Raw genomic sequence first — 227,265 nt, 5'->3', positions numbered from 1 at the left:
CGAGGGCAAGCACCTGCGGCTGCGGGACGCCCGGGTGTTCGATCTGCCCGCTGAACTGCCGCTGATCGCGGTGGCGGCCAGCGGCCCGGCGTCGACGCGGATCGCCGCGGAGCTCGGCGACGGCCTGTTCGCCACCGAGGACAAGGCGGAGATCGTCCGGCAGTACCGCGACGCGGGCGGCGGCGGCCCGCGCTACGCGGAGGTGCCGATGGCGTGGGCCCCGGACGAGCACACGGCCGCGAAGGCCGCGCTGGAGACCTCGCGCTGGGCGGTGACCGGGTGGAAGGTCATGAGCGAGCTGCCGAACCCGGTCAACTTCGACGCGGCGACCACGACCGTGCGCGAGGAGGACATCCTGGAGAAGTTCGCCTGCGGCCCGGATGCCGCCCGGTACGTCGAGGTGGCACAGCGGTTCGTCGACGCGGGCTTCGACCGCCTGGTCATGCAGAACGCGGGCCCGGACCCCGACGGCTTCATCGACTTCTACCAGCGGGAACTCGCCTCCCGTATCCCGGCGCTCACGCCCGGCGGCGGACGCGGCTGAGACCTGGCCGGAACGGGACCGCCCCGGCCCGCATGCACGCGGGCCGGGGCGGAACGTACCACCCGGACGTCAGGCGGAACGCGACAGGTGCCGCTGGGTCAGCCGAGCGTCGCGACGGCCTGGTTGAAGGTGTTCGACGGGCGCATCACGGCCTGCGCCTTGGCGGCGTCGGGCCGGTAGTAACCGCCGATGTCGGCCGGGGAGCCCTGCACCGCGATCAGCTCGTCGACGATGGTCTGCTCCTGCTCGGCCAGCGTCTTGGCGAGAGCCGCGAACGCCTCGGCGAGCTTGGCGTCCTCGGTCTGCTTCGCCAGCTCCTGGGCCCAGTACAGGGCCAGGTAGAAGTGGCTGCCGCGGTTGTCGATGCCACCGAGGCGACGGCTCGGCGACTTGTCCTCCTCCAGGAAGGTCGCGGTCGCGCGGTCGAGGGTGTCGGCGAGCACCTGGGCGCGCGCGTTGTCCGTCGTCTGCGCGAGGTGCTCGAAGCTGACCGCGAGCGCGAGGAACTCGCCCAGGCTGTCCCAGCGCAGGTAGTTCTCCTTGACGAGCTGCTGCACGTGCTTGGGCGCGGAGCCGCCTGCGCCGGTCTCGAACAGGCCGCCGCCGTTCATGAGGGGGGCGACCGACAGCATCTTCGCGCTCGTGCCGAGCTCGAGGATCGGGAACAGGTCGGTGAGGTAGTCGCGCAGGACGTTGCCGGTGACCGAGATGGTGTCCTCGCCGCGGCGGATGCGCTCCAGGGAGAACGCGGTCGCCTCGACCGGGGACATGATCTCGATCCGCAGGCCCTCGGTGTCGATCTCAGCGAGGTACGTACGGACCTTGGCGATCAGCTGCGCGTCGTGCGCGCGGGTCTCGTCGAGCCAGAAGACGGCCGGGACGCCGGTCGCGCGGGCGCGGGTGACGGCGAGCTTGACCCAGTCCTGGACCGGCAGGTCCTTGGTCTGGCACATGCGGAAGATGTCGCCCGCTCCGACGGCCTGCTCCAGGACGGCGTCGCCGGCCGCGTCGACGACCCGGACCGTGCCGGTGACCGGGATCTCGAAGGTCTTGTCGTGGCTGCCGTACTCCTCGGCCTTCTGCGCCATGAGGCCGACGTTCGGCACCGAGCCCATCGTCGACGGGTCGAACGCGCCGTTCGCGCGGCAGTCGTCGATGACGACCTGGTAGATGCCGGCGTAGCTGCTGTCCGGGAGGACCGCGAGGGTGTCGGCCTCCTGGCCGTCCGGGCCCCACATGTGGCCGGAGGTGCGGATCATGGCCGGCATGGAGGCGTCGACGATGACGTCGCTCGGTACGTGCAGGTTGGTGATGCCCTTGTCGGAGTCGACCATCGCGAGGGCCGGGCCCTCGGCCAGCTCGGCCTCGAAGGACGCCTGGATCTCGGCGCCGATGTGCGGCACGGAGTCCAGACCCTTGAGGATGCCGCCGAGGCCGTCATTGGGGGTCAGGCCGGCGGCGGCGAGGACCTCGCCGTACTTCGCGAACGTTTTCGGGAAGAAGGCGCGGACCACGTGGCCGAAGATGATCGGGTCGGAGACCTTCATCATCGTGGCCTTCAGGTGTACGGAGAACAGCACGCCCTCGGCCTTGGCGCGGGCGACCTGGGCGGTGAAGAACTCGCGCAGCGCCGCGACGCGCATGACGGCCGCGTCGACGACCTCGCCCGCCAGGACGGGCACCGACTCGCGCAGGACGGTGGTGGTGCCGTCGTCACCGACGAGCTCGATGCGCAGGGAGCCCGCCTCGGAGATGACGGCGGACTTCTCGGTGGAGCGGAAGTCGTCGTTGTCCATGTGCGCGACGTTGGTCTTCGAGTCGGCCGTCCAGGCACCCATGCGGTGCGGGTGCTTCCTGGCGTAGTTCTTGACCGAAGCGGGGGCGCGGCGGTCGGAATTGCCCTCGCGCAGCACGGGGTTGACGGCGCTGCCCTTGACCTTGTCGTACCGCGCGCGGACGTCCTTGTCCTCGTCGGTCTTCGGGTCGTCCGGGTAGTCCGGCAGCGCGTAGCCCTGCTCCTGGAGCTCGGCGATCGCGGCCTTCAGCTGCGGGATCGAGGCCGAGATGTTCGGAAGCTTGATGATGTTCGCGCCCGGCGTCTTGGCCAGCTCACCGAGCTCGGCGAGCGCGTCGTCGATGCGCTGGCTCTCTTCGAGGTACTCGGGGAAGAGGGCGATGATGCGGCCGGCCAGCGAGATGTCGCGGCTCTCCACCGTGACCCCGGCCGTCGAGGCGTAGGCCTCGACCACAGGCAAGAACGAATACGTCGCCAGGGCCGGGGCCTCGTCGGTGTGTGTGTAGATGATGGTCGAGTCAGTCACCGGGTGCTCCGCTCCACGTCTGCAACATTGCTTGACATCAAGATATCTCTAGACCGTATCTCTCTCGACAGGGGTCGGTCAGCCCGCCAGCGCCGTCGCCACGACGGCCTTGGCCTCCTCCTGGACGCGGGCGAGGTGGTCCGGGCCGAGGAAGGACTCGGCGTACACCTTGTAGACGTCCTCGGTGCCCGACGGGCGGGCGGCGAACCAGGCACTCTCGGTGGTGACCTTGATGCCGCCGATGGCGGCGCCGTTCCCGGGGGCCTCGGTCAGTACGGCGGTGATCGGCTCTCCGGCCAGGGTGTCCGCCGTGACCTGCCGGGGCGACAGGCGGGCCAGTACCGCCTTCTCCTCCCGGGTTGCGGGGGCGTCGACGCGGGCGTAGGCGGGCGCGCCGAAGCGGGCGGTGAGCGCCGCGTAGTGCTCGGAGGGCGACTTTCCGGTGACGGCGAGGATCTCGGAGGCGAGCAGGGCCAGGATGATGCCGTCCTTGTCGGTGGTCCACACCGAGCCGTCGCGGCGCAGGAAGGAGGCCCCGGCCGATTCCTCGCCGCCGAAGCCGATCGAGCCGTCGGACAGGCCGTCCACGAACCACTTGAAGCCCACGGGTACTTCGACGAGCGGGCGTCCGAGGTCGGCCGCGACCCGGTCGATCATCCCGGACGACACCAGGGTCTTGCCGACCCCGGCGCCCGCCGGCCACTGCTCGCGGTGGGAGTAGAGGTAGCCGATGGCGGTGGCGAGGTAGTGGTTGGGGTTCATCAGACCGCCGTCGGGGGTGACGATGCCGTGCCGGTCGGCGTCGGCGTCGTTGCCGGTGGTGATCTGGAAGCGGTCGCGGCCCTCGATCAGCGAGGCCATGGAGTACGGCGACGAGCAGTCCATACGGATCTTGCCGTCCCAGTCCAGCGTCATGAAACGCCAGGCCGGGTCGGTGTGCGGGTTGACGACGGTCAGGTCGAGGCGGTGCTGCTCGGCGATGCGGCCCCAGTACGCGACCGACGCGCCGCCCAGCGGATCGGCGCCGATGCGCACGCCGGCGGCGCGTACCGCGTCCAGGTCGAGGACGGACGGCAGGTCGGTGACGTAGCGGTCCAGGAAGTCGTAGCGCCCGGTGGTGGGCGCGGCGAGCGCGCGGGTGTACGGCAGCCGGCGTACGTCCTTCATGCCGTCCGCGATGATCGCGTTGGCCCGGTCCTGGATCCAGCCGGTCGCGTCGGAGCCCGCGGGGCCGCCGCTGGGCGGGTTGTACTTGAAGCCGCCGTCGCCGGGCGGATTGTGCGACGGGGTGACGACCACACCGTCGGCGAGGCCCGACGTACGGCGGAGGTTGTGGCCGAGGATGGCGTGCGACACGGCGGGCGTGGGGGTGTAGCCGTCGGCCGTGTCGATGAGCACGGTCACGTCGTTGGCGGCGAAGACCTCGACGGCGGTCACGCGGGCGGGCTCGGACAGGGCGTGGGTGTCGGCTCCGAGGAACAGCGGCCCGTCGATGCCCTGTTGGGCGCGGTACTCGCAGATCGCCTGGCTGGTCGCGGCGATGTGGTCCTCGTTGAAGGCGGTGGCCAGGGACGTCCCCCGGTGCCCGGAGGTCCCGAAGGCGACCCGCTGGCCGGGCTCCCGTACGTCGGGGTGCAGCGCGTAGTACGCCGTCACCAGCCGGGCCACGTCCGTGAGATCGTCCGGCCCGGCCTGCTGTCCCGCTCGTTCGTGCGCCATGTGGCCACTCCTCCAGTTCGTCGGTGCCGGTGTCGGCGTCGGTCACCCGTGAGTACCACAGGCACATTTCATTGTGGGGCCGTGTGGTGATTGACCAGGCTCTCCAAGTCGCCCACGGCTGTTTCCACGGTGGGCAGGGCCAGGCAGGCCAGCCGGGCCTGCTTCACCCGCCGCAGCACGGATCCGTCGTCGAGGAGGCGGCGGCACGTCGACGCGATGCCGGCCGGGGTGGGATCGGTGACCTCGCCGCCGATGCCCAGCTCGGTGACGCGCCGGGCGTTCATGGGCTGGTCGGCCGTCCTGGGCAGCACCGCCATCGGAGTCGCGGTGCTGATCGCCTCCCGCACGCTGGTGTAACCGCCGTGGGTGAGGAAGAGGTCGACCGCCTCCAGCAGCAGCGGTTGCGGTACGTGGTCGACGACATGCACGTGGGGGGCGGGGTCGAGGCCGGCGACGGACACACCGCTGGTGGAGACCACCGCTGTGCAGTCCAGCCGCGACAGTCCCTCGGTCATCGACCGCAGGACGGTCGCCGGATCCGGCTGTCCGGCCAGCGGCCGGTGTCCGTCCGGGGCGGGCAGGAAGAGCGGCAGGGCGCACCCGATTCCGGCGTACACCAGGGGGCGGTCGGTGGGCAGGCCGAGGATCCAGCTGGGGAGTTTCGCCCGGGGGTCGTGGAAGGCGGGCTGACGGTAGGCGTGCGCGGGCGGGAGGTGGGGGGCGAAGGTCCAGGAGGGCGGGAGGTAGTCGAGGTGTCCGTGAGCCGTCAGGGACAGCGGGTCGTCCTGGAGCGGCAGGCCGGTGGTGGAGCGCCACTGGTTGAGGTACGGCAGCAGAGCCGCCGGGTCGGTGAATCCCTTGGCCCCGGACGCCATCGCCACCTGCGGGATCGCGAGTTTCTCGGCCACCAGGCAGGCACTGACGTCCATCGCGTCGCGCAGCAGCAGATCCGGCTTGAACTCGTGGGCCAGCGCGTCCAGCGCCGTGAACTGGCTCAGCAGGTGCGGTCCCGCCAGTGCGAGCGCCGCCGTGTCCGGGGACGCGGCCCCGCTCCGCAGGTGCCCGACGGCGTCCCGGGTCTCCTCGCCGGCCGTCATCGCGTCGCCGAACAGGCTCGGCAGACAGGGGGTCGCGGGAACGCCTTGGTCCAGGAAGAAGCCGAGCAGGTGCTCCTCGGTGGCGATGTGCACTTCATGACCCGCGCCGGACAGCAGGCGCGCGAAGCGGATCGCCTCGCGCGTTTGGGAAGGGGAGAGAATCGAAGTGCACAAAACGCGCATACCAGAGATCACCGTATCCCCGCTCGACAGCATTTCCGGCTCGAATCATCCTCTTGGGCCGTCGCGCCGGTGCGGTGACTCACCGGTCGGTGTGATCAACGGGTTGGGCCGCGGCGGTTCCGGTGCTTCGATGTGACAGTCCTCGTGCCGACAGGTGCTCCGGGGACCGGACATCCCTGGAGGTCGCGGGTGACGAACGGACGTACGAACCCTCCCACGCTCGAGGAAGTCGCCGCCTTCGCGGGTGTCGGGCGGGGCACGGTGTCGCGGGTCATCAACAAGGCGCCGGGGGTGAAGGCCGCGACCCGGCTGGCGGTCGAGCGGGCGATAACCCAGCTCGGCTACGTCCCCAACCACGCGGCCCGCGCCCTGGCGGGCAGCCGCACCGACGCGGTGGCGCTGGTGATCACGGAGACCGAACGGCGATTCTTCGCGGAGCCGTTCTTCTCCGAGATCGTGCACGCGGTCGGCGCCGGGCTGGCGGAGACCGAGATACAGCTGCTGCTCACGCTGGTCCGTACGCAGAAGGAGCGGCAGCGGTTCGTGCAGTACGCGCGCGCCGGGCGGGTGGACGGGGTGCTGATGGTGTCCGTCCACGGCGACGACCCGCTCCCCGACATGCTCGCCGAACTGGAACTGCCGACGGTCCTCAGCGGCCGGCGCTCGGGCGACGAGTCGGTGTCGTACGTCGACTCCGACAACGTCGGCGGCGCCAGATCGGCGGTCCGCCACCTGGTGGACACGGGGCGGCGGGCCATCGCCACGGTGACCGGCCCGCCGGACATGTATGTCGCGCAGTGCCGGCTGCGCGGCTACCAGGAGGAGATACGTAAGGCGTTCGGCGAGGTGGAGCCGTCGTGGATCGCACGGGGCGACTTCACCGAGGAGAGCGGGCGCCGGGCGACGGCCCGGCTCCTGGAGCTGCATCCGGAGCTGGACGCGGTGTTCGCCGCCTCGGACATCATGGCGGCGGGAGCCCTGCACACGTTGCGCGCGGCGGGCCGCCGGGTTCCCGAGGACGTGGCCGTCGTGGGGTTCGACGACTCCCCGCTCGCCCAGCACACCGATCCCCAACTCACCACCGTCCGCCAGCCGGTGGAGGAGATGGGCCGCGCCATGGCACGGGTGCTGCTGGAGGACATCGAGAACCCGAGCGCCGCCTGGCGTCACGTCATACTGCGGACGAAGCTGGTGCGGCGCGCGTCGGCCTGACACTGCGGCGCGGCGCGAACCGGCCGAGGCCGGGCCGGGCCGCAGGCACAAGCCCTGCGGATCAACCACCGCACAATCCGCGGCACTTGACCCTGTCGCCCTCCCCCCGAGAACAAGGCTCCCCGCACGCCTTGCCAGTACCCCGGTGCGTCCCTACAGTCCCACCGAAAGCAGCAATGGGAGCGCTCCCACCCCGCACTCCGGGAGCGCTGCCCTCTCCCCCGCACGCTTTCTCACCGAAGGAGCCTCATGACACCGCTCCCCCGCTGCGCCGGTTCCGTCCGCGCCGTCCTCATGTCCCTGCTGGTGGCCCTGGTGTCGACGGCCGCGCTCGTGACGTCAGCAGGGCCCGCCCGGGCCGACACCCTGATATGCGAGCAGTACGGTTCGACCACCATCCAGGGCCGCTATGTCGTGCAGAACAACCGATGGGGCACCGGCGCCGCCCAGTGCGTCAACGCGACCGCGACCGGCTTCGAACTCACCCGCGCCGACGGGTCCGTACCGACCAACGGGGCGCCCAAGTCGTACCCGTCGGTCTTCAACGGCTGCCACTACACGAACTGCTCACCCGGTACCCGTCTGCCGATGCGGGTGAACGAGATCAGCACCGCGCCGAGCAGCATCTCCTACGGGTACGTCGACAACGCGGTCTACAACGCGTCGTACGACATCTGGCTCGACCCGACGCCCAGGACGGACGGCGTGAGCCGCACCGAGATCATGATCTGGTTCAACCGGGTGGGACCGGTCAACCCGATCGGATCGAAGAGCGCAACGGCGACGGTGGCAGGCCGCACCTGGGAGGTCTGGTCCGGCAACAACGGTGCCAATGACGTGATCTCGTTCGTGGCACCGTCGGCGATCGCGAGCTGGAGTTTCGACGTCATGGACTTCGTCGACCAGGCGGTGGCGCGCGGGCTGGCGCAGGAATCGTGGTACGTCACCAGCGTGCAGGCCGGGCTCGAGCCCTGGGAGAACGGGGCGGGCCTGAAGGTCGGGTCGTTCTCGTCCACCGTCAACGGCGGCGGCAGCGGACCGGGGGACCCCGGAACCCCGGCGGCCTGCCGCGTGACGTACGCCGCCCACGCGTGGCCCGGCGGCTTCACCGCCGATGTGACGGTCACCAACGCGAGCACCACACCCGTCGACGGCTGGAAGGTGGCTTTCGGACTCCCGGCCGGACAGAGCGTCACCCACGCCTGGAACGCCGTCATCGCCCCGTCCGCCGGGACGGTGACCGCGACGAACACTTCGTCCAACGCCCGGATCGCGGCCAACGGCAGCCAGTCGTTCGGCTTCCAGGGCACGTACTCGGGCACGTTCGCCGAGCCGGCGCAGTTCAGCCTCAACGGAACCGCGTGCGCCGTGGCGTAGAAGTCCTTGCCCGACCGTACGCGCGTGCCCCTGGCTGCTTACGCCGCCGCGAGCCGGTCGACGGCGGCCCGTACGGGCCGTACGCCGTCCTCCGCGCCGATGCGGGCCGCCAGAGCGCGTGCGCGGTGCCGGTACGACGGCTCGGCCGTCGCGCGCTCCAGCGCGGCGGCCAGGCGCGCGGTGGTGATCCGGCGCAGGGGCACGGCCTCGGGAGCGACCCCCAGGGCGACGAGGCGGGAGGACCAGAAGGCCGCGTCGAACTGGACGGGTACGGGCACGGCGGGCACCCCCGCCCGCAGACCGGCGGCCGTCGTGCCCGCGCCGGCATGGTGGACCACGGCCGCCATGTGCGGGAAGAGCACGGCATGCGGGACCTCACCGATGGTGATCATGTCCTCGGCGTCCGCGCCGGCGTCGAGTCCGCCCCAGCCTCGCTGGATGACGCCGCGCTGCCCCGCTGCCCGCAGGGCGCGCACCACGACCCGGCTCAGGCGGCCGGCGTCGGGCACGGTGGCGCTGCCCAGGCCGACGAAGACCGGCGGGCGTCCTCGGGCCAGGAAGTCCCTCAGCCCGGGCGGCAGGACCGCCCCGGGCGGGTCCTCGGGCCACCAGTAACCAGTGATGCTCAGGCCGGGACGCCAGTCGGCGGGCCTGGGCACCACCGACGGGCTGAAGCCGTGGAGGACCGGCCAGTCCTGCCGCTCCCGGGCCCGCCGGGCGGCGCGTGCGCTCGTACGCGCGAGTCCGGTCCGCGCCCGCAGAGCGCGTGCGGTGTCGGCGAAGACGGCGTCGAGAGCGGCGTTCACCGTGCGGCCGGCCAGCCGGTTCCCGGCCGCGCCCCACGAGCGGGTGCCGGTCACCGGTGGCGGGAAGGCGCTCGTCGCCGCCAGAGGTTGCAGGTATACGCCCATGCTGGGCAGCGCCAGCCCCTCGGCGACGGCGTGGCCGAGCGGCCCCAGCGAGCTCGACACCAGCACTACGTCGCTCCGCCGTGCCGCCAGGAGCAGATCGTCGGCCATGCCGCCGACCAGGGACCGGGCCATGGCGGTCATCCGCGCCAGCTTCCCCACGGCGGTGACACTGCGCCCCAGGGCGCGGCCGCGTGCGGAGGCGAGTTCCGCGCGCGGGTCCACCGGCAGGGGGTGGAAGCCCACGCCGGCCGGTTCCGCCAGCGGCGCGAAGCACGCGTGCGTCACCAGGGTGACCTCGTGGCCCGCCTCGGCCAGGCCGTGCGCGAGCCCGGTGTAGGGCGCCACGTCACCGCGCGAACCCGCTGTCATCAACGCCACCCGCATGGCCACCAGTATGGCGCGGAAGGCCGGCCCGGCTGGGTATTCCGGGGCAGCGGGAAGAAGTCCTCCGAAGTCGCGGAAAGAAGTCCTTGTGAGCCGGTGTCCCGGATTTGAGTGCTCCGCTCCGGGGAACCCAAGTGTGGTCAAACCGACCGACCAGGAGGCCGCCTGTGAATCCCCCCATGAATCCGCCCGCGAATCCGTCTTCCGACCCGTCCCCGGACAACGGCCGACGCGAGACGGAGAACCCCGTCACGAAGCATCCGCGGCCGAAGCTCCCGGACCAGGAACAGGCGCACCCCGGCTGGACGGGCCCGATGGACCCGCCGCCCGACCACGGCGAGGACTCCTACCGGGGAAGCGGGCTTCTGGAGGGGCTCTCCGCCGTGGTGACGGGCGGGGACTCGGGGATCGGCCGGGCGGTGTGTCTGGCCTTCGCGCGCGAGGGGGCCGACGTGCTCCTCACGCACCTGCCGGAGGAGGAGAAGGAGGCCGCGGAGACCTCACGGCTCGTCGAGGAGGCCGGGCGCAGGGCTGTCGCGGTGAGCTGTGACATCCGGGAGGAGGAGCAGTGCCGGGCACTCGTCGAGCGGGCTGTCTCGGAATTCGGCCGCATCAACATTCTGGTGAACAACGCGGCGTATCAGATGTCGCAGCCCGACGGCATCGGATCCATTACGACGGAGCAATTCGACCGGGTCATGAAGACCAATCTCTACGGCATGTTCTGGCTGTCGAAGATGGCACTCCCGCACATTCCCGAGGGAGGCTCCATCATCAACTCGTCCTCCGTTCAGGCGTACAAGCCCAGCCCGCATCTCCTCGATTACGCCATGACGAAGTCGGCCATTGTCGCCTTTACCCAGGGGCTGGCCCAGATGGTCGCCTCCCGCGGGGTCCGGGTCAACGCGGTCGCTCCCGGCCCGGTATGGACGCCGCTGATTCCGGCGACCATGCCCGACACCACCGAGTTCGGAAAGCAGGCGCCGCTGGGGCGGCCCGCACAGCCTGCCGAAATGGCTCCGGCCTATGTGTTCCTGGCTTCACCGCAGGCGAGTTACATCACGGCTGAGATCGTCAACGCCACGGGCGGTACGCCACTGCCGTAAAGGGCGCCCCGGCGCCGCTCACTTCGATTCGCCGGAGCCGGGTTCCGCCATCTTCCGGTGCGCGGCCGCCTTGACGCTGTCGGGGAGGATCCTGTTCGCGAGCCCTTGCGCCTTGGTCTTGACGGAACCCGCGACGATTTTCTTCCGGCCGGTCATCAGCGCCTCGAACCCCTGCCGCGCCACCTCCTCGGGGTCGTCCTTCTTCTGCCGCCCGACCCGTGTGTCGTCCATGCCGGCGCGGCGGAAGAAGGGCGTCTCCGTAGCGCCCGGCATCACCGCCGTGACCGTCACTCCGGTGCCCTTGAGTTCGTTCCGCAATGCCTGCGCGAACGACTGGACGAACGACTTGGAGGCGTTGTAGACGGCCTGGAAGGAGCCCGGGACCGCCGCGGCGATGGACGACGTGAACAGGAGCCGGCCCTCGCCGCGCGCGACCATGCCGGGCAGCAGGCCCTTCGCCAGCCGCACGGTGGACGTGACGTTCAGGTCGATGACGCGCACCTCGTCCGCGACATCGGTGTCAAGGAAGGCGCCGCCCCGGCCGACGCCGGCGTTGAGCGCGGCGGCGGCCAGGGGGCGTCCGGTCGCCGTAATGGCGCCGAGCAGCATTTCGGTTCCTTCCTCAGTGGCCAGGTCGGTTTTCACGGTCAGTACGTAGGCTCCATGAGCCCGCATTTCGTCCGCCGCGACGGCGAGTCCGGAATTTTCGGCGGTCAGTACAAGGTCAAAGCCGTGTTCCGCGAATTGCTTGGCCAGCTCGAATCCGATTCCGCTGGAGGCACCGGCGACGAGGGCCAGAGGCTTGGGCTCGTTCATGAGTCGGCAGGTACCCCCATGGGGCGATTCGTACCAATATTCACCTTTTCGCCGCACGCCTCGGACGGCCGAACCGACGCCCCGGCGCCCGGCGGACCACCAGCCGCCCTCCCCCGGCGATGCATCCCAATCCCCCTCGCCGCTCTGACGATTAGCGACCAATGAGCCCAAGTCGGCCTGAATAAAACGCACTTGCCGCACCCGGAGGACGGACGCCCGAACGGGGCGCACCGCCAAGATGGGCACTTCCGACCACGAACGACCCATGTGGGCGGTTTGCCGGAAAGGCCGTCGCGGACCTTAACCCGTGATACGGGTCACTTCCGCGACAGAAAGTAAAAGTTCTTTCGGGCGTCAGATCCCGCCCTCCGAAAGAAAGTTGCCTTCGCCGCCCACGGACAGTGACAGAAGTTCCCCCTTCCTGATGCGCCGCGCGATTGATCCGGAGATTCCCGGGCTTGTTCTTCCCGGCCTGTCTCGCTTACGGTCACCGTCAATCCGGGTGGACCGCCGAATCCTGCCGCCGTCCGGAATCCACAACCACTCACACTCACGTACGGCAGGAGCGGGGGAACCAGGTAAGCCGCCGGTCCGGAACGTTTCCGGACCGGCTTGGGGTGAAGTCGCACCGAACGTGCGACCGGGCATCTCCAGCCCGAACCCGACAGCTCACCTCGCAGGCGACGGAGAGGAATTCGTCATGCCCTCAAAGGGTAAGCACCGTCGCACCAAGGCCAGATCGCTGACCCGTGGCCTCATCGCCGCGGGTACCGGTGGCGCCGCACTCGTTCTGCCCCTGATCGGTGCGAACACCGCAGGCGCGGCGCAGCCCGCCGCCGCGGAGAAGACCGTGGCCGCCGCCCCGGCCGCCGCCAAGAAGGCCGCTCCCAAGACCTACACCGTGGTCTCGGGCGACTCGCTTTCCAAGATCGCGGACGCGCACTCGCTGAGCGGCTGGAAGAAGCTGTACCAGGACAACCGCCAGGTCATCGGTGACGAGCCGTCGCTGATTCACCCCGGTCTGAAGCTGACGATCGGCGCCAAGGCGAAGGCCGCCACGCCGGCGAAGGCGCCCGCGAAGGCCGCCCCGGCGGCCGAGCGGGCCGACCGTTCTGAGGCCCGCGCCGCCGTCGCGAAGACGACGACGTACACGAACGACCTCGACGGCTGGATCAAGGAGTCGCTGGCCGTCATGGCCAAGCACGGCATCCCGGGCACGTACGAGGGCATCCACCGCAACGTCATGCGGGAGTCCTCGGGCAACCCGCGGGCCATCAACAACTGGGACTCCAACGCCGTGGCCGGTACGCCGTCCAAGGGCCTGCTCCAGGTCATCGCGCCCACGTTCGCGGCCTACCACGTGCCCGGTACGTCGATGGACAGCTACGACCCCGTCGCCAACATCACCGCCGCGTGCAACTACGCCGCGGACCGGTACGGCTCGATCGACAACGTGAACGGCCCGTACTAGAGGGACCGCTTGCGGCAGTCATGGCCCGCCCGCTCCGGCGCGGCAGCCTCCGGGGTGCCGTCGGAGCGGGCGGGCCTGTCGCATGCCGGCCCCGGGGGGGAGCTCCGACTCCCCGGCCGACATCGCGCACGGCACCCACAGACAGGCACGCAATGCTAGAAATAGGGCATGAGCGGACGTCTCGGACGATCCAAGGCGGACGGGGCACCGCGCTCGTCCCGGCGGGGAGTGCGGGCCCGGCTGGAGGTGCGCAGCGCCGCAGGTCAGGTGCTCTTCCTCCAGATCGTGGTCGCGGTGCTGCTAATCACCGCCGCCGTGGTCGCGCTCGCGTTCCAGACGCGCAGCGACAGCGAGCGGGACGCCCGTAACCGGTCGCTCGCCACCGCGGAGGCCTTCGCTGACGCCCCCGGCACCGCCGAGGCCCTGCGGTCCCCCGATCCGACCGCCGCGCTGCAATCCCACACGGATTCAGCCCAGCGGGCGGCGGGCGTGGACTTCATGGCCGTGATGGCACCGGACGGCACCCGGTACGCCGACACCGATCCCTCGCTGATCGGCGAGCGCGCCGAGGACGTCGAGCGCGCCTCGGCCGGAGCGTCCTTCACGGAGATCTTCAAGGGCGCCCCGAACGACGCGGCCCGCGCCGTCGTCCCCGTGACCACCGCCGACGGCTCCGTCGTCGGTCTGGTCGCGGCCGGAGTCACGGTCGAGAACGTCGGGGACGCGGTGGACCGCCATCTGCCGATGCTGCTCGCCTCCGCCACCGGCGCGCTCATCCTGGCCGTCGGCAGCTCCGTACTCGTGAGCAGGAGGCTGCGGCGGCAGACACACGGGCTCGGGCCCACCGAGATGACCCGTATGTACGAGCACCACGACGCCGTTCTGCACGCCGTCCGCGAAGGGGTGCTCATTGTCGCGGACGACGGCCGCCTCACCCTGCTCAACGACGAGGCACGCCGGCTGCTGGAGCTGCCTCCGGGCGCCGAGGGGCGGCACGTCACCGACCTGGGCCTCGACGCCCCCATCGCCGAGCTGCTGGCCTCGGGCCGCACCGTGACCGACGAGGTTCACCTGGCCGGGGACCGGCTGCTGGCCGTCAACACCCGGCCCACCGCCCCCTACGGCGGCCCCCCCGGCACCGCCGCGACCCTGCGCGACACCACCGAGCTGCGGGCGCTGTCCGGCGCGGCCGAAGTGGCCCGGGAGCGCCTGAAGCTGCTGTACGAGGCCGGGGTGCGGATCGGCACCACGCTGGACGTGAGCCGGACCGCCGAGGAGCTGTCGGAGGTGGCGGTCCCCGCCTTCGCGGACTTCGCCACGGTGGAGCTGCTGGACCCCGTACTGCGCGGCGAGGAGGCGACAGGCGCGCACACCGAGATGCGCCGGGCCGCCGTCAGCGGCGGCCACGAGGACCGCCCCTTCCAGCCGGTGGGCGATCTGATCAGGTTCGTCGTCCCCACCACACCGATGGCGGCGGCCCTGGCCGGCGGCCACGCGGTACTGGAGGCCGATCTGACGGTCGCCCACGGCTGGCGGTCCCAGGACCGGGTGGGGGCCGACCGGGCGCTCGCGTACGGCATCCGCTCGCTGGTCTCGGTGCCGTTGCAGGCGCGCGGCGTCGTCCTCGGGATGGCCAACTTCTGGCGTTCGGAGACCAGCGAGCCGTTCGGGCAGGAGGACCTGGCCTTCGCCGAGGAACTCGCCGCGCGCGCCGCGGTCGCCATCGACAACGCGCGGCGTTTCACGCGTGAGCACACCATGGCCGTGACGCTCCAGCGCAGTCTGCTGCCCCGGGTGCTGCCCGAGCAGGAGGCCCTGGATGTCGCGTACCGCTATCTGCCGGCGCAGGCCGGGGTGGGCGGCGACTGGTTCGACGTCATCCCGCTGCCGGGCGCCCGGGTCGCGCTGGTCGTCGGCGATGTCGTGGGGCACGGCCTGCACGCGGCGGCCACGATGGGCCGGCTGCGCACCGCGGTGCACAATTTCTCCGCTCTCGATCTGGCGCCCGACGAGCTCCTGGGGCACCTGGACGAGCAGGTCTCCCGTATCGACGAGGAGGAGGGGGACGACGGCGGGGACGGCATCACGGGTGCCACGTGCCTGTACGCCATCTACGATCCGGTCTCCGGGGTCTGCACCATGGCCACGGCGGGGCACTTCGCCCCCACGCTGGTGCACCCCGACGGCACGGTGGAGTTTCCGGAGATTCCCGTCTTTCCTCCCCTGGGTCTCCATGGCCTGCCCTTCGAGACCGCCGAAGTGAGGCTGGCCGAAGGCAGCCGTCTGGTCCTCTACACCGACGGCCTCATCGAGCACCGCGACCGTGACATCGAGACCGGTCTGCGCCTCCTGAGCAGCACTCTCGCGGGCGCGTCGGACCCGAGCCCCGAGGAGACCTGCCAGGCCGTCTTCAGTGCGATGCTCCCCCCGCACCGCAGGGACGACATCGCGCTGCTGGTGGCCCGCACGCATCTGCTGGACCGCGAGCGGGTCGCCGAATGGGACGTCCCCTCCGACCCGGCGGCCGTCGCTCCGGTCCGTGCGGCGTGCGTCCGCCAGCTGGAGTCGTGGGGTCTCGAAGAGATCGGGTTCACCACGGAGCTGATGCTCAGCGAGCTGATCACCAACGCGATCCGCTACGGCTCGGAGCCCATCCACGTGCGACTGATGTACGAGCGCGGCCTGATCTGCGAGGTGTCCGACGGCAGCAGCACCGCCCCGCACCTGCGGCGGGCGGCCACGACGGACGAGGGCGGACGGGGGCTGTTCCTGGTCTCCCAGTTCGCCGGACGGTGGGGAACGAGATACACGCCCACCGGCAAGGTCATGTGGGTGGAGCAGCCCCTGACCGACGGTCAGCAGCCCGTTCCGGAGCTGGATCCGGACGATCTGTCCTGGTTGCCCGGCGACCCGTTGTGACGGCCGGCCGGCCGGACCGTGCCCCCTGCGGCGGGCTTGAGCACGAAGGGCATACTTGCCGCCGGGCGCGATCACTTCCGTAACGCTAGGAGCAGCAATGGCCGACCAGATCGCCACCGAGAAGACGACGTTCAAGACGGTCTTCGAAGTGGGGTCGTCTTTCACGGGCCGGGCGCGGAACATCGAGGCCGGGTTCCAGCACGCGATCGCCCCGGCGACCGTCGGCTTCGACTTCGGTGAGATCAGCCGGGCGGCGAGCGGCATCCCCGACTGCTCGACCGTGAAGATCATCCGTGGCTGGGGTCTTCAGGAGACCGCTCCCGTCAGTGTCATGGTCCTCTCGCTCAAGGAGGCCGTACGCCAGGCACTTCCGCTCCCGTCGGCCAACCCGGCCTTCTGGGACAAGGTCGAGGGGGCGCTCACCGGAGCGTTCGTGGGACTGGGCGGACAGGAGGGCACCCACCTCTCCTTCTACCGCGAGGAGGCCGACCGTACGAGCTACTACTACAACCTGCTGTTCGCCCTCCAGGACGAGGAGACCGGGGACAGCCTCTACGCCGTCGCCTTCTGCGCCAACGTGACGGTCGAGCTGGGCGCGCGGGAGGTCCGGTCCCTGACCACCGGGGACACCGCGCGGTACACGATCCGCCTCAACGCGATCACCGTGCGGCAGGTGCCGCCGTCCGCGGGCTGATCCCCGGGGCGCCGAAGCCGACGGAGTTCACCAATGGCGCTGTGCCTCACCCCGCATAGGGGTGAGGTCAGCGGCCTCACCCGCGCGGGGTGAGGCCAGTGCCGTTCCGCCGGGCCCCGCTCCGCCAGTACGCGCAGCGGCGCCCGGAAGGAGAGCAGCGCCGGCATCGCGGGGGCCGAGGCGGCGTCCACGAGCCGCAGGTCCGGCAGCCGGGCCGCGGTCATCCGCAGCATCACACCGGCCTCGGCCCTGGCCAGTTCGGCGCCGGAGCACCGGTGGCGCCCCACGCCGAAGGACAGATGTCCGCGGCGGTTCGACCGCTCGGGCAGAGCCGCTCGGGTTCTCGAACACGTCGGGGTCCGAACCGGTGGAGGCCAGCATCAGCAGCAGCGGCGCGCCCGCCGGGATGTCCACTCCGCGGACGGTGACCGGCCGGGCGGTGACACGCCGCCAGGTGGTGATCGGGGGTTCGCGCCGCAGCATCTCCTCGGCCCAGGGCTCCACACCGGCGGGTTCGGCGGCGAAGCGCCGCCACAGCCCCGGCTCGCCGAGGGCGCGCCGGTACATGAGGGACATCATCTGCCGGGTGGTCGCCTGACCTGCGATGATCATGAAGTAGAGCACCGCCGCGGACTGGGCGGCGCTCAGCGGCCCGCCTCCCGGCAGGCGGTGCGCCGCCAGTGCGCCGAGGAGCGTGTCCTCCCCGGCGGCGGGCCCGGCGACCAGGCCCCTGATCCACCGGTAGAAGTCGGCCGCCTCACCGGCCAGCTCCAGCTGCCGGCCGGCGTCCGGCCGCCCCCAGAAGAGCTCCAGTGAGGCGTCGCTCCACCGCGCCAGGGTGTCGAGGCCCGCGTCAAGGGCCTGATCGAGGCCGAGCAGCCGCAGCAGTACCAGCAGCGGGACGTCCCGCGCCGGCGTCGTGGCCAGGTCGCACACACCGTCGGCGGCGAGCCGTTCCTCGGCCAGGTCGAGGCACTCCCCCGTGACCCGCTCGATCATCGGCACGGACGCGGCGACGGCCCGCGCGTTGAGCAGCCGCGTCATGACGCGCCGGTACCCGGCGTGGCTCTCGCCGCCGTTGCTGGCCAGAGTCGGCGGCAGAGCGAACCGGGCTTTGGCGAGGACGCGCAGGGTGGGTATGGAGAAGCGGCCGATCGCGTCCATCGCGTTGTCCGGCAGGAAGGTGTCCGTGTCGAGCAGGATCGCGCGTACGTCGTCGTACCGGCTCACCAGCCACAGGCCCGTGTCCGGTTCGTAGTGCACCGGCGCGTCCTCGCGCAGGGCGTCCCAGACCGGGAAGGGGTCGCTCACGTACCCCTGGTCGAAAAGATCCACCGTTCCCATGGGTGTCGCCATGACGGAACCCACCCCCCTTCCTCGCGCCGCCCCAGGTCAGGCGTCTCCCGGGCCGCACCATATCGCCTGCCCGAAGCAGCCGGTTCGCCGCCCGTCCCGTCGGCTCGGGGCGACCGCTCAGCTCTGCGGTTTGTCCGGCCCGCGGGGTGCGACGTGCTCGCCCGGGGTGGCGAGGTCCGCGACCGCGTCGGCGCCGACCACCGCGCCCGTGGACCTCCTGCCACGCCGCAGCCGGCCCTCCAGCCAGCTCGCGAAGGTGGTGAGGGCGAAGTTCAGCAGGACGAAGATCACGGCGACGACGGTGAAGCTGGCGATGGTGTTGGCGCCGTAGTTGGCGCTCATGGGACGCACCGATGCCAGGAGCTCGGCGAAGCCCAGCAGCGCGCCGCCGAGCGCGGTGTCCTTCACGATGACGACCAGCTGGCTGACGAGCGCGGGGAGCATCGCGGTGACCGACTGCGGCAGCAGTACGTACCGCATCATCTGTCCCTTGCGCATGCCGACAGCCTTGGCCGCGTCGGTCTGCCCGGCCGGCAGGGACAGGATGCCGGCCCGCACCACTTCGGCGAGTACCGAGGCGTTGTAGAGGACGAGGCCGGTGACCACCGCGTACAGCGGCCGGTTCTCGGGGCTGATGTCGGTGAACTCGGCGTACGCCGCGTTCGCGAAGAACATCAGGATCAGGACCGGAATGGCGCGGAAGAACTCCACGACCGTGCCGGCCGCGCCGCGCACCCACCAGTGGTCCGACAGCCGGGCGATGCCGAACAGTGCTCCGAGGGGCAGCGCGATCACCATGGCGAGGGACGCGGCGATGAGCGTGTTCTCCAGGCCGGGCAGGATGTACGTGGTCCAGGCCCGGGAGTCGGTGAAGAACGGCTCCCACTTGGCCCATTCGAGCTGGCCCTTGTCGGCGAGATTGCGGCCCACCCACCAGATCAGCGCCGCGAGGGCGACCAGGAAGACGATCGTGAACAGGACGTTGCGCCGTCTGGCACGCGGCCCGGGGACGTCGTACAGAACGGAGGTCATCGCCGCACCGCCACCTTCTTGCTCACCCAGCCGAGGATCAGACCGGTCGGGAGGGTGAGGCAGATGAATCCGAGCGCGAAGATGGCGGAGATGAGGAGCAGTTGCGCCTCGTTCTCGATCATCTCCTGCATCAGCGCCGCTGCCTCGGCGACACCGATCGCGGCGGCCACCGTGGTGTTCTTGGCCAGTGCGATCAGTACGTTCGCTAGCGGACCCACCACCGAGCGGAAGGCCTGCGGGAGCACGACCAGCGTCAGCACCTGCGTGAAGCTCAGGCCGATGGCGCGCGCGGCCTCCGACTGTCCGACGGGCACCGTGTTGATGCCGGACCGCAGGGCCTCGCAGACGAACGCGGAGGTGTAGGCGATCAGGCCGAGCACGGCGAGCCGGAAGTTGATGGTCTTGAAGTCGTCCGCGCCGAGGCTGACGCCGAGGGTCTGGAACAGGCCCAGCGAGGTGAAGACGATGATGACCGTCAGCGGGATGTTCCGGACGACGTTGACGTAACCCGTGCCGAAGCCGCGCATCAGAGGTACCGGGCTGACCCGCATGGCGGCCAGGAGCGTTCCCCAGATCAGGGAGCCGATGGCCGAGTAGACGGCGAGCTGCACCGTCACCCAGAAGGCTCCCAGCAGATCGTAACCTTCGAGAAAGTCGAACACGGTCTCCCGCATTTCCGCGTGGGTGGGGGCCTGGCGCGCCGCGCCGGTGCGCGGCGCGCCGTTCGGTCGCGGGCCTCAGCTCACGACGTTGCCGATCTTCGGGGCGGGCTCGTTCTTGTAGTCGGCCGGGCCGAAGTTCTTCTCGACGTACTCCTGCCAGGAGCCGTCGGACACCATCTTCTCCAGGGCGGTGTTGATCCTGGCCTTGAGTTCGCTGCCCTTCTGGACGCCGATGCCGTAGTTCTCATTGCTCAGCTTGAAGCCGCCGAGCCTGAACTTGCCCTGGTGCTCCTTCTGGGAGGCGTAACCGGCGAGGATCGAGTCGTCGGTGGTCAGGGCGTCGATGACCTTGTTCTCCAGGCCGGTCAGGCACTCGGAGTATCCGCCGTACTCCTGGAGCTGTGCCTGCGGCGCGAGCTTGGTCTTCACGTTCTGCGCGGAGGTGGACCCGGTGACCGAGCAGAGCTTCTTGTTGTTCAGGTCCGCGGGCTTCTTGATCGAGTCGTCGTCCGCGCGGACGAGGATGTCCTGGTGGGCGAGGAGGTAGGGGCCGGCGAAGTCGACCTTCTTCTCCCGTTCCTCGTTGATCGAGTAGGTGGCCGCGATGAAGTCGACATCGCCGCGCTCCAGGAGCGTCTCGCGGTCGGCGCTCTTGGCTTCCTTCCACTCGATGTCGCCGGGCTCGTGGCCCAGCTCCTTCGCGACGTACGTCGCCACGTCGACGTCGAAACCCGTGTACTTGCCGTCCGGGGTCTTCAGGCCCAGGCCCGGCTGGTCGAACTTGATGCCGACAGTGATCTTGTTGCCGTTACCGCCCGAACCGCTCTCGTCGCCGTCGTCGGAGCCGCATGCCGTGGCGGTCAGGGACAGAGCGAGCGCGGTGGCGGCCGCGGCGGTGACCTTGAGCATCTTCATGGTGATCATCCCTGGGGATTGATTGGGGGGAAGGGATTGATGTGGGGAAGGAGTCCGCGGGGCGCGGCCGGGGCCGGGGAGGCCCGGTGGGGCCTCGGCGGGGGGGCTCAGTGGTGCAGGATTTTCGACAGGAAGTCCTTGGCCCGGTCGCTGCGCGGGTTGGTGAAAAACTCGTCGGGTGTCGTCTCCTCCACGATCCGGCCGTCCGACATGAAGACCACGCGGTTCGCGGCCGACCGGGCGAAGCCCATCTCGTGGGTGACGACGACCATCGTCATGCCGTCGCGGGCGAGCTGCTGCATCACCTCCAGCACCTCGTTGATCATCTCTGGGTCGAGCGCCGAGGTCGGCTCGTCGAAGAGCATGACCTTGGGCTCCATGGCCAGCGCCCGGGCGATCGCCACGCGCTGCTGCTGGCCGCCGGAGAGCTGCGCCGGGTACTTGTCCGCCTGGGTGGTCACACCCACCCGTTCGAGGAGCGAGCGCGCCCGCTCCTCCGCGTCCTTCTTGTCCTTCTTACGGACCTTGATCTGGCCCAGCGTCACGTTCTGGAGCACGGTCTTGTGGGCGAAGAGGTTGAACGACTGGAACACCATGCCCACGTCGGCCCGCAGCGCGGCGAGCTCCCGGCCCTCGGCCGGCATCGGTTTGCCGTCGATGGAGATCTCGCCCGAGTCGATGGCCTCCAGCCGGTTGATGGCGCGGCACAGTGTGGACTTGCCCGACCCGGACGGCCCGATGACGACGACGACCTCGCCGCGGGAGATGGTCAGGTCGATGTCCTGAAGCACATGCAGTGCGCCGAAGTGTTTGTTGACGTTCTTCAGCACGACGAGCGCGTCGTCGGTGCCCGCCGTCGCGTTTCCCTTGGTCACAGCTACTCCGCTCATCGGCTTCATACTCCGTCCGACTCCGGCCGGGCGCACGCCGAGGGGGCCAAGCGGGCAGGAACGTTGGCGCGGCCGGTGCGAAGAGCGGTGATCTAGACCGTCGCGGTCTCCCGGGCCTTGGCAATGAGCAGGTCGAGAAGGGCCAGCAGGGTGTCGCGGACCTCCTCGCGGGAGCGGGCGTCGAGCATGAGGACGGGGGTGTCCGGGTCACGCAGATGCAGCGCCGCCCGGATCTCTTCGGCGGTGTACGGCTGCTCGCCGTGGAAGCAGTTCGCGCCGACCACGAAGGGGAGCCCGCGGCTCTCGAAGAAGTCGACGGCCGGGAAGCTGCGGTCCAGACGGCGTGTGTCGACCAGTACGACGGCTCCGAACGCCCCGTTCAGCAGGTCGTCCCACATGAACCAGAAGCGCTCCTGGCCCGGGGTGCCGAACAGGTAGAGGACGACTCCGGCGTCGGTGAGGGTGATCCGCCCGAAGTCCATCGCCACGGTGGTCACCGTCTTGGACTCGATGCCGTCGAGGTCGTCGACGCCGACCCCCGCCGCCGTCAGCCGCTCCTCCGTACGCAGCGGTTCGATCTCGGAGACGGTCTCGACGAGCGTCGTCTTGCCGACGCCGAAGCCGCCGGCGATGAGGATCTTGACGGGGGCGGCTTCGCCGGCAGGGGTGTCATAGGTGGGCAAGGCTGTCCCTGATTCTCATGAGCAGGTGGACATTGCTGGTCTCGGCGCCTTCCAGGGGCGGTCGGTGGTGGATCAGCCCCCGGTCCGCCAGTTCGCCGAGCAGGACCGTCATGGGGGTGAGGCGCATGTGCATCCGGGCGGCGATCTCGGCGACCGCCCGCCCGTCCGGGGGCGGGCACATGCCGAGGATGGCCTGCCATTCGGTGGGCAGGCCGCCCAGCGCGTCCGCGTCGACCGCCGCCGTGATGGTGGTGTCCATGGTCAGGACGGTGTGCGGTGCGGCTGTACGGCCGTCGGTCAGGGCGTACAGCCGCGTCCGGCGGCGGTCGCGGGGCTGCGGATCTTCCGCCATCAGGACGGGAGCACCGGGTTGCGCTCAGGTGTGCCCAGCCATTCACCGAGCGCCTGGGCGGTCCGTACCGCCTCACCGCCCAGCTCGCCCAGCCGCGCCTTGCGGGAGGTGACGACGATGAGCGTGCTGCCCTCGCCGCAGCCCACGATGCACAGATAGCGGTCGTCCATCTCGACCAGCTGGCGGATCACCCCGCCGCCGTCGATCTCCCGGGAGATCGCCTTCATGGTGGCCGCGATTCCGGAGGACGCGGCGGCTATGCGCTCGGCCTGGTCGCGTTCCAGCAGGTAGGCGCTGAGCTTGATGCCGTCGTTGGAGAGGAGCACGGCCCCCTGAATGCCGGCGATCCTGGTCAGGTTGTTGTCCAGGATGCTGTAGATCATGTCGTTCGATGTATTCGTCATGGCTGGTCCTGTCGGAGCTCTGCTTCCACTTTCCGGGTCCCTTGTTCGTAGTCGGTCCAGGCGTCGGCCACCTCTTCGGGCGTCGCCGCTTCCTGACCGGCCGTTGCTTCCGGTGCGCGCGGCTCGCGGAGCTGTTCGGCGATATGGGTGTGCGGTACGCGCTCGGGGAGGGCGGGCCGGGATCCCCCGGCCCGCGGGGCCGGAGGTGTGCGCTCCGGCGACCGCTCCAGCGCCGTTTCCCGCGGACGTTCGTGTGTCCGGCGGCTCGGCAGTCCGGTCTTCGCCTGGGCCGGTCCGGGCTTGCGTACTTCGAGGCGGCGCGGGGCGGCAGCGTCCTGCGGGGGGACGGCCCGCACGGGCGCCGGCGGCGCCTCGGGTGCCGGTTCCGGCTCCGTGGGCACGAGCAGTTCCCCGGGAACGACGACCACGGCCGATGTCCCTCCGTACACCGAACGGCGCAGCGTGACCGTGGCGGGGAGCTGGTCGGCGAGGTGGCCGACGACGAAGAGGCCGAGGCGGTGCGCGTTGCGGGCCAGGACGGCGTACGGCGGAGCGGAGTGCAGGCGCCGGTTCATCTCCTCGTAGCTCGCGGCGGTGACACGCGGGCCGCGGTCCTCGATCTCGACGGACAGCCCGTCGGCCACCAGCTCGGCCCGGATGACGACCTTCGACCTCGGCGGGGAGAACCGGGTGGCGTTGTCCAGCAGTTCCGCGAGCAGGTGGCTGATCTGGCTGATCACGCGTGGCTCGACGCTGATCTCGTCCAGGGCCTGCCGTTCGATCCGCCGGAAGTCCTCGACCTCCGCGGCGGCCTCGCGGAGCAGGTCGGCGACGCGCATGGGCTCGGTGTGCGGGTCGGGGATCTCGCCGCCCGAGAGGATGAGCAGGTTCTCGATCTGCCTCCGCATGCCCACCGTCAGCTGGTCGGAGCGCATCAGCTGGGCGAGGAGTGCCTCGTTGTGGCCGAAGGTGTCCTGGAGGTCCTCGGTGAGGCTCAGCTGACGGCTGACCAGGTTGCCGGTACGGGAGGCGATGCCCGCGGCGAACATGCCGAACCCCTGGCGCTCGTCCGCGAGCTGCCGGTGTCCGTCGACGGACACGGCGACGACCCTGGCGAACGCGTCGCTGATCCGTCCGACCTCGTCCTGGGCCCCGGTCGGGGCGGGCAGCGTGTCGGCGTCGACGGGCTGCCCGCGCTGCAACCGGGCCACGACGTCGGGCAGCGTCTCCTCGGCGACGGCCACCGTGCGCTCGTGCAGCGCGCGCAGGCGGCGCAGGACCGTGCGCGTGGTGAACACGACGACGCCGGCGACGAGCAGCAGCGTCCCGCCGCTTCCCGCGACCAGCCGGGCGACCTCCGTCTCCAGTTCGTCCGCCTTGGCGTCGGCGCGTTCGAGCACGCCCCGCGACCGGTCGGCGTTGAACGTGGCCAGCTCCCCCGCCAGCTTGTCGTGCGCCGTCCGCCAGCCGGCTGCCTCCAGCGGCAGTCGCACACCGGTCGCGATGTCCTCGTGGCCGGACATCACGACGTTCTCGATGCGGGTCTTGGCCTGCCACGCGCCCGAGCCGGTGATCCGCCGGAACGACGCCCTGTCCTCGGCGGCCAGGTACGGCACGATCGACGTGTCGTACAAGTACCTGTGGGCTCCGACGGCGTTGACGTACTCGGCGAACCGCGATGCCGTCAGCTCCCTCGACGGCCCGGCCGACGCGAGGATGGTCTCCTCGCGCGCCAGCAGCTCCGAGGCCGAGAACATGGTGGCGACGAGCCGGCTCTCCTGAGTGAGCTCGGCGTCCTGGGTGTGGCTGAACTCCTGCTGGTAGACGTGGATCGCCTCGTCGATCACGCCGTTGAAGTAGCCGATCGTACGGTCGGCTCCGGCGCTGCGGGCATCGGCGCGCTCGCGCTGGGCGTCGAGGTCGTCGAGACTCTCCCGCACCCGGACGAGGTGGTGGTCCCGCTGCCCGGACTCCGCCCGGTCGCCGCCCGCCGTGCGGAACTCGGCCGCGGCGCGGTCCGTCGCCGCGCGTACGTCCCTGACGTCGCCCGCGGAGACCGCGGAGCCCGCCCGCCGCGCGGCCGTCGTACTGCGCTCGGCCTGCAACGCGACCATGAGTCTGTACACGGGTACGCCGATCCGCTCACCGGCCGCCACGTCGGCGCGCAGGTGTTCCGACTGTCCCCGCAGCCGTTCCGCGGTCACTACGGCCTGGGCGCTCATCGCGACGGTGGGGACGACCGCCAAGCAGATGAGCAGGGTGCGCAGGCGAACGGTTCGCCGGCGACGGTTTTTCGACGTATCTCGTGAGCCTTCGGGTTCTATGGGAGACATCAGTCCTCGGGGACGCGGGAGAGCGGAAGAACAGCGAGCGGCCGGGCCGGCGCGAGACGGGGAGCGGGACTTGGGACGGCGCCGGACCGGGGTGCAGACGTGGGGATGCAGATCATAACCAGCCACGCCAGGAAAGGGAGTGGTTGCCTCCGCGATCACTACGTGGTAACTGCGGCAGGGGGCGTCGCGGGCCGGGGGCCGTGCCGGAGTTCGACCGGTACGCCGTGCGGCGCCCGCCGGGTGCGCGCGTCACGGGGCGCCGGCACGGTCGACCAGCCGGCACAGCTCCACCCGGGAGCGCACACCGAGCTGCGCGAAGACGTTGCGCAGGTGGTGGTCGACGGTCCTGGGGCTGACGGAAAGGCGCCGCGCCACCTCGCGGTTGGTCGCCCCCTCCGCCACGCAGTGGGCGATCCGCAGCTGCTGGGGCGTCAGACAGGACAGCGCCCCCACCGGTTCGCCGCCCGCCACGTCGCCGGTGGCGCGCAGCTCCGCTCGCGCCTGGTCCACCCAGGTACGTGCACCGGAACGCTCGAAGGCCACCAGTGCGTCTCTCAGGCGGACCCGCGCCTCGCCCGGACGGCGCCGGCGGCGCAGCCACTTCCCGTAGAGCAGCTGGGTACGGGCCCACTCGAAGTCGCCGTCCGCCAGTTCGTGACCGGCCAGCGCCCGGGCGTACAGCGCGTCGGCCTCACCGGGGTCCGCGAGCAGTGCCCGGCAGCGGGCGAGCAGCGCGGGGGCCTGCGGGTCTCCGCCGTGGGCGGCCCAGGCCGCGAACTCCTCGACGGCGCCGCGCGCGTCGTCGGGGTGCCCGGCCAGCGCGGCGGCTTCGACGAAACAGGGCACGGCCAGCATCCGGACGGCGAAGTGGCCCCGGCGCGGGCCCGCCCGTACCAGCGGGCCGAGCCGCGCGGCGGCTTCGACCGGCCGTCCCCGCCCCAGGTCGGCCCGCCCCGAGGCCCATTCGGCCAAGGTGGCGGCCTGGGCGAGGCCGTGCGGACCGGCGATCGCCAGGGCCGCCGCGACATGGCCTGCCACGGCCCCGGCGTCGCTCTCGACCGAGGCGACCAGGGCGAGGATCGCGTGCTGGTGGGCGGCGGCGTTGCGCTGGCCGGCGCGGTGGGCGGCGCGCAGGCCCTCCCTCGCGTGCGCACCGGCCCGGGCGTGGCGTCCGGCCCGTAACTCGGCGTACGCCAGGTGCTCCAGGAGCCGGGGCACCAGGGCGACCAGGCCCCTGGCCCGGCCGACGGCGAGACCCCGCGTGTGGAGGCGGCACGCGGCCGTGATGTCACCGAGGACGAGCGCGGCGGCCCCGGCGCGCAGCAGCCGCTGCGGGTCGTCGTCGTGCACGGCCCGCTCCAGTACCCGCCGCAGCGGCCCCCTGGCCTGCTCGGGCCGTGCCTGGAGGGCGGCCAGCATTCCGGCCCGGTAGTCGTCGTACGTCCCGCTCCCCCCGGGGGCGGCCGACGGCGGGCGCGCCGTCGGGGCGTGCGGGCACGCGCCCTGTCCTGCGGCGTACGGAGCGGTCCCGGCCGGCGCGGTACGCGGCGCGGGCCCGGCCGGCACGGGATCGGCGCCGCCGAGCGCTGGATCGGCGCCGCCGAGCGCGGCCACGCAGGCCGCCGCGTCGCCCGCCACCCAGGCCGCTTCCATGGCGCCGAGGCGCGCCGCGAGAGCGTGGTGCGGGTCGTACGGGCTGAGCAGCCCGGCGGCGACCAGCAACGCCCCGTACGCGTCACCGGCGGGGCCGTCGCCCATCGCCAGGGCGCCCCGGACGAGTTCGGCCCGGCCGCGTACAGCGTCGTGGGCCGCCCCCTCGGGGGCGGCGGCCAGCAACTCCCGCGCCCGGTGCGGGCACCCGGCGAGCCTCGCGTGCTCGGCGGCCGCCGTGGTGCGGGCCGTACGGGCGCTGTCGTCGGCGGTGGTGAGCTCGGCCGCCCGGGCGAGGGCCAGTGAGCGCTGGAGGGCCGGGACCCACGGGTCCGGCGCGGCGGCGGCCGCGGCCAGGTCCCCGGCGAGGCGCGGGTCGGGGCCGTCTGCGGCCAGCGCGTGGTGCAGCAGGCGCGGGAGGCGGTGCCCGTCACCGCCGAGCGCCCCGGCGAGCAGCCGGTGGGCGGCGCGGCGACGGGCGGCGGAGGCCCCGGCGTGCACGGCGCGTCGCAGCAGCGGGTTCACGAAGCGGATCAGGTCGCCGTCGCAGCGCGCCACCCCTGCCGCCTCCGGGGCGTCCAGCGCCGCCGGGCCGATGCCGGCGGAGCGGGCGGCGCGCAGCACGAGGTTCGCGTCGGCTCCGGCGGCGCCCGGCGCCTGCTCCTCGGCGGCGGCCGCCAGCAGCAGTACGAACGCGGTGTCCGGCGGCAGCGCGGCCAGCCTGCCGCCCACGGTGCGCGACAGCGCGTCCGCGTCGGCGAGCGGCCGGGGCAGCGGGGCGTGCCCGGAGAGCTGGGCCGGTGACAGGCGGCCGGCCAGTACCTTCAGCAGGGCCGGGTTGCCCTCGGCCTCGTGCAGCAGTGCCTCCCGTACGGCGGGGTCCGTCCCCTCCCCCGCCAGCTCGTCCAGCAGGTCCCCCGCGGCGCGTTCGGTCAGCGGACCGAGGCGGACGGCGGGCAGTCCGGCGAAGTCCGGGTCCTGTGCGCGGTGTGCGGCCGCCGAGAGCAGCAGCCCGACGGAGCGCAGGGCGTCCGGGCGCCGGGCGGCGAAGCCGAGAGCGGCGCGCGACGGTGCGTCCCACAGGTGCGCGTCGTCGACGCAGACCAGCAGGGGCCGCCCGGCGGCGAGGCCGGACAGCAGCTCCAGCAGTCCGCCGGGTTCGAGACCGGCGGGCAGGATGCCGGCGGACGGGGCGCCGGGCACATCGCCGGCGGCGCACAGCAGCGCGTGCACACCGCTGTACGGGAGTGCGCTCTCGGCCGGTACGGCTCCGGTGTGCAGGACGGGACCCGCTGTGAAGCCGAGCGCGGCCCGGCGCAGGAGGGCGGTGCGGCCGAGGCCGGGCTCCGCCGCGAACAGCAGCGCGCCGCCGTGGCCGGAGCGCAGCCGGTCCGACAGGGCTGCCACGGCTTCGAGTTCGGAACGCCGGCCGTACAGCCGGTGCGGAACGCTCACGGTCGTATCCCGGTCACGGCCGTCACGTTACGTCCGCGTAAGCAGAGACGGAAGCCTTCTGTCCGTTACCGCGCGGGAGGCCCTGTCCCCCCTCTCACCTGGGGAGACGGCGGTCCGAGCAGGTCTTGGCTGGGCGCGCGCCCAGCGGCGGCGGGCCAAGTCTGTGCCGGCGCACACGGCCCGGGGAAGCGGTGTGCCGGTGCCGGCCGCGGGGCACGCGGCCGGCACCGGCACCGGATGGCCGGCGAACGTCAGGAGGTGTGCGGGCAGTTGCCGCGGTACTCCTCGATGGTCAGGCTCGGGCGCGGCAGCGGGCAGAGGAACTGCTCGTAGCGGGTGTCGTTGTCGATGAACCGCTTGAGCCACGAAATGCTGTACTTCGCGATGGTGGTGTTGGACGTGTTCGGCGTGAAGTGCGTCGCGTTGTTGAGTTCCAGGTACGCCTTGTCGAGCGAGGACGGCAGGCTCTCGTAGAAGGGCTCGGAGTGCGAGCCGACCGACGCGACCGTGTCACCGTCGGCCCCCACGACCAGGGTCGGGGTCTTTATCTCCGGCCAGGTCTTGTCGGTGTTCCACCCGGTGAGCGGAATGGCCGCCTGGAGGGAGGGCCGGCTCTTCGCAGCCTCCAGTGAGCCGCCGCCGCCCATGGAGTGACCCATCACGCCCAGCCTGCCGCTGTCGATCCGGGCGCGTACGGTGCTGCGCTGGGTCAGGTAATCGAGTGCGGCCAGGAGTTGGCTGCCTCTGCTGTCCGGCTGGTCGTACCGGGTGAGGGTGCCGATGGTGAAGACGACGAAGCCCTGGGAGGCGAGTCGCGGACCGAGCCAGGCGATGGACGACTCACCGGCGGTGAAGCCGGGCGAGATGGCCACAGCGCCGAAAGTGCCGTCGCCGGTGGTGGTCGGGTAGTAGACCGTCCCGCCGCCGAAGCCGGTGACGCTCAGGGAGGAGACGGAGGTCTGCGAGACCGCGTACGGGCCGTTCGGCGCCTCGATGCTCGCTGTGGTAGGGGCGGGGCCGCGCTCGTACGGGTTGTCGGCCGCCTGGGCGGCGGGGGTGGCGACGGAGCTGAGCCCGCCGACGGCGAGGAGCGCCGCCAGGCCGGCCACGAGCGACCGCAGGCGGCCGCTCCCGCGTCGGCGGTGGGCGGGAGCGTTCCGGATGGTCTCACTGCTGAACTGCTGCACGACTGAGTCGTCCTCTCGGTCGTGGCGGTGCCGATGGCCGTGACCGGCGCGACGCACTCGTCGCCGAGGGCTGTGGCCGGTCGTACGTGGGGGCGGGCACCGCCGTGTTCGCTGGCGGGTGCCACTGTCTCCGTACGTACGGCGCGCGGGCATCGGTGGAATCACCTGTCTCCGCCGGACTCCCCGCCCCTCCCCCCTCCCCTTGCCCCGGCCCGGCACGGTGCCGGACAAGCGAGAGGGAGGAGAGCCGCACGAAGCGGTTCTCCTCCCTCTGCTGACGGGGCAGGCGCGTCAGCCGGCCGGCCGCGCCTCGCCCTTCAGGAGCACGGGCAGGCTGCGGTGGCCGTTGGAGATGAACGACGCGACCTGCGCCAGCCCCTCCGCCGGGGTGGCCGCGGCCAGGCCGGGGAAGCGCTCGAAGAGCGCGGGCAGGGCGATCTGCGCCTCCAGCCGGGCCAGCGGCGCTCCCAGGCAGAAGTGCACGCCGTGCCCGAAGGCGAGGTGCTCCTTGTTCAGCCGCGTGACGTCGAACCGGTCCGCGTCCTCGCCGTGGAGCGCCGGGTTGCGCCCGGCGGCGGCGTACGCGGCGAGGATCGCGTCACCCTTCTTGATGGTCACGCCCGCCGTCTCGATGTCCTCCACCGCGTAACGCAGGGGCAGGGTGGCCACCGGCGCCTGGACGCGCAGCGTCTCCTCGATCACGTCGTTCCAGGTGGCCCCGCCGGAGCGGACCAGTTCGAGCTGGTCCGGGTGGGTCAGCAGGGCGTGGATCGCGTTGTCGAGCAGGTTGACCGTGGTCTCGTGGCCGGCGCTGATCACCAGGAGCAGGGTGTCGACGAGTTCGGCTTCGGTGAGCCGCTCGCCGTCCTCCTCCCGCGCGGCGATCAGGACACTGGTCATGTCGTCGCCCGGCGTCCGCCGCTTGAGCGCGACCAGGTCGGACAGGACGGTGTGGATCCCCTGGAAGGTGGCTGCGGCCTCCTCGGCGGAGGCGGCGGTGTTGAAGATGCCGTCCACCAGGCGGCGCAGTTCCTTGCGCGTGCCTTCGTCGCTGACGCCGAACAGCTCGCAGATCACCTGGATGGGGATCGGGTAGCAGTACTCCTCGCGCAGATCCACCACCTGCCCCGCCGGGGCCGCGGCGAGGCCGTCGAGCAGATCGGCGGTCATGCGCTCGATACGCGGGCGCAGGGCCTCGGTGGCGCGCGCGGTGAACGCCGTGGAGACGAGCTTGCGCAGCCGCCTGTGGTCGTTTCCGTACGCGGTGAACATGTTGGTCACGGCGACCCAGGTGAACAGCGGCCAGTCCGGGGTTATCTCCCCGTTGATCCACGCGGGCCAGTGCTGCCTGGGGTCCTTCGACACCCGGGGGTCGGTGAGCAGTTCCTTGAGCAGCGCGTGGTCACTTACCGCCCATGCCACCACCTGGCCAGGGAGCTCCACCAGCGCCGCCGGCCCGCGTTCGCGGATGCGGGCTCCCTCCCCGTGGATGTCGGTACCGGAGGGGTCGATGACGAGGGGGCGGGATTCGTGTTCCATGTACTGGCTCCAGAGGGCTCGTCCGTGGTGACCGGCTGGGTGATCGGGAGGAAGCGCACAGGCAGGGCGGCAAGGGCCCGGTGGAAGGGCCCTTGCCGCCACTCCAACCGCTCTACCCCTACGGCGAGTTCGGTATCCGGGAGGCGGTCGAGGAGTTTCTCCACGGCGACCGCGGCGATCAGCCGTGCGGGGCTCTTGGCCGGGCAGGTGTGCGCGCCCGCGCTCCAGGCCAGGTGAGCGCGGTTGCCGCCGCGCCGGTCACCGGCGAGGGCGGGGTCGGTGTTCGCAGCGGCCAGGCTGATCAGGACGGGTTCGCCCGCGCGCAGCTCGATACCGTCCAGCTCCAGGTCGTGCAGCGGGTAGTGGACGGCGTAGTTGGCCATCGGCGGGTCCGTCCACAGCACCTCGTCGAGCGCGTCCTCGACGGGCATGCTGCCGCCGGCCAGGTCGCCGGCGAACCGGTCGTCGGACAGCAGCAGCCGCAGCCCGTTGCAGATGAGGTTCTGCTGGGGTTCGGTGCCCGCGCCCATGAGGACGACGAGCTGATGCATCATCTCCTCGTCCGTGAGCCGCGCCGGGTGCGCCATCAGCCAGGACGTCACGTCCGCCCCGGGCCGCTCGCGCTTGAGGGCGACCAGCTCGGCGACGCCCTCGGTGAGGACCGCGTTGGCCTTCTCCGAGTCGGCGTCGGCGTCGAAGATCCCGGACATGCCCTCGACGAGCTTGTCGCCCGTCTCCGGCGGGCAGCCGAACATCTGGTTGAAGACGAGCAGGGGCAGGATCGCCCCGTACTCGCCGAGCAGGTCGGCCCGGCCCGTGGGACCGAACCGGTCGATGAGGGTGTCGGCGCTCTGCTCGACGTACCCGCGCAGCGCGTTCGGGTCCACGCGGCTCAGGCTGTCGGTGATCGCGCCGCGCAGCCGGGCGTGCTCGTCGCCGTCGGTGAACAGCGCGTTCGGCCGGTACATCATCATCGGGACGACCGGGCTGTCCGCCGGCACCGTCCCGTCGGCGAGGTCGCGCCAGCGGCGCGGGTCCTTGGAGAACCGCTCCGGGCTGCGCAGCACTTCGAGGGCGCTCTCGTAGCCGGTGACGAGCCAGGCGCGGACGCCCGGCGCGATGTCCACCGGCGCGACGGAGCCGTAGGTGCGCAGGTGTGCGTACGTCGCCGCCGGGTCGGCGGCGAAGTCCGGCCCGTACAGGGGTGTACGGGCCCCCGCGCCTTCGGGGCCGGCGTGCGCGGGGCAGCCGGGGGGCGGGGCCGTGCCCGGGCCGTGCTGGGGGGTGGTCATCGGCGCTCCTGTGAGGTGCGGGTCATGAGGTACTCGACGAGGGAGATCAGCGCCTCGGTGGAGGACGCGGGGTGCCGCGCGTCGCAGGTGACGAGGGGGGTTTCGGGGAGCAGGTCGAGGGCTTCGCGTATTTCCGCCGCCGGGAAGACCGGCGCGCCGTCGAACTGGTTGACGGCGACCGCGTACGGCATGCCGTGCTCCTCCAGCAGGCCCATGATGTCGAAGGACTGATCGAGCCGCCGGGTGTCCGCGAGGACCAGTGCGCCCAGGGCTCCGTTCAGCATGTCCTTCCACAGGGGAGTGAAGCGTTTCTGCCCGGGAGCGCCGAAGAGGTACAGCACCAGCTGTTCGCTGAGCGTCAGCCGGCCGAAGTCCATGGCGACGGTGGTGGTGGTCTTGTCCGGGCTGCCGGCCAGGTCGTCGACCGTTTCGCTGGCCTGCGTCATGGTCTCCTCGGTACGCAGCGGCCGGATCTCCGAGAGCGTGCCGACGAAGGTGGTCTTGCCGACCGCGAAGTGACCCACGATCAGGATCTTGACCGCCGTCCTGACCGTGTCGGAGACGTAAACCTGGCCTGCCTGACCGACCGGGTCAGAGCCTGGCGCGGAGTCCATCAAGCACCTCCTGGAGGAGCTGGTCGTCGGGAAGCTGGGCCCTGGGTACGGGCGGCCGGGTACTGATGTGGCCGCTGTCGATCAGGTCGCTCAGCAGGACCTTGGTGACGCTGATCGCCAGCGACAGGTGTCCGGCCACTTCGGCCACCGACAGGGCTCCGCCCCGGCACAGCTCCATGACGCGGCGCTTCTCCGGGCTCAGCCCGGTCAGGGGCCGGTCGTACGCCGCCGTCACGAGCGTGACCAGGTCGAGCGTGTTGCGCGTCGGATGGGCCCGGCCGTCCGTCACGACGTACGGGCGGACCAGGCCCCTCCCCCGCCTGTGCGGCGGGCTCATGCCGGGCGGCTGGTGCCTGGCCGGGCCGCCGGTACCGCGTCCTGCCGGGGCGGACTGGTCAGCTCCTTGCCCAGACGGTCGACGAGCTTGTGCATGCCGTAGGTGACCGCCTCCATGTCGACGTTCTGGGTGGCGGAGACCGCGAGGTAGGCACCCGCGCCCGCGGCGACCAGGAAGACGTACCCGTCGACGAACTCGACCAGCGTCTGCTGCCAGGGAGAGGACTCCTGGGCGCAGAACTCGGCCGTGCTGCGGCTGATCGACTGGAGGCCGGACAGCGCGGCGGCCTGACGTTCGGCCTCGTCGCGCGCGATGCCCTGGGAGTGCGCCCGGAGCATGCCGTCCGCGGACAGCAGGATCGCGTGGCGGGCTTCCGGGACCTTGAGGACCTCGTCGAGCATCCAGCCCAGTTCGTTGGCCATGTGGTCGTTCATTGCTGCGGGTTCCCTTCGTCGTCTTGGGAGGCGGCGCGCCCGTAGCGGGTGCCGCGGGCGAACGCGCCCATGCGGGACGCCGTCTCGGCGGCCGGGCGGACCGGGGTGTGACCGGCGGCGGGTGGTGCGACGGCCGCCTGCTGTCCCGCGTCCGGGTCCTGGGCTGACCGGCGGCGGCGCTTGGGGAGACCGCCGGCCGTGGACGCCGGAGCGGCAGCGGGAGGGGCGGCGACGGCGCCACCGGCCGCGGCAGGGGCGGCGACGGGTGTACGGGCGGGTTCGGGGGCGGGGGCCGCTGCCGGGGCGGGCTCCGCTGGCGCGGGGACTGCCGCGGGGACTGCCACGGGGGTGGTTCCGGCCTCCTGTGCGCCCGCCGGTGCGGCGGGGGCGCGTACGCGGTTGAGGAGTGTGTGGGGGAGGAACAGCACGGCGCGCACTCCGCCGTAGGGGGACCGGGTGTCGACGGAGACGGTGAACCCGTACCGGGCGGCGAGTACGCCGATGACCGCGAAGCCGAACTGCGGCGGGTCGCCGAGCCGGTTGATGTCGATGTCCTCACGGCCGGACAGAAGCCGGCCGGCCTCCTCGGTCTCGCGGGCGTCCATGCCGACCCCGGCGTCGTCGATCACGACACAGACGCCGTTGTGCGCGGGCTGGACGCTGACCTGGACCGTGGTGTTGGGCTGCGAGTGTCGCGCCGCGTTGTCCAGCAGTTCGGCGACCGCGAGGACCACGGGCTCCACCGCCCGGCTCACCACGTCCATGTCGACCCGGGAATGGACTTCGACGCGCCGGTAGTCGCGGATCCGCGAGGTGGCGCCGCGTACGACGTCGACCAGCGCCGACGCGACGCGCTGGCGTCCCGGCCACGAACCGCACAGTACGGCGATGGCCTGCGCCCTGCGGCCGAACTGCGCGTTGGCGTGGTCGATCTCCAGCAGGTCCTGGAGCACATCGGGGCTGTCGTGCCGGTCCTGCATGTCCGAGATGGACAGCTGCTGTTCGTTCGCGAGTGCCTGGAGCGCGCGCATCGCCGCCTTGAGCGTCGCCCGGGCCGACTGGTCGGCCCGGCCCCGCGCGGCGTCGACGGCCTGCGCGAACAGGTCCTGGACCTTCTGGAGACTCTGCCCGTACGCCGTGCCGGCCAGCCCCGGATCGAGCGGACCTGGCAGGGGGACGGGCTGCTGGTGGGCCTGCGTCAGCGCGGGAAGGCGTACCTCGACCAGGTGGGCGGCCTCCGCGTCACGCGCCCGCAGGCTGCGCTCCGACGCGGTCAGGCGCCGGCGCAAAGCGGTGGTGAGCCTGCGCTGGCGGACCAGCAGGACCGAGGCCGCGAGCACACAGACGGCAAGGCACCAGACCACCGCCTCCGGTATGTGTTGTGTCATCAGATCCTCATGAGCGGGGGGAGAGGTGAAGCCGCTGATCATCCTAGGCATGACACGTGGGTTCAAGTCGTCCGGGGCAGCAGCTATCTGATTGCCCATCAGTTGTTGCTGGGTGGGCGGGGGTTCGTTGTCAGAACGAGGCGCCCGGCGCGAAAAACGTCGCCAGCATCGTGTCCATGACCTGCCGCTGGCGCGGCCAGTCGGTGCCCGGCCCGGCGACCTGGACCCCGTACATGGTGTCGTCGGGGGCCGTGAAGACGCGGTAGATGCCGCGCCTGCGCCCGCCGCCCGTGGCGTCGTACGCGAAGTCCACCTCGACGGCCGCGTCCGGCCCTTCGCCGACCGGCCCGATCGCGCGCTCCGTGTAGCCGGGCACGACCGAGGACACCCCGCGGGAGAACGCACGCGCCGCTTCCATGTGTTCGGCCAGCCCGACAACCGTGCCGACCTCCAGGTAGGAGGCGTAATCCGGTGCCACGTAGGCATGGGTGCCGCCGTTGAGCTGGTACGACCAGTCCTGTGGCACCGCGAGACTCACGCCACCGGGGCCGGTGGCGATGCGGTAGCCGGCCGGAGAGGTCGGGGAGGCGGTGGGAAAGGCGGTCGCAGAGGTGGCGCCTCCGGTACCGGAAGGGGCGTCGCCGGCCGGCGCCCGCCACCATACGACGGCGGCCACCAGCGCCGCGACGACGAGCCCGGCGACGAGGAGCGGCAGCCGGTGCGCCCGCGCCCGCGAAGTCCTGGTGGCGTCCGGTAGGGAGTCCTCACCGGGCAGCCGCCAGGGAATCGGCGGCGGCGTCAGCGGGCGTCCGGGACGGGTGTCGGTGTCGGGGTAGTGCGCCGCACCGGCGGCCGGGTCCGGGTCCGGCTCCCCAGCAGCGTGCGCGGGCGGCGGGGCGTCACCGACCGCATCCGCCGCGACGGGGCCTTCGTCCTCCACGTACTCCCAGCGCTGGGCACCGGCGTTCCACCGTCCGAGCGGGGAAGGGGAAGGGGACACCATCAGCCCCCTGGCCGGGACGTGACGGCGGTGACGGCGATGACGGTGGCGCTCGTCGCGCCGCCCCAGGCGTGGCGAGTCGTCGGGAGCGCCGCGACGTCCCGGGCGCCGCGTGTCTCAGGACTTGTCACGCCTCGCCTCCCCCTTGTCCTCGTCCCCGGGCGGGCCGGCCGGCGCACCGGCCGACGCGCTGACGGTGTTGCTGTCGCCGATCCCCACGGCGCTGTTGTGCACCGACTGGATGTAGACCGCTCCCTGGCCGAGGTGCACGGCCTTGCGTTCGAACTCGGCCGTCTGCCAGCCCGCCTCGTCGAGGGCGAGCTGGACGCCGCGCGCCACGCGGTCCTGCACGGTCTTCAGGTACCGGTCGACGTCCATCGCCTGGAAGAGCGAGGCGTCGGGATCCGCGCCCAGTTCGCGTACGGACGTCTCGGGGCCCACCGGTGGCGCGCCGGAGTTCGCCGCGGTCAGCGTGCGCCAGCCGCTGCGCAGCCCGCGGCCGAGCGTGGCCAGCGCCGCGCCGAGTTCGCGCGGTGTGTCGGCGAGGGCCCGCAGCGCCAGTGCGGCGGCGTTGTCCCGGCGGAAGCACCGGGCGGTGCCGTCCGCGTCCCGGAACTGACGCCGCACCGGCCGCAGCACGTGCGGCGCGGCCTCCAGCATCAGCATCCCGCCCTGTGTGTGCACCCGTACGAAAACGGTGACCACGATGTCCTCGTCCCAGCCGCCCACCCGGATCCGCAGGAAGTGACGGCGTTTCTCGCCGCCCTCCTCGACGGCGGACGCGCGGTGTTCCTCGAAGTCCTCCGCGCCGAGCGACACCTCCTCCCGCCGCCGCAGTCCGGCGACCGGCAGGAAGACGCACTCGTCGACGACGAGTTCGCGCAGCCGGTCCAGTACCGCGGCGGCGACCCGCGGGGAACCGTGCGGGGAGGGTACGCGCAGCGCCTCGACCAGCGGGACGACCCGGCGCAGGATCTCCTCGTTGTCCACCGCCTGGGGCTCGCGGGCACCAAGGTCCGTGCGGGGCCGCAGCTCCACCGAGAGGTGCCAGGGCCGGAAGGGCATGCCCGCGCCGCAGAAAGGATTCGCCGTCCCGTACATCACCAGCGGCCAGTGCTGTTCGCCGCGGATCAGCTCCTGTACGAGGCGCAGGCGCGGCCCGCGGAACCGCTCGGCCGGATCGCGCCCGAGGTCCGGATACCGCTGCGGGGACAGCGGTCCGGACATGGTGCGGGCCAGCCGCTCACGCCTCAGGCCGACGAGGACCGCGAGCAGCAGGAGGAAGCCGAAGAGGACGGAGGACGACCGCGTCCAGGTGTCGTCCGGGCCGTAGTAGAGCTTGAACTGCCACTCGCCGGGCAGCAGCCGGTACTGGAGGTCGAGCGCGCGGAGGGACCAGTGGACGAACTCCACCAGCGGGTTCTCCAGTAGATCGCGGTCCGTCCGGACCAGCGGCGCCAGGGCCGCCGTCACCAGGATCAGTCCCAGCAGCACCCGGGCGTACAGCTGGAGCAGGCGGGACAGCAGACGCATGAGTGGGTTGTGGCGGGCGGCCTTCACCGCGCGGGCGGCGGCGCTCAGCAGCAGACACGGCAGCAGGAGCTGGACGGCGAACCAGCCGTCGGTGACGAGGGCGGCCGTCACCCAGACCCCGGCCGTCGCCGCGGCCCAGCTCAGTTCGTCCCGTCGGGCGCGCAGCGCGTGCGCGAGGACGCGGGCCGCGTCGATGCCGTAGCTCGGCGCCACGACGCGTTCGTCGTGGACGTACAGCTCGTCGATGACCCGGTCCCGGAAACGCGGGTCGAGGTACGTGCCGGAGCACAGCAGCCGGCCCGCCTCGCTTGCGGCCGGGTCGACCGGCGCCTTGCCGGACAGGCGCGGCTCCGGGGCACCCGGCGACTGGGGAGGAAGCGCCGTCTGGCTCACCCGGGTGACGATAGAGGCGGGTGGGGGAACACGGACAGGCGTAAACGCGCCATACACCCGCGGTGAGGTTTACCCGCGCCCCGGCTCGTACCGCCCCGGGGACGCCGGAGGCCAGGTCGCAACAGGTGAGGCCCCGTCACGCCTGTCGCCGCCTCCGCTAACCTGGCTCTTTACCCAGGAGGAGTTGCACCTGTGGAGTTCCGGCTGCTCGGAGCGGTTTCCGTCGCCACGGAGACCGGCGAACTGCCACTCGGTCCCGCCAAGCGGCGCAGCCTCCTCGCCGCTCTGCTGCTGAGACCCAACTGCCCGGTGCCCGTCGACCGGCTGACGGACACGCTGTGGGAGCACGAACCGCCGCCGCGTGCCCGCAGTGTCATCCAGGGCCATGTGTCGCGGCTGAGGGTCCTGCTCGCGGGTGCGGACGCCGGGATGTACGGAGTCGAACTGGTCACTCAGGGCACCGCGTACGTCCTGCGGATGCCGGAGACCCTGCTGGACGCCCACCGCTTCGAGGAGCTGGTGGCGCTGGCCCGGGGCCAGCGTGCGCCGGCCGACGCCGTGGCGATGTACCAGGAGGCACTGTCGCTGTGGCAGGGTCCCGCGCTGTCCGGCGCGCACCCGAGTCCGCCGCTGCAAGCCGCCGCGCACGCCCTGGAGGAACTCCGGCTGGCCTCCGTGGAACTGCTGGCCGCTGCGTACGGGCGGCTGGGCGACCACGCCCGGGCAGCCGCCGTGCTGCGCGTGGAGGCCGGCGCCCATCCGCTGCGCGAGTCGCTGTCCGCCGCGCTCATGCGGGCACTTCAGCGTGCGGGGCGCCGCTCGGAGGCGCTCGACTGGTTCCACCGCACCCGGCGGCTGCTCGCCGACGAGCTCGGGGTCGACCCAGGCCGGGAGCTGGCCGACGCCTACGCGGTGGCGCTGCGCGGCGAGGGCGAGGAAGCGGCGGAAGACACGGCTCCGGTCCCGCCGCCCGTGCCCGTCGCACCCGGCGCGCCGTCGGCGCCGGCGCCCACCGACACGGTCGACCTCCTGCCGCGGGTCCCGCGCGGTTTCCACGGCCGCGCCGCCGAACTCACCGCCCTGTCGCGGGCCGCCGCCGGCGAAGCCCCCGTCTGCCTGGTCACCGGGCCGGCCGGGGTGGGCAAGACGGCGCTCGTGGTGCACTGGGCCCATCGCAACCGCTCCGGTTTTCCCGGCGGTCTGCTCTACGCCGACCTGCGCGGTTTCAGCGACACGGGCGAGCCGACCCACTTGGAGGTCCTGCGCGAGTTCCTGCTGGCGATGGGAGTCGCGCCGCGCCGGATTCCCGAGTCGGCGAGCGGTGCGTCCGCGTTGTTCCGGTCCCTTTCCGCCGGCCGGCAGCTCCTCGTCGTACTGGACAACGCGCGCGGCTCGGAGCAGGTCAGGGAGCTGCTGCCGGGTGGCGCCCGATGCGTCACCGTGGTCACCAGCCGCTACCGGCTGCGCGGCCTGATCGCCTCCGACGCGGCCCGTCCCGTCCCCGTCGACGTACTCGAACCGGAGGACAGCACGGCGCTGCTCGCGGCGGTGCTCGGCAAGGAACGGGTGCTCGCCGAGGCCGTGGCCGCCCGGCGGCTCGCCGAGCTGTGCGGCGGGCTTCCGCTGGCGCTGCGGGTGGCCGCCGCCCGACTGGCCGATCAGCCGGACTGGTCGCTGAGCGCGATGAGCACCGAACTGTCCGACGAATCGCGCCGGCTGAGCCTGCTGGACGTGGAGGACACCGGGGTACGGGCGGCGCTCAGGCTCACGGTGCGCCGGCTGCCCGACGATGTCGCGCGCCACTTCGCGCACCTGGGCCGCCACCCGGGCACCCACGTCGACCGGTACACGGCGGCAGCGCTGGCCGGCACGGACCCGGACACGGCCGAGGCGGCGATGGACAAGCTGACAGCGGCCCACCTCGTCACCCGGGCGGCGCCGGGGCGCTGGACGCTGCACGACCTCGTACGGCTGTACGCGCGCGGACTGGACGCCGGGCCGGACGCCCTCGTCCGGGTGCTCGACCACACGGTGGCCACCGCCCTCGCGGCGGCCGGCGCGGCCGAGCCCGGGGACGAGTCGTGTTTCGCACCGCCTCCCGACTTCCGCCGGCCACGGGCGATACGGGACTTCGCGGACCGGGACCAGGCCATGGCCTGGTACGCGGCCGAGCGGGACGACCTGACCCTGGCGGCCGCCGCCGCGCACGCCGCCGGACTGCACAGCAGGACGTGGCGGATCGTCCTCGCCATGTGGCCGCAGGTGGTGTGGCGGGTCCTGGATGGCTGGGCTCCCCTGCTCCGGACGGCGCTTGAGGCGGCACGGGCCGACACCGACGCCCGCGCCGAGTCGCGCGTCCTCGCCCTGCTCGGATGGGTACTGACCGAGGAGGGCCGCACCGACGAGGCGCTGGTGCACCTGGAGGCCGCCCCGGCGCTCGCCGCCCGGGCGGGCGATCCGCGCGGCGAGGCGACGGCGCTGATCAACCTGTCGCTGGCCCAGGCGGCGCTCGGCAGCCCGCAGGAGGCTGCCGAGGGATGTACGCAGGCGGCGCGGCTGGCTCGCGGAGCGGGCGACGCCCACACGGAACGGCTCGCCCTCTACCACCTCTCCCGCCACCAACTGGCCGCGAAACTGTGGCAGCCGGCGCTCGACACGTCCACCGCGGCACTGGCCATCGACAGCCCCGCCGACTCGTCGGCGGCGTCGCGGGTGCTGTTGCTCACGGCGGCCGGTGAGGCACTGCTGGGGATGGGCGACGAGGCCGAGGGCATCCGGCGCCTGGAACGCGCGGCGCGCGAGGCGGAGGATTCGGGATACGACGAGGGCGCGGTACGGGCGCTCGGCGCACTGCTGCGGGTGTCGGCGGATGTGGGTCTGCGGGCACGGTACGACACGGCGATGGTGCGGCTCCTGGCCGGTACATGACCTCGTGCGCCGGTCGTACGCCGAGCGTCAGCGCGGCATCAGCGGTGCGTGAGCGGAACACCAGCGGGCCCGGCCAAGCTGGTCACCGGAGCGGTAACCACTTCGTACGTGCCACTTCGTACGTGCCACTCCGCACATTCCGCATCACCGCACGGGGGACCTCAGCATGCGCACATCCCGGATCCACGCCACCACCCCGGCCGCCGCCGTCGCCGTCGCCGCGCTGGTCCTGGCCCTGACCGCCTGCGGCGGCTCGGACAGCGCCGGAGCCGGTGGGCGCGGGCGGAGCCGGCTCGGACGCGGGCCCCGTCCCGGCCGGCTCCACCGGCGCCCGTCAGTGCGACGGCGGTGAGATGTCGTACTCCGTACTGCACCGATTCCCCGGGCAGCAGGGCGAGCACCTGCTGATCACCGCCCGGAACGGCGGCGCCGAACCCTGCTGGGTCGTCGACCGTCCGTCCGTGATGCTCGGGGACACCTCGACCGTCCTGCCCCACGCGGCCAAGGACGCCCCGGGCGGCGGCGCCCGCCTCACGATCCGGCCCGGCGGCCGGGTCTACTCCGCCGTGAATCTCTTCACCGACGCGAAGACCCGCACGTCGGCGGCTCTCTCCCTCGGCCTGCGTGACGGGAGTGGCGGCACCGGTCCGGGCACGGAACTGGAGGCGTTCGACGGCAAGGGTGTACCGTCGGAGTTCACCTGGTCCGCCGCCGACGTCATGAACTGGAACACCGTCAAGCCGTACAACTTCTGAGCGGCTCGCCCGGCGTCGGACGCCGGTCAGACCTGGCCGCGCCAAGCGCCCGTCTCGCCGCCGCGGTTCTCCATGAACATCTTGAACCGCTTGAGGTCTCCGGTCACCTGTCGCTTGACGAAGCCGAGCTTGTCACCGACCGTCTCGGCCAGGCCGTCGGGGTCGAAGTCCATCTGGAGCATGACCTTCGTGGTGGCGTCGTCGATGCGGTGGAAAGTGACCACCCCCGCCTGCTTGGCTTCGCCGTTCACAGTGGTCCAGGCGACCCGCTCGTCGGGGATCTGTTCGGTGACCTCGGCGTCGAATTCGCGCGCCACGCCGTTCACGTTGGTCACCCAGTGGGTGAGCGTGTCGGTCCGCTGATCGATCCGCTCGACGCCTTCCATGAACTGCGGGAACGTCTCGAACTGGGTCCACTGGTTGTACGCGGTGTTGACCGGCACGCCGACCTCGATGGATTCCTCGACCTGCGACATTGCGGATGCCCTCTTCTCTCGTTCCGCCACGGCTTCCGGTCGTCCGCCGGCCGCCGTGATCATCGATTGCCAAGGGTGTTCGAGTACCCCGCGCGGCGAAGTCCATTACCGAGGTGCGGCAGGAGCGGAAGCCTCGGCCGTGCACACCGTGTACGCCGTGCACACCGTGCCGCCGGTTGTGTCGCTCACTCCAAGCGGCCGAGGAGACAATGCGGGGGCTAGCGTGTAGGGATACTTTCGGCAGAGCGGGCAGGTAACCCGTGTTGGTCGCAAGATGCGTGCCGCGAGAGCGTCAGCCTCCTGTGTGGGGTGTACGAGTGTCATGGGAGTGACGGCTGTATGGATCGCGCGGGACCATCGGACGCTCCCCTGCACGATGACGACCCCCTGCACGATTTCGCCGTCCAGGTGGCCGAGGCCGCCGGAGCGATGGTGACGACATGGCAGCAGGCCACGCGTACTCTCTCCCCGCGGCTTTCGTCACTCCAGCTCGAAGCCCTGCTGATCGTCCGGCGATGCCCGGGCATCAATCTCACCGGTCTGGCCGAGGGGGTCGGCGCGACGGCGCCGGCCGTGAGCAGGCTGTGCGACCGCCTGGAAGCGGCCGGGCTGTTGCGCCGCGAACGGGCTCCGACCAGCCGGCGGGAGATCGTACTGGTGCTTACGCCGCACGGCCGGGAACTGGTCGAGTCGCTGTTCGCTCGTCGTCATGCGCTGTTCGGCGACGTTCTGCGCCGTATGCCGGCAGCTGACCGCACGGCGCTGCTGACCGGTCTGCTGGCCTTCTCGAAGGCCAGCGACGACGACGGCGGGTGACCGGCGGAGCGACACCGGCCGGCTCGGGTCCGCGGCCCCGCGATCCGGACGTTCAGGGAGCGGCGGGGCGTCCACGCCAGTCCAGGCAGACGACAGCGGCATCGTGCGGCAGGTCATGGCTGCCGTGGTACTGGATCAATCCGTCGACGACGGCTCGCGCGGCTTCGTGCGCCGACGAGGAGCGGGTAGCGGCGATGGTCTCCCGCAGGGCGATCTCCCCGAAGAACTTGCCGTCCGCCGAAAGGGCCCCGTGCACTCCGCTGCTCGCGATGATCAGACGGTCGCCGGGTTCGACCTGGAGCGGCTGCTCGTGGTACTCCGACTCCTCGAACATGCCCAGCGGCATCTGCGCTTCGAGTTCCACCCGCTCGACGATGTCGTCCCGCAGGCGGTAGAGCTGGGGAGAGCCCGCGTCGACCGCCTGAATCCGGCCGGTGGACAGGTCGAAGCGCAGCAGAAGCGTCGCCGAGTAGCGCGACCCGCCATATTCGCCGTACACGGCCTGATCCGCGAGGCAGGCTTGATCGGCCGGCGAAATGCCGCTGCGGCGGGCGTTGCGCAGGGCGTTGACGGTGAGGTTGGTCAGCAGGGCGGCCTGGATCCCGTGGCCACTGCCGTCGGACACCGTGATGGTCAGGTGGTCCTCGGTGGTACTCCAGTCGAAGTTGTCGCCGCCGATCGCGTACGCGGGCTCCAGATGGGCACCGAGTGTGTACTCGTCGCACATGAAGCCACGGCCGGGCAGGAGCTGCCACTGCATTTCCGCGGCGAGCGTGAGGCGCTTGCGCCGGCGGGCCTGGAGGTACAGGTCGGTGTCCCGTTCGGCGGTGAGCATTTCGTGGCCGACCGCCGTGGCGAAGGCGGCCAGCTCCAGCACCCGCGGTGCGCCCGCCGACGGCTCGGGGAGGTGCACCGACAGCACGCCCAGGCGGTCTCCGCGCACGGTGACGGGCAGGTGGGCCGTGACCATGCCGGGCTCCGAGGTGACCTCTACGACCGCGGCCTGGGCGGAGAAGGCTCGGCCGGCCGGGTGATCGCCGCGGGCAGGAACCGTTTCGCCCGTGTGGGGCAGGCGGGTCACCGGCTGGAGCACGGTCAGGCCGTAGTCGGCCAGGAGCAGCGTCACGGAGCGGGCGTCCAGGTAGTCGGCGAGCAGGGAGCGGGCCGTGGACAGCAGGCTGGTCGGTGGCGCGGCTCGCAGTGCGCTTTCAGCGGCTCCGAGCCAGTGACTGGGCTGGTTGCTCATGGCCTCTTCCCTTGTCGTCCGCACAACGCTGTCTGCGAGCGGACCCCGCGATCCCCGACCGCCGTGCCACGCCGAGCACAGATCCATCCTGCCTCGCGGAAGACTGCTTCACGACTGTGCGCGTTCAGCTCACGGCTGCGGAACCTCGGCCGAACCAGTCGAGACACAGCACGAGCGCGTCGTCGTCGGCTTCGGTGCGGGCGTGGGTTTGGGCTTCCCCTTCGGCATCGGCATCGGCTTGGGCGTCGGCATCGGCGCGATACGCCGTCAAGTCCTGGAGTACGGCCCTCGGCACCGCAGCGGCGGGCAGGAGACCGGCCGCCTGTATGGCGCGTGCGAGCGCACGCTCGCCGTAGACCTCCCCCGCTCCGGAGACGGCGCCGTAGACGCCGTCACTGACGAAGATCAGACGGTCGCCCGGCAGGGCCTGGAAGGGTCTCATCGAACATCCCCAGGGGCAGCTGGGCCTCGAACCCGATGTGCTGCACGGTCTTGCCCCGTTGACGCCACAGCTGGGGCGAGCCGGCGTCCACCACGTGTCCGCGCCCGGTGGCCAGTTCGAAGGAGATACGGCGCCGTAGACGCCGTCACGTGGTGCCCGTACGGTTCCTGGCTCCCGAACGCGCACCCTTCAGGGGTGGAATCGACGGGCAGCGGCTTCGCGGTGTGCGGCAGGGTGGTCACCGGTTGCAGGACGGTGAGGCTGTAGTCGGCCATCAGCAGCTCGACCCGAATGGCTTCGTAGTGCTCGATGATCGCGGCGCGCACCGTGCCGAGGAGGTCGTGCGGTGCGGCAGCGCGCACCGCACGGCCCACAGCCGAGATATTCGTCATGGTTGGGGTCATTTCATCGGTGAAGGGGGCCTTACGGGCGGCGGACCGCGGCGTACAGGACACTTCCGAGGCGCGAGCAACTCACAAGGCTGCACCAGATTATTGCCGCAGGGATAAGATTGCCACATGACAAACATCTTGCCGGCCGGGGGTCGTCCGCCGGGAGAGGGTCAAGCGTTCACTCAGGCCGCCGACCGCCCTACGCGTCGTCGGTGCGAAGGCTCCGGGCGGAGCGACTGCGCAGCCAGAGGGGCAGCGCGTACCAGCAGACACCGAACCACAGCATGACCGCGCCGGCCAGAACCTCCGCGAGGACGTTCGGGATGACGACGCGCAGGATGAGCAGGAGGGTGCATCCGATGGTCAGGGCGAGAAGCACCATGCCGCACACCATCAGACGCCCGGCGACCTCCACGACGTCGTCCTTCATGCGCTGACCCGAAAGAAAGCGGTGGATGGAGACGGGCGCTATCAGGGTCCCGGTGGCCGCCGCGCCAAGCACCACGGTGATGACGTAGATGGTCCGGTCGAAGGTGCCCACATCCCGGAACAGCGGAGTGAAGGCCACGCTGAGCAGGAAGCCGAAGAGGATCTGCACGCCCGTCTGGGCGACCCGCGTCTCCTGGAGGATCTCGTTCCATCTGCGATTGACACGTTCGTGCGCGGCTTCCGGCGACTCATCGTGGGGACGGGAGTCGCCAGTCGCTCCACATGATGAACAGGCGGTGTCTCCTGCTGCCGTCTCGTTCGGCTGCGCGGTCATGGTCATGGCGTCCTCCCGGTTTCAAGAAACCGGTTGCCCCGCCGAGGCCCGTTCATGCGGATGGACGGCGCGAGACGCTACAGACCCCGACACCCGAGGGTGGCCACCAGCCGCGCGCACAAACGACAGCCAGGCGAGTTTCACAACCCTTTCACGCGGGCTACGACACGACAGGATGTCCCCCAACCACCCCTACGTGCAGGGGCGCTTGTTCGGCACTCTCGTCACGATGTGAGCCCTGTTGCTCCCGCTTCCCGAGCCGACACACTCCCCCTGACACGGCGGACGCGGCGGAACCTCACGCCGCCGCTCGTAGGGGCCGGCGCCGCAGCGCTTGATTACCAGCACCCACATATGTCAGGCTGCCTGACGTTCCTGGCGGAGGCCGACCCTGGGAGAACGCATGACCATCGAGTACGCCACCCGCTACCGGCGGGCCTCACGCATTCCCGCGGAGCCCGGCAAGCCCTACTTCATCGAGAAGGGCGAGGGTGACCGCGCCCACCTGTTCGGCGACCTCATCACCGTCTACGCGGGCGGCGAACAGACCGAGAACACCTTCAATTTCTTCACCGTCGAAGGCCCCAAGGGCGACATCATCCCGGCCCACCTGCACACCGACACCCACGAGGTCTTCTACATCACCCAGGGCGCGGTCCGGCTGTTCGTCGAGGACACCGAGGGAAATCAGCAGGAAAAGCTGCTCACACCCGGCGACTTCGGCTTCGTACCCCAGAACTGCCGGCACGCGTACCGCATGGAACGCCACCACAGCCAGGTCGTCGGAGTCGCCGCCTGCCTGCCGCGGCCCCGCACGAGTCGGGCGTACGCGAGTTGCGCGGCGTGCCGTACCGCGATGTTGAAGGCAGCCGTCCACTGGAACTCGACCTGTGGCTGCCGGAATCGAACCCGGCGAGCCCTGGTCCACTCGTCCTGTTCGTGCACGGCGGAGCCTGGCGCCGGGGGCGGCGCGACGACATGGGTCTGCGCACACGCCACTGGGCCCCCGGGCCGTTCGCGCGCTTCGCGGCCGCGGGCCTCGCCGTCGCCTGTGCCGACTACCGGCTCAGCGCCGAGGCCACTTTCCCCGCCCCGCTCGACGACCTGCGCGCCGCGTTGCGCTGGCTCACCCTGCGCTCGGCGGAACTCGGCATCGACACCGAACGGACGGTGGTGTGGGGAGAGTCCGCCGGCGGGCACCTCACCTCACTCCTTGCCCTGACCCACACGGACCCACCACTGGCCGGTGCGGTGATCTGGTACGCACCGAGCGACCTGACCGCCGCGCGGGGCTGCTTCACCCCCGAAGACTCCGGCACCCCCGAGGCGCTCATGCTCGGCGCGGCCCCCGCAACCGTCCCGGCACGCGCGGGCGCGGCCAGCCCCCTCGCCCAAGTCGGCTCCGGCGCGCCACCGTTCCTTCTCGTACACGGTGACGCGGACACCATGGTGGCCTGCTCGCACAGCGAGTCCCTCGCGGCGGCCCTGGAGGAGACCGGGTCGCCGGTCGAGCTGTGGACGGTGGCGGGCGCCGATCACGGCTGGTACGGGCTGCCCGATGCCCAGTGGAGGGGGTCTTCAGCCGCTCCCTCGCCTTCGCCCGTCGACTCGTGTCTTCTGGCGGGGACCCTGCTGGCGACGGATCGGCTCTGCCGCAGTAGTACGGGCTCCGCCGTGGCACTCACCCGAAGGGCGCGGCGTCCGCCCGGCGACGCTGGGCGCGTCAGGGGACTTCCACGAGGGGTGGCTCGCCCCAGGACTCGGCGAGTGCCTCGCGCAGCGCGGTGACGGCGGGGGTGCCGATGCGCTCGGCGAGTACGCCTTCGATGACGGCGATGGTGGCGAGAGCGCGTTGGTGGACACGCGTACCTTCGTCAGTGGTACGGATCAGGCTGCTGCGGCCCGAGGCGGGGTCGGGCACCTGCTCCAACAGCCCCATGCCGATCAGGCTGTGCACGGCCTGATGTGCGGTCTGCCGGGTGACACCGATCCTGCGTGCGAGTTCGGAGATCGAGGTGCCTTCGTCGTCGAGAGTGGCGAAGACGCCGGCCTGAGCGGCCGTCACCGGTCGCTCACCCGCCGCCTGCATGCCGGCGAGCAACGCGTCCTCGAACCAGCGCTTGGCCTGGACGAGCAGCTGGGGCAGGTTACGTGCGGGCTCGCTCATGGCTCCTCTGCGGGGGGGGGGCGGGGACGTCGAGCATAGCCACCGCCCGCGCTCGTCCACGATCGACGCCGAGACCCAGTGCCTGACCGTCTCCGGGGCAAGCGGCGGGAAGTCGCCGCCCACCGGTGGCGCACCGGGAGCTGAGGGATCACTTACGCGAAAGTGCTGCCGGCCGGGGCTCTGGTCGGCGTGCAACGCTGCGACTGCCGGCCGCCGCGCCCGCACGGCGGCGTTCGCGTGCACGGCCGCGGCCTCCGATCACCTCGGAGCTGGTGATGGACGCGCCGGACGCGCCTTCCGACGGAAATCCGGTCATGCGCGCAGCGGTGCGACGTCAGCGGCCCTTGCGTACCCGGGCCGCCGCGCGGGCTTCCGCCGTTTTGCGGGCTTCGGCAGCCTTGCGGGACTCCTTCGCAGGGCGGCCCGGACTGGTACCCAGGCCACGGAAGGGGGCGTTCCCGCTGTTGGTCTTCGCCGGGGTCGGCGGCCGCTTCGCCCCGGTTATGGCGGACAGCTTCTCCTCGCCGGAGCGCACCTGCGTGACAGTGGGGCGGATGCGGGCGTCAGTCATCATGCGGTTGACGTCGCGCCGCTGGTTGGGAGTGACCAGAGTGACCACGTTCCCGGACTCTCCAGCGCGCGCCGTGCGACCGCCACGGTGCAGATAGTCCTTGGCGTCGGCCGGCGGGTCGACGTTGACGACGAGGTCGAGTGCGTCGATGTGAATACCCCGTGCCGCGACATTGGTGGCCACCAGCACGGTGACCTCACCCTCCCTGAACTGGGAGAGGGTGTGCGTACGCTGCGGCTGTGACTTGCCGCTGTGCAGAGCGGCGGCCCGTACGCCACTGGCCCTCAGGTGGCGGGTGAACTGGTCCACGCCGGCCTTCGTGTCCAGGAACATCAGGACCCGGCCGTCCCGCGCGGCGATTTCCGTCGCGATCGCGTACTTGTCGGCGGCATGAACGTTCAGGACGTGGTGGTCCATCGTGGTGACCGAGCCCGCCACCCGGTCCAGGGAAGCGAGCACGGGGTCGTGCAGGTAGTCCCGCACCAGTTGGTCGACGTTGCGGTCGAGCGTGGCCGAGAACAGCAGCCGCTGCCCGTCGGGGCGGACCTGGTCAAGGATTTCGGAGACCTGCGGCAGGAACCCCAGGTCGCACATCTGGTCGGCCTCGTCCAGCACCGTGATCCGCACCTGGTTCAGGTGGCAGTCCCGGCGCGACACCAGGTCGGCCAGCCGCCCCGGCGTCGCGACGACCACCTCGGCGCCGGCGCGCAGCAGCGCCGTCTGCCGGTTGATCGACAGCCCGCCGACCACCGTCGCCAGTCGTACGTTCAACGCCTGCGCGTACGGCGCCAGCGCGTCGCTCACCTGCTGCGCGAGTTCCCGGGTCGGCACCAGGACCAGTGCGAGCGGGCGCCTCGACTCCGCCCGCAGACCTGCCGTCCGTACGAGCAGCGCAAGCCCGAAAGCGAGCGTCTTGCCGGAACCGGTCCGCGCGCGGCCGAGGACATCCCGGCCGGCCAGCGCGTTCGGGAGGGTGGCCGCCTGGATCGGGAAGGGCTCTTTCACCCCGAGGCCGGTCATCGTCCGCATCAGCTCAGGAGGCAGCCCGAGTACGTCGAAGGACTCGGCGGGCGGCAGGCCCGGGGCCACCGTCTGCGGGGTCGAGAGTTCACCCTGCGGCGCCGTCGCACGCCGGGGCTTCGCGGCACGGGAGAGTCCGGTGGCCGGCGGCTTCGCGTTCATGGGGAACCTTCCTCAGTCTGGCGCCCGGAACGCGCCGGGGCCCGTACCCCTCGGTACGGGCCCCGGCGGTGTCGAAGCGTGCCCCCATTTTACCAGTGGGCGCCCGCATACCCTGCCGGTCGCGCCGCCCCCGCCCGGACGCCGGACGTGGGCAGCGGTCCGGGCTGCCGGGGGGACGCACGGGACCCGGACGCGGCTGCCGGGGGGACGCACGGGACGCATAGCATCGGGCCGGCCAAAACGTGCCGAGACGCGCTACTCGGACAGGCGTCCGCCGCCCTGTACGAGAGGTCCCGACGCGGAGACCACGTGCCTGTCATGGTGGCCGGGGGCACAGCCGCCCCCGGAACTGTGGTGTCCCGCCACATGTGCCGGTGACCTGGGCGTTCCTACGGTGTGGCGACACGGAAACGTCCCCGCCAACTGTCCGGAAGTGGTACTCATGGCCGCCCCATCAACCGCTCCACCCGCGCCCAGCACCCTCAAGCGCATCGTCGCCGCGAGTCTCATCGGGACCACCATCGAGTGGTACGACTTCTTCTTGTACGGATCCGCCGCCGCGCTGGTCTTCAACAAGCTGTTCTTTCCCGGCTCCGACCCCCTCGTGGGCACCCTGCTCTCCTTCTTGACCTACGCCGTCGGCTTCGCCGCCAGGCCCCTGGGAGCGCTCGTCTTCGGGCACTACGGCGACCGGCTCGGCCGCAAGAAGCTGCTGGTGCTGAGCCTGCTGCTGATGGGTGGCGCCACCTTCGCCATCGGACTCCTGCCGACGCACTCCACCATCGGCTCCGCCGCGCCCGTCCTGCTCACCGTGCTGCGGCTCGTCCAGGGCTTCGCACTCGGCGGCGAGTGGGGCGGGGCGGTGCTGCTGGTGTCGGAGCACGGGGATGCCAAGCGGCGTGGCTTCTGGGCCTCGTGGCCGCAGACCGGGGCTCCCGCCGGGCAGTTGCTGGCCACCGGTGTGCTGTCCGCGTTGACCGCGCTGCTGTCGGACTCCGCCTTCCTGGCGTGGGGTTGGCGCATACCGTTCCTGCTGTCCGGTGTGCTCGTGATCGTCGGCCTGTGGATTCGTCTCTCTGTCGATGAATCACCCGTCTTCAAGGCCGCGTTGGCCCAGGCCGAGGCGCGTAAGAGCGCGTCGGCGGTCGCCGAGAAGATGCCGCTGGTCGCCGTCCTGCGTCACCACTGGCGCGATGTGCTGGTCGCGATGGGTGCCCGTATGGCGGAGAACATCAGCTACTACGTCATCACCGCTTTCATCCTCGTCTACGCCACCACAGAGGCGCAGCTGAGCAAGCAGACCGCGCTCAACGCGGTGCTGATCGCCTCCGCCGTCCACTTCGCAGTGATCCCGGCGTGGGGCGCCCTGTCGGACCGGGTCGGACGCAGGCCCGTCTATCTGCTCGGCGCGGTCGGGGTCGGCCTGTGGATGTTCCCGTTCTTCATGCTGATCGACACCAAGAGCTTCGGGAGCCTGCTCCTCGCCGTCACGGTCGGGCTGGTCTTCCACGGAGCGATGTACGCACCGCAGGCGGCCTTCTTCTCCGAGATGTTCGCGACCCGCATGCGCTACTCCGGTGCTTCGATCGGCGCGCAGTTCTCCTCGGTCGCGGCCGGCGCCCCCGCACCGCTGATCGCCACGGCGCTCCTCGCGGACTACGGCAGTTCCACGCCGATCGCCCTGTACGTCATCGCCGCCGCGCTCATCACGGTGGTCGCGGTCGGGTGCGCGAAAGAGACCCGGCACCGGGATCTGGGGGACATCGACGCGGAGCCGCGCGCGGAGGAGGACGCTGTCGTACGGGCCGCCGGCGCTCGCACCGTCTGACGGAACGCCCACTCTGTGAAAGGCCGTGTACGGGAACGCTCCCAGAGCGTTCCCGTACACGGCCTTTTCAGTGTGCCGCGCGAGTGGTCATCGCCGACGACAGAGCGTGCAGCCGCAGCGCCAACTGGACCTCCAGGGCACGCTCCGGCGACTGCCAGTCCGCACCCAGCAGTCTGTCGATCCGGTCGAGGCGCTGTGCCACCGTGTTGACGTGGACGTGCAGCGCGTCCTTGGTGCGTGCGGGGCTCATCCCGCACGCGAAGTACGCGTCCAGGGTGCGCACCAGATCGGTTCCCCGGCGCCGGTCGTACGCGACGACCTCGCCGATGGTGCGGTTCACGAACCCTTCGATGGCCCCCGAGGAACGGCCGTCCCGGCTGTCCGCGAGCAGCAGGCCCAGGAACCCGAAATCCTCCGCCGCCGCCCCTTCCCCGGCACGGCCGAGCAGCCGCAGCGCGTCGACGCAGCGGCGTGCCTCCTCGTACGCTCCCGCCACCGCACCGGGACGTGCGGAGGGCGCGTCCACAGAGCCCGAGGCGCCGACTGTGACGGGCTCGCGCAGGGCGCCGCTCAGGTGCTTCGCCGTCTGGCGGGCGAGAGCCGCGGCACTGCCTCCGCTGCCCAGCGGAAGCAGCAGGACGGTGCCACCGTCGCGGGCCGCCGCCAGGCCGTGCCCAGTGGCTGCCAGGTGCGAGCCCGCGGACCAGAGCCGTCTGCGGTCCGCGCTCTCCCGCTCGACGCTGGCCTCCCGGGGAGCCTCGATGCGGGCGGCGAGCACGACGTGGGGGGCGTCGAGGTCGGCGCGCAGCCGGGCGGCCCGTTCGCGGAGCAGCCGGGGGTCCCGGTCGGGGGCGTCGAGGAGGTCGTCGAGGAGTTCCCCCCGTACGCGCTGTTCGGCCTCGCCGGCCGAGCGCCTCGCGAGGAGCAGCAACGACGTCACCATGGCGGCGCGTTCGAGTGTGCGCTGGTCGACGGGGTCCAGTTCGGGATGGCCGTGCAGGACGAGTGCGCCGAGGTGTTCACCGCCCGCCGAAACGCTGACCACCCAGTCGTCGCCGCGCCGTACCGCATGTCCCTCGGCGCCGGCGGGCTCCCCGTCGGCGTCCCGGAAATCGACGTTCCCGTGCAGCACTTCGGACACCGCGCGCGCCACGTCGGGGACACCTCCTCCGCGCAGCACCAGTTCGGTGAGCCGGTCGTGCACGTCCGAGGCACGCTCGATGACGCCGCTGCGGTCGCGAATGATCTCGTTCGCCTTCTCCAGTTCGGCGAGCGCCGAACGCGTCTCCGCCAGCAGGTTTGCGGTGTCGATGGCGACTGCGGCGTGGGCGGCGAACGAGCCGAGCAGCGCGATCTGCTCGCGCTCGAACACGCGGGCACGGCGGTCGGCGGCAAAGAGCACACCGATCACCTGGCTGCCGAGCGTGAGCGGTACGCCGAGGATCGCGACGAGCCCTTCGTCGCGTACGCCCGAATCGATCGTCCAGGTGTGCTGAAACCGTGGATCGTCGAAGTAGCTCTCGGTCGCGTAGGGGCGGGCGGTCTGCGCGACGAGTCCGCCGAGTCCCTCGCCCATCCCGAGCCGCAGCTGCTGGAAGCGCGCCGACACCGACCCTTCGGTGACCCGCATGTACGTGTCGCCCGCCACCGGGTCGTTGAGGCTCAGGTACGCGACCTCCGTTCCCAGGAGCGACCGCGCCCGTTGCACGATCGCCGCCAGTACGGCGTCGAGGTCGCGCAGCCCGGCGAGGTCGTGGGCGGTCTCGTAGAGCGCGGACAGCTCGGCCTCGCGCCGACGCCGGCCCTCCAGTTCGGCGCGCACCCGCAGCGCGTGCATCTTCGCGGTCTCGAGCGCGGCGAGCGTCTCGGGCGGCGCACCGTCCGCGCGGGCCACGAGCACGGGCCGCTCGTAGGCGTCGGCGGCGGCCCCTCGCGCGAGAAGTTCCAGGTACGGGACTTCGCTGCCGCTCTGTGGCTGATCGTGGGACATGGGCACACTCAACCAGCTAGTGAGCGGTCCAGCCGCCGTCGAGGGGCAGTGACGTTCCCGTGATGAACGACGCCTGGGGGCCGCACAGGTACGCGACGGCCTCGGCGACCTCCTCGGGTTCGAGGAGGCGCTTGAGCGCGGAGTCCCTGAGGAGCACGTCGACGAGCACACGTTCCTCCGGCAGCCCGTGCGCGGCCGCCTGGTCGGCGATCTGCCGCTCCACGAGGGGGGTGCGCACGTAGCCGGGATTGACGCAGTTCGATGTGACGCCGTGCTCGGCGCCCTCCAGTGCGGCTGTCTTGGAGAGCCCTTCGAGCCCGTGCTTGGCGGCGACGTACGCCGACTTGTACGCGGAGGCGCGCAGCCCGTGCACCGAGGAGATGTTGACGATGCGTCCCCAGCCCTGCCCGTACATGTGCGGAAGCGCTCCACGGATCAGCCGGAACGGCGCTTCGAGCATGACGGTCAGCACGGTGTGGAACACGTCCGGGGGAAACTCCTCGATGGGGCGCACGAGCTGCAACCCGGCGTTGTTCACCAGGATGTCCGTGCCCGCCGCCACCTGCTCCGCCGCGTCGAGGTCGGTGAGGTCGAGGGTCCGCGTCTCCACCGCGCCGGCGAGGTCCTGTGCCTGCCCGGCGAGGGCGTCGAGCCCTTCCGCGTCCCGGTCGACGGCTCTGACCTTGGCTCCCGCCGCCGCGAGCCGCAGCACGCAGGCACGGCCGATGCCGCCCGCCGCTCCGGTGACGAGCGCGGTACGGCCGCCGAGGTCGAGTCCGGCAACGGGCGTGGGATGTGTGGTGGGCGCGGTCATGCCCACGACCCTAGACAGCGCCCCTTCGGGCACCGATGTGGCCGGCGCCCACACTTCACAGCAAGGTGGTGGGCTCGAACCATGTGGGTTCGTCGGTGAGGGCCTGCTTGATGCGCAGGAGAGCGAACTCGTTGAGGGCCGGGAGAGCGTCGACCGAGAACCAGGCGACATCCAGCGACTCGTCGTCGTTGACTCGTGCCTCACCACCGACGGCCCTGCACCGGAAGGTGATGTCCATGTACTGGCACCGGTCGCTGTTCGGGTACTCGACGGGCTTCAGGGCCTGTACGAGAACGACGCGTTCCGGCACGCATTCCACGGCGGTCTCCTCGTACACCTCACGCACGGCGGCCGCCGCCGGCTGCTCCCCGGGCTCCGGGATGCCGCCGATGACGGACCACTTCCCCGTGTCGGTGCGACGGCCGAGCAGCACTCTGCCCGCGTCGTCGAAGACGACGGCGCTGACGCCCGGCAGGAAGAGAAGCTGGTGGCCCGCGGTGGCCCGGAGCTCGCGGATGAAGTCGGGAGTTGCCATGGCCCGACCCTAACGGGCGTTCCGCGGCGCGAAACGCACGGGGAACACGCGGGGAGCGCACACGGAGTCGCCCGGTCTCACACGACCTCGCAGCGGCTCACGCGGACGTTCCCCGGCGCGCCCGTACGCCGCGGAACACAGCCCACCCGAGACCGGCCCCCGCGAGCACCACCAGTACGCCTTCGGGCATCGTGCCGAGGCGCGTTGCGGGAGTCAGCGAGGAGCGCAGCGGCACCTCGGCCACCAGTGCGTCCGGCGTGAACATCTTCGTCTGCTGCACGACCTCGCCGTCCGGCTGGATGACAGCGCTGACTCCACTGGTCACGGGGACGACAACAGCCCGGCTGTGCTCGACGGCCCGCACCCTGGACATCGCGAGCTGCTGGTACGTCATCTCGCTGCGCCCGAAGGTCGCGTTGTTGCTGGGTACGCTGATGAGCTGTGCCCCGCCCGTGACGGTGTCCCGCACCGCCCAGTCGAAGGCCGCCTCGTAGCAGGTGGCGAGCCCCACCTTGGTGCCCGCCAGGTCGAAGACGCCCACCTTGGTGCCCGGCCCGAAGTCCCTGCGTACCCGGTCGACGTCCGAGCTGAAGAGCCGTACGAAGGAACGCATCGGGATGTACTCGCCGAACGGCTGGACGTGACGCTTGTCGTACGTCGCGACCGGGCCGCGCTCCGGGTCCCATTCGATGAGCGTGTTGCGCAGCTTTCCCGTGTCGGGTGTGAGCACCGCTCCGACGACCGTCGGGGCGCCGATCGCGCGAACGGCCCGGTCGATCACCGCGCGGGCGTCGCTGTTGCGGTAGGGGTCGAGGTCGGAGGAGTTCTCCGGCCACAGGACGAAGTCGGGCCGGGGCACCTTGCCGGCCTCGACATCGTCCGCGAGCTCTTCCGTACGTCGTGCGTGGTTGTCCAGCACCGCGCGGCGCTGCTCGTTGAAGTCGAGTCCGAGCCGGGGGACGTTGCCCTGGATCGCGGCGGCCGTCGCGGTGCCGTCCTGGGCGGAGTCGTCGACGAGCGGCAGGGCGGCAAAAGCCGCCGTGACCGGCACGAGGACCGTCAGGGCGGCGATGGCGGCGCCCTTGCGCGGCACTTCGCGGGTGGTGCGGTACGTAAGGAACTGCCGCAGCGCTTCGTAGAGTCCGAAGCCGCACAGCACGACGGCGAACCCCAGGACGGGTGTGCCGCCGACGGCGGCCAGCGGCAGGAAGACGCTGTCGGCCTGACCGAACGCGATCTTGCCCCAGGGGAATCCGCCGAACGGTACGCGCGCCCGGACCGCCTCGCCCAGGATCCACACGGCCGCTCCCCATACCGGCCAGAGCGGCAGCCGGGTCACCAGGGCGATACCGGCGCAGCACACGGCGACGAACAGCGCTTCGGCGGTGGCGAGCGCCAGCCAGGGGACCGGGCCCACCTCCTCACCCGTCCAGCTGAGCAGCGGCAGCAGGAAGCCCAGACCGGCGAGAAGGCCGAGGCCGAACGCGGCCCGCGCGCGGCGCCCGTAGAGGCACCCGGCCAACAGCGCGAAACCGGGCAGCACCAGCCACCACAGCGGGCGGGGCGGGAAACTCGCGTACAGGAGGAGACCGGAGAGAACTCCGGCCGCGGGGGCCACGAGCCGGGTCAGCATTCGTCTCGCGCTTCTCCGTCGAGAGGTGGCATCGGAGTGCGGGGCCAGCTGCTGCGCGGGCTGGTCTATGGCGGTGGGGGTGGCGCTCACCAGGTGAAGTCTACGGTGGCCGGGCGGGCGCGCAGAGGGCGATCCGGCGAACGTCGGAAACAACGTTCCTGCGCAATCCGCACACGCGTCGTCGTCCCTGCCGTTAGCGTGTGCGCCAGTCCCCGGCACCCCGGCCTGTCCGGCCGTGGGTGGGCGGGGCCCGTCTAGTCGGGGGGTCGACGGGATGGCTGCACCGGCCGTGCGGTCCGGCGCGCGCGCACGCGGCGCGGTCACCGATGCCGCAGGGGTGGTGATCCTCGGCGGGTGCGCCGTCTGGTCGCTGGTCGCCGCGGCGGGGCGGGAGGCCAGGCCCGAAGGTGTGCTGCTGGCCGTGCTGGCTGTCGCGGGAGGCTACGCGTGCGGGCGGATCTGCGGCTCGCTGCTGCCGGTCGCCGCCGCCTCGGCAGCGGCGCTCGCCATGGCCGTGGCTCTGCGCCGCCCCGAGGACGGCTTGCCGGGTGACCTGCCGGGTGCGGCCGCCGCCGGACACAGTCTCGGAAGTACGGGCGCCGCCGCGGCGCTGCTGGCGCTGGCCTCGGGGGCGGCCTGCTGTGCGGCGTGGGCGGCCCGGCCCTATCCGCTGCGGATCGCGCTCCGGCTGCTGGCGCTCGGGGTCGCGGTGACGGGACTGGCGCTCGGTTCCGTCGCCGGGTTCGTCGCGGCACTCGGCGTACTGCTGTGTTCGCTCGCGGCGGCACGGATCAACCGCAGGATGGTGGGACTGGCGGGACTCGCGCTGGCGACAGGGCTCGTAGTGGGTGGTTCGTGGGCGATGGCAGAGGACGCGCTGCCGTCCGGCCTCGCGGTGTCGCTCGAAGGGCAGCTGACGGTGAACCGGGTGCTGCTCTGGCAGGACGCCCTCGACCTCGCCAAGGAGCACCCGGCGCGCGGCGCGGGGCCCGACCGGTTCGGCAGGCTCAGCCCCACCGCGCGGCAGACGCCGCACGGCGACGGCAAGCCCCACTCGGCGCCGTTGCAGCTGGCCGCCGAGCAGGGCGTGGTGGGGACGTCGCTGCTGGGCGCGGTCTTCGGCTGGATGCTGTACGGGCTGTGGCGCTCGCCCCGTGACACACCGGTGGTCCTGACCGCGGGGGCGTCGCTCACGGCCCTCGCGGCGCTGGCGGCCGTCGGCAACGCGCTCAGCTTCACGGCGGTGACCGCGGGGGCGGGGGTGCTGGCGGGCCTGGCAACGGCGCGGCGGCTCTCGGACGACGCGAGTGGCGGAACGTTCACTGCGGATGCGGCGGCGGAGGCGGAGGCACCGGCGCGTGGCCGTTGATCCGGGGCGGCCTGCGATCCACTCCGCCCCTCCCGGCCCGTTCCCGCAGCCGAGGTGCAATGAACGCACCACGCAACGGCTGCAGACCGTGCCGGGGCGCCGGCCGTTCGACGCTCCGGCCGTTCGTGGGTGTCGGTGTGGCCGGGCAGGTCAGCTGCCGGTGGTGTTGCCTGTCGCGGCGGCGTGCAGGCGGGCGCGGATGATCCGTACCGCCGTTTCGGCGTCGTCGACCGTGACCGTGAAGATCCGGCCGTCTCCCAGACGCAGGACAACCCCCTCTCCCCTGCGGACGATCACGGCCATCCCTTTCCCGGGCCGCCAGCGATAGCCCCAGCCACCCCACTGCCGTGGCGTGATTTTCGGCGCGAACTCCGCCCGCACCACGTGCGCGAGCAGGATGCGGCGCCGGGGCAGGCCCATGTGTCCGCAGCGGACTTCCATCGCGTCGCTGTCGACCCTGACCGCCACATGGACGAAGGCGAGCGTTCCGAAGAGGATGAGCAGGCCCGCGGCCAGACAGCCCACGACCGACATCACGAGTGGGGCGAGGCCGGAAGTCCAGGTCGAGTCGACGGCCAGTTTGACGCCGAGCGCGAGGCAGCCGGCGCCGACGGCCGCGAGCAGCCACTGTGCGCGGTTGGTCGCGCGTCCGGTCCAGATCACGGGAGGGGGCTCCGCGACACGCCCCTCGGTGTGGGGGTGGTCCTTCATGCGTAGCAGCGTACTCACGTTCCGCGTTCCCGGCAGTGCCGAGCCCGTCCGGCCGGACGCGGTCAGCGGGCGGCGTCGACCGTGTCCAGCAGGCGGCCCTCGGGGTAGGCGAGCGCCGCGGCGGGCAGCGCGGACTCCCGTCCGCTGAGCAGCACGGTGATGCCCGGCGTGGGCGCCGCCGCGGGGGCCGGCTGTGCACCGATACGGCGCAGAGCCTGGGCGGCCACGGCTTCGGCGGAGCCATGGAGCACGACGGGCGGGAGCCCGTGCGGCTGGACGGCGGCGCGGATCCGCTCAACGAGCAGTTCGTAATGGGTGCAGCCCAGGACGACGGCCCTTACATCGCGCGGAGTGAGTGCGGCGGCGGCCGCGATGGCGCGGTCGATGGCTTCCTCGTCGGCGTGCTGCGTCGCGTCGGCGAGGCCGGGGCAGGGGACCTCGGTGACGGCCGCGCCGTCGGCGAAGTCACGGATGAGGCCGCGCTGGTACGGGCTGCCCGTGGTGGCGGGCGTGGCCCAGATGGCGACGGACCCGCCGCCCGCGGCGGCCGGCTTGATCGCGGGCACGGTGCCGATGACCGGGATGCCGGGCTCCAGCTCCGCGCGGAGCGCGGGCAGGGCGTGTACGGACGCGGTGTTGCAGGCCACGATCAGCGCGTCGGGCCGGTGCGCGGCGGCGGCCCGTGCCACGGCCAGCGCACGCTCGGTGACATCGGCCGGCGTACGCGGCCCCCAGGGCATGCCGTCGGGGTCGGAGGAGAGGACCAGGTCGGCGTCGGGCCGCAGTCGGCGCACCGCGGCGGCCGTCGGCAGCAGGCCGATTCCCGAGTCCATGAGCGCGATCTTCACCCGGTCACCATAGTCGACCGCCCCCGCACGCCCTCCGGGGTGGGGCAGACTGCGGCGAATGAGCACTATTGCGTGGATCGCAGCCGTTTCGTTGGCCGCGTGGGTGTGGCTGCTGCTGGGTCAGGGGTTCTTCTGGCGTACGGACCAGCGGCTCCCGCGCCGCGAGGACCCGGGAGTGTGGCCCGATGTATCCGTGGTCGTTCCGGCGCGCGACGAGGCCGAGGTCGTTCCCCTCAGCCTGCCGACGCTCCTCGCCCAGGACTATCCGGGGCGCGCGGAGATCATCCTGGTCGACGACGGCAGTGGGGACGGTACGGGCGACCTGGCCCGAGAGCTGTCCGGGCGGTACGGCGGACTGCCTCTGACGGTGGTCTCACCGGGCGATCCGGAGCCGGGCTGGACCGGGAAGCTCTGGGCTTTGCGGCACGGGATCGCACTGGCCCGTGCCCGGGGACAGGAGCGCGCGCAGGGTGAACCGGAGTACCTGCTCCTCACCGACGCCGACATCGCGCACGCGCCCGGGAGCCTGCGGGAACTGGTCGCCGCCGCCCGTACGAACAGTCTCGACCTGGTCTCACAGATGGCGCGGCTGCGCGTCGTCAGCATGTGGGAGCGGTTGATCGTTCCCGCGTTCGTGTATTTCTTCGCTCAGCTCTATCCGTTCCGGTGGGTCAACAGGGCGAGCGCCCGCACCACGGCGGCCGCCGGCGGCTGTGTGCTGCTGCGGACGGAGGCAGCGGCACGCGCGCGCGTGCCCGACTCGATCCGGCAGGCGGTGATCGACGATGTGTCACTCGCCGGGGCGGTGCGGCGCAGTGGCGGCCGGATCTGGCTGGGGCTGGCGGAAGGGGTGGACAGTGTGCGCCCGTATCCGCGGCTCGGAAATCTGTGGCGGATGGTCTCGCGCAGCGCGTACGCCCAGCTGCGGCACAGTCCGCCACTGCTCGCGGGAACGGTCGCGGGGCTCGCGCTGGTGTATCTCGCGCCCCCGCTCACGCTCTGCGCCGGTGTGCTGTCGGTTGACGCGGTGGCGGCATGGGCGGGCGGCCTGGCATGGGCGGTAATGACCGGTACGTACCTTCCTGTGCTGCGCTACTACAGGCAGCCCCTGTGGCTCGCCCCGCTGCTGCCGCTCACGGCTGTCCTCTATCTGCTGATGACCGTCGATTCCGCTGTGCAGCACTACCGGGGGCGGGGTGCGGCCTGGAAGGGGCGTACGTACGCCCGTCCCGAAGCCGCACCCGAGAGCTGAGCGGGCCACCGTACGGTCGCTGCCGTCATTTCCTGCCTGGCGACCAGTTCATGCCCCACCCGTAGGTGCGGTCGATGGTGCGCTGCGGGCTGACACCGCGCTCCGGTACGAGATAGCGCGCTTCGCGGCGCACGGTCAGATCGCCACCCTCGTTGGTGATGAGGGCGAGCGCCGCGACGGTGGACGGCACGGTGCACTCGTCGAGGGAGAAGTCGATGGGCGCCCCGTTCTGCGGCGTGAGCGTGACCGTGGCGTGCAGGTCGGCGAAGGAGCGGGCTCCCTCGTAGACGGCGACGAAGATGACCACGCGGCGGAGTTCGTCCTTGTGGTCGAGGTTGATGGTCAGGTTCTCGCCGGTACTCACCGATCCGGTGCGGTCGTCTCCGTCGAGGTGGATGTACGGCGGCTGCTGCAACGAGCCGAAGGCGTTGCCGAGCGCCTGGACGACCCCCTTGCGGCCGTCGGCGAGTTCGTACAGGGCGCACAGGTCGAGGTCGAGGTCGCCGTGCATGGCGACCGCCCTGCCGAGCTTGGCGGCCCAGCCCTTGAACTGCTTGCGCACCTCCCAGTTGAGGTTCACGCGCATCATGCCCGTGGTGCCGCCCCGCTTGGTGAGGGAGACGGACGGCGCTTCCTTGGTGAGCGTGATCTTGCTGAGGCTCACGGGAGCGGAGGCCGCGACCGGCGCGGAGGCCGCGGCCGGTGCCGGTGTCGCGGAAGGGGCCGGTGTCGCGGCCGGTGCCGGTGTCGCGGCCGGGGCGGGCGCCTGCTGCGGAGGCTCGTCGACGCTGATGCCGAAGTCCCTGGCCAGCCCCTCGAGTCCGCTGTCGTATCCCTGTCCCACGGCACGGAACTTCCAGGCCCCCTGTCGCCGGTAGAGCTCACCGAGGACGAAGGCCGTTTCGACGCTCGCGTCCTCGCTGTCGAAGCGCGCGATCTCCGAACCGTCCGAGGCGTCGAGCACCCGGACGTAAAGGCCCGGGACCCGGCCGAAGTTACCGCCGTCGGCCGAGGCCGCCACCACCACGGTCTCGACGGCCGGCTCCACCCGTGCGAGGTCGACGAGGAGGGTGTCCGTCACGCCGTCCCCGGCGGGCGTCTTGCCGTCGTGCCGTACGGCGCCGGACGTGTCGGCGGGCTGGTTGTAGAAGACGAAGTCCGCGTCCGAGCGGACCTTTCCCGACACCAGCAGGAGGGCCGAGGCGTCGACGTCCGGCACACCGGCACCTGAACGCCATCCCAATTCGACGCGCACCGCCTGCGCCGGCACCGGCACATTGGTTCCTTTAAGCATGGACATGATCGCCCCCATCGCGTATGCGGATGTCCGAGGATTGCGTACGGCCAACCTATTCCCCCGCGTTCTCCGGACGCCCCGGCGAGGGTCTCAAGATCACCCGGCGACCCCGGGTAACCCATGGCCAGCGCGCTCTTTACACGATCACAACGCCGCGCGGCGACCGTTTTTCCCAAGTTCGCTCGGATTAGGGATCCGCCGTCACTCGCAACTCGTAAAACAACCCTCTTATCGGGCTCCCCAACCAGAACATCTTCCGCTTAACTTGGGTGCCATGACCTCCCCCCGCGCCACCTACGGCGGCGGTTACTACTCCGCCCCGTCCTTCCCGGACACTCCGATCTACGACTCCCTCGTCGCAGAGCGGGGCACGCCCCAGATCGCTCCCATCCGGGTGCCCGCCGCGTACGACACCGGAAACAGCTATCTGCCGGCCCTCCCGGCGGCGCTTCCCGCGCTTCCCGCGGCGCCTTCCTACTACGCCCCCTCCCCGTCATACGGCTACCCGCAGCAGGCCGCGCCGCAGCCCGCGCCGCTCCAGCACGCGCCCGCGCCGTACATCCCGCAACAGGCCGCGGGCCCGCGCGGATACCCGGGTCCTCAGCAGTACCAGCAGTACCAGCAGCAACAGCCCCGCCAGGCCGCCACGGGCTACGAGGCCATGCGTCCCGCGACTCCGCGCCCGGTGCCCGCGGCGACGCCGTACGACGACCCGTACAACCACCAGTACCAGGGCCGGGGGTACTGACCGGGCGTACGACTGTCCGACCCGGCTGGCAGGATTGACCGCATGCCGAACTCACTCCTCCACGCGGTCCATGTCTATCCGGTCAAGTCGGTGGCGGGGTGCGCGCCGGACGAGGTGAGGGTCGAGCCGTGGGGGCCGGCCGGGGACCGCAGATGGATGCTGGTCGACCCGGTCGGCAAGGTGGTCACGCAGCGCCCCCAGCCGAGTCTCGCGCTCGCGCGTGCCGAGCCCCTGCCCGACGGCGGGATACGGCTGTCCGCGCCCGGATGCGAGCCGCTGACCGTGGCCGTGCCGGAGCCGGTGGGCACCGCGGGTGTGCAGCTCTGGAGGGACAAGGTCGAAGCGGTCGAGGCGGATGCGGGGGCACACGCCTGGTTCAGCGCGTACCTGGGCACCGACGTGCGGCTCGTCCATCTCGACGACCCGGCGCGCCGGCGTCCGGTGCCGTCCTCGTACGCGAAGCCCGGTGAGACCGTGAGCTTCGCCGACGGCTACCCGCTCCTGGTGACCACGCTCTCCTCCCTCGACGCCCTCAACTCCCTCATCGCGCAGGGGGACCACGCCGACGAGGGCCCGCTCCCGATGAGCCGTTTCCGGCCGAACCTCGTTCTGGACGGAACCGCTCCCTGGGCGGAGGACGACTGGCGGCGGGTCGCGGTGGGCGACGTCATCTTCCGGGTCACCGAGCCCTGTGCCCGCTGTGTCGTCACCACCACCGACCAGCGGACGGCCGAGCGCGGCAAGGAGCCGCTGCGCACGCTCGCCAGGCACCGCCGCTCCGGCGACAAGCTGCTCTTCGGGCAGAATCTCGTGCCGGAGGGGACCGGGACCGTTCGTGTCGGCGATTCGGTGAGAATCCTCGAATAGGACTCCCGGCCGTGGGAACGCGCCGGGACGGCCTGCCCGTTGAAACAGGCGGGCACGGACGCCGGCGCGGACGTGGAAGGGGGTGCGGGACGGTGCGGACGGCGGTCGCGGTGTGGCGCCGGCGGCACAGCCCCCTGTGCCGCAAGACCGACCTGGCCGAGGTCTGGGTGACCTTCGCCGCCCTGCTGCTGATCGCCCTCGCCGCCCCGGCCGCCGGGTGGCTCTGCGGCACAGTCACCCACGACGCGCTGCGCGAGTCGGTGCGCGTCCGGCACGAGCAGCTCCACCGGGCGACGGCGACCGTCGTCCGGGCCGTGCCCGAGCCCGTCGTGATCACCGACCCGGAGATCGCCTCGGAGCGCGGGACGCGCACCCGGGTCGTGGCCGAATGGACGGCGTACGACGGCGGGCGGCACACCGGGACGGTAACGACCGGCCGGCAGGTCGCACGGCCCGGCGACCGCTTCCGGGTGTGGACGGACGAACAGGGCCGGGTCGTCGACCGCCCCCTGGACGACGCCACAGCCTCCACCCACGCCGCCATCGCGGGTGTCGGCGCGGCGGCGGGTGCGGCGGCGCTCATCGACGGCGGCAGGCGCCTGGTCGTATGGCGGCTCGTGCGGCGTCGGTACGCCCGGCTCGACCAGGCGTGGGCCAAAGCCGGCCCCGACTGGGGACGTACGGGCGCGGGCAGCTGAGCGGCTGCCGGGAGGGCGGCCCGCGGGCGGGCGCCCGGCACTGCTGACCGGTCAACTCCTCTCCCCCGCGCGCGCTACGGTGGAGCGGCCAGTTCGCAGTCACGTCGGCACAAGGTGGGGGCACAGCAACGCCATGGCACAGGGCACGGTCCAGGTGACGCACACCGGCACGTCGCGGTGGCGGCGCCGCACAGGCGAATACGCCTCCCTCGCCGCAGCCCTGGAGGCCGCGGGGGACGGTGACGTGCTCACCGTCGCCCCTGGTACGTACCGGGAGAATCTCGTCGTCGAACGCGCCGTGACGCTGCGCGGTCCCGAGGGAACCGTCGGCTCGGTACGGATTGCTCCCGTGGACGGTGTGGCGCTCACCGTGCGCGCCTCCGCCGTCGTCCAGGACCTCTACATCGAGGGGCAGGACACGGCTTCCCCGGCCCTGCTCGTCGAGGACGGTACCCCCGAGCTGACCGATCTGCGCATCGTGACGCGCTCCGCCGTCGGCATAGAGGTGCGCGGCGCGGCCCGGCCGACCGTGCGCCGATGCACCGTCGACAACCCGGCGGGCGTCGGCATCGGCGTATTGGAGGGGGCGGGCGGGGTGTTCGAGGAGTGCGAGGTGGTCGCGGCCGGCCAGTCGGGCGTCTCGGTGCGCGGCGGCGCGCACCCCCGGCTGGACCGCTGCCGTGTCCACCACACCTCTGGGGCGGGCCTGTCCGTGACCGGCGAGGGCAGCGGCCTGGAGGCCGTCGGCTGCGAGGTGTACGAGGTGAAGGGCTCCGGTGTGCAGGTCGCCGCCCGGGCCTCCGCCCACCTCACCGACTGCACGGTGCACCGCACTTCCGCCGACGGTGTCACCCTCGACACCGACGCCGTGCTCACACTCTCCGACTGCGACATCCACGACATCCCGGAGAACGCGATCGACCTGCGCTCGCGCGCGGTCCTCACGCTCACCCGTTCCACGGTGCGCCGCTTCGGCCGCAACGGTCTGTCCGTGTGGGACCCCGGCACGCGCGTGGACGCGAACCAGTGCGAGATCCACGACAGTACGGGCGACTATCCGGCCGTCTGGATCAGCGACGGCGCCACCGCCGTGCTGGAGGGCTGCCGGGTGCACGACGTGCCGGACGCGCTCTTCGTCCTCGACCGCGGATCGCGCGCCGACGTCGTCGACAGCGACCTGTCCCAGGTGCGCAACACGGCGGTGTCCGTGAGCGACGGCGCGACGGCGCAGCTCGACGACTGCCGGATCCGTGAGGCGTCGACCGGCGCGTGGTTCCGCGACCACGGCAGCGGCGGCACCCTCTCCGGCTGCACCATCGACGGGGCGCAGACCGGTGTCATCGTCACCAAGGGCGCGGACCCGCGGATAGAACGCTGCACCGTCACGTCGCCCGCCGAGGCGGGCTTCTACGTCTCCGCCGAGGGCCGCGGCACCTTCCACGGCTGCCGGGTGACGGGGAGCAGCGGGTACGGCTTCCACGTGATCGACGGCTGCCGTACGACGCTGACCCGCTGCCGCACCGAGCGGTGCGCGCGCGGCGGTTACGAGTTCGCCGAGGACGGGCCGCTCGTCGAGGACTGCACCAGCGACGAGAGCGGCGTACGCGCCCCCGCCCCCGAGGCACCCGCCGTGCTGACCGCGACCCAGACCACCGGACTCCTCGGGGCGGTGCCCGGGCAGCGCCCCGCAGAGCCCGCAGCGGCCCCTGCGGCGGCCCCGGAGCCGGTCCGTACGTCCAAGGCCGTGCTGGGCGAACTGGACGCCCTGGTGGGCCTGGAGAGCGTCAAGCGGGAGGTGCGCGCCCTCACCGACATGATCGAGATCGGCCGCCGCCGTCAGGAGGCCGGCCTCAAGGCCGCCTCGGTCCGCAGGCACCTCGTCTTCACGGGCTCCCCCGGCACCGGCAAGACGACGGTCGCGCGGCTGTACGGCGAGATCCTGGCCTCCCTCGGTGTGCTGGAGCGCGGCCATCTGGTCGAGGTGTCCCGGGTGGACCTGGTGGGCGAGCACATCGGCTCGACGGCCATCCGTACGCAGGAGGCGTTCGACCGGGCGCGCGGTGGTGTGCTGTTCATCGACGAGGCGTACGCGCTGTCCCCGGAGGACTCGGGGCGCGACTTCGGCAAGGAAGCCATCGACACGCTGGTGAAGCTGATGGAGGACCACCGGGAAGCCGTCGTCGTCATCGTCGCCGGGTACACGGCGGAGATGCAGCGCTTCCTGAACGTCAACCCCGGGGTCGCCTCGCGCTTCTCGCGCACGATCACGTTCTCCGACTACGCCCCGGAAGAGCTGTTGCGGATCGTGGAGCAGCAGGCCGAGGAGCACGAGTACCGGCTGGGTACGGGAACGGCGGAAGCCCTTCTGAAGTACTTCACGGCGCTGCCCAAGGGACCCGCGTTCGGCAACGGCCGCACCGCGCGCCAGACCTTCGAGTCCATGGTGGAGCGGCACGCGGGACGTGTCGCCCAGTTCACCGAGATGAACACGGACGACCTGACCCTCCTCTACCCCGAGGACCTGCCCGAACTCCCCTGACCGAGCGGGGTGTCGGGTCGCTGGCGGGGCACCGCGCACGGCGGCAGCCGGTCGAGCAGCGCGGTCCGTTCCCGGCCGAACGCGGGATCCGCCTGGTAGTCGGAATGACCGAGCACGGGAGCGGGCAACGGCTGTTCCCTGGTACGTCCGTAAGCGAGCGGGTCCTTGAGCGCGTCCCGGTCCACATCGGGCCCCTGTCCGCCGCCCTTCACGCGAACGGGTCCGCCTATGGGGTCGGTACGGCGCCACAGATTGCGCCAGCAGTGCACCTCGTGGCTCAGGGCTTCCAGACAGGCCGTTCCGAAGAACGCCGGGAACCAGCGCCCGTACAGCCGCTCGAGGGGCGATCCGTACGTGAGCAGAGCGACCCGCCGTCTGGTGCGCGGCGGCAGCTGCCAGACCGCGGCCGCCGCGAGCACACTGCCCTGGGAGTGGCCGGAGATGACGAGCCGCCCGCCGGTGTGGTCGGTCCAGCTGGCCATCCGCCACGTCAGGTCGGGAACGGCGCGCTCGGCGTAGCAGGGCGGCGCGAAGGGGTGGGCGGCGCGCGGCCAGAAGGTGCCGACGTCCCAGAGGATGCCGATGGTGCGGCGGGCCGCGGCGTCGCGGTAGGCCCGCCGGCCCCACGTGACGAACAGTATGAAGCCGAAGCCGATCAGCCAGGATCCGAGTGCCTGCGCCGCCTGCGCCGCCGACGCGACGAAGTCGGGGCCGCCCGCCGCGGCCCTGCCCGGCACCTTCCCGGTCACCCAGGCACCGAGGAGCGCGGCGGCGCCGAGCAGCAGGGTGGCGGCCGACGTGACGCCGAGGATCGCCGGGGCCCGGTCGGTGAGCGCGGCCATGGCGCGGATACGGGCGATGCGGCGGGTACGTACCAGGTCGGGCTCGGCGTCCGGGTACTCCGCCTCGATGTCACCGGCCATCGCCCGCCGGGCGCGCCAGGTGCGTACGGCGAGGAAGGCACCCAGCGCCAGCAGGACGACGAGCAGGGGCGGAATGGCCGAAGCCTGCCAGGTGAGCAGGACCGGGGGCCCCGCGATGGTGGCGCCGGGCTCCCCCGGTGTCCCCGCGCCGTCGAGCCAGTCGGCGACGCGCTGGGCGACGCCGCCGCTCATCACGCCGCCCAGCGCGCAGGCGAGCATGGCGGTGGCGGGGCCCCCGAGTCCGCGCATCGCCGTACGCGCGTCGGGCACCCGGCGGTACATCGTGAGCGCGACGGCGGCGAGCGCGACGACCAGCCCGCCCTGTGCGAGCACGATGATGCCGAAGGTACGGTCGCCGGGGAGCCGGCCGTCGGAGACCCAGCCGGGGCGGGACCAGGCCGCGTACAGCACCGTCAGGGCCAGCAGCGCGAGCGCGGAGCCCGGCAGCAGGGTGGTGACGGCCCGGTCGAGCTTCACGTCGAGGCGGCTTTCGCTGCGGCCCCTGCGGCAGACCACCCACACGACCAGGACGGCGCCGGCGAGCAGGGCCAGTTCGAGCAGCCGGCCGGCCGCTTCCAGGAACGGCCCGGAGGCTCGGCGGTCGTGGCGCGCGGCCGCAGTGGCGAGGGCGGCGGCGACGGTGAGGAACCCGGCGGCGGTGTGGGCGGCGCGCAGCCGGGCGACGAGGCGGCGACCGTACCAGAAGCCCGGCATCCCGAGGGCGGGGCGCGCGGTCGGCTCGTCGGGGTCGGGCTCGGCGCCGGCGGGCAGGGGGCGCTGGGACTCGTACGCGCTCCAGGTGCGGTTGGACAAGTACCAGAGCAGGCCGGTCAGGGCGGCGGGCACGACGGCGGCCACGGCGAGGCGCCGGCCCGGCTGCGCCCACCAGCCGTCCTGCGCGGTGGACAGGAAACCGAGCCACGACTTGTCGCCGGAGCAGCGGGAGGAGCCCGCGCACTGCCAGGCCGTGAGGTCGAGGGCGACCTCGCAGGCCGCGGCGATCAGCAGGACGGTGAGGCTGAGGGCGAGGAGCCGCACCAGTACGCCGTACGTGCGCACGGTCTTGGTGAGGCCGCGGGTGGTGGGCTGCATCCAGTGGGCGAGGTTGGCGACCATGAAGGGCAGCAGGAGCAGCCACAGGGCGCGGGAGCCATTGCCGGAGGTGAGGTTGCACCAGACGTACGCCTCGGGGACCGGCCGGCCGGGGGGACGGTCGGCGCCCGGCTCCCCGGAGCGGTCCGTGCCCGCGTCCTCGGCGTCCTCGCTGCGGCGGTAGACGGCGGCGGTCTCGTCACCGGTGATCCGGACCGTACGGGGGTCGTCGAGCATCTCCTGGGGGGTGGTGCCACCGACCCCGTGGACCAGCAGTTCGAGCGCTGCTCCGCCGTCGTCGTCGCGAGGCGGTGTGACAGGAGGCACTTCTGTGGCTCGCTCTCGTGGTGGGAGGATCAGCGGGACCGTCTCGCGCGCACGGCGCGGCCGCTCAAGGATCCCGGATCATGGGCGGCCGTGGCACGGCACTCGCCGAATCTCACGGAATCTCCCCGGGGGGACGTCCGCCGGGCACCCGTGCGAGGATGAGCCGCCCCCATGCCTGTACCACGGAACGAAGGGACCGGACCGCCCGTGACCGACAGTCAGAACCTGCTCGCGGAGCAGCGTCGTGCCTTGATCCTCGACGAGGTCAGGCGGCGCGGCGGTGTCCGGGTCCAAGAGCTGACCAGGAAGCTCAACGTCTCCGACATGACGGTCCGCCGGGACCTGGACGCCCTGGCACGGCAGGGTGTCGTGGAGAAGGTGCACGGCGGCGCCGTTCCGGTCGAGGCCAGCACCCACGAACCGGGCTTCGAGGCCAAGTCGGGGCTCGAACTGAGCGCCAAGGAGGACATCGCGCGGGCGGCCGCCGCGATGGCGGTGCCGGGCAGCGCGATCGCGCTGTCGGGCGGTACGACGACGTACGCGCTCGCCCAGCACCTGCTGGAGGTGCCGGACCTGACGGTGGTGACCAACTCGGTACGGGTCGCCGACGTGTTCCACACCGCGCAGCGCGCGGGCGGGGGGAAGGGTCCGCGTCCGGGAGCGGCCACGGTGGTGCTCACCGGTGGCGTGCGTACACCGTCGGACTCGCTGGTGGGACCGGTCGCCGACCAGGCGATCCGTACGCTCCACTTCGACGTGCTGTTCCTCGGCGTGCACGGGATCTCGGTCGAGGCCGGGCTCTCGACACCGAACCTGGCGGAGGCGGAGACCAACCGGCGGCTGGTGCGGTCGGCGCGGCGGGTCGTCGTGGTCGCGGACCACACCAAGTGGGGCACGGTGGGACTGAGTTCCTTCGCGACGCTGGAGGAGGTCGACACCCTCGTGACGGACGGCGGACTGTCCGCCGCGGCGCGCGAGGAGATGGCCGAGCATCTGCCGGGCCTGGTGGTCGCGGGCGAGTCCCGGGAGCACGCGCAGGCCGGTTCTCATGGTCATGCCCATGCCCAAGAATCGGACTCGGCAGACATCTGACGGCCCGCCGGTTACCGTGTGCGGGCTCGGCCGGGCCGAAGGGCCCCTTCCGCTCCGACCCGACCCGCTGGAGGCAAGGTCCCATGGCACGCCGACTCCGCCCCGTGGAACTCGACTTCGTCGAGACCGCTCCGACGCGCCTGGTATTCGCCGCCGAGGTGTCGGCGCCGCCCGAAGCCGTCTACCGGGCGCTGGCCGAGGACCTCACCGGCTGGCCCGCCTGGTTCGGCGCGGTGACGATGTGCCGGCCCACCGACGGTGGCGCCGGGCGCGAGGTGCGTCTCAAGGGCGGCACCCGCTTCCGCGAAACGGTCCTAACGGCGGAGCCCCACGCCCGGTACGCCTACCGCGTCGACGTGACCAACGCCCCCGGCGTACGCGCCCTGCTGGAGGAGTGGCTGCTCGCTCCGGCCGCCGCCGGCCCGGGGACACGCGTCCAGTGGACGTTCGCGGCGGCAGGACCGGCGCCGCTGAGGCTGGCGCTGCGTCTGGGCCGGCCGGGTCTGGGACGGGCGTTTCGCGACGCGGTACGTGGCCTCGACCGACGGCTGGCCTCATCGCCGGCGTGAGCGGGACCGGCGAGCGCCCGGGTCCCGCGCACGCCGACGGCGATCAGGCGACGGGGAGCAGGCGCTCAGCAGGGCCATTCGCCGGTCGCCAGGAACTGGTCGATCGCCGCGCTGTACGGAGCGATGTCCAGGCCCTGTCCGGCGAGCCAGGCGTCCGAGTAGTACTTGTCGAGGTAGCGGTCGCCCGAGTCGCAGAGCAGCGTGACGACGCTGCCCTTCTGCCCCTCCGCGACCATTTCCCCGATGATCCTCAGCGCGCTCCACAGCCCCGTGCCGGTGGAACCGCCCGCCTTGCGGCCGATGGCCCGGTCGAGCGCCCGTACGGCTGCCACACTGGCCGCGTCCGGCACCTTCATCATCCGGTCGACGGCGCCGGGTACGAAGCTCGGCTCCATACGCGGCCTGCCGATGCCCTCGATGCGCGACCCGCAGTCGCTCGTGGCGAACGGGTCGTTCCGGGTCCAGCCGTCGAAGAAACAGGAGTTCTCCGGGTCGGGTACGCAGATCCGCGTGTCGTGCTGCATGTAATGGACGTAGCGTGCGATGGTCGCCGACGTACCGCCCGTACCGGCGGTGGCGACGATCCAGGCCGGTTCCGGGTACCTCTCCAGGCGCAGCTGCTGGTAGACGGATTCGGCGATGTTGTTGTTGCCCCGCCAGTCGGTGGCGCGTTCCGCGTAGGTGAACTGGTCCATGTAGTGGCCGCCGGTCCTGGCGGCGAGGGCGGCCGACTCCTCGTACATCTTCCGGGAGTCGTCGACGAAGTGGCACTGTCCGCCGTGGAACTGGATCAGCCGGACCTTCTCGGGGCTGGTGGTGCGCGGCATGACCGCGATGAACGGCACGCCGATCAGCTTCGCGAAGTACGCCTCCGAAACGGCGGTCGAGCCGCTGGACGCCTCGATGACGGGCTTTCCGGGCCTGATCCAGCCGTTGCACAGGCCGTAGAGGAACAGCGAACGGGCGAGCCGGTGCTTGAGGCTTCCGGTCGGGTGGGTCGACTCGTCCTTCAGGTACAGGTCGATCTCCCACTCGTCGGGCAGCGGGAAGCGCAGCAGGTGCGTGTCCGCGGAGCGGTTGGCGTCCGCCTGGACCTTGCGGACGGCCTCTTTCAGCCAAGCCCGGTACTCCGGGTCGCTGCGGTCCACGTCGATCGTCGCCGCGGCGGTGCTGCCGGTACCTGCCTGGTCGGTGGTGCTCATGCGGGCCACTCCTCGTCTTAACACCCCCGGCGCGGCTGGCGCCGCCCCGGGAACTCCGGTCCCCAGCAGCCACTTTAAGCCTCTCACCTGCACAAACGTTGACTTTGGGCATCCATAGGGATCGCTTGTGGGACGGCAGCGGTACGGCGTCGTACCCAGGTACGGCGCTGCGCCGTCTCTCGCCGGCCGATCGCCGAGGGGCTCTGGTGCGTGGGCCCGCCCTTGTGCAGACTGCGCACGAGGACACCTGCGCGAAGAGGACTCCTGCGCGAAGGGGGCGAAGTGGAATGGCGGAGCCCGAATTCACCGCCACGGGCGTACGGATAGGGCGCTGGCCCCGCTCACTGACCAAGGCCGGCCAGGTCCTGGTCCAGGACGGCCGGCTGGTCCTGCTGACGAGCAACGGGCGGGAGATCGACAGCGCGCCGCTGGGCGCGGTGACCGCGGCCAGGCCCTGGTTCGCCGGGGACGACAGCACCGTGGCGACGGTCAACGGCACCCGGTACCGGCTCACCATGGGGCAGGGCGGGCAGGCCAAGGAGGGTGAACAACTCGCCGGGCGGTTCCTGGAAACGGTGCGCGCCGCGCATGACGCGTACGGCCTTCCGGGCGTACAGGACTCGCGGGACTGATGCCATGCGAGTTGCGCGGCCCCGGCGCCTGGGTGACCCTGGTCTCACATCACTCAGGGTGCAACGGCGGTGACGCTGCGAACCAGCCCCGCCGGACCAAACAGCAGGCAGCCACTGCTGGATCCGTTCTCCGTCTTCTTCCGGACCTATTCGGGGAGTCGCAGCCGTGATCAGCGAGCCAAGCAGGCACTGCACGGTGGAGCTCCAGGCCCTGCCGTCGCGGATCGGTCAGGTCCGCAGAATCATCTCGGCGCAATTGCGCTACTGGCACATGGATCCCTTGATAGACCCGGCGGCGCTCGGCGTCACCGAACTGCTGACCAACGTCCACCGGCACGCAGAGCCGGACAAGATGTGCACCGTGAAGATCGAGCTGCTGCTCGACCGACTGACGGTGTCCGTCCACGACCACGATCCGCGTCTGCCCACCGTCCGTGCGGCCGGCGCGTCCGAGACGAGCGGGCGCGGTCTCGCTCTCATCGAGGCGGTCAGCGAGAGCTGGGGTGTACGCCCACAGGGCGACGCCGGGAAGGTCGTGTGGTTCACGCTGCCCACGCCGGCTCCCGCCGTGACACTGCCGCCGTACCCCGTGTACGGAGCGACGACCGACGGACCGTTCTCGCACACGGAGGCCGGTCAGGAGGCCGTCCCGGCGACGCACGCGCCGGTCGCCGTCAGGTCGGCCGTAGTGGGCTGACCGGCGGTGGCCTCCGCCACCGGGGCCCGGTGCCCGCGGCGCCAGCCGCGGGCACCGGGCCCTGCCCATGTGGCGGACCCTGCCCATGTGGCGGTGGCATGCCCCTCTGGCGGTGGCGCGTGCAGCACGTCCCGGCGCTGCTCCGTGGCGGTGGCTCGCGCTGCACGTCCGGGCGCGTCGTACGGCGGGACGGGCCCCCGACCGCGGGCTTCACCGGAACGGGCGTACCGGACCTTCGCGGCTTCGACAACGCGGGCCGCTGCCCAGATGGCCGGCGTTGGTGCCCGCGGCGGTGACCGTCACGCCGGGCCGCCCTTCGACGCGGTACGGCCGAACTGCTCGTCCAGTACGGACAGGCGCCTCCAGTACTCCTCCTCGTCGATCTCACCGGAGGCGAAGCGGCGGCCGAGCATCACGATCGGCGAGCTCTCACTGTACGGCGCCCGCTGCTGCCAGGGGCCGGGGCGTGCGTCTCGCCACCCGCGCCGTACGCCGGTGCGGCGCAGCACGGTGATGACGCCTGCGGCGACCGCCGCCCAGATCAGCGGGAGGAAGACGACCCACGGGCCGGGTCCTTCGTGCGCCAGGGTGTTCATCTCGATCAGCTCCTCGGTGCGGTCTCGTTTGTCCTACGAGCCTCACTCCGGAGGGCGTCCCGGTCGTCGTACGGCAGGCGGCTGTGTGCGTACGACGCGGGGAGTACCCGGCCCTTCACGGCTGCGCGGGCCGTCTGCACCGCGCCCGCGAACCCGGTCGCCGTATCCCCTCCGCGGTCGCTCTTGTGGTCAGTGGTCGCTCTGCCGGGCGAACCGGTCGAGGGCGCCGATCACCAGCTCGCGCATCGTGTCACTGCCCTTGTGTCCCGCGTCGTCGACGACGGTGAGCCGCGCGTCCGGCCATGCCTGGGCGAGTTCCCAGGCGGTTCCGTGCGGGCTGCTCAGGTCGTGGCGGCCGTGCAGCAGCACGCCGGGGATGCCGGCCAGCCGTCCCGCGTCGCGCAGGAGTTGGCCCTCGTCCAGCCACGCGCCGTGGGCGAAGTAGTGGGAGGCGAGGCGTACCAGGGCGGCGCGGGCGGCGGCGGGGAGTCCGCCGTAGGGGTTGGCGCCGCCGCTCGGTTCCAGGGACAGCACCGCGTCCTCCCAGGCGCACCAGTCGGCGACGGCCTTCTCGCGCACGGCCGCGTCGGGATCCGAGACGAGACGTGCGTACGCCGCGATGAGACCGTCGTCGCGGGCGTTCCCGGGAACGCCCGCGCGGAACCGGTCCCACGCCTCGGGGAAAAAGCGTGCCACGCCCCGGTACAGCCAGTCGATCTCCGAACGGCGGGTCATGGTGACACCGGATATGACGATCTCCGAGACGCGCTCGGGGTGGCTCTCGGCGTAGGCGAGGATCAGGGTGGAACCCCAGGACCCGCCGAAGAGCAGCCAGCGGTCGATCCCCAGGTGCTCCCGCAACCGCTCCATGTCACGGATCAGTTCGTGGGTGGTGTTGTGGGTGAGGTCGGTCGCGGGGTCGCTCGCGTGCGGCGTGCTGCGGCCGCATCCGCGCTGGTCGAAAAGGACGGTCCGGTAGCGCTGCGGGTCGAAGTACCGGCGTGCGCCGGTCCCGCAACCGGACCCGGGGCCGCCGTGGACGAAGAGCGCCGGCTTGCCCGCCGGGTTGCCGCAGACCTCCCAGTGGACGAGGTTTCCGTGGCCGGCGTCGAGCATGCCCTCGTCGTACGGCTCGATCGGCGGGTACATGGCGCTCACGCGGGGCCCCCCTGCGAGGCCGCGAGCGCGGCGAGCGGGTCGTCGAGCACCGGCTGCCACGCCAACTCGGCCGCGCCGACCAGGCTGTTGTGGTCGAGGGTGCACGGCAGGATGGGCACGCCGCCGCTGCGCCCCCACAGGCTGCGGTCGGCCACCACGGCGCGCAGCCGTTCCGGGTCGGCGTCGAGGAGTTCGCGGTGCAGGCCGCCGAGGATGATGCGGTCGGGGTTGAGGATGTTCACGAGTCCGGCGAGGCCGAGGCCCAGGCGGTCGATCAGTTCCTCGCCCGCGGCCCGGACCGCCGGGTCGTCGTACTGGCCGCGCAGCAGCTCGCGGGACTGCTGGAGCAGGGAGACCTCGGGGCCGGGGGCGCGGCCGGCCGCGTCGAGGAACGCCAGCGGGTCGGTCTCGACGTCGAGGCAGCCTCGGCCGCCGCAGTAGCAGGGGCGGCCGTCGGGGTTGACCGTGAGGTGGCCGACCTCCAGGGCGAGGCCCGAACTCCCGGTGTGCAGCCGGCCGTCGACGACCAGCGCGCCGCCGACGCCGCGGTGCCCCGTGGCGACGCAGAGCAGGTGCTGGGCGCCGCGGCCGGCGCCGTGGCGGTGCTCGGCGAGCGCGGCGAGGTTGACGTCGTTGCCCGCGAAGGCGGGGCCGGCGATGCCCGTGCCCCGTACCTCCTCGGCGAAGATGTCGCGGACCGGGGAGCCGGCGGGCCAGGCGAGGTGCAAGGGGTTGAGGGCCGTGCCCTCCGGCTCCGCCACGGCCGACGGTACGGCGAGACCCGCACCGACGCAGCGGCGGCCGCTCTCGCGCAGCAGTCCGGCGCCGGCTTCGACCACCGCCCCGAGAACCTGCGCCGGGTCGGCGGACACCGTCTTGCGGCCGGGCGCCGTGGCGACGATCCGGCCGCCGAGGCCGACGAGCGCCGCGCGGTAGCCGTCGGCGTGGATCTGGGCGGCGAGGACGACGGGGCCCGAGTCGTTGACGGCCAGCCGGTGCGAGGGGCGGCCCTGCGAACCGGCCGCCGCACCGGGCCGGGAGTCGACCTGGATGAGCCCCAGGGCCTCCAGTTCGGCGGCGACCGCTCCGGCGGTGGCCCTGGTGACGCCGAGCTCCGCGGTGAGGACGGCGCGGGTGGGCGCCCGTCCTGTGTGCACCAGTTCCAGGGCGGGCCCGAGCGCGCTCCGGCCCCTCTCCAGCCTTGTTCTGATGGTGGTCGCCTTCCCGTTCATGGGGGCGAGTCTCCCATGCCGGGGAAGATCGTCCGGGCCCGGCTCCGGTTGCCCGCGGCGCTGACCACTCGCCTTGTACGGATCCGGGGGCGGCCCCTATGCTGACTTTGTGCCGCTACTAAACAAACTCGCCCCGGCTGTTCCGGGGAACCAGGCCGCGGACAACGCCGCAGCCTCCCTGTCCCGCCTCCGCACCGCGCTGACGGTGTTCTTCGCCCTCGACGGTTTCCTCTTCGCCGGCTGGGTGGTCCGTATCCCCGCCATCAAGGAACAGACCGGGGCCTCCGCGAGCGACCTCGGCCTCGCCCTGCTCGGGGTGTCCGGTGGCGCGGTGATCACGATGATGCTCACGGGGCGGCTGTGCCGGCGCTTCGGGAGCCGTCCGGTGACGGTGGCCTGCGGCGTGCTCCTGTCGCTGAGCATCGCGCTGCCCGCCCAGACGCACTCGACCCTCACACTCGGCCTCGTACTGCTGGTGTTCGGTGCTTCGTACGGCGGCATCAACGTCGCGATGAACAGCGCCGCGGTGGACCTCGTCAGGGCCGTGCGACGCCCGGTGATGCCGAGCTTCCACGCCGCCTTCAGCCTCGGCGCCATGACAGGGGCCGGCCTCGGCGGTCTGGTGGCCGCGCGACTCGGCGCTCCCGCCCATCTGCTGGCGCTGACCGTCATCGGACTCCTCGTCACCGCCGCGGCCGCTCCGGCGCTGCTCCGTCACCCGGCGCCCGTGCCCGTCCCGGAGCGTTCCCGGGAACGCCGCGTCGAGGCACCGGGGAACGGCCCGGGGCCGCTCCGGGGAACGACCCGTAAAGCCGTCGCCCTCTTCGGCGTCATCGCACTGTGCACGGCGTACGGCGAAGGGGCACTCGCCGAGTGGGGCACCCTCCACCTCCAGGAGGACCTCCACGCCCACCCGGGCGTCGCCGCGTCCGGGTACTCCCTCTTCGCGCTGACCATGGCGGTGGGCCGGCTCAGCGGGACCACGCTGCTCGAACGGCTCGGCCAGACCCGCACACTCGTCGCGGGCGGCATGCTGGCCGCCGCCGGAATGCTGCTCGGCGCGCTCGCACCGGCCACCTGGCTCGTACTTCTCGGCTTCGCCGTGACCGGGCTCGGCCTCGCGAACATCTTCCCCGTCGCGGTCGCCAGGGCAGGCGCGCTCGCGGGCCCGAGCGGTGTGGCGGCGGCGTCCACCCTCGGGTACGGCGGCATGCTTGTCGGGCCCCCGGCCATCGGATTCCTGGCCGACTGGCTCTCACTGCCCCTCGCGCTGACGACGGTGGCGGTACTGGCCGCCGCTGCCGCACTGCTCGGCCACGCGGCGCGCGGCGCGTCGGCGCACAGGCCGTCTGAGTAGGCGTACTCAGGCGCGCCCCGCTCCCCCGGCGCACCCTGGAGGCACCGGACCAGAGAACCGGACCACACGGGGAGAGACCGCCATGACAGCTCGACGACTGCACGCCGCCGCACGCCTGACCTTCTGCAATCCCGTCTCGCTGACCTACCTGGCACTGGTCGCGGCGAGCGCGGTGTTCGTCACGGTCGACACCCTCTTCGTCACCCACGAAGACGCCTCGTTCTCCGGGGTGTGGCTGCTGCTCCTGAGCGCTCCCACGATCATCGCCTTCTTCATGGGCGCCGACGCGCTGGGAGTGGCCGCGACCGGGGACTGGTTCCTGTACAGCGCACTGCCGTTGTCCGTACTCATCCAGTCCTTCGCGCTCGGCTGGTTCCTCCGGCTGGTCAGCGGCGTATCGGCGCGTCCCGCGCATCCGCAGGGCATGTGATCAGTTCCGGTGGGCCTGACAGAATCGCCCGCATGGACATAGCCGGATTCATTGAAACGCTCGACGAACAGGGTCGGTTGCTGAGCGCCGCCGCCGAGAAGGCGGGCACCGGCGCCGACGTGCCCACCTGCCCCGGCTGGCAGGTGCGCGACTTGTTGCGGCACACGGGCGTGGTCCACCAGTGGGCGGCGGCGTTCGTCACGACAGGCCGTACGACGTTCCAGCCGCTGCCGGACGAACCCGATCTGGACGGCGACGCGCTGCTCGGCTGGTACCGGGAGACACACGCTCTGCTCGTGTCCGCGCTGAAGGCCGCGCCCCAGGACCTGGAGTGCTGGGCCTTCCTGCCGGCGCCCTCGCCGCTCGCCTTCTGGGCGCGGCGGCAGGCGCACGAGACGGCGGTCCACCGCGCGGACGCGGAGTCGTCGCTCGGGTCCGGACTCTCCGCCCTGCCCCTGGAGTTCGCGGCCGACGGCGTCGACGAGCTGCTCCGCGGGTTCCAGGCCCGGGACCGCAGCCGGCTGCGCACCGAAGAGCCGCGCGTCCTGCGCGTACGGGCGACGGATACGGACGATGTCTGGACGGTGCGTCTCTCCGGAGAGCCCTCACGCACGGACCGGAGCACAGCCGGCTCCGCGGAGGCAGCGGCGGACTGCGAGTTCAGCGGTCCCGCCGAGCGGCTCTATCTGACCCTGTGGAACCGGCTGCCGCTCTCCGGGATCACCGTGTCCGGTGACGACGCGCTCGCGCGCCTGTGGCGGGAGAAGTCAGCCGTCGGCTGATCCCCGCGAGCGTCACGGCGGGTGCGGCGCCGGCGTGCGTGCGGGTGCGGCATGCGTACGGCCCGGCAGGTGCGGCGTGCGTACGGGCCGGCGGGTGTCCCTTGCCCGGCGGACGCACACCCTGTGAGACTGCCGGACATGGGGACAAGGACGCAGGCTCAGCGCGACGCGATGACGATCGAGATCGGTTACGCCGTGCTGAGCGCTGCGGTTCTCGCCGGTGTCACCTTTGCCGCCGTCACGGCTCCCTGGTATCTCCTCGGGGCCGCACCGGGCCCGAAGTGGGTCGTACTGGTGGCCGGTTGTGCGCTCGCGGCAGCCGTGTTCGTGCTGCGCGTGGTGCATGTGCTGGCGGGTTACCGCGGCGCTCCCGGGACTCAGCCCAGCCAGCCGGGACGGACCAGACCCGACTCGTAGGCCAGCACGACCAGTTGAGCCCGGTCACGGGCGCCGAGCTTCACCATCGTGCGGCTCACGTGCGTCTTCGCGGTCAGCGGGCTGACGACGAGCCGCCGGGCGATCTCCGCGTTGGACAGGCCGATGCCCACCAGGGCCATCACCTCCCGCTCTCGGTCGGTGAGTTCCTTCAGCGCGCCGCCTCGCGCCGGTTCCTTGGAACGGGCCGCGAACTCCGCGATCAGTCTGCGTGTCACGCCGGGCGACAGCAACGCGTCCCCGTCCACCACGGCACGTACCGCCCGCAGCAGTTCCTCGGGCTCGGTGTCCTTCACGAGGAAGCCCGACGCCCCGTTGCGGATCGCCTCGAAGACGTACTCGTCGAGCTCGAAGGTGGTCAGCATGATCACCTTTACGCCGTCGAGCCCCGGGTCGCCGGTGATCACACGCGTGGCGGCGAGACCGTCGAGCAGCGGCATGCGGATGTCCATCAGGACGACATCGGGACGCAACTCCCACACCAGGGTGACCGCTTGTCCGCCGTCGGCGGCCTCTCCGGCGACCTCGATGTCCGGCTGGGCGGCCAGCAGGGCGCGGAAGCCGGCCCGTACCAGCGACTGGTCGTCGGCGAGCAGTACGCGGATCACTGATTCTCCCTCTGCTGCGGCTTCGGCGACGCCTGAGATTCGTGCGGCTCGTGCGGGACGGGTGGCTGCTGCGAGCCCTGGGGTGCCGGCGGGTCCTGCGGCGTCGGCGGGGCGTGTGAGGTCCGTGAGTTCCGTGCGGCCGGGAGCGGCAGCGTCGCCTCCACCCGAAAGCCGCCGTCCGGACGTGGACCGGCCTCGATGGTGCCGCCGAGGGCGGCAGCGCGCTCACGCATTCCCGCCAGGCCGTTGCCGCTGCCGCCCGCGTCGCCACCGGTGGCCGGGCCGTCGTCGTCGACGCGCAGCGCGAGGCGCCCGGGTGCGTAACCGATCCGGACGCGGGCGGTGCGCGAGCCGGAGTGCCGGACCACGTTGGTCAGGGCCTCCTGGACGATACGGAAGGCGGCGAGGTCGGTGCCGGGCGGCAGGGCGGACCGTACTCCTTCCGACTCGGCCTCCACACGGAGGCCCGCTCCAGCGGCCTGCTCGACCAGCTCGGGGAGCCGGTCGAGCCCGGGCGCCGGGGAGCGCGGGGCGTCGCCCGGCGTGCGGAGCGTGTCCAGGACCTGCCGCACCTCGCCGAGCGCCTCCTTGCTGGCGGCCTTAATGGTGGTCAGGGCACTGCGGGCCTGTTCTGGATCGGAGTCGAGGAGAGCGAGTCCCACGCCCGCCTGGACGTTGATGACCGAGATGCTGTGCGCGAGTACGTCGTGGAGTTCGCGGGCGATGCGCAGCCGTTCCTCGTCGGCGCGCCGCTTTTCGGCGGCCTGACGCTCGACGCGCTCGCGCGCCCACTGTTCCCGTCGTACGCGTACGAGTTCCGAGGCGGCGACGATGGCGGCGGCCCACGCGGCCACGACCAGCTCCTGCCCCCAGGGGGCGGCCTCGTCCCCGCCGGGCGGCAGCCACCTGTAGAGCCAGTGGGAGATCAGGACGTGCCCCGCCCACAGCGTCCCGAGGGCCGACCAGGCGGCTCTGCGGTGACCGGCCACGACGGCGGCGAAGCAGCCCATGGCGGCGGGGACGAAGACCGGTCCGTACGGGTATCCCGCCCCGAGCCAGACCAGCGTGGCCGCCGACGTGCCGAACGCCACGGACACCGGATACCGGTGACGCACCAGAAGCAGCGCGGATCCCGCGAACAGCAGGAGCCGGGCGAAGAGATCGAGCGGTTCCCGGGAGGTCTGCTCCCCCGCCGCGAATCCCGAGGCCAGCTGTACGAACACGGTCACGGCCAGCGTCGAGACCCACGGCAGCCCGCCGCCTGCCCGCCGGGACGCCCAGGGCAGCCGCGGCGGCCCTCCCCGCTGCCGCCCCGGACCGCCGCACCACCGTTCGTGCCGCTGTCTCATACCCGCCACGCTAGACCGGGCGCGGCTGCCGGGACGTCAGCCGGGCGGCGTGATTCCACGTACTCCCCGGGGAGTACACGGCCGCCGGGATCGGCCGACGCCGGAGCCTCGGGCGGCCCAGACCGGCGTGCAAGCGGCGCAGCGGTCCGGGTGCACAACGGTCGGCGCTCCCCACGAGGCACATGGCGAACGGGCAGCAGCACCGCGCGGGGAGCGTCGTGTCGACGAGGGTCACCGGCTGCGTGCCGACGCCCAGGTTCCTGAGGATGAGGGAGACGACACCGCCGGTGCGTACGACGCGAAGGTGAGCGTAAGGATTCCGGCGGGCGCCGCAACGAGCGGGGCGGTGGCGGGTGCCTTCGGGGACGGCGCCCGCCGCACCGGCGGGTGCCGCGTCAGGATCCGTCGCCGCTGCCGGGGGCGGCGAAGGCGACGGCGCCGCCGGCCCGGCCTCCGCCGCCGATGAGGCCGACGGCGTGGGCCAGATTTTCGACGGACTCGTCGAAGAACGCGTCGCGGTCCTCGACAATCCGGTTGAACTGGCCGAAGAGCTCGAACGAGATCAGGCCGAAGAGCTGCGACCAGGCGGCGACCAGGGCGACGACGACCGGCGGCGGAAGGTCCGGGGCCACGTCGGCGGTGAGCCTCCCGGCTTCGGCGCGCAGGGCTTCGGCGAGGGGCGGGACGGCGAGGCCGTTGCTCCGGTGGGCGTCGCGCGCGATGGAGATGAGGGCCAGCCCGACGCGGGAAGCGGGGCCGACGGTCGCCATGGGGGCGGTGTAGCCGGGGACGGGCGAGCCGTAGATGAGCGCGTACTCGTGGGGGTGCGCGAGCGCCCAGGTACGTACGGCCCGGCAGACCGCGGTCCAGCGGGCGGGGTGAGGGGCGTGGTCGGACTGCCGGTCGAGGGCGGTCTCGGCCGCGGCGCCCACGGCGTCGTACGCGTCGACGATCAGGGCGGTCAGGAGATCGTCGCGGCTGGGGAAGTAGCGGTAGAGCGCGGAGGAGACCATGCCCAGCTCGCGGGCGACGGCGCGCAGCGAGAGCTTCGCCGCGCCCTCGGCGGCGAGCTGTCCGCGGGCTTCCTCCTTGATGGCGGCCGTCACTTCGATCCGGGCTCGTTCCCTGGCTCCGCGCGTGGTGCTCATGGGAGTGCATTTTGCCACGTCCGAGAGCACCGGCCAAAAACGAGAGCACTGCTCTTGCTTTGGATCGGCGATCCGGTACACACTGCTCTAAAGCGAGAGCAGTGCTCTCGCAACAGCGCTCACCGGAGGCCGTCGTGTCGCAGTCCCAGCCGTCCCACCCGTCCGAGCCGTCCCAGCCCTACTACCTGAAGGGCAGCCCCATGGCCGTCCGGCTGAACAACGTCGTGGGCTGGCTCGCCCGCCACGGCTTCAGCCTGCTCGGCTCGGCCGAGATGTCCGTACGCGGCCGTAAGAGCGGTCAGATGCAGCGCATCCCCGTCAACCCGCACGCCTACGACGGCGCCCAGTACCTGGTCTCCGCCCGCGGCCACTCCCAGTGGGTCCGCAACATGCGCGCCGCCGGCCAGGGCGAACTCAAGGTCGGCCGCAAGGTCCGCGGCTTCAGCGCCGTCGAGATCTCCGACGCCGAGAAACCGCTGATCCTCCGCACGTACCTGGAGCGCTGGGGCTGGGAGGTCAACCAGTACTTCAAGGGCGTGACCGCCAAGTCCTCCGACGAGGAGCTCCTGGCCGCGGCCCCCGACCACCCCGTATTCCGCATCACTGTCAAGAACTGACAGCAGCCGGCGTCCGAGACACCAGGCCGGCGTCCGAGCCGGGACACGCCGGACGCGAGGTCGGCGCCCCCGCCGTCAGGCCCGCACGCGCTCTCGCCGCCCGCGCCTACGGCCTGTCCAGCGCACTCAGCGCGCGCTGGACGACAGGGCGCGTACGCACGATCTCGCCCAGCGTCGTCGAGCCGCGCGTGATCCCCGCGAACATCTTCCAGGCCGGCCGGAATCCGGTTATGGCCGCGTGCAACAGCCCCGGCCGCCGCTCGAACAGCGCGAGCATCCGCCGGCCGACACCCATCTCCACGCCCAGTCCCGCCTTGATGGCGAAGGCGTAGTTCAGCGCCTGGCGGCGCGCGTCAACGGCGTCCTGCGCCTCCGCGATCCGTACCGCCCACTCCCCCGCGAGCCGCCCGGACCGCAGCGCGAAGGAGATCCCCTCGCGGGTCCACGGCTCCAGCAGCCCCGCCGCGTCCCCGCACACCAGCACCCTGCCGCGCGACAGCGGCGAGTCGTCGCTGCGGCAGCGCGTCAGATGCCCAGAGGAGATGTCCGGCTCGAAACCGGCCAGTCCCAGCCGGGCGATGAAGTCCTCCAGGTACCGCTTGGTGGCCGCGCCGTCGCCGCGCGCCGAGATCACCCCGACCGTCAGCGTCTCGCCCTTGGGGAAGACCCAGCCGTAACTGCCCGGGATAGGCCCCCAGTCGATGAGCACCCGTCCCGCCCAGTCCTCGGCAACCGTCTGCGGCACCGGAATCTCGGCCTCCAGGCCGAGATCCACCTGATCGAGCTTCACACCGACATGGGCCCCGATCCGGCTCGCGCTGCCGTCCGCGCCCACCACCGCGCGCGCAAGGACCGTCTCGCCGCCCGTGAGAACGACCGCCACCGTGCGCCGGTCGGGCACGGCCGCGCCGTGCTGCTCGACCCGCGCCACGGTCGCACCGGTACGGACCACGGCGCCGGCCTTCTCCGCCTCCTGGACCAGCGCGGCGTCGAACTCCGGCCGGTTGATGAGCCCGAAGAGCATCTGCTTCGAACGGCGTGTCCGCGCCAGCTTCCCGCCGAGCGAGAACGTCACGGCGTGCACACGCTCCTTGAACGGGAGTTCGAAACCGGGCGGGAGCGCGTCGCGCGAAGGCCCGATGATGCCGCCGCCACAGGTCTTGTAACGGGGCAGCTCCGCCTTCTCCAGAAGGAGTACGCGCCGTCCCGCGACCGCGGCCGCGTATGCCGCCGACGACCCGGCGGGACCGGCACCGACCACGACCACGTCCCACACCGGCTCTTCGTGCTCACTTCCGGCGTCTGCGTTCTCGCTGCTCACGATGTGCTTCTGCTCCTGATCGGCCCGGTGATCCGTACTGCTGTCGCATCCTACGGCGCGAGAGCCGCCGATCACGCTGTGGGAGGATCGGGCGGTGCTTGTCGGCCACCCCGTACGAACACATACACGTACAACACCGTCGCACTCACGAGGAGCGTGCCCATGACCGCCCACCCGATCGCCGAGGCCATCGCCTCGCTGATGCCCCGCGCGAAAACGGAGCTGGCCGAGCTGGTGGCTTTCCAGTCGGTGGCGGATCCCGCGCAGTTCCCCAGGAGCGAGTGCGAGGCGGCCGCGCTCTGGTGCGCCGACACGTTGCGCACCGAGGGCTTCCAGGACGTCGCGCTGCTCGACACTCCTGACGGCACCCAGTCGGTGTACGGCTTCCTGCCCGGCCCGGCGGGCGCCCCGACCGTTCTGCTGTACGCGCACTACGACGTGCAGCCGCCGCTGGACGAGTCCGCGTGGGTCTCGCCGCCGTTCGAGCTGACCGAGCGCGATGGCCGCTGGTACGGGCGCGGCGCCGCGGACTGCAAGGGCGGCTTCATCATGCACCTGCTCGCGCTGCGCGCCCTCCGGGAGAACGGCGGCGTACCCGTCTCGGTGAAGGTCGTTCTGGAGGGCTCGGAGGAGCAGGGCACGGGCGGTCTGGAGCAGTACGCCGAGGCGCACCCGGACCTGCTCGCCGCCGACACGATCGTCATCGGTGACACCGGCAACTTCCGCGTCGGCCTGCCGACGGTCACCGCGACGCTGCGCGGCATGACGATGCTGCGCGTGCGGGTCGACACCCTCGAAGGCAACCTACACTCGGGCCAGTTCGGCGGCGCGGCCCCCGACGCGCTGGCCGCGCTCATCCAGCTGCTGGCCTCGCTGCGCGCCGAGGACGGTTCGACGACCGTCGACGGACTGACCGCCGACTCCGCGTGGGACGGTCTGGAGTACCCCGAGCAGGAGTTCCGCAAGGACGCCCGGGTCCTCGACGGGGTCGGTCTGATCGGCGACGGCACGGTCGCCGACCGCATCTGGGCGCGTCCGGCCGTCACCGTCATCGGCATCGACTGCCCGCCGGTCATCGGCGCCACACCGTCCCTCCAGGCGAGCGCGCGGGCGCAGATCAGCCTGCGCGTGCCGCCGGGCCAGGACGCCACCGAGGCGACGGAGCTGCTCACCGCGCACCTGCTGGCGCACACCCCGTGGGGCGCGCGGGTCTCGGTGGAACAGGTCGGCCAGGGACAGCCGTTCAAGGCGGACGTGAACAGTCCGGCGTACACCTCGATGGCGGAGGCGATGCGTGTGGCCTACCCGGGCGAGGAGATGCAGACGTCCGGCATGGGCGGCTCGATCCCGCTGTGCAACACGCTCGCCGCGCTCTACCCGAAGGCCGAGATCCTGCTCATCGGGCTGAGCGAGCCCGAGGCGCAGATCCACGCGGTGAACGAGAGCGTCTCGCCCGAGGAGCTGGAGCGGCTGTCCGTCGCCGAGGCGCTGTTCCTCGTCAACTACGCGCGCTCGAAGCAGGGTTAAGCGCTCGGCGGACATCGCCGACAGCGTAGATCCGTGCGGCGGGCGTGCGGTCCGCCGTACGTTCGCCGCATGGATCTCGTCGACGTAATCCCCGGCCGCCTGCACATGTTCCGCTTCCCCGTCGGCCAGGCGTACCTCTGGCGTGACGGGGAAGCGCTGACCCTGATCGACGCGGGCGACAAGGACGCTGCCGCCGGCATCGAGGAGGCGGTACGGAGTCTGGGCCTGCGCCCGGAGAACATCCGCCGGATCGTCCTCACGCACTGCCACCGCGACCACGTCGGCGCCGCCGGAGAACTGGCCGGACGCTACGGCGCCGAGGTGGTGGCGCACCGGCTGGACGCGCCCGTGATCCGGGGCGAGCAGCCGGTGCCCGAGCCGGTACTGCTGGACTGGGAACGCCCGTTGTACGCCCACGGGCTGACCGTGCCGCCGGCCCCGCCCACCCGGGTGGACCGGGAGGCCGAGGACGGCGACCTGCTCGGCTTCGGCGACGGCGCGCGGGCCGTTCACGCCCCCGGCCACACGGACGGCAGCATGGCCGTCCATCTGCCGCACCACGGTGTGCTGTTCACGGGTGACTGTGTCGCCGGCGTCGGCCAGGTGATGCTGGGTGTCTTCAACACCGACCGGGAGCGGGCCCTGGAGTCGTTCCGCCGCCTGGCGGCGCTCGCTCCCTCCACCGCCTGCTTCGGCCACGGCGACCCGCTGACGGACGGTACGGCGGACCTCCTGCGGGCATCAGCCGACCGGGACTCCGGCCTCCAGATTGAGCACGGCTGACCTCTCGCGGGCGCGCAGTGCCCAGCGCAGCCGCTCGTACCGGTTCTCCGGCAGCAGCCCGGCGGCCTCCTCCTCGGTGACGAAACGCCAGCCGCGCAGTTCGGAGCCGGGGAGCACCAGTCGGCCGGCCGCCGCGCTGTCGAGCCTGCCGCCGTCGAAGATCAGGCGCAGACCGCCGAAGGCCGGCGGCCGCGGCGGCTCCCAGTCGACGACCAGCAGCCTCGGTACTTCGGCGAGTTCTATCCCTATTTCCTCCTTGACCTCACGCACCCCGGCGCGCGCGGGCGCCTCCCCCCGCTCCACGACTCCGCCGGGGAACTCCCAGCCCGGCTTGTAGGTGGGATCGACCAGGAGCACCCGGTCGGCCTCGTCGAAGAGCAGCACACCCGCCGCGACGGTCTCGGCGGTCGGCTCGGGCGTCTGCACGATCTCGCAGCCGCCCGCGGCCCCGGTCCGTACGGCGTCGGCTATCCGTACGGCCGTCCCGGCGGGTGTCAGCGCGCTGGTGTCGATGACATGGGCGTCGGCGGCGAGCCAGGAGGAGAGCGCGGCGCGATAGGGCTCGATGTGCTCGTACGCCCATTGGCGTGCGCGCTCGCTGCCCTCCGGGCCGTCCGCCGGATCCTCACGGGCGGCGATCCGCTCACGAAGGATCGTTTCCTCGCACGACAGCAGCACATGACACACCGGAATGCGACGTGCGGCGAGGCCGCCGAATATCTCGTCCCGGTACTCCTGACGCAGCAGCGTCATGGGCACCACCAGCACACCGCCCACCTCCGCGAGCAGCGCGGCGGCGGTGTCCACCACCAGACGGCGCCAGATGGGCAGATCCTGATAGTCGCCGACCTCGGCGAGCCGCTTCTGCGGCAACAGGTAACGCAGTCCCCCGCCGATCAGTTCGGGGTCGTAGAAGGTGCTGTTCGGGATCAGATCGATCAGTTCGCGCGCGGCGCTGGTCTTGCCCGCACTGAACGCACCGTTGATCCAGACGATCACGGTTCCCCCTCTTCCGTTGCCCCCTGTGGCCAGCCCGCGACACCGCGCCGCGGAAACCCGGGGTCACCGCATCGTGCCCGCGACCGTTTGGGCACACAACCGTGCCCTTGCTGTTGCATGCCAGAGGCAACGGTGCGGGGCACAGGTGGCGTCGAACCGTTCGAGAGGGTTCCCCGACGGGACGCCCGGAGCGTGACATACGCGCGCGGAGTCTCGTTGGGGCAACTGGAGCAGGAGTTCGGCAGACATGGGAGCGGGGTGCGGCATGAGTCGCATGGTGTTGGAACGGTTCCCGGCCGGCGGCCCCAGGGGCAGCTGGCCGGCCGAGGAGTTCGCCCTCGCGCGGCGCGCGGAGGGGTGCCCGGCGGAGGTCGTGATGGACCTGGAGGAGGACGCGTTCCTGGTGGTCGTGGTGCAGCGCGCGTCGGAAGCGGGCTCGCAGGGGCGGGGCTAGGCGGCCGCGCCGGAAGCGGCGGTTCCCGTCCCGACGGCAGTGGTTACGGCTGTTCCGTGGCGTCGAGGTCGTCGGCGTACTGCTCGATGGCGCGACGGTAGCTCCGTACCCGGGGGTCCTCGCTCGTGGCCGCGAGGGCCTTGAGCAGGGTCCGTACGGCTTCGCGGCCTTCACCGGTGTTGTACAGGGCCATGGCCAGGAAGGACTCCAGGGCCGGGTCCCGCGGGAATTCCGCCAGCCCGCGGCGCAGGGTGCGCAGAGCCGGTTCGTAGCGGCCGAGCACGCGGTAGGTGCTGCCGAGGCCGAGAAAGACGCCGTGGCGGTCTTCGGCGGGCAGGCCGGGGACAGCGAGGGTGCGCTCGTAGAACGGCACGGCCTCGCGCTCCAGGCCGAGTACGTCGTGCGCCCACGCCGTCTGGTAGGCGATCTCCGCGTCCTGCGGGTACCGCTCGGACAGGGCCACCAGCCGGACCCGCGCCTCGGCGGCCCGGCCCTCCTCGCGCAGCCGTACCGCCTGCGACAGGGCCGCGTCCCGCTCTTGATCACCGTTCACGCGCCCACGCTCGCACAGCGCGACGCGGCGGACAAGCCCTTGGCCCTCTGTCACGTCACGGTTGCCAGGGGCCGTCAGCCGACGTACGCCGACGCTCCGGGCCTGCCGCCGAGCAGGGCGGCGGCCGCCGCGCCCACCAGACCCGCGTCGGTTCCGGTCAGGGCCGGAGAGACCTTCAGGCGCCGGACGAAGGAGAGCGTGGCGTACTCGTCGAGCGCGTGGCGCAGCGGCGCGAAGAGTACGTCGCCCGCGCCCGCCACTCCCCCGCCGACGACGGCGATCTCGATCTCGACGAGCGTCGCGGTGGCGGCGATGCCGGCGGCCAGCGCCTGGGCGGCCCGCCGGTAGGAAGCCACGGCGACCGGGTCTCCGGCGCGGGCGGCCGCCGCCACGGCGGCCGCGGTGACGTCACCGTCCGGTCCCGGGCGCCAGCCCCGGTCGAGTGCCCGGCGGGCGATGTTGGGACCGCTGGCGATGCGCTCCACACAGCCGCGCGATCCGCACGGGCACACGTCGCCGTCGAGGTCGACGCTGATGTGACCGATGTGGCCCGCGTTGCCCGTGGGCCCCCGGTGGAGCCGCCCGTCCAGGACCAGGCCGCCGCCGACGCCGGTGGAGACGACCAGGCACAGCGCGTTGTCGTAACCGCGGGCCGCACCCTGCCAGTGCTCGGCGGCGGTCATCGCCACGCCGTCGCCGACGAGCGTGACCGGCCGGCCGCCCACGGCCATGCGCACCCGCTCGACCAGGGGGAAGTCGCGCCAGCCGGGGACGTTGACCGGACTGACCGTGCCGGCGGAGGCGTCCACGGGTCCCGCGCTGCCGATGCCGACGGCCGACGCGCGCTCCCACAGGGGCGAGGCCGTCAGCTGGGCCAGCACCGCTCCGACGGCGCGCATCACGCTCTCGCCGTCCTCGCGCGCGGGCGTCGGCCGCTGCGCGCGCAGGAGAATGCGGCCGTCACCGTCCACCAGCGCGCCGGCGATCTTGGTGCCGCCGATGTCGAGAGCGGCGACGAGGTCGGTGTGCATCGGTGTCGGATCTCCAGGCGAGGCGGGGACGGAGCGGGGGACAGGGCAGGGGTGTGGCAGGTCAGAGCCAGTCTCCATTCAGTTGACAACGTTGTCCAGGGCCTATGCTCGACGCCACACGTTCGAACGCCGACCGCACCCGACCAGGACAGGACATCGCACTGTGGCCGAGACCGACAGCCGCCCCGAGCTCCGTTACAGCAACAGGCCGACGATGAAGGACGTCGCCGCCCGTGCCGGAGTGGGTCTCAAGACGGTTTCGCGTGTCGTGAACGGCGAACCGGGCGTCACGCCCGACACCGAGCAGCGCGTGCAGGAGGCGATCGAGGCGCTGGGCTTTCGCCGCAACGACAGCGCGCGTGTCCTGCGCAAGGGCCGCACCGCGAGCATCGGCCTGGTCCTGGAGGACCTCGCGGACCCGTTCTACGGGCCGCTGAACCGCGCCGTCGAGGAAGTGGCCCGCGCCCACGGCGCCCTGCTCATCAACGGATCGAGCGCCGAGGACCCGGCCCGCGAGCAGGAGTTGGTGCTCGCCCTGTGCGCCCGGCGCGTCGACGGACTGATCGTGATCCCGGCCGGTGACGACCACCGCTACCTGGAGCCGGAGATCGCGGCGGGCGTCGCCACCGTCTTCGTGGACCGCCCCGCCGGGAAGATCGACGCGGACGTGGTGCTCTCCGACAGCTTCGGCGGCGCGCGGGAAGGCGTCGCGCACCTGATCGGGCACGGCCATCGCCGCATCGGCTTCATCGGCGACCAGCCGCGCATCCACACCGCCAACGAGCGGCTCCGGGGCTATTACGCCGCGATGGAGGAGGCAGGGCTGCCCGCCGACGACGCGTGGGTGTCACTCGGCAGCACGGCTCCGGAGCGGGTGACGGAGGCGGTCACCGCGATGCTGGACGGCCCGGAGCCCGTCACCGCCGTCTTCGCGGGCAACAACCGGGTGACGGTGACGGCGGTTCGCGTGCTCGCCGGCCGGGAGCGTCCGGTCGCCCTGGTCGGGTTCGACGACATCGAGCTCGCGGACCTGCTCAGGCCCGGCCTCACCGTCGTCGCGCAGGACGCCACGCTGCTGGGCCGCACGGCGGCCGACCGCCTGTTCCGCCGCCTCGACGGCGCGAACGACGCGCCCGCTCGCGTGGAGCTGCCGACGCGCCTCATCGCGCGCGGGTCGGGCGAGATCCCGCCGTGGACACCGTGAGCCCGTCCAGCGCGCACGCCGGAGACGCCGTGAGCCGGGCCGGAGACGCCGTGAGCCGGTCCAGGGCGCACGCCGGGGCCCGCGCACCGGGTCGCCCGTCCCATCCACGGCGTTCCCCGGCGCCCGTGCCGTCGGACGGCCCGCTCACGGCGCACCGCGAAGCCGTGCCGGCGGGTCTCAGCAGACCGGCAGGCCGGGCACCGGCTCGTCGTTCTTGCCGCCCTTGATGTAGACGTCGCTGACGAAGACGTTGGTGTTGCCGCTGTCGTCGTCGGTCTTGGCCCACCAGACGTTCGTCCACTCGCCGGAGGTCTCCCGGCGGCCGAGGTTCTGCTGGCAGTAGAAGTAGTTGGTGCCGGCGTTCAGCCGGCCCGCCTCGGCGCCGGACGCCGTGTAGGACTTCGCGCCCTGCCACACCGTGCAGTTGTACTTGCCGCCGCCGATGCTGTGGCAGACGGGCTCCGGCGCGGGATCGCCGGGGCCGCTTCCGCCGCCGGTCGGCGTGGGACCCGACCCGCCGCTTCCGGCCCCGCCGGTCGTGGCGCCGGCCGGGTCGCCCGCCCCGCCCGAGGTGTCGGAGCCGCCGGAGGAGCCGGACGTACCGTCGTCGTCGGCGCCGGAATCCTTGCCGGAGTCGCCCGGCTCACCGGCGTCGTCGGAGCCCCGGCCGTCCTCGTCGCCCGCCGGTGGTTTCGCGTCCGGGCGCGGGCTCTTGCCGGTGTCCTGCCCGGCGGCCCCGGTTCCGGCCGGTTTCTTCGCCGCGGACGGCTCGCCGCCCACCGGGATGCTGCCGAGGCCCCGGGGCGAACCGCTCTCGCCCGTTCCCTTCGCCGACTCGCTGGACGCCGTCTCCGAACGCTCCGTGAGGACGTACGTCACGCCGCCGCCGGCCAGCAGGACCGCCGCGACACCGGCCGCCACGAGGGCCGCCCTGCCGCGTCCGGGCCTGCGCCCCGGTGCCGCGCCGGCGACGGGCGAAGGCGTGGTGACATGAGCCGGCGGTACGGGCCGGACGGAGTGGACCGGCGGTGCGGTCTGCGGGGCGCCCGCCGGGCCGAACCCCTCCGGCCGGTGCGGCAGTACGTCGCGCACGGTCGCCTCTCGGGGCACCTCGTCGCCCCGGAGGCCGACGCCCGGCGCCGCCGTGTCCCGGCCGTCGGCGACGGCGGTGAGCATCCTCGCCGCCTCCTCGGCGTCGGGGCGCTGCGCCGGGTCCTTGGCCATCAGGCGCTGGAGTACGGGCCCGAGCGGCCCGGAACGGCGCGGCTCCGGCAGTGGTTCCACGACGATCGCGGTCAGCGTCGACCAGGTCGACGTACGGCGGAACGGAGAGCCGCCCTCCACCGCCGCGTACAGCGTCGCGCCGAGCGCCCAGACGTCGGACGCGGGGCCCGGCTCCTGACCCTGGGCGCGCTCGGGCGCCAAGTAGTCGAGGGAGCCGACCAGTTCCCCGCTGCGGGTCAGGTGCGTCGCGGAGCCGTCGCCGGGGTCGTCCATCGCGGCGATCCCGAAGTCGGTCAGGACGACGCGGCCACTGGTGCGTTCGAGCAGCACATTGCCCGGCTTCACGTCGCGGTGCAGCACTCCGGCGCGGTGCGCGGCGGCCAGCGCCTCCAGCACCCGGGCGCCGATGGACGCGGCTTCGCGCGGGTCCAGCAGACCCCGTTCGCTCAGTACGTCGTCCAGGGAGGGCCCGTCGACGAGTTCCATGACGATGACCGGGCGGCCCTCGTGCTCGGTGACGTCGTGGACGGCGACGACTCCGGGATGGCGCACGCGGGCGGCGGCCCGCGCCTCGCGCTGCATCCGGATGCGCAGGCCCTCCAGTTCGGGGCCCGACGAGTCGTTGTACGTCCGCAGTTCCTTGACCGCGACCTCGCGGCCGAGCACCTCGTCGACGGCGCGCCAGACGACGCCCATGCCGCCCCGGCCGAGCTGCTCGACCACTCTGTAGCGGCCGGCCAACCGCTCGTTCTCCCCCGTAGCCACCGCTGCCCCGTTCCCTGTGCTCCGCTGTCCGACTGAGACCGGGGTACAGAGTACGGGGCAGTGGTGACAGCGCCGGACCCTACTGGGCGGTGGCGGTGAGGTCTCCGCGGCGCGGTGAGGCGAAGCCGTCGAGGTCGGCGCGGGTCAGACCGGTGAGCCGGGCGACCTCGGCGGTGTCCAGCGCGCCGCAGTCGATGCCGCGCAGCAGGTAACCGCTGAGCGCCTTGGCGGTCGCGGGCTCGTCCATCACGTCGCCGCCGGCGTGGTTGACGTACGCGGCCAGGCGCGCGGCGGCCTGCTCGTAGCCCTCGCGGTAGAAGGCGAACACGGCGGCGTAACGCGTGGGGATGTGGGCCGGGTGCATGTCCCAGCCCTGGTAGTACGCGCGGGCCAGGGCGCGGCGGGTGAGGCCGTAGTGCAGGCGCCAGGCTTCGTGGACGTGCTCGGTGGAGCCCACGGGCAGGACGTTGGTGGAGCCGTCGGAGACGCGTACGCCGGTGCCCGCGGCGGCGACCTGCATGATCGCCTTGGCGTGGTCGGCGGCGGGGTGGTCGCTGGCCTGGTAGGCGGCGCTGACGCCGAGGCAGGCGCTGTAGTCGAACGTGCCGTAGTGGAGGCCAGTGGCGCGGCCCTCGGCGGCGCCGATCATCCGGGCCACGGCGGCGGTGCCGTCGGCGGCCAGGATGGACTGGCTGGTCTCGATCTGGATCTCGAAGCCGATGCGGCCCGCGTCCAGGCCGCGCGCCTTCTCGAACTCCTCGACCAGGCGCACCATCGCGGTGACCTGCTCCGGGTAGGTGACCTTGGGCAGCGTGAGGACGAGCCCGTCCGGCAGGCCGCCGGACTCCATCAGGCCGGTGAGGAAAATGTCGAGGGTGCGGATGCCCCGGTCGCGTACCGCCGCCTCCATGCACTTCATGCGGATGCCCATGTACGGGGCCGCCGTGCCGTTGGCGTACGCCTCGCTGATCAGCCGGGCGGCGCGGGCGGCGTCGGCGTCCTCGTCCCTGCCGCTGTAGCCGTCCTCGAAGTCGACGCGCAGGTCCTCGATGGGCTCGCGCTCCAGTTTGGCCCGTACGCGGTCGTACACCGGACCCGCGAGGTCGTCGGAGAGGCCGAGGACGGCGGCGAGTGAGGCCGCGTCCGGGGCGTGCTCGTCGAGCGCGGCGAGGGCCCGGTCGCCCCAGGAACGGACGGTGTCGGCGGCGAAGACGTCACCGGGTACGTAGACCGTGTGTACGGGCTGGCGGGTGCCGGGGTCTCCCGGGTAACGGCGGGCCAGCTCCTCGTCGACCGGTACGAGGGAGGCGCTGATGCCCTCGCTGACCGCGCCCGCGAGGCTTGTCGCCACCTTCTCCTGCTGACCCATGACCTACCCTCCAGTTTTCCGCTGCACGGAATCAATAATCCGCATGGCGAAGTTAACGGCCGGTCGCGACCTGCGTCAATGGTCTCCCGAAAGCAGCCGGGGCCGCGCGGTGAAGATCACCACGCGGCCCCGGTCCGTTACCGCTCAGCACTGCTTCGCAGGTCAGCCCTTGCGGGTCTTGACCTCTTCGGTCAGCTGCGGGACGACCGCGAAGAGGTCGCCGACGACGCCATAGTCGACGAGGTCGAAGATCGGGGCCTCGGCGTCCTTGTTGATGGCGACGATCGTCTTCGACGTCTGCATGCCGGCCCGGTGCTGGATCGCGCCGGAGATGCCCGAGGCGATGTACAGCTGCGGGGAGACCGACTTGCCGGTCTGGCCGACCTGGTTGGAGTGCGGGTACCAGCCTGCGTCCACGGCGGCGCGCGAGGCGCCGACAGCGGCGCCGAGCGAGTCGGCGAGCTCCTCGATGACGTGGAAGTTCTCGGCGCCGTTGACGCCGCGGCCACCGGAGACCACGATCGCGGCCTCGGTCAGCTCCGGGCGGCCGGTGGACTCGCGCGGCGTGCGCGCCACGACCTTGGTGCCGGTCGCGTTCTCACCGAAGGAGACGGAGAGCGCCTCGACGGTGCCGGCGGCCGGTGCGGCCTCGACCGGCGCCGAGTTCGGCTTGACGGTGATGACCGGCGTGCCCTTGGAGACACGGGACTTGGTGGTGTACGAGGCGGCGAACACGGCCTGCGTGGCCACCGGGCCCTCGTCGCCGGCTTCGAGGTCGACGGCGTCCGTGATGATGCCGGAGCCGATGCGGACCGCGAGGCGGGCCGCGATCTCCTTGGCCTCGGCCGAGGACGGGACGAGTACGGCGACCGGGGAGACGGCGTCGTACGCGGCCTGGAGCGCGTCCACCTTCGGTACGACGAGGTAGTCGGAGAACTCGGGGGCGTCGGCGGTGAGGACCTTGACGGCGCCGTGCTGGGCGAGCGTCTCGGCGGTGGCCTCCGCGCCGTTGCCGAGGGCGACGGCGACGGGCTCGCCGATACGGCGGGCGAGCGTCAGCAGTTCGAGGGTGGGCTTGCGGACGGCACCGTCCACGTGGTCGACGTAGACGAGAACTTCAGCCATGGGAATGCTCTCCTGCGAGTGCGAAGAAGAAAGGGGGCAGTTGGGGGCGCGCGAGACCTAGATGAACTTCTGGCCCGCGAGGAACTCGGCCAGCTGCTTGCCGCCCTCGCCCTCGTCCTTGACGATCGTGCCCGCGGTGCGTGCCGGGCGCTCGGTGGCGGAGTCGACCTTGGTCCAGGAACCCTCGAGGCCGACCTCGTCGGCGTCGATCTCCAGGTCGCCCAGGTCCAGGGACTCCACCGGCTTCTTCTTGGCGGCCATGATGCCCTTGAAGGACGGGTAGCGAGCCTCGCCCGACTGGTCCGTCACGGACACGACGGCCGGCAGGGAAGCCTCCAGCTGCTCGCTCGCGGCGTCGCCGTCACGGCGGCCCTTGACGGTGCCGTCCTCGACGGAGACCTCGGAGAGCAGCGTGACCTGCGGGACGCCCAGGCGCTCGGCGAGGATCGCCGGGAGGACACCCATGGTGCCGTCCGTCGACGCCATGCCGCAGATGACCAGGTCGTAACCGGTCTTCTCGATGGCCTTCGCGAGCACCAGCGAGGTGCCCATGACGTCGCTGCCGTGCAGGTCGTCGTCCTCGACGTGGACGGCCTTGTCGGCACCCATGGACAGCGCCTTGCGCAGGGCGTCCTTGGCGTCCTCGGGACCGACGGTCAGCACGGTGATCTCCGCGTCGTCGGCCTCGTCGGCGATCTGGAGCGCCTGCTCGACGGCGTACTCGTCGAGCTCCGACAGCAGGCCGTCGACGTCGTCGCGGTCGACGGTCAGGTCCTCGGCGAAGTGCCGGTCGCCGGTGGCGTCGGGCACGTACTTCACACAGACAACGATCCTCAAGCTCACGCCGGCTCTCCTACTGCATCGTCTATTTCTTGACTGCCTCGTTGCAGGCAGCATAGGCGCCTGAAGGGGCGGATCCCGGTCGGGGCCAACCCCGCTCCGACTGGAATATTACTCGTCAGTACATCCAGAGCGTTCCCAGTAAGCAAGCGCTTTGAACTGTGACCTTGCCAACTCTGCGTAATCGGCGGTAATCGGCGGCCCCGGGAACTCTCAGTCCCTCAGCGCGTTGAAGCGTCCCTGGTGGTACAGCAGCGGCCGGCCGTGTCCCGCGGGGTCTCCGGCGACGGCCTGACCGAGCACGATCCGATGATCCCCCGCCGGCACGCGCGCCACCACACGGCACACCAGCCACGCCAGTACGCCGTCGAGCAGGGGCACCCCCTCGGGACCCGTACGCCACACGGTGGGCGGCGCGAAACGGTCGGCGCCACTGCGGGCGAACGTGGCCGCCAGGTCCCGCTGGTCCTCGCGGAGTATGTGGACGCCGATGTGCCCGGCCTCGGCCAGCACCGGCCAGCAGGACGAGCCGGTGCCCACGCCGAAGGAGATCATCGGCGGATCGGCGGCGACGGAATTGAGCGAGGTGGCCGTGAAGCCGACGGGCCGTTCGCCCCGCGCGGTGATCACCGCCACCCCGGCGGCGTGCTGCCGGAACACCGAGCGCAGCAGGTCCGGAGAGGCCACCTGGGCCGGCCCGGTCATACGGCGCGGCCGAGGGCTGCGATGACGTCGGCCCGGCGCGGCTGCCCGGAGGCGCGCCGCACGACCCGGCCGCCCGCGTCGAGCACGAGCACGGTGGGCGTGGCGAGGATGCCGAGTTCGCGTACGAGATCGAGCCGCGCCTCCGCGTCGATCTCCACGTGCGCGACGCCTTCGACCATGTCCGCCACTTCCGCGAGCGTCCTGCGCGTGGCGCGGCAGGGCTGGCAGAACGCGCTCGAGAACTGCACGAGTGTCGCCCGCTCCCCCGGCTCCGCGCCCAGTTCGGCCGCGCTCAGTCGCGTACCGCCGTCGTGCCCTGACACCTTCGCCTCCTGCTGATCTCCGCCGCTTCCCGCGTCTGTGTTTCCAGCGTTCACCAAGGAGAGACGATTCCTCATGTTTCCGTACGTGACGAGAATCTCGCGCATGAACGCCGCCAGGACTGGCTACTCGGCCGCTCATGGGGCACGATCTGCCCAATGCGGCTGAACCTACGGCTGCGTAACCTCGCCGGGAGAGCCCTCCCCGGGCACAGAAGGGTCACCCCTGACATGGCAGAACTCGTCTATCGACCGGTCATCGGTGCCGCACTCACGCTGTTCAAGGCGCTGGACCTGAAGATCGACACGCAGGGTTCTGAGAACATCCCCCGCACCGGGGGCGCCGTACTGGTGAGCAATCACATCAGCTACCTGGACTTCATCTTCTCGGGACTCGGCGCGCTGCCGCAGAAGCGTCTGGTGCGTTTCATGGCGAAGGACTCGGTCTTCCGCCACAAGATCTCCGGACCGCTGATGCGCGGCATGAAGCACATCCCCGTGGACCGCAAGCGTGGCGAGGCGGCGTACGCACACGCCCTCGACTCGCTGCGCTCGGGCGAGATCATCGGCGTGTTCCCGGAGGCGACGATCTCCGAGTCCTTCACGCTCAAGAGCTTCAAGTCGGGTGCCGCGCGCATGGCCCAGGAGGCCGGCGTGCCGCTGATCCCGATGGCCCTGTGGGGCACTCAGCGCATCTGGACCAAGGGCAGGCCGCGCAACTTCGGCCGCAACCACATCCCGGTGACGATACGGGTCGGTGAGCCGATGGACGCGCCCACGGACGAGTTCGCGGGCGCCATCACGCGCCGGCTGCGCGGCCGCGTGCAGGAGCTGCTCGAAGCCGCCCAGCGCGCGTATCCCGTACGCCCGAAGAACGCCGAGGACACCTGGTGGATCCCGGCCCACCTCGGCGGTTCGGCGCCCACCCCGGCGCAGGTGCGCGAAGCCGGCTGACGCGGCTCACAGTGCGGCGGGGAGCGTCCGCCAGAGGTACGGCCGGTCCGGAGCCGCGCGCAGGGCGCCGAGGACGGCCGGATGCGGTGCGGCGTACAGCACCGGGTAGTCCACCTCGCCGCACTCCGGGCGTACCGCGAACGCCAGCCGCTCCCCGTCCACGGAGAACCGCGCGTCCACGCCGGGCTTGTTGCCCCGCGGGTCCTGGCGGTGCCAGCCGTCGCGCCCGGGAAGTCCAACCGCGACGAGCCCGTGGATCACGGGATTCGCGCCGTCGTCGTCCGCGAGCCGCTGGTAGCACAGGCCGGTCGGCACGCCCTCGGCGCGCAGCAGCGCGGCGAGCGCGTGGGACTTGGCGTAACAGATCCCGGTGCGCCGCGCGAGGACGTCGGAGGCCCGCCAGGTGACGCGTGTGTCGCCCGTGTCCTGGGAGTGCGGGATGGTGTCGCGTACGAATTCGAAGGCCGCTTCGGCGTATGCGTATGCGTCGGGCGCATGGGAGCGCAGCCGGGCCGCGGTCTCCCGCACCAGCGGATGCTCATGGTCGATTGCTTCGTCGGCGGCCAAATAAGCCGCCGAATCGAGCACTTCCTGGATCAGGTCCATGACAGCGGAGCGTACGTAAGCGACCGGCCGGAAGTCAATGACTTTCCGGCCGGTCGCATATTTATGCATCATGCTGGCTGGAGGCGCTACCTGGCCATCTCTTCCTTGAGCGCCTGCACGAAGCCGTCGACGTCGTCCTCCATGGTGTCGAACGAGCACATCCAGCGGACGTCCCCGGCCGCCTCGTTCCAGAAGTAGAAGCGGAAGTGCTTCTGGAGCCGCTCGCTGACGTCGTGGGGCAGCCGCGCGAAGACGGCATTGGCCTGCACCGGGTAGAGGATCTCGACGCCGTCCACCTGGCGCACGCCGTCGGCGAGCCGCTGGGCCATGGCGTTGGCGTGGCGCGCGTTGCGCAGCCACAGGTCGCGCGCGAGCATCGCCTCCAGCTGCACCGACACGAAGCGCATCTTGGACGCGAGCTGCATCGACAGCTTGCGCAGGTGCTTCATGGCGCGCACAGCGTCCGGGTTGAGGACGACGATCGCCTCGCCGAACATCATGCCGTTCTTCGTACCGCCGAAGGACATGATGTCCACGCCCACGGCGTTGGTGAAGGTCCGCATCGGTACGTCGAGCGAGGCCGCCGCGTTGGATATCCGGGCCCCGTCGAGGTGCACCTTCATGCCGTGCGCGTGCGCGTGCTCGCAGATCGCGCGGATCTCGCCGGGCGTGTAGACCGTGCCGAGTTCCGTGTTCTGGGTGATCGACACGACCTGCGGCATCGCGCGGTGCTCGTCCTCCCAGCCGTACGCCTGCCGGTCGATCAGCTCGGGTGTGAGCTTGCCGTCCGGCGTCGGTACGGTCAGCAGCTTGAGGCCGCCCATCCGCTCCGGGGCGCCGCCCTCGTCCACGTTGATGTGCGCGGTCTCGGCGGCGATGACCGCCCCCCAGCGGTCGGTGACCGCCTGGAGGGCGACCACGTTGGCGCCGGTGCCGTTGAACACGGGGAACGCCTCGGCCGCCCCGCCGAAGTGGCTGCGGATGATCCGCTGGAGGTTCTCGGTGTAGTCGTCCTCGCCGTAGGCGACCTGGTGGCCGCCGTTGGCCAGGGCGACGGCGGCGAGCACCTCCGGGTGGGCGCCCGCGTAGTTGTCGCTCGCGAAGCCGCGCACCCGCGGGTCGTGGTGCCGGCGCGCGTCGGTCTTCGCCGCGTGCGTCGGGTCGGGATTCACGGCTTGGGAGTCAGCCACAGACGCTGTCCATTCACTTCACTGGCGGGCTGGTCCCAGACCCCGGCAATGGCCTCGGCCAGTTCCTTGACGTCCGTGAAGCCCGCGAACTTCGCGTTCGGGCGCTCGGCGCGCATCGCGTCGTGCACCAGTGCCTTGACCACCAGGATGGCAGCCGCCGTACGGGGGCCTTCCTCGCCCCCCGCCTTGCGGAACGCGTCGGCGAGCGCCAGCGTCCACGCCTCGGCGGCGGCCTTGGAGGCGGAGTACGCGGCGTTCCCCGCGGTGGGCTTGGAGGCGCCCGCGGCGCTGATCAGCAGGTAGCGGCCGCGGTCGCTGCGCAGGAGCGGGGCCTGGAAGGCGAGGGAGGTGTGCTGGACCGTACGGATCAGCAGCTTCTCCAGCAGGTCCCAGTCCGCGAGGTCCGTCTCGGCGAAGGTCGCGCTGCCGCGCCAGCCGCCGACGAGGTGGACCATGCCGTCGATGCGGCCGAATTCCTTCTCGGTCTTGTCCGCCCACTCACGCGTGGCGTCGAGGTCGAGCAGATCGACGGTGTCACCGGTGACGGTGGCGCCTCCGTGGGCGTACCGCGCGGCGTCGACGGCCTCGGCGAGGCGCGCGGGGTTGGCGTCCGAGCCGACCACGATCGCGCCCGCCTCGGCGAGCCTGAGCAGGGTGGCGCGGCCCGCGGGCCCGCCCGCTCCGGCCACCGCGACCACAGCGCCTTCCAGCGATCCCCCGTTGCCGTTGCCGATGCTGCTGGTCATGGTCGTCGCCTCCTGGTCGCGAGGGCTCACGCGGCCACCCGCTCGGCACTCGTCGCGGTGATCCCCTTGGTGGAGGCGATCACGTTCTTGAGCTTCTTGGAAAGGGCCTCATAGAACATGCTCAGCGGAAACTCGTCCGGAAGCACATCGTCCACGAGCTTGCGCGGGGGCAGCGACAGGTCCAGGGCGTCGGGGCCCTTGGCCCAGCGGGATCCGGGGTGCGGAGCGAGGTACGTCGACACCAGGTCGTACGCGGCGAACCAGTGGACCAGCTTCGGGCGGTCGATGCCGGCCCGGTAGAGGTCCTCGATCTCGGCGCAGAGCTGGTTGGTGACCTGGGGGGCCCGCTCCCAGTCGATCTTCAGCGTGTTGTCGGTCCAGCGCACCACGTCGTGCTTGTGCAGGTACGCGAAGAGCAGCTGGCCGCCGAGACCGTCGTAGTTGCGGTTACGGTCACCGCTGACCGGGAAGCGGAACATGCGGTCGAACAGCACGGCGTACTGGACGTCACGGCCGTGCGCGTTGCCCTCGGCCTCCAGCTTCACGGCCTCCTTGAAGGCGGTGAGGTCGCAGCGCAGCTCCTCCAGGCCGTACATCCAGAACGGCTGGCGCTGCTTGATCATGAAGGGGTCGAACGGCAGGTCGCCGTGGCTGTGGGTGCGGTCGTGGACCATGTCCCACAGGACGAACGCGTCCTGGCAGCGCTTCTGGTCGGAGACCATCGCGCGGATGTCGTCCGGCAGTTCGAGACCCAGGATGTCGACGGACGCCTCGGTGACACGGCGGAAGCGGGCGGCCTCGCGGTCACAGAAGATGCCGCCCCAGGTGAAGCGCTCGGGGGCTTCGCGGACGGCGATCGTCTCCGGGAAGAGAACGGCGGAGTGGGTGTCGTACCCGGGCGTGAAGTCCTCGAAGGTGATGCCGAGGAACATCGGGTTGTCGTAGCGCGTGCGCTCCAGCTCCGAGAGCCACTCGGGCCACACCATGCGCAGCACGACCGCTTCAAAGTTGCGGTCCGGGTTGCCGTTCTGCGTGTACATCGGGAAGACCACGAGGTGCTGAAGGCCGTCCGCGCGCTGCTGGGCGGGCTGGAAGGCGAGCAGCGAGTCGAGGAAGTCCGGGACGCCGAAGCCGCCCTCGACCCACTTGCGGAGGTCGGCGACGAGCGCGCGGTGGTACGCCGCGTTGTGGGGCAGCAGCGGTGCGAGCTCCTCGACGGCGCCGATCACGCGGTCGACGGTCGCCTCCGCCGTGGCGCGCGCCGGGGCGCCCTCGGCTTCGAAGTCGATGGAGCCGTCGGCCGACTGCCAGGGCCGGATCGCCTCCACGGCATTCTTGAGCTCGAGCCAGGCAGAGTGCTCGACCACACGCCGGGCATCGGATATGCCGTCGGCGACTGTGTCCTGCACAAGAATTTCCGTCATGTCACTTCCTCCACGGGAGAACCTCGCGTCAAGGCACCGTATAGGTGTTCCACTCTCCCATTCAAGCCCACCCCCCGTAAATTATCCTGCCGAGCCCCGGTGATCGCCGCGATTCTTCCTGTCTCCTGCCGTACGAGCGACCGCTTCTGCCACGCCGGACAGCGCGTCGCGGGCGTCCGCGAGAAGCCCGGGGAAGGCGAAGAACCCGTGGAACATTCCGGGGTAATGGCGCTCGGAGACCGGCACGCCGGCGGCCCGCAGCCGCTCCGCGTACGCCCGCCCCTCGTCGCACAGCGAGTCGCAGCCCGCCGTGACGAGGTGCGCGGGCGGCAGCCCGGAGAGGTCCGCGGCCCGCAGCGGGGATGCGTAGGGGTGGGCTTCGTCACCGTCCGGGCCCAGGTACTGCTCCCAGAACCAGCGCAGCGCGGCGGCCTCCATGAAGTAGCCCGTGGCGTTCGCGCGGTACGAACCGGTGTCCTGACCGGCGTCCGTGGCCGGGTAGACGAGCACCTGGAGGGCGGGAGCGGGGCCGCCGCGCTCCTTCGCGGCGAGTGCCACGACGGCCGCGAGAGTGCCGCCCGCGCTGTCTCCCGCCACGACGAGGGACCGGGGATCGCCGCCGAGCTCCCCGGCCCGGTTCGCGGCCCACACCAGGGCGGCGTACGCGTCTTCGACAGCGGCCGGGAAGGGGGCTTCCGGCGCGAGCCGGTAGTCCACCGAGACCAGCACGGCGCCCGACGCCCGGCACAGCTCCCGCAGCGAGGTGTCGTGGCTGTCCAGGCCACCGACGACCCAGCCGCCCCCGTGGTAGTAGACGACCGTGGGGCGCGGGCCCTGCCCCGCCGGCGGCCCGGGCCGGTAGATCCGCACCGGTACATCCGGGGCGCCCGGGGGGCCGGGCACGGTGCGGTCCTCCACCGAGCCCACCGGCGGCGGCTCCACCGCCGGGCGCGGTATCGCGTCGATGAGGCGCCTGGCCAGAACGGCGTCGGTCACGGAACCGCCCAGGTCCGGGAAGGCGGCGGCCATGACGTCGGCCAGGGCCCTGGCGTCGGGGTCGAGGCGGTCGGGTGCGGCCGTCACCGGGAGCTCTCCCTGAAATACGGAATGACCTTCTCGCCCCACTGCCGGAGGGTCTCCAGGCACGCTTCCTGCGGGACGGTGCCCATCTGAATCAGGCACATGATCTCGTCGGCCCCCGCGTCGCGCAGCCGTTCCACGTAGGCGATGGCGTCGTCGGCCGTGCCGTAGGCGTGGTCGGCGTTGAAGGTGGCCGTGGCGGCGGGACGTACCGGAATGCGGTGCTCGTGCAGCCGCGCGACGACCTGCTCGGCGGCCCTGCGCATTTCGGCCGCCTCGTCGGCGCCCTCGACCACCGCCTCGTCGGGGATGCCCGCGCCGCCGTACCAGTGGCCGATGGACTGGGCGAAGAAGCGCTGGCCGCGGGTGCCGACGCGCCGGGCCTCGTCGCGGTCGTCGAGCACGATCGTCGGACAGAGCACAGAGAAGTGGTCGTTGACGGCGGTCGAGACGAAGCAGTCCGGGGTACGGGCGGCGAGCGCGGCGTCGTACGCCGTGCGCATGAGCGCGATCGACTCAGGCCCGGCGAAGCCCATCACCAGGGCTCCGACGCCCAGTTCGGCGGCCCGGGCGAGGGTCTCGGTGCGGCTGCACGCGAGGAAGAGCGGCGGGTGCGGCGTCTGCTGGGGCCGGGGGAGGATCGGGTGCGGCGGGATGTCGATCAGCTCACCGTGATATTCGAGTTCTTCCTCCTGCCACGCCTTGCCGATGATCCGCAGCGCCTCCTCAACCTCCCGCGTCGTACGGTCCCGGTCGACGCCGCACAGCGAGGTCTCCTGCTCCGTACCACCGCGCCCGGCTCCCAGGTCGAGCCGCCCGCCGGAGAGCAGGTCGAGCATCGCGGCACGCTCGGCGACGCGGGCGGGGTGGTTGAAGTTGAACGGCATGCAGACGACGCCGTGGCCGATGCGGATGGTCGTGGTCCGCGCCGCCACCCAGGTCAGGAAGATCTCCGGGGCGGACATGTGCGCGTACCACTTGAGGGAATGGTGCTCGACGGCCCAGATCCGGTCGAATCCCATCCGCTCGGCGAGCACCGCCTGTTCGACGCTGTCGCGGATGACCTGGTGCTCGCGTTCGACGGTGGGGTCGGCCAGCTGGGCCTCGAAGATGACGGAGAACTGCACGGTGCCTCCAGGGGGTGCGGCCAGGGGGTTGCGTCCATGGGGCTGCTGCTATTTCAATTAGTCATATGACTAGTCGTCAGATAGCCAAGAAGCAAGACCCCGAACTGCCGGCCACCGCATGGGCGGTGCTCGGCCTCCTCTCCTTTCCGGGCGAGCGGACCGGTTACGAGCTCAAGAAGTGGGCGGACGCCTCACTGCGCTTCTTCTACTGGTCGCCCGCTATCAGTCAGATCTACGCGGAGCTGCGCCGCCTCGAATCCCTCGGCTACGCCACCTCCCGGCGCTCCGACCCGCAGGAGCCGCGCGCGAAGCGCCGGTACACGATCACGGCGACCGGCCGCGCGGCGCTCAGCGAGTGGGCGGACGGTTCCGGGGACGCGGGCCCGCCCGTTCTCAAGCACGCTCTTGTGCTGCGCGTCTGGCTGGGACATCTGGCGGACCCGGCACGCCTGCACGCGCGCGTGGCGGACCACATCGCCCGTACGAGAGGCGAATTGAAGGAGGTACGGGACGCCCTGGCCCACACCGAAGGGGTCTCGGAGTGGGCACATCCTCAGGTGGCGCTGCGCTGGAGCGAGCGGCAGCATCTGGCGGAGCTGGACCTGGCCGAGGAGATGCTGGCCGATCTGGAGCGGCTGAGCGCCGCGGCGGGTCAACGCGGGCAGGGCGCACCCACGCACGAGTGATGGAGCGGTGGACCGCCGACCCGATCACCGGTCCGGTCCCCGGGGCCGGCGCCCGAGCGGAGCACTCCGCTTCCCCGCGCGAGACGGGTTCCCTCGGGGAAGCGGGCCGTTAGGCTGCCCGGGAGCCGCCGTCGACGGAAGCGAGATTGCCTTGACTTTCCTCACCATCGGTCACCGTGGGGTCATGGGTGTCGAGCCGGAGAACACCCTCCGTTCCTTCGTCCGTGCCGAGCAGGCCGGTATGGACGCCATCGAGCTGGACCTGCATCTGAGCAAGGACGGCGCGCTCGTGGTCATGCACGACGCCGAGGTGGACCGTACGACCGACGGCCGGGGCGCCATCGCCGACCTGACCCTCGCGGAGCTGCGGGGACTCGACGCCGGACAGGGCGAGCGCGTCCCCCTTTTCGAAGAGGTCCTCGACGCGGTGCGCTCGCCGCTCCAGGCGGAGATCAAGGACGCGGCGGCGGCGCGGGCGCTGGCCGACGTGATGCACCGGCGGGATCTCGCGGGCCGTGTGGAGGTGTCGTCGTTCCACGACGAGGCGGTCGCCGAGATCGCGTCGCTGGTCCCGGGCGTACGGACGGCGCTGATCGCCAGCCGTTACGGCATCGACGTGGTGGACCGTGCGAAGGCGGTGGGCGCGGCGACGCTCGCGCTGAACATCCGCCGGCTCACCCTGGAGACGGTGGAACGCGCGCACGCGCAGGGCCTGCGGGTCATCGGCTGGGTGGTGAACACGCAGGATCATCTGCGGCTGGTACGGGCGCTGGAACTGGACGGTGCCACGACGGACTACCCGGAGATCCGCCGCACGGGCCGTTTCACGGCCTAGCCGCCGCCCGGCCGGGGCAGGCCCCCGGCCCCCCGCTCCTCGAACGCCTGCGGCGTCCGGAGGCCCGGGCTCGCGCCCCCGTCCGGGGCGGGGCAGCCCGGGCGAGACCCGCCGTCCGCGGGCGTCAGGCCAGCGCCTTGATCAGCAGCTCGAACTCCAGGTCGTCGCGCTGCGGCACGCCGAAACGCTCGTCGCCGTACGGGAAGGGGCTCGTCCTGCCCGTACGGCGGTAACCGCGCCGCTCGTACCAGGCGATGAGATCGTCCCGCACGGATATCACCGTCATGTGCATCTCGCGCACGCCCCACACCTCCCGCACGGTCCGCTCCGCCTCGGCGATGATCACCTTTCCGAGCCCCGCCCCCTGCATCCGCGGGCGGACCGCGAACATGCCGAAGTACGCCGCCTCCCCCCGGTGTTCGAGCTGGCAGCAGGCGACCAGCTCACCGCCCCGCTCGACCGTGAGCAGCCGGCTGTCCGGCGACTTGATCACATCGAGTACCCCTTCGGGGTCGGTCCGCTGCCCTTCGAGGATGTCCGCCTCCGTGGTCCATCCCGCACGGCTCGCGTCCCCCCGGTAGGCCGACTCGATGAGGGCGACGAGCGCGTCCACGTCGGCCTCGGTCGCATCGCGGAAGGTGAGCGCTTCGGCGGCCGGGCGCGCCGGGCTCGGGGTGGTCTCCATCAGGGCGCTCTCCAGATCTGTACGTCGGGTCGGGCGCCCCGAGCGTAACGCGCGCTAAGGTCCCGGTGCATGGTGCATGTACTGAGCAGCAGGACGCTTCTGCGGCCCACCGACCCGGAGCGTTCCCGCGCGTTCTACGGCGAGGCGCTGGGGCTCGCCGTCTACCGCGAGTTCGGCACGGGTCCGGAGCGCGGAACGGTGTACTTCCTCGGCGGCGGCTTCCTGGAGGTCTCCGGCCGCTCCGAGACGCCCCACTCCCCCGCCCTCCAGCTGTGGCTCCAGGTCGCGGACGCGGCGGCGGCGTACGACGAACTGTCCGGGCGGGGCGTCGAGGTGCTGCGCCCGCCGATCAGGGAGCCATGGGGGCTGATCGAGATGTGGATCGCCGATCCGGACGGCGTGCGCATCGCCGTCGTGGAGGTCCCCGCGGAGCACCCCCTGCGCTACCGCCCGTGACCCCGCGTACCCCGCGCACCCCGCGCGCTCGCGTAGGACGCCGCGCGCGCGGGCATCGACCCGGACGACACCGTCGATCGGGGAGGTAAGCCGTGCACGGACAGACGATGTCCGGCTGGCTGCTCGTGGCGCTGTGCGCGGGGACCGGCGCGTACGGCCTGCTGCGTCTGCGCGGCGGCCGGGGGAGCACCGCGAGGGGCGGCCGGTGAGGCTCTGATGGGGTTCGGGATGGCGGCGATGGCGGTACCCGCGGCGGTGCTGGCGCCACCGGCGTGGGGCTGGATGCTGTACGCCGCCGTATTCGGCGCCGCCGCGCTGCGGGGGCTGTGGCTCGCCCGCACAGGCGCCGCCCACGCGCACCACCTCGTCGGATCGCTGGCGATGGTCTACATGGCGTGGGTCATGGCGCCCGGCGGCGCGGGTTCCGCGCACGCGGGCCACGCGGCCGGGTACGCGGCGGGCGGGATCCCACTGCTGACCGGTGCGCTGCTGCTGTACTACGCGGTCTACGTCGTGTGCTCGGGCGCGAGACTGATACCCGTGGCCGCCGGGCCGGGCGGCGGCGCCCTCGCGCCGGGCGCGCGGCAGGAGCTGGCGCCGGCCTGCCGGGTTTCGATGGGCATGGGCATGATCGCGATGCTGCTCACGCTCTGAGGCGGCGCTCGCGCTGCGGGGCGTCGGCCGAAGCTCACTGGCGCGGACCGAACCGTGTCCTGTGTCACTTGGCCGCCGAGACCATACCCGGGAGTAGGGTCGCGCTCATAGGCTGGCCGTCATGACGGTCTCCCTCGCGCTGCTGCTGCTCGGTGTCGTCGCCGCCGTCGCCGCCCCGCGGCTGATGTCGCGGGCCGACTGGCGGGAGCGCGAACCCGTGGTGGCGCTGTGGGTGTGGCAGTGCGTGGTGGCCGCCGTACTGCTGTGTTTCGGTCTGTCGATGACGTTCAGCGCGGCAGCCGCCTGGCAGGCCGTACGGGGGCATGTCTTCGCACCCGCCCCGCACGGCGTGGTCGAGGCGTACGCCCTTGCAGCGTACGGGCCCTGGTCGGCGGTCATCGCGGTGCTGCTGGCGTGCGGAGGCGCCTGGACGGCGGCGATGCTGACCCGCGAGATCGGCCGGGCGCACGTACGACGCGGGCGCCGGCGCGCGGAGCTGCTCGTGCGCGCCCCGCTGCTGCCCGGGGAGGAGCCCGGCGGGGACCGGCTCGTGGTCCTGGAGGGTGAGCGTCCCGACGCGTGGTGGCTTCCGGGCGCCACGCCCCGACTGGTCGTCACCACCGCCGCGTTGAGCCGGCTGAAGGGGCACCAGCTCGACGCGGTACTGGCCCATGAGCAGGGTCACGTGCGGGCCAGGCACGACTGGCTGCTGCACTGCGCGTCCGCTCTCGCGATCGGCTTCCCGCAGGTTCCGGTGTTCGCTGCGTTCCGCGACGAGATGCACCGGCTGGTGGAACTGGCAGCCGACGATGTCGCCTCCCGGCGCTTCGGCCGGCTGACGATCGCTCTCGCCCTGGTCGAACTCAACGAGGACCGCGGCGTGTTCGGCCCCTGCCCCACCCCGCACGCCGAGCTGCCCCGGCGCGTCGACCGGCTGCTGGCGGCGGCTCCCCGGCTCACCGCGGCCCGCCGGCTGCGGCTGACGGCCGCGGCCTCGCTCGTTCCGGCCGTACCGCTGCTGGTCGCGTTCGTACCGGGGCTCAGGGCGCTCGGTTAGCCGCCAGGTGTCAGCAGGGGGGGTTGGCCCCGGGCGACAGCGGTGGGCGAGGATCATTGCATGCGCTCCTCCCAGCTCGCCCCCTCGTCCCGCCCGGCACATCCCGCGCCCGTCCTCGCGGCGGTGGTCTTCACCGCTCTGGCCACCCTGCTCCTGCTGCTCGTCGTCACGGAGTGGCGCCCCCTGCTGTCGTTCGACCGCTCGGTGGGGGACGCGTTGCACGACCTGGCGGTCGGCAACCCGGCGCTCACCCGGACGAACCGGATCCTCTCCGACTGGGTGTGGGACCCGTGGACGATGCGTGCCCTGGTGGCCGTCGTCTTCCTGTGGCTGCTCCGGCAGGGGGAACGGCTCCTGGCCCTCTGGATCGCGGCCACGAGTGCGGTCGGGGCACTCATGCAGCAGGGCCTCAAGGCGGCGGTCGGGCGCGACCGGCCCGAGTGGCCGGATCCGGTCGACTCCGCGCACTTCTCGGCCTGGCCGTCCGGACACGCGATGACGGCCGTGGTGACGTGCGGGCTGCTGGTGTGGCTGCTGTGGCTGCGCGGCGCGGACCCGAGGCTGCGCACCGCCGTACTGGTGGTGGGAGCCGTGTCCTGGATCGGTGTCGGTGTCACGCGGCTCTACCTGGGTGTGCACTGGGCGTCCGACGTGCTGGGCGGGTGGTTGCTGGGAGCGGCCGTAGTGGCCCTGTCGGCAGTGGCGTACGGTCGACTGATCGCTTCCCGGGAAGGAACGTCCGCATGACGGTCAAGGGCACGCTCTTCGACTTCTCCGGCACGCTGCTCAGGATCGAGCCGACCGAGGCGTGGCTGCGCGCCGTTCTCGACGAGGAGGGACTGTCCGTACCGCCGGACGACTTCGTACGGTACGCGCGGCAGTTGGAGGCGGCGGGGGCCCTGCCCGGCGGCGCCGCTCCGCAGCGGGTGCCGGCGCACCTGGCCGAGCTGTGGGCCACGCGCGACGTGAGCGCGGAGCGGCACCGCGCCGCCTACACGGGTCTCGCCCGCCAGGTCGCCCTGCCCGACGCGCGGCTGTACGACGCCCTGTACGACCGCCACATGACGCCGGCCGCGTGGCTCCCGTACCCGGACGCCGCCGAGGTGCTCGGAGAACTGCGCCGGCGCGGCGTCGGCGTCGCCGTGGTCAGCAACATCGGATGGGATCTGCGGCCGGTCTTCCGCGCCCACGGCCTCGACGCGTGGGTGAACGCGTACGTCCTGTCGTACGAGCACGGCATCCAGAAGCCGGATCCGAGGCTCTTCGGGACCGCGTGCGAGGCGCTCGGACTCGATCCGCGCGACGTCCTGATGGTCGGCGACGACCGGCGCGCCGACGGCGGCGCGGCGGAACTCGGCTGCGCCGTGCACTTCGTGGACCACCTGCCCGCCGGCGAACGGCCCTCGGGGCTGCGTCCGGTGCTGCGGCTGGTGGGCTGATGGCGGAGCGCGCAAGGGGTCGCCGGCTGCTGGGGAAAGGCATGCCGAAGCGTCCGTATCCGGCGGTCCCCGCGCCGCCGGATACGGACGGCAAGCCCCTGGAGCAGGCCCTGCAAGGCGCCCGTCCCGGACCCGCTGAGTATATTGGCTCCGGGCCAGTCAACGCAGGAGTTACAGCATGTCCCCGCGCAGCGCATCGGTCAATGAAGAGTTGCGTCGCCGTTCCCGGGAACGGCTGCTGGAGGCCACGGTGGAGCTCGTCGGGGAGCGCGGCTACGAGGCGACGACGCTCGGCGACATCGCGGACCGGGCCGGATCGGCGCGCGGACTGATCTCGTACTACTTCCCCGGCAAACGGCAGTTGCTCCAGTCGGCCGTCCACCGGCTGATGCACCGCACGCTCGAAGCGGCCCTCGAACGCGAACCGCGCACCGACGACGGCCGGGAACTGCTGGCCCGGGCGATCGACGCCGTACTGGGTCTCGCCTGCGAACGCCCCGTCCTCATGCGCACCCACATGGCGGGCATTCTCCAGGCCGAGGGATTCGTGCGGTGCCCCGAACAGCAGCGCCTCGCGGAGTTGCTGCGCGGCACCGTGGCGCGCTACGGCTCGCCGGATGTGGACACCGATTATCCGCTGCTGCGGGCACTGTTGATGGGCGCGGTGTTCGCCGTACTGCTGCCGGGGGCGCCGATGCCGCTCCCCAGCCTGCGCGCCGAGCTGTTCCAGCGGTACGGGCTGGCGTGGGAACTCGGTGTGCCGCCGGGCGGTGAACCGCCCGGCGGCACCCGTGCGCGGACCGTGGGTCAGCGGCGGTAGTCGGGCTGGGTCTGCACGTTGAGCTCGTGCAGCCGGACCTTCCTGGCGCCGTCGGTGCGCTTGTCGTCGAGCTTCAGTACGTCGAAGCCCTTCACTATGTCGTTCGAGTAGATGTAGCCGTTGTAGTAGTACGCCGACCAGGAGCCGCCGGTGACCAGGGAGGTCGCGCTCACCGGACCGCGCTCGAAGAAGGCGATCTCGTGCGGGTTGGACGAGTCGGTGAAGTCCCAGACGGAGACGCCGCCCTGGTACCAGGCCTGGACCATGATGTCCTTGCCCTTGACCGGGATCAGCGAGCCGTTGTGGGCGACGCAGTTCTCGGTGGGCGCCTGGTGGCGGTCGATCTTGAAGTAGCTCCGGAAGACCAGCTTGCGCTGATCGCCCTTGCCGGTGATGTCGTAGATGCCGTCGGCGCCGCGCGCGGGCCCGGTGGCCTCGTTGCAGGTGGCGCCGCTGCCGCCGCCGAGCTCGTCGGTGAACACGACCTTGTCGGCCTTCTGGTTGAAGGTCGCCGAGTGCCAGAACGCGAAGTTGACGTTGTCCTGGACGCGGTCGATGACCCGCGGCCGCTCCGGGTCCTCGATGTCGAGGATGATGCCGTCACCCATGCAGGCGCCGGCGGCCAGGTCCTTCGAGGGCAGCACGGTGATGTCGTGGCAGCCGGTGGTCTTGGAGACGCCCGGGTTGGTGGGCGCGCCCGGGTTGCCGCCGTCCGGGAAGAGCACCGGGAAGTCCACGATCGCCGACTCCTCCGGGGCGCCGCGCGGCACCTTGATGATGGAGATGCCGTCGTGCGGCGGCTTGCAGTCCGGGAACGTGTCGTTCGGCGCGTACGACGAGACGTAGACGTAGACGTTGCGGCGCTCGGGCACCAGCGTGTGCGTGTGCGAGCCGCACGCGGTCTCGACGGCGGCGACGTACTGCGGGTTGCTCTTGTCGCTGATGTCGAAGATCTTCATGCCCTCCCAGGAGGACTTCTCCGTGGCGGGCTGTGAGGTGCTCGCGCACGAGTTGTCGTTGCGCGAGGAGTCCGTGGAGAGGAACAGCAGGTTTCCGGAGACCGACACGTCGTTCTGCGCACCCGGGCACAGCACCTGGGAGACCGTCTTCGGGGCCTTCGGGTTGCTGATGTCGAAGATACGAAAGCCGTCGTAGTTCCCCGCGAAGGCGTACTTCCCCTGGAACGCCAGGTCCGAATTGGTGCCCTTGATCGCGTCCTTGGGGACGTTCACGAGGTGCTCGATGTTCTTGCTGTGGACGATCTCGTCCACACCGGGTATCTCGCCGCTCTCGATGGCGGCCCCGGCTTCGGCCTGCTGCGAGGTGGTCAGGCTTTCCTTCTTCGCGGGCGCGTCTCCCGGGTCGGGGATCGCGGCCGCCGGCCCGGCCGTCAGCAGCGTGGCGATCAGCCCTGCCGCCGCTGTTGCCACGCCCAGGCTTCTGCGCCGCACGCGGGTGATGTGCAACGAGGTCACTGCGTCCTCCCTTGTGTCCGTTCTAAGTTGAACGGTTCATTCATCCCGGCAGTATCGTCCTTTGCATGCACATCTCAACAGGTGGCAACGAAGACGTAATGAAAGTTTTTGATCAACCCTGTGCGGAAGCATGCTAAGAACGGACACCAATCACCCCATGTGCCCCAGGAGGTCGCCGTGTTGATCCACCCTCACTCCACGCGCGCCCGCAGACCCGCCCGTGCGGCCCGCACGGCCGCCGCGGTCGCGGTGGCCGCGGCCTCGGTACTGACTCTCGGCGCGTGCGACGCGGGCGGTGGGGCCGCGCCGGAGTCGAAGGCGTCCGCCGGGCCTTCCGTGGTAGCGCCGGGGAAGCCGGGTGAGCCCGCGAAGACCCTGTCGGCGCAGGAGGCGGCGGACTCGCTTCCCGACGGCTCGCCCAACGGGGCGGACATCGGTTACGCGCGGATGATGATCAAGCACCACGCCCAGGCCCTGGTGATGACGGAACTCGCTCCGGAGCGGGCCGCGTCCACACAGGTCAAGCGCCTCGCCGCGCGGATCTCGGCGGCCCAGGGCCCGGAGATCGACGCCATGCGGGGGTGGCTGGACAACAACGCCGGCGCCGGGCACAAGGGCGGCCACGACCACGCGGCGATGCCGGGAATGGCTACGGACAAGCAGCTCGCACAACTGCGCGAGGCCGAGGGCAAGGACTTCGACCGGCTCTTCCTGAAGCTGATGACCGTCCACCACGAGGGCGCGGTCGCCATGGCGACCGAGGTCCTGGCACAGGGGAACAACGTCCAGGTCGAGGAGATGGCGACGGACGTGGTCGCGCAGCAGACCGCAGAGATCGGCAGGATGCGCGACATGCTGTAACCGCGGCGGGGCGCCTAACGGCGGTTGTGGCGGGGGGACAGATGACCCTCGTCACGCGCGCTCGCGATCAGCCGGAGCGACCCCCGCCTGCTGCGGCCCGTCGCGTCCATCACCGCCAGTACCGGGTCCTGTCCGGCCAGCTGGGCCGACCGGTACGCCTGCGCCGCGATCCGGCGGCCCGCCCGGCCGCCGGGCCAGGACGGGCGGGCCCGCCGGGCGGGCGGCGTCTTCGGCTCCGGCGCCGCCGGGGCGGGGCGGGGGCGCCTCGGCAACCACCCGGCGGCCACCGCCGAGCGGCCCCTCGACCCACTCGGCGGCCACCGTGAAGCCGTCGAGCGGCAGGTCCGCGCGTACCTCCTCGACGGTGATCCGCTCCGCGGACATCGCCGCCAGTACATCGACCCTGGCGCCGTCGGCGAAGGTGAGCCGCACGTTGAACCAGGCAGGCCGTACCGGCCCCGCCGCATTCGGTTCATAATGGTTGTTAACGTCAAAAAAGGTACTTTCCAGCACGGTGCGAACCTAGCCCGGCCTCGCACGGGGGCCGCCGCGGCGCGCACGCGGGTACGCCGTAAGGCACTCCCTCAGAGCATCTCCCCCGGCCCGCCGATCGGTGCCATGCTGGAGACCCTTGCGGGAAGGAGCCTCCGCCGTGCTTCGAGTCGCAGTGATCGGTTCAGGCCCCAGCGGGGTCTACGCCGCGCAGGCCCTGGTACAGCGGGAGGCGGTTCCGGACGTGCACGTGCACGTGCTGGACCGGCTGCCCTGCCCGTACGGACTGGTGCGCTACGGCGTCGCACCGGACCACGAGAAGATCAAGTCGCTCCAGGGAAGCCTCCGGACCGTTCTCGAGCACGAGCGGATCACCTTCGTCGGCCATGCCGAGGTGGGGGCCGCCGGGCTCACCTGCGCACGGCTGCTGGAGCTCTACCACGCAGTCGTGTACTGCGTCGGGGCCGCGACCGACCGCAGGCTCGGCATTCCCGGCGAGGATCTGCCCGGGAGCTGCTCGGCCACCGATTTCGTCTCCTGGTACAGCGCGCATCCGGACGCGTCCGCGAACGGCTTCGCACTGGGCGCGCGTTCGGCCGTCGTCATCGGTGTGGGCAATGTGGCGGTGGACGTGGCCCGCGTCCTGGCGCGCGGCGCGCACGAGCTGCTGCCCACCGATGTGCCGCAGCCGGCACTCGACGTGCTGGCGAACAGCCGGGTGCGGGATGTGCACATGGTGGGCCGGCGCGGGCCTTCGCAGGCGAAGTTCACCACCAAGGAGCTGCGTGAGCTGGGCACACTGCCGCACGCGGGAGTGGTCGTACGGCCCGAGGAGCTCGCCCTGGATCCGGCGTACGCCGATCCGGAGTCGGCCGCCGCAGTGGCGCTGCCCGCCGTGAACCGGCGCAATGTCGAGGTGCTGCGGGGCTGGGCAGCGGGCGCCGGAGGGGAGCGGGCGCGCCGCATTCATCTGCGGTTCTTCCTGCGGCCCGTGGAAGTACTGGAGGAGAACGGGCGGGCGGCGGGGGTGCGCTTCGAGCGCACGGTGCCCGACGGGAGCGGCGGAGTACGCGGCACGGGATCGTACAAGGACATCGAGGCCCAGCTGGTACTGCGGTCGGTCGGCTACCGGGGGGCGCCGCTGCGCGGCCTGCCGTTCGATCCGGGGAACGGGACCGTGCCGCACGCCGCCGGACGCGTGCTGCGGGACGGTGTGCCGTCGCCCGGCGAGTACGTGGCGGGCTGGATCAAGCGGGGCCCGACCGGCGTCATAGGTACGAACCGGCCGTGCGCCAAGGAGACGGTGGCCTCACTCCTCGCCGACGCGCCCGCGCTCGCCGCGCGCCCGCTCGCGGACGACCCGCTCACCGCACTGCGGGAGTCGGGCGTCCGGCCGGTGGTGTGGAACGACTGGCGGGCGATCGAGGCGGCAGAGGCGGCGCTGGGCCGCTCGCTCGGCCGCAGGTCGGTCAAGCTGCACGACTGGGCGGGACTGCTGGCCGCCGCGCACGGCGACCGCTGACGCCGCAGAGGGGACCGGGGCGCGCCCGGGGCAGGTGGGCCGACGATCGCCGTCGCGTCACGCCTCCCCGCCCTCCTCAGACGTCGGTGCCGAGCCGGTCCGCCTCCAGGGCCGCCGCTTCCAGCACGCGGTCGATGAGCCCGGGGAAGAGGGCGTCCAGGTCCTCGCGGCGCAGCCCGTTGAGCTTGGCCGTGCCCCGGTATGCCTGCCGGATGACCCCGCTCTCCCGCAGCACGCGGAAGTGGTGGGTGGTCGTCGACTTGGTGACGGGAAGCGTGAAGTACGAGCAGGCCAGGTCGGACTCGGCCACCGCCATCTCGCGGACGATGAGCAGGCGCATCGGGTCGGAGAGGGCGTGGAGCACGCCTTCGAGGCGGATCTCGTCACGCGTGGGGTGCGCGAGTTCACGCGTGCTCGTGGCGGTGCTCACGGCGTCTCCAGTTCGTCCGGGGTACCCAGTGTACGAGTGGTACGACACACATCGTAATTCGACCCGGGTGGGCACGGCGGCGCCTCCGTGCCCCTTCCACCGGGAGTTTCAGATGGCGTAACCGTACTGCTCCGGTGTACGCACCTCGCCCGCCAGGTCGCGGGCGGCATGGAGGGCGAACGAGGGGTTGCGCAGCAGTTCCCGGCCGAGCAGCACCGCGTCGGCCCGTCCGTCGGTGAGGATCTTGTCTGCCTGCACCGGGTCGGTGATCAGGCCGACCGCGGCGACCGGCAGGCCCGCCTCGGTCCGGACCCGCTCGGCGAACGGCACCTGGTAGCCCGGGCCGACGGGGATCCGGGCGCCCGGCGCCAGCCCGCCCGTCGAGACGTCGAGCAGGTCCACGCCGTGCGCGATCAGCTCGCCGGCGAAGCGGACGGTGTCGTCGGCGGTCCAGCCGCTGCGCTCGTCCTCGGTGTTCTCGGTGAGCCAGTCGGTGGCCGAGATCCGGAAGAACAGGGGAAGCTCCTCGGGCCACACCGCGCGCACCGCGTCCACCACTTCCAGGGCGAAGCGCGTCCGGTTCTCGAAGGAGCCGCCGTACGCGTCGGTGCGCCGGTTGCTGTGCGGAGAGAGGAACTCGCCGATCAGATAGCCGTGCGCGCCATGGATCTCGGCCACCTTGAACCCGGCCGAGAGGGCCCGGCGCGCGGAGTCGGCGAACTGTCCGACGATCTCCCGGATCTGAGCTGTGGTCAGCTCGCTCGGTACGCCATGGGTTTCGCCGTACGGCAGCGGGCTCGGCGCGAGGGGCCGCCAGCCCTCGGGGTGGTCCTCGGCGAGGGGTGCGCCGCCGCGCCACGGCCGGTCGGTGGATGCCTTGCGTCCGGCGTGGGCCAGCTGGATGCCCGGCACCGTGCCCTGGCTCTCGAGGAAGGCCGTGACGCGGCGGAACGCCTCGACCTGCCGGTCGTTCCAGAGGCCCAGGTCGGCAGGGCTGATCCGGCCCTCGGGGCTGACCGCCGTGGCCTCCACCAGGATCAGTCCGGTGCCGCCGGCCGCGCGGGCCGCGTAGTGGGCGAAGTGCCAGTCGTTCGCGACTCCGGCGTTCGGCCCGAACACCTCCGCGCTGTACTGGCACATGGGGGCCATCCAGATGCGGTTGGGAATGGTCAGCGATCGCAGGGTGTAGGGCTCGAAGAGGGCGCTCACGAGAAGGACTCCGTTTCAGCCGGTGCAGCTGGATGACTCCGCTTTGTACGAAGCTCACCGTACTACGACGAACGTGAAATTACGAAACCTCTCGTACAACGAGTCCGGTCATCCCCCGAACGGGGTGCCGGGCAGGCCCCGGCCCGCGTCCGGCACGACCAGGAGGGAGCCGGAGAGCGGGTGCGGGCGGGTGAGGCCGGTGCGTGCCGTGGTGACGTACAGATCGCGCAGACCGGCGCCGCCGAAGGCGCAGGCCGTGGGGCGGCGTACGGGAAGTGCGACGGTCCGGTCGAGCCGTCCGTCCGGCGTGTACCGGCGGATCGCCGCGCCGTCCCAGAGCGCCACCCACACGCAGCCGTCGGCGTCGACGGTCAGGCCGTCCGGGTAGCCCGCGGCCTCCTCGATCGTCACCCACGCGCGCCGGTTCACCACGCTCTCGCCGGCCACGTCGAAGACGTCGATACGGCGGGTGGGCGAGTCGGCGTAGTACATCAGGCGCCCGTCGGGGCTCCAGCCGGTGCCGTTGCTGACGGCGGCGGTAGCCGCGCGCGCGGCCGTGCCGTCCGGCGCTATCCGGGTCAGACCCCCGCCGCCCGGCGCCTCGTCGTACCGCATGGTGCCCGCCCACAGCGCCCCGTCGGGGGCGACGGCGGCGTCATTGCCGCGGCGGCCGGGCGCGGGGTCGCGCACCAGCCAGGAGAAGGCCAGATCGGGTCCGTACAGCCCGATTCCGTCCCGGAGGTTGACGACCAGGCCGCCACCCGCCCGCGGCTTGGCCGCGCCGACGTGCTGGGCGGTGGCCATCACCGTACGACGGCCGCTCACTGGCTCGTAGGTGTGTATGCGCGCGGAGAGGATGTCCACCCAGATCAGCCGGCCGGTCGCCGCGTCCCAGGTCGGGCCCTCGCCGAGCGACGCCTGCTCCCGTACGGCGACCCGCACGGTTTCCCGGGTCACGACCGGGCCCGGTGACCGAGGCGGACCGACAGGTCTGCCGCGCCCTTGGCCGCGAGTTCGGCCAGCTCCGCCTCCCGCGCCTCGCTCCACCGGATCATGGGCACGGAGATGGAGAGCGCGGCCACGACCCGGCCGGCACTGTCGCGCACCGGAGCGGCCACGCAGCTCACGTCCGGGTTCGACTCCCGGTGCTCGAAAGCGAGGCCGCGTGCGCGGATGCCGGCGAGGGCGGTGCGCAACTCCCCCGGATCGGTGATGCTGTTGGGCGTCATGGCAGCCAGGTCCCGCCCCTCGACGCGTGCGTCGAGCTCCGCCTCCGGCAGTGAGGCGAGCAGCATCTTGCCCACGGAGGTGCAGTGCGCGGGGAGCCTGCGGCCGGCGGCGGAGACCATGCGGACCGCGTGCGTGGAATCCACCTTGGCGATGTAGATGACGTCGGCGTCCTCCAGGATGGCGACATGGACGGTCTCGTCGCAGGTCTCGGCCACCTCACGGGCCACCTGCTGCCCCTCCGCGGCGAGATCGAGCTGTTCCGCGTACCGGCTGCCGAGCTGGTACGTACGCACACCGAGCCGGTAGCGGCCGGGCTGGTCCGGAACGGGCACCACATAGGAGCGCGCGGCGAGCGTGGTGAGCAGCTCGTGCACCGTGGTGCGCGGCAGTTGGAGCCTGCGGGTGACGTCGGGCGCGGAGAGCGTGCCGTCCCCTTCCAGGAACAGCTCCAGTATGTCCAGCGACCTCGTCACCGCCGGGACCAGTCGTCCCATGATCGGCCACCCACCCCTTCCGTTCGAAATTCCGACCATTGGCCGGTATGACGAACACAGGCTAACCACAGGTCCATTCACTGGGCAATGGGCAGCGCTTCGCACCGCGCAAGCCATTGACACCCCCAGGAGGTGCTGATTACGGTCACGCCAGCATTTCGAACGTGTGACGAAATCTCGAACACTTCCAAGGGGCAACAGCCTTGCGTATTACGGGAATCAGCACGCATGTCGTCGGGACACCCTGGCGCAATCTCACCTATGTCGTCGTCCATACGGACGAAGGGCTCACCGGTGTCGGTGAGACCCGCATGCTCGGCCACACCGACGCGCTGCTCGGCTACCTCCGCGAGGCCGAGGCCAACCACATCGCGGGATCGGACCCGTTCGCCGTCGAAGACCTCGTGAACAGGATGAAGTACGGCGATTACGGGCGGGCCGGCGAAATCGTCATGTCGGGCATCGCCGTCGTGGAGATGGCCTGCTGGGACATCAAGGGCAAGGCGCTCGGGGTGCCGGTGTGGCAGCTGCTCGGCGGGAAGGTCACCGACAGGATCAAGGCCTACGCCAATGGCTGGTACACCACGGAGCGCACTCCCGAGGCGTACCACAAAGCCGCGCAGGCGGTCGTCGAGCGGGGCTACCGGGCACTGAAGATCGACCCGTTCGGGACCGGTCACTACGAACTCGACCACGCGGGAACGCTCTACGCCGTCTCGCTGATCGAGGCCGTACGTGACGCCATCGGCCCGGAGACCGAGCTGATGCTGGAGATGCACGGGCGTTTCTCCCCCGCCACGGCGGTGCGGCTCGCCCGCGAACTGGCTCCCTTCCGGCCCGCCTGGCTGGAGGAGCCCGTACCGCCGGAGAACCTCAAGGCGTTGGAGAAGGTCGCCGCCAAGGTGGACATGCCGATCGCCACCGGGGAGCGCGTCCACGACCGGATCGAGTTCCGCGAGCTGTTCGAGTCGCAGGCGGCCGACATCATCCAGCCGGACCTCGGACACATCGGCGGCATCCTGGAGGCCAGGAAGCTCGCCGCGACCGCCGAGACGCACTACGTACAGATCGCGCCGCACAACGTGGGCGGACCGGTACTCACCGCCGCGAGCCTCCAGCTCGGCGCCTGCACCCCCAACTTCAAGATCCTTGAGCACTTCAACGACTTCGCCGACGCCGAGATCAAGAGGGTCGTGCGCGGGGCGCCGCAGGTGGTCGACGGGTACTTCGAGGTGTCCCACGCACCCGGTCTCGGCGTCGAGCTCGATGTCGAGGCAGCGGCCGAATTCCCGCAGCAGCAGGCGAGGTTCGACCTGTGGGCCGAGGGCTGGGAGCAGAGGAAGCCCAAGTGAGCAGCCGTTCGGTCCTGATCGAGCGGCCCGGCGAGCACCGGCTGGTGGCCGGGCCACGGCCCGAGCCGGGTCCCGGCGAGGTGCTGGTGCGGGTGGCCGCCGCCGGGATCTGTATGAGCGACCGCGAGGTGTACGACGGCCACCGCGACGCGGCGTACGTGCGCTATCCGGTCGTTCCCGGCCACGAGTGGGCGGGAACGGTCGAGGCGGTGGGTGAGGGGGTCGGCGCTTCGCTCCTCGGGCGCAGGACCGTGGCCGAGGGGTTCCGGGCGTGCGGCACGTGCGAGCGGTGCCGGAGCGGCGACACGTCGCTGTGCGCGGCCGGGTATGACGAGACGGGTTTCACGCGGCCGGGTGCCTTCGCCGACCACGTGGTCGTCCCGGCACGGCTGCTGCACCCGCTCGCCGACGACGCCGATCTGCCGGCCGCCGCACTGCTGGAGCCCGCCGCGGTAGTGGCCGCGGCCGTGCGGGCCGGCCGGCCGGAGGCGGGCGAGCGGGTGGCAGTCGTGGGCGCGGGGACGCTCGGACTGCTGGCGGTACAACTGCTCGCCGCCGCGAGCCCGGCGGAGCTGACGGTCTTCGACCCCCGCGAGGAACGCGGGGCGCAGGCGCTGGAGTTCGGGGCGAGTGATGCCCGTACACCGGAGGAGGGCGCGGAGCGGGCGGGCCGGTACGACCTCGTGATCGAGACCGCCGGAGCGCCTACCACTGCTGCGTCGTCCTGTCTGCTGGCCCGGCGGGGCGGCCGGGTGGTCCTCACCGGGATGTTCACGCCGGGGGCGGCCGGGATCGATCCGGTGCATCTGTCGCTGAACCAGCTCACGGTGAGGTCCGTTTTCGGGGCGCCGTCGTCGGCGTGGTCGTTCGCCGTACGGGCGTTCGGCGCCGGGCTGATCGACCCGAGGCCGCTGATCACCCACGAGTTTCCGCTGGAGAGGTTCTCCGACGCGGTGGCGCTCGTGGGGGGCGGCGATCCCGGCGTCGGAAAGGTGCTGCTGCGGCCGTAGGCGGTGGCCGCGCCGTTCTCCCGCCCTCCGAAGCCAACACACAGCCCGCGGAGGCACCCCGGAACCCGGGGACTCCCCCGGGTCCGGAAGGGGTCGGCTCCGGGCGGCACCGCCCTGTGCGGACCGCTTCGCGTACCCAAGCATCCGAACCTTGTCCGAAATACCGAACGCTACCTAGGAGCCCCGTGACAGCCCCGTCCCCGTCAGCCCCCCGCCGCCCCGGCGCCGACGCCCTGGCCCGCATCGGGCATACGGCCCCCGACGACAACCCCGCCGACGCCTCCCCGCACTCCTTCCCCGACGGCGGCACCTGGCGCACCGAGATCCCTTCCGTCGAAGGCCCCGAGGCGCTCGCTGTCGTACTCAAGGAGAGCGCGCGCCTCGACGTACCGGTCCACCGCATCAGCCAGGGCAGCGGCGTCTGGATGCTCAGCGACGCCGACATCACCGAAATGGTGGAGTCCTGCGCCGAACGGGACATCGAACTGTGCCTGTTCACCGGCCCGCGCGGCACCTGGGACATCGGCGCCTCCACCCGCAGCGACTCGGGCGGAGCCGGACTGCGGGCGCGCGGGCACGACGCGCTCGCCGGATGCGTCGAGGACGCCCTGCGGGCCACCGCGCTCGGGGTGAAGTGCCTGCTCGTCGCCGACGAGGGGGTGCTGTGGACGCTGCACCGGCTGCGCGCCGACGGGCTGCTGCCCGCCGACACCACGCTCAAGGTGTCCGCGCTCATCGGCCCGGTCAACCCGGCTTCGTACGCCGTCTACGAGCGGCTCGGCGCCGACTCCGTCAACATCCCCTCCGACCTCAACCTCGCCCACTTCACCGAGATCCGCCGGGCCAGCCGTGCCCCCATGGACCTCTACGTGGAGGCCCCCGACGACCTCGGCGGCTACATCCGCATGTACGAGACGGCGGAGCTGATCCGGCGCGGCGCGCCCCTCTACCTCAAGTTCGGACTGTCCCGGTCCCCCGGCATCTATCCCTACGGCGCCCAGTTGCGCGACACCGCCCTGGCCGGCGCCCGTGAACGCGTACGGCGCGGACGCCTCGTACTCGACCTGCTCGCCCGGCACGGCGCCGCCGGCGGAATGTCGCCGCTCGGCTCCCGCCTCCCCGGCCCGCTCCGCCGCTTCCCCGCCACCGACACCACTCCCACCACCACCCCGCGAAGGACTGATCCGTCATGACGCGACGCATATCCAGGGCCGCCACCGCCCTCACCACCACCGTGCTCGCCCTCTCCCTCGCCGCCTGCGGCCAGAACGCCGAGGGTGGCAGCAAGGAGAAGAAGTCGGCGGGGGGCGGCACCATCGGCATCGCGATGCCGACGAAGTCCTCGGAACGGTGGATCGCCGACGGCGACAACATGGTCGAGCAGTTCGAGAAGCTCGGCTACAAGACGGACCTCCAGTACGGCGAGGACGACGTCGACCAGCAGGTCTCGCAGATCGAGAACATGATCACCAAGGGCGTGGACGTGCTGGTGGTCGCGGCCATCGACGGCCGCGCGCTGGGCGACGTACTCCGCCAGGCGGCCGACCAGGGCGTCAAGGTGATCAGTTACGACCGCCTCATCCTCGGCACCCCGAACGTCGACTACTACGCCTCCTTCGACAACGAGAAGGTCGGCGTCCTCCAGGCCACGTACATCATCGACAAGCTCGGGCTCAAGGACGGCGGCAAGAAGGGGCCGTTCCACGTGGAGCTGTTCGCCGGCTCGCCCGACGACAACAACACGGGCTACTTCTTCCAGGGCGCCTGGAAGACCCTCAAGCCGTACATCGACAGCAAGCAGATCGTCGTACGGAGCGGCCAGACCAAGCTCGACCAGGTCACGACGCTGCGCTGGGACGGCGGCACGGCGCAGAAGCGCATGGACGACCTCCTGACCAAGGCGTACGGCTCCGAGGAGGTGGACGCCGTCCTCTCCCCGTACGACGGCATCTCCATCGGCATCCTGTCCGCGCTCAAGTCGGACGGCTACGGTACGGCGGCCAAGCCGTACCCCGTGGTCACCGGTCAGGACGCCGAGGTGGCCTCGGTGAAGTCGATCATCGCGGGGCAGCAGACGCAGACCGTCTACAAGGACACCCGGGCGCTCGCCAAGCAGGCCGTGCAGATGGCCGACGCCGTACTGAACGACAAGAAGCCCGAGGTCAACGACACCAAGACGTACGACAACGAGAAGAAGGTCGTGCCGGCCTTCCTGCTCGACCCCGTCAGCGTCGACAAGAGCAACTACCGCTCCGTCCTGGTCGATTCCGGATACATCAAGGCGAGCGACCTGTGACGGCGGGACCGACACCGGCGCCGCCCGTCCTGGAGATGCGCTCGATCGTCAAGACGTTCCCCGGCGTCAAGGCGCTCTCCGACGTGACGCTGACCGTGGCGCGCGGCGAGGTGCACGCCGTGTGCGGGGAGAACGGCGCGGGCAAGTCCACGCTGATGAAGGTCCTGAGCGGCGTCCATCCGCACGGGAGTTACGAGGGGGACATCCTCTTCGACGGCGAGCACTGCGCGTTCAAGGACATCCGGGCCAGCGAGGCGCACGGCATCGTGATCATCCATCAGGAGCTGGCCCTGGTCCCGTACCTCTCCCTCGCCGAGAACATCTTCCTCGGCAACGAGCACGCCCGGCGCGGGATCATCAGCTGGAACGAGACCCTCAAGCACGCGGCGGCGCTGCTCAAGCGGGTGGGGCTGCGCGAGCATCCGCAGACGCGGGTGGCGGACATCGGGGTGGGCAAGCAGCAGCTCGTTGAGATCGCGAAGGCTCTCTCCAAGGAGGTGAAGCTGCTGATCCTCGACGAGCCGACGGCCGCGCTCAACGACGAGGATTCGGCTCAGCTCCTCCAGCTCATCCTGGAGCTGAAGGAACAGGGCATCACCTCGATCATCATCTCGCACAAGCTCAACGAGATCGCCGAGGTCGCCGACTCCGTCACGATCATCCGCGACGGCCGCACGATCGAGACCCTGGACGTCGGGGCGGCGGAGACCACCGAGGAGCGGATTATCCGGGGCATGGTCGGCCGCGACCTCGACCACCGCTTCCCCGAAAGGACGCCGTACGAGGGGAACCCCAAGGCGCACCCCGCCCTCGAAGTCCGCGACTGGACCGTGCACCACCCCATCGACCAGCAGCGCAAGGTGGTCGACGGGGTGTCCGTCCACGTCGGGCGGGGCGAGATCGTCGGTATCGCGGGCCTGATGGGAGCGGGGCGCACGGAGCTCGCGATGAGCGTCTTCGGGCGGTCGTACGGCCGCAACATCAGCGGCACGGTCCTCAAGGACGGCAAGGAGATCCGCACGAAGACCGTCCCGGAGGCGGTCGCGCACGGCATCGCGTACGTCACCGAGGACCGCAAGCACTACGGCCTCAACCTCATCGACACCATCGGCCGCAACATCACCCTCAGCGCCCTGCCGAAGGTGGCCAGGCGCGGCATCGTCGACGAGCACGAGGAGACCCGGGTCGCGGAGTCGTTCCGGCGCAGCATGAACATCAAGGCGCCGACGGTCTTCGAGCAGGTCGGCCGGCTGTCCGGCGGCAACCAGCAGAAGGTCGTCCTCAGCAAGTGGATCTTCGCCGGTCCCGATGTGCTGATCCTCGACGAGCCGACGCGCGGGATCGACGTCGGCGCGAAGTTCGAGATCTACAGCGTGATCGACCGCCTCGCCGCCGAAGGCAAGGCCGTCGTCTTCATCTCCTCCGAACTGCCCGAACTGCTCGGCATGTGCGACCGCGTCTACACGATGTCCGCCGGCCGGCTGACCGCCGAGATCGCGCGCGCGGACGCGACCCAGGAAGTACTGATGCGCCACATGACCATGGACAAGAGGTAAGAGAGATGGGCAGCCCGGTCACCACCGAGAAGCCGGGGCGGCAAGCCGCTCCGCCCGGACCGCGCGGTTCCGCGGTCAGCACGCTGCTGCTGGAAACCATGCGCCGCAACATGCGCCAGTACGGCATGCTCATCGCGCTCACACTGATCGTCGTGCTCTTCGCGATCTGGACCGACGGCGTACTCCTCCAGCCGAACAACGTCACCAACCTGGTCCTCCAGAACAGCTACATCCTGGTCCTCGGCATCGGCATGATGATCGTCATCATCTCGGGCCACATCGACCTGTCGGTCGGTTCGCTGGCGGCGTTCGTCTCCGCCGCGTGCGCGGTGATGATGGTCGAGCACGACGTGCCGTGGGTGCTCGCCACCGTCATCGCGCTGGTCATCGGGGCGGCCGCCGGCGCCTGGCAGGGTTTCTGGATCGCGTACGTCGGCATCCCGTCGTTCATCGTCACGCTGGCGGGCATGCTGCTCTTCCGGGGCGGTACGCAGATCTTCCTCGGCTCGCGCTCCATCGGCCCGTTCCCCGAGGGCTTCCAGAAGATCTCCACGGGGTACCTCCCGTCCCTCGGCCCGGACACCAACTACCACAACCTCACTCTGCTGCTGGGGCTGGGCCTGCTGGTCTTCGCGCTGGCGCAGGAGGTGCGCGACCGGCGCAGGCAGCTGAGTTACGAGCTCGACGTGCTGCCGAGGTCGCTCTTCCTCACCAAGTGCGTGGCGATGGCGGCGGCCGTTCTCGCCTTCACACTGACGCTGGCCAGCTACCGGGGCGTACCCGTGGTGCTCCTGCTGCTCGCGGCGCTGCTCATCGGCTTCGGCTTCGTGATGCGCAACGCGGTCGTCGGGCGCCACGTGTACGCGCTCGGCGGGAACCAGGCGGCGGCGAAGCTGTCGGGGGTCAAGGACAAGCGCGTCACCTTCCTGGTGTTCGTGAACATGGGCGTGCTCGCCGCCCTGGCCGGGGTCGTGTACGCGGCCCGGCTGAACGCGGGTGTGCCGCAGGCCGGTGTGAACTTCGAACTGGAGGCGATCGCGGCGGCGTTCATCGGCGGCGCGTCGATGAGCGGCGGCGTCGGCACGGTCTTCGGCGCCATCATCGGCGGCCTGGTGCTGGGCGTACTCAACAACGGCATGTCGCTCGTCGGCATCGGCACGGACTACCAGCAGGTCATCAAGGGTCTGGTGCTGCTGGCGGCGGTCGGGTTCGACGTGTGGAACAAGCGCAAGGTCGGTTCGTAACTCTCCGAAAAGGACAGACACATGAACACGAGCAGACGCACGGTACTGGCGGGCGCGGCAGCGGCGGGCGTGGCGGCCACCGCGGGCCTCGCCGGGACGGGCACGGCGTACGCCGCCACGGGCAAGTCGCCTTCGCGGGAGCTGTTCGGCCGGCTGGCCGACGGCACGAAGGTGTACCGCTGGACCGTCGCCAACGGCGGCACCCGGATGAAGGTCCTCTCGTACGGCGGAATCGTCCAGTCCCTGGAGATCCCGGACCGCAGCGGCAGGGCGGCGAACGTCTCACTGGGCTTCGACAACCTCGACGACTACGTCGCGGGGTCGCCGTACTTCGGCGCGCTGATCGGGCGCTACGGAAACCGCATCGCCAAGGGCCGCTTCACGCTCGACGGGCGCACGTACGAGCTTCCCGTGAACGACGGCCCGAACAGCCTGCACGGCGGCGACAAGGGCTTCGACAAGCAGGTGTGGGACGTGGAGCCCTTCAGCCGGGGATCGGACCGGGGGCTGGTGCTCAGGCGGATCAGTCCGGACGGCGAGATGGGCTACCCGGGAACGCTCAAGGTGAAGGTCACGTACACGCTCACGGCGCGCGGCGACTGGCGGATCGACTACGAGGCCACCACGGACCGCGGCACGGTCGCCAACCTCACCAGTCACACCTACTTCAACCTCGCGGGCGAGGGCAGCGGCTCCGTCGACGGGCACACGCTGGAGATGGCCGCCGCCCGCTACACCCCGGTCGACGCCACGCTCATACCCACCGGCGAGCTGGCGCGCGTCACGGGAACGCCCTTCGACTTCCGGCGGGCGAAGACGATCGGCGGGCAGGCCCGGACGCCGCACCAGCAGGTGCTGTACGGGAAGGGGCTCGACCACAACTGGGTGCTGGACAAGGGTCTTACGACCGTTCCCGGGTACGCTCTGACGCTCGCCGATCCCGCGTCGGGACGGGTGATGAAGATGTACACGACCGAACCGGGCATGCAGTTCTACAGCGGCAACTTCCTCGACGGCACGCTCGCGGGAACGTCGGGACGGCTGTACCGCCAGGGCGACGGGCTGTGCCTGGAGTCGCAGCACTTCCCGGACTCGCCCAACCAGCCGTCGTTCCCCTCGACGGTGCTGCGCCCGGGAACGACGTACCGCTCCACCACGGTGCACACGTTCTCCGCTCGCTGACGCGACACGTGACCGAAGCCCCCTGCCGGCCGAGCGGCAGGGGGCTTCGTCCGTGCTGGGTCCCGTTGTCAGTGCGTCTTGACGCGCATGAAAGTGACGGAGTGGGCGGGGAAGGTGTACGTGAAGGTGTTGTCCACCCCCTCGAAGGTGGAAGCGCGGGGCCTGATCGGCTGCTCCGTGGGTGTGTTGACGGCGTCGGGCGCGCCCTGGAGCGTCGTCAGCCACGCCTTGGAGGACGCGATGCGGGTGTGCTGTCCGAGGTCGATCCGCGTCCGGGCCGGGGCGTCCTGGGCGTTGACGACCTTGACGACGAGTTCACCCTTCGCCTTGTCGCGGGTGACCACCTGGCGGAAGGGCTCGGCGGTCTTGTCGTCGGTGAAGCTGCCCCACTCCTGACCGTCGAGGAAGAGTGTGACCTGCCGGCCGCGTACCCGGACCTCGACGTCGTACGTACGGCCGGTCTCGATCGTCGTACCGCGCTCCATCAGGGTCTGCTTGGCGCCGCCTACGGCCTTCTCGACGACGGAACGGGTGTTGTTCCAGCCGCCGAGGTTCCACCAGTAGTAGTTGCCGGTGTCCTTGACGCCGAAGGCGATCAGGAAACCCTCCTTGCCGGACTGCTTGGTGGCCCTGAGCTTCAGGTCGTAGTCGTGCCAGGCCGCGTCACCGGCCGTGACGAGCGTGTTCTCGGCCGCCGCGTCGGACTGTGCGTACGCGCCGTCCCTGACGGACCAGGAGCCGGTGCCCGCCGCCCTGGTCCAGCGGCTGTCGTCACCGGAGAAGTCGTCGGCGAAGAGCTTCGCGCCGTCCGCCGAGGTGACGCTCACGTCGTCGTACGCCGCCGCGGTCGCCCAGGTGGAGAGGCCGACGGCGCCGGTGATCGGCCCGCTGACGGCGGGGGTCCCCGACGCCCGGCTCGGTACGACCTCGTCCCCCACGTTGGTCATGAAGAGCTTCTGCGTCTCGTAGCTGGCGCTGCCCCACGAGGTGGTGTTGTCGAACCAGATCATGTTGGGCCGCCACTGCGCGTCGTTGGTGTCGGCGAGGAGCGGGGCGTACGAGGCGAGCTTGACGACGTCCGCGTTGCGTTCGAGCCCGGTCATGTAGGCGGCTTCCGCGAGGGCGTTGGAGAAGCGGTTGTCGAGGGACGCGTACTCGCCGAGGAAGACCTTGGGGCCCTGGCGGTCGTAGGCGTCGTAACGCTCGTTGTTCTCCAGGAACCACTGGGGGCTGTTGTAGTAGTGCTCGTCGACCATGGCCACCTTGGCGTCGCGGTTCAGCTGCCAGGCGCGGTCGAAGGTCGTTCCGCTGTCGTCGGGGCCGGAGTTGCTGATGACGGTGATGTCCGGGTATCTGGCCTCGATGGCCTTGCGGAACTCGGTGAAGCGCTCGAAGAACTGGTCCGGGAGGTTCTCCTCGTTGCCGACTTCGAGGTGGGTGAGTCCGAAGGGCCTGGGGTGGCCCATCCGCGCCCGCGTCCTGCCCCAGGGGGACGTTACGGGGCCGTTGGCGAACTCGATGAGGTCGAGCGTGTCCTGGATGTGGCGGCGCAGCAGCTCCGGGTCGTCGGTCGCCTTGTTCTGGCCGCAGCCGGTGACGAGGGCGGGGACGACGGGCAGGGCCATGGCGCCGATGTCCTCGGCGTACTGGAAGTACTCGTAGTAGCCGAGTCCGTACGTCTGGTTGTAGCCCCAGAAGTTGGCGTTCACCGGGCGCTGCTCGACCGGGCCGACGGTGTCCTTCCACTGGTACGAGCGCTTGCGCTCGAAGTCCGGTGCCTCGTACGCCTCGTGGCTGCCGGTGTTGACCAGGCATCCGCCGGGGAAGCGCAGAAAGCCGGGCTCGAGGGCGGCGATCTTCTCGGCCAGGTCCTTGCGCAGGCCGTTCGGCCGGCCCTTGTAGGTGTCGCGGGGGGAGAGCGAGACCATGTCGAGCCGTACGGTGCCGCTGCCGCCGGCGGTGACGGCGAGGCGGCCGGCGCCGCTGGTGGTGCCGGCAGTGAGCGTTCCCGTGTACTTCGTCCAGCGGTCGCCGCGCGCGGTGACGCGCAGGGGTTTGGCCAGCGCGGTGGTTCCGTCGCGCAGTTCGATGCCGAGCGGTGTGCCTCCCGGCCGGTCGGTGCGCGCCCAGACCGAGAAGTCGTACTTCTCTCCCGCGCGGACCGCGATTCCGGCGTTGTAGCCGGAGTTCGCGACGCCGAAGCGGCCGCTGTCGCCGTCGGCGCCGCCGTCGAGGTCCACCCGCAGATAGCGGCGGTTGCGCTCGTTCAGCCGCCCGCTGTCATCCACGACGCGCGCCGTGCCGGTCGCTCCGCCGCTCGCCGTCTCCTTCCAGGCGGTCAGCGGGGTGTACGCCCGGTTGTCGGCGGGGTCGTACTCGAAGGAACGATTCTGCACGAGCTCGGCGTACAGCCCGCCGTCGGCCGCGTGATTGATGTCCTCGTAGAACACGCCGTACATCGAGTCGTCTATCGCGGGCCCCGCGCCGGCCGGGTCGACGCCGATCGAGTAGTCGACGGCCTGCGCCTGCGCCTGCGCCGGGCTCTCGGTGGGCGCCACGACGAGTGCCGCTGTCAGGGCGGCGAGGGCGGCCGAGGCGACGGCGAGGCGACCCGCGGACTTCCGTCCGGGCTTCGCCTTGGGCTTTCTCTGACTGCGCATATGGGCTCCTGGCATTCGTTCGAAATATCGGACATTGACCACAATCCCGAACGAGAACATAGGCAGGCGCCCATGGCAGGTCAACTCCCCTGCACCACAAGGATTTTCCGGCGGTGGATTACGCGCGTCGCCGCAGGGCGATCTCCGCGTCCGCCGCGTAGGTCTGGTTCCACTGGCGCCCGGCATCCGACGTCCAGGTGACGTGGACGGTGGCGCCGTCGGCCCGCACCCGCTCCACGGTGATCGTCCGCTCGCCGGTCCGCACGTCCCCGCGGCGCAGTTCAGCCGCCCTGACGGTCGGGTACGTGTCCTTGACCTGCGCCTCGACCGCGTCGGCCGCCCGTACCAGCGCCGCCGCCAGCTCCCGCGCCTGCGCGGGCGTGGCGACCAGGGCGACGTACCCGGTACCCCGCGCGCCGATGTGGACCTGCCCGGCCTTCGCGTTCCCCGCCGGTCCGGTGTCGACCTCGACCAGGGCCGCCGGGTCGTAGGGGGTGTGCATGCGGATGTCGGGCACGGTTCTTCTCCTCAGGCGTGCGCGCCCACCGTGATGGTGCCGGTGGACGCCTCGGGAACAGCCTCCATGATCTCCCCGGCCGTCATCCGTACCGTCCGTTTCCCGGCTCCCGGCGGGTGTCCGGCTCCCGGCAGGTGTTCTGCCGGGAGCCGGGAAGCCGTGCGTCCTACCAGTCGCCGTCCGCCACCGGCTTCCCCGGCGCGTCGCCGAGCGGCTTCACCTGGTGGGGCGACGGCTGCTGCCACGGCGTGTGGTCGTCGCCCAGCCATTCACCGACCGGCTTCACACCGCTCAGGGTTTCCTTGGGCGCCAGGTCCTCGGCGTCGGCGTCGTAGTAGTCGAACCAGGGCAGGCCCGCCCGGGTGTACGCGGCCCGGTCCACGGGGGACGGCGGAGGCTCCTCCCCGGTGATGCGCCGCCACTCGGGTGGGGTCACCAGGTGGACGAAGACCCGGCCCGACGGTTCGGAGGCCCAGTCGGATGCGGGACGGTCGTCCCTGTAGACCTCCTGGCGCATGGAGCCGCCGACACCCAGTCCCATCGCCGCCGCGGCCCGTGGTGCGGGCGCGCTCCCCCGGCCTGCTCCGGGGGCGGACATCATGGCCGGGGCAGCCGGCGCCCCCGGGGCGGGTGCGCCGTACGCCGCCGCGGGCGCCGCCGGTGGCGGCATCGCGGCCCTTCGCTCGGCCGCCCGCCGCTGCTCCTCGCGCCAGGCCGCCAGCGGGCCGTCGGCGAGCGTCCAGGACTGGAGTTGCAGTCCGCCCCACTTCTCCTCGCCGGTGACCTGGCCCTCCACGGTCGCACCCGCCCCCAGCGGCACGGCGACGAACTGGCGCACCGTACCCGTACCGGAGTTGATGCCGTCGAGCCACGGCTGGCGCGGCAGGACGAGGTAGTTCTGCGGGCCGCGGGACAGCCGGCTGTTCCACGGCTTCCCCGACACCGCGCACACCTTCCCCACGCCCACCTGGAGTGCGCCCGGTTCCACGGTCCCGGCGAAGCTCAGCCACATCGCTTCGCGCAGGTACACGGGCAGCATCACGCCGCCCTTGTCGAGCCACTCCTGGGGCACCGTGGCCGCGTAGTCCTCCACCCTGCGCAGCGGGAAGTTGCCCAGGCCCGGCGGAAGGGCGTGCGTCCCCTTCTCGGGCAGGCGCAGCGTACGTACGAAACGCACCCGCACACCGCCCGGCAGCAGCAGGCTGTCCCCGTCGATCCGTACCGCACCGTTGGTCACCGGCGCACTCCCCTCGTTTCGGTACCGCTGATCGCTCCCGTTGTTATAAACGATCGCCGCGTGCGGTCCGGTTCCACTCGAAGGGCTCGGTCGTTCCCGTGAACGGTCCGGTGGCCGTGTCACCGAAGTAGCGGATCCGGTAGAGACCTGACGGCGTGTCGTCGGGAACGTGCCAGGAGACCGTCACGGTGGACGCGCGGGCGGCCTCCGCTTCCGCCGCCCAGTGGAACGTCGTCGACCAGTGGGTGTCGTCGGCGATCCTCGTCCATTCGGCGCCTTCCCTCCGTTCCACGGCCAGGTAGGTACCGCCCCTGCGCAGGTCGTTGCCGGGATGCGCGCCGACGAAGCGGGCCGTGATCCGGTTGTCCGTACGGGCGAGCGACAGGACGTCACCGAAGTCGCGTCCGGGGTGCGGCGCGTCGCTCCCGCGCCGCCGGTACCTCCGGCGCGGCGGCCGTATGCGTTCCCGCGTGCCTGTGGCGACGGGCGTCCCGTCACGCATGGCTCGCGCGAGGCCGGCCGCCGTCTGGCAGAGGGCAGGCAGTTCCCAGCGGCCGAAGAGCGTGCTGCCGCCCTCGTACTCCTGGGCGTCGTACTCCTCGGGCGTCGTCACGTAGTGCGCGTACGCGTTGCTGTAGCCCGCGACGAGTACGTTCCTGGGATCGGCTCCGGTGATCGCGGCGACGGTACGCCGCAGCCGCAGCCCCGCCACGATCGTGATCTCGGCGGGAAGGCCGATCAGGTACAGCGGGCCGATGCGCAGCAGCTGGACGGGAAGCCGTTCCTGGACCATCGGGCGTACGCGGTTGACCGGCCCCGCGGGCAGACAGAGGCCCTTGGGTGCCTGGGCGTCACGCAGACGGGGTGCGAGCGGGTAGACGAGCCGGTTCGACAGGGTGTCCCAGAGCGGGTTGCGGCCCGGCCTGAAGCCCCGGAAGCCCGGCCCGTCGGCCCAGGCGCCCGCGAAGGCCGCCGCGCCCGCCACGGGGCCCGAGGTGCGGTGCGTACGTCCGTCGCCGGTGAATTCGGGCCGTACGGTCATGCGGGACAGGTTCACGTGCGTGAGGCGGGCGTCCAGGACGCCGGGGATCTCGTCGCCGTGCAGGGCGGCTGCCGCCTCGTACTGGCGGGTGCCGATGATGCGGGTGTTCTCGAACTCGTCCTCGGTGGGGCCGCTGCCGGGCGCGAGGTTGAGGTTCGGTGACATGTCGCCGGCGTTCGTCTGCGCGAAGGCCGCTGTGACGCCCGGGTTCGCGGCCTCCCAGTGGGAGGCGGCGTAACCCTTGTTGTCGGCGCTGATGAGCGTGTTCGTGTTGGTCATGCTGGTGTTGTGCGTGGCGAACCAATTGACCGTTCCCGTGAGCCGTCCGTTTCGCTCGATGCGCAGCAGTGTGGTCTGCGGATCTATCGCGTCCGGGAAGTGCGCCCGGTCCCCTGCCGGGTTGCGGTCGAAGGCGCGCTTCGACCGGTTGACGCTCGCCTTCAGGAGCTGCCCGTGGGCCAGCCGGAGCACAGCGGGAGCGAGGTCGGCGTGCGCCGCTTCGGCCGCTTCCACGACGCCGTCGACGATGGCTTCGTACGTACGCTCTCGGAAGCCACCCGTGTTGCTGTTGTAGAGCGCGTGGTGGAAGTAGCCGCCGGGCCCGCAGTGGGTGTGCGTAGCGGTGATCATGACCTGCGACTCGGTGTAGCCGTCGGGCAGCCGCGCGAGCACTTCCTGTACGACTCCCGCCGACATCAGCGGCAGTTCGCACACCACGAGCAGCAGCCGCCGGTCGCCGTCCGCGAAGGCGAACGCCCGCGCGTGCAGCCTGGTGTGGATCCCGGACGTCCGCTGGCCGGCCTTGCCGTAGCCGAGCATCCCGCATTCGGCGGCCTCCCCCGTAATGTCGGCGGTGCCGCATCCGGCGAGGAGGCCCATCAGCCGAAGAGGTCGGGGTCGGAGGCGGTGATCTGGTCCCACAGCGGCTGCGCCTGGAACCAGCCCGCGAAGTGACCGCCCACCTGGGAGCGCGTGTGCAGCGCGGTGTCCCGGTCGATGAGCCTGGGCGTACCGGCCGCCATCGCCAACAGCTGGGCCTGGCACGACCGTTCCATGGTGATGAACCACCAGACCGCCTCGGCGACGGACCGGCCGACCGTCAGGAGGCCGTGGTTCTGGAGGATGACGGCCTTGTACGGGCCGAGGGCGGCGCCGATGCGCCTGCCCTCCTCGGCGTCGCTGACAACGCCCTGGTAGTCGCTGTAGAGGCCGTGGTCCTCGAAGAAGGCGCAGGCGTCCTGGGTTATCGGGTCGAGGGGTATGCCGAGGCTGGAGAACGCCTTGCCGTGCAGCGAGTGGGAGTGTGCGGCGGCCAGTGCGTCGGGGCGTGCCTTGTGCACCTCCGAGTGGATGACGAACGCGGCCCGGTTCACGGGACGGTTGCCGTGCAGGAGTTTCCCCTCGTGGTCGACGAGGATCAGGTCGGACGCCCGGATCTGGCTGAAGCTCATGCCGAAGGGATTGACCCAGAACGCGCCGGGCTGCTCCGGGTCGCGGACGGTGATGTGGCCCGCTACGCCCTCGGAGAAGCCGAACTTGCCGAAGAGCCTGAATCCGGCGGCCAGTTGTTCCTTGCGGTAGCGCCGTTCCTCCTCGGCCGAACCGAAGGAGGGCGGCGTCGGGAGCGACACCCCTTCGGGCACGGGTCCGACGGCTGCCTCGATGACCTGGGACATGGTGGGGGGCGTCGCTCCGGGCATGGTGTGCCTCCTCGTCCATCGGATACATTCGCGTATCCGATACGGGTCGGGATGCTTTCCGAGGCCGTACGCGCTGTCAAGGGTCCGGGCCCCGAGGGTCCGGAATGTGCGGAAGTGAGGTGGCCGATGCCGAAGGGACCGACCAAGCGGCGGCCGCAGACGCTGGCACGGCTGCTGGACGCCGCGCGGGAGGTGTTCGCGGAGGCGGGCTTCCAGGGCGCCGGGATCGAGGACATCTGCCGGCGGGCCGGCTACACGCGGGGCGCCTTCTACTCCAACTTCCGTACTAAGGACGAGCTGTTCTTCGCGCTCTTCGACGCGCACGCCGACCGTGAGCTCGGGCGCATCGCCCGGACGGCGGCGGAGATCGGCGACGACGACCTGACCGTCGGCCGGATCGCCGAGGTCCTGGCGTACGTCGATCCGGACGAGCGCACCTGGTTCCTGGTGACCACAGAGTTCACCCTGTACGCCGTCCGCGACCCGCGGGCGGCGCGGATGCTCGCCGATCACGACGCCCGGCTGCGCGCGGAGGCGGTCCGCCTGCTGCGCGACCTGTTCGAGCGGGCCGGGCTGCGGCCCACCGTCGACCTCGACGAGCTGGTGCGGGTGGTGATCGCCATGCGGGAGGGGGCGCTCGGCCAGAGTTACGTCGAACCAGAGCGGCTCATGCCGGGCGCGCTCGCCCGCCGGTTCCTGCCGCTCCTGCTGGCGGCCGCGACGACCGCGGCGGACGCCGGCTAGCTGTTCTGCCCCGGGAGGTTGTGGACGGGTGAGCCAGGTCTCGGCTGAGGGATCTTGAATGGGTGAGGGCCTTCCGGTTCGGTGTGGATTGCGACGTCTACACCTACAGAAAGGCCCTCGTGCCCCACCGTAATGCACCCCTGACCGAGACCGGACGGCTGCGTCTTGCCCGTTGCGTGGTCGAGGACGGCTGGCCCCTGCGCCGGGCCGCCGAACGCTTCCAGGTCTCACCGACCACGGCCCAGCGCTGGGCCGACCGCTACCGCACACACGGCGAGGCCGGCATGAGGGATCTGTCCTCCCGCCCGCACACGAGCCCGCGCCGCACCCCGACCCGCACCGAACGGCGGATCATCAAGGTCCGCATCCTGCGCCGCTGGGGACCGGCCCGCATCGCAGGCCTGCTGCACCTGGTGCCCTCGACCGTGCACCGCGTCCTGACCCGCTACGGCCTGGCCCGCCTCACCCACCTGGACCGGGCCACCGGCCGCGTCATACGCCGCTACGAACGCGAGCGGCCCGGCGAACTCGTCCACGTCGACATCAAGAAACTCGGCAACATCCCCAACGGCGGCGGCCACAAGGTTCTCGGCAGACAAGAAGGCCGCAGCAAACGGCGCGGGGCCGGCTACAGCTATATCCACACGGCCGTCGACGACCACTCCCGCCTGGCCTACAGCGAGATCCTCACCGACGAGAGGAAGGAGACCGCCACAGCCTTCTGGACCCGTGCCCACGCGTTCTTCACCCAAGCCGGAATCACCGTGGAGCGGGTCCTGACCGACAACGGCTCCTGCTACCGCTCACGAGACTGGCGCAACGTCCTCGCCGAGGCCGGGATCACCCACAAGCGCACCCGCCCCTACCGGCCCCAGACGAACGGCAAGGTCGAACGCCTGAACCGGACCCTGCTCGACGAATGGGCCTACGCCCGCCCCTACCGCTCCGAGCAGGAACGACGCGACGTCTTCCCCGAGTGGCTGCACACCTACAATCACCACCGCGGACACACCGCGCTGAAGGGCCAACCCCCGCCAGCCGCGTCCCCAACCTCACAGGGCAATACAGCTAGCCCCCTCGGCGCCGGACGGCGAAGGCCCCCGGCCCGGACGCCCGCCGCGGTTCTCGGCCGTGCGGCAATGCGGGGGCGCGCCCCGCACACGACCCCGGCATGCCGTCCGACCTGCGGCAACACCCGGCCCGAGGGCCGCTGTCAGTGGTCGGGTGCACACTGGCCCGTATCTGAGACAACGGCGTCCTGGAGGTGTCGGCGATGACCGACGTACTGCTCACCGTAGGTACACGAAAAGGGCTTTTCATCGGCCGCAGGCGCGGCGGCGAGTGGCAGATCGACGGCCCCCACTTCACCGCGCAGGCGGTGTACTCGGTCGCCATCGACACGCGCGGCGCGGTGCCCAGGCTGCTCGTCGGCGGGGACAGCCTGCACTGGGGTCCGTCGGTCTTCCACTCCGACGACCTGGGAGCGACCTGGGTCGAGCCCAAGCAGCCCGCCGTGAAGTTCCCCGACTACTCGGACACGTCGCTGGAGCGGGTCTGGCAGCTGCGTCCCGCCGGGGCCGAGGCGCCCGGCGTGGTGTACGCGGGGACGGAGCCGGCGGCGCTGTTCCGGTCGGAGGACCGCGGCGAGTCCTTCGAGCTCGTACGGCCGCTGTGGGAGCATCCGACGCGCTCGCGGTGGGTGCCCGGCGGTGGCGGCGAGGGGCTGCACACGATCATCACCGATCCACGGGACGCCGGGGCGGTGACGGTCGCGGTGTCCACCGCCGGGGTGTTCCGCTCGCTGGACGGCGGGGCGAGCTGGTCGCCCTCCAACAAGGGCGTGTCGGCGGTCTTCCTGCCCGATCCGAACCCCGAGTTCGGCCAGTGCGTGCACAAGATCGCCCAGGACGCGGCGGACCCCGACCGGCTGTACCTCCAGAACCACTGGGGCGTGTTCCGCAGCGACGACGCCGGGGCCAACTGGGCCGACATCGGGGCGGGGCTGCCCTCGACGTTCGGTTTCGCCGCCGCCGCGCATCCGCACCGCGCGGACACGGCGTACGTCTTCCCCATCACCGCGGACTCCGACCGGGTGCCCGCCGGCAACAAGTGCCGGGTCTACCGCACCGCGGACGCGGGCGGGAGCTGGGAGCCACTGTCCGCCGGACTGCCCCCCGAGCCGCACTACGGAACGGTGCTGCGCGACGCGCTCTGCACGGACGACGCCGACCCGGCGGGGGTGTACTTCGGCAATCGCAACGGCGAGTTGTTCGCGAGCGCGGACGACGGCGACAGCTGGCGGATGCTCGCCTCTCACCTGCCCGACGTGCTGTGCGTACGGGCGGCGGTGATCGGTTGATCGGGGTGGCCGGGCCGCCAGTAGAGTGACGCCCGTGGCAGCAAGACCGTTGAAAGAGATCGTCGAGCCCGGCTGGGCGGACGCTCTGGAACCCGTGGCCGAACGGGTCGCCGCTATGGGCGACTTCCTGCGCGCGGAGATCGCCGCCGGGCGTACCTACCTGCCTGCGGGTGCGAACGTACTGCGCGCATTCCAGCAGCCGTTCGACGAGGTGCGGGTCCTGATCGTCGGCCAGGACCCGTATCCCACGCCGGGCCACGCCGTGGGGCTCAGCTTCTCCGTGGCGCCCGAGGTGCGGCCGCTGCCCGGGAGCCTGGAGAACATCTACCGGGAGATGCACACCGACCTCGGAGCGCCCCGGCCGTCCAACGGGGACCTGACGCCGTGGACCCGGCAGGGAGTGCTGCTGCTCAACAGGGCGCTCACCACGGCTCCCCGCAAACCGGCCGCGCACCGGGGCAAGGGGTGGGAGGAAGTGACCGAGCAGGCGATCCGGGCGCTCGTCGCGCGCGGAAAACCGATGGTGTCGGTGTTGTGGGGGCGTGACGCCCGCAACCTGCGTCCGCTGCTCGGCGACGTTCCGGCCATCGAGTCGGCCCACCCGTCACCGATGTCGGCGGACCGCGGTTTCTTCGGTTCGCGGCCGTTCAGCCGCACCAATGAACTGCTGGTCCGCCAGGGCGCGCAGCCGGTGGACTGGCGACTGCCGTGACGCCCTGGGTGCTCGGGGTCGACTCCGGCGGGTCGGGGCTGCGGGTGGCGCTCGCGGACGTCTCGGACGCCGGCCTCGGCGGCGGCGCCGGGCGCACGGAGTCCGCCGCGTCCCGTAAGCCCGTGCGTACCGGTCCCGCCGGAATCGACGCGGCGCACCTGCTGGAGCAACTGCTGCCCATGGCACGGGCGCTGCTCGACCGCGCCGCACAACGGGACGGCGGAGCCCCGGCCCCCGTGACGATCGGAGCCGCCGCGATCGGAGCCGCCGGCATGGCGACCCTCGGTGACGATCTGCGCGCCCGGCTGCCGGGGGCGCTGGCGAGTGCTTTGGGCGTACGTCGTCTGGCGCTGGCCGCCGACGGCGTCACGGCGTACGCGGGGGCGCTCGGTACGCGGCCGGGAGCGGTGGTGGCCGCCGGCACCGGGATGATCGCGCTCGGTACGGACCTGACCCACTGGCGCCGGGCCGACGGCTGGGGGCATCTGCTCGGCGACTGCGGCGGCGGTGCCTGGATCGGCCGCGCCGGACTCGAAGCGGCGATGCGCGCCCACGACGGGAGGCCCGGCGGCTCCCCCGCGCTGCTGGCCCGTGCGGAGGCGGTGTTCGGTCCCGCGCCCGAGCTGCCCGGGATGCTCTACCCGCGCGCCGACCGCCCCGCCGTGCTCGCCTCGTTCGCGCCGGAAGTCGCCGCCTGCGCGACGTCCGGCGCCGCCGACCCCGTGGCGGCCGGCATCCTGCGGGAGGCCGCCGGGCACATCGCCGATGCCGCCGCCGCCGTCTGCCCGGCGGCCGGGGAGTGCGAGTTCGCCCTCACCGGCGGCCTGTTCAAGATGGGCGACCCGTTGCTCGTACCCCTGCGGGCCGCACTCGCGCGGCGGCTACCGCACGCGCGCGGCGTTCCGGCGGCGGGAGATCCGCTGGCCGGAGCCGTGCGCGTCGCCGCGTCGCTCGTCACGAACGGTCCGCGGCTGCCCGCGGAAGGGCGCCTGTTGCACGTACTGACAGAGCAGGGCAGTTGAACTCATAGCGACTCACGGGATAAATGCGGACAGACACCGCTGCAACGCCCCCTCCCCGAACAGCCGAGCACACAAACCCAGTAGCATGCGGCGCCATGAGCTCCCCCACTGGGCCCGCATCCGGCCTGCCTGTACGAATGCCGCGACCACGACAGTCCGGACGGCACCGCCGGCCGGAACCCGTGGTGGCGCCCGAGGGCGCGCCCGCGCTTGTCCTCGCCGTCCCCGGCACCCCGGGCAGCGCGTCGCGCAGCCTGGCCGAGGAAGTCGTCAGTATCGCCCGTTCCGAGCTGCCCGGCCTCGACGCCAGGATCGGCTACCTCGACGGCGACAACGACGAGTACCCCACGCTGGAGAACGTTCTGGCGCACACCGCCTCCGAGCGCACCGCCCGCTACGAGCAGGCGCTCGCCGCGGGCCGTGAGGCCGCCGAGCCGCAGGGTCCGGCCGCCGTCGTGGTGCCGCTGCTCGCCGGCCCGGAGAACGCCCTGATGCGCCGGATACGGCAGGCCGTCATGGACAGCCGCGCCGCGGTCGAGCTGACCGACGTCCTCGGCCCCCACCCGCTGCTCGCGGAGGCGCTGCACGTGCGCCTGTCCGAGGCCGGGCTGTCGCGCGCCGACCGTGCCAGGCTGTTCACGGTGGCCACCGCGGCCGACGGCATCATCCTGGCCACCGTGGGCGGCGACGAGGCCGTGCAGGCCGCCGGTATCACCGGCATGCTGCTGGCCGCGCGTCTCGCCGTACCGGTGATAGCGGCAGCGCTCGACGAGGAGGGTTCGGTCGGCGCCGTCGCGGAGCAGCTGCGCGGTTCCGGCTCGACGCAGCTCGCCCTGGCGCCGTACGTGATCGGCCCGGAGGTGCCCGACAGCCTCCTGGACGCGGCCGTCAAGGAGGCGGACTGCGCGACCGCCGAGCCGCTGGGCGCCTACCCGGCGATCGGCAAGCTCGCCCTGTCGCACTACACGACGGCGCTGGGCATCGCCCCGCAGCAGGCCCAGGGCATGCCGGCCCACTGAGTGGCGCCCACCCGGCCGCACGGCGACCGCGGCGGGCGGACGCACGGCCGCGTGGCCGCACGGCTGGTTGCGCGAGCGCCCCGAGGGCCCGCACCGAGGGAAACCGGTGCGGGCCCTCGGGGCGTTCCCGTGTCCGCTCCCGCCTCCGGCCGGCTCCCGTCAGCCCGCTCCCGTTCAGCCGCCAGCCGTCAGCCGAAGACGACGCAGGACGCGGCGGGCGCCTCGATGGAGCCCGCCCGACGCGGTATGCCCGTCTCCTGGTCGATGTCGAACCAGGTGACATCACCGGAGCGTTCATTGGCGGCGTAGAGCCTGCGCCCCGAGGGGTCCAGGGTCAGGTCGCGCGGCCAGTGACCGCCGCACTCCACCGCCGCCACGAATTCCGCCTCCTCGCCGCCCGCGCCGAGCGCGAGGACGGCGACGCTGTCGTGCCCGCGGCCGGCGACCCACAGGAAGCGTCCGTCGTGGGACACGACGGCCTCGGACGGGTACGTCGTCCCCTCCGTGCCCGGCGCCACGACGGGGGCCTCACCGAGCGGCACGAGTACGCCGGACTCTGCGTCCCAGCGGCAAACGGTGACGATCGGCTCCAGCTCGCAAACGACGTAGGCGTGACCGCCGCCGGGGTGGAAGGCGAGGTGGCGCGGTCCGGTGCCCGGCCGGAGCGCGGTCTCGGTGTGCACCCGCAGCGTTCCGGTGGGCGCGGCGAGAGCGCACACCCGTACGGAGTCGGTGCCGAGGTCGACGCTGAGCACCCAGCGTCCCGTGGGGTCGGGCAGCACCTGGTGCGCGTGCGGTCCCGCCTGACGGTCCTGGTCGGGGCCGTTGCCGCGGTGGTGCAGTACACCGGTGGCGGCCTCCAGGGCGCCGTCCGTCCCGACGGGAAGCACGGTGACGCTCCCGGAGCCGTAGTTGGCGGTGACCAGGTAGCCGTCCGAGAGCGCGAGGTGGGTGGGGGAGGCGCCACCCACCGGGACCGGCTCGCCGGCAGGGAACGGGGCGCCTGCGCCGGACACGTCGAAGGCGGCGGCCGCCCCGTCCTCGGTCTCGCTCACGGCGTACAGAAACGTTCCTCCGGGGGCGAGCGCGAGGAACGACGGGTCGGCGACGGCGTCGGTGGAACCGAGCACCGTCAGCGCGCCCGTCTCCGGGTCGACCTCGGCGGCGGTGACACCGCGGCCTCCCGCCGAGGTGAACGACCCGATGAAGGCGCGCGCGGGCCGCACGGACCCACCTGCACCTGGCCGCTCGGACCCACCGGACCCACCGGCCCTCCGGGATCCGCCGGACCGCCCAGCCCGGCCGGCCTCGTTGCTGCTGCTCACGTGGAGCCCCTTTCCGCCATGTGATCGCGTACAGCCGCAAGAGCTGTGACAGCTTTGATCACATTCTGCCGGGCGGACGCCGGCGGGAGGTCCGGACCGCTGTGCCCGGCTGCGTCTGCCGGGTCAGGAGCCGACCAGCGGGGAACCGGGAGAGCTGTGCAGGGGCGCCGCCAGTTCGGTGAGTACCTTCTCCAGGCCGTGGAGGTGGTTCAGCGCGGCCTCGGCGCCGGGGTGGTGCGCCGGGCCCGGCGTGGCGTCGGTAGGGACGGTGTGCGGCGCGGCGGACGGCCGACCCTGGGGCGCGGGCGAGCCGGCCGGCTCGCCACCCGGTGACACCAGGGCCTGAACCGCGGCCTCCACGCGCCAGCAGGCCGCGGCGAGCCGTGCGTCGTGCGACGCCTGCGGGTCGGCCGCTACCGAGGCGAGCCCGCGCACCTCCCGGGCGCAGTCGTCCAGCAGGGCCAGGACCTGGCGGGCGCGGGCCTTGCGGGCGCGCAGCGGGTTGAGGGGGTGCACGAGGGGGGCCAGGGAGAGCCGCGCCCTGCCGATCACCACCTCCAGCTGGGCGGCGAGCGGCGCGGGGTCGGCGTCCGGGTCCCCGGCCAGCCGACGCGCGGCCGTGGTGGTGCAGCCGTGCACGCTGTGCACGGCCCGCTCGATCCAGGCGTGCGTCGCCGCGTGCGTCGTGATGGGCAGTACGAAGGTCACGGCCAGCGCCGCGCCCAGGGCGCCGACACCGGTTTCCGCGAGCCGCAGGGCGAGCAGGCCCGGTTCCAGCGCACCCAGCAGCCCGTACAGCAGCGACACCATCAGGGTGACCGCCAGCATCATCCAGCTGTACGAGACCGGGGCGGTGTAGAAGATCCCGAAGACGCACACCGCCACCAGGGCGGCCGTGGGGGCCACCGCGCCGTGCAGCGGGAGGGCGAGGAGAAGCCCGGCGCCGATGCCGACGACGGTGCCCAGGACGCGGCGGAAGCCGCGGAGCAGGGTTTCCCCGCGCGAGGAGGTGTTGACGAAGATCCACCAGGCGGCGCCGACGGCCCAGTACCAGCGCCCCTCGGAGAGGATCTGTCCCACGACGAGCGCGAACGCGCCGGCGACGGCGACCTGGACCGCCTGGCGGGTGGTGGCTCGCGCCAGGCCCGACCCGCCGGGGAGCGCGGGGGCGGGGTGCGGCGGGATCCACCGCTCGTAGCACCACAGGCCGAAGCGGACCGCCGAGGAGGCGATCAGCGCGAGGGTGACGGCGGTGTACAGGCCGGGCAACTGCTCGGGGACCGTGCGCAGGAACTGCGCGACGAAGAACGTCATGAAGGCGAACACGCCCAGGGCGTGGCCCCGGGGGCCCCAGCGCCGGGCGTACACGCCGAGCCCGGCGACGGCGAGGAACGCCACGTCGCGCAGCAGCGGGGTGTCGTGGAGACCGGCCGCGAGGGCGAGCACGGGAAAGCCGACGGCGGGCAGCAGGGCGGTGCTGACCGCCTGGGCGCGGACCGTCGTGTCGGTGACCGTGAACAGGGCGAGGAGCGCGGCGAGACCGCCGGTGATGACAGCGGGCAGTGTGTGACCACTGAGGCCGCAGACGGCCACCGCCAGACCGACGCCGAGGACCGCCCTGGTGGCGCTGCGCAGCCGCAGCCGACCTGGGTCCGGCACCACGAACATCCTCTTCAGCACTGCTTTCCGCCCCGCATTCGTTCCGGCATGAAAAAGGCGCCACGGAAGTCCGCGGCGCCATCGACCTCCCCATCAGAACATCTGATGCCCGCATGGCTCAAGTCGGGCCCGAACCACTGGACCATTGGCCCAAGAGGACGCGGAGATCACCGCGCGATACGGGCCAACGGACCACAGGGCGGACGGAGGGGCGGCCGGGGGCAGCCGGGGGCGAACGGAGGGGCAGCAGGCGCGGCCCGCCGCCTCAGCGCCCGTCCGGCGGAGGAACGGGCGGATCGAGCGGCGGGTCCGGGGGCGGATCGAGGGGCGGGTCCGCGGGCGGCAGGAGCGTGCCGAGGGGGCCGAGGTCCAGGTTGAGGTCCTGCATGGTCAGGCCGTAGCGGGAGCAGAGGTCGTTCATACGGTCGTGCAGGAGCATCAGGGTCAGCCCGAGGCGCTCCTCCTCGTCCTCGGTGAGATCGCCCGCGTCCACGCGGTGCATGGCCTGCCGTTCCATCAGCTGGCGCAGGAGTTCGACGAGTGTCAGGACCAGCTTCATCAGGTCGCGTTCCACAGTGTCGGGGTCCGTGTTGATACGCGCGCCCCGGTGGGCGGTCCTGTCCCGGCCCGGCCGGGGCAGATCCTGCGGGGCGGCGGGGATCAGCCGGAAAGCGCGGCCGGCCGCGTCGGCCACTTCGCCGTAGCGGCGCTGGGGGGCCTGTGCGTCCGGCCCGTACGGCTCAGCCGGCAACCCCGGCCCGAGCGGCTCACCCTCCAGCCCCGGCTCGTACGGCTCGTCCGGCCTGTCCGACCTGTCCGGCCTGTCCGGTGTCATGGTGGCGGAGGGCGGTCGCCGGGCGGCTGTACGGACAGTGGGCCGCCTCGGGGCCAGGGGCTCGGGATCTCGGCGTTGATCGAGGTGATGAGCGATCGCAGCGAGATCCGGACGAGGTCGATGTCGGCGATCGACAGCGTGATGTCACCGGTGATGACGGCGCCTCCGGTGAGGAGGCGGTCCAGCAGGTCGATCAGCGCGATCTGCCGGTCCGGCAGCGGCCGGCGGTCCGGCGGTCCCGACAGGGCGGAACCGGACGGCACGGAGGGGTCGGCTGTCATCAGGTGATCACCTCCTGGCCCTGCTCACCGTTCTCGTCCAGTGCTGTCGCGGCGAAAGAGTACGGCGCCCACGGTCCGGTGATCTCGACACGGATGCTGTCGGACTGCCCGGCGGCGCTCAGAACGGCCTGGCGGAAGGCGTCGGCGCGGTCTTGAGGCACCAGATAGGCGTCGTTGACGATGTTTTCGCCCGAGTCCTCGGCGAGCGGGCCCTGTTGCAGGCGGTGGCGGGCGTGTGCGACCGCGTGGGCGCGGGCGGCGGCATCGACGTTCCGTGCGGCGTTCGCGGCTTCCCGGAACGCGTCCTGCCGGGCGTTCCGCTCCTGGTGCCTGCTGCGCAGGTAGGCACGGCCGGGGCTCGTCCCGGCGGCGGGAGCGGCCGTCGTGGAGGCAGCGGGTGCCGCGCGGGGTTCGTAGTAGATCTTGACACCCCACTCCACGCTGCCGTCCACGTGGGAGAGGCGGCGCGCGAACGCGGCGCGTTCCGCCGTGATCAGGGCGTGGACGCGGTCGTCGTCCCCGTAGATGGTCGCCAGCCGCAGCGGGAGGATCGTGCCGGCGGCCGCCACGGCGTCGATGACGTGGTGATGGGCCCGTGCGACGGCTTCGAGCCAGGCGAGGTCCTCCAGGTGGGCGGCGAGCGGTGCCGCCTCGAAGTCGCCGGCCGGAACGCTGCTGACGACCGCCGCCAGGCCGGCGTCCTCGGCCGGGACCAGACGCACCGGCGCTCCGGCTACGCCCCGCAGGGGCGCTACGACGTCGTACAGCCCGTCGCGCAGGACCGCCACGCCGTACAGGTAACTCACGGTCGCGGAAGTTTCAGTCATCGTCGGTCCTCGGAGGTCGCCGGGCGCCGGTACGGCCGGTCTTGGCCGACCCGGTCTCGCGCCTCGGACGCGCCGACGCCCGCGACGCGGAGCGCTCCTTGGGCGCGGAGCGCGCCTCGGACGCGGAGCGCGTCTCGGACGCCGGGACTTCTTCGGACGCCGGGAGCTCTTCGCGCCTCGGGCGCTCCGGCGTCCGGGACGCGGAGCGCCGCTCGGACGCCGGGAGCGCCTGGGCTTCACGCAGGGCGGCTATCTCGTCGCGCAGAAGCCGGTTCTCCTCGACCAGGTCCGGTTTCTTCGCCGCCCGCGAGGACAGCGACGGGTCGTGCTCCCACCAGTCGATGCCCATCTCCTTGGCCTTGTCGACCGAGACCACGAGCAGACGCAGCTTCACCGTGAGCAGTTCGATGTCGAGGAGGTTGATCTGGATGTCACCGGCGATGACGATGCCCTTGTCCAGAACACGCTCCAGGATGTCGGCGAGGTTCGCCGACGAACCCTGGCCGGAGGGCGAGGGGGCCGCCCGCGACGGGAAGGAGCCGAAGTTGCTTTGGGCTGGTTCGCTCACGGCCGTTCCACCTCGATCCGGCGTGGATCAGCGCCGACTGGCAGCACGGCGGCGCGGGCTTTCCTCTTCGTACGGTTCGTCGTCCTCGTCTTCGGATTCCTCGTCGTAGGAGTCGTCGGCTTCGTCGTCGGGTCCCTTGCGCGCCCGTGCCGGCTCCTCCTCGTCCTCCCAGTCCTCGCCTTCGTCCTCGCCCTCCTCGTCGCCTTCCTCCTCGTCACGCTCCTCGCCTTCGTCCCACTGCCCGTCCTCTTCCTCCTCTTCCTCGCCCTCTTCGCCTTCCTCGCCTTCCTCGCCTTCCTCGCCTTCCTCGCCTTCCTCGCCTTCCTCGCCTTCCTCGCCTTCCTCGCCTTCCTCGCCTTCCTCGCCCTCTTCGCCTTCTTCGCCCTCGCTCACCACCTCGCCGTCACGGATCTCACCGCGCCAGCCCTCGGCGGGCTCGCCCTGGAACGAGACGAACTTGCGGAACAGCTTCAGGTCCAGACGGAGGCGGCGGCCCTGGGCGCGCCATATGTTTCCGGTCTTCTCGAACAGGCCCTTGGGGAAGTACTCCACCACCACGAGCACCTTGGTCAGGTTCTCGTCGAGCTCGTGGAAGGTCACTGCCCCCTTTGTCGTGCCCTTGGCGCCCTCGGAGGTCCAGACGATGCGCTTGTCCGGAATCTGTTCGGACACCTTCGCCTTGTAACTGCGGTTGGACTTGGCGACCTTCACCTGCCAGTTGGAACTGGTCTCGTCGGACTGTTCGACGTTGACGACGCCCTTGGCGAAGCGGCTGAACTTCTGGAACTCGGTCCACTGGTTGTACGCCTGCTGGAGGGGCACACCGATGTCGATGTCCTCGATGATGACGACACTCTTCGACCGGGTCTCGCCCTTGCCGCCCTTGCCGCCACCGAACATGCCTTTGACCTTGTCCTTCAGGCCGCCGACCATGTGGGACAGTCCCATGCCGCCCGCCACCCGGGCCGGTGATTTGCCCTCACTGAGTTGCTTGCCGCCCTTGGCCAGCGTGGAGAGGGTGCCGCCGACCGAACTGCCGGGTTCGGCCAGTTGCTTGGTAGCCTCGCCGAGCCGCTGCCCCATTGTGGTGACCGTCCGCGCGGCCCTGGCTTGCAGGTATTGCTGGAGCTCTTCCTTCAGCCGGTTGCCCGCGTCGCCGGCCAGCCCAGTCTTCTTGCTGTCGGTCATTCCTCGGACCTCCCCTTCGTGGCAGCACCACGTCGGTCACCGCGCGGCGCGGCGGGCCCGGCCGCCGCCTTCTTCTTGCGCGCGGGCTTGTCGGACTTACGGGCGGGAGCGCGGCTCGGCTTGTCCGAATCCGCCTGCGCTTCCTTGTCCGCTTCCTTGTCCGCTTCCTTGTCCGGTTCCTTGTCCGGTTCCTTGTCCGGTTCCTTGTCCGGTTCCTTGTCCGGTTCCTTGTCCGCTTCCTTGTCCGCTTCCTTGTCCGTGTCGGGTTCTTCCTCCCCCTCGGCCTCCGCGTCTTCGCTGCCCGTACCGCCCTTGGGGCCCTTGACATCCGCGATACCCGTGATGCCCGTGACATCCGGGATGTCCTCGGCCCCCGGAACCTGTTCCTGCAGGCTCACAGTGCGCTCGTGCAGCGAATCGGCCAGCTTGTCCGCCCAGGCGCCGACGGCGACGGCGCCGGCTTCCTTGCCCGCGCTGACCAGTTCCTTGCGTACCTGTTCGCTGACGGCGTCCATGGCCGGTGAGCCGGCTATCGCCGAGGTGATCTTCTTCGTGTCCACGTTCCTCTTGATCGCCCAGGCCGCGACAGCCATGGCCAACTTGGCGTTCTTCGTCCGGCCCAGGGCGTAACCGCCGACCAGCGCCGCACCGATTGCTGCTTTGCTCATCGTGAGGACTCCTCCTGACGTGTCACTGTTCTCCGGTCAGCGTGGGTTTTCCCGGAAGCGGCGGATCTCCTCCAGCCGGTCCAGCAACTCGTCCTCACGCCGGTCGAACGTTTCCTCGTCGATCTCGCCGGACTCCAGCGCCCGTTCCAGCTCGGCGAGTTCCCGCATGATGGGGCCGGGGTCGTAGTACTGGTCCTCGGCGGCCCGTGCCACCTGCTCAACCACCCACCCGACGCCCCGCACAGGGGCCAGCGGAAGAGTGAGCAACTGGGTCAGCAAGCCCATGACCACATCTCCCTTGCGCTTGGGGTGTCTAGACGAAGCTGTACGGCGGAAGGGGGCCGTGGAGGCGGAAGGCGAAGTCCTCACCGCGCCGGTCGGCGAGCTCCTTCTCCGCGGTCATGAATTCGTTCTGCCCGGCCTGTTCCACCAGGAACGAGACGCTGACGAAGTCGTCGCCCGTCGGGTCCGAGGTACGTACGTCGCGGGCCTGCGGGCGCAGCGCTTCCACGGTCTCTGCCGCGAGGACCTCGTGCCGCCGCTGAACCTCCGCGGCGACCAGCTCTCCGAGCGCCATCCGCAGATCCTGGCCACCTCGGCCGCTGCGGATGTCCTCGTTGATGCGACGCGCTTCGTCGTTCTGGAGCAGGATGTCGCGCAGCAGCGCTTCCTCCGCGCATGACGCCTTCAGGTGGAACTCCACGCAGCCGTCGAGCGCCGACAGCCGCTCGCGGTACTCGTCGGCTCCCTCGTCCAGTACCTGCCGCACCGCCTCGTCGTCGGGCGCCAGCGCCCCGAAGCGCAGCGGCAGGACGCTGCCGTCGGCCATCACCCGCTCCAGCACCGACTGGTGCGCCAGTACGTCGCGCCGCTTGGCCTTGAGCCCTTCGGGAGCGTCGCTCACCACGGCGACCAGTGACTGGCCGTCCACGGTGCGCAGTTGCTCCGGCGGATCTCCCACGCCGTTGACATCGTCCAGGCGCAGGGGATGGGCCGCAGACGTGATCGCGTAGACATAGACCGCCATCGCTCACTCTTCCCGGTGCCGGGAAGGGCGGCGCGACGGCCGGGACCTCTCCCGCTCCTCTGCCGGCTCGGGCTCTTCCTCACGGCCCTTGTGAAGGGAGTCGGTGAACGCCTCCACCGCGCCCGTGAGAGCGCCCTTGCTCTTGCCCCTGGCCCCGCCTTCCGTGACCTGGCCGACGACATCGGTCAACTGACTCGGCGCCTTGCGCCCGGTTTCGAGATCGAGCCGGTTGCAGGCCTCGGCGAATCGCAGGTACGTGTCGACGCTGGCCACCACGACGCGGGCGTCGATCTTCAGGATCTCGATACCGACCAGCGAGACCCGTACGAACACGTCGATGACCAGTCCGCGGTCCAAGATCAGTTCCAGGACGTCGTACAGCGAGCCCGAGCCACCACCGCCCTGGGCTACGCCGCCTCCGCCACTCTGCGGCACCACGGTCACGGTGCCTCCCTTCGTGGGCGGCGCCACAAGTGCGTCGCCCGGTCCAGCCGCCGATTTCCACTGTGTTCAGCTGTCGGCCGCGGCGCGGATCCGGCCGCGCCGCCGCAGGCCCTCAGCCCCGCCGGTCGATCTGGCCCCGGGTGTACCGGCGGATCCGCTCGTACGACATGAGCTCGCCTTCGGCGTCGAGCGTCACCCGGTAGCTCGCCATCACGCTCGTCGTCTCGGGGATGCGCTCCAGTTCGAGCACTTCCACATCGGCCTCCCACCCGTCATCGGTGGGCCGTACCGCGGAGACGGATTCCGGCGCCCTCCCCAGCAGGTCTTTCAGCTGCTGAGTCGCCGAACGCATGACGCGGGGTGCCGAGAGCCGCCGCGGACGCCCGGCGTCCTGCTCGCGCGGTTCACGCTCTTCGTGGTCCTCGCGATGCCGACGCTTGGGAGGCCGCGCTTCGTCGCCGTCTCGATCCGGGGCCATGCTCTTCCCAAATAGCTTGAAGAGGTACATAAAACATTAATTTGCATCCTATCGGACACATGAGCGGGGGCGCGCGCCGGGGAGCCGCCCACCGGAAAGTGATCATGGATACTGGCCCGAGCCGGCCGGGGTCGCCTTGTGCCATTGGTAGGGTCTACGGCCGACAGCCGGGCCAGAAGGAGACCAGCGGATCATGGCAGTGGACGAGCTCGACACCCGTATCCTGCGGCTCCTGATCGAGCAGCCGCGCACCAGCGTGCGCGAGTACGCCCGCCTCCTCGGCATCGCCCGCGGAACGCTCCAGGCCCGGCTCGACCGGCTGGAGCGCGACGGTGTGATCACCGGTACGGGCCCCGCCCTCTCCCCCGCGGCCCTCGGCCACCCGGTGCTCGCGTTCGTACACGTCGAGGTCACCCAGGGGCACCTCGACGAGGTGGGTGACGCGCTGGCGGCGGTGCCCGAGATCATCGAGGCGTTCTCCATCACGGGCGGCGGCGACCTGCTGACGCGGGTGGCCGCCCGGGATGCCGGTCACCTCGAAGACGTCATCCAGCGGCTGATCCAGATCCCCGGCGTCGTACGGACGCGCACCGAGGTGGCGCTGCGCGAGCGTGTCCCGCACCGACTGCTGCCCCTGGTCGAGTCGGTGGGACGGTCGGCCGCCCAGCAGAAGTGACCGGCGGCGGGCACACCGGGGCGAGTCCGCGTCCACGCCCGCGTCCCGCCTTCCGGCCGCGCCGGCGTCGGGGTTCCGACCGGGCCAGCGTGCCCGTCCTCCTCGGCGTCCGCCCGGCGGGCGTGCGCGGTGCGGCAGGAGGGGAAGTACCCCTCCATGACAACGTTCCGCCCCGCCCCCGCCTGGCTGGCCGACGCCGTCTTCTACCAGATCTACCCGCAGTCCTTCGCCGACTCCGACGGCGACGGCATCGGTGACTTCAACGGCATCACCCAGCACCTCGACCACCTCGCCTGGCTGGGCGTCAACTGCGTCTGGCTGAACCCCTGTTTCGCCTCGCCGTTCCGTGACGCGGGCTACGACGTCAGCGACTACCTCACGGTCGCCCCGCGCTACGGCACCGACGACGACCTCGCCGCGCTCGTCGAGGCGGCGCGCCGCCGCGGCATCCGCGTACTCCTCGACCTCGTCGCCGGGCACACCTCCAACGAGCACGCCTGGTTCACCGCGTCCGCCGACGATCCCGGCGACGACCGCTACATCTGGACCGACGGCAGCCAGCCGCCGCCCGCGGGTTTCGTGGCCTCCCCCGGCGCCCGCCCGGGCGCGTACCTGCCGAACTTCTTCGCCTCCCAGCCCGCCCTCAACTTCGGCTACGCGCGCACCGATCCGGCTGAGCCCTGGCGCCGGCCGGTGGTTGCCGCGGGGCCCCGCGCCAACCGCGCCGCCCTGCGCGACATCATGGACCACTGGCTCCGCCGCGGTCTGTCCGGCTTCCGCGTCGACATGGCCGCCTCGCTCGTCAAGGACGACCCCGGCAAGCGCGAGACCGCGAAAGTCTGGACCGAGCTGCGGCACTGGCTCGACGCCGCGCACCCCGGAGCCGTCCTGCTGTCGGAGTGGGGCGATCCGGACGTGTCCGTACCGGCGGGCTTCCACGCCGACTTTTTCCTCCAGTTCGGCGGCCCCACCGTCGGCCGCCCCCTGCGCTCCCTGTGGAACAACCGGCACGGCACCGACAGTGACGACTGGGACCCCGTCGACTGCTTCTTCGACCCGGGCGGCAAGGGCTCGCCCCGTCCGTTCGTCGAAGCGTGGCGGGACGCCACCGCCGCCGTCGCCGGCCGGGGGTTCACCGCGCTGCCCACCTCCAACCACGACTTCGCACGCCTCAACTGCGGCCCCCGTACGCCCGATCAGCTCCCCGCCGCGTTCGCCTTCCAGCTCACCTGGCCGACCCTTCCGGCGATCTACTACGGCGACGAGATCGGCATGCGCTTCGTCCCCGGCCTCCCCGACACCGAAGGCAGCGTCCTGGGCCCGCGCTACAACCGGGCGGGTTCCCGTACCCCCATGCAGTGGGACACCACGCCGGGCGCCGGATTCTCCACCGCTCCCGAGGAGCGCTTCTACCTGCCGCTCGACCCCGGTCCAGACCGGCCCACCGTCGCCGCCCAGCGCCGGGACGAAGGCTCACTGCTGCACCTGGTCCGGCGCCTCGTCGCCCTGCGCACCGCCACCCCCGAACTCGGCAGCTCGGGCACGGTGGACGTGCTGCACGACGGCCACCCCTTCGTCTACGTCCGTGGCGGGCGCTATCTGGTCGTCATCAATCCGCGGCGTGCCGCAGCCGCGGTCACCGCGCCCGCCGCCCTGTCATGCGGCCCGCTCCCGCGGCCCGTCGAGGTCTCGGGCGTACGCTTCGGCGCTCACACCATCACGGCGGAGGGGTTCGCGTACGGCGTCTTCGACCTGGGAGCGGGCCGGTCCGGGCGCCCTGCTTCCGGTTAGGGCCTGAGCAGCGTCTTGACCATGCCGTCCTGCTTGGCCTGGAACATCTCGTACGCCTTCGGGGCGTCCTCCAGCGGCATGGAGTGGGTGGCGAAACCCTCGACTCCCAGCGGATCACCGTCGCTCAGGAGCGGGAGGATGTCGTCGACCCAGCGCTTGACGTTGGCCTGACCCATCCGGAGCTGGATCTGCTTGTCGAACAGGGTCAGCATCGGCATCGGGTCGGTCATGCCGCCGTACACGCCGGACAGCGAGACGGTGCCGCCCCTGCGTACCACGTCGATCGCGGTGTACAGGGCGTGCAGGCGGTCGACTCCGGCGTGTTCCATCAGCTTCTGGCTCACGGCGTCGGGCAGCAGGCCGGTCATCCACTGGGCGGCCTTGGCGACGGGCGCGCCGTGGGCCTCCATGCCGACGGCGTCGATCACCGAGTCGGTGCCCCGGCCGTCGGTCAGGTCGCGGATGGCGTCGGGGAGGTTCTTGCCGTAACTGCGCAGGTCGAGCGGCTTGACGCCACGGGCCCCGGCGCGGCTCAGCCGCTCCGGCACCAGGTCGACGCCGATGACCAGGCTCGCTCCCCGGTGCAGGGCTATACGGGCCGCCATGTCGCCGATGGGGCCGAGGCCGAGGACGGTGACGGTTCCACCGGGCGGGATTGCGGCGTACTCGACAGCCTGCCAGGCGGTGGGCAGCACGTCGGAGAGGTAGACGTAACGCTCGTCGGGCGGTCCGTGCTCCACCTTGACCGGCAGGCTGTCACCGAACGGTACGCGGAGGAACTCGGCCTGCCCGCCGGGGACTTGGCCGTATAGCTTGGTGTATCCGAAGAGCGACGCGCCCATGCCGCGCTCCCGGACCTGGGTGGTCTCGCACTGCGAGTGCAGGCCCTGTTCGCACATGAAGCAGTGCTGGCAGGAGACGTTGAACGGGATCACGACCCGGTCGCCGGGCGACAGCGCGGTCACGCCGGCGCCCACTTCCTCCACGATGCCCATGGGTTCGTGGCCGAGGATGTCGCCGGGGTCCAGGTAGGGCCCGAGGATCTCGTACAAGTGCAGGTCGGAACCGCAGATGCCGGACGAGGTGATGCGTACGATCACGTCCGTCGGCTCATTCAGCTGCGGGTCGGGCACCGTCTCCACCCGTACGTCCCGCCTTCCGTGCCAGGTCAGTGCGCGCATCGCTCTCTCCTCGCCGCTCTTCGCCGCTCGGTCTCTCTCGCTCTGCGGGTCCCCAGCCGGGGCGGTGCCATTCCTGAATGTCCGGATTCGCCCCGTGCCGGGGTTCGGCCCCGGCGGGCCCGGTCCGGCCGGACAGCGGGCGTTCAGGACCGAACCGGCATGGCCTCCGCGCCCCGGCGCGCGGGCAGCGCCGCGCCCGGCATCGCCGTGCCGGAGAGCCTGGACCTCTCGGCGAGGCGCGCCGGCGGGCCGTACGTACCCGGAGGGACGTCACCGCGAGCGTGTTCAGCACGAACAGCGCCGACACCAGCCACTGCGGCGCCTGCGTGCGTTCCGTAACCCATAGAGGAATGCCGAGGCTGAGCAGCGGCATCCGCAGCAGCAGGACCGCGTTGAGGAGGGTGACGACGGCGTACGGCCGGTCGCGCAGTACCGCAGCCGTGCGCTAGTCGCCGCGCCGTGCGGACACGCGTGCCCGCGCGGCCGTACCGCGCGAGCCCGGCAGCGACGGCCGCCACCTCATCACGCGGGTCGCCAGCGCGGCGTAAGCGATGCCGACGAGGAGGGAGGCGAGCGTCGCAACCAGGGTGGGCATGCCTTCGAGGCGCGGGAAGACCTGCCAGTGCGTCACATAGATGTAGAGCGAACTGCCCGCGAGGACGCCCGCGACACGGTTGACCCAGGCCACGCTCGGTACGGTACGGACCCAGATCAGCAGGGTCAGGCCCACCACGACGACCACCTCACGGGCCAACTCGCCAGGGAAGAAGCCCGGCACGGTCGCAAGGACGGCGGCGTTCACGAGCAGCCGCTGACCCACCGTGGAGGCCCTGGCCGCGGTCCAGCCCAGCGCGAACAGCCAGAACACGGTGACCACCAGCGGAACGTGTACCCGTGCTTCGAGCCCGAACAGGTCGTAGCGGCCGATCAGGCCCAGGACCGCGAGGGCGGCGGGCAGCGCGAACGGGAAGCGCCGCTCGGCGCGGTCAACCCACGGCACGGCCAGCAGGGCGGCCACCGCGACCAGCATGTAGAGGAGGACCTCGATGAACCAGAAGCCGTCGTTGGGGCCGAGGAGGCTCGTGAGCAGCAGGACACCGGTGAGGTCGTAGTCGTCGGTGACGAGCAGCATCAGCGCGAGCCAGGCCATGCTCGGCACGGCGATCCGCGCGACGCTGCGGCCGATGTTCCGCAGCCGCTCGCGGCGGTCGGCGCAGCCGAGGTGGAAGCGGGCGAAGTTATACCCCGCGACGCCGAGCAGCACGTGGGCGCCGCCCTTGACCCAGAAGAGGTGGATGTGCGAGCCGACGATGAGCACGATGGCCACGGCACGCAGCGCGACGCTCGTCTCCAGCGTGCGGCGCCGGCTGCCGCGCCGCTTGTCCGCGGGCCGGCCCGACGGCTCGCGGAGTTCACGGATGGGCAGCGTGTGCCAGTGGTCGGGCAGTTCGCCGAGGACCTCTTCGAGGTGCAGTGACATCTCTACGTACGACAGGGAATCACCGCCGAGGCCGACGAAGCTGCTGTCCTCGGTGACAGCGTCCCGGTCGAGGATCCGGGCGTACAGGCGGCACAGAGCGGCGGCGGCCGGCTCGGACGCCGTCGCTTCGGCGGGGGCGGCGGGCGGCGCGGGCGCGGGCCCGGCCAGTTCCCGTATCGCCCGGTAGTCGGCCTTTCCGGTGGCGAGCCTGGGGAGTTCGGCCAGGACGCGGACGCGTACGGCGCGCGGAGGGAGACCGCATTCGGCGGTCACCAGCCGCCGCACTCCGTTGGGGTCGGCGGCCTCCGGATCGCCCAGGACGGCCACGACCAGCTCGTCGTCGTCGCCGGTGCAGCAGGCGGTGACCCCGTGCTTCTCCAGCATCGCCTCCACCTGCTGCGGGTCGATCCGCAGGCCGAGGATCTTCGCGAACCGGCTGCGCCGGCCGACCAGTTCGTACAGTCCGTCGGGGGCGAGCCGGGCGATGTCGCCGGTGTGCAGTTCGTCGACCGTACGGCCGAGAGCGAGGTCCTCGGGGCCTTCGGCGTAGCCGAGCATCACGTTGGGTCCGGTGTACACCAGTTCGCCGGTCGACTCGCCCGGCCAGTCCGGCAGCGGCTGGAGCCGGAAGGAGCCGCCGGGGACGGCGATTCCGGCCGCCTCCGGGCGGGTGTGCGCGAACTCCGGCGGCAGGTAGGCCATGCGGGCCGTCGCCTCGGTCTGGCCGTACATGACGAACAGGTCCCAGCCGGCCGCGCGGCCCAGCGCGGCGTACCGCGCGACGCGGGCGGGCGCCAGGCGCCCGCCCGCCTGGGTGACATAGCGCAGGTGGGGCAGTTCCATCGCGTCGAAGCCGACGCGGTCGAGCAGTTCGAAGGTGTACGGGACGCCGGCGAAGGTCGTTCCGCGGGCGTCGCAGAACAGTTCCCAGAAGCAGGCGTCGGTGACCGAGAGGCCGGTGAGGATCACCGCGGCGCCGCGCAGGAGGTGGCTGTGCAGGACGGAAAGGCCGTAGCAGTAGTGCATCGGCAGGGTCGTCGCGGCGCGGTCGGTGTCCCGGATGTCCAGGTACTCGGCTATGGATTCCGCGTTGGCCTGCACGTTCTGGTGCGAGAGGCGGACGAGCTTGGGCGATCCGGTGGAGCCGGAGGTGCTCAGCAGCAGCGCGAGATCGGGGTGGAGCGTATGCGCGGAGATGTCACGCCGCTCGTCGAGCACCCATCCGTCGCCGTCCGGGCGCGCCACCACGTCCGGGTCGTACGCGTCGGTCAGTGACCGCACGGCCTCCGGGTGGTCTCCGGGCACCAGCAGGACGGGGTGTCCGCCGGCCAGGGCCGCGAGGTGCACGACGAGGGCGTCGACGGTGTTGGCGGCGACGAGCAGGACCAGGCGCCGCTCCGGACCGAGGCGGCGGGCCGTGGCGTCGACCCGTACGGCCAGCTCACGGTAGGACACCCGGCCGTCGGCGGTGATGACGGCCGTACGGTCGCCGTGGGCCGCGAGGGCGTCGGCGAACGGAACGTTCTTGGTGCCTGGGAGCAGGCCGGAAGGGGCTTTCACGAGCGCATCTTAGGAAAGCCTTACTTGCTTGGATAGTCACAGAAACGTCACAAGTGATCCATTGTGGTGCGCGGATAAAGGCGGGGTAAGGTCGGCTCCGCCGCCCGCTCGACAGCGACAGAACGTTACGTACATCACTCTTGACGTTTAGGTTAGCTTTACCTTATTTATAGGGCGTTCCCAGGTTCCCCCGCGGCTCCGCCACGCCGCTCGCTCCCTGACGACGCGATCCGCGGCGCAAGTGAGCCATGCAGAAAGGCTTCGCATGCGACGCCCCCTGATCCGACGCCTCACCGCGCTGTGCGCGGCAGCGACCCTCCTCGCGACCGCCGCGGCCTGCGGCAACCCCGAGGACGACGCCGGTCTCGTGATCTACTCCGGCCGCAACGAGAACCTGGTCAAGCCACTCCTGGAGGACATGGAGAAGGCGATCGGCACGACGATCGCCGTCCGTTACGGCGACAGCGCCGAAATGGCCGCCCAGATCCAGGAGGAGGGCGACAAGACCAAGGCCGGCCTGTTCTTCTCCCAGGACGCCGGAGCCCTCGGAGCCCTCTCCACCAAGGGCCTACTCAAGAAGCTCCCCGAGTCGTCGCTGGACAAGGTGGACCCGTCCTTCCGCGGCGGCGCGGGCGACTGGGTGGGCACCTCGGGGCGCGTGCGCGTCCTCGCGTACCACCCCGGTCAGGTCAGCAAGGTCCCGGACAGCGTGCACGATCTGACCAAGCCCGAGTGGAAGGGCAAGGTCGGGTACGTCCCGACCAACGCCTCCTTCCAGGCATTCGTCACCGGCATGCGCGTCCTGGAGGGCGACGACGCCACCCGCGCCTGGCTCAAGGGCCTCAAGGCCAACGAGCCGAAGGTGTACGAGAACAACCTCAAGGTGCTGGACGCCGTCGGTGAGGGCGAGGTCGCCCTCGGACTGGTCAACCACTACTACTGGTACGAGCAGGTCGCCGAGAAGGGCGAGGACAAGGTCGGCGCGAAGATCCACTTCCTGCCGGGCGGTGACCCGGGTTCGCTCGTCAACGCGGCCGGCGTCGGCATCCTCAAGAGCAGCGACCAGACCGCGGCGGCGCAGAAGGCAGTCGACTTCCTGCTGTCCGAGAAGGCGCAGAAGTACTTCGCCGACGACACCAAGGAATACCCCCTGGCCGCAGGCGTCACCAGCACGGTCAAGGACCTGCCGGCGCTGGAGTCGCTCGACGCCCCCAAGATCGACCTCGGCAAGCTGGAATCGCTTCAGGAGACCCTGAAGATGCTCCAGGACGTCGGGATGGTCTGAGCCGTCATGCCTGCCCCGGATCCCGTCCCACCGGCGGGACCGGCCGCCCTCCCGCCCCGCCCGTCCGGCCCCCAGGCGCCGGCCGGGCGGCTGAGCGCCGAGCGCCGCCCGCCCGCCGTCCTCGTCGTTCCCGCCCTCGCGGCGGCCGTGTTCGCGCTGCTGCCGCTGGGCTACCTCGCGGTCCGCTCCCTGGAGCGCGGTCCCGCGTTCGCCTGGCAGGTCGTGGCGAACGAGCGCACGGCGGAACTGCTCGGCCGGAGCCTCGGCCTCGCCGCCGTCGTCGTCACGGCCAGCCTGCTCCTGGGCATTTCGCTGGCCTGGCTGACCGTGCGGACGGCGCTGCCCGCCGCCCGGGCCTGGTCCGTGCTGGTGACACTGCCGCTCGCGGTGCCCAGTTATGTGGCGGCCTTCGCGTGGCTGTCCGCCTTCCCGGATCTCGCGGGCTTCACCGGTTCGGCCCTGGCGCTGACCCTGGTGAGCTTCCCGTACGTCTACCTGCCCGTCACGGCCTCGCTGCGCGGCGCCGATCCGGCGCAGGAGGAAGTCTCCCGGTCGCTCGGCACCGGGGCGCTGCGTACCTTCTGGCGCGTGACACTGCCCCAGGTGCGGCCCGCCGCGGCCGGAGGCGCGGTGCTGGTCGCGCTCTACGTCCTCTCCGACTTCGGCGCCGTGTCGCTGATGCGGTACGACACGTTCACGCGCGGCATCTACACCTCGTACCGGGCCAGTTTCGACCGTACGCCCGCCGCCGCCCTCAGCGTCGTACTCGTCGTGATGACCGTCGCACTGGTCGCCGCCGAGGCGCGCACGCGCGGGCGCGCGGGCCACGCGAGGACGGGAACCGGCACCGCGCGGCCCGCCGTCGCGGCGCCGCTCGGGCGGTGGCGCGTACCGGCGCTGGCCTGGTGCGCGGCGGTCACCGCCGTCGCCGTCGTCACGCCGCTGGCCACGCTCGGGTACTGGCTCGCCGTCGGCAACTCGGCGACGTCGGACCCGGCCCGGCTGCTCGAAACCGCCGGCACGACCCTCGGCGTCGCGGCCGCCGGCGCGCTGCTGACGACGCTGCTCGCCCTGCCCGTGGGCGTGATCGCCGCCCGCCACCGGGGACGCGCCGCCCACCTGCTGGAGCAGTCCGCGTACGCGGGCCACGCGCTGCCGGGCATCACCGTCGCGCTGTCGCTCGTCTTCTTCGCGGTCCGGTACGCCGAACCGCTCTACCAGGACTACCCGTTGCTGGTCTGCGCCTACGCCGTACTCTTCCTGCCGGTCGCGGTCGCGGGCACCCGGGCCGCCGTACTCCAGTCCCCGCCGGTACTGGAGGACGTCGCCCGCTCGCTCGGCCGCAGCCCCCTGCGCGTGCTGCGGGAGGTCACCGTGCCGCTGGCCGCGCCGGGGGTGGCCGCCGGGGCGGCGCTGACGTTCGTCGTCTGCATGAAGGAACTGCCGGCGACGCTGCTCCTGCGCCCCACCGGCATGGACACCCTCGCCACCCGTCTGTGGACGGAGACCGGAACCGGATCCTTCGCCGCCGCCGCACCGTACGCGGCGGCGCTGATCCTGCTCGCCGCCGTCCCCTCGTACCTCCTTGGGAGGCACCGCACATGAACGACCTGCGGATCACCGGAGTGTCCAAGGGCTACGGTCCGGGCTCGACGGTCCTCGACGGCCTGGACCTGGACGTCCCCGGTGGCGCGCTGGCCGCCGTACTCGGCCCCTCCGGCTGCGGCAAGACCACCCTGCTGCGCGTCGTCGCCGGCTTTCTGCGGGCGGACGCGGGCACCGTCGCTGTCGGCGGGCGCACCCTGGCCGGTCCGGGGACGCATCTGCCTCCGGAGAGCCGCCGGGTCGGGATCGTGCCCCAGGAGGGCGCGCTCTTCCCGCACTTGAGCGTCGCGCGCAATGTCGCCTTCGGTCTGACCGGCCGGGACCGCGCCGAACGCCGCGGCCGCACGGACGAGATGCTCGACCTCGTCGGCCTGGCCGGGTACGGCGAGCGGATGCCGCACGAGCTGTCCGGCGGACAGCAGCAACGCGTCGCCCTGGCCCGCGCCCTGGCGCCGGAGCCCGCGCTGGTCCTGCTGGACGAGCCGTTCAACGCGCTCGACAGCGCCCTGCGCGCGGGGGTGCGGGCCGACGTACGGGCCGCCCTGCGCGCCACCGGCGCCACCGGCGTCCTGGTCACGCACGACCAGCAGGAGGCGCTGTCCATGGCGGACCTGGTCGCGGTCGTACGGGACGGGAGGGTCGCCCAGTGCGACACACCCCAGGAGGTCTACCGCCGGCCCGCCGACACCTGGGTGGCCCGCTTCGTCGGCGACGCCGTCCTGCTGCCCGGCACGGCGGACGAAAGCGGCGCCACGGCCGACACCGCGCTGGGCCGCCTCCCGCTCGCCGCCGCCGGGAGCCGGGGCGGGGGCACCGTGCTGCTCCGGCCGGAGCAACTGCGCCTCACGGAACCCGGAGGCCCCGGGGAGTCCGGGAAGGCCGCCCGGGGGACGGTGACCGACGTGGCGTACTACGGGCACGACGCGATGGTCACGGTCGCCGTGGACGGACTGGAAACCCCGGTCGGCGTCCGCATCACCGGACCGGTACCCGTGCACCCGGGCGAGCGCACCGGCGTCCACGTCACGGGCGAGGCGACGCTGCACGCCTGACGCGGTCAGCGGTAGGCGGCGGGAAGGGCGCGGACGGCGGCGGTCGCGCAGGGGGCGGGTGAACCGTCCGCGCCCCGTACCCCTCAGCCGACCGGGAGCCGGTCCCGTACGGAGCCGGCCGCCGACTGGACGCCGTGCGCCGCGCCGGAGACCGCCGAGCCGGCCGCCGACTGGACGCTGTGCGCAGCGCCGGAGACGGCCGAGCCCACATCGCGCTTGGCCCGGCGGGCACTGCGCCGGCCGGACGACGCCGCCGTGCGCGAGCGGTAGGCCAGGGACGGCTTGCCGTGCGTGTCCGCGGCGGCGAGCAGCAGCCCGCCGAAGAGGGACAGGTTCTTGACGAACTGGACGCGCTGGTGGTCCCGTTCGTCCGGGTCCTCGGTCTTCCACCAGGCGTGCCCGGCGATCGTCGTGGGCACGAGCGTCGCGGCCAGTGCGAGGGCGGAGGCGCGCGGGAACCGGCCGATGGAGAGCAGGAAGCCCGCTCCCAGCTGGACGGCGCTGTTGATCTGTACGAGCCGCACCGTGTCGTCCGGCAGCTGCGTGACCCGCTCCGCCACGGGCTGGGCGACCGGGTCGGCGGCCGGAGCCACCGACCGCGGGTCGCGCAGGGTACGGAGCCCGCCCGAGACGAAGACGGAGGCGAGCAGGGGGCGGGCGGCTTTCCTCAGAATAGGCATGCCGACCGACTGCCCCGAGTCGGGGCGCTCACGCCTGCCGCTTCACCCGAGGAAGCTCAGCCGCACACGGCGGTCGGGATTGTCCTTGTTCGTGTCGACCAGGCAGACGGACTGCCAGGTGCCCAGTTCCAGGCGGCCCGCGATCACGGGCAGGGTCGCGTGCGGAGGGATCAGGGCAGGCAGTACGTGGTCCCGGCCGTGCCCGGGGGTGCCGTGGCGGTGCTGCCAGCGATCGTCGGCGGGGAGCAGGGTGTGCAGCGCGGCAAGGAGGTCGCTGTCGCTGCCCGCACCGGTTTCGAGGATCGCGATACCGGCCGTCGCGTGCGGGACGAAGATGTTGAGCAGGCCGTCCCTGTCTCGCGCGGCCTGCTGGAGGAACTGCTCGCAGTCGTGGGTCAGGTCGGCCACGGTCTCGTCCGTACCGGTGGTGACGTTCAGGATGCGGGTGGTGAAGACGTCGGACATGTCTCCATCATGCACACGACTACGCACCCGGCAGGGTGTCCAGGTCCGGCTGGACCTCCACCGTGCACTCGGCGTCCTCCGGGCCCACGCCCTCGGTGTCCCGCCAGACGCAGATACGTACGTGATGGACGCCCGACCCCTCGTGATCCCACTCCGTCGCAAGGTCACGCACCACCACCGCCGCCACGAATTCGGCGTCCTCGGGCTGGGTGGCGGTGCTGATGGTGCCCCGGTAGCGGGCCCCGAGGGGGCGCCAGCCGGCGCTTCCCGCAGGTGCGTCCACGCGGTACACGTAATCGACGGTCGTCATTTCGGCACCGTACCCACATCGCCGGGAATTACGTGGGGCCGGGAAGATCCGCGCCTGCGGCCCTGTTGGTGGAAACATGAACAATCTTGGAGTGCGGGACGTGGACGTGGTGGTCATCGGCGCCGGGCAGGCGGGACTGTCCAGCGCCTACCACCTGCGGCGCTCCGGCCTGGAGCCCGGCCGTGACTTCGTCGTGCTCGACCACTCCCCGCGGCCGGGCGGCGCGTGGCAGTTCCGGTGGCCCTCGCTGACGTACGCGAAGGTGCACGGGATGCACAGCCTGCCGGGCATGGAGCTGACCGGCGCCGACGACAGCCGCCCGTCCTCGGAGGTCGTCGGGGAGTACTTCGCGGCGTACGAGCGGACCTTCGCCCTGAGCGTGCGGCGGCCCGTCGGCGTGTCGGCGGTGCGGGAGGGCGAGGGCGGCCGGCTGCTCGTCGAGACGTCCGCGGGCACGTGGGCGGCGCGGGCTCTGATCAACGCCACGGGGACCTGGGACCGGCCGTTCTGGCCCCGCTACCCCGGTCAGGAGACCTTCCTGGGGCAGCAGCTGCACACCGCCGACTATCCGGGGCCGCAGGCGTTCACCGGGCGGCGGGTGGTCGTGGTGGGCGGCGGGACCTCCGGTGTTCAGCATCTGATGGAGATCGCCGCCGTGGCGGCGGAGACCACCTGGGTGACGCGCCGGCCGCCGGTCTTCCGCGACGGTCCGTTCGGCGAGGACCAGGGGCGGGCGGCGGTCGCGCTCGTGGACGAGCGGGTACGGCGCGGGCTGCCGCCGCAGAGCGTCGTGTCGGTGACGGGTCTGCCGGTCACGGAGGCGGTCGCGCGTGCCCGCGCGGACGGGGTCCTGGACCGGCTGCCGATGTTCGACAGCATTACGCCGAACGGGGTGGCCTGGGCCGACGGACGTACGGTCGACGCCGACGTCATCCTGTGGGCCACCGGATTCCGCGCCGTGATCGACCATCTCGCACCGCTCAGGCTGCGCGAGCGGGGCGGCGGCATCCGTGTGGAGGGCACCCGGGCGGTGCGCGACGAGCGGGTCCACCTGGTGGGTTACGGGCCCTCGGCCAGCACGGTCGGGGCCAACCGGGCGGGGCGGGAGGCCGTGCGCGCGATCATGCGGCTGCTGGAGCGGCGGCCTGCGGACGGCGTGGCCGTGGGGGCGGTCCCGGCGGATCCGGTCGCGCGCGGGCTGTTCGCGGCGGACCCCGTGGCGGTGGCGTCCGGTTCGGCGGGTCGGCCGGGTCCGGCGGGTCCGGCGGACGAGCCGGTGGCGCCTGCCCCGGAGCCGGTCACCGCGCCCGTCCGTATCCCTGCCGCCGCCCCGGTCCGCTTCGCCGACGCTCCGGTTCCGGTCGGCGGCTGACGGCGTCAGCCGCCGTTCTTGCTCGCGCCCCTGCGGTTCGCGTTGAACTCCGCTACGTTCTTCCGCTGTTCGGCGTAGCTGTCGGTGAAGCGCGTGTCTCCGGGCGCCACGGTGACGAAGTACAGCCACTCCCCCGGCGGCGGGTCGAGCGTCGCGTTCATCGCCTCGCGCCCCGGGTTCCCGATCGGCGTGGGCGGCAGGCCGGCACGCCGGTACGTGTTGTAGGGGGTGTTGATCCTGGTGTCCGCGTGCGTGGTGTCGAGGGTCGAGCGCTTCAGCGCGTAGTTGAGCGTCGAGTCCATCTGGAGCGGCATGCCCCGCGCCAGCCGGTTGTCGATGACGCGGGCGACCTTCCCCATGTCCTCCGGTGTGTCGGCCTCGGCCTGCACGATGCTGGCGACGACGACGTCACGGTACGCCGTGGGCGTGGCCCCGAAGTTCCTGCCCGCCGTGTTGACCATGTACGAGAGCAGACTCGCCGGTGTCGCCTTCTCGTCGACGGGATACGTGGCCGGGAAGAGGTAGCCCTCGGGGTTTCCCCTGGCCGCGCGCGGCAGCTTCAGACGGGCCGTGCGCGCCGCTTTCTCGGCCGTCCTCGGCGCCGCGCCGAGCGCCTTGTCGACCGCGGCGTACACCTGGGAGGCCCGCCACCCCTCCGGGATCAGGAGACTGCGCGGCTCGCGCTTCTCGTCCCTCAGCAGCAGCAGAGGCACCAGGACCGCGGCGGTCGCCACCACGGCGGCCATGCCGGCGATCAGCAGCAGCCGGCCGCGGCGCGTCAGGCGGGGACTGCTCGCGGGCCGTTCCGGTGCGGACTCGTTCTCCATGCGGGCACGCTAACCCGCCGCACTCACGGTTCCCGGGATCCCGGGAGGGGCAATCGGTCACTCCCGCGCGCGTGCGAAGCACGACGGGGGAGCGGGTGTTCGCCCGAACAGGTGGCCGCCGTGCGGCATGTCGTTGTTTTCCGGGGAGCGGTGGCGCTGCCGCGCGCACCCGCTCAGCCGGTGGCGGGCGACATCCGGGCGTCCCTGCGCACGAGCGCCGCGTACCGGCCGTCCCGGGCGAGCAGTTCCTCGTGCGTACCGCGCTCGACGGTCTCCCCCGCGTCGAGGACGACGATCTGGTCGGCGTCCCTGACCGTGGAGAGCCGGTGCGCGATGGTGATGGTCGTCCGGCCCGCCGAAAGGGCGTCGATGGCCTGCTGCACCGCGTGCTCGGTTCGGGTGTCGAGGGCGCTCGTCGCCTCGTCGAGGATGAGGACGGGCGGGTCCCGCAGGATGGTCCGGGCGATCGCCAGCCGCTGCTTCTCGCCGCCGGAGAAGCGGTATCCGCGCTCACCGACCAGGGTGTCGTACCCGTCGGGGAGTGAGGCGATGTGGTCGTGGATCTGGGCCGCCTCGGCGGCGGCGCGCAGCTCCTCGTCGGTGGCGTCCGGCTTGGCGAAGCGCAGGTTCTCGGCGACGGAGGCGTGGAAGAGGTACGTCTCCTGGGAGACCACGCCGACGGCCCGGGCCAGCGTGTCGAAATCCAGGTCGCGCACGTCGACGCCGTCGAGGGTGACGCCGCCGCCGGTCACGTCGTACAGCCGGGGCACCAGGTAGCTGAGCGTGCTCTTGCCGGAGCCGGTGGGCCCGACTACGGCCAGACTGCCGCCCGCCGGGACGGTGATGTCGATGCCGGTGAGGGTCCGGCCGCTCTTCTCGTCGTACGCGAAGTGGACGTCGTCGAAGCGCACCTCGCCGCGGATCTTCTCCAGCCGGACCGGCTTCTCGGGCTCGGTGATGTCCACCGGCAGGTCGAGGTACTCGAAGATCCGCTGGAAGAGCGCGAGGGAGGTCTGCATCTGCACACCGGTCGACAGCAGGCTCACGGCCGGCCGGAAGAGGCCCTGCTGGAGCGAGACGAAGGCGACGAGCGTGCCGAGGGAGACGGCCGCCCCGCCCGACTGCATGGTGAGGCCGGCCGCCCAGTAGATGACGGCGGGCATGGCGGCCATGACGATGCCGATGGTCGACATCCGCCAGCGCCCGGCCATGTTGGAGCGCACTTCGAGGTCGACGAGGCGCTCGGACTCGTCGGCGAAGGACTTGGTGAGGGAGTCGGCGCGGCCCATGGTGCGGCCGAGCAGGATGCCGCTGACCGACAGCGACTCGGTGACGGTGGCGGCCATCGAGGCCATCTGCTTCTGGCGCTGCGTGGTGATCTTCTTGCGCTCGCGGCCGACCCGGCGGCTGATCCACACGAACACCGGCAGCAGGAGCAGCGAGACGACGGTCAGCCGCCAGTCGAGGGCCAGCATGGCAACGACCGTGGCCACCACCGAGGTGAGGTTCGAGACGAGCGAGGTCGCGGTGGAGGTCACCGTCGCCTGCATGCCGCCGATGTCGTTGGCGATGCGGGACTGCACCTCACCGGTGCGGGTCCTGGTGAAGAAGGCGAGCGGCATGCGCTGAAGCTGGGCGTAGACGGCGGTGCGCAGGTCGTGCATGACGCGCTGGCCGACCGTCGTGGAGATCAGGGTCTGGAGTACGCCGAAGACGCTCGTCACCACGGCGGTCAGGATCATGCCGAGGGCGAGCAGGCTGAGCAGGCCCGTACGCCCCTGCGGGATCGCGGTGTCGAGGATCTCCCTGAGCATGAACGGGGAGGCGACGGCGACGAGGGAGGAGGCGGCGACCAGCAGGCCGACGACGGCCAGCCGGCCCCGGTACGGGCGGAACAGCCTGAGGATGCGGCGCACCTGCGCGGGCTCCTCCGGCTGGCCGGGATCGCGGGCCGGGGGTGTCCACGTGGGTCGATCGGGGTGCATGGGCTCCTTCGCGAGGGGTGAGATGCCGGATTACGAAGCCTAGCCGATTGTTACCTCTGCTCACAATGACTGTATTCACAATGAGTGTGGTCCTGATATTGTTCCCGGTATGAGCACCTCAGACGCCGACGGCGTGCTGGCCGAGCAGCTGCTGCGGCTGACGCGCCGGCTTCACCGGATCCAGCGTCAGCAGATGGAGCCGATCGGCATCACTCCGGCCCAGTCACGCCTCCTGCGTACCGTTTCGCACTACGACCTGCACGACGAGCCGCCGCCGCGGATGGCCGACCTGGCCCGGCGCCTGGATGTCGTGCCGCGCGCGGTGACCACCCTCGTCGACGGGCTGGAGGCGAGCGGGCGGGTGCGCCGCGTGCCCGATCCCACCAACCGCCGGGTGATCAGGATCGAGCTGACCGACACCGGCCGCGCCACGCTGCGTGCCCTGCGCAGCGCGCGCCGCGACGCCGCGGAGGACATCCTTGCTCCATTGACCGCCGAGCAGCGCGAGGTGCTCGGGGGCCTGCTGTCCGCTCTGGTCGACGGGATGCCGGAGCGCCGCTGCTGAGCCGAGGGGACCGACCCGCATGCCGCTGCTGGAGCCCGAACCCGGATCGCTGCGGCCCGCCGCCCCGAGGTGTCCGGCGCCCGACCGGGTGCCGGACACCCTGGCCGGCGGCACGCCCGAGCCGCTGCGCCGCGAACTGACCGATCTGCTCGGCGCGGGCAAGGTGCTATGGAAGGTCTCCGACCTCGTGCGGTACGCGTCGGACGCCAGCCCGTACCGCTTCGTTCCCCGGGTGGTCGTGGTCGCCGAGGACATCGACGACATCTCGGCGGTGCTCTCGTACGCCCACACCCGAGGCCGCGAGGTCGTCTTCCGGGCGGCGGGCACCTCGCTCAACGGCCAGGCGCAGGGCGAGGACATCCTCGTCGACGTACGCCGTCACTGGGCGGGCGTCGAAGTCCTCGACGGCGGCGCGCGCGCCAGGGTCCGCCCGGGCACCACGGTGGTACGGGCCAACGCCGCCCTCGCGCGCCACGGCCGCGTTCTCGGCCCCGACCCGGCGAGCGCCATCGCCTGCACGGTCGGCGGCGTCGTCGCCAACAACGCCTCCGGCATGACGGCGGGCACCGCCCGCAACTCCTACCGCACCGTCGCCTCCCTCACCTTCGTCCTGCCGGGCGGCACGGTCGTCGACACGGCGGACCCGGCGGCCGACGGGGAACTGGCGCGCGCGGAGCCGGACCTGTGCGCCAGGCTGATGGCGATCAAGGCGGAGATCGAGGCGGACGCGGAACTCACGGCCCGTATCCGCGCGAAGTACGAGATCAAGAACACCAACGGCTACCGGCTCGACGCCTACCTCGACGGGGCGACTCCCGTGGAGATCCTGCGCGGCCTGATGGTCGGCTCCGAGGGCACCCTCGGCTTCATCTCCGAGGTCGTCTTCGACACGCTGCCGCTGGACCGCGCGCTCTCCACCGCTCTGCTCTTCTTCCCCACACTGTCCGCCGCGGCCGCCGCCGTCCCCCGTTTCAACGACGCGGGTGCGCTCGCCGTCGAGCTGATGGACGGCAACACGCTGCGCGCCTCGGTGAGCGTCGAAGGGGTACCGGCGGACTGGGCGCGGCTGCCCGTGGGGACGACGGCGCTGCTGGTGGAGTTCCGGGCGCCCGGCGCGGCAGCTCTCGACGCGTACGAACGAGCGGCGGCCGAGGTGCTGGCCGGGCTCGAACTCGTCGCCCCGGTCCCCTCGGTGACCAACACGTTCACCCGGGACGCGAGGACGATCGGCGGCTACTGGAAGGCCCGCAAGGCGTTCGTCACGGCCGTCGGCGGCTCCCGCCCCGCCGGCACGACCCTGATCACCGAGGATTTCGCCGTACCGCCGTCACGGCTGGCCGAGGCGTGCGAGGCGCTGCTGCGCCTCCAGAGCCGGCACGGGTTCGACGCGGCCGTGGCGGGTCACGCGGCGCACGGCAATCTGCACTTCCTGCTGGCCTTCGACGCCGCCGACCCGGCCGACGTGGCGCGCTACGCCGCCTTCATGGACGACTTCTGCCGGCTGACCACCGGCCGCTTCGACGGTTCGCTGAAGGCGGAGCACGCCACCGGACGCAACATCGCGCCCTTTCTGGAACTGGAGTGGGGTCCGAAGGCGACGGAACTGATGTGGCGTACGAAGCGGCTCCTCGACCCGGGCGGAGTGCTGGCCCCGCGCATCGTGCTGGACCGCGATCCGACAGCGCATCTGCGCGGCCTCAAGACCATCCCCGGCGTCGAGCCGGTCGCCGATCCATGCATCGAGTGCGGATTCTGCGAACCGACCTGCCCCAGCACCGATCTGACGACCACTCCGCGCCAGCGCATCGTGCTGCGCCGGGAAATGACCCGCCAGCCGCCGGGCTCGCCGGTCCAGGACGCGTTGCTCGACGCGTACGGGTACGACGCGGTGGACACCTGCGCCGGTGATTCGACCTGCGCGCTCGCGTGTCCCGTCGGTATCGACACAGGCGCGCTGATGAGGGACTTCAGGCACCGCCGCCACTCGCCGCGCGAGGAACGGATCGCGGCGCTGGCCGCCCGGCACTTCGGGGCGGTCGAGGCCGCCGCGCGCCTCGCGGTCGCCGCCGCGGACCGGGCCGGTGACCGGCTCGCCGGGTCGGTCACCAACCTCGCCCGCAGGGCCGTACGCCCCGGCCTGGTCCCGGAGTGGCTGCCGCAGCTCCCCGGCGCCGCGGCCCGGCCCCTCCCCCGCACCCCGCGCACCGGCGCGCACGCCGTCTACTACCCGGCGTGCGTGAACCGCGTCTTCGGTGAGCCGCGGGGCCACTGGGGGCCGTCGCTCCCGCAGGCCGTGGTCGCCGTGTCGCGGCGCGCCGGAAGGCCGGTGTGGATCCCGGACGACGTCGCCGGCACGTGCTGCGCGACGATCTGGCACTCGAAGGGGTACGCGGCGGGCAACTCCGTCATGGCGAACCGCGTCGTCGAGGCCGCCTGGGGCTGGACGGCGGGCGGCACACTGCCGCTGGTCGTCGACGCGTCCTCCTGCACGCTCGGCCTCGCCCGCGAGGTCGTGCCGTATCTCACCGACGCCAACCGGGAGTTGCACGCGGAGCTGACCGTCGTCGATTCGGTCGTCTGGGCCGCCGACGAGCTGCTGCCCCGGCTCCCGGTGCTGCGCAGGGCCGATTCCGCCGTTCTCCACCCCACGTGTTCCATGCGGCACCTGGGCGACGAGGAGCGGTTGCGCACGGTCGCCGAGGCGTGCGCGTGGGAAGTCGTCGTACCCGACGACGTGCGCTGCTGCGCGTTCGCGGGCGACCGCGGGCTGCTGCACAAGGAGCTGACGGAGTCGGCCACGGCGCGCGAGGGCGCGGAGGTCCGGGCGCGGGAGTACGACCTGTATCTCAGCGCGAACCGGATGTGCGAGGTCGGCATGGAGCGCGCGACCGGCCGCGGCTACCGCTCCGTACTGCTGGAACTGGAGCGCGTGACCCGCCCCCACACCTGACATATCGTCACATCACTTTCGAAGAAGGACATTTGACCGACGTCGCGTCTCTGGGAACCGTGAGGTCCTCGCGCTACCCTCCGCCGCATGATTCCCACGGTGGTCTGGGGCACCGGCAACGTCGGCCGTGCGGCCGTCCGCGCCGTCGACGCCCATCCGGCGCTCGGCCTCGCGGCCGTTCTCGTGCACAACCCCGCCAAGGTGGGCCGCGACGCGGGCGACCTCGGCGGCCTCGACCGCGCTCTGGGGGTCGCGGCGAGCGACGACATCGAGGCGGTACTGGCCGCCGGCCCCCGGGCCGTGGTGTACGCGGCCTCCGGTGACGTCCGCCCCGACGAGGCCCTCGCGGACATCGTCCGGGCGATCCGGTCCGGCGCCGTGGTGGTCACCCCTTCGCTGTACGCGCTGTACGACCGGCACGGTGCCCCACCGGAGCTGCGCGAGCCCGTCCTGGCGGCGGTCGCGGAAGGCGGCGGTTCGCTGTTCGTCTCGGGGGTCGACCCCGGCTGGGGCAACGACGTACTGCCGCTGCTGATCAGCGGACTCGGCAGCACCGTGGACGTGATCCGCTGCCAGGAGATCTTCGACTACTCCACCTACGACCAGCCCGAATCGGTGCGCCACCTGATCGGAATGGGACACCCGATGGACTACGAGCCGCTGATGCTCGCCCCGACGGTCCCGACCATGGTGTGGGGCGGGCAGATACGGCTGATGGCCAGGGCTCTCGGCGCAGAACTCGACGAGATCCGCGAGACCCTGGACCGGCGCGCGCTCGACACCACGGTGACCACGAGAACCATGGGCGAGTTCGAGGCCGGCACGCAGGGCGCGGTGCGGTTCGAGGTGCAGGGCATCGTCGCGGGCGAGCCCCGCATCGTCATCGAGCACGTCACCCGCATCCACCCGTCCTGCGCCCCCGACTGGCCGGCACCGCCGGACGGAGCCGGAGCACACCGGGTGATCATCGAAGGGCGCCCGCGCATCGAGGTCACGGTCGAGGCCACCGACGAGGACGAGAACCGGTCGGCGGGCGGCAACGCCACCGCGGTCGGCCGCCTGGTCGGCGCCATCGACTGGCTCGTCGACGCGAAGCCCGGACTCTACGACGCGCTCGACGTACCCCTGCGCCCCGCCGTGGGCAAGCTCGGAAGGAGCCGGCGATGAACATCGACATACCCGAGGGCAAGGACGCCATCGCGTACGTGTGGGGCGAGATGGTCCCCGGCATCGGGACCGCCGCGGCGGACTTCTCGATGGCGGTGTACGCCCATACGACCCTGGGGCTGCGCGAGTTCGAGGCCGCGCGGCTGCGGATCGCGCAGATCAACGGCTGCGTGTTCTGCCTCGACTGGCGGACCGAACGCGACGGGCAGAAGGTCGAGGAGGGGTTCGCCGAGGCGGTGACACGGTGGCGCACGACCGACGCGTTCGACGAGCGCACCCGACTGGCCGCCGAGTACGCCGAGCGGTACGCGCTGGACCACCACGGCCTGGACGAGGAGTTCTGGACACGGATGACAGCGCGCTACAGCCAGTTGGAGATCGTCGAGCTGAGCATGAGCATCGGTTCCTGGCTGGCGTTCGGCCGGCTCAACCATGTGCTGGGGCTCGACACCGCGTGCGTGCTGCCCGGGCACTGAGGTGCGGGGCGGCGGGTCCCGGAGCCGTTCAGTGGGTCCGGGGCCGCTCGGTGGTCCGGCCGGCCCCGGCACGGCGCATCGCTACAGGTCGGCAGCGATGATCCTTTCGATGTTCCGTTCGGCGAGCGCCGTGATGGTCACGAACGGGTTGACACTGGCGTTGCCCGGGATCAGCGAGCCGTCGATGACGTACAGGCCCCGATGGCCGTGCAGCCGCCCGTAGTTGTCGGTGGCCCTGTCGAGCACCACGCCGCCGAGCGGGTGGTACGTGAGGTGGTCGCCCCAGATCTTGTACGCGCCGAAGAGGTCGGTCCGGTAGATCGTCCCCTCCTTCGCGTTGATTTTGTCGAAGATCGTCTTGGCGGCGTCGATGGACGGCTGCTTCCAGGCGGTCTGCCAGTTCAGGTCGGCCCGTCCCGTCGCGGCGTTCCAGGAGAACTCCGCGCGGTGCGGGTTCTTGGTGATGGACAGGTAGAACGAGGCGTACGTCTCGATCCCGGTGGGCAGGGGCGCCACCTCGGCGAAGGCGCCGCCGGCGTCCCAGTTGTCGATGCCGGCGGTGGGCATGGACGCCTGGAGTTTGCCGGTCGCGTCCCACATGTGGTTGGCGCGCCCGCACATGACGTTGCCGTTGTCGCCCCAGCCCTTGCCGATCTCCTGGTTCAGTCCGGGCAGCGCTCCGGTCGCCTTCAGCCGGGTCAGCAGCTTGCTGGTTCCGACGCTGCCCGCCGCGAAGAACACCCGGTCCGCCGTCACGCTCTTGGTGGCCGTGGTCTCGCCGCCGGTGCCGAGCTGGTCGATGAGGACCGTGTAGCCGCCACCGGCCGCCGGCGCGACCGAAGTGACCTTGTGCAGCGGCGAGACGGTGACCCTGCCGGTCGCCGCCGCCCGGGCGAGGTAGGTCTGGCGCAGCGTTTTCTTGCCGTAGTTGTTGCCGTAGAGGACCTCGCCCTCCAGTGCCGACTTGGGAACGGAGCCGTCCGCCTCCCGCTTCATGTAGTCCCAGTCGTACACGTTGGGCACGAAGACGAACGGAAAGCAGGACCGCTGGGCGTGCTTGCGCCCGACCCTGGCGTACTGGTAGCAGGCGGCGCTCTCCCACCAGGCCGGGTCGACGTGGCTGACGCCGAGCCCGGCGTTGGCGCGCGGGTAGTAGACGTCATACATCTCGGCGGCGTTCACGGACGGGAGGACGCCGCCGAAGTTCTCCCGTCTCGGCGTGACGGCCATGCCGCCGTTGACGAGCGAGCCGCCGCCGACCCCGCGTCCCTGGTAGACCGTGATGCCGGCGAAGTCCTCGGCGTCCAGGATCCCGGTGTGCCGGGGGATGTCCTTGTCGAGCGGGAAGCCGAGGAAGTTGCTGAGGGGCTGTTTGGTCCTGGTGCGGAGCCAGAAGGAGCGGTAGTCCGGCCTGGTCGTGTTGGCGAAGATCCTTCCGTCCGGTCCGGGGGTGTCCCAGGACATGCCCATCTCGATCATCTGTACGTCGACACCCGCCTCGGCGAGGCGCAGCGCCGCGACGGAGCCGCCGTACCCCGTACCGATCACCAGGACCGGGACGTGCGCCCCGGTGGCGATCGGGACGGCGGCCCGGGCGGCTTGCGCCCGGGCCACGCCCGGGTGACCGGCCAGCGCGGCGGCGCTCAGAAGAGAACCTGTTCCAGCGATGAATCCACGACGCGTGACGCCTCTCGGACCGGCGTCACGCTGGACGATGTCACCCATGTGATGTTCCTCACTTCAAGGTGAACGGAAACAGGTTCTACTGCCGTCGGCGTGCGAAGTCACTACATACTTGAAGGTAATTTGCGCGGAGCGCCGGAGGGCCGGCAGCGGATCAGCAGCGCAGCCGGTCCTCAGTAATCGTCCCCTGCGCCGTCCTCAGACTCCGGTCGTAACAGCCCGCCGTCCCCGAGAGCCGGAAGCGTTCGCTCGACGTGCCGACCGCGTGCCGCTGGTCGCGCGGGACGTTCGCGGTGTACGTCGCGTCTCCCTCGTACGCGTCGTCGGAACGCGACCAGGACATCCGCTTCCCGCCCCGCTCCGTGGCCGTGTACGCGCGGTCGCCGAGCGCGAGCACCGTACGCAGCCGGTCGCCGGCGCCGAGCGTCGTCGTACCGTCCATCGTGTACGTGCGGTGCGCGCGCACGGCGGTGGCCGGGCCGCGCCCGTCGGTGGTGACGGTCTCGTTGTCCGTCCAGGTGCCTCTGAGCGCGTCGAGATTCTCGCCGTCGGTCCAGCGGTGGACGGACGTGTGGGCGAGCGTACGGTCGACGGTCGTGACGACGCGGCCGTGAGAGGTGTTCAGATGGCCGGAGAAAGTGAGCCGGTGACCACCCCTCGTGTCGAGGCGGTGTTCGGAACCCGCCGTGTACACCGGTGAGTTGACCGGGGTCCCGTCGTCGTGCCGGGTCAGCGCGCCGGTGACCACCTCACGGCCCTTGTCCTGCCACACCAGCACGTTGACGGGCGTGCTCCAGCCGGTCTGCCCCTCGGGGACACCGGTAACTGAGACCTCCACGCGGTGCGGGCGGCCGTCGTTGAGCCTGCCGGCGAACGGCGTGAGGTCGTACTGGACGGGCTTGACGTCGAAGGCGCGCGGGCCGGGGATCACGTACCAGAGGAAGGGGTTGGACCAGCCGCCCGTCCAGACCGTGGGGAACGGCGCGGCGATGCCCGCGAGTTGTCCGTCGACCTTGATCTGCACCTCGCGGTAGGGGCCGTCCGGGGTCCGGCAGGAATACGGGGCCTCCTCGGGGACGGAGAGGTACCAGTACTCCTCGCAGCCGCCGCCCGAGCCCGTCGCGTACACCTCGGCGACGATGCGCTCGGAGTTGCGCGGAGTGGTGAGGGAGTTCCCGCCGTCGAGAGTGAGGACACGGTCGGGGACGGTGGCCGCCGGCGCGGTGGGACCCCCGGCGGCGTAGAAGGTCAGGGTCGCCCTGACGTCGATGACACCGGTGTACGTCTCGTTGACGACATTGCCGATGAGCATCTCGACGGGCTGTTCGCGCCGCAGTGTGTCGCTGTAGCGCGTGACGTCCTTCTCCACGGACCAGGTGATGCCTTCCGGCGAGGGCTGCGGGGTCGAGGTGCGGAGCACCTCGACCCCGCCGATGTGCAGGTGACCGAGGCGGTCGTACTGCCGTCCCGCGACCTTGCCCTCGAGGCGGAGCACCACCTTGCTCCAGCGGTCGCCGCAGCCCTTCGGGGGCGCGTATCCGCCCCTGTACGGCGTGAAGTCGCGGAACTGCGCCTCGGCGACGGTCACTCGGCAGGACCGGGTGCCGGGGGTCGCGACGGGCGGCGCGGCGGTGACGGGATCGTGCCAGTCCTGACCGAACTCGGCCGGCGGCTCTCCTGTCGCGGTCGCCGCGCCCGCCGGTCCGGCTCCGAACACCGATCCGGCGGCGAGGGCGAGACCCGCGAGCGCGCACATGACTTTTGGTCGTCTCATGCGTCAGGAGTGAAGCCGGGGACGGCCGGGTGCGCCAGAGCGGGATGTTCGATCTTGGCGTGTTCTGTGCGCCGGCGCTCATAAATCAATTGCCCTTTCCGGGGGAAAAACGCGAACCTTGCACGGTTTCAGCCAGTACACCGAGCCGTGGGACATCATGCAGATTCGCGATCTTCCGTATCCCGATCCGGGCGTCCCCGACGTCCGGTCCGGACCTCGATTCCTCTACTGGCTCGGGCGCAACCAGCTCGGCGGGCAGCTGAAGTCGCTCTCCTGGGGCCTGCTCCACCAGTGCGGCGTGGCCGGTCTGCCGCTGGGCGTGGGGCTCGCCGTACAGGCCGTGGTGGACAGATCCGGCAGTGGACTGGCGTTCGCCGGCGCGCTGATCGCCCTGCTGGGGGTGGCTGTCGCCCTCGGCGACACCATGCTGCACAGGACCGCCGTCACCAACTGGATCACCGCCGCCGCGCGGGTGCAGCAGCTGCTGGCCCGCAGGACCGCCGAGCTGGGTTCGGCGCTGACCCGCCGGGTCGCGGCGGGCGAGGTCGTGGCGGTCTCGACCGGCGACGTCGAGAAGATCGGCTGGTTCGTCGAGGCGCTGTCGCGCTTCGCCGCCGCCGCCCTGACGCTGGTGATCGTGTGCGTGGGGCTGCTGGTCTACCAGCCCGCGCTCGGGATCGTCGTGGCGATCGGGGTGCCCGTACTGGCCCTGGCCGTCCTGCCGTTGCTGCCGAAGGCGACCCGGCGGGCCGACGCCCAGCGCGAGAAGGCAGGCAAGGCCACGGAGCTGGCCTCCGACACCGTCGCGGGCCTGCGTGTGTTGCGCGGCATCGGCGGCGAGGAGCTGTTCCTCGGCCGCTACCGCAGCGCCTCTCAGGAGGTACGCCGGGCGGCCGTGCGCAGCGCCAGGATGTGGGCGCTCATCTCGGCGATCCAGGTCCTGCTGCCGGGCCTGCTCCTGATCGCGGTCGTGCTGTACGGCGCGAAGCTCACCGTCGACGGACGGATCACGGTCGGCGAACTGGTCACCGTCTACAGCGCGGTGACGCTCCTGCTCTACCCCCTGCGGCACTTCGAGGAGATCGCCATGGCGTACTCCTTCTCGCGGCCCTCCGCCAAGCGGGCCGCACGCGTGCTGTCGCTGGAGCGCACGGCGTACGCGACGGGCGAGGACGACGGCGCGACGGGCGAGGACGGCCCGACGGGCGAGGACGGCGCGACGGCTTCGGCCGCCCCGGCGGTCCCGTCCGGCGATCTGTACGACCCGGCCAGCGGGCTCCTCGCCCCCGCGGGCCGGTTCACCGCCGTGGTCTGCGGCGACCCCGACCTGGCGGGCCGGCTCGCGGAGCACTTGGGCGGCCACGCCACGTCGGACGCCGGCCCGCAGGCCGATACGGACTCCGGCACCGGTGCCGGTACCGCTGAGGCGCCCCCCTCGGCGCTCCTCGGCGGAGTGGCGCTCGACGACCTTCCGCTGATCACCGCACGGGAAGCCGTCCTCGTCCAGGACAAGGACCCGGTGCTGCTCTCCGGCACGCTGGCCGAGCTGCTCGACGTACCGGCTTCGGGGATGGTCGCGGCGGCGGACGCGCTGGACGCCGCGCAGTGCGAGGACGTACTGGCCGCCCTCGCCCAGGCATCGGCGGACCGCACGGACGACCCGATGCGCACCCGGATCACGGAGCGCGGGCGTTCGCTGTCCGGCGGCCAGCGTCAGCGCCTCGCGCTGGCGCGCTCGCTGGTGACCGACCCGCCGGTGCTCGTCCTGGACGAGCCGACCTCGGCCGTCGACTCGCACACCGAGGCGCGGGTCGCGGCGGGTGTGAAGCGGCTGCGTACGGGGCGGACGACCGTCGTCTTCGCCTCGTCGCCGCTGGTGCTCGACCAGGCGGACCGGGTGGTGCTCGTCCACGAGGGCGAGGTCGCAGCCGTCGGCACGCACCGCGAACTGCTGCACACCGACCCGCGATACCGCGCGGTCGTCACCCGGGAGACGGACGCCGAGGACGCCGCGCGATCCGGGGTCACGCGGGCCATGGAAAAGGCTGTCCCGGTACGCGAGGAAATCGAGGAGTCGGCATGATGGGCGTGGCACCACCGGCGTACGACCCGGCGGCACCTGAGTCGGCGACAACCCTGCCGGTCGGCAGTCCAGCGACCGTACGGACCTACGTGCGCGAGCTGATGAGGCGGCACCGCGGGGCGTTCGCCGTGGTCGTGGCCTTCAACGCGGTGGCGGTCGTCGCCTCGATGGCCGGCCCCTACCTCCTGGGCTCGCTCGTCGAGAACCTGGCGGACGGGGCCCGCGAGCTCCACCTGGAGCGTACGGCGGCGGTCTTCGCGCTCGCTCTGGCCGTCCAGACGCTCTTCACCGGCCAGATGCGGCTGCGGGCCGCGATGCTCGGCGAGGAGATGCTGGCCGACCTGCGCGAGGACTTCCTCGTACGGTCGGTCGGCCTGCCGCCGGGGGTGCTGGAGCGGGCCGGCACGGGCGACCTGCTGTCACGCATCACCACCGACATCGACCGGCTGGCGAACGCGATGCGCGAGGCCGTGCCGCAGCTCGCCATCGGAGTGGTGTGGGCGGGCCTGCTGATCGGCGGCCTGACCGTCACCGCGCCGCCGCTGGCGCTGGCCGTGCTGGTGGCCGTGCCGGTGCTGGTCGTCGGGTGCCGCTGGTACTTCAAGCGGGCGCCGTCGGCGTACCGCTCGGAGTCGGCCGGCTACGCGGCGGTCGCCGCGATGCTCGCCGAGACGGTGGACGCCGGGCGGACCATCGAGGCGCACCGCCTCGGCGGGCACCGGGTGGCCCTGTCGGAGCGGCGGATCAGGGAGTGGACCGCGTGGGAGCGGTACACGCTCTGGCTGCGGTCGGTGCTCTTCCCCGTCATCAGCGTCACGCACATGACGATCCTGTGCTCGGTGCTGCTGATCGGCGGCGTCTTCGTCCTGGAGGGCTGGATCGACGTCGGCCAGTTGACCACGGGCGCGCTGCTCGCGCAGATGCTGGTGGACCCGGTCAACCTCATCCTGCGCTGGTACGACGAACTCCAGGTCGCGCAGGTGTCGCTGGCCCGGCTCGTCGGCGTACGGGAGATCGAACCGGACGCCGGGGACGGCGCGACCGCGCCCGACGGGCGTGCGGTGCGGGCCGACGCGGTGCACTTCGGGTACCGGGCGGGGGTCGACGTACTGCACGAGGTGACGCTCGACGTGGCCCCGGGGACGCGGATGGCCCTGGTCGGTCCCTCGGGTGCGGGCAAGTCCACGCTCGGACGGCTGCTCGCCGGGATCTACGCGCCGCGTACGGGTGAGGTGACGCTGGGCGGCGCGGAGTTGTCGCGGATGCCGGCCGAGCGGGTGCGCGCGCACGTGGCCCTGGTCAACCAGGAGCACCACGTCTTCGTGGGGTCCCTGCGCGACAATCTGCTGCTGGCCCGCACGGGCGCGGACGACGCGGAACTGTGGGCGGCGCTGGGCGCGGTCGACGCGGACGGCTGGGCGCGGTCTCTGGACGACGCCCTGGACACCGAGGTCGGCTCGGGCGGCCACGCGCTCACTCCCGCGCAGGCGCAGCAGATCGCGCTGGCCCGTCTGGTACTCGCCGACCCGCACACGCTGGTGCTCGACGAGGCGACGTCGCTGCTCGATCCCCGGGCGGCGCGTCATCTGGAGCGGTCGCTGGCGCGGGTGCTCGACGGCCGTACGGTCGTGGCGATCGCGCACCGGCTGCACACCGCCCACGACGCGGACGTCATCGCGGTGGTCGAGGAGGGCAGGATCACCGAACTGGGCAGCCACGACGAACTGGTGGCGGCGGACGGAGCGTACGCGGCGCTCTGGCGCTCCTGGCACGGCTGACCGCGCCGCGCGCTCTCACACCGGAGCCCCGCGCCGTACCCTCCGCTGTCGAAAGGGAGGGTACGGCGAGGAGCCGGCACCCCGGCCGTGCGCGGCCCGCCACCGGGCGCGCGCAGAGCGGGCGCCGCCGGGACCGGCGGCCAGCCCTGGCAAACGGCGGCCGACCCGTCAGGCCGCGACTTGCACGGGCTTCACGCCCTCCTCGTTGTGGCGCTCCGCCCAGCCCGTCAGCGCCGCGCCGCACGCGTGGTCCACGTGCCGCAGGCCCGTGAGGTCGAGTTCGATCGGCCGGTCACGCGGCAGCGCCTCCAGTTCGTCCAGGAGCTTCGGCAGCCGCAGGAAAGTCGCGTTGCCGAGCACCCGCACGCGCACCGGCCCCCGGCCGGTCTCGTCGGCGCCCGCGACCTCCACATGGACGTGCGAGGTCTCCCAGGCCGTCTTCGCGACCGCCAGCAGCAGGCCGATCAGTACCCCTTCGAACATGTTGGTCACCACGATGGCGAGCGCCGTGGCGCCCAGCACCACCGCCTCACCCCGGTGCTCCCGCCACAACGGGCCGAGTTCCTTCACCGGGAGCAGCTTCCAGCCCGCGTGCACCAGCACACCGGCCAGCGCCGCCACCGGAATCACTCCGAGCGCGGCCGGGAAGGCCGCGGCGAAGAGGAGCAGCCACACGCCGTGCAGTACGCGGGACGCCTTGGTCCGCGCCCCAGCCTGCAAGTTGGCGGAGCTGCGTACGATCACCGCCGTCATGGGCAGCGCGCCGAGCATCCCGCACACGGCGTTGCCCGCGCCCTGGGCGACGAGCTCCTTGTCGTAGTCGGTCCGCGGGCCGTCGTGCAGCCGGTCCACCGCGGCGGCGCTGAACAGGCTTTCGGCCGAAGCGATCAGCGTGAAGGCGATCACCGTGCCCAGCAGGCCGACTTCGGCGAGCCGGCCCAGGTCGGCGACGCCCGGCGGCTGTACGGCGTCGAGCAGCCCCCTCACCTCGACCCGGGCGACCGGCGGGTCGAACACCACCGCCACCGCGGTCGCGAGGGCGACCGCCGCGAGCGGGGCGGGCAGCACACGCGCGGCGGCCGGAATCCTCGGCCACAGCACCAGCACCGCCACCGTGCCGACGCCGATCCCGAGCGCGGCCGACGCGGGTCCCGACCCGAACGTGCCGGCCGCGAGACCGGGCAGGCCGCCGATTTTGGCGAGCCCGCCGGCGGGCGCCTCGGTGTCGGCCAGCGCGTACAACTGGCCGGCGATGAGCACCAGGCCGATGCCCGCGAGCATGCCCTGCACCACCGCGATCGAGATCGCCCGGAACCAGCGCCCCAGCCGCAGCGCGCCCATCGCGAGTTGCAGCACCCCCGCCGCCAGGACGATCGCGCCGAGTGCGCCGATCCCGTACTCCCGCACGGCCTCGTACACGAGCACCGTCATGCCGGCCGCCGGGCCGCTGACCTGAAGGCTGCTGCCGGGCAGCAGCCCGGTGACGAGCCCGCCCACGATGCCCGTGACCAGGCCCAGTTCGGCGGGCACACCTGACGCGACGGCCACCCCCACACACAGCGGTACCGCCACCAGGAAGACGACGAGCGAGGCGGTGAAGTCGGCGCGGAGGTCACCGGGGCCGCGCGACCGGAAGAGCTTCCTGACGGTCTTCGTGACGGTGTTCAAGCCGGCGCTCACAGGGGGAGGAAGGCGTCGGCGGCGGGCACGTGGGCCAGGACCAGTCCGGTGTCCACGGCGTAGAACCAGCCGTGCAGCCGCAGTTGTCCGGCGGCCAGCCGCTCCGCAACGCAGGGGTAGGCGCGCAGCCGCTCCAGCTGTTCGCGGACGTTGCGCTGGGCGGCCGCGGCCACTTCGGTGTCCGCGTCCTCGTGGAGTCCGCCCAGGTCGTCCGGCAGCTGGCTGTTCAGCCATCCCGCGACCGCCGGTACGGCGCCGAGGTCCTCGCCGCGTACCCGCGCGCCGACGGCGCCGCAGTGGGAGTGTCCGCACACCACGATGTCGGGAACCCGGAGCACGCTCACCGCGTACTCGATCGTCGCGGCCTCGCCGCTCGGCCGGTCCGTGCGGTACCCGGGCACCGCGTTCCCGGCCGTACGCAGCTCGAACAGCTCGCCGGGGCGGGCGCCGGTGATGAGGGAGGGGACGACGCGCGAATCGGAGCAGGTGATGAAGAGCGCCTGCGGGGACTGGCCTGCCGCCAGCCGTCCGAACCATTCGCGCCGTTCGCCCTGCGCCGCTATGCGTTCGCCCAGGGAGCGGGCATGGTCGATGAAGGTCTGCATGGGGGGATCGCCTCCAGGAGCGATTGCAGTGCCGTGATGACGTATCGGTGCGTAATACAGGAAACCGGCCCACACGTCTCAGCGGGTGCGGGGCATCGGTCCGTACGGCCGTGTCAGCAGCGGAAGACCTGGAGGGCGACCGGGAGGTCCCCGGATCTCGACGGCGCGTGGCAGTACGGCGCGTCGTCGTCGTTCGTGAGGGAGCGGCGCGGGAGCTCCGCGGCGGGCGGGGGCAGGGCGCAGGTCGCGTGCACGGCCGTCTGCGGGGGCCCGTCTGCGGCCGCTGCGCGCGGCGGACCTGGCCCGGGTGGGCGGCGGTGTCGGAGTCCGGGGGCGAACAGGAACCCCGCGCGGCCACCGGCGGCTCCGTACCGGGCTCCGCCGCGGCGGCGGCCGGACCGGTGGCTCCGTGCGCCGCGGCGGCTTCGCCCGTCGCGGCCGTGAGGGAGAGCAGGGCGAAGAACGCCAGCAGCAGCGCCTTGGCGGCCGCCGTGATCCGCAGCACCGCTCCCCCTCCCCCTGACGTTGTGTCGGATGCCCGGGGCCATTGTGTCCAGGAGGAGGTGCCGGACAGCAACTCGGCAATTTACAACGACGTTAACTCTTCGCGAACCGGGTCGCCTCGCGTGCGGCGGCCCCGGCCCGCACAGGGGCCGGGGCCGCCGCGACGGCGCGGTCAGCGGACGCCGTGGACCTCCAGCGCCACCCGGACCGCGGACTCCAGCGCGCCCTCGATCCAGGCGGGCTTGAGCGAGGTGTGACAGCCGGCGAAGTGCAGCGGGCCTTCCGGCGTACGCATGTCCCCGAAGATCTCGGTGTGCTGTCCGGGCAGGAGTACGGACGCCTCCCCGTACGCGTACGGGTCGCGCTGCCAGCTCTGGGTGCGGCCGCAGCCCGTGAAGAACACCTCCAGGCGCTGCCCGTACACCTCCTGCATGCCGCGCAGCGCCAGCGCGTACCGGGCCTCGTCGTCGTAGGAGTCCCAGCGCCGCGCGTCGTCCGCCCAGCTGTACGAGGCGAGTACGACGCCTCCGTCGCTGCCCGGCACGGGGTGCGACGGGTTGAACATGAAGCGGTTGGGGTTGTCGGTCACCGACCCGCCGCCGACGACCTCCGCCGCCTCCGGCTGGTCGCGGGAGACCCAGCAGTGCGCCGCGTAGTGGGTGCGCTGGGCGTCGGTGAGGTAGCCGGACGGTACGGAGGGGTGGGCTCCGAGCAGCCGCCCGTCGTCCGGGACCCGTCCCTTGCGGTAGGCGTCGTACAGCCCGGGCTCCAGGGCGTTCAGCTCGCGCTTCCAGTCCTCTTCGCTCATCTCCCACCAGCGGCGGCTGAATTCGAGCAGGACCTTGGTCGCGCTGTCGTAGTGCACCTCGTTCACGGCCCGGCGCTTGCCGTACGAGAGCTGCGGCGAGACCTGCACGTGCCGCAGCCCGGAGAAGGGGACGGTGACGACGGCCGTGTCGCCGGAGAACCGCTCGCGCACCACCTCGGCGCCGCGCCCCTCGGAAACGGTGTGCAGCACCACGCGCGGCCCCGGCGCGCCTTCCTCGCGGGTTTCGATGCGTGTGACGCGCCGGTCGAAGCGCACCTCGTCGCGTACGTCGTCGAGGAGCGCGTCCGCGAGGACCGCGGTGCCGCCGGTCAGCTCGTAGAACTTGGTACCCGGGCTGATCAGGGAGGCGCCCATGAAGCTGTGCATGAACGACAGCGGGAGCCGGGAGGTCATGTTCTCCAGCGTGCCGATGAGGTCGATCGTGCGGGTGTCGAGCTTGGCGTGCTCGGTGAGGAAGCGGTACATCGACCAGTCGCCGAAGCGCTGGATGATCCGGGCCCAGCCTTCGACCAGCTCGGGCATCGGCTTGTTGACCCGGGTGCCGTCGGGCTGCCGGGTGCTGTACTCGTCGCGCACCGGATCAAGGGCCTGCCGGACGATCTCCGACGCGGGGACGTCGGCGTATTTCCGGGGAACGCCGAACGAGCGGTTGATCGCCTGCGGGTTCTTCGCGTAGTCGGCGCGCCGGGTCCTGATCCCGTTGACGCGGATCCAGGTGCGGTACGCCGCCTTGCCGTCCGGTCCGGCGTCGATGTAGTGGAAGGGGCGCCGCTCGATCCCCAGGTGGTCGATGAGTCCGATGACCAGCGGGTGGCTGCCGGGGATGCGCATGGCGCCCGCCTCGGCGTACTGCTTCGGGTCGGCGAACGGCTGCTCGGCGTTCTCGTGGCCGCCGGTACGGAAGGTCTTGATGCGGCCGCCCGCGCGGTTGCCGTTGGCCTCGACGATCGTGACGCGGTGGCCCGCGCGCTTGAGCAGGGACGCGGCGACCATGCCGGAGGGGCCGGCGCCGACGACGAGCACCTTCTTGGGGGCGGCGGCCTTCGGCAGCCCGTCGCCGAGAAGGATCTTCTCGTACTCGGGGATCAGGGACTTGTTGTCCTCACCGACCACCAGCAGGGCGCGGGCGACGGCGAGGCAGGTCTGCCAGTCGGCGGTGGACCGGGGGGCCGTGGGTGCGGTGGGTGCGGCGGCCGACGGCCCCGTCCCGGCGGCGGTAGTGACGGCAGCGGCGGCGGCCACCGCCCCTGTACGTGCGGTGAACTGACGACGCGTCATCTCTGGGGATTCCATGATCCCATGAACTGGATCTTGATGCTCCGGGCAGCGGGTCCCGCACCGAATTCACCCGAACGGTATGCCTCAGATGAAGTTGAGCGCGGCCGCGCCGCCCACTCCCCCGAGCAGCATGAACGCCGGCATCAGCACCTTCAGCTCCACCCAGCTGCCCGCGCGGAACCGCAGCGCCTTGGGCGGCCCGATCGGGTACCAGCGCTTGCGGCCGACCGGGATGGGCCACAGGATCGGGCAGCCGGAGACCGTGAGCGCGTCCCCGATGTCGTGGACCAGCGCGCCGAGGACGATCGGCAGGCCGAGCCACAGGTACTCCTGGCCGTCACCCGTGAACAGCCAGTCGGCGCCGTTGCCCGGTTTATCCAGTATGCCGGCGAGAATCCACGCACTCGTCGCGCCGAGCAGCCACACCAGGACGTCACTGGACACCCGGGCGGCCCGCCACAGCAGGCCCTCCACCGCCAGCACCAGGTGGACGAAGAGAAGGACGAGCACCGCCCAGCGGCCGCCGGTGTACGCCGCGAGCGACGCACCGCCGCCGATCATGACCGCCCACAGCCAGGTGTGGGTGAGCGTGCGGTGGCCGCCGGTCCTGCGCGGGTCGGCGGGCTTCTTGGTGGCCTTGTAGACGGCGTACGACAGCTTGTCGACGATCTCGCACATGCCGCGCGACACGGGCCCGAAGGCGCGCGAGATCGTCGCGGACTTGTGGTCGAGGTCGGGAGCGAGCGCCGCGCCCGCGCAGATCAGGGCTCCGACGGCGAGGACCGGCCAGGGCATCGGATGTCCGGCCGCGGCCGCCGCCGCCCCGACGCCAAGCCAGGCCGCTGCCCCCGACAGTGAGTGCGCCGGTCCCATCATGGTCGTCCCCGCCCCATTTGTTCTTGTGGTGTGCCCCGTTGACACGGCAGCGTATCGCTCGTGATCTTCGTACGGCCGACCGGTTCCCGGTTCAGGGGGGAAGCCAGGCAAGATGGGGGGCGTGACCCTTATCGATCAGATGCCCCCGACCGCCGACCCCGATGCCCTCTTCGAGGCTTTCACCTCTTGGGCCGAGGGCCAGGGCATCAGTCTCTATCCCGCTCAGGAGGAGGCGCTGATCGAGGTGGTGTCCGGTGCGAACGTGATCCTGTCCACGCCCACCGGCTCCGGCAAGAGCCTGGTCGCGGCGGGCGCGCACTTCGCCGCCCTCGCCCAGGACAAGGTCACCTTCTACACCGCGCCGATCAAGGCGCTGGTCTCGGAGAAGTTCTTCGACCTGTGCAAGCTCTTCGGCACGGAGAACGTCGGCATGCTGACGGGCGACGCGTCCGTCAACGCCGACGCCCCGGTGATCGCGTGCACGGCGGAGGTGCTCGCCTCCATCGCCCTGCGCGACGGCAAGCACGCCGACATCGGCCAGGTCGTGATGGACGAGTTCCACTTCTACGCCGAGCCGGACCGCGGCTGGGCCTGGCAGATCCCGCTGCTGGAACTGCCGCAGGCGCAGTTCGTCCTCATGTCGGCAACGCTCGGCGACGTCGCGATGTTCGAGAAGGACCTGGCCAGGCGCACCGGCCGCCCGACGTCCGTCGTGCGCTCCGCGACCCGGCCGGTCCCGCTGTCGTACGAGTACCGCCTGACGCCCATCACGGAGACGCTGACGGAGCTGCTGGAGACCAGGCAGGCGCCCGTCTACATCGTGCACTTCACGCAGGCGGCGGCCGTGGAACGGGCGCAGTCGCTGATGAGCATCAACATGTGCTCGCGCGAGGAGAAGGACCAGATCGCGGAGCTGATCGGCAACTTCCGCTTCACCACGAAATTCGGCAAGAACCTCTCGCGCTTCGTGCGGCACGGCATCGGCGTGCACCACGCGGGCATGCTGCCCAAGTACCGCCGGCTCGTGGAGAAGCTGGCCCAGGCGGGTCTCCTGAAGGTCATCTGCGGTACGGACACGCTCGGCGTCGGTGTCAACGTGCCCATCCGCACGGTGCTGTTCACGGCGCTCACGAAGTACGACGGCACGCGCGTGCGCACGCTCCGCGCCCGTGAGTTCCACCAGATCGCGGGCCGCGCGGGCCGGGCCGGCTTCGACACGGCGGGCCTGGTGGTGGCGCAGGCGCCCGAGCACGTCGTCGAGAACGAGAAGGCGCTCGCCAAGGCCGGCGACGACCCGAAGAAGCGCCGCAAGGTGGTCCGCAAGAAGGCTCCCGAGGGCTTCGTCGCCTGGTCCGAGACGACCTTCGACAAACTCATCGGTTCCGACCCCGAGCCGTTGAACAGCCGCTTCCGCGTCACCCACACCATGCTGCTGTCGGTCATCGCCCGTCCCGGCAACCCCTTCGCCGCCATGCGCCACCTCCTGGAGGACAACCACGAGCCGCGCAAGGCGCAGCTGCGGCACATCCGCCGGGCGATCGCCATCTTCCGCTCGCTGCTCGACGGCGGCGTGGTGGAGATGCTGGAGACCCCGGAGGCCGACGGCCGTACGGTACGGCTGACCGTCGATCTCCAGCAGGACTTCGCGCTCAACCAGCCGCTGTCGACGTTCGCGCTCGCCGCATACGAGCTGCTGGACCCAGACTCCCCCTCGTACGCGCTGGACATGGTGTCCGTCGTCGAGTCGACCCTCGACGACCCGCGCCAGATCCTCGCCGCCCAGCAGAACAAGGCGCGCGGCGAGGCGGTCGGCCAGATGAAGGCGGACCGTGTCGAGTACGAGGAGCGCATGGAGCGGCTCCAGGAGATCAGCTACCCGAAGCCGCTGGAGGAGCTGCTGTGGCACGGGTACAACGTCTACCGCAAGAGCCACCCGTGGGTCGGTGACCACCCGGTGTCCCCGAAGTCCGTGGTCCGTGACATGTACGAGCGGGCCATGACCTTCGCCGAGTTCACCTCGCACTACGAGCTCGCCCGCACCGAAGGCATCGTGCTGCGCTACCTCGCGGGCGCGTACAAGGCGCTCGAACACACCATCCCGGACGACATCAAGTCCGAGGACCTGGAGGACCTCATCGCCTGGCTCGGCGAGCTGGTGCGCCAGGTCGACTCCAGCCTCCTCGACGAGTGGGAGCAGCTCGCCAACCCCGAGGTGGAGACCGCCGAGCAGGCCCAGGAGCGCGCCGACCAGGTCAAGCCGGTCACGGCCAACGCGCGGGCCTTCCGGGTGCTCGTGCGCAACGCCATGTTCCGCCGGGTCGAGCTGGCCGCCCTGGACAACGTCCGGGAGCTGGGCGAGATGGACGGCGATTCCGGCTGGGACGAGGACAAGTGGGGCGAGGCCATGGACGCGTACTGGGACGAGTACGAGGACCTGGGCACCGGTCCGGACGCGCGCGGTCCCAAGCTGCTGATGATCGAGGAGGACGCCGAGCACGGCCTGTGGCGCGTCCGCCAGGCGTTCGCCGACCCCAACGGCGACCATGACTGGGGTATCAGCGCGGAGGTCGACCTCGCCGCCTCCGACGAGGAGGGGCGGGCCGTCGTGCGCGTCACCTCGGTCGGCCAGCTGTAGCAGAGAAGCAAGGAGAAACGTCCCGTGACGACGAATCCCGCCGAACGGCTCGTCGATCTGCTCGACCTGGAGCAGATCGAGGTCAACATCTTCCGCGGCCGCAGCCCGCATGAGTCCCTGCAACGCGTCTTCGGCGGGCAGGTCGCCGGCCAGGCGCTGGTCGCGGCCGGCCGTACGACCGAGGGCGACCGGCCCGTGCACTCGCTGCACGCGTACTTCCTGCGTCCCGGCCGCCCGGGGGTGCCGATCGTCTACCAGGTGGAGCGGGTGCGCGACGGGCGCTCCTTCACCACCCGGCGGGTCACGGCGGTCCAGCAGGGCCGGACGATCTTCAACCTGACCGCCTCGTTCCACCAGCCGGAGGAGGCCGCCTTCGAGCACCAGCTGCCGCCCCGCCTGGACTTCCCGGACCCGGAGTCGCTGCCGACGGTGGTGGACGAGATCCGCGAGCACCTCGGGGAGCTGCCGGAGGCGCTGGAGCGGATGGCCCGCCGCCAGCCGTTCGACATCCGGTACGTCGACCGGCTGCGCTGGACCGCCGAGGAGGTCAAGGAGGCGGACCCGCGCAGCGCGGTGTGGATGCGCGCGGTCGGCCCGCTGGGCGACGACCAGCTCGTGCACACGTGCGCGCTGGCGTACGCGTCCGACATGACGCTGCTGGACGCGGTCCGCATCCCGGTGGAGCCGCTGTGGGGGCCGCGCACCTTCGACATCGCGTCGCTGGACCACGCGATGTGGTTCCACCGGCCATTCCGCGCCGACGAGTGGTTCCTGTACGACCAGGAGTCCCCGATCGCCACGGGCGCGCGCGGGCTGGCGCGCGGCCGGATCTACGACCGGGCGGGGAATCTGCTGGTGTCGGTGGTGCAGGAGGGGCTGTTCCGGCGGCTGGCTTCCTGACCGCCGGCCCGGACCGGTGGGCGGCCTGCGTGGGCCGTGCCGACAGGCCCGTCAGGCAGCGCCCGCCCCGCCTGTCGGGCCGTCAGACCGTCAGGCCGTCGAGGTTCTTGCAGACCACGCCGTCCTTCATGACGAGCCGGATGTTGGCGGGCTCGCCCAGGGAGGCGATGTCGGTCAGCGGATTGCCGCGCGCCACAACGACATCGGCCCGTTTGCCGGGCTCGAGCGTGCCGATCTCCCGTGCCAGGCCGAGGAGTTCCGCCGCCTCGCTGGTCCCGGCGCGGATCGCGTCCATCGGCGTCATCCCGCAGCCGACGAGGTACGCCAGCTCCCGCAGGTTCGTGCCGTGTTCCGCGATGCCGCAGTCGGTTCCCATGGCGACGCGGACGCCGCGCGCTACGGCGTGCGGGATGTGCCGGCGGGCGACGGCCTGCCAGTGCTTCTTCTTCGCGTACGCCGGGCCCGCCGCCTTCTGCGGGTCGGGCTCGGTGTTGGCGGTGGTCAGCGTCGGCACCAGGAAGGTGCCGCGCTCCAGCATCAGGTCGATGGCCTCGTCGTCGATCTCGTAGCCGTGTTCGACGCTGGCGACTCCGCCGCGTACGGCATTGATGATTCCGCCGCGTCCCTGCGCGTGCGCGGCCACCTTCCGGCCGCCGTGCCCCGCCGCGATCTCGGTGATCGTACGGATCTCGTCCTCCAGGAAGCCGTCGTCACCCGGCTGGTCCGTCGGGCTCCACACCCCTCCCGTGGCCGCGACCTTCACGCAGTCGGCGCCCTGGCGGAGGACCTCGCGCACGGCCTTGCGGCATTCGGTGGTGCCGTCGGCGAGGCGTCCCATGACGGGGTCGTTCCCGCCGCTGTCGGGGGCCGCCCGGAAGTCGCCGTGTCCCCCCGTCGGGCTGAGCATGGAGATCGCGACCAGCAGGCGCGGACCGGCGAGCAGCCCCGATTCGACGGCCTCCCGGTGGCCGGCGTCCGCGCCGCCTAGGTCGCGGGCGGTGGTGACGCCCGCTTCGAGGGTGAGCTTCATGCGGGGCGCGGCCAGGAAGGTGCGCAGCGAGAGGGGCATCGCCGCGATCTCGGCGTGGCTGAGGGCGCCGCCCGGCGCCGCCATGTGGACATGGCAGTCGATGAAGCCCGGGAGGATCGCGTCGCCCTGTACGTCGACACGCCGGGCGGGGACGGGCAGCGCCGGCAGGCGCAGTCGGGCGGTCGGGCCCACCCAGCGTACGAGCCCTTCGTCGATGAGCACGGCGCCGTCCGTGACGGGTTCGCCCCCGGTGCCGTCGATGAGCAGTCCGTTGTGCAGGAGTACGGGGGTGGTGAGACCGGTCATGGCGCGGTTCCTTCCCAGGGTGGTGGTACGTAGGGCAGGGATTTCAGCCAAGCAAGCGTCCTCGGCCGGACCCGCCCGGCCCCGAAGGCAGGGCCGTGGACATCGCTCGGGCCGGGCTCTGGAACAGTACGGAGCAGTGACCGACGGCCGGCAGCAGTCCGGCCGCCCAGAGCCCTAGGAGACGGCGATGAGCCTGTACGACATTCCCCTGCGCACCCTGACCGGCGAGCCGACCACCCTGGCGGCCTACGAGGGCAAGGCGGTGCTGGTGGTGAACGTCGCGTCCAAGTGCGGCCTCACGCCGCAGTACGCCGGTCTGGAGCGGCTTCAGAAGACGTACGCCGACCAGGGCTTCACGGTGCTCGGTGTGCCGTGCAACCAGTTCGCGGGCCAGGAGCCGGGCAGCGCCGAGGAGATCGGGACCTTCTGCTCGGCGAGCTACGGCGTGACGTTCCCGCTGCTGGAGAAGATCGAGGTCAACGGTGACCACCGGCACCCGCTGTACGTCGGGCTGACCGCGGCGAAGGACGAGGCCGGCGAGGCCGGGGACGTCCAGTGGAACTTCGAGAAGTTCCTGGTGAGCGCGAAGGGCGAGGTCGTCGGCCGGTTCCGTCCGCGTGTCGAGCCGGAGGCCGCCGAGGTCGTGGCGGCCATCGAGGCGCAGCTCCCCTCCGCCTGACGGCACCCGAAGGCGCCGTCCCCCTCCTGTGGTGGGACGGCGCCTTCGCCGTGCGCCGGACGGCGGCCGGACTAGCGGATCGGCATGCCCGACAGGGTCCGGGCGATGACCAGGCGCTGGATCTCGCTCGTACCCTCGAAGATCGTGTAGATCGCGCTGTCGCGGTGCATGCGCTCCACCGGGTACTCGCGGGTGTATCCGTTGCCGCCGAGGATCTGCACGGCCTGGGCGGTGACCTTCTTGGCCGTCTCGCTGGCGAACAGCTTCGACATCGAGCCCTCGGCCGACGTGAACGGCTTGCCCGCCGTCGCCATCCAGGAGGCCCGCCAGACGAGCAGCCGGGCCGCGTCGATCTGGGTTCGCATGTCGGCGAGCTGGAAGGCGACGCCCTGGTTGTCGATGATCGGGCGGCCGAACTGCTCACGGGTCATGGCGTAGTCGAGCGCCACCTCGTACGCCGCGCGGGCGGTGCCGACCGCCATCGCGCCGACGGCCGGGCGGGACGCCTCGAAGGTGGCCATCGCGGCGTTCTTGACGCGCTCGCCGCCCTTGCGGGCGCGCTCGCGGGCCCGGGCGAGGCGCTCGTCGAGCTTGTCCTTCCCGCCGAGCAGGCAGTGGCCCGGGACGCGGACGTTCTCCAGTACGACCTCGGCGGTGTGCGAGGCACGGATGCCGTGCTTCTTGAACTTCTGGCCCTGGGACAGGCCGGCCGTGTTCGGCGGGACGATGAAGGAGGCGTGGCCCTTGGAGCCGAGTTCCGGGTCGACGAGGGCGACGACGACGTGGACGTTGGCGATGCCGCCGTTGGTCGCCCACGTCTTGGTGCCGTTGAGGACCCACTCGTCCTTGGCCTCGTCGTACACGGCGCGGGTGCGCATCGCGGAGACGTCGGAGCCCGCGTCCGGCTCGGAGGAGCAGAAGGCGGCGACCTTGACGTCGTCGGGGTCCCCGTACATCTGCGGGATCCAGGTGCCGATCTGTTCCTCGGTGCCGTTGGCGAGGACACCGACGGCGGCCAGGCCCGTACCGACGATGGAGAGGCCGATGCCGGCGTCGCCCCAGAACAGCTCCTCCATCGCCATCGGGATGCCCAGGCCCGTCGGGTCGAAGAACTGCTGCGCGTAGAAGTCGAGGGAGTAGATGCCGAGCTTGGCCGCTTCCTGGATGACGGGCCAGGGCGTCTCCTCGCGCTCGTCCCATTCGGCGGCGGCCGGACGCATCACATCTGCGGCGAACCCGTGGATCCAGTCGCGGACCTGCTTCTGGTCATCGTTGAGTTCGAGTGTGAACTCGGCCATGTCCCCTCCAGCGCTGCGTTTCATTTTTCAAGCGTTACTTACGGTAACAGGAGTCTGTTACCGGCAAGTAGACGCTGTCAACCGGCGCGGTGGGGACCGGCGCGGCCCGCGGCCATGGTGTTACGTTTCGCAGGCGTCACGGAATCGCTTTGGGCGGGGAGAACACATCATGGACACCACACAATCGGACGAGCAGCAGCGCTCCGCTGCCGCGCGGCGCCGCCGCGACCTGCTCGAAGCGGCGGACCGCGTGGTGCTGCGGGACGGTCCGCAGGCCTCCATGAACGCCATAGCCGCCGAGGCGGGGATCACCAAGCCGATCCTCTACCGGCACTTCGGCGACAAGGGCGGCCTCTACCGCGCGCTCGCCAAGCGGCACACCGACGCGCTGCTCTCGGCCCTGCGCGCGGCGCTGGACGCACCCGCCGAACGGCGCCAGCGGGTGGAGGCGACGCTCGACACGTACCTCGCGGCGATCGAGGCGCTGCCCGAGGTCTACCGGTTCCTGATGCACCCCGCCGAGGACGCGCACCAGCCGGAGCAGGGCTTCGACGTCGGCCGGCACTCGGCGCCGTTGCTGCGGCGGCTCGGCGAGGAACTCGCCATGGTGATCGCCGAGCGGGTGGACCTGGGACCCGGCAGTGAGCAGCTGGCGCGGGTGTGGGGCCACGGGATCGTCGGCATGATGCACGCCGCGGGCGACTGGTGGCTGGGCGAACGCCCCTGTTCCCGCGAGCAGTTGGTCTCCAGCCTCGCGGACCTGCTGTGGGGGCGCCTGGCCGCCGCGGCCGACCGTGTGGACGGGCCGGGCTTCTAGTCGCCGCCGCGCCGCTCAAGGGCGGCGCGGACCCGCCCTACGACCCGCCGCCCCACGACGCCCGCCGTGCCGCGCGCAGCGCCTTCGCGCGGCGCCAGCCGGTCAGGCGGTCCGTGTAGACCAACCCGGCCAAGTGGTCGCACTCGTGCTGGAGGCAGCGGGCGAAGAAGCCGGTGCCCTCGACGCGTACCGGATCGCCCGTCACCGTCACACCCTCCACCAGCGCCCGGTCGAAGCGTTCCGTCCCCGCCTCGATACCCGGCAGCGACAGGCACCCCTCCGGACCGCGTACGGTGATGCCGTCGGCCTCGACCAGGCGTGGGTTGACGATGTGACCGACATGCCGGACATCCTCGTCGTCCGGACAGTCGTAGACGAAGACACGCAGCGGTACGCCGACTTGGTTGGCCGCGAGGCCGACCCCCTCGGCGGCGTACATCGTCGCGAACATGTCCTCGACGAGCCGGACCAGCGAGGGACCGAAGTCGGTCACCGTCTCGCAGGGCGCGTGGAGCGCCGGGTCACCGAGCAGTGTCATGGGTCGTACGAGCCCGGAACTGCCGGGAATCGGGCGGTGTCGCATGGCGGCAAGCGTACGTTCCACCGGAGGCCGAGGCGCCCCCGGTGGTGCCGGGGTGCGGGGGCCCGGCTTGTTCTCGATAGGCTGAGCCCCGACGTTGACCGGTGGACCTGGGGCAAATGCGGCGCCGGATGCAAGGAGGATCAGTGACGATGGCAGGCAACACGGAGCCGTTGTCGCCGCGGGCCAAGCTGGCCGTGACGGCAGGCAAGGCCGCGGCGGCGGTGTCCCGCGCCGCGGGACGCGGCAGCGGATCCGTGATCGGCGGCAAGGTGGCGCTCAAGCTCGACCCCGACCTGCTCGGGCGGCTCGCCCAGCATCTCGACGTCGTGCTCGTGTCCGCGACGAACGGCAAGACCACGACGACCCGGCTCATCGCCGAGGCACTGCGGGCCAGCGGCCCCGTCGTCTCCAACGCGCTCGGCGCCAACATGCCGGCGGGCATCACCTCCGCCCTGGCGGGCGGCTCGGACGCGAAGTACGGCGTGATCGAGGTCGACGAGAAGTACCTCGCCGGGGTCGCACGCGATGTGACGCCCAAGGCGATCGCCCTGCTCAACCTCTCGCGCGACCAGCTCGACCGGGCCGCCGAGACCCGGATGCTCGCCGAGAAGTGGCGCGAGGGCCTGTCCGGCACGAAGGCCGTCGTCATCGCGAACGCCGACGACCCGCTGATCGTCTGGGCCGCGTCCTCCTCGCCCAGCGTGGTGTGGGTGGCCGCCGGCCAGGAGTGGAAGGACGACGCCTGGTCCTGCCCGTCCTGCGGCGGTGTGATGCAGCGCCCCGGCGACGACTGGTTCTGCGGCGAGTGCGGCTTCCGCCGCCCCGCCCCGAGCTGGGTGCTGAGCGGCGACCACGTCGTCGACCCGCACGGTTCGGCCTGGCCGATCCACCTCCAGCTGCCCGGCCGCGCCAACAAGGCGAACGCCGCGACCTCCGCCGCCGTGGCCGCCGTGTTCGGCGTGCCGCCACAGGTGGCGCTGGAGCGGATGTACCAGGTGCAGGCGGTGGCCGGCCGGTACGACGTCGTCCAGTTCCAGGAGCGCGACCTGCGGCTGCTGCTCGCGAAGAACCCGGCGGGCTGGCTCGAAACGTTTTCTCTCATCAACCCGCCGCCCACGCCGGTGATCCTGGCCGTCAACGCGCGCGGCGCCGACGGCACGGACACCTCCTGGCTCTGGGACGTCGACTACACCCGGCTGGCCGGCCACCCGATCTTCGTGCTCGGTGACCGCAAGCTGGACCTCGCCGTACGCCTGGAGGTCGCGAACCTGGAGTTCCGGGTCTGCGAGACGCTCGACGAGGCTGTGCAGCTCGCGCCGCCCGGGCTGATCGAGACGATCGCCAACTACACCGCGTTCCAGGACCTGCGCCGCCGCGTCGGCAACTAGGCCCGCGTACACCGGAAAAGGACAAGCAAGCATGAGCGACAACAGCCTGCGCCTGGTGTGGATCTACCCGGACCTGCTGAGCACGTACGGCGACCAGGGCAACGCCCTCGTCGTCGAGCGCCGGGCCCGTCAGCGTGGCCTCGACGTCCAGCGTGTGGACGTACGCAGCGACCAGCCGATCCCCACCTCGGGCGACATCTACCTGATCGGCGGCGGTGAGGACCGGCCGCAGCGCCTCGCGGCGGAGCGGCTGCGCCGCGACGGCGGTCTGGAGCGCGCGGTCTCCAACGGCGCGATCGTCTTCTCGGTCTGCGCCGGGTACCAGATCCTCGGCCACGAGTTCATCAACGACCTCGGCGAGCGCGAGCCGGGCCTCGGGCTGCTCGACGTGGTCAGCACGCGCGGCGAGGGCGAGCGGTGCGTCGGCGACGTCCTCGGCGACATCGACGAGCGCCTCGGCCTGCCGCCGCTGACGGGCTTCGAGAACCACCAGGGCATCACGCATCTGGGCCCGACGGCCCGGCCGTTCGCCCGGACGCGGATCGGTAAGGGCAACGGAACCGGTGACGGCACGGAGGGCGCGTACAACGACACCGTCTTCGGTACGTACATGCACGGCCCCGTGCTCGCCCGCAACCCGCTCATCGCGGACCTGCTGCTGAAGCTGGCCCTCGACGTCAACGCGCTGCCGCCCACCGACGACCGGTGGTACGAGGCGCTGCGCGCCGAGCGCATCGCGGCGGCCACGCAGCCCGCCTGACGGACTGTCGCGGTTCGTACACCTTTGGGCTGTCCAGCTGTCGGACGCCCGGTTCGGCCCCGTCACCCCGCGCGAGTAGGGTGACGGGGATCCAACCGGACGACGTGGTCCGGTCTCCCGCCCACGTTGCAAAGGTATTCCGGGCATGCGCATTGGTGTACTCACTTCCGGCGGCGACTGCCCCGGCCTGAACGCTGTAATCCGTTCCGTCGTGCACCGGGCCGTCGTCGATCACGGCGACGAGGTCATCGGCTTCCACGACGGCTGGCGGGGCCTGCTGGAATGCGATTACCGCAAGCTGGATCTCGACGCGGTAGGCGGCATCCTGGCCCGCGGCGGCACGATTCTCGGCTCTTCCCGGGTCCAGCCCGCGCATCTGCGCGACGGCGTCGAGAAGGCCCGCGGCCACGTCGCGGAGCTCGGACTCGACGCGATCATCCCGATCGGCGGCGAAGGCACGCTGAAGGCGGCCAACCTGCTGTCCGGGGCCGGGCTGCCGATCGTCGGCGTACCGAAGACCATCGACAACGACATCGCGTCGACCGATGTCACCTTCGGGTTCGACACGGCCGTCGGGGTCGCGACCGAGGCCCTCGACCGGCTCAAGACCACCGCCGAGTCGCACCAGCGGGTGCTGATCGTCGAGGTCATGGGGCGGCACACCGGCTGGATCGCGCTGCACTCCGGCATGGCGGCCGGCGCGCACGCCATCGTGGTGCCGGAGCGGCCCTTCGACATCGGTGAGCTGACCGAGCTGGTCGGCAAGCGCTTCTCGGCCGGCAAGCGGTTCGCGATCGTCGTGGTCGCCGAGGGCGCCAAGCCGCGCGAGGGCTCCATGGAGTTCGACGTCGGCGGCAAGGACATGTACGGCCACGAGCGCTTCGCGGGCGTGGCCCGGCAGCTGTCCGTCGAGCTGGAGGAGCGCCTCGGCAAGGAGGCGCGGCCCGTCATCCTCGGCCACGTCCAGCGCGGCGGCACCCCGACGGCGTACGACCGCGTCCTCGCCACCCGCTTCGGCTGGCACGCGGTGGAGGCGGCGCACCGGGGTGAGTTCGGCATGATGACGGCGCTGCGCGGCACGGACATCGTGATGGTCCCGCTGGCCGAAGCCGTGGAGACCCTCAAGACCGTTCCCACCGAGCGGTACGCCGAGGCCGAGTGCGTGCTGTGATCTTGTTTCCTGCCTGACGGACTGCCCCCGGCCGCGAGCGCGGCCGGGGGCAGTTCTAGTCTGTAGCGGACAACCGGTACGAATGGGCAGTCCCACGGGAGTACGCAGATGGATCACAGCGGGCACGGCAGCGGCATGAACATGGATCTGCCGCCGTTCACGCTGAGCCGGGGGCTGGAGTTCTCCCCCGACCTCTTCTTCCTGGTGGGGTGCGTCCTCGCGCTCGCCCTGTACGGGTGGGGCCTGGTGCGGCTGCGCAGGCGCGGCGACGGCTGGCCGGTGGGCCGGACGGTCTTCTTCACCTTCGGTGTGCTGAGCGTGGCGCTGGTGATGTGCACCAAGCTGAACGACTACGGCATGGTCATGTTCAGCGTGCACATGGTGCAGCACATGGTCATCAGCATGCTCTCGCCCATCCTGCTGCTGCTCGGCGCCCCGGTGACACTCGCGCTGCGCGCGCTGCCGGTGGCGGGACGCGGGAACCGCAAGGGGCCGCGCGAGGTGCTGCTGATGCTGCTGCACAGCCGGTACATGAAGATCGTCACGCACCCGGCCTTCACGATCCCGCTGTTCATCGCCTCCCTGTACGCGCTCTACTTCACGCCGGTCTTCGACTTCCTGATGGAGAGCAAGCCGGGCCACCTCGGCATGATGGTCCACTTCCTCGCCGTCGGTCTGGTCTTCTTCTGGCCGATCATGGGCGTCGACCCGGGGCCGCACCGGCCGGGCTACGTGATGCGGATGCTGGAGCTCTTCGCCGGTATGCCGTTCCACGCGTTCTTCGGCATCGCGCTGATGATGGCGACCCAGCCGATGATCGGTACGTACGCGAACCCGCCCGCGTCGCTGGGCATCGACGCGCTGAGCGACCAGAACGCCGCGGGGGGCATCGCCTGGGCGTTCTCGGAGATCCCCTCGGTACTGGTCCTGATCGCGCTGGTCTTCCAGTGGTACCGGTCCGAGCAGCGGGTCGCGCGGCGCTCCGACCGGGCGGCGGACCGCGACGGCGACCAGGAGCTGGTGGCGTACAACGCGTACCTCGCCTCGCTCCAGGCGCGCGGGCGCTAGAGCGGCGGTAACGTCGGCACAGTAGCGCGGAAGCCCCTGAGGGGTGACGATGGCCCTCCGTCAGAAGGAGGGGGCGCGCATGCCCGGTTCTGCGAAGTCGATGGGGGTGCTCACCGTCGGGACGCTGGTCGTCATATCGGCGTACACGGCGGCACTCGGCAGCAACGGCTGGCTGTGGTTCGGCTGGGTCGTGCTCGGTCTGGTCACGGTCGGCATGGCCGCGTCGCGCAGCCGGTGAGCGCCCGGTGAGTGTCTGCTGAAACGAAACTGCACCGCTGAAACGAAATCGCACCGCGCGACACTGCACCGCGCGATGCGGTACGGGCGGCCGGACACCGGCCGCCCGGAAGTGCCCGCTCGGAGGTGACCGCTCAGAAGCGGAAGACGGGCCCGGTCGCGGTTTCCAGCACGCACGCGTTCGGGTAGGTCTTCCGCCATGCCGTCCTGAGCCCGCCCCAGCTGCCCGCGGCGCTGACGGTCACCGGCTCGTACTGCTTGGTGCACGCGCGCGCGTTCCCCGGCAGCTTGTCGAAGTCACCCTTCGCCTTTTCGAGAGCGGCGCACGCGTCGGAGGCCGCCGGATGGGGTCCCGAGGGCCCGGGGGCGCACTGGAGGAGGACGCCGCGGATCCAGGTGCTGTCCGAGCCCGAAACGGTGAGGAACAGCCCCCGTGGCGGGTTCCCGGCCTCGCCGGGCCCGTCCGCCGCCCGGGCGGGCAGGGCCACGGCCGCGAGCGCGAGCAGGACGACTGCGGTGACGGTGGCTGGGGAGCGCATCCGGACCTCCTGGGGCTGGGTTGCCTGGCGACTGGGTGTCGGGCAGAGCCAGGCCACCGCCCGCCGCCTCCGCCGCCAAGCGACCGCGCCGCCGCGTCCCACACACGAGTACGCGTGCTGCTCCGTACGGCGGACAGGCGCCGCCAGGGGCCCCCGGCGGGCGCGGCAGGCCCCGGTCGTCACCCCAGCAGGGCGTCCAGGCCCGCGGCGAGCCCCTCGGGGCCGCCGCGGCCGTCCATGGCCGCGGCGGTGGCCCGCAGGCGCGGGAGCTCGGCGGCGGGCATCCGGTGCAGGCCGAGCCGGAAGGCCGGATCGGGTTCGCCCGGCTCGTCGTCCATGGCGCGCAGCTCGACCAGCAGGTAGCCGAGCAGCCACGCGGTGAAGCACCGGTGGATCTCCACGCTCCTGCGCTCCCCGATTCCGGCGTCGTGCAGCACCGCCAGCACGCGTTCGTCGCCGCGCTGCACGGGAAGGGGCCGGCGGGCCAGCGGCGTGGACAGCAGGCGCGTGGCCAGGAGCGGTACGACGTTCGGGTGGCGCAGGGCGACCCCGTGGTTGGCGAGCGCGATCCGGTGCAGTTCGCGGCGCCAGCCGTCGGCTCCCCCGCCGGCCGGCGGGTGCTGGTCCAGTTCCTGGTGGACCTCCCGGCAGAACCCCTCGACCAGCCCGTCCAGCAAGGCGTCCTTGCTGGGGGCGTACCGGTACAGGGCCATCGCCTCGACCCCCAGCTCCGCGCCCAGCTTGCGCATGCTCAGGCCGGACAGGCCGTCGCGGTCGACGACCTCCAGTGCCGTGGCCAGCACGCGCTCCCTGCTGAGCCGTCCGTAGCGGCCCCGGTCGCTGGCGCGTCGCGCGCGACCGTCCTCCGTCTCTTTCGGCATGACCGCCTCCGGGCTCGTCGACCGATCGACCCTACCTCGACCCTGCCACCGGAACGACGGCCCCCGCCGGGCCCGGTCCCCTCTTGACTCCGGGGAACAACCGTCGCAAAGTCGATATATACGCCGTAAATATACATCAGCAGCGTACAGCGTTGTGTTACTCAGGAGCGTCTTGTCATGACCCACAGCGAGCCGGCACCGGTGATCCCCGTCCGGGACGCGCCCGCCCACGGGACACCCGGGCGCCCGAACCCACCGTCGACCGTGCTCGTCACCGGCGGCGCCGGCTTCATCGGAAGTCACGCGTGCGTCGAACTGCTCGACCACGGCTACGAACTGATCGTCGTCGACAACTACTCCAACAGCACACCGCAGGTCTTCGCCCGCGTGGAAAGGATCGCCGGCCGGTTCGTGGGGGCCGTGTACGAGCTGGACATCCGTGATCGGCGCGCCCTGTCGGCCGTCTTCGACCGCCACTCTGTGGACGCCGTCGTGCACTTCGCCGCGCACAAGGCCGTGGGTGAGTCGACACGGATGCCCGTCGAGTACTACGACACCAACGTCGGCGGCACCACCTCTCTGCTGCGGGCGATGGACGAGCACGGGGTGCGCCAGATGGTGTTCTCCTCGTCCTGTTCCATCTACGGGGACGCCGGACGCGGACCGCTGAACGAGGCCACCCCTGCCCGCCCCACGAATCCGTACGCCGCCTCCAAATGGATCTGCGAGCAGATCCTGGCCGACGTGTGCCGCCGGAGCCCTGGCTTCACCGGGGTCGCCCTGCGGTACTTCACCCCGGTCGGGGCGCACCCCAGCGGACTGCTCGGCGAGGACCCCAGCGGAACGCCCGAGAACCTGATGCCCTACCTCGCCCAGGTGGCCGTGGGCAGGCGCCACAGGCTCCGCGTCTTCGGCGACGACTACGCCACGCCCGACGGGACGGCGGTCCGTGACTACATCCACGTCATGGACACGGTGGAGGCCCACCGCGTGGCGCTGGACCACCTCGCCGACGGCCCCGGCATGCACACGTACAACCTCGGCCTCGGGAAGGGCCGTTCGGTTCTCGAAGTCGTCGCGGCCTTCAGTGCGGCGTGCGGTACCCCCGTCCCGTACGACATCGTGTCCCGCCGCCCGGGCGACGTGCCGGAACTCGTCGCGGACGCCTCGGCGGTGGAGCGCGCCTGGGGGTGGCGCCCCACCCGGGGGCTGGCCGACATGTGCGGGGACGCCTGGAGATTCCAGCAGCTCAACCCCCATGGGTACGCCGGAAACGCCCGGCGGGCGAACGGTTAGGAGTGACGTCATGCGGATGACAGTCATCGGCACCGGATACGTCGGGACGGTCCACGCCGCGTGCATGGCCGACCTCGGGCACGAGGTGCTCGGCGTCGATGTCGACGCCGAACGGATCGCGTCCCTGTCGGCGGGCCGGGCGCCCCTGCGCGAGGCCGGTCTCGACGAACTGCTCTCCAGGACCGTCACCTCCGGCCGGCTCCGCTTCTCCACCTCCCTCGCCGAGGCCGCCTCGTTCGCGCGGGTCCACTTCGTGTGCGTCGGCACCCCGCAGCGGGCCGACGGCGAGGCCGCCGACCTGCGGTACGTCGACGCCGTCATGGACGGCCTCGCACGCCACCTGCGTCCCGGCAACCTGGTCGTCGGCAAGTCCACCGTGCCGGTAGGCACGGCGGCCCGGCTCGCGCGGCGACTCGCCGCGGTCACCCGGGACACCGAGATCGCCTGGAACCCGGAGTTTCTGCGTGAGGGCTCCGCCGTGGAGGACACCATGCGGCCGGAGCGGATCGTCGTCGGCGTCACCTGCCCGCACGCCGAAGCGGTCCTACGCGCGGTGTACGCGCCCCTGCTGCGGGCGGGGGTTCCCTACTTCAGTACCGACCCCGCAACGGCCGAACTGGTCAAGGTCGCGGCGAACTCCTTCCTCGCCACCAAGATCTCTTTCATCAACGCGATGGCCGAGGTCTGCGACGCGGCGGGCGCCGATGTGACAGTCCTGTCCAGGGCCCTCGGCGCGGACTCCCGGATCGGCGCCCCCTTCCTCGAACCGGGCCTCGGCTTCGGCGGGAGCTGCTTCCCCAAGGACATCAGGGCCTTCGCGGCCCGCGCGGAGGAGCTCGGGGCGGGCGACTCCGTGGCCTTCCTGCACGAGGTCGACCGCATCAACACCCGGCAGCGGCGGCGGACGGTGAGCCTGGCGAGGCGGCTGGCCGGCGGATCGTTCGCCGGCCGCCGGGTCGCCGTCCTGGGCGCGTCCTTCAAGCCGGGCAGCGACGACGTGCGCGACTCCCCCGCCCTGGCCGTCGCGGCGGCGGTGCGGCAGCAGGGGGCCGCGGTACGGGTGCACGACCCGCAGGCCCTGGACAACGCGCGAGCGGTCTTTCCCGACCTGGGATACGCCCTGGACATCCCCAAGGCGTGCGAGGACGCGGACCTGGTCCTGCATCTCACGCACTGGCCCGAGTACCGCGCCATCGACCCGGTCGACCTCGCCCCGATGGTGCGCACACCGGTGCTCCTGGACGCCCGCAACTGCCTGGACGCACGGCTCTGGCGCTCGGCGGGCTGGTCACTGCACGCACTCGGCCGCCCCATCGGAGTGACGTCATGAAGGTCGTGGTGACCGGCGGCGGCGGATTCCTCGGCTCCCACCTGTGCGAGGCGCTGCTCCGCCGGGGAGACACGGTCTGGTGCCTCGACAACTTCTGTACCGGCGATCCGGAGAACATCGCCCACCTGCGTGCCGACCCGCGCTTCCACCCGGTCCGGTGCGACGTGACGGAGCCGCTCCCCGTACCGGGCCCGGTGCACGCCGTGGCGCACCTCGCGAGCCCCGCCTCGCCCGCCGACTACCACCGGCTGCCGCTGGAGACCCTGGCCGTGGGCAGCAGGGGCACGGAGAACGCGCTGCGCCTGGCCCGCGAACACGGCGGCCGCTTCGTGCTGGCCTCGACCAGCGAGGTGTACGGCGCCCCCGAGGTGCACCCCCAGCCCGAGGACTACTGGGGCAACGTCAATCCGGTCGGCCCGCGCAGCGTCTACGACGAGGCCAAGCGCTACGCGGAGGCGGTGACCATGGCGTACCGGCGCGGTCCGGGCGTCGACGCGGGCATCGTGCGCATCTTCAACACGTACGGTCCGCGGATGCGGTCCCGCGACGGCCGTGTCGTGCCCACCTTCGTGCGGCAGGCACTGGCCGGCGAACCCCTCACGGTCTGCGGCGACGGCAGCCAGACACGCAGCTTCTGCTACGTCGACGACCTCGTGCGCGGCATCACGGCGATGATCGACAGCGCCCGCGCCGGGCCGGTGAACCTGGGGGACCCCACGGAGCGCACGGTCCGCGAACTCGCGGAGCTCGTGCTCGTCGTCACCGGGTCGGCCTCCCGGATCGAGTACGGCCCGCTGCCCGTCGACGATCCGGTGCGCCGGCGGCCGGTGATCACCAGGGCCCGTGACCAGCTCGGCTGGACGCCACGGGTACCCCTCGAAGAAGGGCTGCGCCGCACGGTGTCGTGGTGCGCCGGCCGCCCGGCGCCACCCGTGCGTAACGCCCCGTCAGTCACCGCGGGTTCTCCCCCTCCGGCGCGGGCGGGAGCCTCCTCGGCCACCGGCTGAGCGGCCGTGCGACGGCGTCCCGCCGGGACGCGCGGGCGGTGCGGAACGCAGGAGATGCAGCGGGACTCAGGGTGTGCCTACGATCGAGTAGGAGGCGTGGCGTATGCCTGTGACCCGGACGACGCGTGGGCTCATGGCCGGTTACGTCGTCCTCGTCGCCGGTGCGACAGCAGTGTGTCTGACGCTGCCCCAGGCGCACGCGCCGCTGTGGGCGGTCATCGGTCTGGCCGGCGTCGTGGCCGTCGTAGCGGGCGTGTACATCCACCGGCCGGCGCACCGCTGGCCGTGGTGGGTGCTCGCTGCCGGACTGCTCGCCTTCGCCGCGGGAGACACGTACTACCACGTCCTCGAGCAGTACTTCGACGCGTCCAACCCGTTCCCCTCGCCCGCGGACGCCTGTTACCTGGCGACGTACCCGCTGTTCGCCGTGGGCCTGTTGGGCCTGGTCAGGTACCGGTGGGTGGGGCGCGACCTGCCGAGCCTGCTGGACGCGCTGATCTTCACCGCCGGACTCGCGCTCCCGGTGTGGGTCTTCCTCGTGCAGCCCCTCACCCGCGTCGAGGGGCTGACCTGGGTGCAGCGCGCCATCAGCATCGCCTACCCGCTCGGTGACGTACTGGTGCTCGCGCTGCTGGTACGGCTGCTCACGCCGGGATTCCTGACGGGCCGCAACCGTTCCGTGCAGTTGCTCGTCCTCGGCACCGTCACGCTGCTGGGCTTCGACATCGCGTACGGGATCCTCCAGCTCAACGGACTGTGGCAAGCCGGCACGGTGCTGGACACGGGCTGGGTGGTCTTCTACACGGCCTGGGGCCTGGCGGCGCTGCATCCGTCGATGGTGGAGCTGACCGCGCGCTCGCACCAGCCGCAGTCGCTGCTTCCGCCTCCGACACGGCTGTTGCTGCTCTCCGCGGCCGTGCTGATCGCGCCCGGGATCCTGTTGTACGAGGGGCTGCGCGGCACCGCTCAGGACGCGGCCGTCATCGCCGCCTTCTCCGGACTCCTGATCCTCCTGGTCATCCTGCGCCTCACGGGCATGGTCGTGGCCCACCGCAAGGCGGTGGCCCGTGAAGTGGCCCTGCGTACGGCGTCGGCCTCGCTGGTGTCGGCGACCACACCGCAGGAGGTGGCGCGCTCCTGCGACGTCGCCGTCGCGGCCCTGACCGGGCCGGAGGCAGGGCACGCGAGCATGCTGCTGTCGGCCGGCAGCGGCGAGGACGCGCGCGCGGGGCCGGACGCTCCCGCCGGGGGCCCCGGCGAATGGCGCGACGCCCGTACGGGCGAGACGGTGCCCGGCCCGCCGGTCACTCCGGCGCTGCGCCACACCCACGTGGTGCCGGTGACGGAACTCGGCCCGCGCATCGCCTCCCGGCTGCACCATCTGCCGAGCGCCGTGGTGTGCCCGATGATCCCGCCCGACCGGCCGCCAGGAGGCGAGCTGCCCGGTGTACTGATAGCCGCCGGCCCCACCGGACAACTGAACGAGACACGCGGCTCCTTGGAGATCCTGGCCTCGCACGCGGGGCTCGCGATGGAGCGCGTCGCGCTGCGCCAGGAGATCGTCCGCAGGGAGAGCGAGGCGTACTTCCGCACCCTGGTGCGCAACGCCGCGGACGTCATTCTCATCATCGACGAGGACAACACCGTCCGTTACGCGAGCCCTTCGGCGCAGGCCGTCTTCGGCGACGTGCACCTGGTCGGTGTGGCGCTGCCCGATCTCGTCGACTCGCGCGACCGCGACCGGGCGGCCAGGGTCCTGACGGCCATGTGGGAGGGCGACCACGGGGAGTCGCAGGACCACTGGTACGTCCCGCGCGAGAACGGTCGCATCGAGGTGCAGGTCCGGTGCCGCGACCTGCGCCACGACCGGACCGTACGCGGACTGGTCGCCACCCTGCGGGACGTGACCGAGCAGCGCCAGCTGGAACACGAGCTCACCCAGCGGGCGTTTCACGATTCGCTGACCGGCCTTCCCAACCGCACGCTGCTGCTGGAGCGCATCGAGCGCGCGCTGCTGCGCGGCCGCCGCGAGTCGTCCCTGACCTGCGTCCTGTTCATCGATCTCGACGACTTCAAGGTCGTCAACGACACGATGGGCCACAGCGTCGGGGACCAATTGCTCGCGGCGGTGGGCGGCCGGCTTTCGGAGACGCTGCGCCGCACCGACACCGCCGCCCGGCTCGGCGGCGACGAGTTCGCCTTGCTGATGGAAGACGCGAAGGAGCCCGTCGACGCCGAACTCCTGGCCGCGCAGGTCGTGCACACCCTCAACCGGCCGTTTCGCCTGACCGGCGGTTCCGTGAGCATCTCGGCGAGTGTGGGCGTGGCCACGGCGGTGGACAGCGCCGACAGCGAGGACCTGCTCAGCCACGCCGACCTGGCGCTGTACGCCGCCAAGGCCGCCGGCAAGCGCCAGTGGCGCCGGTTCCAGCCGAAGCTGGGAGTCCGCATGCTGGAGCGGCACGACCTCCAGGCGAATCTGGGCACGGCGGTCGCCAATCACGAATTCGCGCTGCGCTACCAGCCCGTCGTGGACCTCACCGCGGGTGAGGTGGTCGGTTTCGAGGCGCTGGCCCGCTGGCCGCACGCCCAGCGCGGCCTAATTCCGCCGCAGCAGTTCATCGCGCTGGCCGAGGAGACCGGGCACATAGCGCCGCTGGGGTCCTGGGTGCTGGACAGCGCCACCACCGACATCGCCGGGCTCCAGCGGGCCGCACCGCGCTCCGCGCCGTACGTCAGTGTCAACGTGTCGGGCCGTCAGTTCAGGGAGACGGAGTTCCTGGACGACGTGTGCAAGGTACTGGCGACCCCCGGGCTCTCTCCCGGGTCGCTGCAACTGGAACTCACCGAGACGGTGCTCATGCGCAGGGACGGTCAGATCGAGGCCGTCATGCATGCCCTGAAGGACCTGGGCGTACGCATCGCCGTGGACGACTTCGGAACGGGCTTCTCCTCGCTGCGCTATCTGCGGGAGTTCCCGATCGACGTACTCAAGATCGACAAGTCGTTCATCGACGACATCACGACCGACTCCCAGCAGGTCGCGCTCGTGGAAGGGATCGTCCACATCGCCGACACGCTCGGCCTTCAGGTCATCGCGGAGGGCATCGAGGAAGCGGCGCAACGCGATCTCCTCGCTCGTATGGGCTGCCGTTTCGGGCAGGGGTACCTCTTCGCCCGGCCGATGACCCTGGAGCAGGGCGCCTTCCTCCTGCGCCGTCCCAACGGACATTTCCGGCCGGCGGCCGGGCGGACCGGCGAACGGGCGGTGGCCACCCGCCCGGCCCCGCCGGCCGCACGGGCCCCTGCCGGCCCTCCGCCCGCCGCCCCCGCCCCCGAAGTCCTGGGCCCGGCCGCCCCGGAGAAGGAGAACTCTATGCGAGAAGCGGTTGCACCACCCCCGGGGGCGATCGACCCGCGCTGGGGGGATCTCGAACGTCTGCGGCTGACGAGCCCGATGAGCGACGCGGTCTTCGACGAGGTACGCGGCAGGCACATCCGCAGCGGCGACCACTGGCTGGTCGACTTCGCCTCCTGCAACTACCTCGGCTTCGACTGCGATCCCGAGATCATCGACGCGATCGAACCGGTCGTACGCCGCTGGGGAACGCATCCCAGCTGGTCACGGCTGCTCGGCAGCCCGCGGCTCTACCCCGAGATCGAGGAGCGGCTCGCCGCTCTGCTGCGCGCGCCCGACACACTGCTGCTGCCCACCGCCACCCTGATCCACGCCTCGGTGATCCCCGTCCTGGCGGGCCAGGGCCATGTCTTCGTCGAGGCGGCGGCGCACCGGACCGTGTACGACGGCTGTGTGTCCGCCCGGGGCCAGGGCGCGACGCTGCAACGCTTCCGCGCCGACCGGCCGGAGCAGCTCGACGCCCTGCTGCGCGGCGTACCGGCCGGCTCCCCCCGGCTGGTCTGCCTGGACGGTGTGAACAGCATGACCGGGAACATCCCGGACGTGCCCGAGCTGGCCGCGATCTGCCGCGACCTGGACGCGACGATGTACATCGACGACACGCACGGCTTCGGCGTCATCGGTGAACGGCGGGCCGACGAACTCTGCCCGTACGGATCGCGTGGCAACAGCGTCGTACGGCACACCGGGGAGACGTACGACAACATCGTGCTGGTCGGCGGCTTCTCCAAGGCGTACTCGTCGCTGCTGGCCTTTCTGGCGCTATCCGCGCCGCTCAAGGACCTGCTGAAGGTCGCCGCCGGTCCCTATCTGTACTCCGGCCCCTCGCCGACGGCTTCGCTCGCCACCACGCTCGCCGGCCTGGAGGTCAACGACCGCCGGGGTGACGTCGTCCGGGCCGGCCTGCACCGCAAGGCGGTGTGGGTGCTCGACCACGTCCGCGGCCTCGGCATCGCCACCCCGAACGAGGGCGCGCTGCCGATCGTGGAGATTCCGCTGACGAACGCTTCCGACCTCGACGCCGTGTCCCGTTTCCTGTGGGACAGCGGCATCTACGTGACCCTGGCGGCCTATCCGCTCGTCCCGCGCGACCGGGTCGGTTTCCGCGTCCAGATCACGGCGCTGAACTCCGACGAGGACATCGACCGGCTCAACGACACGCTGACCCGGCTGGGCGAGCGCTTCCCACTGTCCGGGCGGAGCTGAAGGAGCCGTGTCCGGACGTCCGCCGACGCGCAACGACGATGTGTACTGGGACCGCTGGCCCGTCGAGGACTACCTGGCGGAGAACTACCGGGAGCTGCACCCGTCGGACGCGGCGGTCATCGCCCACCACTCGGCGTTCTACCGCCGGTTCGCGGCCGGCGGCGTCGCCCGTTCCGTCGAGTTCGGGGCCGGTCCCAATCTGTATCCGCTTATGCTCGCGGTCGCCGCGAGCCGGCGGATCGACGCGGTCGAGGCCGGTGCGTCCGGTGTCGCGTACCTGACCCGGCAGCTCGACCGGGGCCCGGACGACAGCTGGCAGCCGTTCTACGCGCTGTGCCGGCGCCTGAATCCCGGCCTTCCGGCGACCGCCGAGGAGGCTCTGGCGCGGGTACGGGTCGTCCACGCGGACGTACGGGACCTCACGCCCGGCACCTACGGCGCCGCCTCGATGAGCTTCGTCGCGGAGGGCGTCACCGAGGACCGCGGCGAGTTCACGGACTTCTGCCGCCACTTCGTACGCTCGGTCGTGCCCGGCGGGCATCTGGTCGCGGCGTTCATGGAGAACATGCCCACGTACCGCATCGGACCCGCGTCCCGGTGGCCCGGCTGTCCGGTGGACCCGGCCGTCGTCACGGAGGTCTTCCGGCCACTGACCCGGCGGCTCTCGGTCGGCCGGATCGACGCCGACCCGACGCTGCCGGATTACGGCGATTCGGGGATGGTGCTGCTGACCGCGGTCAGGTGAGCTGCCGCTCGGCGCCCGGTCCGGGCGCGGACTCGGCCCGCTGGAGGGCGAACGCCGTGTCCACCAGGGCGATGTGGCTGAACGCCTGCGGGGCGTTCCCCAGCTGCCGCCGCCCGCCCGGGTCCCACTGCTCCGACAGCAGCCCGACGTCGTTGCGGATGCCCAGGACCCGTTCGAAGGTCTCCCGCGCCCGGTCCAGGTGTCCGGTCGCGGCCAGGGCGTCGGCGTACCAGAGCGAACACGCCACGAACGTGCCCTCGGAGCCGTGCATGCCGTCCACGGCATGCACGCCGTCCGCGCCGTGGCCGCTCTGCGCGTACCGGCGTACGAAGCCCTCGTGGTCCAGCGCCCGCATCGCCCGGACCGTGCCGCGCACCCGCGGGTCGTCGGGGGAAAGGAAACCGAGCTTGGGCATCAGCAGCGCGGACGCGTCGAGTGCGGAGGAGCCGTAGGACTGGACGAACGACTGCTGCTCCGCGTCCCAGCCCTCGCGGCAGACTTCCCGGTGCACCGCGTCGCGCATGGCCCGCCACTGCGCGGAGGCCCCGTTCCGGCCGAGGAGGTGTCCCATGCGCAGGGCGCGGTCGGCGGCGACCCATGACATGACCTTGGAATGGACGAACTGGCGCCTCGGCCCGCGGACCTCCCACAGCCCTTCGTCCGGTTCGCGCCAGTGCGTGCGCAGATAGCGCATCAGGGAGTTGACCAGGCTCCACATGTGGGACTCCAGGGGGATGCCGGCGCGCAGCGACCAGTACAGCGTGTCCAGCACCTCGCCGTACACGTCGAGCTGGAACTGCCCCACCGCGGCGTTCCCGAACCTGACCGGCCGCGCGCCCTCATAGCCGGGCAGCCATGGTGCCTCGGTCTCGGGGAGGTGCCGGTGGCCTTCGACGCCGTACACGGCCTGTAGATCGGCGGGTTCGCCCGCGATCGCGCGCAGCAGCCAGTCGAGCCAGGCCGTCGCCTCGTCCCGGTAGCCGCTGCGTAGCAGGCAGGAGAGGGTGAGGGTGGAGTCGCGCAGCCAGCAGTACCGGTAGTCCCAGTTGCGTTCGCCGCCCGCGCATTCGGGGAGCGAGGTGGTGGGGGCCGCGACGATGCCGCCGGTGGGGGCGTAGGTGAGCGCTTTCAGGGTGATCAGGGACCGTACGACGGCTTCGCGCCACGGTCCTTCGTAGCGGCACTGGGCCGTCCACTCGCGCCAGAAGTCGGTGGTCGCCTTGAGCGCCGTCTCCGGCGGCACGCACAGGGGTGCGGGCAGTCCGGTGAGGTGGGAGGGCGTCCAGGCCAGCATCAGGGTGGTCCGCCGGCCCGCCGGTACGGTGAGTTCGAGGACGGTGGCGTCCGTCCGGTCCACTGTCCGCACCGGGCCGTCGGCGCTCAGCCACAGCGAGTCCGGCCCGGCGATCGCGACCGTGCAGTTGTCGGTGACCCGGACCCAGGGAAGGATTCTTCCCTGGTGGAAACGCGGCTTGAGTTCGCTGCGCAGGGTGACTGAACCGGACAAGCCCTCCACGGTGCGCACCACGCAGGGCTGCCGGCCGCGCGGCGGCATGAAGTCCGTGACGCGCACGGTGCCGGCCGCCGTCTCCCAGTACGAATCGAGCACAAGCGTGTCCCGGCGGTATGCCCGGTGGGAGCAGGCTCCGGCGCCGACGGGCGCCACGCGCCAGAATCCGTTGTCCCCCGTGCCGAGCAGTGCGGCGAAACAGGCGGGAGAATCGAAGCGCGGGAAACAGAGCCAGTCGACCGACCCGTCCCTGCCGAGCATCGCGGCAGATTCGAGGTCGCTGAGAAGGGCGTAGTCCTCGATGGGCTTGCTCATGATCGAAGTACGCCGTCGTACACAAAGCCGCTGCCTCAATTGTACGGCAGCACGGCCCGGTCGGAGCAGCCACAGCAGCCGCCGGTGCGCGCCCCCGGCTGCTCCGACGGCCGGTGCGCCCCCCGTCCGCTGCTCCGCACAGCCGCACCTGCGATCGCGCGCGGGCGGCAACCGGTTCACAGTGGCCACAGGACCTTTCCAGCGTGACCGAAGGAGTCTGCCGTGGGCAGCGGCCTGGAACGGCTGGCGGTGATCCCACTGGAGGCCGAGGAGGCACGGAACCCGGCGCTGACCGGAGCGAAGGCGGCCAACCTCGCCCGGGCCGCCGCGGCCGGGCTGCCCGTACTGCCCGGCTTCGCTCTCATGCCCGTGGAGGCGGCGGCGGGCGTGCCGCACGGCGAGGCCGCACTGCGGGCGGCGTGGCGGGAGCTGACCGGCGAGGAGGGGCGGCCCCTGGTCGTACGGTCCTCCTCGGCTGTCGAGGACACCTCCGATTCCTCCATGGCGGGGCTCTTCGCCTCCGTACTGGACGTGCGCGGCTGGGAGAGCTTCACCGACGCCATGCGGACCGTGCTCGGCTCGGCCCGGCGCGGCGAGTCCTCCGCCGGCCCCCGCGCCGGCGGGGCGGGCGCCGGCGAACCGGCCGGCGGCATGGCGGTGCTGGTCCAGCCCATGCTGCGGACCTCGGTGGGCGGGGTGATGTTCGGCGCCGACCCGGTGGCCGGCCGGCGGGACCGGATCCTGGTCAGCGTCGTGCGCGGCGGGCCCGACCGGCAGCTGTCCGGGGCCACCCAGGGTGTCCGGTACCAGCTGACCCGGCACGGGCGCCTGGCCAGTATCGAGCCGCGTGAACTGCGCCGCCGCCGGCTGCTGGGGCGGCGGCGGATCTGGCGCCTGGTACGGCTGGCCCGGCGTGCCGAGCGGATCCTCGGCGGACCGTAGGACATGGAGTTCGGCTTCGACACGGACAACCGCCTGTGGCTCTTCCAGGCCCGCCCGATCACCGCCATGGCCCTGCGTGCCGCCGGCGGCGCCCGGCTGCTGGGGCCCGGCCCGGTCGCCGAGACGTTCCCCGGAGTGCTCCAGCCGCTGGAGGAGGACCTGTGGGTGGCGCCGATGTCGCACGGGCTGACGTTCGCCCTGGACATCGCGGGCACCGCCGGGCGCCGCAGCCTGCGCGAGCTGAGCGTGGTCACCACCGTCGACGGGCGGGTGGCGGCCGATCTGCGGCTGCTGGAGTCCATCCCCTCCGCCCATCCCGTCCTCGACTTCATCAACCCGGTCCCCGGCGCCCGGCGCGCCACCGCGGCCTGGCGGGTGGGGCGGCTGCGCGCCGCGCTGCCGCTGCTCGCGGTGGACCTGATGGCCGATGTGGACCAGGAGCTGGCGCAGATCCCGGAGCCCAGGGCGATGCTGTCCGGTCAGATCCTGACCGCGCTGGCCTGGGGCCGCAACGTCCTGTCGTCCCTCCATGCCCAGGAGTCCCTGGCCGGCTCGCTGACTTCCCCGCTCGACGAGTGTCCCTCCTCGGCTACGCCGTGCTGTGGGCAGCCTTCACCCTGGGCATGATCGGCGCCCACGCGATGGCTTCCCAGAAGGAGTCGTCCGGCGTACGGATGGCCGGGATCAACCACTTCAAGGCGGTCGACGACAAGTTGTGGCGCGGTTCCGCCCCGCGCGCGGACGGATACCGCGAGCTCGTGGCCCGCGGCGTGCACACGGTGGTCGACCTGCGGGCGGAGAAGCTGTCCGCGGAAGAGCTCGCCGTACCGCAGAAGGCCGGGCTGAAGGTCGTCCGTATGCCGATCCGGGACGGGCAGACGCCCACCAACGGGCAGGTCGCCACCTTCCAGGAGACCGTGAAGTCGTCCGAGGGGCCGGTGTTCGTCCACTGCGGCGCCGGCGTCGGCCGCACCGGCTCCATCACCGCGGCGTACGTCGTGAACACCGGGGAGGCGACCTCCAGGCAGGCCGCGCTGCGCACCCTCGCCGTCGGCCCGCCGTCCATCGAGCAGGTGTGGTACGTGCTCACGACCGGCCGGGACGAGCCGAGCCAGCCGCCCGCCGCCATCGAGGCGTTCAGCCGCATCTTCGACGCACCGCGCCGGATCATGGCTTCGTTCTGACGCACCGGCAGCTCTCGCCGGACGTGGTGTCAGCGAGCGGTACGGGGGCGGCCGTCGGTCGCCCCCGTACCGCTGTCCGTGCGATCAGCCCGTGCCGAGCAGCTTGTTCATACGCGCGATCTCGGCGCTCTGCGAGGTGACGATGTCACCGGCCATGTCCTTGGCGGGCCCGTAGACCCCGTCGGACCGCTCGGTCCTCGCCATCTCGACCGCGCCTTCGTGGTGTTCGACCATCATCGTGAGGAACGCGGTGTCGAACGCCTCGCCGGACGACTTCTCCAGCTTCTCCATTTCCCCGGGCGTCATCATCCCGGAGCCGGAGTGGCCGGTGTGCTCTCCGACTCCGGTTCCCGCGGGGACCTTCTCGCCCCAGGCGGTGAGCCAGCCGGACAGCGTCCTGATCTCCGGGCCCTGCGCCCGCTTGATTTCGGCGGCCAGCTTCTTGACCTCGGCGGACCCTGTCCGGGTCGCCGCCAGTGCCGCCATGTCGACAGCCTGACGGTGGTGCGGGATCATCCCCCGCGCGAAGGAGATGTCGGCGGCGTTCCGCTCGCCCCGCCCGTCGGGGGCGGCAGAGGTGGTGCCGTGGCCGTCGTGGCGGGACGAACCGTCATTTCCCCCGCCGTCATTTCCCCCGCCGCAGGCGGCGAGCAGGACAGCGGCGGTGACGGTTGCGGCCAGCGCGGCGGCGCGGCGGACCGGGGAACTGTGTGCGGTCATGGTGGTGCGACTCCTGTGGATACGCGAAGTGACAGGGCATGGCTCGAAGCGCCGCACCGGCCGCACAGGCCGGGCGCGCCGGGGCCGCCTATATGCGCAGGAGTTGGAGTTCGCTGAGGGAAGGCGGGGCGCGGCCGTCGCGCGTCACCTCGGGGACGAGCGCCGTGACGTCCGCTGCCGGACAGACGACGACGTCTGCCCGCGCCGGCGGGGCTGTCGCGGGCGCTCCGCTCGTGCCCCCGGCGGCGCACGTGGAGTCGGCGTGCTCGACGTGTCCCCCGGCGTCGCCCTCGCCGTGACCGGCGTGGGCGCAGTCCGCGCCGCCGGCCGCGTCGGCGTGCGAGGCGGTGGCGGACGCGGCCGTGATCGCAGTCGTGGCCGTTGTCGTGGTGAGCGCGCCCGGAGCGGGCGCGCCGGGGGCCGCGTGGCGCACCTGCGGCGCGGCGGAGCCGGGTGCCGGAGGAACGACCGGCCCCAGCCCGTGCATGGCCACCAGACCCGCCAGTACGGTCAGCACGAGCAGCGCGTACAGCCGCACCCCGAGGGGCCGGGCCGCGCACCACGTCTGCTGACTCATGCCGGCATCCTAGTCAGCGCGCCCGCGGGTCCGACGCCCGGCCGGCCGTGGGGCCGGCGCCCGTACCGGGCCGGCACCGAAGCCGCCCGCTGCTCGCCGCTCGCCGCAGGGTCCCGTGTCTGATGCCGGGTCAGTAAAGTCGGCATTGGGTCGGCATGACCCGAAGAGAGACGGTTACCCGGGACGACGGCTGCACATAGGCTGTCGGTCACCGAGATGTCACTGACCTGGCAGAACGCAGCCCTGGAGCCCGATCCGGCCGAGCTAGGAGCCGCCCCGTGTTCTACTACGTGCTCAAGTACGTCCTCCTCGGGCCGTTGCTGAGGCTGCTCTTCCGGCCGAGGATCGAGGGGCTCGAACACATCCCGGACGAAGGCGCCGCGATCGTGGCGGGCAACCACCTGTCGTTCTCCGACCACTTCCTGATGCCCGCGATCATCAAGCGGCGCATCACCTTCCTCGCCAAGGCCGAGTACTTCACGGGTCCCGGCCTCAAGGGCCGGCTGACGGCCGCGTTCTTCCGCAGCGCCGGTCAGATCCCGGTCGACAGGTCGGGCAAGGAGGCGGGGAAGGCGGCGATCCGCGAAGGGCTCGGGGTGCTGAGCAAGGGCGAACTGCTCGGCATCTACCCGGAAGGCACCCGCTCGCACGACGGCCGCCTCTACAAGGGCAAGGTCGGGGTCGCGGCGATGGCGCTCCAGGCGCGGGTGCCCGTGATCCCGTGCGCGATGGTCGGTACGTTCGAGATCCAGCCGCCGGGACAGGTCGTACCGCGCATCAAGCGCGTCACGATCCGGTTCGGCGAACCGCTGGACTTCTCGCGCTACGCGGGCCTGGAGAACGAGAAGGCGGCGCTCCGCGCGGTCACCGACGAGATCATGTACGCCATCCTCGGGCTCTCCGGCCAGGAGTACGTCGACCGGTACGCGGCGGAGGTCAAGGCGGAGCAGGCGAAGAAGTTCCCGAGGCTCCTGCGCTGACGGCGGATCAGCGGACGGCGAAAGTTCCCCGTCCGGGGCTCGCGCGCCCCTAGCGTCCTTCCCATGACCAAGGGAAACGCGTTCGTCATCGGAGCCACAGGACAGATCGGGCGGGCGGCCGTACGGGCCCTCGCCGAGGACGGCTGGGACGTGACCGCCGCGTCGCGCGGCGGTGGCCGCGACGAGAGGTGGCCGCAGGAGGTACGAGCGACGGCGCTCGACCGGGAGGACGACGCGGCGCTCGCCGCCGCGCTCGGCGAGGGCTGCGACGTCCTGGTGGACATGGTCGCGATGGAGGAGCGGCACGCGGCGCAGCTGACCGGGCTGGCGGACCGGATCGGCTCCGCCGTCGTCATCTCCAGTGGCGCCGTGTACGAGGACGACAAGGGGCGCAGCTTCGACACCCAGGCCGAGCCCGACGGCTTTCCGCGCTGTCCGGTGCCGATCCCGGAGACGCAGCCGACCGTGGCGCCGGGAGACGCGACGTACGGGACCAGGAAGGTCGCGGTCGAACGGCGGCTGCTGGCGGCCGCCGACCGGCTGCCGACGACCGTCCTGCGGGCGGGCGCGGTCCACGGGCCGTACTGCCGGACACCGCGCGAGCTCCACTTCGTCAAGCGGGTGCTGGACGGCCGGCCGGTGCGCGTCCTGGCGCACGGCGGGCGCAGCCGGTTCCACCCGGTGCACGTCTCGAATCTCGGGGAGCTGATCCGCCTGGCGGCGGCGCGGCCGGGTGCGCGGGTGCTCAACGCGGGCGATCCCGACGTTCCGACGGTCGCGGAGATCAGTACGGCGATCGACGCCGTCATGGGCGTACGGAGCGAGCTGGTGCTGGTGGACGGGTCCCCGCCGGTGGGCACGGTCGGCGAGACGCCCTGGAGCGGCGTCCACCCCGTCGTCTACGACATGTCCGCCGCCGAGCGGGAACTGGGCTACCGGGCTGTCACCGGTTACGCCGACTCCCTGCCCGCCACCGTGGAATGGCTGGCGGAGATGCTCCGTCGCCAGGACTGGCGGGAGGCGTTCCCCAAGCTGTCGCAGCGGTACGCCCACGACGGCGACGGGCCGTTCGACTACGCCCAGGAGGACGCCTGGCTCGCCTCCCGGTAGAAGCGAACAGCAGGGAGGGGGCGCCCGGAGTCCCGGACGCCCCCTCCCGTGTTCGGACCGTTACGGCTTCGGCGTGGCGTGCGGGGCGCAGGTCACGTCGCGGCTGTCGGTCTTTCCGGTGAGGAGGTACGTGTCGACCCGGTCGTTGACGCAGGGGTTCGTGATGCCGGTGACACCGTGCGAGCCGGCGCCCTTCTCGGTGATCAGGCGCGAGCCCTTGAAGCGCTTGTGCAGCTCGACGGCGCCCTCGTAGGGAGTGGCGGCGTCACGCTCGGCCTGCACGATCAGGACCGGCGGCAGCCCCTTGCGGGACTTGACCTCGAGCGGTGTCTGCTGCTTCGACGACCACGTGGCGCAGGGCAGGTTCATCCAGGCGTTGGCCCACGTCATGAACGGGTGGTCCTTGTGCAGCCTGGTGTTGTCCCGGTCCCACGTCTTCCAGTTGGTGGGCCACTTGGCGTCCGCGCACTCGACGGCCGTGTAGACGGCGTTGCCGTTCTCCGAGGACGCGTTGCCCGCGGTGTCCGCCATGTCCGGCGCGATCTCGTCGACGAGTGCCTGCGTGTCGCCGGCGACGTACTTGCTCCAGACCTCGGCGGTGTGCGCCCAGGCGGAGTCGTAGTACGGCGCGCTCTGGAAGAAGCCGATGAGCTCGGCGGGGCCGACGACGCCGCCGATCGGGCTCTTCTTGGCGGTGGCGCGCAGCTTCAGCCACTGCTGCTCGACCTGCTCGGGGGTGTTCCCGAGGTGGTAGGTGGCGTCGTTCTTGGCCACCCACTGCTTCCAGTCGTCCCAGCGCATCTGGAATGCGACGTCCTGGTCCAGGTTGGCCTGGTACCAGATCTTCTCCTTCGACGGGTTGACCACGCTGTCGACGACCATGCGGCGGACGTGGCCCGGGAACAGCGTTCCGTAGACCGCGCCGAGGTACGTGCCGTAGGAGACGCCGAGGAAGTTCAGCTTCCGCTCACCGAGCGCGGCGCGGACGACGTCCAGGTCGCGTGCGGTGTTCGGGGTGGTCATGTGCGGCAGCAGCCAGCCGCTGCGCTCCTGGCAGCCGTCCGCGTACTCGGCGGCGAGCTTGCGCTGGGCGCGCTTGTCGGCCTCGCTGTCGGGCACCGGGTCGAGCTTCGGCGCCTTGACGAACTCCTGCGGGTCGACGCACGAGATGGGCGAGGAGTGACCGACACCGCGCGGGTCGAAGCCCACGAAGTCGTACGCCTTGGCCAGCTTCGTGTAGATCGGGTTCTTCTTGGTGACGCGGGTGGGGAAGCGCATGCCCGAGCCGCCGGGGCCGCCGGGGTTGTAGAGGAGCGCGCCCTGGCGGTCCGCCTCGGAGCCCGTGTTGCCGACGCGGTCGACGGCGATCTCGATCTTCCGGCCGTTGGGCTTGGCGTAGTCGACCGGAACGGTGACCCAGCCGCACTGGATGGGCTTGTCGAAGCCCCAGTCGGCCGGGCAGTCGCGCCAGTCGATGCCCGCCTTCGCGGCGCGGTACGCGGCGAGCTGCACACCACGCGCCTCGGACGAGCTGGTGACGCGGGTGGTGCTGGTGCTGCGGCCCTCGGCGCCGGCAGCCGGCGCGGCTATCGCGCCGGCCATCAAGGTGCCCGCTATGAGAGTGCCGGCGGAGCCGAGCGCTGCTGAACGTCTCAAGTGGTGCCTCCCCCTATAAGTGTTGAGCCGTGCGTGACGGCAGTGGTCATGGTCAGTGGCCGTACGGGCGAATCCTGTCGTCTGAAGGGGCTCCGGCAACAGGCTGCACTGGTGTTCTTTACCAATCCCATAACCGGCGAGCCGTGTCCCGCTGAGCGGTGCACATGGCGGTCACCCAAATGTCTGAAGTGCTCCGTCGAGTACCCGCCGCAGCACGAGTGCGTCGGCCGCCACGGCCGTGACCAGCACGGCGGGCCCGGCGAGCGGTGTCAGGACCGCGCTGTCGCCCAGCAGGGCCGCCGCGGGAGGGTTGCGCTCGAAGCCCGGGTCGACGACGAGGAGTTGGCCGGTGGCCCGGTGTCCGCCGAGCACCGCGCCGCCGTCCCAGCCGCCGGGCGCCTCGGGACCGTACGACAGTTCCTGGTCCAGGAGCGGACGGCCCGCCCGGTGGACGGTGAGCCGGGTCGTGAGCGTGCCGGGCTCCTCGCCGTACCGGCCGAGGATCTGCTCCTCGCGCAGGACCAGGCGGGCGGAGGTGGCGAGCTCGACGCGGGTGGTCATCCGCAGGTCGCTGCCGTGGGCCGAGATGAGCGGTTCCGGCAGCCAGCGCAGGCACGCGCCGGCTCCGGCCGTCAGCCGTACGTCGTAGCGGGCGTGGGCTCCGCCCCGGCCGGGCAGGGCGACCGTGGCGGCGGCGGAGTCCACGGCGAGCGCGGCGCCGTCCTCTACGTCGGCCTCGACGGCCAGCCGGTCCCCGCCGAGCGGTGCGCTCATCGCGCCCACGACGGTGACACGGGCGTACGCGCCGGCCGCGCGCGTACGGCGCAGGGCGAGCGGCCCGTCGCTCTCCAGGACGGGAAGCCGGGTGCCGCCGAGGCCGTCGGGCACGGCGGTGATCCTGGCCGTCGCTTCGATGCCCGCCGGCGCGGCGGTGGTCACGCGCACCAGGCGGCGAGCTGCGAGCGGACCCAGTCGGTCACCGGCTTCACGCCGTCCTCGGAGGTCAACGAGGTGAAGACGACCGGCAGTTCGCCACGCTGCTCCCCGGCGTCGCGGGCCATGCGGCCGAGGTCGGAGCCGACGTACGGAGCGAGGTCGGTCTTGTTGACGACCAGCAGATCGGCCGTCGTGACCCCCGGGCCGCCCTTGCGCGGGATGTCGTCGCCGCCCGCCACGTCGATGACGAAGACCTGCGCGTCGACGAGCCCCTTGGAGAAGGTGGCGGTGAGGTTGTCGCCGCCCGACTCGACCAGGATCAGGTCGAGCGGTCCCACCGCGTCCTCCAGGTCCTCGACGGCTTCGAGGTTGGCGGAGATGTCGTCACGGATGGCCGTGTGCGGGCAGGCCCCGGTCTCGACGGCCTGGATGCGCTCGGGCGGCAACACGGCGTTGCGGAGCAGGAATTCGGCGTCCTCGCGCGTGTAGATGTCGTTGGTGACGACGGCGATGGACAGCTCTTCGCGCAGCGCGCGGCAGAGGGCGGCGACGGTCGCGGTCTTGCCGGAACCGACCGGGCCGCCGAGCCCGATGCGCAGCGCGCGCTTCGTGCCGTCGGGGCGGGCGGCGTCGGCGCTGACGGCGGGGGTCGTCTCGTGGCTGTGGTCGAGGTGCATGGCGGGGCGGCTCCTGAGGGTGTAGCGGTGTTACGAGGCGAAGAGGCGTACGGGCCAGGCGGCGTGTGCCTGTGCCGTGATGTCGAGCAGGGGGGCGGAGGCCGCCGGCAGCGCGCCGGCGCCTTCCGTCAGGGCGCGGTGGGCGGCGTCGGCCGCGCGACGGGCGACCTGGTCGAGTTCGGGCGCGAGGCGGGCGAGGACGGCGGTGGCCTCGAAGGGGTCCAGGCCGAGCAGGCGTACGACCGCGGTCGCGGGGCCGCTGACGCTCTCGTACACCACGCAGTGTGCGGCGTCCTCGGGCCCGAGCCCGGCGGCCCGGGCGGTGACCCCGAGCACGACGGGCTGGTGGGCGCCGCGCGGGCGCGCGGCGGCGAGGGTGTCGAGCGCGTCGCACGGCCAGGTGGCGCGGGCGGCGCGCATGAGCTGCCGGCCGAGCTTGCGCGCCGTCGCCCGCAGGGCGGGTGACGGCGTACGGGCGTCGGCGGCCTCGTCGAGCGCGAGCGGGTCCACACCGGCTGCCGCCGCGGCGGCCAGGGCCGCCGAGGTGAGGCCGGTGGTGTGCAGGCGGCCCCGGCAGAAGGCGGCAAGGTCCGCGGCGTCGCGTACGCGCCCCGCCTTGACGGCCGCTTCGGCGCCGCCGGAGTGGGCGTGGCCCCCGGCGGGGAACCGCCCGTCCGCGAGGACGAGCAGGGCGGCCCGCGCCGCTCCGGGCGCTGTCGCCGGCGTGCCGGGGGTGGAGGCGTCCGTGGTCGCGTCCATGGTCAGAAGAGGAAGTAACGCTGGGCCATGGGGAGTTCCGCGGCCGGTGCGGGTTCGACCGCGTCACCGTCGATCGTCACCGTGAAGGTGTCGGGATCGACTTCGACGCGCGGGAGGGCGTCGTTCTCGCGCATGTCGGCCTTGGTCACTCCTCGGGTGTTGCCGATGGCCACGAACCGCTTGCCGAGCCCGAGGCGTTCGGGCAGCCCGTCCTCGATCGCCGCCTCGGCGACGAAGTTGAACGAATTGGCGGCGGGGGCCCTGCCGAGCGCGCCGAACATCGGCCTCGGCATCACCGGCTGCGGCGTCGGGATCGACGCGTTGGCGTCACCCATCTGCGCGTACGCGATCTGGCCACCCTTGATGACGAGCTGCGGCTTGACGCCGAAGAAGGCGGGGTCCCACAGCACGAGGTCGGCGAGCTTCCCGCTTTCGACGGAGCCGATCTCGTGACCGAGGCCCTGGGCGACGGCCGGGTTGATCGTGTATTTGGCGACATAGCGACGCGCACGGTGGTTGTCGGCGCGCCCGTCGCCCGGCAGGGCGCCGCGGCGCTTCTTCATGACGTGAGCGGTCTGCCAGGTGCGCAGCGCGACCTCCCCGATCCGGCCCATCGCCTGCGAGTCGGAGGAGATGATCGAGATGGCGCCGAGGTCGTGCAGGATGTCCTCGGCCGCGATGGTGGAGGGCCGGATCCGTGACTCCGCGAAGGCGAGGTCCTCCGGCACGGCCGGGTTGAGGTGGTGGCAGACCATCAGCATGTCGAGGTGTTCCTCGATGGTGTTGACGGTGTGCGGCCGGGTCGGGTTGGTGGAACTGGGCAGGACGTACGGCTCGGAGACGACCGTGATGATGTCCGGCGCGTGCCCGCCGCCGGCGCCCTCGGTGTGGTACGCGTGGATGGTGCGCCCGGCGATGGCGGCGAGGGTGTCGCCGACGAACCCGGCCTCGTTCAGCGTGTCGGTGTGGATGGCGAGCTGCGCGCCGGTCTCCTCGCAGACGCGCAGGCAGGCGTCGATGACGGCAGGTGTCGCACCCCAGTCCTCGTGGATCTTGAATCCGAGCGCGCCGCCCCGCAGCTGGGCGTGCATGGCGTCGCGGGACATGGTGTTGCCCTTGCCGAGCAGCCCGATGTTGACCGGGTAGTGCTCCAGCGCCTCGAACATCCGGGCCAGGTGCCAGCCGCCGGGCGTGACCGTCGTGGCCTTGGTTCCCTCGGCGGGCCCGGTGCCGCCGCCGACGAGCGTGGTGATCCCGGAGGAGAGCGCCTGGTCGACGACGGTCGGCGAGATGAAGTGGACGTGCGCGTCGATGGTTCCGGCGGTGAGGATCTTCCCGTTGCCGGCGATGATCTCGGTCTCGGGGCCGATGACCAGGTCCGGGTGTACGCCGTCCATGGTGTCGGGGTTGCCGGCCTTGCCGATGCCGGTGATCCGCCCGTCCCGCAGGCCGATGTCCGCCTTGACGATGCCCCAGTGGTCGAGGATCACGGCGCCGGTGATGACGGTGTCGGGTGCGCCCTCGGCCCGGGTCGTACGGGCCTGGCCCATGGACTCGCGGATGACCTTGCCGCCGCCGAACACCGCCTCGTCACCGGCGCGTCCGGGGCCGCCGCAGCGGTCCTCCTCGATCTCGATGAGCAGGTCGGTGTCGGCGAGACGGATGCGGTCGCCGGTGGTGGGGCCGAACAGGTCGGCGTACACAGGGCGCGAGAGCTCAGGCATCGAGGGCACCTCCGGTCTCCCCGCGCAGACCGGCGACGACGCGTCGCCCGGCGACGGGGACGAGTTCGACGTCGACGGGGATGCCGGGCTCGAAGCGCACGGCGGTGCCCGCGGCGATGTTCAGCCGCAGGCCGCGGGCGGCGGCGCGGTCGAAGTCGAGGCCGGGGTTGGCCTCGGCGAAGTGGTAGTGGGAGCCGACCTGGACGGGCCGGTCGGCCGCGTTGAGGACGGTGAGGCGGGTGACGGCGAGGCCCTCGTTGAGGGCGACGGGCTCGTCGGCGTACAGGATCTCTCCGGGGATCATCGGCCGCGTCTTTCCGTCAGGCGATCGGTTCGTGGACGGTGACGAGCTTGGTGCCGTCCGGGAAGGTCGCCTCGACCTGCACGTCGTGGATCATCTCGGGGATGCCCTCCATGACGTCGGCACGGGTGAGCACCTTGCGCCCGGAGGCCATGAGTTCCGCGACGCTGAGGCCGTCGCGGGCGCCTTCGAGGATGTGCGCGGTGATGAGCGCGATCGATTCGGGGTGATTGAGCTTCACGCCGCGCGCGCGGCGCTTCTCCGCGACGTCCGCCGCCACATGGATGAGCAGTCGTTCCTGCTCGTGCGGGGTCAGTTGCACGCGTGCTACCTCCAGTCGTACCGCCGGGCCGCCCGGACGGGGGCAGGCGGAAGCCAACGCGTCAGCGGGGTCGAGGACGGTAGCGGAACCACTTCGTCCACCCCGGGCGCAGCGGGACCCTATCCGACTTCAACACTCTGTTGACCTGCGTTTTCTGACCGCCGGGCCAGGCATTGCACGTTAGAGCGGAAGTTTTTCCAACGCGTTAACTGGCCCTTTGCGCGTCCATGGTCATCCACGCGGCCGACGCGTGCGGGCAACCGGAGCGCGGACCCCCGTACGGGCGTCAGCTGCCGGGAGTCTCGCCCCGGCGCTCGGCGGCGATACCGAAGCGCCGCCGTTCGCCCGGAGCGGACGCGGCGGAGCCGATCGTGGAGACCGAACTGATCACCGACTCATCGGCCTCTTCCTGCGCGCCCTCCAGTCGTGCCAGGTCAGCGGCGGAAACGAGCGCCACCAGCGGCTTCCCGTGCCGGGTCACGACCACGCGTTCACCGCCGTATACGACGCGGTTGATCAGCTCCGCCAGTTCTGCCCGGGCTTGCGTCACCGGAATCTCGTAAGCCATGCTCCCCATAGTACGAGCTGTACGTCCTGTACATTTTTTACACAGAGCCGGAGGCGCCGCATGAACCGACCCCTTTCCCACCGCGCCCGCTACGTACTTCCCGAGTTCACCGAGCGCACCGCCACCGGGAGCCGCACGGTCGATCCGTACGGGAAGCTGCTCGACGAGCGGATCGTCTTCCTGGGGACGGCTGTCGACGACACCGCCGCCAATGACGTGACGGCGCAGTTCATGCACCTCGAACACGCCGCGCCCGACCGGGCCATCTCGCTCTACATCAACTCCCCCGGCGGCTCGCACACCGCCATGTCCGCGATCTACGACACCATCCAGTTCGTCAACTGCGACGTCGAGACGATCTGCCTCGGCCAGGCCGCGTCCTCGGCCGCTCTGCTGCTCGCGGCCGGCACCCCGGGCAAGCGCCTCGCGCTGCCGGGCGCCCGGGTGCTGCTCCGCCAGCCCTCCATCGACCGTCCGGTGCACGGCCGGCCCTCCGACCTGGAGATCGAGGCGCGGGAGTTGGCGCGGACGCGGCAGTTGCTCAGCCGGCTCCTGGCGCGGCACACCGGGCAGAGCGCCGACCGGGTGGACGCCGACATCGAGCGCGACAAGGTGTTCACCGCCGAAGCGGCCCTGGCGTACGGCCTGGTCGACCATGTCGTACCGAGCCGCAAGGGCTCCCTCGCGTCCTCCCCGACGAGGTGAACCCGGCCGTGCTGCCGCCCGAACTGCCGCCGCTGCCCGCACTGACCCGCGCCGAGTGCGAGTTCGTCGACCGCTACCTGGAAGTCGTCGATCTGGTGGGACGGATCAATCCGGCGCACGGCGCCGACACCTACGGCGCCCTGCGGGCCGCCCAGGCCCTCGCGGGGAAGGCCGCCGGCCTGCGGGACGCCCTGACCCTCATGCACGAGCGGGGTGAGGCGCGCGTGCACGCCGCCACGCTCACGCGGGCCTTGCGGGTGCTCGACGGAGAGCGCCGGGCGGGTCGCGTCACCCTCCCGCCGGTGTCCGCGAGTTGAGAGACACGCGGCGCGGCTACCCCATTGGCGTACCAGAAACGCTCATCCAAACGGGGTAGGAAATACCTGAACAGCGGTACGCCCCAACTTGCGCAACACGCCTGCACACCGGGCGGAATGAGGCATTCCGCCGCTGGTACGGGCGTCGCCGGGCACCGACGCCCCGCCCTCCGGACAACCTTGTCCACCCGAACGGGTCATCGGTGAGGAGCCTCACAAAACGCCGTCTCAGCTCGGAAATCCGGTGGTTCATGAGTCAAGATCCCTGGGACGACAAGCCCCCGCCACCGCGGCGGGGCGGTCCGGGCGGACGCCGAGTCCTGCCGCCGTCCCGGATGACTGGTCGACAGGAGTGCATCGGCAGGAGTGGAGGACCCAAGCAGTACGGGGTGACCGGAGACGGTCGTCCCTCGGGGTGAAGCCGCAGCACGCGGCCGGGCATCTTCGCCTGTCCGAACCCGACAGGTCATCCTTCACAGGCGGCTGACGAAGGGTTGCGCATGACCGCGCACAAGAACGTTCCGTCCGTACTGTCCCGGGCCGGAGCCGCTTCGGCTCTCACCCTCGCCGCGATCGGCGGCACGATGCTGGCGCCGGGGGCCGTCCCCGAGGCACACGCCGCGGCGCATTCGACGAAGGCGCTCAACATCGCCGCGTCGAAGAAGGGCGCACCGTACAAGTACGGGGCGGCCGGCCCGAGCCGGTTCGACTGCTCAGGGCTGACGCTCTATTCGTACAAGAAGGCCGGCAAGAGCCTGCCGCGAACGGCGCAGTCCCAGTACAACAAGACCCGCCACATCTCCGCCTCCAGCCGCAAGCGCGGCGACCTGGTGTTCTTCCATTCCGGACGCAGCGTCTACCACGTGGGCATCTACGCGGGGAGCGGCAAGATCTGGCACTCCCCCAAGTCCGGCTCCGTGGTCAAGCTGGAGAAGATCTGGTCCAAGAGCGTCTGGTACGGCCGGGTGCGCTGAATATTGCGTGTCGCCTGCCCGTGCGGGCAGGTACGTTCACCGCCATGACCTTCCTGAACCCGGTGCGCCACATCACCTTCGACGCCCACGACCCCTATACCGTGGCCGAGTTCTGGTCCCACCTGACCGGCTACAAGCTGCTGGACGAACCGGGTGACGACGAGGTGCTGATCGATCCGGAGCAACCGCATGTGCCGGCGCTCCTGTTCGTCCGGGTGCCGGAGGGCAAGACCGTCAAGAACCGCGTCCACCTCGACATCCAGCCGCCGCGCGGCACCCGGGATGCCGAGGTGGAGCGGCTCACGGCGCTCGGTGCCCGGACAGTCAGCGATCAGCGCGTCGAGGACGGCAGGGGCTGGGTGGTCATGGCCGACCCGGAGGGCAACGAGTTCTGCGTGGAGCGCGGCGCGGAGGAACGCGGAACCGCCTGACGGGCCGCCGGCAGCCGTCTACTGGACGACGGGCTGCTGGACGGGGACGGTCCAGGGCAGCTCGATCCACACGGTCTTGCCGCCCTCCCGCGTGGGCTGGACGGAGACCCGCCCACCGCATTCGGCGGTGAGACATCGGATGATCACTATGCCCCGCCCGTTGTCCTGCTGGACGGCCGCGGGAAGCCGTTTGGGCCAGCGGGGGTGGCTGTCGGTGACGCCGATGCGCAGCTGCTCGTCCCGGTCGAGCCGGACGTCAACCGTGAAGGTCGGCGACTGCCCGAACGTGTGCTGAACCGCGTTGGTGGCCAGTTCCGAAACGATCAGCCGTACGGTGTCGGCGGCTTCGGATCCCGGGGGCATCCCCCACTCGCCGAGAATCTCCGCGACATATCTCCTCGCGGCGGAGACCGAGGCTGGCTCGCTCGGCAGAGTGACGGATGCTTCCTGGTGGTCTGCCATGGCGACGCTGTCCCTTTCCCACCGGGGCCGGACTCCGACTCGTAGCGGATGAACTTCTAGGACGGCCTCGGATTGTGCTTTCGCGCCAGAGTGCCACTCATGGTGCTGTGATAGGGGGCGATCCCCCAAGATATGCATATATCTGTAGCTCGAAGCGGTGAACTCTGCTACGCGAGAACGTATTCGGGCTCCGGCCGGCGCATCCTCCTCTGTTGGGAGGAGGCGGAAATGCGGCACAGTCCCGCCGTACGTCGGCGCAGGCTCGGGGACGAGCTGCGGAGACTGCGTGACAGGGCGGGGCTCACCAGCCCCCAGGCCGCCCGGCTCGTCGGGTGGCACCAGTCGAAGGTGAGCAGGATCGAGACGGGCCGCAGCGCGGTGAAGCCGTCCGACGTGACCCGGCTGCTCGACGTGTACGGAGTGAAGGACCCCCGGCTGCGGGAACTGGTCGACGCGTTGACCGGCCTGTCGGCGAAAGAGGGCGGCAAGCACTGGTGGCACGCCTATCGGGGGCTGCTGCCGCCCCAGTACCGCGACCTCATCAGCCTGGAGTCGCAGGCGGGTTCGGCGCGCACGCTGGAGACCACGGTGGTACCCGGGCTGCTCCAGACGCCGGACTACGCGCGGGCGGTGACGCGGGCGGCGCTCGCGGGTCTGCCCGGGGCGAAGGTCGATTCGCTGGTCGAGGTACGGATCGCACGCCAGGAGGTACTGCGCGGAGCGAGGCCACTGGATCTGCGCGCCGTACTCGACGAGGCGGCGCTGCGGCGGCCGGTGGGTGGCCGGCAGGTCATGAAAGAACAGTTACGGCAGTTGCTGGAGGTGGGGGAATTGCCTCATGTCCGTTTACAGGTTCTGCCCTTCGAGTCGGGCGCCCACATTGGACTTGTTATTTTCTCCTTTCCGAACATGGCCGATCTGGACATGGTTGTTATCGACCACTTGACGAGTAGCCTCTATCTCGAACGGAAAGAAGACCTCAAGGCGTACGAAGCCGCGTTCAACGCGCTTCAGGCACAGGCTCTTTCACCCGAGGAATCATCCGCTCTCATCGCCCGTATCGGTGATGCCCGGTAGGGAGGCACCATGTCCGCTCCGCTCGCGCACGTACCTTCCAGCACTGACCTGTACGGAGCCCGGTGGCGGCGCAGCAGCCGCAGCACCGGGATGAACAACTGCGTCGAGACGGCGCGCGTCGACGGCGGCCTGCTGGCCGTGCGCGATTCGAAGCACGTCACACGGCCGGCGCTGCTCTTCGGGGCGGACACGTGGACGAGTTTCCTGTCCGCCGTACGCGACGAGGCACTCGGCGGGGCGCAACGCCGGCCCTGACCGGCGGTGCGTCAGAAAGCGGCGGAGGGAGCGGTCCGTACGACCGTTGCCACCGCTTGTGCGACCTGCGCGTCCGTCAGGTCCGCGCGTGCGGTGAGCCTGAGCCGGGAGATCCCGTCCGGTACCGACGGCGGGCGGAAGCAGCCCACGACGAGGCCGGCCGCCCGGCAGTCGGCGGCCCACCGCACCGCCGCCTCCGGCGAGGGCGCCAGGACCGACACAACGGCCGCGTCCGGGCGTACGGCGGACAGACCGGCGTCCGTCAGCCCCCCGTGCAGTGACGCGGCGACCGTACGGGCTCGCCCCGCGAGTTCCGGCTCCCGGCGCAGCAGCCTCGCGCTCGCCAGCGCGGCGCCCGCGGCGGCCGGTGCCAGGCCGGTGTCGAAGATGAACGTACGGGCCGTGTTGACCAGGTGGTCGATGACCCTGGCCGGACCGAGGACCGCTCCGCCCTGGCTGCCCAGCGACTTCGACAGCGTGAGGGTGGCGACCACACCGTCCGCTCCCGCCAGCCCCGCCGCGTGCGGTGCCCCCCTGCCGCCGTCGCCGAGGACACCGAGGCCGTGCGCGTCGTCGACGAGGAGGGCGGCGCCGTACGCACGGCATGCGGCCGCCAGTTCCGCGAGGGGCGCCGCGTCGCCGTCCACCGAGAAGACCGAGTCGGTGACGGCGAGGGCGCGGCCGTCGTGCGCGTCGAGCGTCTTGCGTACGGCGTCCGGGTCGGCGTGCGGCACTACGGAGGTCGTGGCGCGCGAGAGGCGGCAGCCGTCGACGATCGAGGCGTGGTTGAGGGCGTCGGAGACGATCAGCGAGCCGTGGCCGCTGAGCGCGGTGAGTGCGGCCAGATTGGCGGCGTAACCGGAGGAAAGTACGAGAGCTGCCTCGAAGCCGCAGAAATCGGCCAATTCCCTCTCAAGTTCGGCGTGCAGCCGGGTGCTTCCGGTGACGAGCCGCGAACCGGTGGCCCCGGCGCCCCAGCGGCGGGCGGCCTC

At 71.7% G+C, this 227,265-nt stretch carries 207 protein-coding genes, 6 pseudogenes and 1 riboswitch (2 of these 214 running past the window's edge); of the genes and pseudogenes, 94 read left to right on the top strand and 119 right to left on the bottom strand.

All coding sequences use genetic code 11. From position 1 onward, the window contains the following. On the top strand, nt 1-544 hold the 3' portion of the coding sequence (locus tag AS594_RS30885) for a TIGR03557 family F420-dependent LLM class oxidoreductase (RefSeq protein WP_069930090.1). 437 nt of this gene lie to the left of the window's left edge; only the last 544 of its 981 coding nucleotides appear in the window; the start codon falls outside the window, past its left edge; it ends in the stop codon at nt 542-544. 98 nt (nt 545-642) lie between these two features. Here AS594_RS30885 and AS594_RS30880 read toward each other — a convergent pair whose 3' ends face one another. The 3 genes from AS594_RS30880 to AS594_RS30870 form a co-directional block, all read right to left on the bottom strand. After that, complete coding sequence (locus AS594_RS30880; RefSeq protein ID WP_069935574.1) at nt 643-2,865, bottom strand: NADP-dependent isocitrate dehydrogenase; 2,223 nt, start codon at nt 2,863-2,865, stop codon at nt 643-645. 78 nt (nt 2,866-2,943) lie between these two features. Further along, nucleotides 2,944-4,584, bottom strand: a complete 1,641-nt coding sequence (gene pgm, locus AS594_RS30875) for a phosphoglucomutase (alpha-D-glucose-1,6-bisphosphate-dependent) (RefSeq protein ID WP_069932052.1) — start codon at nt 4,582-4,584, stop codon at nt 2,944-2,946. Between the two features lie 68 nt (nt 4,585-4,652). Then, nucleotides 4,653-5,855, bottom strand: a complete 1,203-nt coding sequence (locus tag AS594_RS30870) for a glycosyltransferase (protein WP_141747182.1) — start codon at nt 5,853-5,855, stop codon at nt 4,653-4,655. Nucleotides 5,856-6,053: 198 nt separating this feature from the next. Between AS594_RS30870 and AS594_RS30865 the strand changes: the two genes are divergently transcribed. Together AS594_RS30865 and AS594_RS30860 are read left to right on the top strand one after the other, a co-directional pair. Continuing rightward, a complete protein-coding gene (locus AS594_RS30865; protein ID WP_069930086.1) occupies nt 6,054-7,076 on the top strand; it encodes a LacI family DNA-binding transcriptional regulator in 1,023 nt (340 codons plus the stop codon). Between the two features lie 249 nt (nt 7,077-7,325). Continuing rightward, complete coding sequence (locus AS594_RS30860; RefSeq protein ID WP_069935573.1) at nt 7,326-8,453, top strand: glycoside hydrolase family 12 protein; 1,128 nt, start codon at nt 7,326-7,328, stop codon at nt 8,451-8,453. A gap of 38 nt (nt 8,454-8,491) precedes the next feature. On the opposite strand, the gene AS594_RS30855 is transcribed toward AS594_RS30860, so the two are convergent. Next, the gene (locus AS594_RS30855) at nt 8,492-9,748 is read right to left on the bottom strand and encodes a glycosyltransferase (protein ID WP_240509117.1); all 1,257 of its coding nucleotides are present in this window, start codon (nt 9,746-9,748) and stop codon (nt 8,492-8,494) included. Between the two features lie 179 nt (nt 9,749-9,927). On the opposite strand from AS594_RS30855, the gene AS594_RS30850 reads away from it, so the two are divergent. Further along, the gene (locus tag AS594_RS30850) at nt 9,928-10,854 is read left to right on the top strand and encodes an SDR family oxidoreductase (RefSeq protein WP_069930084.1); all 927 of its coding nucleotides are present in this window, start codon (nt 9,928-9,930) and stop codon (nt 10,852-10,854) included. Nucleotides 10,855-10,872: 18 nt separating this feature from the next. Here AS594_RS30850 and AS594_RS30845 read toward each other — a convergent pair whose 3' ends face one another. After that, nucleotides 10,873-11,670: an SDR family NAD(P)-dependent oxidoreductase gene (locus AS594_RS30845; RefSeq protein WP_069935572.1), complete on the bottom strand. Its 798-nt coding sequence runs from the start codon at nt 11,668-11,670 to the stop codon at nt 10,873-10,875. Nucleotides 11,671-12,201: 531 nt separating this feature from the next. Beyond that, nucleotides 12,202-12,368: riboswitch (cyclic di-AMP (ydaO/yuaA leader) on the top strand. A gap of 2 nt (nt 12,369-12,370) precedes the next feature. Here AS594_RS30845 and AS594_RS30840 point away from each other — a divergent pair. The 3 genes from AS594_RS30840 (at nt 12,371) to AS594_RS30830 (ending at nt 16,754) form a co-directional block, all read left to right on the top strand. Continuing rightward, nucleotides 12,371-13,141, top strand: a complete 771-nt coding sequence (locus tag AS594_RS30840) for a LysM peptidoglycan-binding domain-containing protein (protein WP_069935571.1) — start codon at nt 12,371-12,373, stop codon at nt 13,139-13,141. 168 nt (nt 13,142-13,309) lie between these two features. Further along, a complete protein-coding gene (locus AS594_RS30835) occupies nt 13,310-16,060 on the top strand; it encodes a SpoIIE family protein phosphatase (protein WP_069935570.1) in 2,751 nt (916 codons plus the stop codon). A 97-nt stretch (nt 16,061-16,157) separates the two neighbouring features. Further along, complete coding sequence (locus tag AS594_RS30830) at nt 16,158-16,754, top strand: Type-2Aa cytolytic delta-endotoxin (RefSeq protein WP_069935569.1); 597 nt, start codon at nt 16,158-16,160, stop codon at nt 16,752-16,754. 27 nt (nt 16,755-16,781) lie between these two features. Here the strand turns inward: AS594_RS30830 and AS594_RS30825 are convergent, their stop codons facing one another. From AS594_RS30825 to AS594_RS30735, 20 genes are all read right to left on the bottom strand, one after another. Next, on the bottom strand, nt 16,782-18,110 hold the full coding sequence (locus tag AS594_RS30825) for a cytochrome P450 (protein ID WP_141747181.1): 1,329 nt from the start codon (nt 18,108-18,110) through the stop codon (nt 16,782-16,784). 117 nt (nt 18,111-18,227) lie between these two features. Beyond that, entirely contained in the window at nt 18,228-19,142 is a 915-nt protein-coding gene (locus tag AS594_RS30820) for an amino acid ABC transporter permease (protein WP_069932055.1), read from the bottom strand. Further along, nucleotides 19,139-19,804, bottom strand: a complete 666-nt coding sequence (locus tag AS594_RS30815; protein WP_069930078.1) for an amino acid ABC transporter permease — start codon at nt 19,802-19,804, stop codon at nt 19,139-19,141. The genes AS594_RS30820 and AS594_RS30815 overlap by 4 nt, the downstream gene beginning before the upstream one ends. A 75-nt stretch (nt 19,805-19,879) precedes the next feature. Then, entirely contained in the window at nt 19,880-20,719 is an 840-nt protein-coding gene (locus tag AS594_RS30810) for a glutamate ABC transporter substrate-binding protein (RefSeq protein ID WP_069933775.1), read from the bottom strand. 107 nt (nt 20,720-20,826) lie between these two features. Further along, complete coding sequence (locus AS594_RS30805; protein ID WP_069930077.1) at nt 20,827-21,609, bottom strand: amino acid ABC transporter ATP-binding protein; 783 nt, start codon at nt 21,607-21,609, stop codon at nt 20,827-20,829. Nucleotides 21,610-21,701: 92 nt separating this feature from the next. Beyond that, the gene (locus AS594_RS30800) at nt 21,702-22,292 is read right to left on the bottom strand and encodes a GTP-binding protein (RefSeq protein ID WP_069930076.1); all 591 of its coding nucleotides are present in this window, start codon (nt 22,290-22,292) and stop codon (nt 21,702-21,704) included. Further along, nucleotides 22,279-22,644, bottom strand: coding sequence for a DUF742 domain-containing protein (locus tag AS594_RS30795; protein ID WP_069930075.1), 366 nt, complete (start codon nt 22,642-22,644; stop codon nt 22,279-22,281). Before AS594_RS30795 ends, AS594_RS30800 begins: the two co-directional genes overlap by 14 nt. Beyond that, nucleotides 22,644-23,048, bottom strand: coding sequence for a roadblock/LC7 domain-containing protein (locus AS594_RS30790; protein ID WP_069930074.1), 405 nt, complete (start codon nt 23,046-23,048; stop codon nt 22,644-22,646). Before AS594_RS30790 ends, AS594_RS30795 begins: the two co-directional genes overlap by 1 nt. Then, on the bottom strand, nt 23,045-25,294 hold the full coding sequence (locus AS594_RS30785) for a sensor histidine kinase (RefSeq protein WP_240509116.1): 2,250 nt from the start codon (nt 25,292-25,294) through the stop codon (nt 23,045-23,047). The genes AS594_RS30790 and AS594_RS30785 overlap by 4 nt, the downstream gene beginning before the upstream one ends. 336 nt (nt 25,295-25,630) lie before the next feature. Next, nucleotides 25,631-28,486, bottom strand: a complete 2,856-nt coding sequence (locus AS594_RS30780; RefSeq protein ID WP_069930072.1) for a helix-turn-helix transcriptional regulator — start codon at nt 28,484-28,486, stop codon at nt 25,631-25,633. Nucleotides 28,487-28,737: 251 nt separating this feature from the next. Further along, nucleotides 28,738-29,649 carry a bis(hydroxyethyl) terephthalate hydrolase gene (gene bdeA, locus AS594_RS30775; RefSeq protein ID WP_069933776.1) on the bottom strand — a complete coding sequence of 304 codons (912 nt, stop codon included), beginning with the start codon at nt 29,647-29,649 and terminating at the stop codon, nt 28,738-28,740. 315 nt (nt 29,650-29,964) lie between these two features. Beyond that, on the bottom strand, nt 29,965-31,098 hold the full coding sequence (locus AS594_RS30770; protein WP_070343628.1) for a cytochrome P450 family protein: 1,134 nt from the start codon (nt 31,096-31,098) through the stop codon (nt 29,965-29,967). Then, nucleotides 31,080-32,504: a cytochrome P450 gene (locus tag AS594_RS30765; protein ID WP_240509115.1), complete on the bottom strand. Its 1,425-nt coding sequence runs from the start codon at nt 32,502-32,504 to the stop codon at nt 31,080-31,082. The genes AS594_RS30770 and AS594_RS30765 overlap by 19 nt, the downstream gene beginning before the upstream one ends. Further along, a complete protein-coding gene (locus tag AS594_RS30760; RefSeq protein WP_069930070.1) occupies nt 32,501-33,118 on the bottom strand; it encodes a GTP-binding protein in 618 nt (205 codons plus the stop codon). Before AS594_RS30760 ends, AS594_RS30765 begins: the two co-directional genes overlap by 4 nt. Beyond that, a complete protein-coding gene (locus tag AS594_RS30755) occupies nt 33,096-33,455 on the bottom strand; it encodes a DUF742 domain-containing protein (RefSeq protein WP_069930069.1) in 360 nt (119 codons plus the stop codon). The genes AS594_RS30760 and AS594_RS30755 overlap by 23 nt, the downstream gene beginning before the upstream one ends. Then, the gene (locus AS594_RS30750; RefSeq protein WP_069930068.1) at nt 33,452-33,889 is read right to left on the bottom strand and encodes a roadblock/LC7 domain-containing protein; all 438 of its coding nucleotides are present in this window, start codon (nt 33,887-33,889) and stop codon (nt 33,452-33,454) included. The genes AS594_RS30755 and AS594_RS30750 overlap by 4 nt, the downstream gene beginning before the upstream one ends. After that, a complete protein-coding gene (locus AS594_RS30745) occupies nt 33,886-35,277 on the bottom strand; it encodes an ATP-binding protein (RefSeq protein ID WP_069935566.1) in 1,392 nt (463 codons plus the stop codon). Before AS594_RS30745 ends, AS594_RS30750 begins: the two co-directional genes overlap by 4 nt. A 130-nt stretch (nt 35,278-35,407) precedes the next feature. Next, nucleotides 35,408-36,280 carry a hypothetical protein gene (locus tag AS594_RS30740; RefSeq protein WP_141746823.1) on the bottom strand — a complete coding sequence of 291 codons (873 nt, stop codon included), beginning with the start codon at nt 36,278-36,280 and terminating at the stop codon, nt 35,408-35,410. Then, on the bottom strand, nt 36,280-36,408 hold the full coding sequence (locus tag AS594_RS47315; protein ID WP_276207439.1) for a hypothetical protein: 129 nt from the start codon (nt 36,406-36,408) through the stop codon (nt 36,280-36,282). The genes AS594_RS30740 and AS594_RS47315 overlap by 1 nt, the downstream gene beginning before the upstream one ends. Then, nucleotides 36,395-38,203: a hypothetical protein gene (locus AS594_RS30735; protein WP_240509114.1), complete on the bottom strand. Its 1,809-nt coding sequence runs from the start codon at nt 38,201-38,203 to the stop codon at nt 36,395-36,397. Before AS594_RS30735 ends, AS594_RS47315 begins: the two co-directional genes overlap by 14 nt. A 192-nt stretch (nt 38,204-38,395) precedes the next feature. Between AS594_RS30735 and AS594_RS30730 the strand changes: the two genes are divergently transcribed. From AS594_RS30730 to AS594_RS30725, 3 genes are all read left to right on the top strand, one after another. After that, nucleotides 38,396-41,131: an AfsR/SARP family transcriptional regulator gene (locus AS594_RS30730; RefSeq protein WP_069935565.1), complete on the top strand. Its 2,736-nt coding sequence runs from the start codon at nt 38,396-38,398 to the stop codon at nt 41,129-41,131. Between the two features lie 166 nt (nt 41,132-41,297). Next, a complete protein-coding gene (locus tag AS594_RS46390) occupies nt 41,298-41,483 on the top strand; it encodes a hypothetical protein (RefSeq protein WP_240509113.1) in 186 nt (61 codons plus the stop codon). Between the two features lies 1 nt (nt 41,484). Then, entirely contained in the window at nt 41,485-41,886 is a 402-nt protein-coding gene (locus tag AS594_RS30725; protein WP_240509112.1) for a DUF4232 domain-containing protein, read from the top strand. A 26-nt stretch (nt 41,887-41,912) separates the two neighbouring features. On the opposite strand, the gene AS594_RS30720 is transcribed toward AS594_RS30725, so the two are convergent. Then, nucleotides 41,913-42,362 carry an SRPBCC family protein gene (locus tag AS594_RS30720; RefSeq protein WP_069930063.1) on the bottom strand — a complete coding sequence of 150 codons (450 nt, stop codon included), beginning with the start codon at nt 42,360-42,362 and terminating at the stop codon, nt 41,913-41,915. A gap of 339 nt (nt 42,363-42,701) precedes the next feature. Here AS594_RS30720 and AS594_RS30715 point away from each other — a divergent pair, with 339 nt between their 5' ends. After that, complete coding sequence (locus tag AS594_RS30715) at nt 42,702-43,178, top strand: MarR family winged helix-turn-helix transcriptional regulator (RefSeq protein WP_069935563.1); 477 nt, start codon at nt 42,702-42,704, stop codon at nt 43,176-43,178. A 52-nt stretch (nt 43,179-43,230) separates the two neighbouring features. On the opposite strand, the gene AS594_RS30710 is transcribed toward AS594_RS30715, so the two are convergent. The 3 genes and pseudogenes from AS594_RS30710 to AS594_RS30700 form a co-directional block, all read right to left on the bottom strand. Further along, a complete protein-coding gene (locus AS594_RS30710; RefSeq protein ID WP_069935562.1) occupies nt 43,231-44,424 on the bottom strand; it encodes a PP2C family protein-serine/threonine phosphatase in 1,194 nt (397 codons plus the stop codon). A gap of 124 nt (nt 44,425-44,548) precedes the next feature. Next, nucleotides 44,549-44,993, bottom strand: a pseudogene (locus tag AS594_RS47995) (SpoIIE family protein phosphatase); the annotation flags it as partial. Between the two features lie 464 nt (nt 44,994-45,457). Continuing rightward, entirely contained in the window at nt 45,458-46,027 is a 570-nt protein-coding gene (locus tag AS594_RS30700; protein WP_069930059.1) for a DUF6328 family protein, read from the bottom strand. Nucleotides 46,028-46,424: 397 nt separating this feature from the next. Between AS594_RS30700 and AS594_RS30695 the strand changes: the two are divergent. Together AS594_RS30695 and AS594_RS41395 are read left to right on the top strand one after the other, a co-directional pair. Further along, a pseudogene (locus tag AS594_RS30695) lies at nt 46,425-46,817 on the top strand (quercetin 2,3-dioxygenase); the annotation flags it as partial. A gap of 47 nt (nt 46,818-46,864) precedes the next feature. After that, a complete protein-coding gene (locus tag AS594_RS41395; protein ID WP_240509111.1) occupies nt 46,865-47,809 on the top strand; it encodes an alpha/beta hydrolase in 945 nt (314 codons plus the stop codon). Here the strand turns inward: AS594_RS41395 and AS594_RS30690 are convergent. Then, nucleotides 47,745-48,188 carry a MarR family winged helix-turn-helix transcriptional regulator gene (locus tag AS594_RS30690; protein ID WP_069930057.1) on the bottom strand — a complete coding sequence of 148 codons (444 nt, stop codon included), beginning with the start codon at nt 48,186-48,188 and terminating at the stop codon, nt 47,745-47,747. The two genes, AS594_RS41395 and AS594_RS30690, sit on opposite strands and share 65 nt — an antisense overlap. A 334-nt stretch (nt 48,189-48,522) precedes the next feature. Next, the gene (locus AS594_RS30685; RefSeq protein ID WP_069930056.1) at nt 48,523-49,941 is read right to left on the bottom strand and encodes a DEAD/DEAH box helicase; all 1,419 of its coding nucleotides are present in this window, start codon (nt 49,939-49,941) and stop codon (nt 48,523-48,525) included. A gap of 442 nt (nt 49,942-50,383) precedes the next feature. Between AS594_RS30685 and AS594_RS30680 the strand changes: the two genes are divergently transcribed. Next, the gene (locus tag AS594_RS30680; RefSeq protein WP_069930055.1) at nt 50,384-51,769 is read left to right on the top strand and encodes an MFS transporter; all 1,386 of its coding nucleotides are present in this window, start codon (nt 50,384-50,386) and stop codon (nt 51,767-51,769) included. Between the two features lie 67 nt (nt 51,770-51,836). On the opposite strand, the gene AS594_RS30675 is transcribed toward AS594_RS30680, so the two are convergent. From AS594_RS30675 to lnt, 4 genes are all read right to left on the bottom strand, one after another. Next, nucleotides 51,837-53,759 carry a helix-turn-helix domain-containing protein gene (locus AS594_RS30675; RefSeq protein WP_069935561.1) on the bottom strand — a complete coding sequence of 641 codons (1,923 nt, stop codon included), beginning with the start codon at nt 53,757-53,759 and terminating at the stop codon, nt 51,837-51,839. A 16-nt stretch (nt 53,760-53,775) separates the two neighbouring features. Next, the gene (locus AS594_RS30670; RefSeq protein WP_069930053.1) at nt 53,776-54,573 is read right to left on the bottom strand and encodes a 3-hydroxybutyrate dehydrogenase; all 798 of its coding nucleotides are present in this window, start codon (nt 54,571-54,573) and stop codon (nt 53,776-53,778) included. A gap of 55 nt (nt 54,574-54,628) precedes the next feature. After that, on the bottom strand, nt 54,629-55,108 hold the full coding sequence (locus AS594_RS30665) for an NUDIX hydrolase (protein ID WP_069930052.1): 480 nt from the start codon (nt 55,106-55,108) through the stop codon (nt 54,629-54,631). A gap of 97 nt (nt 55,109-55,205) precedes the next feature. Beyond that, nucleotides 55,206-56,831 carry an apolipoprotein N-acyltransferase gene (lnt, locus tag AS594_RS30660; RefSeq protein ID WP_069930051.1) on the bottom strand — a complete coding sequence of 542 codons (1,626 nt, stop codon included), beginning with the start codon at nt 56,829-56,831 and terminating at the stop codon, nt 55,206-55,208. A 184-nt stretch (nt 56,832-57,015) separates the two neighbouring features. Between lnt and AS594_RS30655 the strand changes: the two genes are divergently transcribed. Then, on the top strand, nt 57,016-58,110 hold the full coding sequence (locus AS594_RS30655; RefSeq protein WP_079148768.1) for an O-antigen ligase family protein: 1,095 nt from the start codon (nt 57,016-57,018) through the stop codon (nt 58,108-58,110). 150 nt (nt 58,111-58,260) lie between these two features. Here the strand turns inward: AS594_RS30655 and AS594_RS30650 are convergent, their stop codons facing one another. Together AS594_RS30650 and AS594_RS30645 are read right to left on the bottom strand one after the other, a co-directional pair. Next, nucleotides 58,261-58,821: a hypothetical protein gene (locus tag AS594_RS30650; protein ID WP_069930049.1), complete on the bottom strand. Its 561-nt coding sequence runs from the start codon at nt 58,819-58,821 to the stop codon at nt 58,261-58,263. 62 nt (nt 58,822-58,883) lie between these two features. Then, nucleotides 58,884-59,669 carry a glutamate racemase gene (locus AS594_RS30645; protein ID WP_069932069.1) on the bottom strand — a complete coding sequence of 262 codons (786 nt, stop codon included), beginning with the start codon at nt 59,667-59,669 and terminating at the stop codon, nt 58,884-58,886. Nucleotides 59,670-59,727: 58 nt separating this feature from the next. On the opposite strand from AS594_RS30645, the gene AS594_RS30640 reads away from it, so the two are divergent. After that, nucleotides 59,728-60,921, top strand: a complete 1,194-nt coding sequence (locus tag AS594_RS30640; RefSeq protein WP_069932070.1) for a glycosyltransferase — start codon at nt 59,728-59,730, stop codon at nt 60,919-60,921. Between the two features lie 25 nt (nt 60,922-60,946). Here the strand turns inward: AS594_RS30640 and AS594_RS30635 are convergent, their stop codons facing one another. Continuing rightward, nucleotides 60,947-62,215 carry a TerD family protein gene (locus AS594_RS30635; RefSeq protein WP_070343629.1) on the bottom strand — a complete coding sequence of 423 codons (1,269 nt, stop codon included), beginning with the start codon at nt 62,213-62,215 and terminating at the stop codon, nt 60,947-60,949. A 277-nt stretch (nt 62,216-62,492) separates the two neighbouring features. On the opposite strand from AS594_RS30635, the gene AS594_RS30630 reads away from it, so the two are divergent. The 4 genes from AS594_RS30630 (at nt 62,493) to AS594_RS30615 (ending at nt 67,070) form a co-directional block, all read left to right on the top strand. Further along, nucleotides 62,493-62,966, top strand: coding sequence for a DUF6643 family protein (locus AS594_RS30630; RefSeq protein WP_069932071.1), 474 nt, complete (start codon nt 62,493-62,495; stop codon nt 62,964-62,966). Nucleotides 62,967-63,008: 42 nt separating this feature from the next. Then, complete coding sequence (locus tag AS594_RS30625; protein ID WP_069932072.1) at nt 63,009-63,833, top strand: MOSC domain-containing protein; 825 nt, start codon at nt 63,009-63,011, stop codon at nt 63,831-63,833. 92 nt (nt 63,834-63,925) lie between these two features. Then, nucleotides 63,926-64,531, top strand: coding sequence for an Rv1733c family protein (locus AS594_RS30620; protein WP_069932073.1), 606 nt, complete (start codon nt 63,926-63,928; stop codon nt 64,529-64,531). A 133-nt stretch (nt 64,532-64,664) separates the two neighbouring features. Beyond that, complete coding sequence (locus tag AS594_RS30615) at nt 64,665-67,070, top strand: right-handed parallel beta-helix repeat-containing protein (protein WP_069932074.1); 2,406 nt, start codon at nt 64,665-64,667, stop codon at nt 67,068-67,070. Here the strand turns inward: AS594_RS30615 and AS594_RS30610 are convergent. Then, nucleotides 67,040-69,412 (bottom strand): alpha/beta hydrolase family protein, encoded by a 2,373-nt coding sequence (locus AS594_RS30610; RefSeq protein ID WP_069930042.1) that lies wholly within the window; start codon nt 69,410-69,412, stop codon nt 67,040-67,042. The genes AS594_RS30615 and AS594_RS30610 overlap by 31 nt on opposite strands. A 207-nt stretch (nt 69,413-69,619) precedes the next feature. On the opposite strand from AS594_RS30610, the gene AS594_RS30605 reads away from it, so the two are divergent. Both AS594_RS30605 and AS594_RS30600 read left to right on the top strand, forming a co-directional pair. Further along, complete coding sequence (locus tag AS594_RS30605) at nt 69,620-70,504, top strand: DeoR/GlpR family DNA-binding transcription regulator (RefSeq protein ID WP_069930041.1); 885 nt, start codon at nt 69,620-69,622, stop codon at nt 70,502-70,504. A gap of 83 nt (nt 70,505-70,587) precedes the next feature. After that, nucleotides 70,588-71,073 carry an SRPBCC family protein gene (locus tag AS594_RS30600; RefSeq protein ID WP_069930040.1) on the top strand — a complete coding sequence of 162 codons (486 nt, stop codon included), beginning with the start codon at nt 70,588-70,590 and terminating at the stop codon, nt 71,071-71,073. Between the two features lie 65 nt (nt 71,074-71,138). Here the strand turns inward: AS594_RS30600 and AS594_RS30595 are convergent, their stop codons facing one another. Continuing rightward, on the bottom strand, nt 71,139-72,275 hold the full coding sequence (locus tag AS594_RS30595; protein WP_069930039.1) for a PLP-dependent cysteine synthase family protein: 1,137 nt from the start codon (nt 72,273-72,275) through the stop codon (nt 71,139-71,141). Between the two features lie 287 nt (nt 72,276-72,562). Here AS594_RS30595 and AS594_RS30590 point away from each other — a divergent pair, with 287 nt between their 5' ends. Then, nucleotides 72,563-72,907: a hypothetical protein gene (locus AS594_RS30590; RefSeq protein WP_069930038.1), complete on the top strand. Its 345-nt coding sequence runs from the start codon at nt 72,563-72,565 to the stop codon at nt 72,905-72,907. A gap of 166 nt (nt 72,908-73,073) precedes the next feature. Beyond that, nucleotides 73,074-73,604, top strand: coding sequence for an ATP-binding protein (locus AS594_RS30585; protein ID WP_240509110.1), 531 nt, complete (start codon nt 73,074-73,076; stop codon nt 73,602-73,604). A gap of 299 nt (nt 73,605-73,903) precedes the next feature. Here the strand turns inward: AS594_RS30585 and AS594_RS30580 are convergent, their stop codons facing one another. From AS594_RS30580 to AS594_RS30570, 3 genes are all read right to left on the bottom strand, one after another. Continuing rightward, entirely contained in the window at nt 73,904-74,200 is a 297-nt protein-coding gene (locus tag AS594_RS30580; RefSeq protein ID WP_069930036.1) for an SHOCT domain-containing protein, read from the bottom strand. A 189-nt stretch (nt 74,201-74,389) separates the two neighbouring features. Continuing rightward, the gene (gene pip / locus AS594_RS30575; RefSeq protein ID WP_069932075.1) at nt 74,390-75,349 is read right to left on the bottom strand and encodes a prolyl aminopeptidase; all 960 of its coding nucleotides are present in this window, start codon (nt 75,347-75,349) and stop codon (nt 74,390-74,392) included. Nucleotides 75,350-75,354: 5 nt separating this feature from the next. Continuing rightward, nucleotides 75,355-76,590 carry an ROK family protein gene (locus AS594_RS30570; protein WP_069930034.1) on the bottom strand — a complete coding sequence of 412 codons (1,236 nt, stop codon included), beginning with the start codon at nt 76,588-76,590 and terminating at the stop codon, nt 75,355-75,357. Between the two features lie 109 nt (nt 76,591-76,699). Here AS594_RS30570 and AS594_RS30565 point away from each other — a divergent pair, with 109 nt between their 5' ends. From AS594_RS30565 to AS594_RS30550, 4 genes are all read left to right on the top strand, one after another. Next, nucleotides 76,700-77,947 carry an MFS transporter gene (locus tag AS594_RS30565; RefSeq protein ID WP_069932077.1) on the top strand — a complete coding sequence of 416 codons (1,248 nt, stop codon included), beginning with the start codon at nt 76,700-76,702 and terminating at the stop codon, nt 77,945-77,947. Nucleotides 77,948-78,029: 82 nt separating this feature from the next. Next, nucleotides 78,030-78,377 (top strand): SCO4225 family membrane protein, encoded by a 348-nt coding sequence (locus AS594_RS30560; protein WP_069930032.1) that lies wholly within the window; start codon nt 78,030-78,032, stop codon nt 78,375-78,377. Nucleotides 78,378-78,409: 32 nt separating this feature from the next. Continuing rightward, the gene (locus AS594_RS30555; protein ID WP_069930031.1) at nt 78,410-79,159 is read left to right on the top strand and encodes a maleylpyruvate isomerase family mycothiol-dependent enzyme; all 750 of its coding nucleotides are present in this window, start codon (nt 78,410-78,412) and stop codon (nt 79,157-79,159) included. Between the two features lie 138 nt (nt 79,160-79,297). Next, nucleotides 79,298-79,576, top strand: a complete 279-nt coding sequence (locus AS594_RS30550) for a DUF6332 family protein (protein ID WP_069935559.1) — start codon at nt 79,298-79,300, stop codon at nt 79,574-79,576. Here the strand turns inward: AS594_RS30550 and AS594_RS30545 are convergent. The 3 genes from AS594_RS30545 to AS594_RS30535 form a co-directional block, all read right to left on the bottom strand. Beyond that, entirely contained in the window at nt 79,537-80,202 is a 666-nt protein-coding gene (locus AS594_RS30545; RefSeq protein ID WP_069930030.1) for a response regulator, read from the bottom strand. The two genes, AS594_RS30550 and AS594_RS30545, sit on opposite strands and share 40 nt — an antisense overlap. Then, on the bottom strand, nt 80,199-81,551 hold the full coding sequence (locus AS594_RS30540) for a sensor histidine kinase (RefSeq protein ID WP_079148094.1): 1,353 nt from the start codon (nt 81,549-81,551) through the stop codon (nt 80,199-80,201). The genes AS594_RS30545 and AS594_RS30540 overlap by 4 nt, the downstream gene beginning before the upstream one ends. A 395-nt stretch (nt 81,552-81,946) precedes the next feature. After that, nucleotides 81,947-82,699, bottom strand: coding sequence for a TetR/AcrR family transcriptional regulator (locus AS594_RS30535; RefSeq protein WP_079148095.1), 753 nt, complete (start codon nt 82,697-82,699; stop codon nt 81,947-81,949). 200 nt (nt 82,700-82,899) lie between these two features. Here AS594_RS30535 and AS594_RS30530 point away from each other — a divergent pair, with 200 nt between their 5' ends. Further along, nucleotides 82,900-83,316 carry a nitroreductase family deazaflavin-dependent oxidoreductase gene (locus AS594_RS30530; protein WP_069933779.1) on the top strand — a complete coding sequence of 139 codons (417 nt, stop codon included), beginning with the start codon at nt 82,900-82,902 and terminating at the stop codon, nt 83,314-83,316. Nucleotides 83,317-83,422: 106 nt separating this feature from the next. Here AS594_RS30530 and AS594_RS30525 read toward each other — a convergent pair whose 3' ends face one another. Beyond that, the gene (locus AS594_RS30525) at nt 83,423-84,637 is read right to left on the bottom strand and encodes a geranylgeranyl reductase family protein (protein WP_069930029.1); all 1,215 of its coding nucleotides are present in this window, start codon (nt 84,635-84,637) and stop codon (nt 83,423-83,425) included. A 162-nt stretch (nt 84,638-84,799) separates the two neighbouring features. On the opposite strand from AS594_RS30525, the gene AS594_RS30520 reads away from it, so the two are divergent. Together AS594_RS30520 and AS594_RS30515 are read left to right on the top strand one after the other, a co-directional pair. After that, the gene (locus AS594_RS30520) at nt 84,800-86,164 is read left to right on the top strand and encodes a dipeptidase (RefSeq protein ID WP_069935558.1); all 1,365 of its coding nucleotides are present in this window, start codon (nt 84,800-84,802) and stop codon (nt 86,162-86,164) included. 69 nt (nt 86,165-86,233) lie between these two features. Next, nucleotides 86,234-86,947 (top strand): MBL fold metallo-hydrolase, encoded by a 714-nt coding sequence (locus AS594_RS30515; RefSeq protein ID WP_069930027.1) that lies wholly within the window; start codon nt 86,234-86,236, stop codon nt 86,945-86,947. Here the strand turns inward: AS594_RS30515 and AS594_RS30510 are convergent. Continuing rightward, the gene (locus AS594_RS30510; RefSeq protein ID WP_069935557.1) at nt 86,906-87,946 is read right to left on the bottom strand and encodes an NUDIX hydrolase; all 1,041 of its coding nucleotides are present in this window, start codon (nt 87,944-87,946) and stop codon (nt 86,906-86,908) included. The two genes, AS594_RS30515 and AS594_RS30510, sit on opposite strands and share 42 nt — an antisense overlap. Nucleotides 87,947-88,211: 265 nt before the next feature. Here AS594_RS30510 and AS594_RS30505 point away from each other — a divergent pair, with 265 nt between their 5' ends. Beyond that, nucleotides 88,212-88,400 carry a hypothetical protein gene (locus tag AS594_RS30505; RefSeq protein ID WP_069930888.1) on the top strand — a complete coding sequence of 63 codons (189 nt, stop codon included), beginning with the start codon at nt 88,212-88,214 and terminating at the stop codon, nt 88,398-88,400. A gap of 43 nt (nt 88,401-88,443) precedes the next feature. Here AS594_RS30505 and AS594_RS30500 read toward each other — a convergent pair whose 3' ends face one another. Next, a complete protein-coding gene (locus AS594_RS30500) occupies nt 88,444-88,953 on the bottom strand; it encodes a tetratricopeptide repeat protein (protein ID WP_069935556.1) in 510 nt (169 codons plus the stop codon). A 74-nt stretch (nt 88,954-89,027) separates the two neighbouring features. Further along, nucleotides 89,028-89,984 carry an ROK family protein gene (locus tag AS594_RS30495; RefSeq protein WP_069930025.1) on the bottom strand — a complete coding sequence of 319 codons (957 nt, stop codon included), beginning with the start codon at nt 89,982-89,984 and terminating at the stop codon, nt 89,028-89,030. Between the two features lie 214 nt (nt 89,985-90,198). Here AS594_RS30495 and AS594_RS30490 point away from each other — a divergent pair, with 214 nt between their 5' ends. Further along, a complete protein-coding gene (locus tag AS594_RS30490; protein ID WP_176733187.1) occupies nt 90,199-91,188 on the top strand; it encodes a LacI family DNA-binding transcriptional regulator in 990 nt (329 codons plus the stop codon). A gap of 177 nt (nt 91,189-91,365) precedes the next feature. On the opposite strand, the gene AS594_RS30485 is transcribed toward AS594_RS30490, so the two are convergent. From AS594_RS30485 to AS594_RS30460, 6 genes are all read right to left on the bottom strand, one after another. Then, nucleotides 91,366-93,177, bottom strand: a complete 1,812-nt coding sequence (locus tag AS594_RS30485) for a serine/threonine-protein kinase (RefSeq protein ID WP_069935555.1) — start codon at nt 93,175-93,177, stop codon at nt 91,366-91,368. Between the two features lie 79 nt (nt 93,178-93,256). Next, nucleotides 93,257-94,546 (bottom strand): DUF6986 family protein, encoded by a 1,290-nt coding sequence (locus AS594_RS30480; RefSeq protein ID WP_069930022.1) that lies wholly within the window; start codon nt 94,544-94,546, stop codon nt 93,257-93,259. Nucleotides 94,547-94,708: 162 nt separating this feature from the next. Beyond that, a complete protein-coding gene (locus tag AS594_RS30475; protein WP_069930021.1) occupies nt 94,709-95,671 on the bottom strand; it encodes an electron transfer flavoprotein subunit alpha/FixB family protein in 963 nt (320 codons plus the stop codon). 57 nt (nt 95,672-95,728) lie between these two features. Next, nucleotides 95,729-96,514 carry an electron transfer flavoprotein subunit beta/FixA family protein gene (locus tag AS594_RS30470; RefSeq protein WP_069935554.1) on the bottom strand — a complete coding sequence of 262 codons (786 nt, stop codon included), beginning with the start codon at nt 96,512-96,514 and terminating at the stop codon, nt 95,729-95,731. 210 nt (nt 96,515-96,724) lie between these two features. After that, entirely contained in the window at nt 96,725-97,216 is a 492-nt protein-coding gene (locus AS594_RS30465) for a flavin reductase family protein (RefSeq protein WP_069930019.1), read from the bottom strand. Next, nucleotides 97,213-97,539: a TlpA family protein disulfide reductase gene (locus AS594_RS30460; protein ID WP_069932079.1), complete on the bottom strand. Its 327-nt coding sequence runs from the start codon at nt 97,537-97,539 to the stop codon at nt 97,213-97,215. Before AS594_RS30460 ends, AS594_RS30465 begins: the two co-directional genes overlap by 4 nt. A 228-nt stretch (nt 97,540-97,767) precedes the next feature. Here AS594_RS30460 and AS594_RS30455 point away from each other — a divergent pair, with 228 nt between their 5' ends. Then, nucleotides 97,768-98,490, top strand: coding sequence for a lysophospholipid acyltransferase family protein (locus tag AS594_RS30455; protein ID WP_069930018.1), 723 nt, complete (start codon nt 97,768-97,770; stop codon nt 98,488-98,490). A gap of 6 nt (nt 98,491-98,496) precedes the next feature. Here the strand turns inward: AS594_RS30455 and AS594_RS30450 are convergent, their stop codons facing one another. The 6 genes from AS594_RS30450 to AS594_RS30425 form a co-directional block, all read right to left on the bottom strand. Continuing rightward, the gene (locus tag AS594_RS30450) at nt 98,497-99,096 is read right to left on the bottom strand and encodes a transglutaminase-like domain-containing protein (RefSeq protein ID WP_069930017.1); all 600 of its coding nucleotides are present in this window, start codon (nt 99,094-99,096) and stop codon (nt 98,497-98,499) included. An 86-nt stretch (nt 99,097-99,182) separates the two neighbouring features. Next, nucleotides 99,183-100,268 carry a threonine aldolase family protein gene (locus AS594_RS30445; RefSeq protein ID WP_069930016.1) on the bottom strand — a complete coding sequence of 362 codons (1,086 nt, stop codon included), beginning with the start codon at nt 100,266-100,268 and terminating at the stop codon, nt 99,183-99,185. Then, complete coding sequence (locus tag AS594_RS30440; RefSeq protein WP_069930015.1) at nt 100,265-101,032, bottom strand: SDR family NAD(P)-dependent oxidoreductase; 768 nt, start codon at nt 101,030-101,032, stop codon at nt 100,265-100,267. Before AS594_RS30440 ends, AS594_RS30445 begins: the two co-directional genes overlap by 4 nt. Before the next feature lie 26 nt (nt 101,033-101,058). Then, nucleotides 101,059-102,456 carry a DUF6421 family protein gene (locus tag AS594_RS30435; RefSeq protein WP_069935553.1) on the bottom strand — a complete coding sequence of 466 codons (1,398 nt, stop codon included), beginning with the start codon at nt 102,454-102,456 and terminating at the stop codon, nt 101,059-101,061. A gap of 81 nt (nt 102,457-102,537) precedes the next feature. After that, complete coding sequence (locus AS594_RS30430) at nt 102,538-103,539, bottom strand: alpha/beta hydrolase (RefSeq protein WP_240509109.1); 1,002 nt, start codon at nt 103,537-103,539, stop codon at nt 102,538-102,540. Then, nucleotides 103,536-104,663: an LLM class flavin-dependent oxidoreductase gene (locus AS594_RS30425; RefSeq protein ID WP_069935552.1), complete on the bottom strand. Its 1,128-nt coding sequence runs from the start codon at nt 104,661-104,663 to the stop codon at nt 103,536-103,538. The genes AS594_RS30430 and AS594_RS30425 overlap by 4 nt, the downstream gene beginning before the upstream one ends. Before the next feature lie 65 nt (nt 104,664-104,728). Between AS594_RS30425 and AS594_RS30420 the strand changes: the two genes are divergently transcribed. Beyond that, on the top strand, nt 104,729-105,349 hold the full coding sequence (locus AS594_RS30420; RefSeq protein WP_069935551.1) for a PadR family transcriptional regulator: 621 nt from the start codon (nt 104,729-104,731) through the stop codon (nt 105,347-105,349). Between the two features lie 151 nt (nt 105,350-105,500). Continuing rightward, entirely contained in the window at nt 105,501-106,184 is a 684-nt protein-coding gene (locus tag AS594_RS30415) for a glycerophosphodiester phosphodiesterase (RefSeq protein ID WP_069930011.1), read from the top strand. A gap of 124 nt (nt 106,185-106,308) precedes the next feature. Here the strand turns inward: AS594_RS30415 and AS594_RS30410 are convergent, their stop codons facing one another. Then, nucleotides 106,309-106,869, bottom strand: coding sequence for a GNAT family N-acetyltransferase (locus AS594_RS30410; RefSeq protein ID WP_069935550.1), 561 nt, complete (start codon nt 106,867-106,869; stop codon nt 106,309-106,311). A gap of 69 nt (nt 106,870-106,938) precedes the next feature. Here AS594_RS30410 and AS594_RS30405 point away from each other — a divergent pair, with 69 nt between their 5' ends. The 6 genes and pseudogenes from AS594_RS30405 to AS594_RS30380 all read left to right on the top strand — a co-directional run bounded on the left by AS594_RS30405 (nt 106,939) and on the right by AS594_RS30380 (nt 111,295). Then, the gene (locus tag AS594_RS30405; RefSeq protein ID WP_069935549.1) at nt 106,939-107,325 is read left to right on the top strand and encodes a VOC family protein; all 387 of its coding nucleotides are present in this window, start codon (nt 106,939-106,941) and stop codon (nt 107,323-107,325) included. A gap of 92 nt (nt 107,326-107,417) precedes the next feature. Further along, a pseudogene (locus AS594_RS30400) lies at nt 107,418-107,979 on the top strand (DUF5134 domain-containing protein). A 121-nt stretch (nt 107,980-108,100) separates the two neighbouring features. Next, entirely contained in the window at nt 108,101-109,036 is a 936-nt protein-coding gene (locus AS594_RS30395) for a M56 family metallopeptidase (RefSeq protein ID WP_069930009.1), read from the top strand. 60 nt (nt 109,037-109,096) lie between these two features. After that, nucleotides 109,097-109,783: a phosphatase PAP2 family protein gene (locus AS594_RS30390; RefSeq protein ID WP_069935548.1), complete on the top strand. Its 687-nt coding sequence runs from the start codon at nt 109,097-109,099 to the stop codon at nt 109,781-109,783. Then, nucleotides 109,780-110,475: an HAD family hydrolase gene (locus AS594_RS30385; protein WP_069930007.1), complete on the top strand. Its 696-nt coding sequence runs from the start codon at nt 109,780-109,782 to the stop codon at nt 110,473-110,475. Before AS594_RS30390 ends, AS594_RS30385 begins: the two co-directional genes overlap by 4 nt. 178 nt (nt 110,476-110,653) lie before the next feature. Further along, nucleotides 110,654-111,295 carry a TetR/AcrR family transcriptional regulator gene (locus AS594_RS30380; RefSeq protein WP_069932083.1) on the top strand — a complete coding sequence of 214 codons (642 nt, stop codon included), beginning with the start codon at nt 110,654-110,656 and terminating at the stop codon, nt 111,293-111,295. On the opposite strand, the gene AS594_RS30375 is transcribed toward AS594_RS30380, so the two are convergent. Further along, nucleotides 111,283-112,770 (bottom strand): LVIVD repeat-containing protein, encoded by a 1,488-nt coding sequence (locus tag AS594_RS30375; RefSeq protein ID WP_069935547.1) that lies wholly within the window; start codon nt 112,768-112,770, stop codon nt 111,283-111,285. The genes AS594_RS30380 and AS594_RS30375 overlap by 13 nt on opposite strands. A gap of 177 nt (nt 112,771-112,947) precedes the next feature. Between AS594_RS30375 and AS594_RS30370 the strand changes: the two genes are divergently transcribed. Then, nucleotides 112,948-113,631 carry a DUF305 domain-containing protein gene (locus AS594_RS30370; protein WP_420877862.1) on the top strand — a complete coding sequence of 228 codons (684 nt, stop codon included), beginning with the start codon at nt 112,948-112,950 and terminating at the stop codon, nt 113,629-113,631. 14 nt (nt 113,632-113,645) lie between these two features. On the opposite strand, the gene AS594_RS30365 is transcribed toward AS594_RS30370, so the two are convergent. Beyond that, nucleotides 113,646-114,029, bottom strand: a complete 384-nt coding sequence (locus AS594_RS30365) for a DUF6214 family protein (RefSeq protein ID WP_338120216.1) — start codon at nt 114,027-114,029, stop codon at nt 113,646-113,648. Then, nucleotides 113,953-114,144, bottom strand: a pseudogene (locus AS594_RS47600) (DUF6214 family protein); the annotation flags it as partial. The gene AS594_RS30365 and the pseudogene AS594_RS47600, both read right to left, overlap by 77 nt. Before the next feature lie 139 nt (nt 114,145-114,283). Between AS594_RS47600 and AS594_RS30360 the strand changes: the two are divergent. Beyond that, nucleotides 114,284-115,645 (top strand): FAD-dependent oxidoreductase, encoded by a 1,362-nt coding sequence (locus tag AS594_RS30360; protein ID WP_069935545.1) that lies wholly within the window; start codon nt 114,284-114,286, stop codon nt 115,643-115,645. 76 nt (nt 115,646-115,721) lie between these two features. Here AS594_RS30360 and AS594_RS30355 read toward each other — a convergent pair whose 3' ends face one another. From AS594_RS30355 to AS594_RS30340, 4 genes are all read right to left on the bottom strand, one after another. Beyond that, complete coding sequence (locus tag AS594_RS30355; protein WP_069930001.1) at nt 115,722-116,075, bottom strand: ArsR/SmtB family transcription factor; 354 nt, start codon at nt 116,073-116,075, stop codon at nt 115,722-115,724. 108 nt (nt 116,076-116,183) lie between these two features. After that, nucleotides 116,184-117,284 (bottom strand): NADH:flavin oxidoreductase/NADH oxidase, encoded by a 1,101-nt coding sequence (locus AS594_RS30350; protein WP_069935544.1) that lies wholly within the window; start codon nt 117,282-117,284, stop codon nt 116,184-116,186. 108 nt (nt 117,285-117,392) lie between these two features. Further along, on the bottom strand, nt 117,393-118,241 hold the full coding sequence (locus AS594_RS30345; RefSeq protein ID WP_069929999.1) for an SMP-30/gluconolactonase/LRE family protein: 849 nt from the start codon (nt 118,239-118,241) through the stop codon (nt 117,393-117,395). Next, on the bottom strand, nt 118,238-119,008 hold the full coding sequence (locus tag AS594_RS30340) for an IclR family transcriptional regulator (protein ID WP_069929998.1): 771 nt from the start codon (nt 119,006-119,008) through the stop codon (nt 118,238-118,240). Before AS594_RS30340 ends, AS594_RS30345 begins: the two co-directional genes overlap by 4 nt. 203 nt (nt 119,009-119,211) lie before the next feature. Here AS594_RS30340 and AS594_RS30335 point away from each other — a divergent pair, with 203 nt between their 5' ends. From AS594_RS30335 to AS594_RS30305, 7 genes are all read left to right on the top strand, one after another. Then, nucleotides 119,212-120,360 (top strand): mandelate racemase/muconate lactonizing enzyme family protein, encoded by a 1,149-nt coding sequence (locus AS594_RS30335; protein WP_069935543.1) that lies wholly within the window; start codon nt 119,212-119,214, stop codon nt 120,358-120,360. Then, nucleotides 120,357-121,370, top strand: a complete 1,014-nt coding sequence (locus AS594_RS30330; protein ID WP_069935542.1) for a zinc-dependent alcohol dehydrogenase — start codon at nt 120,357-120,359, stop codon at nt 121,368-121,370. Before AS594_RS30335 ends, AS594_RS30330 begins: the two co-directional genes overlap by 4 nt. Nucleotides 121,371-121,555: 185 nt before the next feature. Continuing rightward, nucleotides 121,556-122,563 carry a hypothetical protein gene (locus tag AS594_RS30325; protein ID WP_069935541.1) on the top strand — a complete coding sequence of 336 codons (1,008 nt, stop codon included), beginning with the start codon at nt 121,556-121,558 and terminating at the stop codon, nt 122,561-122,563. Further along, a complete protein-coding gene (gene chvE / locus AS594_RS30320; protein ID WP_069935540.1) occupies nt 122,560-123,666 on the top strand; it encodes a multiple monosaccharide ABC transporter substrate-binding protein in 1,107 nt (368 codons plus the stop codon). The genes AS594_RS30325 and chvE overlap by 4 nt, the downstream gene beginning before the upstream one ends. 35 nt (nt 123,667-123,701) lie before the next feature. Next, nucleotides 123,702-125,222, top strand: a complete 1,521-nt coding sequence (mmsA, locus tag AS594_RS30315; protein ID WP_069936000.1) for a multiple monosaccharide ABC transporter ATP-binding protein — start codon at nt 123,702-123,704, stop codon at nt 125,220-125,222. 5 nt (nt 125,223-125,227) lie between these two features. Further along, a complete protein-coding gene (mmsB, locus tag AS594_RS30310; protein WP_069935539.1) occupies nt 125,228-126,466 on the top strand; it encodes a multiple monosaccharide ABC transporter permease in 1,239 nt (412 codons plus the stop codon). Nucleotides 126,467-126,487: 21 nt separating this feature from the next. Beyond that, on the top strand, nt 126,488-127,648 hold the full coding sequence (locus tag AS594_RS30305) for an aldose epimerase family protein (RefSeq protein ID WP_069935538.1): 1,161 nt from the start codon (nt 126,488-126,490) through the stop codon (nt 127,646-127,648). 68 nt (nt 127,649-127,716) lie between these two features. Here AS594_RS30305 and AS594_RS30300 read toward each other — a convergent pair whose 3' ends face one another. From AS594_RS30300 to AS594_RS30280, 5 genes are all read right to left on the bottom strand, one after another. Next, a complete protein-coding gene (locus AS594_RS30300) occupies nt 127,717-130,308 on the bottom strand; it encodes an alpha-L-arabinofuranosidase C-terminal domain-containing protein (RefSeq protein WP_079148766.1) in 2,592 nt (863 codons plus the stop codon). A 118-nt stretch (nt 130,309-130,426) separates the two neighbouring features. Continuing rightward, nucleotides 130,427-130,825: a hypothetical protein gene (locus AS594_RS30295; RefSeq protein ID WP_240509108.1), complete on the bottom strand. Its 399-nt coding sequence runs from the start codon at nt 130,823-130,825 to the stop codon at nt 130,427-130,429. Between the two features lie 166 nt (nt 130,826-130,991). After that, nucleotides 130,992-132,062 carry a hypothetical protein gene (locus AS594_RS30290; protein WP_069935537.1) on the bottom strand — a complete coding sequence of 357 codons (1,071 nt, stop codon included), beginning with the start codon at nt 132,060-132,062 and terminating at the stop codon, nt 130,992-130,994. Nucleotides 132,063-132,105: 43 nt separating this feature from the next. Next, on the bottom strand, nt 132,106-133,983 hold the full coding sequence (locus AS594_RS30285; RefSeq protein ID WP_069935536.1) for a neutral/alkaline non-lysosomal ceramidase N-terminal domain-containing protein: 1,878 nt from the start codon (nt 133,981-133,983) through the stop codon (nt 132,106-132,108). Beyond that, on the bottom strand, nt 133,983-134,804 hold the full coding sequence (locus AS594_RS30280; RefSeq protein WP_069935535.1) for a class II aldolase/adducin family protein: 822 nt from the start codon (nt 134,802-134,804) through the stop codon (nt 133,983-133,985). Before AS594_RS30280 ends, AS594_RS30285 begins: the two co-directional genes overlap by 1 nt. A 126-nt stretch (nt 134,805-134,930) precedes the next feature. Here AS594_RS30280 and AS594_RS30275 point away from each other — a divergent pair, with 126 nt between their 5' ends. The 6 genes and pseudogenes from AS594_RS30275 to AS594_RS30250 all read left to right on the top strand — a co-directional run bounded on the left by AS594_RS30275 (nt 134,931) and on the right by AS594_RS30250 (nt 140,660). After that, nucleotides 134,931-135,548 carry a TetR/AcrR family transcriptional regulator gene (locus AS594_RS30275; protein WP_069929987.1) on the top strand — a complete coding sequence of 206 codons (618 nt, stop codon included), beginning with the start codon at nt 134,931-134,933 and terminating at the stop codon, nt 135,546-135,548. 119 nt (nt 135,549-135,667) lie between these two features. After that, nucleotides 135,668-136,620: pseudogene (locus tag AS594_RS30270) on the top strand (IS481 family transposase). Nucleotides 136,621-136,821: 201 nt separating this feature from the next. Further along, the gene (locus AS594_RS30265; protein ID WP_069935534.1) at nt 136,822-137,907 is read left to right on the top strand and encodes a WD40/YVTN/BNR-like repeat-containing protein; all 1,086 of its coding nucleotides are present in this window, start codon (nt 136,822-136,824) and stop codon (nt 137,905-137,907) included. A 34-nt stretch (nt 137,908-137,941) separates the two neighbouring features. After that, nucleotides 137,942-138,619 carry a uracil-DNA glycosylase gene (locus AS594_RS30260; RefSeq protein ID WP_069930882.1) on the top strand — a complete coding sequence of 226 codons (678 nt, stop codon included), beginning with the start codon at nt 137,942-137,944 and terminating at the stop codon, nt 138,617-138,619. Beyond that, nucleotides 138,604-139,641 carry an N-acetylglucosamine kinase gene (locus AS594_RS30255; protein ID WP_069935533.1) on the top strand — a complete coding sequence of 346 codons (1,038 nt, stop codon included), beginning with the start codon at nt 138,604-138,606 and terminating at the stop codon, nt 139,639-139,641. The genes AS594_RS30260 and AS594_RS30255 overlap by 16 nt, the downstream gene beginning before the upstream one ends. 95 nt (nt 139,642-139,736) lie before the next feature. Further along, nucleotides 139,737-140,660, top strand: a complete 924-nt coding sequence (locus tag AS594_RS30250; RefSeq protein WP_079144329.1) for a sirohydrochlorin chelatase — start codon at nt 139,737-139,739, stop codon at nt 140,658-140,660. 188 nt (nt 140,661-140,848) lie between these two features. Here the strand turns inward: AS594_RS30250 and AS594_RS30245 are convergent, their stop codons facing one another. The 12 genes from AS594_RS30245 to AS594_RS30190 form a co-directional block, all read right to left on the bottom strand. After that, nucleotides 140,849-141,886, bottom strand: a complete 1,038-nt coding sequence (locus AS594_RS30245) for a lactonase family protein (protein ID WP_069935532.1) — start codon at nt 141,884-141,886, stop codon at nt 140,849-140,851. Nucleotides 141,887-142,108: 222 nt separating this feature from the next. Then, nucleotides 142,109-143,665, bottom strand: coding sequence for an FUSC family protein (locus tag AS594_RS30240; protein ID WP_069935531.1), 1,557 nt, complete (start codon nt 143,663-143,665; stop codon nt 142,109-142,111). 244 nt (nt 143,666-143,909) lie between these two features. After that, nucleotides 143,910-144,395: a gas vesicle protein K gene (locus AS594_RS30235; RefSeq protein WP_069935997.1), complete on the bottom strand. Its 486-nt coding sequence runs from the start codon at nt 144,393-144,395 to the stop codon at nt 143,910-143,912. 80 nt (nt 144,396-144,475) lie between these two features. Continuing rightward, nucleotides 144,476-144,760: a gas vesicle protein gene (locus AS594_RS30230; protein ID WP_069935530.1), complete on the bottom strand. Its 285-nt coding sequence runs from the start codon at nt 144,758-144,760 to the stop codon at nt 144,476-144,478. Next, complete coding sequence (locus AS594_RS43115; protein WP_069935529.1) at nt 144,760-145,587, bottom strand: GvpL/GvpF family gas vesicle protein; 828 nt, start codon at nt 145,585-145,587, stop codon at nt 144,760-144,762. Before AS594_RS43115 ends, AS594_RS30230 begins: the two co-directional genes overlap by 1 nt. Further along, a complete protein-coding gene (locus AS594_RS47990) occupies nt 145,580-146,155 on the bottom strand; it encodes a gas vesicle protein (protein ID WP_107393237.1) in 576 nt (191 codons plus the stop codon). Before AS594_RS47990 ends, AS594_RS43115 begins: the two co-directional genes overlap by 8 nt. Nucleotides 146,156-146,182: 27 nt before the next feature. Further along, complete coding sequence (locus tag AS594_RS30215) at nt 146,183-147,343, bottom strand: SRPBCC family protein (RefSeq protein ID WP_069935528.1); 1,161 nt, start codon at nt 147,341-147,343, stop codon at nt 146,183-146,185. Then, nucleotides 147,340-148,011 carry a hypothetical protein gene (locus AS594_RS43995; protein ID WP_069935527.1) on the bottom strand — a complete coding sequence of 224 codons (672 nt, stop codon included), beginning with the start codon at nt 148,009-148,011 and terminating at the stop codon, nt 147,340-147,342. Before AS594_RS43995 ends, AS594_RS30215 begins: the two co-directional genes overlap by 4 nt. A 36-nt stretch (nt 148,012-148,047) precedes the next feature. After that, the gene (locus AS594_RS30205) at nt 148,048-148,296 is read right to left on the bottom strand and encodes a gas vesicle protein GvpG (protein ID WP_069929976.1); all 249 of its coding nucleotides are present in this window, start codon (nt 148,294-148,296) and stop codon (nt 148,048-148,050) included. A 28-nt stretch (nt 148,297-148,324) separates the two neighbouring features. Continuing rightward, the gene (locus AS594_RS30200; protein ID WP_069935526.1) at nt 148,325-149,038 is read right to left on the bottom strand and encodes a GvpL/GvpF family gas vesicle protein; all 714 of its coding nucleotides are present in this window, start codon (nt 149,036-149,038) and stop codon (nt 148,325-148,327) included. A gap of 3 nt (nt 149,039-149,041) precedes the next feature. Further along, the gene (locus AS594_RS30195) at nt 149,042-149,482 is read right to left on the bottom strand and encodes a gas vesicle structural protein GvpA (protein ID WP_176733083.1); all 441 of its coding nucleotides are present in this window, start codon (nt 149,480-149,482) and stop codon (nt 149,042-149,044) included. A gap of 112 nt (nt 149,483-149,594) precedes the next feature. Further along, on the bottom strand, nt 149,595-149,960 hold the full coding sequence (locus AS594_RS30190; RefSeq protein WP_069935525.1) for a gas vesicle protein GvpO: 366 nt from the start codon (nt 149,958-149,960) through the stop codon (nt 149,595-149,597). Between the two features lie 193 nt (nt 149,961-150,153). Between AS594_RS30190 and AS594_RS30185 the strand changes: the two genes are divergently transcribed. Continuing rightward, nucleotides 150,154-150,636 (top strand): Lrp/AsnC family transcriptional regulator, encoded by a 483-nt coding sequence (locus AS594_RS30185; protein ID WP_069935524.1) that lies wholly within the window; start codon nt 150,154-150,156, stop codon nt 150,634-150,636. Nucleotides 150,637-150,792: 156 nt separating this feature from the next. Further along, entirely contained in the window at nt 150,793-152,427 is a 1,635-nt protein-coding gene (locus AS594_RS30180) for an alpha-amylase family glycosyl hydrolase (protein ID WP_069935523.1), read from the top strand. On the opposite strand, the gene AS594_RS30175 is transcribed toward AS594_RS30180, so the two are convergent. The 3 genes and pseudogenes from AS594_RS30175 to AS594_RS30170 form a co-directional block, all read right to left on the bottom strand. Next, complete coding sequence (locus AS594_RS30175) at nt 152,424-153,608, bottom strand: zinc-dependent alcohol dehydrogenase (protein ID WP_069935522.1); 1,185 nt, start codon at nt 153,606-153,608, stop codon at nt 152,424-152,426. The two genes, AS594_RS30180 and AS594_RS30175, sit on opposite strands and share 4 nt — an antisense overlap. Before the next feature lie 244 nt (nt 153,609-153,852). Further along, nucleotides 153,853-154,041, bottom strand: a pseudogene (locus AS594_RS46380) (MFS transporter); the annotation flags it as partial. Nucleotides 154,042-154,053: 12 nt separating this feature from the next. Then, the gene (locus AS594_RS30170) at nt 154,054-156,648 is read right to left on the bottom strand and encodes an AMP-binding protein (protein WP_069935521.1); all 2,595 of its coding nucleotides are present in this window, start codon (nt 156,646-156,648) and stop codon (nt 154,054-154,056) included. A gap of 265 nt (nt 156,649-156,913) precedes the next feature. Here AS594_RS30170 and AS594_RS30165 point away from each other — a divergent pair, with 265 nt between their 5' ends. Genes AS594_RS30165 through AS594_RS30155 form a run of 3 tightly spaced genes read left to right on the top strand, consistent with a single transcriptional unit; the run spans nt 156,914 to nt 160,590 of the window. Then, complete coding sequence (locus AS594_RS30165) at nt 156,914-157,933, top strand: iron ABC transporter substrate-binding protein (RefSeq protein ID WP_069935520.1); 1,020 nt, start codon at nt 156,914-156,916, stop codon at nt 157,931-157,933. A gap of 6 nt (nt 157,934-157,939) precedes the next feature. Further along, entirely contained in the window at nt 157,940-159,538 is a 1,599-nt protein-coding gene (locus tag AS594_RS30160) for an ABC transporter permease (RefSeq protein WP_069935519.1), read from the top strand. After that, entirely contained in the window at nt 159,535-160,590 is a 1,056-nt protein-coding gene (locus AS594_RS30155; RefSeq protein ID WP_069929968.1) for an ABC transporter ATP-binding protein, read from the top strand. The genes AS594_RS30160 and AS594_RS30155 overlap by 4 nt, the downstream gene beginning before the upstream one ends. Nucleotides 160,591-160,673: 83 nt before the next feature. Here AS594_RS30155 and AS594_RS30150 read toward each other — a convergent pair whose 3' ends face one another. From AS594_RS30150 to AS594_RS30140, 3 genes are read right to left on the bottom strand one after another with little or no spacing between them, the layout of a single operon-like run. Continuing rightward, nucleotides 160,674-161,270: a DoxX family protein gene (locus AS594_RS30150; protein ID WP_069929967.1), complete on the bottom strand. Its 597-nt coding sequence runs from the start codon at nt 161,268-161,270 to the stop codon at nt 160,674-160,676. A 42-nt stretch (nt 161,271-161,312) separates the two neighbouring features. Continuing rightward, entirely contained in the window at nt 161,313-161,735 is a 423-nt protein-coding gene (locus AS594_RS30145) for a secondary thiamine-phosphate synthase enzyme YjbQ (protein ID WP_069929966.1), read from the bottom strand. Nucleotides 161,736-161,754: 19 nt separating this feature from the next. Beyond that, on the bottom strand, nt 161,755-162,045 hold the full coding sequence (locus AS594_RS30140) for a hypothetical protein (RefSeq protein ID WP_069929965.1): 291 nt from the start codon (nt 162,043-162,045) through the stop codon (nt 161,755-161,757). Nucleotides 162,046-162,121: 76 nt separating this feature from the next. Here AS594_RS30140 and AS594_RS30135 point away from each other — a divergent pair, with 76 nt between their 5' ends. Continuing rightward, complete coding sequence (locus AS594_RS30135; RefSeq protein WP_079148764.1) at nt 162,122-163,417, top strand: NAD(P)-binding domain-containing protein; 1,296 nt, start codon at nt 162,122-162,124, stop codon at nt 163,415-163,417. A 5-nt stretch (nt 163,418-163,422) separates the two neighbouring features. Here AS594_RS30135 and mltG read toward each other — a convergent pair whose 3' ends face one another. Together mltG and AS594_RS30125 are read right to left on the bottom strand one after the other, a co-directional pair. Beyond that, on the bottom strand, nt 163,423-164,244 hold the full coding sequence (gene mltG / locus AS594_RS30130; protein WP_069935518.1) for an endolytic transglycosylase MltG: 822 nt from the start codon (nt 164,242-164,244) through the stop codon (nt 163,423-163,425). A 173-nt stretch (nt 164,245-164,417) separates the two neighbouring features. Beyond that, a complete protein-coding gene (locus tag AS594_RS30125) occupies nt 164,418-166,229 on the bottom strand; it encodes an ABC transporter ATP-binding protein (RefSeq protein WP_069929963.1) in 1,812 nt (603 codons plus the stop codon). Nucleotides 166,230-166,338: 109 nt separating this feature from the next. Between AS594_RS30125 and AS594_RS30120 the strand changes: the two genes are divergently transcribed. From AS594_RS30120 to AS594_RS30105, 4 genes are all read left to right on the top strand, one after another. Beyond that, nucleotides 166,339-166,794 carry a MarR family winged helix-turn-helix transcriptional regulator gene (locus AS594_RS30120; protein ID WP_069929962.1) on the top strand — a complete coding sequence of 152 codons (456 nt, stop codon included), beginning with the start codon at nt 166,339-166,341 and terminating at the stop codon, nt 166,792-166,794. Between the two features lie 19 nt (nt 166,795-166,813). Further along, nucleotides 166,814-169,744: an FAD-binding and (Fe-S)-binding domain-containing protein gene (locus AS594_RS30115; protein ID WP_069932092.1), complete on the top strand. Its 2,931-nt coding sequence runs from the start codon at nt 166,814-166,816 to the stop codon at nt 169,742-169,744. An 87-nt stretch (nt 169,745-169,831) separates the two neighbouring features. Continuing rightward, nucleotides 169,832-170,911 carry an NAD(P)H-dependent amine dehydrogenase family protein gene (locus tag AS594_RS30110; RefSeq protein WP_069929960.1) on the top strand — a complete coding sequence of 360 codons (1,080 nt, stop codon included), beginning with the start codon at nt 169,832-169,834 and terminating at the stop codon, nt 170,909-170,911. Next, nucleotides 170,908-171,387: a carboxymuconolactone decarboxylase family protein gene (locus tag AS594_RS30105; protein WP_069935517.1), complete on the top strand. Its 480-nt coding sequence runs from the start codon at nt 170,908-170,910 to the stop codon at nt 171,385-171,387. Before AS594_RS30110 ends, AS594_RS30105 begins: the two co-directional genes overlap by 4 nt. Nucleotides 171,388-171,468: 81 nt before the next feature. Here AS594_RS30105 and AS594_RS30100 read toward each other — a convergent pair whose 3' ends face one another. Beyond that, a complete protein-coding gene (locus AS594_RS30100; RefSeq protein ID WP_069935516.1) occupies nt 171,469-173,112 on the bottom strand; it encodes a GMC oxidoreductase in 1,644 nt (547 codons plus the stop codon). A 112-nt stretch (nt 173,113-173,224) separates the two neighbouring features. Beyond that, complete coding sequence (locus AS594_RS30095) at nt 173,225-174,844, bottom strand: peptide-N4-asparagine amidase (protein ID WP_069929957.1); 1,620 nt, start codon at nt 174,842-174,844, stop codon at nt 173,225-173,227. A gap of 157 nt (nt 174,845-175,001) precedes the next feature. Here AS594_RS30095 and AS594_RS30090 point away from each other — a divergent pair, with 157 nt between their 5' ends. Together AS594_RS30090 and AS594_RS30085 are read left to right on the top strand one after the other, a co-directional pair. Further along, a complete protein-coding gene (locus AS594_RS30090) occupies nt 175,002-176,927 on the top strand; it encodes an ABC transporter transmembrane domain-containing protein (protein WP_069933783.1) in 1,926 nt (641 codons plus the stop codon). Next, on the top strand, nt 176,924-178,705 hold the full coding sequence (locus AS594_RS30085) for an ABC transporter ATP-binding protein (RefSeq protein ID WP_069935515.1): 1,782 nt from the start codon (nt 176,924-176,926) through the stop codon (nt 178,703-178,705). Before AS594_RS30090 ends, AS594_RS30085 begins: the two co-directional genes overlap by 4 nt. 168 nt (nt 178,706-178,873) lie before the next feature. Here AS594_RS30085 and AS594_RS30080 read toward each other — a convergent pair whose 3' ends face one another. The 4 genes from AS594_RS30080 to AS594_RS30065 all read right to left on the bottom strand — a co-directional run bounded on the left by AS594_RS30080 (nt 178,874) and on the right by AS594_RS30065 (nt 184,477). Then, a complete protein-coding gene (locus tag AS594_RS30080; protein ID WP_069929955.1) occupies nt 178,874-180,373 on the bottom strand; it encodes a SulP family inorganic anion transporter in 1,500 nt (499 codons plus the stop codon). A gap of 8 nt (nt 180,374-180,381) precedes the next feature. Further along, complete coding sequence (locus AS594_RS30075) at nt 180,382-180,990, bottom strand: carbonic anhydrase (protein WP_069929954.1); 609 nt, start codon at nt 180,988-180,990, stop codon at nt 180,382-180,384. A gap of 676 nt (nt 180,991-181,666) precedes the next feature. Continuing rightward, a complete protein-coding gene (locus AS594_RS30070) occupies nt 181,667-183,601 on the bottom strand; it encodes a flavin monoamine oxidase family protein (protein WP_240509106.1) in 1,935 nt (644 codons plus the stop codon). An 84-nt stretch (nt 183,602-183,685) separates the two neighbouring features. Further along, nucleotides 183,686-184,477 carry a metal-dependent hydrolase gene (locus AS594_RS30065; RefSeq protein ID WP_069935513.1) on the bottom strand — a complete coding sequence of 264 codons (792 nt, stop codon included), beginning with the start codon at nt 184,475-184,477 and terminating at the stop codon, nt 183,686-183,688. Between the two features lie 121 nt (nt 184,478-184,598). On the opposite strand from AS594_RS30065, the gene AS594_RS30060 reads away from it, so the two are divergent. After that, nucleotides 184,599-187,112, top strand: a complete 2,514-nt coding sequence (locus AS594_RS30060) for a DEAD/DEAH box helicase (protein ID WP_069930878.1) — start codon at nt 184,599-184,601, stop codon at nt 187,110-187,112. A 24-nt stretch (nt 187,113-187,136) separates the two neighbouring features. After that, nucleotides 187,137-188,012: an acyl-CoA thioesterase gene (locus tag AS594_RS30055; RefSeq protein WP_069929950.1), complete on the top strand. Its 876-nt coding sequence runs from the start codon at nt 187,137-187,139 to the stop codon at nt 188,010-188,012. Between the two features lie 82 nt (nt 188,013-188,094). Here AS594_RS30055 and AS594_RS30050 read toward each other — a convergent pair whose 3' ends face one another. Further along, nucleotides 188,095-189,348, bottom strand: coding sequence for a metal-dependent hydrolase family protein (locus tag AS594_RS30050; protein WP_069929949.1), 1,254 nt, complete (start codon nt 189,346-189,348; stop codon nt 188,095-188,097). Nucleotides 189,349-189,535: 187 nt separating this feature from the next. Here AS594_RS30050 and AS594_RS30045 point away from each other — a divergent pair, with 187 nt between their 5' ends. Beyond that, nucleotides 189,536-190,027: a glutathione peroxidase gene (locus AS594_RS30045; protein WP_069935512.1), complete on the top strand. Its 492-nt coding sequence runs from the start codon at nt 189,536-189,538 to the stop codon at nt 190,025-190,027. 71 nt (nt 190,028-190,098) lie between these two features. Here the strand turns inward: AS594_RS30045 and AS594_RS30040 are convergent, their stop codons facing one another. Beyond that, a complete protein-coding gene (locus tag AS594_RS30040; RefSeq protein WP_069929947.1) occupies nt 190,099-191,325 on the bottom strand; it encodes an acyl-CoA dehydrogenase family protein in 1,227 nt (408 codons plus the stop codon). Between the two features lie 169 nt (nt 191,326-191,494). Between AS594_RS30040 and AS594_RS30035 the strand changes: the two genes are divergently transcribed. Then, nucleotides 191,495-192,142: a TetR/AcrR family transcriptional regulator gene (locus tag AS594_RS30035; protein ID WP_069929946.1), complete on the top strand. Its 648-nt coding sequence runs from the start codon at nt 191,495-191,497 to the stop codon at nt 192,140-192,142. Between the two features lie 37 nt (nt 192,143-192,179). On the opposite strand, the gene def is transcribed toward AS594_RS30035, so the two are convergent. After that, nucleotides 192,180-192,725, bottom strand: a complete 546-nt coding sequence (def, locus tag AS594_RS30030; RefSeq protein ID WP_069929945.1) for a peptide deformylase — start codon at nt 192,723-192,725, stop codon at nt 192,180-192,182. Between the two features lie 149 nt (nt 192,726-192,874). Here def and AS594_RS30025 point away from each other — a divergent pair, with 149 nt between their 5' ends. The 5 genes from AS594_RS30025 to AS594_RS44795 all read left to right on the top strand — a co-directional run bounded on the left by AS594_RS30025 (nt 192,875) and on the right by AS594_RS44795 (nt 197,350). Further along, on the top strand, nt 192,875-194,113 hold the full coding sequence (locus tag AS594_RS30025) for a Mur ligase family protein (RefSeq protein ID WP_069929944.1): 1,239 nt from the start codon (nt 192,875-192,877) through the stop codon (nt 194,111-194,113). 31 nt (nt 194,114-194,144) lie between these two features. Then, on the top strand, nt 194,145-194,873 hold the full coding sequence (locus tag AS594_RS30020) for a type 1 glutamine amidotransferase (RefSeq protein ID WP_069929943.1): 729 nt from the start codon (nt 194,145-194,147) through the stop codon (nt 194,871-194,873). A gap of 145 nt (nt 194,874-195,018) precedes the next feature. Continuing rightward, nucleotides 195,019-196,044, top strand: a complete 1,026-nt coding sequence (locus AS594_RS30015) for a 6-phosphofructokinase (protein WP_069929942.1) — start codon at nt 195,019-195,021, stop codon at nt 196,042-196,044. Nucleotides 196,045-196,152: 108 nt separating this feature from the next. Next, nucleotides 196,153-197,112: a cytochrome c oxidase assembly protein gene (locus tag AS594_RS30010; protein ID WP_069929941.1), complete on the top strand. Its 960-nt coding sequence runs from the start codon at nt 196,153-196,155 to the stop codon at nt 197,110-197,112. Nucleotides 197,113-197,191: 79 nt separating this feature from the next. Next, nucleotides 197,192-197,350 (top strand): hypothetical protein, encoded by a 159-nt coding sequence (locus AS594_RS44795; RefSeq protein ID WP_037648238.1) that lies wholly within the window; start codon nt 197,192-197,194, stop codon nt 197,348-197,350. 133 nt (nt 197,351-197,483) lie between these two features. On the opposite strand, the gene AS594_RS30005 is transcribed toward AS594_RS44795, so the two are convergent. Together AS594_RS30005 and AS594_RS30000 are read right to left on the bottom strand one after the other, a co-directional pair. After that, nucleotides 197,484-197,888 (bottom strand): SSI family serine proteinase inhibitor, encoded by a 405-nt coding sequence (locus AS594_RS30005; protein ID WP_069935511.1) that lies wholly within the window; start codon nt 197,886-197,888, stop codon nt 197,484-197,486. Nucleotides 197,889-198,067: 179 nt separating this feature from the next. After that, on the bottom strand, nt 198,068-198,769 hold the full coding sequence (locus AS594_RS30000; RefSeq protein ID WP_069935510.1) for a TetR/AcrR family transcriptional regulator: 702 nt from the start codon (nt 198,767-198,769) through the stop codon (nt 198,068-198,070). Nucleotides 198,770-199,033: 264 nt separating this feature from the next. Here AS594_RS30000 and galE point away from each other — a divergent pair, with 264 nt between their 5' ends. From galE to AS594_RS29975, 5 genes are all read left to right on the top strand, one after another. Beyond that, entirely contained in the window at nt 199,034-200,065 is a 1,032-nt protein-coding gene (galE, locus tag AS594_RS29995; protein WP_069930876.1) for a UDP-glucose 4-epimerase GalE, read from the top strand. Between the two features lie 10 nt (nt 200,066-200,075). Then, on the top strand, nt 200,076-201,395 hold the full coding sequence (locus tag AS594_RS29990; RefSeq protein WP_069932094.1) for a UDP-glucose dehydrogenase family protein: 1,320 nt from the start codon (nt 200,076-200,078) through the stop codon (nt 201,393-201,395). Next, a complete protein-coding gene (locus tag AS594_RS29985) occupies nt 201,392-202,402 on the top strand; it encodes a UDP-glucuronic acid decarboxylase family protein (RefSeq protein ID WP_079144333.1) in 1,011 nt (336 codons plus the stop codon). The genes AS594_RS29990 and AS594_RS29985 overlap by 4 nt, the downstream gene beginning before the upstream one ends. 133 nt (nt 202,403-202,535) lie before the next feature. Further along, nucleotides 202,536-207,026: an aminotransferase class I/II-fold pyridoxal phosphate-dependent enzyme gene (locus tag AS594_RS29980; protein WP_069935509.1), complete on the top strand. Its 4,491-nt coding sequence runs from the start codon at nt 202,536-202,538 to the stop codon at nt 207,024-207,026. A 7-nt stretch (nt 207,027-207,033) separates the two neighbouring features. After that, nucleotides 207,034-207,771 carry a methyltransferase gene (locus tag AS594_RS29975; RefSeq protein ID WP_069935508.1) on the top strand — a complete coding sequence of 246 codons (738 nt, stop codon included), beginning with the start codon at nt 207,034-207,036 and terminating at the stop codon, nt 207,769-207,771. Here AS594_RS29975 and AS594_RS29970 read toward each other — a convergent pair. Continuing rightward, nucleotides 207,764-209,596 carry a glycoside hydrolase family 15 protein gene (locus AS594_RS29970; protein WP_069929934.1) on the bottom strand — a complete coding sequence of 611 codons (1,833 nt, stop codon included), beginning with the start codon at nt 209,594-209,596 and terminating at the stop codon, nt 207,764-207,766. The genes AS594_RS29975 and AS594_RS29970 overlap by 8 nt on opposite strands. A 222-nt stretch (nt 209,597-209,818) precedes the next feature. Between AS594_RS29970 and AS594_RS46375 the strand changes: the two genes are divergently transcribed. The 3 genes from AS594_RS46375 to AS594_RS29955 are packed head-to-tail and all read left to right on the top strand — an operon-like array spanning nt 209,819 to nt 211,722. Further along, on the top strand, nt 209,819-210,538 hold the full coding sequence (locus AS594_RS46375) for a PEP/pyruvate-binding domain-containing protein (RefSeq protein WP_069935507.1): 720 nt from the start codon (nt 209,819-209,821) through the stop codon (nt 210,536-210,538). Between the two features lie 3 nt (nt 210,539-210,541). Beyond that, nucleotides 210,542-211,165: a hypothetical protein gene (locus AS594_RS46370; protein WP_069935506.1), complete on the top strand. Its 624-nt coding sequence runs from the start codon at nt 210,542-210,544 to the stop codon at nt 211,163-211,165. Next, nucleotides 211,114-211,722, top strand: coding sequence for a fused DSP-PTPase phosphatase/NAD kinase-like protein (locus AS594_RS29955; protein WP_240509104.1), 609 nt, complete (start codon nt 211,114-211,116; stop codon nt 211,720-211,722). The genes AS594_RS46370 and AS594_RS29955 overlap by 52 nt, the downstream gene beginning before the upstream one ends. Before the next feature lie 84 nt (nt 211,723-211,806). On the opposite strand, the gene AS594_RS29950 is transcribed toward AS594_RS29955, so the two are convergent. Next, nucleotides 211,807-212,442, bottom strand: a complete 636-nt coding sequence (locus tag AS594_RS29950; RefSeq protein WP_069929932.1) for a DUF305 domain-containing protein — start codon at nt 212,440-212,442, stop codon at nt 211,807-211,809. 88 nt (nt 212,443-212,530) lie between these two features. After that, nucleotides 212,531-213,019: a DUF6153 family protein gene (locus AS594_RS29945; protein ID WP_069929931.1), complete on the bottom strand. Its 489-nt coding sequence runs from the start codon at nt 213,017-213,019 to the stop codon at nt 212,531-212,533. A 278-nt stretch (nt 213,020-213,297) separates the two neighbouring features. On the opposite strand from AS594_RS29945, the gene AS594_RS29940 reads away from it, so the two are divergent. Continuing rightward, nucleotides 213,298-213,999 carry a lysophospholipid acyltransferase family protein gene (locus tag AS594_RS29940; protein WP_069929930.1) on the top strand — a complete coding sequence of 234 codons (702 nt, stop codon included), beginning with the start codon at nt 213,298-213,300 and terminating at the stop codon, nt 213,997-213,999. A gap of 63 nt (nt 214,000-214,062) precedes the next feature. Beyond that, nucleotides 214,063-215,109 (top strand): NAD-dependent epimerase/dehydratase family protein, encoded by a 1,047-nt coding sequence (locus AS594_RS29935; protein WP_069929929.1) that lies wholly within the window; start codon nt 214,063-214,065, stop codon nt 215,107-215,109. 60 nt (nt 215,110-215,169) lie between these two features. Here the strand turns inward: AS594_RS29935 and AS594_RS29930 are convergent, their stop codons facing one another. From AS594_RS29930 to AS594_RS29895, 8 genes are all read right to left on the bottom strand, one after another. Further along, complete coding sequence (locus AS594_RS29930; RefSeq protein WP_069929928.1) at nt 215,170-216,711, bottom strand: alpha/beta hydrolase; 1,542 nt, start codon at nt 216,709-216,711, stop codon at nt 215,170-215,172. A gap of 225 nt (nt 216,712-216,936) precedes the next feature. Then, a complete protein-coding gene (locus AS594_RS29925) occupies nt 216,937-217,704 on the bottom strand; it encodes an urease accessory protein UreD (protein ID WP_176733085.1) in 768 nt (255 codons plus the stop codon). Beyond that, on the bottom strand, nt 217,701-218,378 hold the full coding sequence (gene ureG / locus AS594_RS29920; protein WP_069929927.1) for an urease accessory protein UreG: 678 nt from the start codon (nt 218,376-218,378) through the stop codon (nt 217,701-217,703). Before ureG ends, AS594_RS29925 begins: the two co-directional genes overlap by 4 nt. Nucleotides 218,379-218,408: 30 nt before the next feature. Beyond that, entirely contained in the window at nt 218,409-219,137 is a 729-nt protein-coding gene (locus AS594_RS29915; protein ID WP_069929926.1) for an urease accessory protein UreF, read from the bottom strand. A gap of 2 nt (nt 219,138-219,139) precedes the next feature. Further along, nucleotides 219,140-220,861, bottom strand: a complete 1,722-nt coding sequence (locus AS594_RS29910) for an urease subunit alpha (RefSeq protein WP_069932098.1) — start codon at nt 220,859-220,861, stop codon at nt 219,140-219,142. Continuing rightward, nucleotides 220,854-221,165 carry an urease subunit beta gene (locus tag AS594_RS29905; protein ID WP_069929924.1) on the bottom strand — a complete coding sequence of 104 codons (312 nt, stop codon included), beginning with the start codon at nt 221,163-221,165 and terminating at the stop codon, nt 220,854-220,856. The genes AS594_RS29910 and AS594_RS29905 overlap by 8 nt, the downstream gene beginning before the upstream one ends. Nucleotides 221,166-221,181: 16 nt before the next feature. After that, the gene (locus tag AS594_RS29900) at nt 221,182-221,484 is read right to left on the bottom strand and encodes an urease subunit gamma (RefSeq protein WP_069929923.1); all 303 of its coding nucleotides are present in this window, start codon (nt 221,482-221,484) and stop codon (nt 221,182-221,184) included. Between the two features lie 286 nt (nt 221,485-221,770). After that, on the bottom strand, nt 221,771-222,052 hold the full coding sequence (locus AS594_RS29895; RefSeq protein WP_069929922.1) for a type II toxin-antitoxin system Phd/YefM family antitoxin: 282 nt from the start codon (nt 222,050-222,052) through the stop codon (nt 221,771-221,773). 60 nt (nt 222,053-222,112) lie between these two features. On the opposite strand from AS594_RS29895, the gene AS594_RS29890 reads away from it, so the two are divergent. The 4 genes from AS594_RS29890 to AS594_RS29875 all read left to right on the top strand — a co-directional run bounded on the left by AS594_RS29890 (nt 222,113) and on the right by AS594_RS29875 (nt 224,479). Beyond that, on the top strand, nt 222,113-222,757 hold the full coding sequence (locus AS594_RS29890; protein ID WP_069929921.1) for an ATP-dependent Clp protease proteolytic subunit: 645 nt from the start codon (nt 222,113-222,115) through the stop codon (nt 222,755-222,757). 8 nt (nt 222,758-222,765) lie between these two features. After that, nucleotides 222,766-223,074 (top strand): hypothetical protein, encoded by a 309-nt coding sequence (locus AS594_RS29885; RefSeq protein ID WP_069930874.1) that lies wholly within the window; start codon nt 222,766-222,768, stop codon nt 223,072-223,074. 500 nt (nt 223,075-223,574) lie between these two features. Next, nucleotides 223,575-224,048, top strand: a complete 474-nt coding sequence (locus AS594_RS29880) for a C40 family peptidase (protein ID WP_069929920.1) — start codon at nt 223,575-223,577, stop codon at nt 224,046-224,048. Between the two features lie 44 nt (nt 224,049-224,092). Beyond that, a complete protein-coding gene (locus AS594_RS29875) occupies nt 224,093-224,479 on the top strand; it encodes a VOC family protein (protein WP_069930873.1) in 387 nt (128 codons plus the stop codon). Between the two features lie 18 nt (nt 224,480-224,497). Here the strand turns inward: AS594_RS29875 and AS594_RS29870 are convergent, their stop codons facing one another. Further along, nucleotides 224,498-224,941: an ATP-binding protein gene (locus AS594_RS29870; protein WP_069932100.1), complete on the bottom strand. Its 444-nt coding sequence runs from the start codon at nt 224,939-224,941 to the stop codon at nt 224,498-224,500. 228 nt (nt 224,942-225,169) lie between these two features. Between AS594_RS29870 and AS594_RS29865 the strand changes: the two genes are divergently transcribed. Together AS594_RS29865 and AS594_RS29860 are read left to right on the top strand one after the other, a co-directional pair. Then, entirely contained in the window at nt 225,170-226,018 is an 849-nt protein-coding gene (locus AS594_RS29865) for a helix-turn-helix domain-containing protein (RefSeq protein WP_069935505.1), read from the top strand. A gap of 9 nt (nt 226,019-226,027) precedes the next feature. Continuing rightward, the gene (locus AS594_RS29860; protein WP_069932102.1) at nt 226,028-226,273 is read left to right on the top strand and encodes a DUF397 domain-containing protein; all 246 of its coding nucleotides are present in this window, start codon (nt 226,028-226,030) and stop codon (nt 226,271-226,273) included. 11 nt (nt 226,274-226,284) lie between these two features. On the opposite strand, the gene AS594_RS29855 is transcribed toward AS594_RS29860, so the two are convergent. Continuing rightward, nucleotides 226,285-227,265: the 3' portion of an 8-amino-7-oxononanoate synthase gene (locus tag AS594_RS29855; RefSeq protein ID WP_069929916.1), read on the bottom strand. It continues 177 nt past the right edge of the window; the window shows 981 of its 1,158 coding nt (coding positions 178-1,158); its start codon lies off the right edge, out of view — the gene reads right to left on this strand; its stop codon occupies nt 226,285-226,287.

It is taken from the genome of Streptomyces agglomeratus (assembly GCF_001746415.1).
In the GTDB taxonomy this organism is placed as follows: domain Bacteria; phylum Actinomycetota; class Actinomycetes; order Streptomycetales; family Streptomycetaceae; genus Streptomyces; species Streptomyces agglomeratus.
Note: the sequence above shows the minus strand (reverse complement) of the source record. Positions and strands in the feature narration are given on the sequence as shown.

Bases quoted from the DNA above. Each gene is read 5' to 3' on its own strand.
- pgm (WP_069932052.1), bottom strand. From the start codon at position 4,584: ATGGCGCACGAACGAGCGGGACAGCAGGCCGGGCCGGACGATCTCACG.
- AS594_RS30860 (WP_069935573.1), top strand. From the start codon at position 7,326: ATGACACCGCTCCCCCGCTGCGCCGGTTCCGTCCGCGCCGTCCTCATG.
- AS594_RS30855 (WP_240509117.1), bottom strand. From the start codon at position 9,748: ATGCGGGTGGCGTTGATGACAGCGGGTTCGCGCGGTGACGTGGCGCCC.
- AS594_RS30850 (WP_069930084.1), top strand. From the start codon at position 9,928: ATGAATCCGCCCGCGAATCCGTCTTCCGACCCGTCCCCGGACAACGGC.
- AS594_RS30845 (WP_069935572.1), bottom strand. From the start codon at position 11,670: ATGAACGAGCCCAAGCCTCTGGCCCTCGTCGCCGGTGCCTCCAGCGGA.
- AS594_RS30840 (WP_069935571.1), top strand. From the start codon at position 12,371: ATGCCCTCAAAGGGTAAGCACCGTCGCACCAAGGCCAGATCGCTGACC.
- AS594_RS30835 (WP_069935570.1), top strand. From the start codon at position 13,310: ATGAGCGGACGTCTCGGACGATCCAAGGCGGACGGGGCACCGCGCTCG.
- AS594_RS30830 (WP_069935569.1), top strand. From the start codon at position 16,158: ATGGCCGACCAGATCGCCACCGAGAAGACGACGTTCAAGACGGTCTTC.
- AS594_RS30825 (WP_141747181.1), bottom strand. From the start codon at position 18,110: ATGGCGACACCCATGGGAACGGTGGATCTTTTCGACCAGGGGTACGTG.
- AS594_RS30820 (WP_069932055.1), bottom strand. From the start codon at position 19,142: ATGACCTCCGTTCTGTACGACGTCCCCGGGCCGCGTGCCAGACGGCGC.
- AS594_RS30810 (WP_069933775.1), bottom strand. From the start codon at position 20,719: ATGAAGATGCTCAAGGTCACCGCCGCGGCCGCCACCGCGCTCGCTCTG.
- AS594_RS30805 (WP_069930077.1), bottom strand. From the start codon at position 21,609: ATGAGCGGAGTAGCTGTGACCAAGGGAAACGCGACGGCGGGCACCGAC.
- AS594_RS30795 (WP_069930075.1), bottom strand. From the start codon at position 22,644: ATGGCGGAAGATCCGCAGCCCCGCGACCGCCGCCGGACGCGGCTGTAC.
- AS594_RS30790 (WP_069930074.1), bottom strand. From the start codon at position 23,048: ATGACGAATACATCGAACGACATGATCTACAGCATCCTGGACAACAAC.
- AS594_RS30765 (WP_240509115.1), bottom strand. From the start codon at position 32,504: ATGACCACCCCCCAGCACGGCCCGGGCACGGCCCCGCCCCCCGGCTGC.
- AS594_RS30760 (WP_069930070.1), bottom strand. From the start codon at position 33,118: ATGGACTCCGCGCCAGGCTCTGACCCGGTCGGTCAGGCAGGCCAGGTT.
- AS594_RS30755 (WP_069930069.1), bottom strand. From the start codon at position 33,455: ATGAGCCCGCCGCACAGGCGGGGGAGGGGCCTGGTCCGCCCGTACGTC.
- AS594_RS30750 (WP_069930068.1), bottom strand. From the start codon at position 33,889: ATGAACGACCACATGGCCAACGAACTGGGCTGGATGCTCGACGAGGTC.
- AS594_RS30745 (WP_069935566.1), bottom strand. From the start codon at position 35,277: ATGACACAACACATACCGGAGGCGGTGGTCTGGTGCCTTGCCGTCTGT.
- AS594_RS30740 (WP_141746823.1), bottom strand. From the start codon at position 36,280: ATGGTGTCCCCTTCCCCTTCCCCGCTCGGACGGTGGAACGCCGGTGCC.
- AS594_RS46390 (WP_240509113.1), top strand. From the start codon at position 41,298: ATGCGCACATCCCGGATCCACGCCACCACCCCGGCCGCCGCCGTCGCC.
- AS594_RS30725 (WP_240509112.1), top strand. From the start codon at position 41,485: ATGTCGTACTCCGTACTGCACCGATTCCCCGGGCAGCAGGGCGAGCAC.
- AS594_RS30720 (WP_069930063.1), bottom strand. From the start codon at position 42,362: ATGTCGCAGGTCGAGGAATCCATCGAGGTCGGCGTGCCGGTCAACACC.
- AS594_RS30715 (WP_069935563.1), top strand. From the start codon at position 42,702: ATGGATCGCGCGGGACCATCGGACGCTCCCCTGCACGATGACGACCCC.
- AS594_RS30710 (WP_069935562.1), bottom strand. From the start codon at position 44,424: ATGAGCAACCAGCCCAGTCACTGGCTCGGAGCCGCTGAAAGCGCACTG.
- AS594_RS30700 (WP_069930059.1), bottom strand. From the start codon at position 46,027: ATGACCATGACCGCGCAGCCGAACGAGACGGCAGCAGGAGACACCGCC.
- AS594_RS30690 (WP_069930057.1), bottom strand. From the start codon at position 48,188: ATGAGCGAGCCCGCACGTAACCTGCCCCAGCTGCTCGTCCAGGCCAAG.
- AS594_RS30685 (WP_069930056.1), bottom strand. From the start codon at position 49,941: ATGAACGCGAAGCCGCCGGCCACCGGACTCTCCCGTGCCGCGAAGCCC.
- AS594_RS30680 (WP_069930055.1), top strand. From the start codon at position 50,384: ATGGCCGCCCCATCAACCGCTCCACCCGCGCCCAGCACCCTCAAGCGC.
- AS594_RS30675 (WP_069935561.1), bottom strand. From the start codon at position 53,759: ATGTCCCACGATCAGCCACAGAGCGGCAGCGAAGTCCCGTACCTGGAA.
- AS594_RS30670 (WP_069930053.1), bottom strand. From the start codon at position 54,573: ATGACCGCGCCCACCACACATCCCACGCCCGTTGCCGGACTCGACCTC.
- AS594_RS30665 (WP_069930052.1), bottom strand. From the start codon at position 55,108: ATGGCAACTCCCGACTTCATCCGCGAGCTCCGGGCCACCGCGGGCCAC.
- AS594_RS30655 (WP_079148768.1), top strand. From the start codon at position 57,016: ATGGCTGCACCGGCCGTGCGGTCCGGCGCGCGCGCACGCGGCGCGGTC.
- AS594_RS30650 (WP_069930049.1), bottom strand. From the start codon at position 58,821: ATGAAGGACCACCCCCACACCGAGGGGCGTGTCGCGGAGCCCCCTCCC.
- AS594_RS30640 (WP_069932070.1), top strand. From the start codon at position 59,728: ATGAGCACTATTGCGTGGATCGCAGCCGTTTCGTTGGCCGCGTGGGTG.
- AS594_RS30635 (WP_070343629.1), bottom strand. From the start codon at position 62,215: ATGCTTAAAGGAACCAATGTGCCGGTGCCGGCGCAGGCGGTGCGCGTC.
- AS594_RS30630 (WP_069932071.1), top strand. From the start codon at position 62,493: ATGACCTCCCCCCGCGCCACCTACGGCGGCGGTTACTACTCCGCCCCG.
- AS594_RS30625 (WP_069932072.1), top strand. From the start codon at position 63,009: ATGCCGAACTCACTCCTCCACGCGGTCCATGTCTATCCGGTCAAGTCG.
- AS594_RS30615 (WP_069932074.1), top strand. From the start codon at position 64,665: ATGGCACAGGGCACGGTCCAGGTGACGCACACCGGCACGTCGCGGTGG.
- AS594_RS30600 (WP_069930040.1), top strand. From the start codon at position 70,588: ATGGCACGCCGACTCCGCCCCGTGGAACTCGACTTCGTCGAGACCGCT.
- AS594_RS30595 (WP_069930039.1), bottom strand. From the start codon at position 72,275: ATGAGCACCACCGACCAGGCAGGTACCGGCAGCACCGCCGCGGCGACG.
- AS594_RS30590 (WP_069930038.1), top strand. From the start codon at position 72,563: ATGGCGGAGCCCGAATTCACCGCCACGGGCGTACGGATAGGGCGCTGG.
- AS594_RS30580 (WP_069930036.1), bottom strand. From the start codon at position 74,200: ATGAACACCCTGGCGCACGAAGGACCCGGCCCGTGGGTCGTCTTCCTC.
- pip (WP_069932075.1), bottom strand. From the start codon at position 75,349: ATGTACCCGCCGATCGAGCCGTACGACGAGGGCATGCTCGACGCCGGC.
- AS594_RS30570 (WP_069930034.1), bottom strand. From the start codon at position 76,590: ATGAACGGGAAGGCGACCACCATCAGAACAAGGCTGGAGAGGGGCCGG.
- AS594_RS30560 (WP_069930032.1), top strand. From the start codon at position 78,030: ATGACAGCTCGACGACTGCACGCCGCCGCACGCCTGACCTTCTGCAAT.
- AS594_RS30555 (WP_069930031.1), top strand. From the start codon at position 78,410: ATGGACATAGCCGGATTCATTGAAACGCTCGACGAACAGGGTCGGTTG.
- AS594_RS30550 (WP_069935559.1), top strand. From the start codon at position 79,298: ATGGGGACAAGGACGCAGGCTCAGCGCGACGCGATGACGATCGAGATC.
- AS594_RS30540 (WP_079148094.1), bottom strand. From the start codon at position 81,551: ATGAGACAGCGGCACGAACGGTGGTGCGGCGGTCCGGGGCGGCAGCGG.
- AS594_RS30535 (WP_079148095.1), bottom strand. From the start codon at position 82,699: ATGAGCACCACGCGCGGAGCCAGGGAACGAGCCCGGATCGAAGTGACG.
- AS594_RS30530 (WP_069933779.1), top strand. From the start codon at position 82,900: ATGGCCGTCCGGCTGAACAACGTCGTGGGCTGGCTCGCCCGCCACGGC.
- AS594_RS30520 (WP_069935558.1), top strand. From the start codon at position 84,800: ATGACCGCCCACCCGATCGCCGAGGCCATCGCCTCGCTGATGCCCCGC.
- AS594_RS30515 (WP_069930027.1), top strand. From the start codon at position 86,234: ATGGATCTCGTCGACGTAATCCCCGGCCGCCTGCACATGTTCCGCTTC.
- AS594_RS30505 (WP_069930888.1), top strand. From the start codon at position 88,212: ATGAGTCGCATGGTGTTGGAACGGTTCCCGGCCGGCGGCCCCAGGGGC.
- AS594_RS30495 (WP_069930025.1), bottom strand. From the start codon at position 89,984: ATGCACACCGACCTCGTCGCCGCTCTCGACATCGGCGGCACCAAGATC.
- AS594_RS30490 (WP_176733187.1), top strand. From the start codon at position 90,199: ATGAAGGACGTCGCCGCCCGTGCCGGAGTGGGTCTCAAGACGGTTTCG.
- AS594_RS30480 (WP_069930022.1), bottom strand. From the start codon at position 94,546: ATGGGTCAGCAGGAGAAGGTGGCGACAAGCCTCGCGGGCGCGGTCAGC.
- AS594_RS30475 (WP_069930021.1), bottom strand. From the start codon at position 95,671: ATGGCTGAAGTTCTCGTCTACGTCGACCACGTGGACGGTGCCGTCCGC.
- AS594_RS30465 (WP_069930019.1), bottom strand. From the start codon at position 97,216: ATGACCGGGCCGGCCCAGGTGGCCTCTCCGGACCTGCTGCGCTCGGTG.
- AS594_RS30455 (WP_069930018.1), top strand. From the start codon at position 97,768: ATGGCAGAACTCGTCTATCGACCGGTCATCGGTGCCGCACTCACGCTG.
- AS594_RS30450 (WP_069930017.1), bottom strand. From the start codon at position 99,096: ATGGACCTGATCCAGGAAGTGCTCGATTCGGCGGCTTATTTGGCCGCC.
- AS594_RS30440 (WP_069930015.1), bottom strand. From the start codon at position 101,032: ATGACCAGCAGCATCGGCAACGGCAACGGGGGATCGCTGGAAGGCGCT.
- AS594_RS30435 (WP_069935553.1), bottom strand. From the start codon at position 102,456: ATGACGGAAATTCTTGTGCAGGACACAGTCGCCGACGGCATATCCGAT.
- AS594_RS30420 (WP_069935551.1), top strand. From the start codon at position 104,729: ATGACTAGTCGTCAGATAGCCAAGAAGCAAGACCCCGAACTGCCGGCC.
- AS594_RS30410 (WP_069935550.1), bottom strand. From the start codon at position 106,869: ATGGAGACCACCCCGAGCCCGGCGCGCCCGGCCGCCGAAGCGCTCACC.
- AS594_RS30405 (WP_069935549.1), top strand. From the start codon at position 106,939: ATGGTGCATGTACTGAGCAGCAGGACGCTTCTGCGGCCCACCGACCCG.
- AS594_RS30395 (WP_069930009.1), top strand. From the start codon at position 108,101: ATGACGGTCTCCCTCGCGCTGCTGCTGCTCGGTGTCGTCGCCGCCGTC.
- AS594_RS30390 (WP_069935548.1), top strand. From the start codon at position 109,097: ATGCGCTCCTCCCAGCTCGCCCCCTCGTCCCGCCCGGCACATCCCGCG.
- AS594_RS30385 (WP_069930007.1), top strand. From the start codon at position 109,780: ATGACGGTCAAGGGCACGCTCTTCGACTTCTCCGGCACGCTGCTCAGG.
- AS594_RS30380 (WP_069932083.1), top strand. From the start codon at position 110,654: ATGTCCCCGCGCAGCGCATCGGTCAATGAAGAGTTGCGTCGCCGTTCC.
- AS594_RS30365 (WP_338120216.1), bottom strand. From the start codon at position 114,029: ATGTACTGGCGGCGATGTCCGCGGAGCGGATCACCGTCGAGGAGGTAC.
- AS594_RS30340 (WP_069929998.1), bottom strand. From the start codon at position 119,008: ATGGGACGACTGGTCCCGGCGGTGACGAGGTCGCTGGACATACTGGAG.
- chvE (WP_069935540.1), top strand. From the start codon at position 122,560: ATGACGCGACGCATATCCAGGGCCGCCACCGCCCTCACCACCACCGTG.
- mmsA (WP_069936000.1), top strand. From the start codon at position 123,702: ATGCGCTCGATCGTCAAGACGTTCCCCGGCGTCAAGGCGCTCTCCGAC.
- mmsB (WP_069935539.1), top strand. From the start codon at position 125,228: ATGGGCAGCCCGGTCACCACCGAGAAGCCGGGGCGGCAAGCCGCTCCG.
- AS594_RS30305 (WP_069935538.1), top strand. From the start codon at position 126,488: ATGAACACGAGCAGACGCACGGTACTGGCGGGCGCGGCAGCGGCGGGC.
- AS594_RS30300 (WP_079148766.1), bottom strand. From the start codon at position 130,308: ATGCGCAGTCAGAGAAAGCCCAAGGCGAAGCCCGGACGGAAGTCCGCG.
- AS594_RS30285 (WP_069935536.1), bottom strand. From the start codon at position 133,983: ATGGGCCTCCTCGCCGGATGCGGCACCGCCGACATTACGGGGGAGGCC.
- AS594_RS30280 (WP_069935535.1), bottom strand. From the start codon at position 134,804: ATGCCCGGAGCGACGCCCCCCACCATGTCCCAGGTCATCGAGGCAGCC.
- AS594_RS30275 (WP_069929987.1), top strand. From the start codon at position 134,931: ATGCCGAAGGGACCGACCAAGCGGCGGCCGCAGACGCTGGCACGGCTG.
- AS594_RS30265 (WP_069935534.1), top strand. From the start codon at position 136,822: ATGACCGACGTACTGCTCACCGTAGGTACACGAAAAGGGCTTTTCATC.
- AS594_RS30250 (WP_079144329.1), top strand. From the start codon at position 139,737: ATGAGCTCCCCCACTGGGCCCGCATCCGGCCTGCCTGTACGAATGCCG.
- AS594_RS30230 (WP_069935530.1), bottom strand. From the start codon at position 144,760: ATGACAGCCGACCCCTCCGTGCCGTCCGGTTCCGCCCTGTCGGGACCG.
- AS594_RS43115 (WP_069935529.1), bottom strand. From the start codon at position 145,587: ATGACTGAAACTTCCGCGACCGTGAGTTACCTGTACGGCGTGGCGGTC.
- AS594_RS30215 (WP_069935528.1), bottom strand. From the start codon at position 147,343: ATGACCGACAGCAAGAAGACTGGGCTGGCCGGCGACGCGGGCAACCGG.
- AS594_RS43995 (WP_069935527.1), bottom strand. From the start codon at position 148,011: ATGAGCAAAGCAGCAATCGGTGCGGCGCTGGTCGGCGGTTACGCCCTG.
- AS594_RS30205 (WP_069929976.1), bottom strand. From the start codon at position 148,296: ATGGGCTTGCTGACCCAGTTGCTCACTCTTCCGCTGGCCCCTGTGCGG.
- AS594_RS30200 (WP_069935526.1), bottom strand. From the start codon at position 149,038: ATGGCGGTCTATGTCTACGCGATCACGTCTGCGGCCCATCCCCTGCGC.
- AS594_RS30190 (WP_069935525.1), bottom strand. From the start codon at position 149,960: ATGGCCCCGGATCGAGACGGCGACGAAGCGCGGCCTCCCAAGCGTCGG.
- AS594_RS30185 (WP_069935524.1), top strand. From the start codon at position 150,154: ATGGCAGTGGACGAGCTCGACACCCGTATCCTGCGGCTCCTGATCGAG.
- AS594_RS30180 (WP_069935523.1), top strand. From the start codon at position 150,793: ATGACAACGTTCCGCCCCGCCCCCGCCTGGCTGGCCGACGCCGTCTTC.
- AS594_RS30175 (WP_069935522.1), bottom strand. From the start codon at position 153,608: ATGCGCGCACTGACCTGGCACGGAAGGCGGGACGTACGGGTGGAGACG.
- AS594_RS30165 (WP_069935520.1), top strand. From the start codon at position 156,914: ATGCGACGCCCCCTGATCCGACGCCTCACCGCGCTGTGCGCGGCAGCG.
- AS594_RS30160 (WP_069935519.1), top strand. From the start codon at position 157,940: ATGCCTGCCCCGGATCCCGTCCCACCGGCGGGACCGGCCGCCCTCCCG.
- AS594_RS30155 (WP_069929968.1), top strand. From the start codon at position 159,535: ATGAACGACCTGCGGATCACCGGAGTGTCCAAGGGCTACGGTCCGGGC.
- AS594_RS30150 (WP_069929967.1), bottom strand. From the start codon at position 161,270: ATGCCTATTCTGAGGAAAGCCGCCCGCCCCCTGCTCGCCTCCGTCTTC.
- AS594_RS30145 (WP_069929966.1), bottom strand. From the start codon at position 161,735: ATGTCCGACGTCTTCACCACCCGCATCCTGAACGTCACCACCGGTACG.
- AS594_RS30140 (WP_069929965.1), bottom strand. From the start codon at position 162,045: ATGACGACCGTCGATTACGTGTACCGCGTGGACGCACCTGCGGGAAGC.
- AS594_RS30135 (WP_079148764.1), top strand. From the start codon at position 162,122: ATGAACAATCTTGGAGTGCGGGACGTGGACGTGGTGGTCATCGGCGCC.
- mltG (WP_069935518.1), bottom strand. From the start codon at position 164,244: ATGGAGAACGAGTCCGCACCGGAACGGCCCGCGAGCAGTCCCCGCCTG.
- AS594_RS30125 (WP_069929963.1), bottom strand. From the start codon at position 166,229: ATGCACCCCGATCGACCCACGTGGACACCCCCGGCCCGCGATCCCGGC.
- AS594_RS30120 (WP_069929962.1), top strand. From the start codon at position 166,339: ATGAGCACCTCAGACGCCGACGGCGTGCTGGCCGAGCAGCTGCTGCGG.
- AS594_RS30115 (WP_069932092.1), top strand. From the start codon at position 166,814: ATGCCGCTGCTGGAGCCCGAACCCGGATCGCTGCGGCCCGCCGCCCCG.
- AS594_RS30110 (WP_069929960.1), top strand. From the start codon at position 169,832: ATGATTCCCACGGTGGTCTGGGGCACCGGCAACGTCGGCCGTGCGGCC.
- AS594_RS30105 (WP_069935517.1), top strand. From the start codon at position 170,908: ATGAACATCGACATACCCGAGGGCAAGGACGCCATCGCGTACGTGTGG.
- AS594_RS30100 (WP_069935516.1), bottom strand. From the start codon at position 173,112: ATGGGTGACATCGTCCAGCGTGACGCCGGTCCGAGAGGCGTCACGCGT.
- AS594_RS30095 (WP_069929957.1), bottom strand. From the start codon at position 174,844: ATGAGACGACCAAAAGTCATGTGCGCGCTCGCGGGTCTCGCCCTCGCC.
- AS594_RS30090 (WP_069933783.1), top strand. From the start codon at position 175,002: ATGCAGATTCGCGATCTTCCGTATCCCGATCCGGGCGTCCCCGACGTC.
- AS594_RS30085 (WP_069935515.1), top strand. From the start codon at position 176,924: ATGATGGGCGTGGCACCACCGGCGTACGACCCGGCGGCACCTGAGTCG.
- AS594_RS30075 (WP_069929954.1), bottom strand. From the start codon at position 180,990: ATGCAGACCTTCATCGACCATGCCCGCTCCCTGGGCGAACGCATAGCG.
- AS594_RS30070 (WP_240509106.1), bottom strand. From the start codon at position 183,601: ATGACGCGTCGTCAGTTCACCGCACGTACAGGGGCGGTGGCCGCCGCC.
- AS594_RS30065 (WP_069935513.1), bottom strand. From the start codon at position 184,477: ATGATGGGACCGGCGCACTCACTGTCGGGGGCAGCGGCCTGGCTTGGC.
- AS594_RS30050 (WP_069929949.1), bottom strand. From the start codon at position 189,348: ATGACCGGTCTCACCACCCCCGTACTCCTGCACAACGGACTGCTCATC.
- AS594_RS30045 (WP_069935512.1), top strand. From the start codon at position 189,536: ATGAGCCTGTACGACATTCCCCTGCGCACCCTGACCGGCGAGCCGACC.
- AS594_RS30040 (WP_069929947.1), bottom strand. From the start codon at position 191,325: ATGGCCGAGTTCACACTCGAACTCAACGATGACCAGAAGCAGGTCCGC.
- AS594_RS30035 (WP_069929946.1), top strand. From the start codon at position 191,495: ATGGACACCACACAATCGGACGAGCAGCAGCGCTCCGCTGCCGCGCGG.
- def (WP_069929945.1), bottom strand. From the start codon at position 192,725: ATGCGACACCGCCCGATTCCCGGCAGTTCCGGGCTCGTACGACCCATG.
- AS594_RS30025 (WP_069929944.1), top strand. From the start codon at position 192,875: ATGGCAGGCAACACGGAGCCGTTGTCGCCGCGGGCCAAGCTGGCCGTG.
- AS594_RS30020 (WP_069929943.1), top strand. From the start codon at position 194,145: ATGAGCGACAACAGCCTGCGCCTGGTGTGGATCTACCCGGACCTGCTG.
- AS594_RS30015 (WP_069929942.1), top strand. From the start codon at position 195,019: ATGCGCATTGGTGTACTCACTTCCGGCGGCGACTGCCCCGGCCTGAAC.
- AS594_RS30010 (WP_069929941.1), top strand. From the start codon at position 196,153: ATGGATCACAGCGGGCACGGCAGCGGCATGAACATGGATCTGCCGCCG.
- AS594_RS44795 (WP_037648238.1), top strand. From the start codon at position 197,192: ATGCCCGGTTCTGCGAAGTCGATGGGGGTGCTCACCGTCGGGACGCTG.
- AS594_RS30005 (WP_069935511.1), bottom strand. From the start codon at position 197,888: ATGCGCTCCCCAGCCACCGTCACCGCAGTCGTCCTGCTCGCGCTCGCG.
- AS594_RS30000 (WP_069935510.1), bottom strand. From the start codon at position 198,769: ATGCCGAAAGAGACGGAGGACGGTCGCGCGCGACGCGCCAGCGACCGG.
- AS594_RS29990 (WP_069932094.1), top strand. From the start codon at position 200,076: ATGCGGATGACAGTCATCGGCACCGGATACGTCGGGACGGTCCACGCC.
- AS594_RS29985 (WP_079144333.1), top strand. From the start codon at position 201,392: ATGAAGGTCGTGGTGACCGGCGGCGGCGGATTCCTCGGCTCCCACCTG.
- AS594_RS29980 (WP_069935509.1), top strand. From the start codon at position 202,536: ATGGCCGGTTACGTCGTCCTCGTCGCCGGTGCGACAGCAGTGTGTCTG.
- AS594_RS29970 (WP_069929934.1), bottom strand. From the start codon at position 209,596: ATGAGCAAGCCCATCGAGGACTACGCCCTTCTCAGCGACCTCGAATCT.
- AS594_RS46370 (WP_069935506.1), top strand. From the start codon at position 210,542: ATGGAGTTCGGCTTCGACACGGACAACCGCCTGTGGCTCTTCCAGGCC.
- AS594_RS29950 (WP_069929932.1), bottom strand. From the start codon at position 212,442: ATGACCGCACACAGTTCCCCGGTCCGCCGCGCCGCCGCGCTGGCCGCA.
- AS594_RS29945 (WP_069929931.1), bottom strand. From the start codon at position 213,019: ATGAGTCAGCAGACGTGGTGCGCGGCCCGGCCCCTCGGGGTGCGGCTG.
- AS594_RS29935 (WP_069929929.1), top strand. From the start codon at position 214,063: ATGACCAAGGGAAACGCGTTCGTCATCGGAGCCACAGGACAGATCGGG.
- AS594_RS29930 (WP_069929928.1), bottom strand. From the start codon at position 216,711: ATGGCCGGCGCGATAGCCGCGCCGGCTGCCGGCGCCGAGGGCCGCAGC.
- ureG (WP_069929927.1), bottom strand. From the start codon at position 218,378: ATGCACCTCGACCACAGCCACGAGACGACCCCCGCCGTCAGCGCCGAC.
- AS594_RS29915 (WP_069929926.1), bottom strand. From the start codon at position 219,137: ATGGACGCGACCACGGACGCCTCCACCCCCGGCACGCCGGCGACAGCG.
- AS594_RS29910 (WP_069932098.1), bottom strand. From the start codon at position 220,861: ATGCCTGAGCTCTCGCGCCCTGTGTACGCCGACCTGTTCGGCCCCACC.
- AS594_RS29905 (WP_069929924.1), bottom strand. From the start codon at position 221,165: ATGATCCCCGGAGAGATCCTGTACGCCGACGAGCCCGTCGCCCTCAAC.
- AS594_RS29895 (WP_069929922.1), bottom strand. From the start codon at position 222,052: ATGGCTTACGAGATTCCGGTGACGCAAGCCCGGGCAGAACTGGCGGAG.
- AS594_RS29890 (WP_069929921.1), top strand. From the start codon at position 222,113: ATGAACCGACCCCTTTCCCACCGCGCCCGCTACGTACTTCCCGAGTTC.
- AS594_RS29880 (WP_069929920.1), top strand. From the start codon at position 223,575: ATGACCGCGCACAAGAACGTTCCGTCCGTACTGTCCCGGGCCGGAGCC.
- AS594_RS29875 (WP_069930873.1), top strand. From the start codon at position 224,093: ATGACCTTCCTGAACCCGGTGCGCCACATCACCTTCGACGCCCACGAC.
- AS594_RS29870 (WP_069932100.1), bottom strand. From the start codon at position 224,941: ATGGCAGACCACCAGGAAGCATCCGTCACTCTGCCGAGCGAGCCAGCC.
- AS594_RS29865 (WP_069935505.1), top strand. From the start codon at position 225,170: ATGCGGCACAGTCCCGCCGTACGTCGGCGCAGGCTCGGGGACGAGCTG.
- AS594_RS29860 (WP_069932102.1), top strand. From the start codon at position 226,028: ATGTCCGCTCCGCTCGCGCACGTACCTTCCAGCACTGACCTGTACGGA.